The 230,686-nt window shown below is 68.3% G+C and carries 193 protein-coding genes, 4 tRNA genes, 6 pseudogenes and 2 riboswitches (2 of these 205 cut by a window edge); of the genes and pseudogenes, 108 read left to right on the top strand and 95 right to left on the bottom strand.

What is annotated here, in order from left to right; all coding sequences use genetic code 11:
• Positions 1-891, top strand: the 3' portion of a protein-coding gene (locus XAN126_RS0117080) for an Ldh family oxidoreductase (RefSeq protein WP_029877317.1). 141 nt of this gene lie to the left of the window's left edge; the window shows 891 of its 1,032 coding nt (coding positions 142-1,032); its start codon lies off the left edge, out of view; the stop codon is at positions 889-891.
• 60 nt (positions 892-951) lie between these two features.
• Here the strand turns inward: XAN126_RS0117080 and bktB are convergent, their stop codons facing one another.
• The 5 genes from bktB to XAN126_RS0117105 form a co-directional block, all read right to left on the bottom strand.
• Positions 952-2,136, bottom strand: coding sequence for a beta-ketothiolase BktB (gene bktB / locus XAN126_RS0117085; protein WP_024279807.1), 1,185 nt, complete (start codon positions 2,134-2,136; stop codon positions 952-954).
• Positions 2,137-2,272: 136 nt separating this feature from the next.
• The gene (locus XAN126_RS0117090) at positions 2,273-3,985 is read right to left on the bottom strand and encodes a thiamine pyrophosphate-binding protein (RefSeq protein WP_024279808.1); all 1,713 of its coding nucleotides are present in this window, start codon (positions 3,983-3,985) and stop codon (positions 2,273-2,275) included.
• A 62-nt stretch (positions 3,986-4,047) separates the two neighbouring features.
• Complete coding sequence (locus tag XAN126_RS0117095; protein WP_024279809.1) at positions 4,048-5,610, bottom strand: AMP-binding protein; 1,563 nt, start codon at positions 5,608-5,610, stop codon at positions 4,048-4,050.
• Between the two features lie 37 nt (positions 5,611-5,647).
• Positions 5,648-7,507 carry a TRAP transporter large permease subunit gene (locus XAN126_RS0117100; RefSeq protein WP_024279810.1) on the bottom strand — a complete coding sequence of 620 codons (1,860 nt, stop codon included), beginning with the start codon at positions 7,505-7,507 and terminating at the stop codon, positions 5,648-5,650.
• Positions 7,508-7,532: 25 nt separating this feature from the next.
• Positions 7,533-8,561 carry a TRAP transporter substrate-binding protein gene (locus tag XAN126_RS0117105; protein WP_024279811.1) on the bottom strand — a complete coding sequence of 343 codons (1,029 nt, stop codon included), beginning with the start codon at positions 8,559-8,561 and terminating at the stop codon, positions 7,533-7,535.
• A 141-nt stretch (positions 8,562-8,702) separates the two neighbouring features.
• Between XAN126_RS0117105 and XAN126_RS0117110 the strand changes: the two genes are divergently transcribed.
• The gene (locus tag XAN126_RS0117110) at positions 8,703-9,431 is read left to right on the top strand and encodes a GntR family transcriptional regulator (protein ID WP_024279812.1); all 729 of its coding nucleotides are present in this window, start codon (positions 8,703-8,705) and stop codon (positions 9,429-9,431) included.
• Between the two features lie 53 nt (positions 9,432-9,484).
• On the opposite strand, the gene XAN126_RS0117115 is transcribed toward XAN126_RS0117110, so the two are convergent.
• The 5 genes from XAN126_RS0117115 to XAN126_RS0117135 all read right to left on the bottom strand — a co-directional run bounded on the left by XAN126_RS0117115 (position 9,485) and on the right by XAN126_RS0117135 (position 14,707).
• The gene (locus XAN126_RS0117115) at positions 9,485-10,228 is read right to left on the bottom strand and encodes an enoyl-CoA hydratase/isomerase family protein (RefSeq protein WP_029877318.1); all 744 of its coding nucleotides are present in this window, start codon (positions 10,226-10,228) and stop codon (positions 9,485-9,487) included.
• On the bottom strand, positions 10,195-11,397 hold the full coding sequence (locus XAN126_RS0117120) for a CoA transferase (protein WP_024279814.1): 1,203 nt from the start codon (positions 11,395-11,397) through the stop codon (positions 10,195-10,197). Before XAN126_RS0117120 ends, XAN126_RS0117115 begins: the two co-directional genes overlap by 34 nt.
• Complete coding sequence (locus XAN126_RS0117125) at positions 11,394-11,909, bottom strand: flavin reductase family protein (protein ID WP_024279815.1); 516 nt, start codon at positions 11,907-11,909, stop codon at positions 11,394-11,396. The genes XAN126_RS0117120 and XAN126_RS0117125 overlap by 4 nt, the downstream gene beginning before the upstream one ends.
• 29 nt (positions 11,910-11,938) lie before the next feature.
• The gene (locus XAN126_RS0117130; RefSeq protein WP_024279816.1) at positions 11,939-13,102 is read right to left on the bottom strand and encodes an LLM class flavin-dependent oxidoreductase; all 1,164 of its coding nucleotides are present in this window, start codon (positions 13,100-13,102) and stop codon (positions 11,939-11,941) included.
• A 198-nt stretch (positions 13,103-13,300) separates the two neighbouring features.
• Positions 13,301-14,707: an MFS transporter gene (locus XAN126_RS0117135; RefSeq protein WP_024279817.1), complete on the bottom strand. Its 1,407-nt coding sequence runs from the start codon at positions 14,705-14,707 to the stop codon at positions 13,301-13,303.
• A gap of 263 nt (positions 14,708-14,970) precedes the next feature.
• Between XAN126_RS0117135 and XAN126_RS0117140 the strand changes: the two genes are divergently transcribed.
• The 4 genes from XAN126_RS0117140 to XAN126_RS0117160 all read left to right on the top strand — a co-directional run bounded on the left by XAN126_RS0117140 (position 14,971) and on the right by XAN126_RS0117160 (position 19,464).
• Positions 14,971-15,873, top strand: a complete 903-nt coding sequence (locus tag XAN126_RS0117140) for a LysR family transcriptional regulator (protein ID WP_024279818.1) — start codon at positions 14,971-14,973, stop codon at positions 15,871-15,873.
• Between the two features lie 255 nt (positions 15,874-16,128).
• On the top strand, positions 16,129-16,545 hold the full coding sequence (gene rnk, locus XAN126_RS0117145; RefSeq protein WP_051460623.1) for a nucleoside diphosphate kinase regulator: 417 nt from the start codon (positions 16,129-16,131) through the stop codon (positions 16,543-16,545).
• A 712-nt stretch (positions 16,546-17,257) separates the two neighbouring features.
• Positions 17,258-19,075, top strand: coding sequence for an amidohydrolase (locus XAN126_RS0117155; protein WP_024279821.1), 1,818 nt, complete (start codon positions 17,258-17,260; stop codon positions 19,073-19,075).
• Positions 19,076-19,125: 50 nt separating this feature from the next.
• Complete coding sequence (locus tag XAN126_RS0117160) at positions 19,126-19,464, top strand: hypothetical protein (RefSeq protein ID WP_245272271.1); 339 nt, start codon at positions 19,126-19,128, stop codon at positions 19,462-19,464.
• Positions 19,465-19,513: 49 nt separating this feature from the next.
• Here XAN126_RS0117160 and XAN126_RS0117165 read toward each other — a convergent pair whose 3' ends face one another.
• The 3 genes from XAN126_RS0117165 to XAN126_RS0117175 form a co-directional block, all read right to left on the bottom strand.
• Entirely contained in the window at positions 19,514-20,668 is a 1,155-nt protein-coding gene (locus tag XAN126_RS0117165; protein ID WP_024279823.1) for an FUSC family protein, read from the bottom strand.
• A complete protein-coding gene (locus XAN126_RS0117170) occupies positions 20,665-21,138 on the bottom strand; it encodes a MarR family transcriptional regulator (protein ID WP_024279824.1) in 474 nt (157 codons plus the stop codon). Before XAN126_RS0117170 ends, XAN126_RS0117165 begins: the two co-directional genes overlap by 4 nt.
• A gap of 154 nt (positions 21,139-21,292) precedes the next feature.
• Positions 21,293-22,315, bottom strand: coding sequence for an LLM class flavin-dependent oxidoreductase (locus XAN126_RS0117175; RefSeq protein ID WP_024279825.1), 1,023 nt, complete (start codon positions 22,313-22,315; stop codon positions 21,293-21,295).
• 259 nt (positions 22,316-22,574) lie between these two features.
• Between XAN126_RS0117175 and XAN126_RS0117180 the strand changes: the two genes are divergently transcribed.
• A complete protein-coding gene (locus XAN126_RS0117180) occupies positions 22,575-24,524 on the top strand; it encodes a YgiQ family radical SAM protein (RefSeq protein ID WP_245272383.1) in 1,950 nt (649 codons plus the stop codon).
• A gap of 6 nt (positions 24,525-24,530) precedes the next feature.
• Here the strand turns inward: XAN126_RS0117180 and XAN126_RS0117185 are convergent, their stop codons facing one another.
• The 15 genes from XAN126_RS0117185 to XAN126_RS0117255 all read right to left on the bottom strand — a co-directional run bounded on the left by XAN126_RS0117185 (position 24,531) and on the right by XAN126_RS0117255 (position 44,045).
• Positions 24,531-25,856: an RsmB/NOP family class I SAM-dependent RNA methyltransferase gene (locus tag XAN126_RS0117185; RefSeq protein WP_024279827.1), complete on the bottom strand. Its 1,326-nt coding sequence runs from the start codon at positions 25,854-25,856 to the stop codon at positions 24,531-24,533.
• 177 nt (positions 25,857-26,033) lie between these two features.
• A complete protein-coding gene (locus XAN126_RS0117190) occupies positions 26,034-26,519 on the bottom strand; it encodes a J domain-containing protein (RefSeq protein WP_024279828.1) in 486 nt (161 codons plus the stop codon).
• A 145-nt stretch (positions 26,520-26,664) separates the two neighbouring features.
• Positions 26,665-28,011, bottom strand: coding sequence for an APC family permease (locus tag XAN126_RS0117195; protein WP_024279829.1), 1,347 nt, complete (start codon positions 28,009-28,011; stop codon positions 26,665-26,667).
• A 173-nt stretch (positions 28,012-28,184) separates the two neighbouring features.
• The gene (gene rpoC / locus XAN126_RS0117200; protein ID WP_024279830.1) at positions 28,185-32,369 is read right to left on the bottom strand and encodes a DNA-directed RNA polymerase subunit beta'; all 4,185 of its coding nucleotides are present in this window, start codon (positions 32,367-32,369) and stop codon (positions 28,185-28,187) included.
• 102 nt (positions 32,370-32,471) lie between these two features.
• Positions 32,472-36,548, bottom strand: a complete 4,077-nt coding sequence (gene rpoB, locus XAN126_RS0117205; RefSeq protein WP_024279831.1) for a DNA-directed RNA polymerase subunit beta — start codon at positions 36,546-36,548, stop codon at positions 32,472-32,474.
• 274 nt (positions 36,549-36,822) lie between these two features.
• Positions 36,823-37,194, bottom strand: a complete 372-nt coding sequence (gene rplL, locus XAN126_RS0117210; RefSeq protein WP_024279832.1) for a 50S ribosomal protein L7/L12 — start codon at positions 37,192-37,194, stop codon at positions 36,823-36,825.
• A 68-nt stretch (positions 37,195-37,262) separates the two neighbouring features.
• Positions 37,263-37,781, bottom strand: a complete 519-nt coding sequence (gene rplJ, locus XAN126_RS0117215; RefSeq protein WP_024279833.1) for a 50S ribosomal protein L10 — start codon at positions 37,779-37,781, stop codon at positions 37,263-37,265.
• Between the two features lie 736 nt (positions 37,782-38,517).
• Complete coding sequence (gene rplA, locus XAN126_RS0117220; protein WP_024279834.1) at positions 38,518-39,216, bottom strand: 50S ribosomal protein L1; 699 nt, start codon at positions 39,214-39,216, stop codon at positions 38,518-38,520.
• 5 nt (positions 39,217-39,221) lie between these two features.
• Positions 39,222-39,671, bottom strand: a complete 450-nt coding sequence (gene rplK / locus XAN126_RS0117225; protein ID WP_024279835.1) for a 50S ribosomal protein L11 — start codon at positions 39,669-39,671, stop codon at positions 39,222-39,224.
• A gap of 180 nt (positions 39,672-39,851) precedes the next feature.
• Entirely contained in the window at positions 39,852-40,382 is a 531-nt protein-coding gene (nusG, locus tag XAN126_RS0117230) for a transcription termination/antitermination protein NusG (protein ID WP_024279836.1), read from the bottom strand.
• 14 nt (positions 40,383-40,396) lie between these two features.
• Positions 40,397-40,594: a preprotein translocase subunit SecE gene (gene secE / locus XAN126_RS0117235; RefSeq protein WP_024279837.1), complete on the bottom strand. Its 198-nt coding sequence runs from the start codon at positions 40,592-40,594 to the stop codon at positions 40,397-40,399.
• A 276-nt stretch (positions 40,595-40,870) separates the two neighbouring features.
• Positions 40,871-40,947, bottom strand: a tRNA-Trp gene (locus tag XAN126_RS0117240).
• A gap of 176 nt (positions 40,948-41,123) precedes the next feature.
• Complete coding sequence (locus tag XAN126_RS0117245; RefSeq protein WP_197024051.1) at positions 41,124-41,666, bottom strand: AAA family ATPase; 543 nt, start codon at positions 41,664-41,666, stop codon at positions 41,124-41,126.
• Between the two features lie 244 nt (positions 41,667-41,910).
• Positions 41,911-43,101, bottom strand: a complete 1,191-nt coding sequence (gene tuf, locus XAN126_RS0117250; RefSeq protein ID WP_024279839.1) for an elongation factor Tu — start codon at positions 43,099-43,101, stop codon at positions 41,911-41,913.
• 173 nt (positions 43,102-43,274) lie between these two features.
• Positions 43,275-44,045, bottom strand: coding sequence for a transporter substrate-binding domain-containing protein (locus tag XAN126_RS0117255; protein WP_197024052.1), 771 nt, complete (start codon positions 44,043-44,045; stop codon positions 43,275-43,277).
• Positions 44,046-44,311: 266 nt separating this feature from the next.
• Between XAN126_RS0117255 and XAN126_RS0117260 the strand changes: the two genes are divergently transcribed.
• The 8 genes from XAN126_RS0117260 to XAN126_RS0117295 all read left to right on the top strand — a co-directional run bounded on the left by XAN126_RS0117260 (position 44,312) and on the right by XAN126_RS0117295 (position 54,121).
• Positions 44,312-45,163, top strand: coding sequence for a LuxR C-terminal-related transcriptional regulator (locus tag XAN126_RS0117260; RefSeq protein ID WP_024279841.1), 852 nt, complete (start codon positions 44,312-44,314; stop codon positions 45,161-45,163).
• Positions 45,164-45,456: 293 nt separating this feature from the next.
• Entirely contained in the window at positions 45,457-48,228 is a 2,772-nt protein-coding gene (locus XAN126_RS0117265) for a molybdopterin cofactor-binding domain-containing protein (protein ID WP_024279842.1), read from the top strand.
• 13 nt (positions 48,229-48,241) lie between these two features.
• Positions 48,242-48,757 carry a 2Fe-2S iron-sulfur cluster-binding protein gene (locus XAN126_RS0117270; protein ID WP_024279843.1) on the top strand — a complete coding sequence of 172 codons (516 nt, stop codon included), beginning with the start codon at positions 48,242-48,244 and terminating at the stop codon, positions 48,755-48,757.
• A gap of 33 nt (positions 48,758-48,790) precedes the next feature.
• The gene (locus tag XAN126_RS0117275) at positions 48,791-49,381 is read left to right on the top strand and encodes an Isoquinoline 1-oxidoreductase subunit (RefSeq protein WP_245272272.1); all 591 of its coding nucleotides are present in this window, start codon (positions 48,791-48,793) and stop codon (positions 49,379-49,381) included.
• A 46-nt stretch (positions 49,382-49,427) separates the two neighbouring features.
• Positions 49,428-50,525, top strand: coding sequence for a hypothetical protein (locus tag XAN126_RS0117280; protein ID WP_024279845.1), 1,098 nt, complete (start codon positions 49,428-49,430; stop codon positions 50,523-50,525).
• 56 nt (positions 50,526-50,581) lie between these two features.
• Positions 50,582-51,568: a polysaccharide deacetylase gene (locus XAN126_RS0117285; protein ID WP_024279846.1), complete on the top strand. Its 987-nt coding sequence runs from the start codon at positions 50,582-50,584 to the stop codon at positions 51,566-51,568.
• A 352-nt stretch (positions 51,569-51,920) separates the two neighbouring features.
• The gene (locus XAN126_RS0117290; protein WP_024279847.1) at positions 51,921-53,351 is read left to right on the top strand and encodes a DUF1254 domain-containing protein; all 1,431 of its coding nucleotides are present in this window, start codon (positions 51,921-51,923) and stop codon (positions 53,349-53,351) included.
• A 149-nt stretch (positions 53,352-53,500) separates the two neighbouring features.
• Positions 53,501-54,121, top strand: a complete 621-nt coding sequence (locus XAN126_RS0117295) for a hypothetical protein (RefSeq protein WP_024279848.1) — start codon at positions 53,501-53,503, stop codon at positions 54,119-54,121.
• Between the two features lie 290 nt (positions 54,122-54,411).
• Here the strand turns inward: XAN126_RS0117295 and XAN126_RS0117300 are convergent.
• A tRNA-Gly gene (locus XAN126_RS0117300) sits at positions 54,412-54,485 on the bottom strand.
• A 133-nt stretch (positions 54,486-54,618) separates the two neighbouring features.
• Positions 54,619-54,703 (bottom strand) — tRNA-Tyr (locus XAN126_RS0117305).
• A gap of 300 nt (positions 54,704-55,003) precedes the next feature.
• Between XAN126_RS0117305 and rlmB the strand changes: the two genes are divergently transcribed.
• The 5 genes from rlmB to XAN126_RS29105 all read left to right on the top strand — a co-directional run bounded on the left by rlmB (position 55,004) and on the right by XAN126_RS29105 (position 58,708).
• The gene (gene rlmB / locus XAN126_RS0117310) at positions 55,004-55,861 is read left to right on the top strand and encodes a 23S rRNA (guanosine(2251)-2'-O)-methyltransferase RlmB (RefSeq protein ID WP_024279849.1); all 858 of its coding nucleotides are present in this window, start codon (positions 55,004-55,006) and stop codon (positions 55,859-55,861) included.
• Between the two features lie 330 nt (positions 55,862-56,191).
• Positions 56,192-57,859 carry an MFS transporter gene (locus XAN126_RS0117315; RefSeq protein ID WP_024279850.1) on the top strand — a complete coding sequence of 556 codons (1,668 nt, stop codon included), beginning with the start codon at positions 56,192-56,194 and terminating at the stop codon, positions 57,857-57,859.
• 126 nt (positions 57,860-57,985) lie between these two features.
• Positions 57,986-58,060, top strand: a tRNA-Thr gene (locus tag XAN126_RS0117320).
• A gap of 162 nt (positions 58,061-58,222) precedes the next feature.
• The gene (locus tag XAN126_RS29100) at positions 58,223-58,417 is read left to right on the top strand and encodes an Arm DNA-binding domain-containing protein (protein WP_245272384.1); all 195 of its coding nucleotides are present in this window, start codon (positions 58,223-58,225) and stop codon (positions 58,415-58,417) included.
• Between the two features lie 27 nt (positions 58,418-58,444).
• Positions 58,445-58,708 (top strand): hypothetical protein, encoded by a 264-nt coding sequence (locus XAN126_RS29105; RefSeq protein ID WP_024279851.1) that lies wholly within the window; start codon positions 58,445-58,447, stop codon positions 58,706-58,708.
• 251 nt (positions 58,709-58,959) lie between these two features.
• On the opposite strand, the gene XAN126_RS27880 is transcribed toward XAN126_RS29105, so the two are convergent.
• Positions 58,960-59,705 (bottom strand): IS5 family transposase gene (locus tag XAN126_RS27880; RefSeq protein WP_197024053.1). Its coding sequence is split into 2 segments (ribosomal slippage): positions 58,960-59,393 and positions 59,393-59,705, totalling 747 coding nucleotides; the frame shifts between segments, so codons are not numbered across the junction.
• Positions 59,706-60,733: 1,028 nt separating this feature from the next.
• Here XAN126_RS27880 and XAN126_RS28435 point away from each other — a divergent pair.
• Positions 60,734-61,029, top strand: a pseudogene (locus tag XAN126_RS28435) (integrase core domain-containing protein); the annotation flags it as partial.
• Positions 61,030-61,111: 82 nt separating this feature from the next.
• Here the strand turns inward: XAN126_RS28435 and XAN126_RS28440 are convergent.
• Positions 61,112-61,207, bottom strand: a pseudogene (locus XAN126_RS28440) (transglutaminase N-terminal domain-containing protein); the annotation flags it as partial.
• A gap of 335 nt (positions 61,208-61,542) precedes the next feature.
• On the opposite strand from XAN126_RS28440, the gene XAN126_RS0117340 reads away from it, so the two are divergent.
• From XAN126_RS0117340 to XAN126_RS0117400, 12 genes are all read left to right on the top strand, one after another.
• Complete coding sequence (locus XAN126_RS0117340; protein ID WP_024278065.1) at positions 61,543-61,755, top strand: cold-shock protein; 213 nt, start codon at positions 61,543-61,545, stop codon at positions 61,753-61,755.
• A 205-nt stretch (positions 61,756-61,960) separates the two neighbouring features.
• Positions 61,961-62,089 carry a hypothetical protein gene (locus XAN126_RS29305; protein ID WP_280938289.1) on the top strand — a complete coding sequence of 43 codons (129 nt, stop codon included), beginning with the start codon at positions 61,961-61,963 and terminating at the stop codon, positions 62,087-62,089.
• 9 nt (positions 62,090-62,098) lie between these two features.
• Complete coding sequence (locus XAN126_RS0117350) at positions 62,099-62,404, top strand: hypothetical protein (protein WP_024279854.1); 306 nt, start codon at positions 62,099-62,101, stop codon at positions 62,402-62,404.
• Positions 62,405-62,431: 27 nt separating this feature from the next.
• Complete coding sequence (locus XAN126_RS0117355; protein WP_024278067.1) at positions 62,432-62,695, top strand: DUF1488 domain-containing protein; 264 nt, start codon at positions 62,432-62,434, stop codon at positions 62,693-62,695.
• A gap of 96 nt (positions 62,696-62,791) precedes the next feature.
• A complete protein-coding gene (locus XAN126_RS0117360) occupies positions 62,792-63,013 on the top strand; it encodes a hypothetical protein (protein ID WP_024278068.1) in 222 nt (73 codons plus the stop codon).
• A gap of 103 nt (positions 63,014-63,116) precedes the next feature.
• Positions 63,117-71,678, top strand: a complete 8,562-nt coding sequence (locus tag XAN126_RS0117365; RefSeq protein ID WP_024279855.1) for a glucoamylase family protein — start codon at positions 63,117-63,119, stop codon at positions 71,676-71,678.
• 87 nt (positions 71,679-71,765) lie between these two features.
• Complete coding sequence (locus XAN126_RS0117370) at positions 71,766-72,185, top strand: CopG family transcriptional regulator (protein ID WP_024279856.1); 420 nt, start codon at positions 71,766-71,768, stop codon at positions 72,183-72,185.
• Between the two features lie 93 nt (positions 72,186-72,278).
• A complete protein-coding gene (locus XAN126_RS0117375) occupies positions 72,279-73,529 on the top strand; it encodes a PHB depolymerase family esterase (RefSeq protein WP_024279857.1) in 1,251 nt (416 codons plus the stop codon).
• A 1,264-nt stretch (positions 73,530-74,793) separates the two neighbouring features.
• Positions 74,794-75,285, top strand: a complete 492-nt coding sequence (locus XAN126_RS0117385) for an RNA polymerase sigma factor (protein ID WP_245272273.1) — start codon at positions 74,794-74,796, stop codon at positions 75,283-75,285.
• Positions 75,286-75,313: 28 nt separating this feature from the next.
• A complete protein-coding gene (locus XAN126_RS0117390; protein WP_024279859.1) occupies positions 75,314-76,285 on the top strand; it encodes a FecR domain-containing protein in 972 nt (323 codons plus the stop codon).
• A gap of 110 nt (positions 76,286-76,395) precedes the next feature.
• Positions 76,396-78,891, top strand: a complete 2,496-nt coding sequence (locus tag XAN126_RS0117395; protein ID WP_024279860.1) for a TonB-dependent siderophore receptor — start codon at positions 76,396-76,398, stop codon at positions 78,889-78,891.
• Positions 78,892-79,149: 258 nt separating this feature from the next.
• A complete protein-coding gene (locus XAN126_RS0117400; protein ID WP_024279861.1) occupies positions 79,150-79,536 on the top strand; it encodes a hypothetical protein in 387 nt (128 codons plus the stop codon).
• A gap of 26 nt (positions 79,537-79,562) precedes the next feature.
• Here the strand turns inward: XAN126_RS0117400 and XAN126_RS0117405 are convergent, their stop codons facing one another.
• A complete protein-coding gene (locus XAN126_RS0117405) occupies positions 79,563-79,805 on the bottom strand; it encodes a hypothetical protein (protein ID WP_024279862.1) in 243 nt (80 codons plus the stop codon).
• Positions 79,806-80,172: 367 nt separating this feature from the next.
• Here XAN126_RS0117405 and XAN126_RS0117415 point away from each other — a divergent pair, with 367 nt between their 5' ends.
• The 6 genes and pseudogenes from XAN126_RS0117415 to XAN126_RS0117440 all read left to right on the top strand — a co-directional run bounded on the left by XAN126_RS0117415 (position 80,173) and on the right by XAN126_RS0117440 (position 87,955).
• The gene (locus XAN126_RS0117415; RefSeq protein ID WP_024279864.1) at positions 80,173-80,556 is read left to right on the top strand and encodes a hypothetical protein; all 384 of its coding nucleotides are present in this window, start codon (positions 80,173-80,175) and stop codon (positions 80,554-80,556) included.
• A gap of 63 nt (positions 80,557-80,619) precedes the next feature.
• Positions 80,620-81,174 (top strand): annotated as a pseudogene (locus XAN126_RS0117420) (TolC family protein); the annotation flags it as partial.
• Between the two features lie 20 nt (positions 81,175-81,194).
• A complete protein-coding gene (locus tag XAN126_RS27895) occupies positions 81,195-81,461 on the top strand; it encodes a P-II family nitrogen regulator (protein WP_245272385.1) in 267 nt (88 codons plus the stop codon).
• Positions 81,458-84,482, top strand: a pseudogene (locus XAN126_RS26465) (CusA/CzcA family heavy metal efflux RND transporter); the annotation flags it as partial. The gene XAN126_RS27895 and the pseudogene XAN126_RS26465, both read left to right, overlap by 4 nt.
• A gap of 253 nt (positions 84,483-84,735) precedes the next feature.
• On the top strand, positions 84,736-85,782 hold the full coding sequence (locus XAN126_RS0117435; RefSeq protein ID WP_024279866.1) for a DMT family transporter: 1,047 nt from the start codon (positions 84,736-84,738) through the stop codon (positions 85,780-85,782).
• Between the two features lie 286 nt (positions 85,783-86,068).
• Positions 86,069-87,955 (top strand): hypothetical protein, encoded by a 1,887-nt coding sequence (locus XAN126_RS0117440; RefSeq protein ID WP_051460626.1) that lies wholly within the window; start codon positions 86,069-86,071, stop codon positions 87,953-87,955.
• Between the two features lie 70 nt (positions 87,956-88,025).
• On the opposite strand, the gene XAN126_RS0117445 is transcribed toward XAN126_RS0117440, so the two are convergent.
• The 14 genes from XAN126_RS0117445 to XAN126_RS0117510 all read right to left on the bottom strand — a co-directional run bounded on the left by XAN126_RS0117445 (position 88,026) and on the right by XAN126_RS0117510 (position 102,523).
• Positions 88,026-89,357, bottom strand: a complete 1,332-nt coding sequence (locus tag XAN126_RS0117445) for a nitrate/sulfonate/bicarbonate ABC transporter ATP-binding protein (protein WP_029877328.1) — start codon at positions 89,355-89,357, stop codon at positions 88,026-88,028.
• Positions 89,358-89,377: 20 nt separating this feature from the next.
• Entirely contained in the window at positions 89,378-91,114 is a 1,737-nt protein-coding gene (locus tag XAN126_RS0117450; protein WP_024279869.1) for an ABC transporter permease subunit, read from the bottom strand.
• Positions 91,115-91,822: 708 nt separating this feature from the next.
• Positions 91,823-93,022: a BatD family protein gene (locus XAN126_RS0117455; protein WP_024279870.1), complete on the bottom strand. Its 1,200-nt coding sequence runs from the start codon at positions 93,020-93,022 to the stop codon at positions 91,823-91,825.
• Entirely contained in the window at positions 93,019-93,642 is a 624-nt protein-coding gene (locus XAN126_RS0117460) for a hypothetical protein (RefSeq protein WP_024279871.1), read from the bottom strand. The genes XAN126_RS0117455 and XAN126_RS0117460 overlap by 4 nt, the downstream gene beginning before the upstream one ends.
• Positions 93,639-94,511 (bottom strand): VWA domain-containing protein, encoded by an 873-nt coding sequence (locus XAN126_RS0117465; RefSeq protein ID WP_024279872.1) that lies wholly within the window; start codon positions 94,509-94,511, stop codon positions 93,639-93,641. Before XAN126_RS0117465 ends, XAN126_RS0117460 begins: the two co-directional genes overlap by 4 nt.
• On the bottom strand, positions 94,508-95,461 hold the full coding sequence (locus tag XAN126_RS0117470; RefSeq protein ID WP_024279873.1) for a VWA domain-containing protein: 954 nt from the start codon (positions 95,459-95,461) through the stop codon (positions 94,508-94,510). Before XAN126_RS0117470 ends, XAN126_RS0117465 begins: the two co-directional genes overlap by 4 nt.
• Positions 95,458-95,799, bottom strand: coding sequence for a hypothetical protein (locus tag XAN126_RS0117475; RefSeq protein ID WP_024279874.1), 342 nt, complete (start codon positions 95,797-95,799; stop codon positions 95,458-95,460). The genes XAN126_RS0117470 and XAN126_RS0117475 overlap by 4 nt, the downstream gene beginning before the upstream one ends.
• Complete coding sequence (locus XAN126_RS0117480) at positions 95,786-96,634, bottom strand: DUF58 domain-containing protein (RefSeq protein WP_029877331.1); 849 nt, start codon at positions 96,632-96,634, stop codon at positions 95,786-95,788. The genes XAN126_RS0117475 and XAN126_RS0117480 overlap by 14 nt, the downstream gene beginning before the upstream one ends.
• Complete coding sequence (locus XAN126_RS0117485; RefSeq protein WP_024279876.1) at positions 96,628-97,578, bottom strand: MoxR family ATPase; 951 nt, start codon at positions 97,576-97,578, stop codon at positions 96,628-96,630. Before XAN126_RS0117485 ends, XAN126_RS0117480 begins: the two co-directional genes overlap by 7 nt.
• Positions 97,579-97,671: 93 nt before the next feature.
• Positions 97,672-98,997, bottom strand: a complete 1,326-nt coding sequence (locus tag XAN126_RS0117490) for a histidine kinase (RefSeq protein WP_024279877.1) — start codon at positions 98,995-98,997, stop codon at positions 97,672-97,674.
• Entirely contained in the window at positions 98,997-99,632 is a 636-nt protein-coding gene (locus XAN126_RS0117495; protein ID WP_024279878.1) for a response regulator transcription factor, read from the bottom strand. Before XAN126_RS0117495 ends, XAN126_RS0117490 begins: the two co-directional genes overlap by 1 nt.
• Positions 99,633-99,806: 174 nt before the next feature.
• Positions 99,807-100,820: an ABC transporter substrate-binding protein gene (locus XAN126_RS0117500; RefSeq protein ID WP_024279879.1), complete on the bottom strand. Its 1,014-nt coding sequence runs from the start codon at positions 100,818-100,820 to the stop codon at positions 99,807-99,809.
• Between the two features lie 49 nt (positions 100,821-100,869).
• Positions 100,870-101,736, bottom strand: a complete 867-nt coding sequence (locus tag XAN126_RS0117505) for an ABC transporter permease (RefSeq protein ID WP_024279880.1) — start codon at positions 101,734-101,736, stop codon at positions 100,870-100,872.
• Between the two features lie 10 nt (positions 101,737-101,746).
• Positions 101,747-102,523, bottom strand: a complete 777-nt coding sequence (locus XAN126_RS0117510; RefSeq protein ID WP_024279881.1) for an ABC transporter ATP-binding protein — start codon at positions 102,521-102,523, stop codon at positions 101,747-101,749.
• A gap of 124 nt (positions 102,524-102,647) precedes the next feature.
• Here XAN126_RS0117510 and XAN126_RS0117515 point away from each other — a divergent pair, with 124 nt between their 5' ends.
• The gene (locus tag XAN126_RS0117515) at positions 102,648-103,313 is read left to right on the top strand and encodes a response regulator transcription factor (RefSeq protein WP_024279882.1); all 666 of its coding nucleotides are present in this window, start codon (positions 102,648-102,650) and stop codon (positions 103,311-103,313) included.
• 25 nt (positions 103,314-103,338) lie between these two features.
• Positions 103,339-104,655 (top strand): sensor histidine kinase, encoded by a 1,317-nt coding sequence (locus XAN126_RS0117520; protein ID WP_051460627.1) that lies wholly within the window; start codon positions 103,339-103,341, stop codon positions 104,653-104,655.
• A gap of 131 nt (positions 104,656-104,786) precedes the next feature.
• Here the strand turns inward: XAN126_RS0117520 and oiaK are convergent, their stop codons facing one another.
• The 4 genes from oiaK to XAN126_RS0117540 all read right to left on the bottom strand — a co-directional run bounded on the left by oiaK (position 104,787) and on the right by XAN126_RS0117540 (position 109,730).
• The gene (gene oiaK, locus XAN126_RS0117525) at positions 104,787-106,160 is read right to left on the bottom strand and encodes a 3-oxo-isoapionate kinase OiaK (protein WP_029877333.1); all 1,374 of its coding nucleotides are present in this window, start codon (positions 106,158-106,160) and stop codon (positions 104,787-104,789) included.
• Entirely contained in the window at positions 106,157-107,401 is a 1,245-nt protein-coding gene (locus XAN126_RS0117530) for a ribulose-bisphosphate carboxylase large subunit family protein (protein ID WP_024279884.1), read from the bottom strand. The genes oiaK and XAN126_RS0117530 overlap by 4 nt, the downstream gene beginning before the upstream one ends.
• Positions 107,402-107,491: 90 nt before the next feature.
• The gene (locus XAN126_RS0117535) at positions 107,492-108,322 is read right to left on the bottom strand and encodes a phosphogluconate dehydrogenase C-terminal domain-containing protein (RefSeq protein ID WP_024279885.1); all 831 of its coding nucleotides are present in this window, start codon (positions 108,320-108,322) and stop codon (positions 107,492-107,494) included.
• A 67-nt stretch (positions 108,323-108,389) separates the two neighbouring features.
• A complete protein-coding gene (locus XAN126_RS0117540) occupies positions 108,390-109,730 on the bottom strand; it encodes an MFS transporter (RefSeq protein WP_024279886.1) in 1,341 nt (446 codons plus the stop codon).
• Between the two features lie 234 nt (positions 109,731-109,964).
• Here XAN126_RS0117540 and XAN126_RS0117545 point away from each other — a divergent pair, with 234 nt between their 5' ends.
• Both XAN126_RS0117545 and XAN126_RS27900 read left to right on the top strand, forming a co-directional pair.
• Entirely contained in the window at positions 109,965-110,861 is an 897-nt protein-coding gene (locus XAN126_RS0117545) for a LysR substrate-binding domain-containing protein (protein WP_245272274.1), read from the top strand.
• Positions 110,862-110,946: 85 nt separating this feature from the next.
• Positions 110,947-111,704: pseudogene (locus XAN126_RS27900) on the top strand (IS5 family transposase).
• Positions 111,705-111,788: 84 nt separating this feature from the next.
• Here the strand turns inward: XAN126_RS27900 and XAN126_RS0117560 are convergent.
• Positions 111,789-113,750, bottom strand: coding sequence for a sigma-54-dependent Fis family transcriptional regulator (locus XAN126_RS0117560; RefSeq protein ID WP_024279890.1), 1,962 nt, complete (start codon positions 113,748-113,750; stop codon positions 111,789-111,791).
• A gap of 405 nt (positions 113,751-114,155) precedes the next feature.
• Here XAN126_RS0117560 and XAN126_RS0117565 point away from each other — a divergent pair, with 405 nt between their 5' ends.
• The 6 genes from XAN126_RS0117565 (at position 114,156) to XAN126_RS0117590 (ending at position 119,697) form a co-directional block, all read left to right on the top strand.
• A complete protein-coding gene (locus XAN126_RS0117565; RefSeq protein ID WP_280938291.1) occupies positions 114,156-115,178 on the top strand; it encodes a thiamine pyrophosphate-dependent dehydrogenase E1 component subunit alpha in 1,023 nt (340 codons plus the stop codon).
• A 47-nt stretch (positions 115,179-115,225) separates the two neighbouring features.
• Positions 115,226-116,248, top strand: coding sequence for an alpha-ketoacid dehydrogenase subunit beta (locus XAN126_RS0117570; protein ID WP_024279892.1), 1,023 nt, complete (start codon positions 115,226-115,228; stop codon positions 116,246-116,248).
• Positions 116,249-116,267: 19 nt separating this feature from the next.
• Positions 116,268-117,386 carry an acetoin dehydrogenase dihydrolipoyllysine-residue acetyltransferase subunit gene (locus tag XAN126_RS0117575; RefSeq protein ID WP_024279893.1) on the top strand — a complete coding sequence of 373 codons (1,119 nt, stop codon included), beginning with the start codon at positions 116,268-116,270 and terminating at the stop codon, positions 117,384-117,386.
• Between the two features lie 61 nt (positions 117,387-117,447).
• Positions 117,448-118,233 carry a glucose 1-dehydrogenase gene (locus XAN126_RS0117580; protein WP_024279894.1) on the top strand — a complete coding sequence of 262 codons (786 nt, stop codon included), beginning with the start codon at positions 117,448-117,450 and terminating at the stop codon, positions 118,231-118,233.
• Between the two features lie 9 nt (positions 118,234-118,242).
• Complete coding sequence (locus tag XAN126_RS0117585; protein ID WP_024279895.1) at positions 118,243-118,593, top strand: carboxymuconolactone decarboxylase family protein; 351 nt, start codon at positions 118,243-118,245, stop codon at positions 118,591-118,593.
• Positions 118,594-118,629: 36 nt separating this feature from the next.
• Positions 118,630-119,697 (top strand): 2,3-butanediol dehydrogenase, encoded by a 1,068-nt coding sequence (locus XAN126_RS0117590; RefSeq protein ID WP_024279896.1) that lies wholly within the window; start codon positions 118,630-118,632, stop codon positions 119,695-119,697.
• 63 nt (positions 119,698-119,760) lie between these two features.
• On the opposite strand, the gene XAN126_RS0117595 is transcribed toward XAN126_RS0117590, so the two are convergent.
• Positions 119,761-120,537 carry an SDR family NAD(P)-dependent oxidoreductase gene (locus XAN126_RS0117595; RefSeq protein ID WP_024279897.1) on the bottom strand — a complete coding sequence of 259 codons (777 nt, stop codon included), beginning with the start codon at positions 120,535-120,537 and terminating at the stop codon, positions 119,761-119,763.
• A gap of 176 nt (positions 120,538-120,713) precedes the next feature.
• On the opposite strand from XAN126_RS0117595, the gene XAN126_RS0117600 reads away from it, so the two are divergent.
• Positions 120,714-121,463, top strand: a complete 750-nt coding sequence (locus tag XAN126_RS0117600; RefSeq protein ID WP_024279898.1) for an SDR family oxidoreductase — start codon at positions 120,714-120,716, stop codon at positions 121,461-121,463.
• 16 nt (positions 121,464-121,479) lie between these two features.
• On the opposite strand, the gene XAN126_RS0117605 is transcribed toward XAN126_RS0117600, so the two are convergent.
• Positions 121,480-122,301 carry an IclR family transcriptional regulator C-terminal domain-containing protein gene (locus XAN126_RS0117605; RefSeq protein WP_024279899.1) on the bottom strand — a complete coding sequence of 274 codons (822 nt, stop codon included), beginning with the start codon at positions 122,299-122,301 and terminating at the stop codon, positions 121,480-121,482.
• Positions 122,302-122,631: 330 nt separating this feature from the next.
• On the opposite strand from XAN126_RS0117605, the gene XAN126_RS0117610 reads away from it, so the two are divergent.
• The 5 genes from XAN126_RS0117610 to XAN126_RS0117630 all read left to right on the top strand — a co-directional run bounded on the left by XAN126_RS0117610 (position 122,632) and on the right by XAN126_RS0117630 (position 126,543).
• Positions 122,632-123,375 (top strand): SDR family oxidoreductase, encoded by a 744-nt coding sequence (locus XAN126_RS0117610; RefSeq protein ID WP_024279900.1) that lies wholly within the window; start codon positions 122,632-122,634, stop codon positions 123,373-123,375.
• Positions 123,376-123,545: 170 nt separating this feature from the next.
• Positions 123,546-124,778, top strand: coding sequence for an ABC transporter substrate-binding protein (locus XAN126_RS0117615; protein ID WP_024279901.1), 1,233 nt, complete (start codon positions 123,546-123,548; stop codon positions 124,776-124,778).
• Between the two features lie 100 nt (positions 124,779-124,878).
• A complete protein-coding gene (locus XAN126_RS0117620) occupies positions 124,879-125,280 on the top strand; it encodes a cupin domain-containing protein (protein WP_024279902.1) in 402 nt (133 codons plus the stop codon).
• Between the two features lie 61 nt (positions 125,281-125,341).
• Positions 125,342-126,208 (top strand): fumarylacetoacetate hydrolase family protein, encoded by an 867-nt coding sequence (locus XAN126_RS0117625; protein WP_024279903.1) that lies wholly within the window; start codon positions 125,342-125,344, stop codon positions 126,206-126,208.
• Positions 126,205-126,543: an NIPSNAP family protein gene (locus tag XAN126_RS0117630; RefSeq protein ID WP_024279904.1), complete on the top strand. Its 339-nt coding sequence runs from the start codon at positions 126,205-126,207 to the stop codon at positions 126,541-126,543. The genes XAN126_RS0117625 and XAN126_RS0117630 overlap by 4 nt, the downstream gene beginning before the upstream one ends.
• A gap of 172 nt (positions 126,544-126,715) precedes the next feature.
• Here the strand turns inward: XAN126_RS0117630 and XAN126_RS0117635 are convergent, their stop codons facing one another.
• On the bottom strand, positions 126,716-126,970 hold the full coding sequence (locus tag XAN126_RS0117635; RefSeq protein ID WP_245272275.1) for a PepSY domain-containing protein: 255 nt from the start codon (positions 126,968-126,970) through the stop codon (positions 126,716-126,718).
• 166 nt (positions 126,971-127,136) lie between these two features.
• Here XAN126_RS0117635 and XAN126_RS0117640 point away from each other — a divergent pair, with 166 nt between their 5' ends.
• The 6 genes from XAN126_RS0117640 to XAN126_RS0117665 all read left to right on the top strand — a co-directional run bounded on the left by XAN126_RS0117640 (position 127,137) and on the right by XAN126_RS0117665 (position 133,269).
• Positions 127,137-127,808 (top strand): response regulator transcription factor, encoded by a 672-nt coding sequence (locus tag XAN126_RS0117640; protein ID WP_024279906.1) that lies wholly within the window; start codon positions 127,137-127,139, stop codon positions 127,806-127,808.
• Positions 127,805-129,154: an ATP-binding protein gene (locus XAN126_RS0117645; RefSeq protein ID WP_024279907.1), complete on the top strand. Its 1,350-nt coding sequence runs from the start codon at positions 127,805-127,807 to the stop codon at positions 129,152-129,154. Before XAN126_RS0117640 ends, XAN126_RS0117645 begins: the two co-directional genes overlap by 4 nt.
• 80 nt (positions 129,155-129,234) lie before the next feature.
• Entirely contained in the window at positions 129,235-129,588 is a 354-nt protein-coding gene (locus XAN126_RS0117650) for a hypothetical protein (protein WP_024279908.1), read from the top strand.
• Positions 129,589-129,627: 39 nt separating this feature from the next.
• Positions 129,628-130,098 (top strand): DUF2271 domain-containing protein, encoded by a 471-nt coding sequence (locus XAN126_RS0117655; RefSeq protein ID WP_024279909.1) that lies wholly within the window; start codon positions 129,628-129,630, stop codon positions 130,096-130,098.
• Positions 130,099-130,121: 23 nt separating this feature from the next.
• Positions 130,122-132,314: a PepSY domain-containing protein gene (locus tag XAN126_RS0117660; protein WP_024279910.1), complete on the top strand. Its 2,193-nt coding sequence runs from the start codon at positions 130,122-130,124 to the stop codon at positions 132,312-132,314.
• A complete protein-coding gene (locus XAN126_RS0117665; RefSeq protein ID WP_029877338.1) occupies positions 132,295-133,269 on the top strand; it encodes an FAD:protein FMN transferase in 975 nt (324 codons plus the stop codon). The genes XAN126_RS0117660 and XAN126_RS0117665 overlap by 20 nt, the downstream gene beginning before the upstream one ends.
• A gap of 32 nt (positions 133,270-133,301) precedes the next feature.
• Here the strand turns inward: XAN126_RS0117665 and XAN126_RS0117670 are convergent, their stop codons facing one another.
• Complete coding sequence (locus tag XAN126_RS0117670) at positions 133,302-134,057, bottom strand: SDR family NAD(P)-dependent oxidoreductase (protein WP_024279912.1); 756 nt, start codon at positions 134,055-134,057, stop codon at positions 133,302-133,304.
• A 200-nt stretch (positions 134,058-134,257) separates the two neighbouring features.
• Here XAN126_RS0117670 and XAN126_RS0117675 point away from each other — a divergent pair, with 200 nt between their 5' ends.
• The 3 genes from XAN126_RS0117675 to cydB all read left to right on the top strand — a co-directional run bounded on the left by XAN126_RS0117675 (position 134,258) and on the right by cydB (position 138,326).
• Complete coding sequence (locus tag XAN126_RS0117675) at positions 134,258-135,724, top strand: MFS transporter (protein WP_197024057.1); 1,467 nt, start codon at positions 134,258-134,260, stop codon at positions 135,722-135,724.
• Between the two features lie 175 nt (positions 135,725-135,899).
• The gene (locus XAN126_RS0117680; protein ID WP_024279914.1) at positions 135,900-137,294 is read left to right on the top strand and encodes a cytochrome ubiquinol oxidase subunit I; all 1,395 of its coding nucleotides are present in this window, start codon (positions 135,900-135,902) and stop codon (positions 137,292-137,294) included.
• Between the two features lie 27 nt (positions 137,295-137,321).
• Positions 137,322-138,326, top strand: coding sequence for a cytochrome d ubiquinol oxidase subunit II (gene cydB / locus XAN126_RS0117685; RefSeq protein WP_024279915.1), 1,005 nt, complete (start codon positions 137,322-137,324; stop codon positions 138,324-138,326).
• Between the two features lie 69 nt (positions 138,327-138,395).
• Here cydB and XAN126_RS0117690 read toward each other — a convergent pair whose 3' ends face one another.
• Positions 138,396-138,887 (bottom strand): ferritin-like domain-containing protein, encoded by a 492-nt coding sequence (locus XAN126_RS0117690; RefSeq protein ID WP_024279916.1) that lies wholly within the window; start codon positions 138,885-138,887, stop codon positions 138,396-138,398.
• 253 nt (positions 138,888-139,140) lie between these two features.
• The gene (locus XAN126_RS0117695; protein WP_348550911.1) at positions 139,141-139,806 is read right to left on the bottom strand and encodes a ribonuclease HII; all 666 of its coding nucleotides are present in this window, start codon (positions 139,804-139,806) and stop codon (positions 139,141-139,143) included.
• Between the two features lie 265 nt (positions 139,807-140,071).
• On the opposite strand from XAN126_RS0117695, the gene XAN126_RS0117700 reads away from it, so the two are divergent.
• The 16 genes from XAN126_RS0117700 to XAN126_RS0117780 all read left to right on the top strand — a co-directional run bounded on the left by XAN126_RS0117700 (position 140,072) and on the right by XAN126_RS0117780 (position 154,825).
• Positions 140,072-140,974: a neutral zinc metallopeptidase gene (locus XAN126_RS0117700; protein WP_024279918.1), complete on the top strand. Its 903-nt coding sequence runs from the start codon at positions 140,072-140,074 to the stop codon at positions 140,972-140,974.
• Between the two features lie 425 nt (positions 140,975-141,399).
• Complete coding sequence (locus tag XAN126_RS0117705) at positions 141,400-141,681, top strand: acyl carrier protein (protein ID WP_012113283.1); 282 nt, start codon at positions 141,400-141,402, stop codon at positions 141,679-141,681.
• A gap of 9 nt (positions 141,682-141,690) precedes the next feature.
• On the top strand, positions 141,691-142,164 hold the full coding sequence (locus XAN126_RS0117710; protein WP_024279919.1) for a 3-hydroxyacyl-ACP dehydratase FabZ family protein: 474 nt from the start codon (positions 141,691-141,693) through the stop codon (positions 142,162-142,164).
• Complete coding sequence (locus XAN126_RS0117715; protein ID WP_024279920.1) at positions 142,157-143,350, top strand: beta-ketoacyl-ACP synthase; 1,194 nt, start codon at positions 142,157-142,159, stop codon at positions 143,348-143,350. Before XAN126_RS0117710 ends, XAN126_RS0117715 begins: the two co-directional genes overlap by 8 nt.
• Before the next feature lie 163 nt (positions 143,351-143,513).
• The gene (locus tag XAN126_RS0117720) at positions 143,514-144,797 is read left to right on the top strand and encodes a beta-ketoacyl-ACP synthase (protein WP_024279921.1); all 1,284 of its coding nucleotides are present in this window, start codon (positions 143,514-143,516) and stop codon (positions 144,795-144,797) included.
• Positions 144,798-144,828: 31 nt separating this feature from the next.
• Positions 144,829-145,581: an SDR family oxidoreductase gene (locus XAN126_RS0117725; protein ID WP_024279922.1), complete on the top strand. Its 753-nt coding sequence runs from the start codon at positions 144,829-144,831 to the stop codon at positions 145,579-145,581.
• Positions 145,582-145,603: 22 nt separating this feature from the next.
• Positions 145,604-146,626: a zinc-binding dehydrogenase gene (locus tag XAN126_RS0117730; RefSeq protein WP_024279923.1), complete on the top strand. Its 1,023-nt coding sequence runs from the start codon at positions 145,604-145,606 to the stop codon at positions 146,624-146,626.
• Positions 146,627-146,648: 22 nt separating this feature from the next.
• Entirely contained in the window at positions 146,649-147,584 is a 936-nt protein-coding gene (locus XAN126_RS0117735; RefSeq protein WP_024279924.1) for a lipid A biosynthesis lauroyl acyltransferase, read from the top strand.
• A gap of 79 nt (positions 147,585-147,663) precedes the next feature.
• The gene (purE, locus tag XAN126_RS0117740) at positions 147,664-148,146 is read left to right on the top strand and encodes a 5-(carboxyamino)imidazole ribonucleotide mutase (RefSeq protein WP_024279925.1); all 483 of its coding nucleotides are present in this window, start codon (positions 147,664-147,666) and stop codon (positions 148,144-148,146) included.
• Positions 148,147-148,148: 2 nt separating this feature from the next.
• Positions 148,149-149,261 carry a 5-(carboxyamino)imidazole ribonucleotide synthase gene (locus XAN126_RS0117745; protein WP_038225278.1) on the top strand — a complete coding sequence of 371 codons (1,113 nt, stop codon included), beginning with the start codon at positions 148,149-148,151 and terminating at the stop codon, positions 149,259-149,261.
• 135 nt (positions 149,262-149,396) lie between these two features.
• The gene (locus tag XAN126_RS0117750) at positions 149,397-149,669 is read left to right on the top strand and encodes a hypothetical protein (protein WP_024279927.1); all 273 of its coding nucleotides are present in this window, start codon (positions 149,397-149,399) and stop codon (positions 149,667-149,669) included.
• 235 nt (positions 149,670-149,904) lie between these two features.
• Positions 149,905-150,138 carry a 30S ribosomal protein S21 gene (rpsU, locus tag XAN126_RS0117755; RefSeq protein WP_029557675.1) on the top strand — a complete coding sequence of 78 codons (234 nt, stop codon included), beginning with the start codon at positions 149,905-149,907 and terminating at the stop codon, positions 150,136-150,138.
• A gap of 348 nt (positions 150,139-150,486) precedes the next feature.
• Positions 150,487-151,962, top strand: coding sequence for a glucose-6-phosphate dehydrogenase (gene zwf, locus XAN126_RS0117765; protein ID WP_024279928.1), 1,476 nt, complete (start codon positions 150,487-150,489; stop codon positions 151,960-151,962).
• An 8-nt stretch (positions 151,963-151,970) separates the two neighbouring features.
• The gene (gene pgl / locus XAN126_RS0117770) at positions 151,971-152,681 is read left to right on the top strand and encodes a 6-phosphogluconolactonase (RefSeq protein ID WP_024279929.1); all 711 of its coding nucleotides are present in this window, start codon (positions 151,971-151,973) and stop codon (positions 152,679-152,681) included.
• Positions 152,682-152,697: 16 nt separating this feature from the next.
• The gene (gene pgi, locus XAN126_RS0117775) at positions 152,698-154,344 is read left to right on the top strand and encodes a glucose-6-phosphate isomerase (RefSeq protein WP_024279930.1); all 1,647 of its coding nucleotides are present in this window, start codon (positions 152,698-152,700) and stop codon (positions 154,342-154,344) included.
• A gap of 229 nt (positions 154,345-154,573) precedes the next feature.
• Positions 154,574-154,825, top strand: coding sequence for a hypothetical protein (locus XAN126_RS0117780; protein ID WP_024279931.1), 252 nt, complete (start codon positions 154,574-154,576; stop codon positions 154,823-154,825).
• Positions 154,826-154,903: 78 nt separating this feature from the next.
• On the opposite strand, the gene oxlT (XAN126_RS0117785) is transcribed toward XAN126_RS0117780, so the two are convergent.
• From oxlT (XAN126_RS0117785) to XAN126_RS0117800, 4 genes are all read right to left on the bottom strand, one after another.
• Positions 154,904-156,211, bottom strand: a complete 1,308-nt coding sequence (gene oxlT / locus XAN126_RS0117785) for an oxalate/formate MFS antiporter (RefSeq protein WP_024279932.1) — start codon at positions 156,209-156,211, stop codon at positions 154,904-154,906.
• 657 nt (positions 156,212-156,868) lie between these two features.
• Positions 156,869-158,152: an oxalate/formate MFS antiporter gene (gene oxlT / locus XAN126_RS0117790; protein ID WP_051460629.1), complete on the bottom strand. Its 1,284-nt coding sequence runs from the start codon at positions 158,150-158,152 to the stop codon at positions 156,869-156,871.
• A gap of 121 nt (positions 158,153-158,273) precedes the next feature.
• Entirely contained in the window at positions 158,274-159,503 is a 1,230-nt protein-coding gene (gene frc / locus XAN126_RS0117795) for a formyl-CoA transferase (protein WP_024279934.1), read from the bottom strand.
• Between the two features lie 252 nt (positions 159,504-159,755).
• Entirely contained in the window at positions 159,756-160,226 is a 471-nt protein-coding gene (locus XAN126_RS0117800) for a CBS domain-containing protein (protein ID WP_029877342.1), read from the bottom strand.
• A 301-nt stretch (positions 160,227-160,527) separates the two neighbouring features.
• On the opposite strand from XAN126_RS0117800, the gene XAN126_RS0117805 reads away from it, so the two are divergent.
• Positions 160,528-161,217, top strand: a complete 690-nt coding sequence (locus XAN126_RS0117805) for a GntR family transcriptional regulator (RefSeq protein WP_024279936.1) — start codon at positions 160,528-160,530, stop codon at positions 161,215-161,217.
• A gap of 79 nt (positions 161,218-161,296) precedes the next feature.
• Here XAN126_RS0117805 and carA read toward each other — a convergent pair whose 3' ends face one another.
• A complete protein-coding gene (gene carA / locus XAN126_RS0117810; protein WP_024279937.1) occupies positions 161,297-162,502 on the bottom strand; it encodes a glutamine-hydrolyzing carbamoyl-phosphate synthase small subunit in 1,206 nt (401 codons plus the stop codon).
• A gap of 137 nt (positions 162,503-162,639) precedes the next feature.
• Here carA and XAN126_RS0117815 point away from each other — a divergent pair, with 137 nt between their 5' ends.
• Positions 162,640-163,098: a GatB/YqeY domain-containing protein gene (locus tag XAN126_RS0117815; protein WP_024279938.1), complete on the top strand. Its 459-nt coding sequence runs from the start codon at positions 162,640-162,642 to the stop codon at positions 163,096-163,098.
• A 90-nt stretch (positions 163,099-163,188) separates the two neighbouring features.
• Here the strand turns inward: XAN126_RS0117815 and XAN126_RS0117820 are convergent, their stop codons facing one another.
• A complete protein-coding gene (locus XAN126_RS0117820) occupies positions 163,189-164,604 on the bottom strand; it encodes an alanine/glycine:cation symporter family protein (protein WP_024279939.1) in 1,416 nt (471 codons plus the stop codon).
• Positions 164,605-165,147: 543 nt separating this feature from the next.
• Here XAN126_RS0117820 and dnaG point away from each other — a divergent pair.
• The 3 genes from dnaG (at position 165,148) to XAN126_RS0117835 (ending at position 170,335) form a co-directional block, all read left to right on the top strand.
• A complete protein-coding gene (dnaG, locus tag XAN126_RS0117825; protein WP_024279940.1) occupies positions 165,148-167,091 on the top strand; it encodes a DNA primase in 1,944 nt (647 codons plus the stop codon).
• A gap of 260 nt (positions 167,092-167,351) precedes the next feature.
• Entirely contained in the window at positions 167,352-169,352 is a 2,001-nt protein-coding gene (rpoD, locus tag XAN126_RS0117830) for an RNA polymerase sigma factor RpoD (protein ID WP_024279941.1), read from the top strand.
• Positions 169,353-169,771: 419 nt separating this feature from the next.
• Positions 169,772-170,335 (top strand): type 1 glutamine amidotransferase domain-containing protein, encoded by a 564-nt coding sequence (locus XAN126_RS0117835; protein WP_024279942.1) that lies wholly within the window; start codon positions 169,772-169,774, stop codon positions 170,333-170,335.
• Positions 170,336-170,848: 513 nt separating this feature from the next.
• Here XAN126_RS0117835 and XAN126_RS0117840 read toward each other — a convergent pair.
• The 6 genes from XAN126_RS0117840 to XAN126_RS0117865 all read right to left on the bottom strand — a co-directional run bounded on the left by XAN126_RS0117840 (position 170,849) and on the right by XAN126_RS0117865 (position 177,161).
• Complete coding sequence (locus XAN126_RS0117840) at positions 170,849-171,562, bottom strand: ABC transporter ATP-binding protein (protein WP_024279943.1); 714 nt, start codon at positions 171,560-171,562, stop codon at positions 170,849-170,851.
• The gene (locus tag XAN126_RS0117845) at positions 171,559-172,308 is read right to left on the bottom strand and encodes an ABC transporter ATP-binding protein (RefSeq protein ID WP_024279944.1); all 750 of its coding nucleotides are present in this window, start codon (positions 172,306-172,308) and stop codon (positions 171,559-171,561) included. Before XAN126_RS0117845 ends, XAN126_RS0117840 begins: the two co-directional genes overlap by 4 nt.
• Positions 172,301-173,218: a branched-chain amino acid ABC transporter permease gene (locus tag XAN126_RS0117850; protein ID WP_024279945.1), complete on the bottom strand. Its 918-nt coding sequence runs from the start codon at positions 173,216-173,218 to the stop codon at positions 172,301-172,303. Before XAN126_RS0117850 ends, XAN126_RS0117845 begins: the two co-directional genes overlap by 8 nt.
• Complete coding sequence (locus XAN126_RS0117855; RefSeq protein ID WP_024279946.1) at positions 173,215-174,135, bottom strand: branched-chain amino acid ABC transporter permease; 921 nt, start codon at positions 174,133-174,135, stop codon at positions 173,215-173,217. Before XAN126_RS0117855 ends, XAN126_RS0117850 begins: the two co-directional genes overlap by 4 nt.
• A 237-nt stretch (positions 174,136-174,372) precedes the next feature.
• Complete coding sequence (locus XAN126_RS0117860; RefSeq protein WP_024279947.1) at positions 174,373-175,560, bottom strand: ABC transporter substrate-binding protein; 1,188 nt, start codon at positions 175,558-175,560, stop codon at positions 174,373-174,375.
• Positions 175,561-175,679: 119 nt separating this feature from the next.
• On the bottom strand, positions 175,680-177,161 hold the full coding sequence (locus XAN126_RS0117865) for an alpha/beta fold hydrolase (protein WP_081762682.1): 1,482 nt from the start codon (positions 177,159-177,161) through the stop codon (positions 175,680-175,682).
• Between the two features lie 353 nt (positions 177,162-177,514).
• On the opposite strand from XAN126_RS0117865, the gene XAN126_RS0117870 reads away from it, so the two are divergent.
• The 5 genes from XAN126_RS0117870 to XAN126_RS0117890 all read left to right on the top strand — a co-directional run bounded on the left by XAN126_RS0117870 (position 177,515) and on the right by XAN126_RS0117890 (position 182,146).
• Positions 177,515-177,988 (top strand): DUF2948 family protein, encoded by a 474-nt coding sequence (locus tag XAN126_RS0117870; RefSeq protein ID WP_024279949.1) that lies wholly within the window; start codon positions 177,515-177,517, stop codon positions 177,986-177,988.
• A gap of 244 nt (positions 177,989-178,232) precedes the next feature.
• The gene (locus XAN126_RS0117875) at positions 178,233-179,768 is read left to right on the top strand and encodes an EAL domain-containing protein (RefSeq protein ID WP_024279950.1); all 1,536 of its coding nucleotides are present in this window, start codon (positions 178,233-178,235) and stop codon (positions 179,766-179,768) included.
• 106 nt (positions 179,769-179,874) lie between these two features.
• Positions 179,875-181,167: a histidinol dehydrogenase gene (gene hisD, locus XAN126_RS0117880; RefSeq protein ID WP_024279951.1), complete on the top strand. Its 1,293-nt coding sequence runs from the start codon at positions 179,875-179,877 to the stop codon at positions 181,165-181,167.
• Between the two features lie 13 nt (positions 181,168-181,180).
• Entirely contained in the window at positions 181,181-181,678 is a 498-nt protein-coding gene (locus XAN126_RS0117885) for a UPF0262 family protein (protein WP_024279952.1), read from the top strand.
• A 6-nt stretch (positions 181,679-181,684) separates the two neighbouring features.
• Positions 181,685-182,146: an arsenate reductase ArsC gene (locus XAN126_RS0117890; RefSeq protein ID WP_024279953.1), complete on the top strand. Its 462-nt coding sequence runs from the start codon at positions 181,685-181,687 to the stop codon at positions 182,144-182,146.
• Positions 182,147-182,177: 31 nt separating this feature from the next.
• Here XAN126_RS0117890 and XAN126_RS0117895 read toward each other — a convergent pair whose 3' ends face one another.
• Entirely contained in the window at positions 182,178-183,203 is a 1,026-nt protein-coding gene (locus XAN126_RS0117895) for an AI-2E family transporter (protein WP_024279954.1), read from the bottom strand.
• A gap of 294 nt (positions 183,204-183,497) precedes the next feature.
• A riboswitch (guanidine-I (ykkC/yxkD leader) is annotated at positions 183,498-183,607 on the top strand.
• Positions 183,608-183,710: 103 nt separating this feature from the next.
• Between XAN126_RS0117895 and XAN126_RS0117900 the strand changes: the two genes are divergently transcribed.
• From XAN126_RS0117900 to XAN126_RS0117940, 8 genes and pseudogenes are all read left to right on the top strand, one after another.
• Positions 183,711-184,781, top strand: a complete 1,071-nt coding sequence (locus XAN126_RS0117900; protein WP_029877347.1) for a putative urea ABC transporter substrate-binding protein — start codon at positions 183,711-183,713, stop codon at positions 184,779-184,781.
• A 230-nt stretch (positions 184,782-185,011) separates the two neighbouring features.
• Entirely contained in the window at positions 185,012-185,824 is an 813-nt protein-coding gene (locus XAN126_RS0117905; RefSeq protein WP_024279956.1) for an ABC transporter permease, read from the top strand.
• The gene (locus tag XAN126_RS0117910) at positions 185,821-186,645 is read left to right on the top strand and encodes an ABC transporter ATP-binding protein (RefSeq protein WP_024279957.1); all 825 of its coding nucleotides are present in this window, start codon (positions 185,821-185,823) and stop codon (positions 186,643-186,645) included. The genes XAN126_RS0117905 and XAN126_RS0117910 overlap by 4 nt, the downstream gene beginning before the upstream one ends.
• 10 nt (positions 186,646-186,655) lie before the next feature.
• Positions 186,656-187,468, top strand: a complete 813-nt coding sequence (locus XAN126_RS0117915) for an urea amidolyase associated protein UAAP1 (RefSeq protein ID WP_024279958.1) — start codon at positions 186,656-186,658, stop codon at positions 187,466-187,468.
• Positions 187,469-187,479: 11 nt separating this feature from the next.
• Entirely contained in the window at positions 187,480-188,127 is a 648-nt protein-coding gene (locus XAN126_RS0117920; protein ID WP_024279959.1) for an urea amidolyase associated protein UAAP2, read from the top strand.
• Between the two features lie 5 nt (positions 188,128-188,132).
• Positions 188,133-191,675, top strand: a complete 3,543-nt coding sequence (gene uca, locus XAN126_RS0117925; protein ID WP_024279960.1) for an urea carboxylase — start codon at positions 188,133-188,135, stop codon at positions 191,673-191,675.
• Between the two features lie 68 nt (positions 191,676-191,743).
• Positions 191,744-192,133 (top strand): annotated as a pseudogene (locus XAN126_RS0117930) (amidase); the annotation flags it as partial.
• Positions 192,134-192,650: 517 nt separating this feature from the next.
• Complete coding sequence (locus XAN126_RS0117940; RefSeq protein WP_024279962.1) at positions 192,651-192,926, top strand: DUF1153 domain-containing protein; 276 nt, start codon at positions 192,651-192,653, stop codon at positions 192,924-192,926.
• 127 nt (positions 192,927-193,053) lie between these two features.
• On the opposite strand, the gene XAN126_RS0117945 is transcribed toward XAN126_RS0117940, so the two are convergent.
• The 3 genes from XAN126_RS0117945 to XAN126_RS0117955 form a co-directional block, all read right to left on the bottom strand.
• Entirely contained in the window at positions 193,054-193,983 is a 930-nt protein-coding gene (locus tag XAN126_RS0117945) for a histone deacetylase family protein (RefSeq protein WP_024279963.1), read from the bottom strand.
• Positions 193,984-194,144: 161 nt separating this feature from the next.
• Entirely contained in the window at positions 194,145-194,597 is a 453-nt protein-coding gene (locus XAN126_RS0117950) for a GNAT family acetyltransferase (protein WP_024279964.1), read from the bottom strand.
• Positions 194,594-195,613 (bottom strand): L-threonylcarbamoyladenylate synthase, encoded by a 1,020-nt coding sequence (locus XAN126_RS0117955; protein WP_029877349.1) that lies wholly within the window; start codon positions 195,611-195,613, stop codon positions 194,594-194,596. Before XAN126_RS0117955 ends, XAN126_RS0117950 begins: the two co-directional genes overlap by 4 nt.
• A gap of 154 nt (positions 195,614-195,767) precedes the next feature.
• On the opposite strand from XAN126_RS0117955, the gene XAN126_RS0117960 reads away from it, so the two are divergent.
• Entirely contained in the window at positions 195,768-197,558 is a 1,791-nt protein-coding gene (locus XAN126_RS0117960) for an acyl-CoA dehydrogenase (protein WP_024279966.1), read from the top strand.
• A 9-nt stretch (positions 197,559-197,567) separates the two neighbouring features.
• Here XAN126_RS0117960 and XAN126_RS27275 read toward each other — a convergent pair whose 3' ends face one another.
• Positions 197,568-199,592, bottom strand: coding sequence for a sensor domain-containing diguanylate cyclase (locus tag XAN126_RS27275; RefSeq protein WP_155982345.1), 2,025 nt, complete (start codon positions 199,590-199,592; stop codon positions 197,568-197,570).
• 220 nt (positions 199,593-199,812) lie between these two features.
• Positions 199,813-200,898, bottom strand: a complete 1,086-nt coding sequence (locus XAN126_RS0117970; RefSeq protein ID WP_029877351.1) for a hypothetical protein — start codon at positions 200,896-200,898, stop codon at positions 199,813-199,815.
• Positions 200,899-201,157: 259 nt separating this feature from the next.
• Here XAN126_RS0117970 and XAN126_RS0117975 point away from each other — a divergent pair, with 259 nt between their 5' ends.
• The 4 genes from XAN126_RS0117975 (at position 201,158) to XAN126_RS0117990 (ending at position 204,449) form a co-directional block, all read left to right on the top strand.
• Positions 201,158-202,183, top strand: a complete 1,026-nt coding sequence (locus XAN126_RS0117975; protein ID WP_024279969.1) for a TIM44-like domain-containing protein — start codon at positions 201,158-201,160, stop codon at positions 202,181-202,183.
• 99 nt (positions 202,184-202,282) lie between these two features.
• Entirely contained in the window at positions 202,283-203,221 is a 939-nt protein-coding gene (locus XAN126_RS0117980; protein ID WP_024279970.1) for an ABC transporter ATP-binding protein, read from the top strand.
• The gene (locus XAN126_RS0117985) at positions 203,218-203,979 is read left to right on the top strand and encodes an ABC transporter permease (protein WP_024279971.1); all 762 of its coding nucleotides are present in this window, start codon (positions 203,218-203,220) and stop codon (positions 203,977-203,979) included. Before XAN126_RS0117980 ends, XAN126_RS0117985 begins: the two co-directional genes overlap by 4 nt.
• 17 nt (positions 203,980-203,996) lie before the next feature.
• Positions 203,997-204,449 carry a carboxymuconolactone decarboxylase family protein gene (locus tag XAN126_RS0117990; protein WP_024279972.1) on the top strand — a complete coding sequence of 151 codons (453 nt, stop codon included), beginning with the start codon at positions 203,997-203,999 and terminating at the stop codon, positions 204,447-204,449.
• A 183-nt stretch (positions 204,450-204,632) separates the two neighbouring features.
• Here the strand turns inward: XAN126_RS0117990 and XAN126_RS0117995 are convergent, their stop codons facing one another.
• Together XAN126_RS0117995 and XAN126_RS0118000 are read right to left on the bottom strand one after the other, a co-directional pair.
• Positions 204,633-206,048, bottom strand: coding sequence for an NAD-dependent succinate-semialdehyde dehydrogenase (locus XAN126_RS0117995; RefSeq protein ID WP_197024123.1), 1,416 nt, complete (start codon positions 206,046-206,048; stop codon positions 204,633-204,635).
• Between the two features lie 201 nt (positions 206,049-206,249).
• A complete protein-coding gene (locus XAN126_RS0118000; protein WP_024279974.1) occupies positions 206,250-206,471 on the bottom strand; it encodes a hypothetical protein in 222 nt (73 codons plus the stop codon).
• 199 nt (positions 206,472-206,670) lie between these two features.
• Between XAN126_RS0118000 and XAN126_RS0118005 the strand changes: the two genes are divergently transcribed.
• Positions 206,671-206,877, top strand: coding sequence for a hypothetical protein (locus tag XAN126_RS0118005; RefSeq protein ID WP_024279975.1), 207 nt, complete (start codon positions 206,671-206,673; stop codon positions 206,875-206,877).
• A gap of 129 nt (positions 206,878-207,006) precedes the next feature.
• A complete protein-coding gene (locus XAN126_RS0118010; RefSeq protein ID WP_024279976.1) occupies positions 207,007-207,633 on the top strand; it encodes a LysE family translocator in 627 nt (208 codons plus the stop codon).
• Positions 207,634-207,636: 3 nt separating this feature from the next.
• On the opposite strand, the gene XAN126_RS0118015 is transcribed toward XAN126_RS0118010, so the two are convergent.
• A complete protein-coding gene (locus XAN126_RS0118015) occupies positions 207,637-208,971 on the bottom strand; it encodes a cobyrinate a,c-diamide synthase (protein WP_024279977.1) in 1,335 nt (444 codons plus the stop codon).
• A 47-nt stretch (positions 208,972-209,018) separates the two neighbouring features.
• Here XAN126_RS0118015 and XAN126_RS0118020 point away from each other — a divergent pair, with 47 nt between their 5' ends.
• On the top strand, positions 209,019-210,140 hold the full coding sequence (locus XAN126_RS0118020) for a cobalt-precorrin-5B (C(1))-methyltransferase (protein WP_038225289.1): 1,122 nt from the start codon (positions 209,019-209,021) through the stop codon (positions 210,138-210,140).
• Positions 210,141-210,148: 8 nt separating this feature from the next.
• On the opposite strand, the gene cobM is transcribed toward XAN126_RS0118020, so the two are convergent.
• Genes cobM through XAN126_RS0118035 form a run of 3 tightly spaced genes read right to left on the bottom strand, consistent with a single transcriptional unit; the run spans position 210,149 to position 212,564 of the window.
• On the bottom strand, positions 210,149-210,910 hold the full coding sequence (gene cobM, locus XAN126_RS0118025) for a precorrin-4 C(11)-methyltransferase (protein WP_024279978.1): 762 nt from the start codon (positions 210,908-210,910) through the stop codon (positions 210,149-210,151).
• Positions 210,907-211,293, bottom strand: coding sequence for a cobalamin biosynthesis protein (locus XAN126_RS0118030; RefSeq protein WP_024279979.1), 387 nt, complete (start codon positions 211,291-211,293; stop codon positions 210,907-210,909). Before XAN126_RS0118030 ends, cobM begins: the two co-directional genes overlap by 4 nt.
• Complete coding sequence (locus XAN126_RS0118035) at positions 211,290-212,564, bottom strand: bifunctional cobalt-precorrin-7 (C(5))-methyltransferase/cobalt-precorrin-6B (C(15))-methyltransferase (protein WP_029877354.1); 1,275 nt, start codon at positions 212,562-212,564, stop codon at positions 211,290-211,292. The genes XAN126_RS0118030 and XAN126_RS0118035 overlap by 4 nt, the downstream gene beginning before the upstream one ends.
• On the opposite strand from XAN126_RS0118035, the gene XAN126_RS0118040 reads away from it, so the two are divergent.
• Positions 212,563-213,336 (top strand): cobalt-precorrin-6A reductase, encoded by a 774-nt coding sequence (locus tag XAN126_RS0118040; protein WP_024279981.1) that lies wholly within the window; start codon positions 212,563-212,565, stop codon positions 213,334-213,336. The two genes, XAN126_RS0118035 and XAN126_RS0118040, sit on opposite strands and share 2 nt — an antisense overlap.
• Here XAN126_RS0118040 and XAN126_RS0118045 read toward each other — a convergent pair.
• From XAN126_RS0118045 to XAN126_RS0118100, 11 genes are all read right to left on the bottom strand, one after another.
• Positions 213,306-214,064 (bottom strand): precorrin-3B C(17)-methyltransferase, encoded by a 759-nt coding sequence (locus XAN126_RS0118045; protein ID WP_024279982.1) that lies wholly within the window; start codon positions 214,062-214,064, stop codon positions 213,306-213,308. The genes XAN126_RS0118040 and XAN126_RS0118045 overlap by 31 nt on opposite strands.
• Positions 214,061-214,786, bottom strand: a complete 726-nt coding sequence (locus XAN126_RS0118050) for a precorrin-2 C(20)-methyltransferase (RefSeq protein ID WP_024279983.1) — start codon at positions 214,784-214,786, stop codon at positions 214,061-214,063. Before XAN126_RS0118050 ends, XAN126_RS0118045 begins: the two co-directional genes overlap by 4 nt.
• Positions 214,783-215,418 carry a precorrin-8X methylmutase gene (locus tag XAN126_RS0118055; RefSeq protein ID WP_024279984.1) on the bottom strand — a complete coding sequence of 212 codons (636 nt, stop codon included), beginning with the start codon at positions 215,416-215,418 and terminating at the stop codon, positions 214,783-214,785. Before XAN126_RS0118055 ends, XAN126_RS0118050 begins: the two co-directional genes overlap by 4 nt.
• Positions 215,415-216,716, bottom strand: coding sequence for a precorrin-3B synthase (gene cobG, locus XAN126_RS0118060; RefSeq protein WP_024279985.1), 1,302 nt, complete (start codon positions 216,714-216,716; stop codon positions 215,415-215,417). The genes XAN126_RS0118055 and cobG overlap by 4 nt, the downstream gene beginning before the upstream one ends.
• A complete protein-coding gene (gene cobN / locus XAN126_RS0118065) occupies positions 216,713-220,045 on the bottom strand; it encodes a cobaltochelatase subunit CobN (RefSeq protein WP_024279986.1) in 3,333 nt (1,110 codons plus the stop codon). Before cobN ends, cobG begins: the two co-directional genes overlap by 4 nt.
• Positions 220,046-220,048: 3 nt before the next feature.
• Positions 220,049-221,083, bottom strand: coding sequence for a cobalamin biosynthesis protein CobW (gene cobW, locus XAN126_RS0118070; RefSeq protein WP_024279987.1), 1,035 nt, complete (start codon positions 221,081-221,083; stop codon positions 220,049-220,051).
• On the bottom strand, positions 221,080-221,571 hold the full coding sequence (locus XAN126_RS26470; RefSeq protein ID WP_024279988.1) for a DUF1636 family protein: 492 nt from the start codon (positions 221,569-221,571) through the stop codon (positions 221,080-221,082). The genes cobW and XAN126_RS26470 overlap by 4 nt, the downstream gene beginning before the upstream one ends.
• A 58-nt stretch (positions 221,572-221,629) precedes the next feature.
• Positions 221,630-221,831, bottom strand: a riboswitch (cobalamin riboswitch).
• A 70-nt stretch (positions 221,832-221,901) separates the two neighbouring features.
• Entirely contained in the window at positions 221,902-224,133 is a 2,232-nt protein-coding gene (glyS, locus tag XAN126_RS0118085; RefSeq protein WP_024279989.1) for a glycine--tRNA ligase subunit beta, read from the bottom strand.
• 107 nt (positions 224,134-224,240) lie between these two features.
• Positions 224,241-225,548: an MFS transporter gene (locus XAN126_RS0118090; RefSeq protein WP_051460630.1), complete on the bottom strand. Its 1,308-nt coding sequence runs from the start codon at positions 225,546-225,548 to the stop codon at positions 224,241-224,243.
• Positions 225,549-225,575: 27 nt separating this feature from the next.
• The gene (locus XAN126_RS0118095) at positions 225,576-226,904 is read right to left on the bottom strand and encodes an MFS transporter (RefSeq protein ID WP_024279991.1); all 1,329 of its coding nucleotides are present in this window, start codon (positions 226,902-226,904) and stop codon (positions 225,576-225,578) included.
• An 82-nt stretch (positions 226,905-226,986) separates the two neighbouring features.
• On the bottom strand, positions 226,987-227,919 hold the full coding sequence (locus XAN126_RS0118100; protein WP_029877358.1) for a glycine--tRNA ligase subunit alpha: 933 nt from the start codon (positions 227,917-227,919) through the stop codon (positions 226,987-226,989).
• A gap of 208 nt (positions 227,920-228,127) precedes the next feature.
• On the opposite strand from XAN126_RS0118100, the gene XAN126_RS0118105 reads away from it, so the two are divergent.
• Positions 228,128-228,550, top strand: coding sequence for a hypothetical protein (locus XAN126_RS0118105; protein WP_024279993.1), 423 nt, complete (start codon positions 228,128-228,130; stop codon positions 228,548-228,550).
• Positions 228,551-228,619: 69 nt separating this feature from the next.
• Here the strand turns inward: XAN126_RS0118105 and XAN126_RS0118110 are convergent, their stop codons facing one another.
• Both XAN126_RS0118110 and XAN126_RS0118115 read right to left on the bottom strand, forming a co-directional pair.
• Entirely contained in the window at positions 228,620-229,711 is a 1,092-nt protein-coding gene (locus XAN126_RS0118110) for a TRAP transporter substrate-binding protein (RefSeq protein ID WP_024279994.1), read from the bottom strand.
• 183 nt (positions 229,712-229,894) lie between these two features.
• Positions 229,895-230,686 carry the 3' portion of an Mrp/NBP35 family ATP-binding protein gene (locus tag XAN126_RS0118115; protein WP_024279995.1) on the bottom strand. 360 nt of this gene lie beyond the right edge of the window, so the window shows 792 of its 1,152 coding nt (coding positions 361-1,152); its start codon lies beyond the right edge, outside the window — the gene reads right to left on this strand; the stop codon is at positions 229,895-229,897.

The following is a 230,686-nucleotide window of genomic DNA, read 5'->3' on the forward strand; positions in this document are numbered from 1 at the left end:
GAGGGCGTCCACAGCCACGGCCTCGCCCGCCTGCCCACCTACTGCGCCCACGCCAAGGTGGGAAAAATCGACGGCAATACCGCGCCGGACCTGACCCGCCCTCGCCCGGCCCTCGTGCGTGTGGACGCGCGGGACGGCTTCGCCCATCCCGCCATCGACCTCGGCCTGCCGGCCCTGTTCGAAGCGGCCAAGACGCAGGGTATCGCCGCGTTGGCCGTGACCAATTCCTACAATTGCGGCGTCGTGGGCTACCATGTGGAGCGCATCGCCAGGGCCGGCCTGATGGCGCTGGGCTTCGTGAATGCGCCGGCCTCCATCGCCCCGGTGGGCGGAACGAAGCCGGTGTTTGGCACCAATCCGGTCGCTTTCGCGGTGCCCCGCAGCGGCGAAGATCCGCTGGTGCTGGACCAGTCGTCCAGCGTCATCGCCAAGAGCGAAATCATTGTGCATCAGCAGCGGGGCCAGAAGATTCCGCTGGGCTGGGCGCTGGACCGGAACGGCAATCCCACGGACGATCCAGCTGCCGCCTTGGATGGGGGCACCATGGTTCCCTCCGGCGGTCACAAGGGCGCGGGGCTGGCGCTGATCGTGGAGCTGTTCGCAGCCTGGATTACGGGGGCGAACCTCTCCATCGACGCCTCCTCCTTCGCCGACAATGCGGGCGGCTCGCCGCGCACCGGGCAGTTCTTCATCGCCGTGGACCCCGGCCCGCTGGCCGGCCCGGACGCGGCGGCGCGGCTCGCCCACCTGTTCGCAGCCATCGTGGAGCAGGAGGGCGCACGGCTGCCGGGCTCGCGCCGCGCCGCCGCCCGGCGCCAGACGGCAGATGCCGGGGTGCGCATTCCGGCAATCTTGAAGGACCGGCTCGAAACCATCGCGGCCGGCGCCTGAGGGAAGAGCAGATGGGCGCGCGGCATTGCCCGCCCACCCGCTCAAGGTGCCGAGGATACCTCAGGCCGCCTCGACGACCATGGCGATGCCCTGCCCGCCGCCAATGCACATGGTGACAAGCCCGTACTTGCCGCCGATGCGCTTGAGCTCATGGAGGATCTTGACGGTCAGGATGGCCCCGGTCGCCCCCACGGGATGGCCGAGGGCGATCGCCCCGCCATTGGGGTTGACCTTGGCCGGATCGAAACCGAGCGCCGCTCCGACCGCGCAGGACTGAGCGGCGAAAGCCTCATTGGATTCGATCACGTCGAGGTCGGCGACGCCGATGCCCGCGCGTGCAAGCGCAGTGCGCACAGCCGGAACCGGGCCCATCCCCATCTCGGCGGGATCGACTCCCGCAAGCCCCCAGGAGACGAGGCTCGCCAGCGGCTTCAGACCACGCTTGGCGACCGCTTCCCGCGAGGCGAGGACGACTGCGCCCGCCCCGTCATTGATGCCCGATGAATTGCCGGCGGTGACGGTTCCGCCCTTGGCGAAGACCGGGCGCAGCCGCGTGAAATCCTCAAGGCTCGCCTCCCGCCGGACATGCTCATCAGTGTCGAAAACGACGGTGCCCTTCCGGCCGGAGAGCTCGAAGGGAGCGATCTGGTCCTTGAAGTTGCCCGCCGAGATGGCGTGCGCCGCCCGCCGGTGGCTTTCGAGCGCGGCGGCGTCCTGCGCTTCAAGGCTGACATCGTAGCGCTGCGAGACCGTCTCTGCGGTCACGCCCATGTGGCCGTGGCCGAACGGATCGGTCAGCACCCCCACCATCATGTCCGCTGCCTGCGCGTTGCCCATGCGCTGCCCCCAGCGCGCGCCGGGCAGCAGGTAGCCGGCACGGCTCATGCTCTCGGCACCGCCCGCGAGCGCGGTCTCCGCATCGCCAAGCATGATCGCATGGGCGGCGGTGAGGATCGCCTGGAGGCCGGAGCCGCACAGGCGGTTCGCCGTGAGCGCCGGCGCCTCCTTCGGCACGCCCGCCTCCATGGCCACCACGCGGGAGATGTACATGTCGCGCGGCTCGCCATGGATGACATTGCCCACCACGGTCTGGCCGATCTCCTCGGCCGCAAGGCCGGACCGGGATATGGCGGCACGGGCCGCATGCGCGCCGAGCGTCGTTGCCGGTACGTCCTTCAGACTTCCCCCGAAATCGCCGATGGCCGTACGCGCTGCTGAAACGAAAAAGACTTCGGCGCCACTCATGGGAACGTCCTTCGGTGTGCGGTCATTCGATGCGGAATCCAGATATCGGCGAATTGGAAGCCGGCCTACAACGACGACAGAGCGCCATAGTGACGATGGCATCGCTCTGCGGTGAGCGGCGAGGCGTTCGCAGGGTTCAGCCCTGCCGCCACGCCCGTTCGGCCTTGTCCCAGGCCGCGAGGGGCTGGAGATCGGGCACCCAGGCGAGACCCGATTTGCCATCGGAGGACACCGCGTCCGACGTGACGACCACATCCAGCAGCGCCGGCCGGTTGGCCAGCGCGCGGGCGATGGCAGGGGCGAGGTCCTCCTCGCGCTCCACGCGCTCGGCATGCATGCCGAAGGCCCGCGCCATCATGGCGTGGTCGGAATGCTGGAGGCGCGTGCCCACCACCTTGCCGTGGGTCTCCTCTTGGTCATGGACCTCGATCTGCCACGCCCCATTATTGGCGACGACAATGAGCACCGGCGCATTGTGGCGCACCGCCGTGTCGATCTCGATGGCATTGAAGCCGAAGGCGCCGTCTCCGGTGGCGACCAGCACCGGCTTGTCGGGATATTCGAGGCTGGCGGCGATGCCGTAGGGAACCCCCACGCCGATGCAGCCGAACGGCCCGGGATCGAGCATCGCATCGGTGCTGAGGCCGACACGCCCGAAGGCGAGGAAATCGCCGCCGTCATTGATCACCACGGCGTCCCGGCCGACCGCGTCCTGCAAGGCGGCGAGCAGCCGATTGGGGTGGAGCCGGCCATCGGCACCGGCCGGCGCGGCCGCCATGGACTGGCGCAGCTTCGCCGCGCGCGCCCGGTGCCCGTCGCGCAGCTTGCCCGCCCAGTCCGGATCGATAGCCGCCACGCGATTGCCGGCGGCCTCGACCATGGCGCCGAGGGTGGCCGCCACGTCAGCGACGATCTCTACCACCCCGCGCCGGTTGTCGCGCACTTCGGCGGCGGCATCGCTGATGCGCACGAACTGCGCGGCACCGAACACGGCCGGCGAGCCGAAGCCGAGCTGGAAATCGAGCTTGCGCCCCACGGTCAGCACCACGTCCGCATCGCCCATGGCCGCGCCGCGCATGGCACCGACGACGGCGGGGTGGTCATCGGGGATCACGCCGCGGCTCTCGCCGGTGTCGAGATAGACGGCGCCGAGCCGATCGAGGAATGTGGAAAGTTCGGGCCCCGCCTTCCGCGCACCACGGCCGGAAATGACGAGAACGCGCCGCGCGCTCCACAGGAGATCGACTGCCGCGGCGACACGGTCCGGGTCGGGCAGCGCGCGTACGCGCGGCTTGGCGGTCATGTGCTCCGCCATCCGGAGCGCCTCGGGGACCGGAGCGCGCAGGGTATCCACCGGGAAGTCGATGAAGGCCGGGCCGGGCACGCCACCTTCGCCCAACGCACAGGAGATCGCCTCGTCCAGCTCGGCGAGCGCCAGCGAGGGCTCGCGCACGGTGCGGGCATATCGGGTGATGGGGCGCAGCAGCTGGCTCTGGTCCATGTCCTGAAGGCCGCCGCGGTTCTCCTGCGGACGGGGCGAGGCGCCGGACAGGATCAGGACCGGCGCGCGCGAGACATTGGCATTGGCGATGCCGGTGATGGCATTGGTCACGCCCGGCCCGGCCGTCACCAGGGCGACACCGAGGTCGCCCGTCAGCTCCGCGTGCGCCTGCGCCATATGTACCGCTGCGCGCTCGTCGCGGACATCTATGATGGCGATGCCTTCGGCGTCGAGACGCATCCACAGCGGCATGATGTGCCCGCCGCACAGGGCGAACACTCGCTTCACGCCGCGTTGCTTCAACACCTTGGCCACCATGGCGGCGACGCTGTCGGCAGAGACCTTCATGGACGTTCTCCCTGGCGCATGCGCAGCAGAGCGGCGCTGTTCTGATGCGACGAACCTGGGCGTCAGACCTTCTCGCGGGCGAAGCGGGTCTTCAGCTCGCGATAGAGGATCTTGCCGGTGGCATTGCGCGGGATGTCCTCATGACGGACGAAATCGAAGGAGCGCGGGCGCTTGTAGCCGGCGAGCCCATCCTTCACCCATTCCGCGAGCGCCGCCTCGGAGAGCGAGGCGCCGTTCTCGGTGACGATGACGGCGTGGACGCGCTCGCCCCATTTGCCGTCCGGCACGCCGATGACCGCCACGTCGCGCACCTGGGGATGAGCCGCGAGCACCTGCTCCACCTCCGAGGGATAGACGTTCTCCCCGCCGGAGATGATCATGTTGCTCTTGCGGTCGACCAGATGGATGTATCCGTCCGCATCCCGCCGGGCCATATCGCCTACCGAGCAATAGTCGCCACGGAAGGCCTCACGGGTCTTTTCCGGCAGCCGCCAGTAGCCGTCGAAGGTGTAGGGCGTATGCGAGAAGAGTTCGCCCACGCTACCGTCGGGCACCTCGTTTCCGTCCTCGTCCAGGAGGCGGATCGGTGCCGAGCCAATGCATTCGCGCCCCACCGAGCCGAGCTTTGAGAACTGCTCGTGGGGATGCAGGAAAGTGACCCAGCCGGTCTCGGTCGCGCCGTAGAGCTCGAACAGGCCGGAATTGGGGAACATCTCCATCACCGCGCGCTTGGTGTCCGGCCGCGCGGGGGCGGACGAGACCATGAGCTTGGTCACCCAGCCGAGGTCGTAGCGCGCCCGCTCGGCACCGGACAGGCCCAGCATCAGCACGTAATGGGTGGGCACCAGCGACGTGAAGCTCGCGCCGCTTTCCGCCAAGGTGCGCACGCAATGCTCGGGATCGAAGTTCGCCCGCGAGTAGATGTTGATGGTGCCGCCGCAATAGGCGAAGGCGCCGAAGAAATAGAGCGAGTTGGCATGGCACATGGGCATCACCAGCAGGGCGCCGTCCTTGCGGTGGATGCCGAGTTCGATCTCGGTGGTGAGCGCGAGCAGTGCGCTGCCCCGGTGGCTGCGGATGGCCCCCTTCGGGTTGCCGGTGGTGCCGGACGTGTACATGAGCGTCCAGGGATCATGTTCCAGCACCACCTGCCCGGGTTCGCGCGCGGAGGCGGCGGCGAGCAGCGCCTCGTAGTCGCGAAAGCCCGCAGGCGCCAGCCCGGAACCGAAATGGATGATGCGGTCGTCGCCGATGGGCAGGTCCGCGCGCACCTCTTCCACCAGGCCCGCCAGCGCGTCCTGCACGATGAGAGCGGCGACATCGGCATTCTCGGCGATGAAGCGCACTTCCCGTCCGGTGAGGCGGAAGTTGATGGGCACCGCCACCAGGCCGGCCATGGCGGTGGCGGCGTAGATTTCCACCCACTCGATGCAATTGTAGGCGAGCACCGCGACCCGATCGCCCTTGACGAGGCCGAGCCCTAGCAGAGCGTTGGCGAGGCGACAGGCCCGCGCATTCCACAGCGCGAAGCTCATCTCCCGCTCCAGGTCGCGGGCTCCGATCCGCTCGGGAGAAAGGCGCGCGTGGGCGGCGAGCATCTGCCCGAAATTCAGCACGTCAGTCATGATGCGATCTCCGAATGCGGCGCTCGGGGCCGCGCGATCAACGGATGAAGCCGGTCGAGATCCACGGCACGGCGGCGACGATGAGCGTGCCGATGAAGAGCGCCGCGATGTACCCGGTCATGGGCCGCATGCCCTCGTCCGGCCGGATGCGGCTGATGGCGGAGGCCGCGTAGTAGCCGACGCCGAACGGAGGGGCGAAGAGGCCGATGCCCATGGCGAGGATCACCACCATGGAATAGTGCACCTCGTTCACCCCCACCTGCCGCGCGATGGGAAACAGGAGCGGCCCGAAGAGCACGATGGCCGGGATGCCTTCCAGCAGGCTGCCGAGCACGATGAAGGCGACAAGCGAGACCAGCATGAACCCCAGGGCGCCGCCGGGCAGGCTCGTCATCATGTGCGCCAGCGCAGCGGAGAAGCCGGACTGGGTGAGCGCCCAGGCCATGCCCGTGGCGGCGCCGATGATGAGCAGGATCGCCCCCGACAGGGCCGCCGTGTCCACCAGCATGGGATAGAGCCGCCGCCAGTCGAACCGGCGATAGATGAGGAGCCCGGCCAGCACCGCATAGGCGATACCGATGGTGGAGACCTCGGTGGCGGTGGCCACGCCCTCGATCACCGCGGCCCGGATGATAAACGGCAGCGCGATGGCCGGCAGCGCCACCACGAGCGCTTTCGCGATCTCGCCGAAGCTGGCCCGGCGCACGCCGGAGAGGTCGTCCTTGCGGCTGCGCAGCCACACCACGCAGCACAGCAGCGCGCCCACCACCAAAGCCGGCATGAGGCCGCCCGCGAACAGCGCGGCGATCGAGACGCCGGTGACGGAGCCGATGGTGATCAGCACGAGGGAGGGCGGAATGGTCTCTGTCTGCGCACCGGTGGCGGCGAGCAGGGCGAGCAGCTCGCCGCGATCCGCCCCGCGCTTCTCCATCTCGGGCAGGAGCACGGGGGCGATGGCGGCCATGTCCGCGGCCTTTGACCCGGAGATGCCGGAGACGAGATACATCGCCCCGACCAGCACATATTGCAGACCGCCGCGCACATGGCCGAGCAGGCTGGCAAGAAAGGCCAGCATGGCCCGCGCCATCCCGGTCATCTCGATGAGCACGCCGAGGAAGACGAACAGCGGCACCGAGAGCAGGACAAAGTGGCTCATGCCCTCGTCCATCCGTCCGATCACCACCGAGTGCGGCAGGCGGGTGGTGAGCGCGATGTAGCCGAAGGTGGCCGTGGCGAAGGCGAACGCGATGGGAATGCCGGCCAGAACCATCGCCCCCACCAGCCCCACGAAGAAGATGAGCAGGTTGAGATTGCCGAGCCCGGTGAAGGACGGGCGCAGTGCGGCGAAGACCGCCGCCGCCACCACCACGAGCGCCACGGCGGCGAGCGTCACCCGCCAATCCGTCCGTTCGATGAGGCGCAGCACCGCGAGAACGAGCATGAGCGCGAAGCCCACTGGCAGCGCCGCCACGCGCCAGCCGGCTGAGATGTCGAGGGCGGGGGTCGAGACGATGATCTCGTCCACCGCGAACTCGTAGGCCGCGCCGGGGGCGAGCGAGAGGAAGAGCAGCGGAACCGCGATGGCCAGCGCATCGAAGAAGCCGCGGAACGGCTGGCGCAGGCCGCCCACGAAGGCGCTCATCCTCATATGCTTGCCGCGCTCGAAAGCCACGACGGCCCCGAGCATGGCAAGCCACAGGAACAGGATGCTCGCCAGCTCGTCCGACCAGATCAGCGGCGCGTGGAACACGTAGCGCGCCAGCACGCCGGCGAACAGCACGAGAATTTCGGCCCCCACGAGAACCGCAACTGCGGTTCCCGTCACGGGGCGGATAACGGCGCCGATGCGCGCCGGAAGTCCGGCCGCCGCAATGGCCGGTGCGGGGGCGATGCCCATCTCGAGCTGCACGTCGGCCTCCCGTTCAACCGACGGGGCCGGCGAACTTCTGAAGCAGGTTCCAGGCGTCGTCGCCGAACTTGGCGCGGGCGTCCTTGTAGAAGGACGTCTTGGCGAGCGCCTGCTGGAAGACTTCGGCATTGGTGGTGTTGAAGACGAGGCCCTTCGCCTCGAGATCGGCCTGCAGGGTCTGGTTGGCCTTCACGATATCCGACCGCTGCTTGATGGCGGCGGCGTTGAAGTGCTTTGCCATCACCTGCTTCAGGTCATCCGGCACACTCTTCCAGACCTTGCCGCTGGCCAGCAGCCAGAAGCCGTCCCACGCATGGTTGGTGAGCGAGCAATACTTCTGCACCTCGAAGAACTTGGCGGTGTAGATGAGCGCCAGCGGTTTTTCCTGCCCATCGGCGATCTTCGTCTGGAGCGCCGAATAGGCTTCGGCGAGCGGGATCGATACCGGCGATGCGCCGAAGGCCGAGAACATGGAGACCCACAGCGGAACCAGCGGCACGCGGATCTTGAAGCCGGCGAGGTCGCCAGGCTCCCGGATCGGCCGGGTGGAGCTGGTAATCTGGCGGAAGCCGTTGTCCCACACCTTGTCGAAGCCGACGAGGTTGGCCTTGACGAGGTTGGAGCGGATGAGGTCGCCCACCGCCCCGTCCATGGCTGCCCACACCTTGTCATAGCTGGTGAAGGCGAAGCCCACGCCGGTGAGAGCCGTGATGGGCAGGATGGTGGAGAGCACGGTGCCCGGCATGGTCGCGAGCTCAAGGGCGCCGGAGCGCAGCTGGCTCATCATGTCCGGACCGCTGCCCAGCTGATTGTTGGGGAACAGCGAAATGTCGAGCGCCCCGCCGATTTCCGCCGAGATGGCGGCGATGGCCTCACGCAGGCGCACGTTCACGGAGTGGCTGTCCGGCAGGTCGTTGCCGAACTTCAGCTTCAGCGGCTCGGGCTTGGCGAACACGGCCGGTGCCGCGAGCGAAACACCGCCCACGGCAGCGCCGCAGGCGGCAGTGAACTGAAGGAACGAGCGTCGATTGAAGGTGGTCATCTGGCGTTTCTCCCGGGGCAGGCGCGCCGGACTGAATGTCAAATCTGAATTCGAATTCAGAATACGAATTCGAAAATCAGATGCATGCCCTATCCAGAATCCGCCCGTAAGGGGTATATTCGTCGCGTGAAGAGGGGACCGATGCGCGCGCTTGCCAGCCAGCCCAGCCTTGTCGACCAGGTGGTTGAGGCCATCACCGCGGAGATTGTCCGCGGTGATCTTCCGTCCAACTCGCGCCTGATCCAGGACGAGCTGGCGCGGGCCTATGGCGTGTCGCGCCAGCCGGTCCAGCAGGCGCTGCTCCTGCTGCGCAGTCGGGGGCTGGTGAAGGAGGCGGAAGGCAGGGGCCTGATCGTCGCGCCGCTCGACGTGGACTTCATTCGCAACCTCTACCTGATCCGCGCCGCCATCGAAGGGCTCGCCGCGAGCCTCGCCGCGCGCAACGGCAGCGCGCGGGCGAAGGCGGAAGGCGCGCGCTACATCGAGATGGGACTTGAGGCGGTGAAGAGCGGCTCGCTCGACAGGCAGATCGAGGCGGACATCGCCTTCCACGCCTTTCTCGGCGAGATCTCCGGAAATCCGCTTCTCAACGAGACGACCTCACCCCACTGGCCGGCGCTCCGCCGCGTGATGGGCGAAGTGCTGAGAGAGGACGTGGGCATGCCCAGCAACATCTGGGATGAGCACTCCGCCATCATGGCCGCGGTCGTCGCGGGCGACGGGGAGAAGGCCGAGCGGCTCGGCCGCGACCACATCCTGCGGGCGGCGGACGTGTTCGTCGCGCGGCTGAAAGCCCAGCAGAAGCAGCAGAGCCGTGCCTCGACCAGCCGTCGCATCCGCCTCAATGCGCGCGCGGTCGCGGCAGACTGAGCCGTCCCGCAAGACGGGTCCGGCGTCAGGCCTGTGCTACGGCGCGAGCGCGCTCAGCGTGTCTTGCCCGCGAGATAGGACGCAATGCGCTCCCGCAGCCCCGGCGCCGCCAACGAGCGGACGAGATCGGCGAGGTCGGCATCGCCGGTGTCAGGTCCGGTCAGGCCGAGGATGCGGGCGGTGGCTGGCGGCGTCAGTCCGCTCTGCGCGGCGACGAGGCGTTCCGCGCTCGGCAGCAGTTCGTCCTCTTCGACAAGGTGCGTGAGCAGGCCGATCGCCAGGGCCTCCTCGGTGCCGACGGTCGCGTCTGCCAGCAGGATTGCGCGGGCGCGATCCGTTCCGACGATGGCCGCAAGTCGCCGCGTGCCCAGCGCCACGCCGAAGCGGAAGCCGGGAAAGCGGAAGCGCGCCCGGCGGGTGCCGATCCTGTAGGTGCAGGCCACCGCGAGGTCCGCGCCCGCCCCGATGGCCGCCCCTCCGATGAGCGCGAAGGATGGCACGGGTGCGCGGCTCACGGACTGCAGCAGCAGTTCGAGCCGCACGAAGCGCAGCAGCAGGTCGCCTTCGCTCTGCTGCTCGAAGCCGGCGAGATCGAAGCCGCCGCAGAACACCCGGCCGCCCGCCAGCGCGAACGGCCTCCCTTCCCCCGTGGCCTGCTGGACGAACGCGCTCAGGCCGGCCACCAGCGACGGATCGAGGGCGTTGGCCTGCTCAGGACGCGCCAGCGTGGCTATCCTGAGCACCCCGGCCTCGCTGAGGTCGATCACTGCGCTGCTTTCAGGGGTCGCGCGGTCCATTCCTCGAACACCTCGTCATTGTGCTCGCCAAGCATAGGCGGCCGCCGGCTGATCTCGAACGCGAAGTCCGACAGTCCCACCGGAAAGCCCACGGTGTCCGCCACCGCGCCATTGGGCATGGTGATGGGCAGCACCCAGCCCCTGTCCTGCACGTGCGGATCGGACAGGATCTCGGCGAAATCGTTGATGGGTGCGCAGGGCACGCCCAGCGCATCGAACGCCGCCAGCCATTCCGCCGCCGTCCGGGTGGCGAAGATGGGCTGGAGGATCGCCGCCAGTTCCTGCTGGTTGCGCGCCCGCAGGGACTGGGTGGCGAAACGGGGGTCGTCGGCAAGGTCCGGCCGGCCGACGATATCGCAGGTGTCGCGCCAGAGCTTGTCGTTGCCGGCGGCGATAGTGAAGGGCTTGTCCGCCGCATCGAACCCGGCATAGGGCGCGTTGCGCGGGTGGGCCGAGCCGAGCCGGCGGGGCGGCGTGCCGGTGCCGAAATATTCGCTCGTCTGCAGCGCGGATATACCCAGCAGCGCCCCGAGGATGGAGCAATCCACATAGGCGCCCTGCCCTGTCTCGCGTGCCCGCATCACCGCGGCGAGCGTGACGAAGGCGGCATAGAGGCCGGTGGCGAAATCTCCCACCGGAACGCCGCACTTCACCGGCGGGCCGTCCGGCTCGCCGGTCACGCTCATCACGCCGCTCATGGCCTGCACGGTGACGTCGAAAGCGCCCTTCTGGGCATAGGGGCCGGACTGGCCGTAGCCGGTGATGGAGCAATAGACCAGGCGCGGGTTGCGCGCCTGGAGCTGCTGATAGCCGAGCCCGGCCCGGATGAGCGCGCCGGGGCGGAAGTTCTCGATGAACACGTCGGCGGATTCGATCAGCGTGAGCAGCCGCTCGCGGTCCGCCGGCGACTTGATGTCGAGGGCGATGGAGCGCTTGTTGCGGTTGAGCGAGGTGAAGTTGCCGCTGAACACCCCCTCCCCCGCCTCCGGCCCGTCATGAAGCGGCGGCCAGCCGCGCATGCCGTCGCCGCCATCGGGACGTTCCACCTTCACCACGTCCGCGCCGAGATCGGCGAGGAGGCTGCCGGTGAAGGGGCCGGCCGCGATCTGCGCGAATTCCAGGACGCGCACGCCGGCCAGCGGCTTTGGGGTGCTGGATGGCGCGCTCATGCCACCTTCCTCTCGGCTTCGAGGGCCGTGTAGCCGCCCCGGTGATAGAGCAGCGGCTCGCCCCCGAACACGTGGGTGCGCTGCACCTCGCCGATGACGATCATGTGGTCGCCGATGGTGCAGATTTCCGACAGCCGGCATTCCGCGGCGGCCAGGACACCACCGATGAGCGGGCTTCCGCTCTCGCCGACGATGTGCTCCACGCCCGCGAACTTGTCCTCCTGCTTGGAGGCGAAGACGCGGGAAATCTCGGACTGGCTCCGATCGAGGAAATGCACCGCGAAGTGGCCGCTCTCCTTGAGCGCCTTGAGGGTGTTCGAGCGGTGATCGAGACAGACCAGATAGAGCGGCGGATCGAGCGACAGCGATGTCACCGCATTGAGCGTGAGGCCGTGCAGGGCGCCGTCGGGATGGGCGGTGGTGACCACCGCCACGCCGGTCGCGAAATGCCCGGCGAAAGCCCGCAGTTCGGTGGCGGAGACGGCTGAGGGGGCAGACGTGGTTTCGGACATGGCTGTGTAGCCTCTGGAAAGAAGGAAAGTCAGGCTGCGGTGGCGAGGGGCTGGTCGAGGCGCAAGCCCGCTTCGTGCATGATCGGCAGCACCCGCTCGCCGAAGAACTTCAGGTCGGGCAGGAAGTCGTAGAAGTTCACCTGCACGCCGTCGCAGCCGGCGGCCTTGAGGCGCTGGAAGCCCTCCACCACCTGGGTCGGGGTGCCGACGATGTGGACGTTGCCACCGATGGTCCACTCCTCGCGCGTCGCCGCCTTCCAAGAGGATTGGTCGCCGCCGGTGAAGGTGCGGTAGAAGTTCTCGGCTGCCACCGGATCCTGATGGCGCAGGATGGCGTCATACTGTGCCCATGCCTCCGCCTCGGTCTCGCGGCAAATGACATGCGGATTGATGAGCGTGCGCACATCCCGCCCCTGCGCCGCCGCCGCCTGCTTGATCCGCGCCGTGTGGGGCGGGAGCGCGGCGCACGCGCGGTCGAGGTTGGCGCCCGCCGGGCTGGTGACGAAGATCAGGTCTGAGTGCTTCACCGCATAGTCGAGCCCCGCGCCCGACGAGGAAGCGTTGACCAGAACGCACTTTCCGCCGGCGGGCTTCGGCGCGATGAAAGCCTCCTTCATCTTCCAGAAGCGGCCGTCGAGGGTGATGTTCTCATCTTCCGACCACAGGCGCTTCATCATGGTCACGAACTCGTCGGCCATCACGTAGCGGTGGTCATGCTCGATCTGCTCCAGACCGAACATCTCGAACTCGCTCCTCTTGTAGCCGGTGACCATGTTGAGGCCCCAGCGCCCGCCGCTCATCTCCGAGATGGTGGCGCCGAACTTGGCCAGATGCAGCGGATGCCAGCCGTAGAGGATATGCACGGTGGACACGAGCAGGATGCGCCGGGTGATCGCGGCGAGGCCGGCGGTCACGAGCAGCGGGTCGGTCGCCATCTCGCGGAACTTCATCTCGCCGCCGTAACCGCCCTTGCCCATCCACTGCGCCAGCCCGAACACAAGGTCGAAGCCCAGTTCTTCCGCCATCACGGTGCAGCGGGCGTTGTAATCAAAAGTCCAAGACGTATCCCGTGGAGCTGTCGAGGGACTCCAGGCGCCGGACTGGATGGGCAGGAACAACCCCAGCATCAGCGGGTTCGCCTTGGCTTGTTCCAGCGGAGAGAGTACCGGCTTTTGCCCTGAAATCTTGACCATGACTTTCCTCCCATTTCGGGTCCCGCCAGATCCGGGATCAGGCCCCGCAACGAGCCCCTCCTCTTCTTGTCTGGCATCAAAATTATGGAGATGTATTTGACTGAAAAAAGCGATTGTTTTCGATCTATTTCGATCGCAAGTTTCGATACTTCGGCGCGGGAGTGAGCGACACGATCGCCCTCCCGCGCCGCACTCGGCCTATTCGCTCGGTGACGAGGCGGCACGGGGCGCCATCGGGGCTGCGCCCGGATGGATGGCAGCGGTCGCTTCATCGCGCACCCAGCCGGCATTGCTGGTGTAGTCGTCGTGCGACCTGTCACGCAGGAAGAGGGTCGAGACGAAGCTGATCGCGGCGATGAAGGCGATGTAGGCGCTGATCGCCGCCGACGTGCCGTAGGTATGCAGCAGGAAGGCTGCGATGATCGGCGCCGGGCCGCCCGAGGTGATGGAAGCGAGCTGGTAGCCGATCGAGGAGCCGGAATATCTCACGCTTGGCGGGAAGCTTTCGGCGATGAACGCCGCCTGCGGCGCGTACTGCATGTCGTGGATGGGCAGCGACACCAGGATGGCGAGGACGATGAGGGCAGGAACCCCGGTATCGAGCAGCCAGAAATAAGGGAAGGCGAACGCCATCATGGCGAAGGCGCCGATCAGGTACATCCGCTTGCGGCCGATGCGATCCGACAGGTAGCCGAAGAACGGGGTGGTGAAGAGCGAAAGTGTCGCCGCCACCAGCACGCAGTTGAACAGGAACGACTTCTGCAGGCCGAGCTGCGAGGTCCCGTACGACAGGAGGAACGTCGTGAAGATCACGAACGGCGCCTGCTGTCCCGTGCGCATCAGGCAGGTGAGGAGGATTTCCTTCCAGAACCCGCGCACCGCCTCGATCACCGGAGCCTGGGCGATCTCCTTCTTCTCCTGCATGCGCTGGAACACCGGTGTTTCAAGAACCCCGAGCCGGATGTAGAGGCCGACCACGATTAGAAGGGCGCTGACCAGGAAGGGAATGCGCCAGCCGATGGTTTCGAACCACTCGGTGGTTCCGAACTGCAGGGTCAGTGTCAGCATGCCCACGGCGAGGAGCATCCCGAGGGGCGAACCGAACTGCGGCCAACTGGCTGCGAGACCACGGCTCTTGTTGAACTTGGACCACTCGGTCGCGACGGCGATTGCACCACCCCACTCACCGCCGACGCCGATGCCCTGCAGGACGCGCAGAACCGTAAGGGCGACCGCACCCCAGATGCCGATGTGCTCATAGGTCGGCACCAGGCCGATGAAGACGGTGCTGATGCCCATGAGCATGAGCGTCGCCACCAATGTGCCCTTGCGGCCGATGCGGTCCCCGAAATGGCCGAAGATGATCGCGCCCACGGGCCGCGCGACGAAGCCCAGGAAGAAGGTCGAGAACGCCAGCAGCGTCGCGGCGTAAGGGTCCTGCGACGGGAAGTAGAGCTTGCCGAAGACGATCGCGGCGACGAGGCCGTACAGATAGAAATCGTACCACTCGATCATGGTGCCGACGGTCGAGGCCAGCACGGCGCGTTTCGCATGGCGTGACAGATCGGCGTCGCTCATGGGCGACGTCTGCGGGTTCGGGGCCATTCATTCCTCCCAGACGCTTCCGTGACGGAGCGCATTTTTTCTGCTTTTCCCGCCCGGACGCGCGCTGCGAGCCCGCCGGGCGATCCGGCATGTGCGGCCGGGCCTGGCGGACTCTTGCAGACGGCTTCGCCTGCACGGGGCTGTGTTTCGGCAAGGAGTCTCCCCCCAGCCGATATCAGCGTACCCATATGGGTTAAGCGCAAAAAGCGATTGTTTTCGATTGAGATGCGACGGAATAATCGATCGGCGGGAGGAAAACAAAAATGAATTTCCGGCAATTACAAACCTTTCTGGAGATCATCCGCCTCGGAAGCTTCGCAGCTGCAGCAAACAATCTGAATGCAACGCAATCGACCGTCTCGGCCCGCATCCAGGAACTTGAGGGCGAGCTCGGCGTCGCCCTGTTCGACCGCAGCCAGAGGAAGATCGCGGTCACCTCGAAAGGGCGCGAGCTCATCAGCTACGCCGAGCGCGCCCTGGAGCTGCACGACGAGATCCTCCACAACATCACCCCGCGCCAGATGCTCTCCGGCATCGTACGGGTCGGTGTAGCGGAACTGGTGGCGATGACCTGGCTTCCCGCTTTCGTCGCCACCGTGCACGCGCGCTACCCCCACATCTCGCTAGAGCTGGACATTTCCCTCACCGCGCCGCTGCGCGCACGAATGCTGGCCGGCGACCTGGACGTGGTCCTGCTGCCGGGCGAGATCGCAGACCCTGCGCTGGTGGTCCATCCGCTCGGCCTGGTGACGTTCCGGTGGATGGCCGGCGCCGGCATGGATCTGCCGGACCATGTTCTGTCTGCCCAGGACCTGACGCGCCTGAGGGTCCTGTCCCTCGGCGAGAACTCGGTGCACTACAGCACGATCCTGTCGCTGCTAGGCAGCGGCAGCTCGGCTCAGCGCCCCGATCTGTGCAACAGCATGACGGTGATCGCCACGCTCATGATCGCCAATACCGGGATCAGCGTGCTGCCGCCCGCCTGCTACGGAGACGACATCGCCGCCGGCCGGCTGCGCGTGCTGCGGACGACGTGTGATCCCGCCCCGGTTCCCTTCGTGGCGGCGTACCGGAAGCGGCGTCTGTCCGGCCTCCACGATCTGATCGCCGCCACGGCGGCCGAGGTCAGCACCTTCGCGACAGCCGAGGACTGCGCCTCCGCCTGACTTGACATAACGTAAGGTCAGAGGCCTCATGGACTCATGAGCGGTTTGCGATACCACCACTGCCGTCCCTGCCCCATCGCAGGACAGTAGCCCCGCGTCCGGCGTTTGCGCCCCGGATGCCGGGGTGACGCCACATCGTGCCCGTATCGCGCGCGGCGACCAGCGATAGCGCAGACCAACCCCAATCCCGTCTTGAGCCGGCAGCCGCTGCACCGACAGCGGCGCCGGTGCGCGCCTGTGTGAAAGTCCATTCCCATGACCATGAAGTCCCGCCGCGAACGCCTTCCGGCGCTCGTCCTCAACCGCGCCGATCACGAGCGCCTCACTAGCCTTGCCACCGCCGCCCTCGACAGGATTCCTGATGTGGCGGAGGAGTTGCTGTCCGAGCTGGATCGGGCGCGGCTGGTGTCACCGGACCGCGCTCCGGCGAACTCGGTGCAGATGGGCACCACCGTCACCTACCGGTCGGCGGACTGCACACGCACGGTCCGGCTCGTCTATCCCGAAGATGCGGATATCGCGGACGGCAAGGTGTCCGTCATGACGCCCATCGGTGCCGCGCTGATCGGGCTGTCCGAAAACCAGTCCATTTCCTGGACCGCCCGGGACGGACGGCGCCACAAGCTGGAAATCGTCGCCGTCGTGCCCGCCACGGCACAGGTTCCGGGCTGATCTGCCCGAGCCGCCGGCAACCGGCCGGGTGATACGGCGGCTCCGGCACGGCGCCGGCCCACACCAGCGCGGCGCTTGCGCCGCCGCGCGGGGGCGAGCCGCCCGTCGTCCTCCACCGCCCTTTCCGCCACGGCGGAAAGAAGGGCCGCTGGCGCCGCTCCATGGCGGTCCAGCCGTCGGGCTGGTCGAGCACCGACGGTTCGGCGGGAAGCGCCGCCAGGGCCGCGAGAATGTCGTCGACGGGAACGACCGCGCCGCTGTCGAGGCGCCGCAAGGCCGGCGCATTCTCGACCGCATGGCAATCCGACACCCAGGACGACAGCAGCTCCCGCTTCTCCTCGGCACTCATGGACGGGTGATCGAGCACCTGGTCCGGATGGACCAGAGCAGCCTTTGATTGAAGGGCCGGCGGCGTCTGCGGCCGCTCGCCTCGCGTGGTTCTCATAGCCACATCCTCCTACGAGCGACATGGGTACAAGCACCTCGCACGCAGGGTGCGATGCCTCTGCCGGCCAAAGGCCGGCAGACTTGATTTGGGTGCGCCCGCGCGCGCGTCAAGACACCGGCCCCGCTCTGCTGTGGAGCCATCTCAATTCACGAAAAGAAGTCGTTTTTACCGTCGCCAGATCGCGTTACCCTATGGAAGGCGAGTGATTTGCGGACGCTCCATGCCCCGCAAATCAGCATTTCGCCGCGCATGGGAGGGGGCGGCATGTGCATCGCGTGTGAATGGGCACCTAATTTCGAGGCCTTCGGCCGGGCGAGTGGCCTGAACCGCCGGTCGGTCCTCGGAGCCGGCATGGCGATGACGGCGGCGGCAGCCATCGCGCCCGTGTTCCGCGCGACCGAGGTGAAGGCACAGGATGCCCGCGCCGCCACGAGCGGCCCGGCCGATTTCGTATTCCACAACGGGCCGGTCTACACCGTCTCCGCTGCCCAGCCCTGGGCGAAGGCGGTCGCGGTGCGCGGCAAGACCATCATCCATGTGGGCGACGAGGCCGGGGCCATGGCGCTCGCCGGCCCGAAGACGCAGGTGATCGATCTCAAGGGCCGCCTGCTCATGCCGGGCTTCGTGGAGGGGCACACCCATCCCCTGCTCGGCGCCTTCCTGACCTCCGGCATCGACCTTCAGCTGCCGACCATGAATGACGCCCTCGCCGCCATCGAGCAATACGCCAAGGAGAACCCCACCGGCCCCATCCGTGGCTTCGGCTGGCGCGTGGACATGTTCCCGCCGGAGGGGCCGACGCGGGCGGACCTCGACGGCATCCTGCCCGACCGGCCGGCCTTCTTCTTCGCCATCGACGGTCACAGCCTGTGGGTGAATTCCAAGGCGCTGGAGATGGCCGGCGTGACCCGAGATACGCCGGATCCCATCCCGCGCTTCAGCTATTACGCCCGCGACGAGAAGGGCGAGCCGACCGGCTATGTTCTCGAAGTCAACGCCGTGCTCGCCCTCGTCAATGCGGTGGAGCCGATCACCGCCGCCAATCTGGGCAAGCTGCTGGATGGCTGGCTGCCCAAGGCCGCAGCGGCCGGCATCACCTCGCTGTTCGACGCCGGCGTGCCGCCCATCGGCTCCGACCAGGGCGCCGTCATCAACCTCTACGTGGACGCGGAGAAGCGCGAGGCCCTGCCGTTCCGGGTATCGGCGTCCTATTCGGTGAAGAGCCTGCCCATCGACGACGTGGTCGAACAGTTCAAGGACGTCCGCAGCCGGGTGTCGAGCGAGCTGGTTTACGTGGACATCGTGAAGATCGTCGGCGACGGCTCGCAGGGCGGTTACACGGCGTGGCTGATCGAGCCCTATGCCGACATGCCCAACTCCATCGGCGCCTCCCCCTTCACCGAGGCGCAGTGGCACCAGCTTATCGGAGCGGTGGACGCGGCCGGCTACGACGTCCACGTCCATGCCTGCGGCGAGCGCACGGCCCGCGTGGCGCTGGATGCCATGGAGAAGGCCATCGCCACCAATCCCAAGCGCGACCGCCGCAATGCCATCGCCCATCTGGTCTATGTGGAGGACGTGGACAACCCGCGCTTCGCCAAGCTGAACGTGACGGCGCAATTCTCCGCCAACTGGTCGTCGTCCGATCCGGACACGATGATCAACATGCTGGCCCGCTACGGCCAGCCCCGCGCCAGCAAGATGTACCGCACCAAGACCATCCTGAACCAGGGTGGGCGCGTGTCGTTCGGCACCGACTGGCCGGCGGCGGGCTATTTCTCCACCTACAAGCCGCTCGATTCCATTGAGGTGGGCGTGACCCGCCGGCTGATCGGCGAGGCGGACGCCGCCGTGCTGGCGCCGGCGGATGAGCGGCTGACGGTGGCGGAAGCCATCCACGCCAACACGATGGGCGCCGCCTACCAGCTCCGCATGGACGATAAGATCGGATCGCTGGTGGTCGGCAAGTTCGCCGACCTGATCGTGCTCGACCGCAACATCCTCGAAGGCGATCCCCGCGGCATCCACAAGGCAAAGGTCGAGCTGACCATGATGAATGGTAAAATCCGCCACAAGGCCTGAAGCCCCGTTCCTGTCGACGGCGGCGCAGGCCCCGTCGACAAGAACCAAGAATGGTGGACCGCATGAAACGACTTCTCGGAGTGCTGATGCTGCTCACGGCGCTGGGCGGCGTTTCCGCCCAGGCTCAGCCGGTGCCCGAAATCTGCTCCAAGAAACGATCCTGCTTCATGACCTTCGACGGGCCAGACCGCGGCTTCTGTCAGGCCTATGTCGAAGGAAAATCATGCTTCATGTCGTTCAACGACGCTTATGATCGCGGCTGGTGCCAGCACCTGCGCGAGGGCAAGTCGTGCTTCATGGCGCTTGACGGCGACGCCCGGCGCGCCTGCGAAGCCGGCCGCGTCCCGCGCGAACACCGCCACTGGATGCGGCTCTGCAGCGGCTGGTAACGCGGCGCCGAGACTCCGATGCGATCCCCTCGCGCCATCACCATCGGCTCTAGCGGCTCCCCCGATCCGCGCGCGCCGCATGGTGGCGGGCGAGATAGATCCGGTCGTCCACCGTCGAGCAGACCACCGCCAGCACGATGCCGATGATGGCGCCAACCAGCGTGTCGAACACCCGTTCCGGCGCCATGGCCGTCCCCGCCGCGCCGGGGGCCGCGAGGTAGCTCATCAGAAGGGCCATGGGCGTCACCAGGATCTGGCCGAGGGCGTAGTTCGCGCCGATGATCATCTCGGTGGCGAACTGGAGGAAAATGAGCAGAGCGACCACGCTCCATACCGATGGCTCCTGCGAGAGGATGAGCCAGACAAGGCCCGCGCCCAACACAGTCCCGGACATGCGCTGCATGGCGCGGCTCATGCTGATGTGTAGGTGCGTTCCCTGCATCACCGCGACCGTGCCCATGGCCGCCCAGCCGGGATGCGCCGCGCCGGCGGCATAGGCGGCAAACGCCGCGATCGCCGAGCCGAGGGTGATGCGCGCCGCGGCGACAAGGCGGTGGTCCAGGGGCCGAACCGGCTCCACCGGAAAGGGCGCCTCGGGCGTTTCCTGCTGGCGGAACGCTTCCGTCCCCACGCAGATCAGCCACGTCAGCCCCGCCGCCAGCGCCGTCGCGGTCGCGCGCTCAACCACCTCCTGCCAGGACGCCACATGGCCCATGGCGGCACCGGCGGCGAACACGAAGATGAGCGCGCCCGGCGGGCCATACTGCCCGGTATTGGCGACAAAGAAGAACAGGCCGCAGGCGAGCGCCAACAGGGCCAGCTGGAGGAGATAGGGCGCGCCCAGCCAAGCCGCTGTCGACATACCGAGCACAGCGAAGGTCAGCCACATGGCGCAGATGAGGACGATGCGGCCACGCCCCGCCTGCGGGGCGAAGCGGCCGAACAGGGCTGCGAGGGTTCCCAGCGAGGCGAAGCCCACAAGGTGCGGCCAGGGCGAGACGAGGGCCAGCGGCAGTGCGATCGCCGCCGCCAGCGATGCCTGCAAGCCGGCCAGCGCCGCATTGCGCTGCCACGGCTGGGCGGCGAGCGCCCAGCTCTCGCGGATCTGGTGCGGCTTGAGCAGATGGCGCGCCGCGTCGAGGCGGCGGGCGGCGAGCGCGGCGGAATCGGCGGACGCCGCGTGAGGAGGCTCGGACAGGCTCATGGGGTCGTCTTTTCCCGGCGCTGGACCTGAAGGCTTTGCAGCCGCTGCTCGATCCGCTCGAAATGCGCGAGCATGGTCGCGATATCGGCGTCCGAAAGGTCGGCCAACATTTCCGCCTCCCCCTTGGACAGCTCACGCCGGATCTCGGCGACCCGCGCCCTGCCCGCTTCGGTGAGGTGAACCAGCCGGGCGCGTCCATCGGAGGCGTCGACACGGCGTTCCACGAGCCCCTGCCGGCTCAGGATGTCGAGCAGGCGCACGAGGCTCGACCCGTCGATGCCCACCAGCGCGGCGAGTTCCTTCTGGGTGATGCCGCCTCCGGACTCCTGAAGATGGACCAGCGGCACCCAGGTGGCGTCCGAGAGCCCCGCCTCGGCCAGACGGGCGTCCAGCGCCCGCCGCCAGCGACGGGCAAGCAAAGCGAAGCGCACGCCGAAGCGGGCGCGGGGAGAGGCAGGATCGAGCGTCATGGGGGCATGAAAAGCAGAATATAATTTGCATTGCAATGCAAATTATATGTACCCTCTCCCGTCCGGTTTTCTCGTCCCCGCCGCGGAAGGCCTCTTCAGCGCATCCGGCGGGGAGCTTCGGGGGCGCTCCCCGGAGGCAGCGCCCCTCTTCCCGTCAGCGCCAGCCCAAGGCGGGCGCCACATGGGTCAGGATGGCCTCGATGACGTGGGCGTTGTAGTCGACGCCCAGCTGGTTCGGCACGGTGAGGAGCAGCGTGTCGGCCTCGGCGATGGCTTCGTCCTCGGCAAGCTGTTTGATGAGCGCGTCCGGCTCGGCAGCGTAGCTGCGGCCGAAGATGGCGCGGGTCTTCTCATCGATGAAGCCGATGGAATCCTCCTCCTTGCCGCCCCCGCCGAAATAGGCGCGGTCGCGGTCGTCCACGAGGGCGAAGATGGAGCGGCTCACGGAGACGCGTGGCGTCCGGGTGTGGCCGGCCTCGGCCCAGGCGGCGCGGTAGGCGCGGATCTGCGCGGCCTGCTGCACATGGAAGGGCTCACCCGTCTCGTCATCCTTCAGCGTGGAGCTTTGGAGGTTCAGCCCGAGCTTGGCCGCCCACACGGCGGTGGCGTTGGAGCTGGCGCCCCACCAGATGCGCTCGCGCAGGCCCTCGGAGTGCGGCTCCACCCGCAGCATGCCGGGCGGGTTGGGGAACATGGGCCGGGGATTGGGCTGGGCGAAGCCCTCGCCCTTCAGCACCTCGAGGAACACCTCGGCGTGACGGCGGGCCATGTCGGCGGCGGTCTGGCCCTCCGGCGGACCATAGCCGAAATAGCGCCAGCCATCGATCACCTGCTCCGGCGAGCCCCGGCTGATGCCGAGCTGAAGCCGTCCGCCGGCGATGAGATCGGCCGAGCCGGCATCCTCCGCCATGTAGAGCGGGTTCTCGTAACGCATGTCGATGACGGCGGTGCCGATCTCGATGCGCTTGGTGCGCGCGCCCACGGCCGCCAGAAGCGGGAACGGAGACGCAAGCTGGCGGGCGAAATGGTGGACGCGGAAATAGGCGCCGTCCGCGCCCAGCTCCTCCGCCGCCACGGCAAGGTCTATGGATTGCAGCAGCGCATCCGCCGCCGAGCGGGTCTGCGACTGGGACGAGGGCGTCCAGTGGCCGAACGAGAGAAAGCCGATCTTCTTCAAGGCAGACACTTCTGGGCTGTGAAAATCTGGCGCCAACCTAGCCCGCTCCGCCGGCCCGCGCACCTTTCGTGTCCGCAAGCTGGCTTTGCACGAGAACCGGCCGCACGAGGAGATGTGTTCCCGCACGGGCACCGGATCGGTTGAATTTGCGGCCTTTGATCCCTATTCGTCACCCATGGACACACAGGTCTGCCCCACGACGCCTTTGCCTTTCCTGCCCTGGCCCGCCCCGGCCAACCGGCCGGCCCCCTTCCTGCCCATGAGCCACGCCGAGATGGCGGCGCTCGGATGGGATCAGTGCGACGTCGTTCTGGTCACGGGCGATGCCTATGTGGACCACCCGAGCTTCGGCATGGCCATCATCGGCCGGCTCCTGGAGGCGCAGGGCTTTCGCGTCGGCATCATCTCCCAGCCGGACTGGCAGTCGGCGGAGCCATTCAAGGCGCTGGGCAAGCCGCGCCTGTTCTTCGGCGTCACCGGCGGCAACATGGATTCCATGGTCAACCGCTACACGGCCGACCGACGGCTGCGGCATGACGATGCCTACACGCCCGACGGTGCCGGAGGCCGGCGGCCGGACCGCTCCACCATCGTCTACACGCAGCGCTGCCGCGAGGCGTACAAGGACGTGCCGATCATCCTCGGCGGCATCGAGGCTTCGCTGCGCCGGATCGCCCATTTCGATTACTGGTCCGACAAGGTGCGCCGCTCCATCCTGGCCGACGCCAAGGCGGACCTCCTCCTCTACGGCAACGCCGAGCGCGCCGTGGTGGAGGTGGCGAACCGCATCGCCGCTGGCGAGGCGCCGCGCGACATCGACGACGTGCGCGGCGTCGCTTTGTTCCGCAAGGTGCCCGAGCACTACACCGAACTTCACGCCGACGATCTCGACGCCTCCGACGAAGGCGCCGCCCGCCGCCCCGGCGACGTGGTCATCCGCCTGCCGTCCTGCGAGCAGGTGGAACAGGACAAGGAGGCCTATGCCCGCGCCTCCCGCGTGCTGCACCGGGAAAGCAATCCCGGCAACGCCCGCCCGCTGGTGCAGCGCCACGGCGACCGCGATCTGTGGCTGAACCCGCCGCCCATTCCCCTCACCACGCAGGAGATGGACGCGGTCTACGATTTGCCCTACGCCCGCGCGCCGCATCCCTCCTATTGCGAAGCGAAGATCCCGGCGTGGGACATGATCCGCTTTTCGGTAACGATCATGCGGGGCTGCTTCGGCGGCTGCACCTTCTGCTCCATCACCGAGCATGAGGGGCGCATCATCCAGAACCGCTCGGAAGGCTCGATCCTGCGCGAGATCGAGCTGATCCGCGACAAGACGCCGGGCTTCACCGGCGTCATCTCCGACATTGGCGGCCCCACCGCCAACATGTACCGGATGGCCTGCAACGACCCGAAGATCGAAGCGGCGTGCCGGCGCCCGTCCTGCGTCTTCCCGGACATCTGCCCCAACCTCAACACCTCCCACGACGACCTCATCCGCCTCTATCGCAAGGTGCGGGAGGTGGAGGGGGTGAAGAAGGTGATGGTCGCCTCCGGCGTGCGCTACGACCTTGCCGTGAAGAGCCCCGAATATATCCAGGAGCTGGTCACCCACCATGTGGGCGGCTACCTGAAGATCGCCCCGGAGCATACCGAGCGCGGCCCGCTCGACAAGATGATGAAGCCGGGCATCGGCACCTATGACCGCTTCAAGGAGATGTTCGACGCCGCGGTGAAGCGGGCCGGAAAGAAATACTATCTGATCCCCTATTTCATCGCCGCGCATCCGGGCACGACCGACGAGGACATGATGAACCTCGCGCTCTGGCTCAAGAAGAACCGCTATCGCGCCGATCAGGTGCAGACCTTCCTGCCCTCGCCCATGGCCACCGCCACCGCCATGTACCACACCGGCGTCAACCCGCTGCGCGCCGTGCGGCGCGGCGGCAGCGAGCGGGTGACGGCCGTCACAGGGCTGCGCCAGCGGAGGCTACACAAGGCCTTCCTGCGTTACCACGATCCGGACAACTGGCCGCTACTGCGCGAGGCGCTCAAAGCCATGGGCCGCGCCGATCTCATCGGTCCGCGCCCGGACCAGCTCGTGCCGGCGCACCAGCCGCCGGGCACCGGCAAGGCCGCCGGCACACGCCGCCCGGTCCGCCCGGTCCCCGCCGGGGCGCAGCGCTTCACCACCAAGGGCGTGCCGCTGCGCAAGAAGTGAGGCTACCTACTCGGCGGCTGCGTCCGTCTCGGTCGCAGCCGCCTCGCGCTGAAGCACGGCGGCGAAGAAGCCGTCCGTGTCGTGGCGCGCGGGGGTCAGCGCCAGATAATCGGGATGCGCCGAGCTGGTAATCTCAGGCGCCACCTCGCTCAGGGGAACGACGCGGAACGCCGGGTGCGCCGCGAGGAAGGCGGCCACTTGTTCCTCATTCTCCTCGGCCAGCAGCGAGCAGGTGGCATAGACCAGCCGTCCGCCCGGCTTCACCAGCCGCGCCGCGCTGGCGAGGATGCGGGCCTGAAGCGGTAGCAGCGCATCGAGCCCCGGCCCGAGCACCCGCCAGCGCGCATCGGGATTGCGCCTCCATGTGCCGGTGCCGCTGCATGGCGCATCCACCAGCACACGGTCAAAGCCGCCCTTGTGACGCTTCACCCAGCGGTCGGTTTCGCTGGCAAGGGGGCGCGTCTCGATATTGTGGAGGCCGGCCCGGCGGAACCGCTCGGCGGCGCGCTTCAGGCGGTTCTCCAGCACGTCGCAGGCGATGACGTGGCCCTTGTTCTTCATCTGGGCGGCGATGGCGAGCGTCTTTCCGCCGGCGCCGGCGCAGAAATCCACCACCCGCTCGCCGGGCTTCGCATCCACCACCACGGCGACGAGCTGGGAGCCCTCGTCCTGGATCTCCAGCTCGCCCGTCTTGAGCATGGGCAGGCGGTTGAGCGCCGGGCGCTCATTGACCCGGATGCCGTAGGGCGAGAGGGGCGACAGCTCGGCCGGCAGGCCCAGCGCGCGCAGGGCTGACAGCATCTCCGCGCGGTCGGCCTTGATGGGATTGACGCGCAGGTCGAGCGGGGCCGGTGTGAGCATGGCCGCCATTTCGGACGCGAAGGCATCGCCGAACCGGCGGTGTAGCCCGTCCGCTGCCCAGTCCGGGCATTCGTAGTGCACATCGTCCGGCATGGTGGGATGATCGACGCGCGCGCCCTGCAGCTTGATGAGCAGCGCGCGCTCCTGATCGGTGAGGGGCGCCGGCGCGAACTTGGCACCGGAAAACAGCGTCTGCACCTGATCCCGCGTCTTGCCGCCGCCGAGCATCAGCCAGGCCAGCAGCCGGTTGCGGGGCGTATCCGGGCGGCCGTGCCGCTTCAGCCACCAGCCGAGCCGGGCGTGGTGGCGCAGCAGGGCATAGAACAGCTCGGAAATCGGGCCGCGATGCGCCGTCGGGATGTCACGCCGGGCGCGGAAGAAGTCGGAGACGACGGCATCAGCCGGACGCGCGACGGCGTCGACCTCCTCGGTCAGATCGAGGGTTTCTTGCAGAATGGCGGCAAAGGTCACTGAGACACGATCAGGCTGGAAACGGGGCCGCACCATAGGCGATGGCGCCAGCCTTGACCATCACGAGCGCCCTTTATGCCATCGGCCTCGGCCTACGACCGATGCCGAGCCGGCCACGCTCAGGCGCCGTACGGGCTGGACCAAAGCCCCCTCAAGTCAAACTCGGGGGCTTTGGCACTACGCCGTCACCAGCATCTCCAGCAGGGCATCGCGGGCCTCGGCGATGCGGCGGTAATCCGCATCGCTGCCGCCGGCATCGGGATGGGCGGTCTTGGCGCGGCGGCGGAAGGCGGCGTTGATCTCGGCGGCGTCCAGCCGGCCGTCCCGCGGCAGGCCGAGCGCCTCGCGGTGGGGGCTGTCGTCTTCCCCGTCGAACATGGCCATGAGCGCGCGGCGGGCCTTCTGCGCCGCCATGCGAAGCTCTAGCTGATCCTCCTGCCAGCGGCGGCGGGACATGACGAAGCAGGCGCCGAAGGCGATGCGGCCGGTCTGCTCCAGTTCGTCCAGGCTGAAAGGGCCGACGATGCCGTAGGGCGCATCAAGCCACGCCTGCCGCCCGCCCGCGTCGGCCTCGACACGGCCGATGCTGACCATGTCGAGCACGCCCAGCGAGCCGTTCCAGACGACCCATTGCTCCGCCCCGGAGAAACCTGTGTCGGTCATGCGACGCGCCTTGTGCCTGCTCGCGCATGTGTCTGACACGAGCCGATCCCGGGACACGCATCCGCCGCCCGTTCCTGTCGGAAAGGCGCCGCCGTTTGCACATCCCAGGGGTGGCCATGCAGGACTGAAGCCAGATCGGGGGACCTTAAGGCTCGGCGTCCCGGACACCGGGGCGCAGCGTCGCCAGCGCGGCGCCGAGCGCGATCCAGGCGCCGACCACATAGGGCCAGAGGTTCCCGGGGAAGGCCGGCACGGGATAGATCGAATTGTAGAGCGGCCAGAGCATCGCCAGCGTTCCGAGCAAACCCAGCGCCAGCCACACCATGCTCTTCGCCTTCACCGCATGGGTGACAGCGGCCAGCGTGACGCCGAGATAGGCGACGATCAGCGCCAGCACGCCGATGGTGCCCACATTGTCGTAATAATCCGCCGGCCCGATGAAGGGCGCCCAGGCGAGGAGGCCGGCGAGCATCAGCAGGCCCACCACCAGCACCGACACCGACGGCGTGCCGTGGACGGGATGGACCCGCGCCGCTGCCTCCGACAGTCCGGCCCGGCCGAGCACGAACAGCATGCGCCCAGCGGCGGAGAGCGTGCCGAGCACGGCGGATATCGCGGACACGGCGGCGGCGATATCCAGCGCGGTGGCCATGCGCACGGTGCCGTATTTCAGCGCCAGCGTGTTGAGCGGAGCATCGTCGGCGGCGAGCGCCTTCATGTTGTCGACGCCGAACCCGACAACCTGGATGTAGGAGGCGAACACGAAGAACAGGCCGGCAAGCACCACCGAGCCGAGCAGCGCGACGGGAATGGCGCGGCCGGGCTGGCCCGTCTCCTCGGCCAGCGTCGCCGCCGCCTCGAAACCGGCGAAGGAGAGCACGGCGAAAACCACGGCATAGCCCACGCCCCACCAGCCCATGGCCGGGTCCGGCCGGAACGGCGCGGCGGTGAGGCCGCCGGTGGCGCTGACGGCGGTGAGGATCTTCACGCCGAGATAGACGATGACGCAGATGGAGCCGAGTTCCAGCAGCAGCATGAGCCGCGCGGCGACCGCCATGTCCCGGTAGGCGAAGAGCGTGCCGATGATGAGCGCCAGCACCCCCAGCACCAGCCACCAGCCCCCGATATGGATTCCGTGGTCGGCAAAGGCGGCCCGCAGGAAGTCACCCACCAGCGCCGCGCTGCCCGATCCCCCGGCGATGTAGAGCAGCAGCATACACCAGCCGGCGATGAAGCCGGCCCGCGGGCCGAAGGTCTGGCCGATATAGGAATAGGCCGAGCCGGCGCGCGTCGTCTTCCGGGCGAAGAAGACGAAGGAGAAGCCGACGATGGCGACCAGCAGCGTGCCCACGGCGAACCCCAGGGGCGCGGCGATCCCGGCGGCGCCCACCGCCAGCGTCACGTTGAGCGCCATGGACATGGTCGGCGCCATGACCGAGACCGAAAGCCCCACCGCCTCGACCGGCCCGAGGTTACGCTTCAGCTTGACCATGATCCGCGCCCCGATTGCCCCAGAATTCCGTGGGCAGTGTCAGCTCGGTACCATTATCGGGGCAATGCCGGAGATCGGCCCGATCTGCTCCGCTTCAGCCGGCGGAACCTGGCAAAAGAAAAGGCCGCCCCGAGGGGCGGCCTTTCCAATGGATGCGGGCGTGCTGCCCGGGATCACTCCGCCGCGTCGGCGGGGCCTTCCACGAGGGACTGGCCTTCGCCCTGCTCGTCGCGGGTTGCGACGATGAGGTCGTCGCGGTTGGTCGCGATGGTGCGCAGGCGAGACATCTGAGCGCCCGTGCCGGCCGGGATCAGGCGGCCGACTATGACGTTCTCCTTGAGGCCTTCCAGCGGGTCGATCTTTCCGTTGACCGCCGCTTCCGTGAGGACGCGGGTGGTCTCCTGGAAGGAGGCCGCCGAGAAGAAGGAGCGCGTCTGCAACGACGCCTTGGTGATGCCCAGGAGCACGGGATGGCCGGTGGCGGGCTTCTTGCCCTCCTCGGCGGCCTTCTCGTTCGCCTCGAGGAACTCGAGCCGGTCGACCTGCTCGTTGTCGAGGAAGTCGGTCTCGCCCGAGTCGTCGATCTCCACCTTCTGGAGCATGTTCCGAACAATCACCTCGATGTGCTTGTCGTTGATGTGCACGCCCTGGAGCCGGTAGACCTCCTGGATCTCGTTCACGAGGAAGGCCGCAAGCTCTTCCACGCCCTTGATCGCCAGGATGTCGTGCGGCGCCGGGTTGCCGTCGACGATGAAGTCGCCCTTCTCCACGACGTCGCCGTCCTGGAGATGGATGTGCTTGCCCTTCGGGATCAGGTACTCGACCGGATCCCCGCCGTCGGTCGGCTCGATGGAGAGCCGGCGCTTGTTCTTGTAGTCACGGCCGAACCGGATGGAGCCGGAGATCTCCGCGATGATGGCCGCGTCCTTGGGACGACGCGCCTCGAACAGCTCCGCCACGCGCGGCAGACCGCCCGTGATGTCGCGTGTCTTGGCGCTTTCCATGGGCACGCGGGCCACCGCGTCGCCGGCCTTGAGGGTCTGGTTGGGGTCCACCGAGATGATGGCCTCCACCGGCAGCGCGTAGCGGGCGTCGCCGCCGCGCGGCAGCTTGATGATCTTGCCGTCCTTGCCCTTGATGAGGATGGCCGGGCGCAGCTCCGGTCCACGGCCGGACCGCGAATCTGTCACCACGCGCTTGGCGATGCCGGTCGACTCGTCGACCTGCTCGTTCATCGAGGAGCCTTCCATCAGGTCCTCGAAGGCCACCGTGCCGTCCACCTCGGAGAGGATGGGGCGGGTGTAGGGATCCCACTCGGCAATGCGCTGGCCGCGCTTGATGGTGTCGCCCTCGTCCACCTTGAGGCGAGCGCCGTACTGCACGCGGTTGACCGCGCGCTCGGTGCCGTCATGGTCGACGATGACCACCGCCAGGTTGCGGGCCATCACCACCAGGTCGCCATCCGAATTCCGCGCCACGTTGCGATTGCGGATGCGGACGGTGCCCTCGAAGTTGCTTTCCACGAAGGACGAGTCGGCGAGGGTCGCCGCGCCGCCGATGTGGAAGGTGCGCATCGTGAGCTGGGTGCCCGGCTCGCCGATGGACTGGGCGGCGATGACGCCCACCGCTTCACCCATGTTGACGGGCGTGCCGCGGGCGAGGTCGCGCCCGTAGCAGGTGCCGCACACGCCGTTGCGGGTCTCGCAGGTCAGCACTGACCGGATCTTGATTTCCTGGATGCCCGACTTGTTGATCCGCTCGACGTGCGGCTCCTCGATCATCTGGCCCTTGGGCACGATGACGTCGCCGGTCGCCGGCTCCACGATGTCTTCCGCCGCGGTGCGGCCGAGGACACGCGAGGCGAGCGAGGCCACGATCTGGCCCGCGTCGATGATGGCGCGCATGTGGATTCCCTTCTCCGAGCCGCAATCGCGCTCGGTGATGATGGAATCCTGCGCCACGTCGACGAGACGACGGGTGAGGTAGCCCGAGTTCGCCGTCTTCAGAGCGGTGTCGGCAAGGCCCTTACGCGCGCCGTGGGTGGAGTTGAAGTACTCCATCACGGTCAGGCCTTCCTTGAAGTTCGAGATGATCGGGCTCTCGATGATCTCGCCCGACGGCTTGGCCATGAGGCCGCGCATGCCGGCGAGCTGCTTCATCTGAGCGGGCGACCCACGCGCTCCGGAGTGGCTCATCATGTAGATCGAGTTGATCTGCTTCTCGCGGCCGGTCTTCGGGTCCTTCTTGACCGAAGAGATTTCCTTCATCATCTCCTCGGCGACGCGATCGGAGCACTTGCCCCAAGCGTCAACGACCTTGTTGTACTTCTCGCCCTGGGTGATCAGGCCGTCGTTGTACTGCTGCTCGTATTCCTTGGTGAGGGCGCGGGTCTCCTCGACCAGCTCCCACTTCTTCTTCGGCACCACCATGTCGTCCTTGCCGAACGAGATGCCGGCGCGGAACGCGTTGTAGAAGCCGAGCGCCATGATGCGGTCGCAGAAGATCACGCTCTCCTTCTGACCGCAGTGCCGGTACACGGCATCGATCATGTTGGAGATTTCCTTCTTCGTCATCAGCTTGTTGACGACGTCGTAGGAGAGCTTCGGGTCCTTGGGCAGCAGCTCGCCGATCTTCATGCGGCCGGGGGTGGTCTCATAGATCTTGGAATACTGCTTGCCGTCCGGGCCGATGCCGATGTAGCGGCCCTTGATCTTGGTGGCGAGGGTGATCGCCTTGGCGTTCAGCGCGTGGTCGATCTCCGCCATGTTGGCGAACATCATGCCCTCGCCGGGCTCCTTCTCCTTCATGATGGAGAGGTAGTAGAGGCCCAGAACGATGTCCTGCGACGGAACGATGATGGGCTGGCCGTTCGCCGGGTGCAGGATGTTGTTGGTGGACATCATCAGCACGCGCGCTTCCAGCTGGGCTTCCAGCGAGAGCGGGACGTGCACGGCCATCTGGTCGCCGTCGAAGTCGGCGTTGAACGCCGAGCAGACGAGCGGGTGCAGCTGGATGGCCTTGCCCTCGATGAGCACCGGCTCGAACGCCTGGATGCCGAGGCGGTGGAGCGTCGGCGCGCGGTTCAGCATCACCGGGTGCTCGCGGATCACCTCGTCGAGGATGTCCCAAACCTCGGGACGCTCCTTCTCCACCAGCTTCTTCGCCTGCTTGACGGTCGCCGAATGGCCCTTCGCGTCGAGGCGCGAATAGATGAAGGGCTTGAACAGCTCCAGCGCCATCTTCTTCGGCAGGCCGCACTGGTGGAGCTTCAGCTCCGGGCCCACCACGATGACCGAGCGGCCGGAATAGTCCACGCGCTTGCCGAGCAGGTTCTGGCGGAACCGGCCCTGCTTGCCCTTCAGCATGTCGGCGAGCGACTTCAGCGGACGCTTGTTGGCGCCGGTGATGACGCGGCCGCGGCGGCCGTTGTCGAACAGCGCGTCAACCGCCTCCTGAAGCATGCGCTTCTCGTTGCGGATGATGATGTCCGGCGCGCGCAGCTCGATCAGCCGCTTCAGGCGGTTGTTGCGGTTGATGACGCGGCGGTACAGGTCGTTCAGGTCGGAGGTCGCGAACCGGCCGCCGTCCAGGGGGACGAGCGGGCGAAGGTCCGGCGGGATCACCGGCACGTGGGTGAGGATCATCCACTCCGGCTTGTTGCCGGAGAGCTGGAAGGCCTCCACGATCTTCAGGCGCTTGGCGAGCTTCTTGGGCTTCAGCTCGGTGGTCGCCTCGGCGATCTCCTGGCGCAGGTCCGCGGCGATCTTCTCGAGGTCCATGGAGCGCAGCAGCTCACGGATGGCCTCGGCGCCGATCATGGCGGTGAAGCTCGAATCGCCGAACTCGTCCTGGGCGCGCAGGTAGTCGTCCTCGGAGAGGAGCTGACGATACTTGAGCTTGGTGATGCCCGGCTCGATGACGACGAAATACTCGAAATACAGGATGCGCTCGAGGTCCTTGAGCGTCATGTCGAGCAGCAGGCCGATGCGGCTCGGCAGCGACTTCAGGAACCAGATGTGCGCCACCGGCGCGGCGAGCTCGATGTGGCCCATGCGCTCGCGCCGCACGCGCGACAGGGTGACCTCGACGCCGCACTTCTCGCAGATGATGCCCTTGTACTTCATCCGCTTGTACTTGCCGCACAAGCACTCGTAGTCCTTGATGGGACCGAAGATGCGCGCGCAGAACAGGCCGTCACGCTCGGGCTTGAACGTGCGATAATTGATGGTTTCCGGCTTCTTGATCTCGCCGTAGGACCAAGACTTGATCTTCTCCGGGCTCGCGATCGAGATGCGGATCTGATTGAAGCTCGGGGCCGGAACGGTCGGATTGAAGACGTTCAGGATTTCCTGATTCATGAGCTGGCTCCCAAACGAAGTGGGCCTTTAACTTGAGGCCCGGCCGGCAGAAGCGCCGGTCGGGCAATCCGCTTTGCGCGGGGTGACGGGCTCAAACGCCCGTCAGGTGTTCTCGAGATCGACGTTGAGGCCGAGCGAGCGCATTTCCTTCACGAGCACGTTGAAGCTCTCGGGAATGCCGCTCTCGAACGTGTCCTCGCCGCGCACGATGGCCTCGTAGACCTTGGTACGGCCGGCCACGTCGTCCGACTTCACGGTGAGCATCTCCTGCAGCGTGTAGGCGGCGCCGTAGGCTTCAAGCGCCCACACCTCCATTTCGCCGAAGCGCTGGCCGCCGAACTGCGCCTTGCCGCCCAGCGGCTGCTGGGTGACGAGCGAGTAGGGACCGATCGACCGGGCGTGGATCTTGTCGTCGACCAGGTGATGCAGCTTCAGCATGTAGATGTAGCCGACCGTCACCTTGCGATCGAACGGCTCGCCGGTGCGCCCGTCGAACAGCGTGGACTGACCCGAACGGTCGAGACCCGCCCGCTCCAGCTCCTGCTCGATGTCCGCCTCGTGGGCGCCGTCGAAGACCGGGGTGGCCATCGGCACGCCCTTGCGCAGGTTCTCGCCAAGCTCGGGCAGCTCGCTGTCCTTGATCTGCTCGATCTCTTCCTTGCCGTAGATGATCTCGAGCCGGTCACGCAGGGGCTTCAGGTCCTGCTTGGCGTAATAGGCTTCCGCCGCGGCGGCCACCTGCCGGCCGAGGCCAGCGCAGGCCCAGCCGAGATGCGTCTCGAGGATCTGCCCGACGTTCATGCGCGAGGGCACGCCCAGCGGGTTCAGCACGATGTCGACGTTGGTGCCGTCCTCCAGGAACGGCATGTCCTCCACGGGGACGATGCGCGAGACCACACCCTTGTTGCCGTGGCGGCCGGCCATCTTGTCGCCGGGCTGGATCTTGCGCTTCACCGCGACGAAGACCTTGACCATCTTCATCACGCCGGGGGGCAGCTCGTCGCCGCGCTGCAGCTTCTCGACCTTGTCGAGGAAGCGCTGCTCGAGCCGCTTCTTCGAGTCGTCGTACTGGGCGCGGATCGCCTCCAGCTCGGCCATGATGGCGTCGTCGGCGACGGCGAACAGCCACCACTGCGAGCGGGGATACTCGCCGAGGGTCTCGCGGGTGACGGCGGTCTCCTTCTTGAAGCCCTTCGGCCCCGCGATGGCGACCTTGCCGTCCAGGATCTCGGTCAGGCGGCCGTAGACGTTGCGATCGAGGATCGCCTGCTCGTCGTCACGGTCCTTGGCGAGACGCTCGATCTCCTCGCGTTCGATGGCCAGCGCGCGCTCGTCCTTGTCGACGCCGTGGCGGTTGAACACGCGCACCTCGACGATGGTGCCCGTGGTGCCGGGCGGCAGGCGCAGCGAGGTGTCGCGCACGTCGGCGGCCTTCTCGCCGAAGATGGCGCGGAGGAGCTTCTCCTCCGGCGTCATCGGGCTTTCGCCCTTCGGCGTGATCTTGCCGACGAGGATGTCGCCCGCGCGGACTTCGGCACCGATATAGACGATGCCGGCCTCGTCGAGATTCTTGAGCGCCTCTTCCGAGACGTTGGGAATGTCGCGGGTGATTTCCTCAGGCCCGAGCTTGGTGTCGCGGGCCATGCACTCGAATTCCTCGATGTGGATCGAGGTGAACACGTCTTCCTTGACGATGTTCTCCGAGAGGAGGATCGAGTCCTCGAAGTTGTAGCCGTTCCACGGCATGAAGGCGACGAGTACGTTGCGGCCGAGCGCGAGCTCGCCCAGCTCCGTGGACGGGCCATCGGCGATGATGTCGCCCTTGCGCACCTGATCGCCCACGCGGACCAGCGGACGCTGGTTGATGCAGGTGGACTGGTTGGAACGCTGGAACTTCATCAGCCGGTAGATGTCGACGCCCGACTTGGAGGGGTCGGCCTCTTCCGTGGCCCGGATGACGATACGGGTGGCGTCCACCTGATCGATCACGCCGGTGCGGCGGGCGGCGATGGCGGCGCCGGAGTCACGCGCAACCACGGCCTCCATGCCAGTGCCGACCAGCGGCGCCTGCGAGCGCACGAGCGGAACTGCCTGGCGCTGCATGTTGGAGCCCATGAGCGCGCGGTTGGCGTCGTCGTTCTCAAGGAACGGGATGAGCGCCGCGGCCACCGAAACAAGCTGCTTCGGCGACACGTCCATGAAGTCCACACGGTCGGGGCTCACGAGGAGCACGTCGCCCGCATGGCGGCAGACGATGAGGTCTTCCTCGAAGCGGCCGTCCTTGTCGAGCGGGATGTTGGCCTGCGCGACGTAGTACTTCCCCTCCTCCATGGCGGAGAGATAGACCACCTCGTCGGTGACCTTCGACTCCACCACGCGGCGGTAGGGCGCCTCGATGAAGCCGTACTTGTTCACGCGGGCGAAGGTCGCCAGCGAGTTGATGAGGCCGATGTTCGGGCCTTCCGGCGTCTCAATCGGGCAGATGCGGCCGTAGTGGGTCGGGTGCACGTCGCGCACCTCGAAGCCGGCGCGCTCGCGGGTCAGACCGCCCGGGCCGAGGGCCGAGAGGCGCCGCTTGTGCGTGATCTCGGAGAGCGGGTTGGTCTGGTCCATGAACTGCGACAGCTGCGACGAGCCGAAGAACTCGCGCACCGCGGCCGCCACCGGCTTCGCGTTGATGAGGTCCTGCGGCATCACGGTGTCGATGTCGACGGACGACATGCGCTCCTTGATGGCGCGCTCCATGCGCAGCAGGCCGACGCGGTACTGGTTCTCCATGAGCTCGCCGACCGAGCGGACACGGCGGTTGCCCAGGTGGTCGATGTCGTCGATCTCGCCCTTGCCGTCGCGCAGCTCCACCAGCGTCTTGATGACGGAGAGGATGTCGTCGCGACGCAGCACCCGCACGGTGTCGGGGCAGTCGAGGTCGAGGCGCATGTTCATCTTCACGCGGCCGACCGCGGAGAGGTCGTAGCGCTCGGGATCGAAGAACAGCGAGTGGAACATGGCCTGCGCCGAATCGAGCGTCGGCGGCTCGCCCGGGCGCATGACGCGATAGATGTCGAAGAGCGCGTCCTCGCGGGTCACGTTCTTGTCGGCCGCCAGCGTGTTGCGGATGTACGCGCCGGTGTTGACGTGGTCGATGTCGAGGATCGGAATCTCGTTGTAGCCGGCTTCCTCGAGCAGCTTCAGCGTCTTCTCGGTGATCTCGTCACCGGCCTCGGCGTGGATCTCGCCGGACGCGAGGTCCACGAGGTCCTCGGCGATGTACTGGCCGACCATCTCCTCGTCGGAGATGCGCAGGGCCTTGAGGCCCTTCTCGGCGAGCTGGCGGGCGGCGCGCACGGTCAGCTTCTTGCCGGCCTCGAGCACGACCTCGCCGGTGTCGGCGTCGACCAGGTCGGAAACCGCCTTGTAGCCCTTCATCCGCTTGGGATCGAACGGCATGCGCCAGCCGCCCTTCGCACGCTCGTAGGGCACCTTCTCGTAGAAGGTCGAGAGGATTTCCTCGTTGTCGAGGCCCAGCGCGTACAGCAGGCTCGTCACCGGAATCTTGCGACGACGGTCGATACGCGCATAGACGATGTCCTTGGCGTCGAACTCGATATCGAGCCAGGACCCGCGATAGGGAATGATGCGCGCCGCGAACAGGAGCTTGCCCGAAGAGTGGGTCTTGCCCTTGTCGTGGTCGAAGAAGACGCCCGGCGAACGGTGCATCTGGGAGACGATGACGCGCTCGGTCCCGTTGACGATGAACGTGCCGTTCATGGTCATCAGCGGGATATCGCCGGTGTAGACGTCCTGCTCCTTGATGTCCTTGACGGACTTGGCGCCGGTGTCCGGATCCACATCGAACACGATGAGGCGGAGCGTCACCTTGAGCGGGGCGGCAAACGTCATGCCGCGCTGGCGGCACTCGTCCACGTCATACTTCGGGGGCTCGAACTCGTAGCGGACGAACTCCAGCATGGCCGCGCCGGAGAAGTCGGAGATGGGGAATACCGACTTGAACACCGCCTGCAGGCCGTCGTCGTCGCGTCCGCCCTTGGGCTCCTCGATCTGGAGGAACTGGTCGTAAGACGCCTTCTGAACCTCGATGAGGTTCGGCATCTCGGCCACTTCCTTGATCTTGCCGAAGAACTTGCGGATCCGCTTACGACCGGTGAACGTTTGCGCCATCTCGATCCTCGTCCGTCCTGGTCTCTCGGGCCGGCCCCTGTCCTCCCGAAGGAGGCGGGCTCGCCGCGCCGGCACCGGAACCTCTGTCAGCCATCGTGCCTTCAAGGGTTGGGGGCGAAACGCCATCCCCTTTCAGCACCATGACGGCTCTCCCGGCAGCCCCCGAACCTCGTCCGGATCGGCTGCCGGGAGAACCGTCTCTCTCCCTGTCCGGCCTTCCGGCCGGCTATGGAACGGGTCCCGGCACGAGGCCGGGACCCGAAACGTCAAAAGCTCACTTGAGCTCGACCTTGGCGCCAGCCTTCTCGAGCTGGGCCTTGAGCTTCTCGGCCTCGTCCTTGGACACGCCTTCCTTGACGGGCTTCGGAGCGCCTTCCACGAGGTCCTTGGCTTCCTTGAGGCCCAGGCCGGTGATGGCGCGGACTTCCTTGATGACTTCGATCTTCTTGTCGCCGGCGGCGGCAAGCATCACGGTGAACTCGGTCTGCTCTTCCACCGCGGCGGCGGCAGCGGCCGGAGCCGCGGCAACGGCCACGGCGGCGGCGGCGGAAACGCCCCACTTCTCTTCGAGGAGCTTCGCCAGCTCGGCGGCCTCAAGCACGGTGAGGGAGGACAGCTCGTCGACGAGCTTGGTCAGGTCAGCCATGGGATTTTCCTTAAGATAGGTTCGGATTTTGGAATTGCGAGATCAGGCCGCCAATGGCGGCCGCGGCCTCACGCTGCTTCGTCCTGCTTGGCATAGGCCCCGAACACGCGGGCGAGCTTGGCCGCCGGTGCCGTGGTGAGCTGCGCGATCTTGGTCGCCGGGGCCTGAATGAGGCCGACGAGCTTGGCACGCAGTTCGTCCAGGGACGGGAGTGTGGCAAGCGCCTTCACACCGTCCACGTTAAGGGCCGTCTTGCCCATCGCGCCGCCGAGGATAACGAACTTGTCGTTGGCCTTGGCGAACTCGACGGCAACCTTCGGCGCCGCCACCGGATCATCCGAATAGGCGATCACGGTGGGTCCCTTCAGCAGGGACGCCACATGGGCGACGTCGGAGCCTTCCAGAGCGATTTTGGCGAGGCGGTTCTTGGCCACCTTCACGGTCGCACCCTCGGCCTTCATCTGTCGACGGAGCTTCGACATCTGGGCCACGGTGAGGCCGGAATAGTGGGCGACCACGACGACGGACGTGCTCTTGAACACATCCGTGAGCGTCGTGACGAGCTCTTGTTTTTCCGCTCGATCCACGTCTGGCTCTCTTTAAGCCTTGGCAGCACCATCCACCTCCCGAAGGAGGCATCCGGTCCCGCCGGTTGCGCCTTGCCGCGTCCTGCGGCCAACCTGTCTGACGACATGGAAGGCCGCGATCCGCGACGCTCACATGCCCTGTCCCCTATTGCCCGGGCACGGTAAACCGTGTCGCGAAGCGCAAGGCGCTGGTTCCGAACCGATCTTCATCTCCGCCGGCGCAGGCCGCTCGGAGGGCAAATTCCGGTCTTCCCCGTCTATGCTGGCTCCCCATTAACCGCCCGTTAGGGCGGATGTCGGGAATTAAGCCTTGATCCTCGGCCCGATTGAGCGAACATCCCTTGCGGGGCGCATCTCCATCAGGCCTCCATCGAGGCACCGGCAGTCTCGGACAGGACTTTGCCTGCTGGTTCGCCCGAAGGCTCCAAGGAGCCACCCGAACGCCTGACAGACGACAAGGCCGGGCGGGCGAACCCTCCCAGCCCTTCCACCCGGTCAAGGGCGAAAGCCACAATACCTGATCCGGGCGGCACGCCACCCGGAAACAGCCCATATAAAGGCTGACGCCAGCCTTGTCACGCCCCGATCATCGTCCTTGCGCACTTTTTGCATACGGCAGCCGCCGGCCTGCCATGCGCCGGCGGAAGGGCCCGCGCGGACCTCGCCAAAACGTGACATTCAAACGAAAAAGCCGGACCCACCGGCCCGGCCTTTCCCGAAGCTTGATCTCGACCGATCAGGCGGTGAGCACGGTGGAGGGCTCCACCTTGATGCCCGGGCCCATGGTGGAGGAAACCGCCACGCGCTGCAGGTAAGTGCCCTTGGCGCCGGCCGGCTTGGCCTTCACCACCGCGTCCACGAAGGCGCGGATGTTCTCGGCCAGCTTGTCGGCGGGGAAGGAAGCCTTGCCGATGCCGCCGTGGATGATGCCGGCCTTCTCGACGCGGAACTCCACCGCGCCGCCCTTGGCGGCGGCGACGGCGCCCTTCACGTCCATGGTCACGGTGCCGACCTTCGGGTTCGGCATCAGGCCGCGCGGGCCGAGCACCTTGCCGAGACGGCCGACGAGCGGCATCAGGTCCGGGGTCGCAATGCAGCGATCGAACTCGATGGTGCCGCCCTGGATGGTCTCCAGGAGGTCCTCGGCGCCCACGATGTCGGCGCCCGCCGCCTTGGCCTCGTCGGCCTTGGCGCCACGGGCGAACACCGCCACGCGCACGGTACGGCCGGAGCCGTTCGGCAGGTTGCACACGCCGCGAACCATCTGGTCGGCATGGCGGGGATCGACGCCCAGGTTCAGCGCGACCTCGATGGTCTCGTCGAACTTGGCGGTGGTGCGCTCCTTGAGGAGCTTGAGGGCGTCGTCGAGGCCGTACAGCTTGTTACGGTCGATGCCCTCGTTGATGGCGCGGATGCGCTTGCCTTCCTTCGCCATGGCGCTCACCCCTGAACCTGCAGGCCCATGGAACGGGCCGAACCTTCGATCATCTGGACGGCGGCCTCAACGGTGTCGCAGTTCAGATCCTTCATCTTCTTCTCGGCGATCTCCGCGAGCTGGGCGCGCGTAACCTTGCCGACGAAGGTGCCCTTGCCGGGCGTCTTCGAGCCCGAGCCGGGCTTCTTCTTCGTCTCGAGGCCGGCGGCCTTCTTGAGGAAGTAGGAGACCGGGGGGGTCTTCAGCTCGAAGGTGAAGGAGCGGTCCTGATAGGCCGTGATCACCACCGGGATCGGCATGCCCTTTTCGAGCTGCGCGGTCTGGGCGTTGAACGCCTTGCAGAATTCCATGATGTTCAGGCCGCGCTGACCGAGCGCGGGACCAATCGGCGGGGCCGGATTGGCGCTGCCGGCGGGCACCTGCAGCTTGACGTAACCGGTAATTTTCTTCGCCATTTCAACAACTCCCAAAAATCGCCGCCGTCCGGTGAGGGAGCGGCGGGCGGGATTGCGTGGTGCGGGTCAAAAGGGCGCTTGGCGAGACGCCCCCTCCCCTCCCACGCCGGCACACTGCCCTTTGAGCAATGCGCCAGACTTCGGACCATTGCCCCCCGAGGGGGCGACGGCCCGCTCCGATCAGACCTTCTCGACCTGACCGAATTCGAGTTCCACCGGCGTCGCGCGGCCGAAGATGGACACCGCCACCTTCAGGCGCGAGCGGCTGTCGTCGACCTCTTCCACGATGCCGTTGAAGGACGCGAACGGGCCGTCCGACACCTTCACCGTCTCGCCGACCTCATAAGAAATCGACGGCTTCGGACGCTCGATGCCCTCCTGCACCTGCTGCAGGATGCGCATGGCCTCCGATTCGGAGATTGGCATGGGCTTGTTGTCGGCCCCCAGGAAGCCGGTGACCTTCGGCGTGTTCTTGATGAGATGGAAGGCCTCGTCGGTGAGGTCCATCTTCACCAGCACGTAGCCGGGGAAAAACTTGCGCTCGGCATCCACCTTCCGGCCGCGGCGCACCTCGACCACCTTCTCGGTGGGCACGAGGATCTGCTCGAACAGATCGGTCAGGCCGCGCTGGTCAGCCTGCTCGCGGATCGAGTCGGCTACCTTCTTCTCGAAGTTGGAATAAGCGTGAACGATGTACCAGCGCTTCGCCATGTGGGCCTCCCGCCTCAGTGCCCGAAGGTCAGCAGCGTGGAGACGCCGAACCGGATGATCTGGTCGGAGACGAGGAAGAAGATGGACGCCAGGAAGACCATCACGAACACCATGGCGGTGGTGATCAGCGTCTCGCGGCGGGTGGGCCAGGTGACCTTGGCCGTTTCCGCGCGGACCTGCTGATAGAACTCCATCGGGCTGTTCTTCGCCATGGCGTCTCGCCGTCCGTTCCTGTTGCCGCCCGTTCCCGCGCCGCCGGTTGCCACGCACCGGAACCTTCCGATGACGCGAAGCGGCACACGCCGCGTAAATCCTTTTCCCGCCGGCTTCGGCTCTCGCGAGACGTTGCTGCGGGCTTGCCTTCGGCGGGGTCGGACCTCGCCTCATATGGGCCGTCCGAAACGCGCCTACAAGCCGTGCCATTCCGGCGTCGTCGTCTCGCCTGACCTGCCATCCCGCGTCAGCCCGGATCGTGGGCATCCCGAAGATGGCAGGAGTGGAGGGACTCGAACCCCCAACCCCCGGTTTTGGAGACCGGTGCTCTAACCAGTTGAGCTACACTCCTAAGGCCTGCGCCCCAAAGCGTGGCAGAATCAGCTTTTCAGCGATCAGCCTGCCTCGAGGGTAGACTCCGCCGCGCCGGGAAGTGACCCAGCGCATCGGCCGGCTGTGTTTAGTGGGATGCCGCGCGGCTGTAAAGGGGGGCCGGGGCGCGATCAGGCCTGTCCACCGCAAAGGCGGCTAGAGGTGATCGAGGACGAAGGCCGCTCGTCCCGTCACGTCGGTCCGTGGCAGTTCCACCGTTTCGTAGCCGAGGCCGCGATAGGTGTCGACCATGACCGCATGGGTGCGCACGGCTTCATCCCAATCCTGCCGGCGCTCGGCATCGTTTGCGTAGATTTCGCGCCATGGCGGAGCGACGAACACGAGGGTATTGTATCTGAACACTGCGCACGCCCGGCTGATGTGCCGGGGAATCGGCAGCCCGCATAGCGAAAGGTATCCGGCCACGTCTGGAATGCCGCGGTCGAAGAAGACCGGGCCGACCCGCCCTGCCTGCTCCTCGTAGGATCGCAGGTCCCAGGCAAGCATCGCCTCCGCGAACGCCGCCCTGTCCCGCCACGGGAGGGCTGGGCCATCAATGGCCATCTGCTGGCGGATGACAGCCCGGCCCGCCTCCGGCGCGATGGCGTGCCCGGCGTTCGCAAGAGCATCCAACAGGGTGCTCTTGCCCGAACCCGGACCGCCCGTGAGCACAATCAAGCGTGTAGAGCCGCGCGCCATAGCCGCCTGCCTCTGCATTATCGAGTTTTGGAGATGCACCCGGACGCGCCGCATATGGCCGCGTCAAAAGGGGAGCCCAAACAGGATGCCCGGCGCGAACCGGGAGCGCAAGCCACCGGGACCGTGGGAGGCATCATCGGTCTGCGGGGTGCGCGGGATTCGGGACGGGCCAAAAGAAAAAGGCGGCGCCCCAAAGGCGCCGCCCTATTCCGTCACGCGCCGGACCCGAGGTCCAGTGCTGCGATCACTCGATGATGGCAGCGACGACGCCGGCGCCGACGGTGCGGCCGCCTTCACGGATGGCGAAGCGCAGCTTCTCCTCCATGGCGATCGGAACGATCAGGTGCACGTCCATCGACACGTTGTCGCCCGGCATCACCATCTCGGTGCCTTCGGGCAGCGTGCACACGCCGGTCACGTCCGTCGTGCGGAAGTAGAACTGCGGGCGGTAGTTGGTGAAGAAGGGGGTGTGACGGCCACCCTCTTCCTTCGTCAGGATGTAGGCCTCGGCCTTGAACTTGGTGTGCGGCTTCACCGAACCCGGCTTGCACACGACCTGGCCACGCTCCACGTCCTCGCGCTTGGTGCCGCGCAGCAGGATGCCGACGTTGTCGCCGGCCTGGCCCTGGTCGAGCAGCTTGCGGAACATCTCGACGCCGGTGACGGTCGTCTTCACCGTCGGGCGGATGCCGACGATCTCGACTTCCTCGCCGACCTTGATGATGCCGCGCTCGACACGGCCGGTCACCACGGTGCCGCGGCCGGAGATCGAGAACACGTCCTCGATCGGCATCAGGAACGGCAGGTCGATGGGACGCTCGGGCTGCGGGATGTAGGCGTCGACCGCCTCCATCAGCTTCAGCACCGCGTCACGGCCGAGTGCCGGATCGCCGTTCTCGAGCGCGACCAGCGCCGAGCCACGGATGATCGGGATGTCGTCGCCGGGGAAGTCGTACTTCGAGAGGAGCTCGCGCACCTCCATCTCCACGAGCTCCAGGAGCTCCGGATCGTCGACCATGTCGCACTTGTTCAGGAACACCACCAGCGCCGGAACGCCGACCTGACGGGCGAGCAGGATGTGCTCGCGGGTCTGCGGCATCGGGCCGTCGGCGGCCGAAACCACCAGGATCGCGCCGTCCATCTGCGCCGCGCCGGTGATCATGTTCTTCACATAGTCGGCGTGCCCGGGGCAGTCGACGTGCGCATAGTGGCGGTTCGCCGTCTCGTACTCGACGTGCGCCGTCGAGATCGTGATGCCGCGCGCCTTCTCTTCCGGCGCCTTGTCGATCTGGTCGTACGCCGTGAACGTCGCGCCGCCAGACTCCGCAAGGATCTTCGTGATCGCTGCCGTCAGCGACGTCTTGCCGTGATCAACGTGACCGATCGTGCCGATGTTGCAGTGCGGCTTCGAGCGGTTGAACTTCTCTTTGGCCATTTCGTCTCTCTCACTCTCGGTCAGCGCCCCGCGCGGGCCGCCAAAAAATCCGCCGTGGGATAGGGGGTTTCAGAAGCGGATGCAAGAGGCGGGACAACCGCGCGCAAAACCGTTCGCGCCCGCGCGCACGCGCGAAGGCCGGTCCGGCAAGGCCGCGACGCGGCCCCCTCCCCCTATCCGCCGTCCCCGGAACAAGCCTCAGAGCCACGGCCGGCGCCATAGGGCGTCGCGGCGATGAAAGCGTTCAGCGCGTCCGCAACGCCGGTCGATTTCGCGCGGACGATGAAGGAGAACGGCTCGTTCCGCACGTTTCCGTCCGGCGTCATCATGCAGTGCGGCCAGACCGGGACGAGGCCCATCTTCTGCGACAGGTACTGGACGGTGCCGAGCCCCGAGCCGAAGGCGAACGGGCCTTCTCCCTCCGCGGCGTCGCGGACCCGCCGGGCATTTTCCACATCGTCCGAGGTGCCGATGATGGTCACGTCGGCGATCCGAGCCTGTGCAACGCGGCTGCGGGCGTCCACATCAGCCGTCGAGCCGGCGATGACCATGATGGTCCTGCCCTCAAGGTCGGCCGCACGCGCCAGCTTCCCGGCATCGGCCTTGCGCACGCCGAAGGCGCGCAGCACGAAATAATAATGATCGGACCACACCCCCGCCGCGCCGGTCGCCTGCCGGCGCGTGGCGAGGTCGGCGATACCCGAGGCGGCGATGTCGCAGGCATCAGCACCGGGGCGTGTCCACAGCCCGTCGAAATCCGCCACCTCCACCGGCTGGAACCGCAGCCCCTGCGTCGCGGCGAAGGCCTTGAGATAGTCCACGTCCCACCCCTCCCAGACGCCGGCGTCGGACTTGCCGACGAAGGGCGGGAAGGTGGCGAACATGCAGATCGAGAGCGTGCCGGGCGCGAGCGTTTCAACCGGCGCGGCTGCGAGCGGCGGCACGGTCGAAGCCGCCAGAATCATCCCGGCCGCGAAACCGACGGCCCCACGTCGAGCTACCCGCACGCACGTCTCCCAAAAGCTGTGCCGGGACCATAGTCGAGCCGGCCGAACGCGCAATGCGGAGGTATCGGCGGGCGTCAAGAAATCGCTCCCACGGCTGGCGCCTTGCCCCAGCGTCCGCGAACCGTCACAGTGCGACAGTCTTTGCTGACCTCAAGGAAATGCAGGGGCACCACAGCCAGCACGGGTGCGACATGAGCCCTGACATGTCCCCTCTTTCCAGCCCTCCTCTTGCCTGCTCTCCTCTTGAATGCGCGCCGGACGACCTCCTGTCCGCCTCCGACGTGCGCGACATCGTGAGGCTGCTGGGCGACGTCATTGTCTCGCGCGCGGACTTTTCCTGCGTGAAGCGGCAGCTCATCGACGGCATCTCGACGCTGGTCGGCGCTGATTCCTGGACCTGGAGCCTCGGCTGCCTCGCGGAGCCGGGCGAACAGCCGGTCTATCTCGGCGTGGCCCATGGCGGTTTCGACGAGGCGCGCTATGGGCGCCTCCTGCTCGCCGCCGCCCATCCCGACATGGCCTGGACCTCGGCGAAGCTGCTCGGCGAGATGCGCGCGTGCAATGCCCACGTCACCCGGACACGGCAGCAGATCGTGGATGAAGCCACCTTCGTCGCCTCGGGAGTCGGCAGTCACCTGGCCGACGCGGATATCGGGCCCTTTATCTTCTCGCTCCGGCCCATCGACGAGCGCGCCGTGAGCACCATTTCGCTCTTCCGGCGCCGGGACGCGGCCCCGTTTTCCGATCGGGAGGCGCGCATCGCCCACATCCTGCTCAGCGAGCTGCCCTGGCTGCACGAGCAGGGCTGGCCGAGTGATCGCGGCGCCAGCGTGCCCCGCCTCTCCCCCCGGCTGCGGCTGGTGCTGAACCTTCTGCTCGACGGGCGCACCCGCAAGGAAATCGCCGTCAACCTCAACCTCTCCGAATACACGGTCGCGCAATACCAGCGGGCGGTCTATCGCCACTTCGGCGTCCGCTCCCACGCCACCCTGCTGCGGCGGTTCCAGATGGGCGACGGTGGCGACCGCCGGTCGACCGTACAGGAGGCGGGCTGACGACAGCAGTCCCAGCCCCATCCCTCAAATGAGGGAATAGGAAGAGTTCCGGCGCGTTTGGTATGCAGGGCAAGCTGCAGCGTCGGCGGACAGCATCTGTGAAGCACGGACAGCTCCACACGGCAGGATATGCCCGGCAGGGCGCATGCGCACTTGCACGTCCAGATTAAATTTAAACGCCTGATTTAAATTTTATCGCACCGCACGCCTCGAATTTCCAAAAATGATGCGACGTATCGGCATTCATAAATTACTGATACCCTGATTTTTACTTGGTCCGGGGAAGAAAAAACATGCGTCCCTCGCGGCGTGATTTCGTGACGTGGGTTGCTGCCAGCGGGATCATGCTTGCCATGAGCCGCATCGGCGCGGCGCGGGGCGCCGGCTTCGACGCGAGCCAGACGCTCCCCGGCCCGGCCGCGTCCCGCCTCCCCGGCGCCACGACCGGGCGCATCGATGCCTTGGCCAAGGTGACGGGCGCGAAGCTCTACGCATCGGATTTCCGCGCGGCGGACATGGAGGGCTGGCCGGCAACGACCGCCCATGCCCTGCTCCTGCGTGCCGCCGATGCCACCCATGTCTTCACCGGGCTCGATCTCTCCGCGCTGGACGCCGGCGCCCGGCCGACGCAGATCGTGACAGCGCAGGATCTGGAGCGCGCCGGGGTCCGCGTGCCGCCCTTCTATGCCGGCGACCTGCTCTGCCCGGCGGGCAAGACGCCGCTCTATCTCGGCCAGCCGCTGGCGCTTCTGCTGTTCGAGACGTTCGATGCCTACGACCGGGCGCGGGCGATCCTGCGCGAGAAGGCCCCTGCCCGGTTCGGCGCCGATACCGGCCCCGTGGCGGAGCCGAACTACGCCGCCCTGCGCTTCACCCGCGTCGCGGGGGATGCGCCCGGCGCGCCGGATGTCTATTCGCCCTTGATCGAGGGCTGGATCAGCCCCGGCGTCTTCGAGCCCGGCGGCCGGCCCGTCTGGCAGCCGCTGCCCACCTCCGAAGGCGGCCAGTACAAGAAGGGCGCCATCCACGGCGAGGCCATCCGCGCCTTCATCGCCGCCGGCGCGCCGGACATGCTGGTCCTCGACCGCCGGTTCCGCACCCAGTCCGTGGACCCCATGTTCCTGGAACCGGAGGGCGGCCTCGCCTGGTATGACCAGCAGGTCAAGGCGCTCAGGATGGTGCTCGGCGTCCAGTCGCCGCTCGAAGCGAGCGAGGAGCTGGCCCACCTTCTGGGAGCGGCGGCGGCGGGGTTCCGCCCCGAGCGGATCGAGAGCCATTTCGCCCATCTGGGCGGCGGCTTCGGCGGACGCGACCATAGCCCGTTCCCGTTCTACGTGGCTTTGGCCGCCATGTTCCTGCCGGGACGCCCCATCCGCCTCACCCACGACCGGTTTCAGCAGTTCCAGGGCGGCATCAAGCGCCATGCCTTCGACATGCACACGCAGGTGGCCTTCGAACGCGCCACCGGGCGGATGCGGGCCTTTGCGGCCGACCATGTCCTCGATGGCGGCGGCCTTGCCAACTATTCGGCGAGCGTGGCCGCAGTGTCGGCCACATCAGCCATCGGCATCTACGATGTCCCGAAGGTGGACGTGACCACCCTCGCCGAACACACCCGCGGCGTGACGGCCGGGTCCATGCGCGGCTACGGCGTGCTCCAGACCACCACGGCTCTGGAGACGCTGGTGGACGAAGCAGCGCAGGCCCTGTCGATCGACCCGATCACCCTTCGGCGGCGCAACCTGCTGAAGGCCGGCGATCTGACCATGACCGGCAATCCGTGGACCGTCTCGATCCGCACGCCGGAAATCCTCGACAAGCTCGAAGGCCACGCCTTGTGGCGGGGCCGCGCTGCCGCCCGCAAGGCGGCCCCGGCCGGGACGCTGGTCGGCACCGGCGTCGCCGTCTGCGCCAAGGACTACGGGACCGGAGCGGACTGCTCCCTCGGCCGGGTGGAGGTCGATCCCCAGGGGCGCATCCGCATCTTTTGCGACGCGGTCGAGATGGGCAACGGCATCGGAACGGCGGTGGCGAACCGCGTGGCGGGCCTCCTCGGACGGCGGGCGGATGCGGTCTCCGTCGCCCGCATCGATGCGTTCGATGAACTCGGGCTCGTGACCTCAGGCGATCCCTACACCCTCACGCAGGTGGAGCAGGGCGAAGCCGCCCGCAATCCGCGCTGGGTGCCGGCGATCAGCTCGGCCACCAGCGCCTCCATCGGCGCCCATGTGGGTACCCAGGCGGCGGCCGAGGCAGCGCGGCTCATTTTTCGCTTCGGGCTATGGCCGGCGGCGCTCAGCCTGTGGGGCATCGCCCAGGACGATCCGCGCCGCTTCATGTGGCAGGAGGCCTTCTGGTTCGACGGCGCGCTCATCCTCTCCGGCCTGCCGCCGCTGAAGCAGGAAAAGGTGGCCGCCAGCGCGCACGAGATGGGTGGCCTCACCGGCGCCATGGCCCACGCCTTCTCCCGATGGGCATGGGCGCAGGCGGCTTTTCCGCTGGACGGGTTCGAATGGGTCGTGGATCTCGATGCGCTGGCGGTGCGCCGCGGCGGCGGTGCGTTCAAGGTGCTGGACCGCAGCTTCATCGCCTTCCCGCCGGCTAGCTACAACCGGATCGGCACCTCCTTCACATCGAGCTGCGGCACGCTGGTCAAGGTCGAGATCGAGAAGGCGAGCGGCGCCGTGCGGGTCTCCCAGGCCTACAGCGTGCTGGAATGCGGCGAGGTGCTGACCCCTGAGGTGGTGGTCGGCCAGGCGCAGGGCGGCTTCGCCATGGGCCTTGGCTACGCTTTGCTCGAAACCCTGCCGCCGTTCGAGGACGGGCCCGGCAACGGCCGCTGGAACCTCGGCGACTATGTGGTCGCCCGCGGCTCCGATCTTCCCCTCCACGCGCTGGAGGTGGAAGTCTTGCCACGCGTTGCGCCGAACGAGCCGCCCAAGGGCATGGCCGAGGTGGTCATGATCCCGGTGGTGCCCGCCATTCTCAACGCCATCCACGATGCCACCGGGCATCGTTTCCGTGCCTTGCCCGTCACGCCGGACGATGTCCGGCGGGTGCTGTGAAGGGAGAAGCCGCTTGCCTCCGGTCTCACTCACCATCAACGGTCGCAGCCACGGTCCCATCGAGGTCCGCGAGGGCCTGAGCATGAACGACTTCCTGCGGGAAGTGCTGGGCATGACCGGTACCAAGTTCGGCTGCGGCGCCGCCCAGTGCCTCAGTTGCGCGGTCATCGTGGATCATGCGGACGGCACCAGCTCGACCACGCCCACCTGCATCGCGCCCGCCACCGATTTCGACACGCTCGCCATCCGCACCGTGGAGGGCCACGCGACGAACGGCGAGCTGACGCCCCTGCAGAAGAGCTTCGTCGCCCATTTCGCCTTCCAGTGCGGCTATTGCACCCCCGGCTTCCTCAATGAGGGGCAGGTATTGCTGGAGCGGCTGGAACGCTCGCCCATTCCCCGGGCCGATCTGGAGCGCACCATCGCCGAGGCCCTCGACGGCCATCTGTGCCGCTGCTCCGGCTACGTGAAATACCATCAGGCGGTGCGCGATGTCGTGCTCGCCGACCCCAAACGCTTCCTGACCTGAGGGGCTTCGATGCTGTTCGACAGGCGCCTCACAATGACCCTGCCTGCGGCGGCCCTCGCCGGGCTGCTGGCGGCAGCCGGGATCGCGCTTTCGGCGCCCGCAGGTACGCTTTCGGCGCCGGACGCCTTCGCCGCCATCGCTGATCCGACACAGCGGTCGGCAGCCTATTTCGGTGAGCTGAGCAAGGTGCTCACCCACCCGCGCTGCACCAATTGCCACCCCGCCACGGATCGGCCCCGACAGGGGGATTCCGCACGTCTGCACCAGCCGCCGGTGACGCGCGGCGCGGACGGGTTCGGCACCGCGAGCCTCAGGTGCGGCACCTGCCATCACGGCGAGAACTACGCGCCGGCCGGCGTGCCCGGCCATCCCGAATGGCATCTCGCGCCCGCCGAGATGGCCTGGGAAGGCAAGAGCCCGGCCGAAATCTGCATTCAGATCAAGGACCCGAGCCGCAACGGCGGACGATCGCTCGCCGATCTCATCGCCCATATCGGCGACGACACGCTGGTCGGCTGGGCCTGGCATCCGGGCGGCGCGCGGACGCCCGCGCCGGGATCGCAACAGGAGGCGAAAGCCCTGGTCAAGGCGTGGGTCGAGAGCGGCGCCGCCTGCCCCAAATGATCTGCCCCCAGCGACCCGCGCAAAATGACATATGGAGGAGGAAACGATGAAATACCGTTCCGTCGGATTGGCCGTGGCGGCGGCGCTCGCCGCAACGCCGCTGCCCGGCGCCCTCGCGGCCGAGCCACCGGCCTATCTCAAGCCCATCTCAGGGCCGCCGCAGCCGCTTTCCGCGCAGGATCTCGCCACCCGCAACGTCCTCCAGCTCAACACCACCATGTTCGCGCTGTACGACAATGCCGGCACCGCGTTTCGCCGCAATATCCTCGCCAGCCATCCGGTCATCCTCGCGCTGTTCTCGGGCGCCGGCGGCCGCATGATCCTCTACCGGCCGGGCCAGCCGCCGCTGGAGGCGCCCTCGGTGCCCAGGGCCTATCAGGTGATGAAGTCGCTGGGCCACAGCGCCATGGCCATTTCCGAGGTCGTGCTGCCGTATCTGGACACGCCGAGCGACACCTCCTGGGTCGCGCCCATGCGGGCCTATCTGAGTGAGATGAAGAGCGCGCTGGAGACCATCGGCGCGGCGGAGATGCCCGATGCGTGGCGGGCGAATTCCCGCGCCATCCTGGAGAACAACATCGCCTTCATGGAGGACAGCCTCGCCAAGGGCGTCGTCTCCTTCGATGCGGTGCAGGCCTATGCGAAGAAGCAGGCGCCGGTCCTGCGCAACGCCATCGCCTGGGCGGCCCAGACGCAGGTGAAGCACTGGATGGGCGTGCTGGACGGCTGGAAGAAGGACCTCGGCGGCAGCTTCGATCAGGCCTTCGGCGCCAGCAACACCATCTATGTTGCGCGCCAGAACAACGTGCTGTTCAGCGTGCTCGCCCAGTATTTCGGCGAGAAAGCCATCAACGACCGCCTGTTCCTGATCGAGACCGTCTCCTTCACCACCACGCCGGAGGACATGCTCACGGCGGTGGTGCGCATCATCTCCGACCGCTCGGTGGGTGGACTGTTCTTCAACAACGACCGGCTGATGGATTACGAGCTGATGGGAGGCGATGCCCGCAAGGCCATCATCGCGGAGATGAAGGCGCGCGGACAGGAGCCGTTCCTGCCGCCGCAGGTGCCGTTCGGCTCGAAGCAGTGGCCGGCGCTGATCTCCGGCGGATCGGGCGCCGCCTCCCTCGACGATCTCCATTGAACGGCGCCCCGGGCGCGGCACATCCGTGCCCGGGACCATGCACAGGCAGGTGGGACATGCGCGCACCGATCTTCGCCCTTCTCCTCGCCGCCGTCGCGGCGCTCATCCCCGCGCGCGCTCCGGCGGCAGAGGACGCGGGCACCGACTGGATCACCGGCCTGCCGCGGCATGACATTCCGGTCGCCGCATGGCCGGGCGGCAGGAAGGTCGCCGTGCTGTTCATCCTCTACGTGGAGACGTGGGGCCACGGACAGGGGCCGAACTTCCGCCCCGACATGAGCGGCCGCATGCCCGATCTGGTGGACGAGGGGTTCCGGCAATACGCCATCAATTTCGGCCTGCCCCGCACCGGCCGGCTGTTCAAGGAGATGGGCGTTCCCCTCAGCCTCGCGCTGAATGCCCAGTTCCCCAAGGCGCAGCCGCAGGTGTGGGCGACGCTGCGGGCGCTCGTTCCGTCAGCGCCCATCATCGCCCACGGGCTGAACAATTCCACCGACCTCCTGCCCTTGTCGGAGGGGCCGGCGGCGCAGCGGGCCTATATCCGCAAGACGCTGGACATGATCGAGGCAGACACCGGCGTGCGCTCCACCGGCTGGTCGAGCCCGAGCGTCTATCCCGATGCGCAGACGTTCGAGGCCACCGCCGCCGAAGGCATCCGCTACACCCTCGACGGGATGGATTCCGACGTGTTGGCGCGCCTCGACACCAAGCCGGCGCCGCTGGTGATGGTGCCCTACCCGCCGAGCGTGGTGGACATGGGCCAGTATCTCTCCCGCTTCAAGGAAGCCGACGACCTCGCCCGCCTCTGGATCGACTACGTGCGCGAACTGGCCCGCGAGGCGAAAGCCGATCCGGCACGGCCGGCAACGGTGGTCGCCATCGGCATCCACCCCTTCGTCGTCGGCACGCCGGCGGGAGCAGCCGCTCTGCGGCGGGTGCTGGAGGCGCTGAAGGTCGAGGATCAGGTCTGGCTGGGCGACACGGAGGCGGTGATGCAGGCCGCCGGCCCGTCTTTGGCGAGTCCCGCTCCCGACAAGAAGTAATGAAGCGTCCTCAAATACCGCTCATACCGAGATCTGGAGGGTGCGCCGGGGCTTGACGAGAAGTTGAAGCCAATTTTCGGCGGGGAAAAATGCGTCGCCCTCCCTCGACCCGCGAAGATCGACGAAATCGGCGCAGGCGTTGAATAAATCCTGCTTTAAGAAATGGCCTCCGAACTGACTGAGATTACTAAACTACCACCCGACGTATCGGCAGGTATCAACTTATTTCCCCGCCCCCTGTGCGATGGCGCGCAAAGCAAAACGCGGCGCTTGGGCTTGAGATAACGTCCCGCCGCGCCGCAGGGCGGCTAGATGCAACGCAAGCTGCTCTTTATCGATTGGGGGATACGCAATGAAAGTTTCCAGGCGCACAGTTACGGCCGGTCTCGGCCTTCTGGGTGCGAGCTCAGCGCTTGGCTCAGCGCAGGCGGAAGGCTTCATCGGCGAAATGGTGACGGACGCGGAAGATCTGCGCGCCGCGTCTGATGCCTATATCTACGGCTACCCGCTCGTGACCATGGAGTTCACGCGTCGGGTGATGACCAATGTGGCGACCCCCGAGGGCAGCCATGCGCCCATGGGGCAATTCGCGCGCCTGCGCGCCTATCCCGATGCGAGCTTCCGCGACGTGACCGCACCCAACGCGGATACGCTCTACACGATGACGTGGCTCGACCTGGCCAAGGAGCCGTGGATCGTCAGCATCCCCGACATGAAGGGGCGCTATTACCTCTTCCCCATGCTGGACGGCTGGACCAACGTGTTCCAGGTTCCCGGCACCCGCACCACGGGCACCGGCGCGCAGACCTATGCCATCACCGGCCCCGGCTGGAAGGGCACGCTCCCGGCGGGCGTCGTCCAGTACAAGTCGCCGACCGCGCTCGTCTGGCTGCTCGGCCGCATCTACTGCACCGGCACGCCGGAGGATTACGCCGCCGTCCATGCGCTGCAGGATGCCTGCAAGGTCTATCCCCTCAGCGCCTATGGCAAGGACTACACCCCGCCCGCCGGCAAGGTGGACCCGTCCGTCGACATGAAGACGGCGGTGCGCGAGCAGGTGAACGCCCTGAGCGGCGTCGAGTACTTCAAGCTTCTGGCGGAGCTGATGAAGACCAACCCGCCCGTTCCCGCCGATGCGCCCATCCTGCCGAAGCTCGCCGAGATCGGCATCGTGCCCGGCAAGGATTTCGACGCCAAGGCCGCCAATCCCGAAGTGCTCGACCGGGTGAAAAAGATCAGCGTCGACCGTGTCATGCTGCACATGGTCACCAGCGGAGACTTCAAGAACGTCAACGGCTGGCGCTACAGCACCAAGACCGGCCTCTACGGCACCGACTACATGCAGCGCGCGCTGATCACCGCCGTCGGGCTCGGTGCCAACCGCCCCGAGGACGCGATCTATCCCATCTCGCTGAAGTCCGGCAGCGGCGTCTTCGCGCGCAAGTACAACGGCGCCAATAAGTATGTTATGCATTTCCCCAAGGGGCAGCTGCCTCCGGTGAAGGGCTTCTGGTCCCTCACCATGTATGACGACAAGTATTTCTTCGTCGCCAATCCCATCAACCGCTACTCGATCAGCGCCCGGCAGAACCTGAAGGCCAACGCCGATGGCTCGATCGACCTCTACGTCCAGCACGACTCGCCGGGAGCGGACAAGGAGTCGAACTGGCTGCCGGCACCGGCGGGCGAGTTCATCCTCATGCTGCGCATGTACTGGCCGAACCCCAAGAAGCCTTCGATCCTCGACGGCACCTGGACGATTCCTGAAGTCAAGGCGTCCTGACACCAGGGCGCTGGCTCCGGCGCCCTCCCGCAGAGAAACGATCCGCCCTCCGGACGCAGGCGACCTCACCGGCCGCCTGCGTAGAGGGCGTTCATTGACTGTTCCCGAACTCCCGGCCCGGGTGCCGGGTCTACCAAAAGGAAAATGAGATGACCTTTCGCACGCTGAAGCTGGCCGTCGCTGCCGGCAGCCTTGCCGCCGCCAGCCTCGCCGCCGCCCTGCCGGCCGCGGCCCAGGCACCCGCCGTGCCGAAGCCCGAGGCGGTCGAGGTCGTGACCCTGCCGGGCGTCGGCAGCGCCACCGTCCTCACCTACAAGGTCCGCTTCGTCTCTGCCGATCCGGCGACCCGCCGGGTCGTGCTCGAGACCCCGGCCGGCAAGCGCTGGGCCGTCATCGCCCCGCCGCTGGTGGGCGACCTCACCGCCTTCCGCAACGGCCAGAGCCTGCTGATCCGCAAGCTGCCCGGCGTGGTCACCGCCATTGCCAAGCCCGCCAAGAACGAGCCCGCTGAAGTCCTGAACGAGGTCGTGGTGAACGACGGCCTGCCCGGCCTGCCCGAGGGCTTCGGCCTGCGCGAGGTGACGATCGTCGCCCCCGTCGTCGGCACCGATCCGGCCGCGGGCACCGTGAGCTTCCCCGGCCCCGATGGCTACCTGCGCACCCTGAAGGCCGCCAACGGCAAGGTTCTCAGCGACCTCCAGACGCTGCAGCAGGGTGTCAACGCGAAGTTCACCTACGTGGAAGGCCTCGCCATCAACGCGGTGCAGTGAACGGTCGCCTGACGACTGTTTGAAGGATTGGAACCTCGACCTCGGTGGGGTGTGCGATGTCGGCTCGGGGCCGCCGTGCAGCGAGCGAGGTTCCAGGCCGTCAGGGGCTCCGAACGCCCCTGGCGGCCGCTTTCGTTCTGGGAGCATAATCGTCACGGCCATCGGAGTCGCCGCATCACCGGCATGGTCGCGTCCCGACGAATCGGGAGGTCAGCACCCCAGGCGATCGGCGCTCATGAGCCGGCTGGAACGGCGCGGACAGGCACGGCCTGAAATTCAGGAGACAGGGCTGGAGCGGGTGAAGGGAATCGAACCCTCGTATTCAGCTTGGAAGGCTGCTGCTCTACCATTGAGCTACACCCGCATGCCGGCTGGCTTAGCATGCCGGTTCAAAGCGCGGAAGAGGTGACGGGCGACCGGACAGGCCGGCTCCCTCCTGCTTCCGCGGGCCGGCGGACACCGGCCCCGCGCTCGTGAGAGCGCATTGCGACGACGGGTGGTGGAGGGGGTTGGATTTGAACCAACGTAGGCAGAGCCAACGGATTTACAGTCCGTCCCCTTTAACCACTCGGGCACCCCTCCATAACGACGCCCGTCATCGCGGACCTTCATGCCGGAGCAGGAAGGCTTCGAGCCGGACTGGTGATGCAGGAAAGCGCCAGCGGCCGAAGGTGACGCAGAGCGTGAACTCAAATCGCCATCCGAGGCCGGGTTTATGTGAAAACACCGTGCCGAAGTCAACCGGAAATCGCCCGCCCATGCGCCTCGATCCCCGCCCCTGTGGACGGCCGGGCCGGCCGTGCCACCGCAACCGGCCCCGAAACGCCTGTCCGGGCCCCGCCGCCCCTTGCGCGCGGCGGCGGTGTCTGACAAAGCCACGTCATGTCTGATCGTCCGCCCCGCGAACCTCGCCGCCCCGGCGCCCGCCCGCCCTTCGCCGGCCGTGGCGGCCCGCGCCCATCCGGCGCGCCGTTTCCCCCGCGCAAGGGCAAGGGTGGCGGCAAGCCGCCACCGTGGGCCGGCGCGGACGATGTCGCGCTTCTCTATGGCTGGCATACGGTCGCCGAGGCCATCGGCAATCCCAAGCGGCGGTTCCGCAAGCTGATGGCGACGGAAAACGCGATCAACCGCCTCGCCGAGGAGGGACTTGTCCCGCCGGTCACGCCCGAGCTGGTGCGCCCCGGCGACATCGACAAGCTGCTGGGGCCGGATGCGGTGCATCAGGGCCTCCTGGCGGAGGTCGACCACCTGCGGTCGCCCCCGCTCAAGGATCTCGCGCAAAGCGAGCTTGTCCTCGTGCTCGACCAGATCACCGACCCGCACAATGTCGGCGCTATCGTGCGCTCGGCGGCGGCGTTCGGGGTGAGCGCCATCGTCACCACCGCCCGTCACAGCCCGGCGGCCACCGGCGTGCTGGCCAAGAGCGCGTCAGGCGGGCTGGAGCACGTGCCCTTCTGCCTGGTGCAGAATCTGTCGCGGGCGCTGACCGAGCTGAAGGACAACGGCATGCTGGTGGTCGGCCTCGACAGCGAGGGGCCGGCGGACATCGAGGACACCCGGTTGCGGGCCCCTCTCGCCCTGGTGCTGGGCGCCGAGGGCAAGGGCCTGCGCCAGCTCACCCGCGAGACGTGCGACGTGCTGGCGCGCATCGATCTGCCCGGCGCCATCAAGAGCCTCAACGTTTCCAATGCCGCCGCCTTGGCCCTCGGCATCGCCCGCCGCGCGCTGAAGAAGAGCTGACGCGGGGCAGGCCTGCCAGAAGGCAGGCCGCCATGCTGCGGCGCATGCATTTTTCGCCTTGCACCTAAGACCAATGACCAATCGTAAGGTCGCCACACCTTCGCCATGATACCGCTCGGCGCGCCGTGCGCGCCCAGCCCTGCGGGATATCCGCGCGCCAACAATGACGCGGAACCCAGAGGGTCTACCGGAGGAACGCCCTGAGATCCGTCGCACTCCCGCGTGCGCACGGCGCGGTGGGCTTGCGCCGAAAAGACCCTCTCTCGCAGGACCTGTTGGGTCCGACATCCGCCGGCGGCGGAACCCGAAGCGATGGGAGGGATAGGTTCCATGAGCGTGACCACAGCGGGGGCGGCAGCCAAGCCTCGCCCCATGAGCCGGGAGGAGAAGAAGGTCATCTTCGCCTCGTCCCTGGGCACCGTCTTCGAGTGGTATGATTTCTATCTGTATGGCTCGCTGGCAGCCATCATCGGCGCACAGTTCTTCTCCGCCTATCCGCCGGCCACGCGCGACATCTTCGCGCTGCTGGCCTTCGCTGCCGGCTTCCTGGTGCGCCCCTTCGGCGCCATCGTGTTCGGGCGCATCGGCGATCTCGTCGGCCGCAAGTACACCTTCCTCGTCACCATCCTCATCATGGGCCTGTCGACCTTCATCGTCGGCATCCTGCCCAACGCGGCCTCCATCGGCATCGCCGCCCCGATCATCCTGATCGGCCTGCGCCTGCTGCAGGGCCTAGCCCTCGGCGGTGAGTATGGCGGCGCCGCGACCTACGTGGCGGAGCACGCCCCGCACGGCCGCCGCGGCTTCTACACCTCGTGGATCCAGACCACGGCGACCCTCGGCCTGTTCCTCTCGCTGATCGTCATCCTGTTCACCCGCACCATCGTGGGCGAGCAGAATTTCGCGGCCTGGGGGTGGCGCGTGCCATTCCTCGTCTCCATCGTGCTGCTCGGCATCTCGGTCTGGATTCGTCTCCAGCTCTCCGAATCGCCGACCTTCCAGAAGATGAAGGAGGATGGCACCACCTCGAAGGCTCCGCTCTCGGAGGCTTTCGGCCAGTGGGGCAACCTCAAGTTCGTGCTGATCGCGCTGTTCGGCCTCGTCGCCGGCCAGGGCGTGGTCTGGTACACGGGCCAGTTCTATGCCCTGTTCTTCCTGCAATCGATCCTCAAGGTCGACGGCTACACCTCGAACCTGCTCATCGCGTGGTCGCTGGTGTTCGGCACGATGTTCTTCGTGTTCTTCGGCTGGCTGTCCGACAAGATCGGCCGCAAGCCGATCATCCTCGCCGGCTGCCTGATCGCCGCGGCGAGCTACTTCCCGCTGTTCAACATGATCACCACCTACGCCAACCCGGCGCTGGAAAAGGCGATCCAGAACATCCGGGTCACGGTTGTGTCCGATCCGGCGAACTGCGGAAGCCTGTTCAACCCGGTGGGCACCCGCATCTACACCCAGCCCTGCGACCTCGCCCGCGACTTCCTTGCGAAGTCCTCGGTGAAGTACTCGACCGAGGCCGGCCCCGCCGGTTCCCCGGTGCAGTTGAAGGTCAATGACGCGGTCGTGCCCTACAGCCCCGACTTCAACAAGGCGGCCCTTGCGGCGCTCCAGACGGCGGGCTACCCGTCGGCGGCGACCAACAAGGACGTCGTGAAGATGGCGCATCCGTTCGACATCTTCCGCCCGCAGGTGGCGGCGGTGATCGGGCTGCTGTTCATCCTCGTGCTGTTCGTGACCATGGTGTACGGCCCGATCGCGGCAGCTTTGGTCGAGCTGTTCCCGGCCCGCATCCGCTACACCTCCATGTCGCTTCCCTACCATATCGGTAACGGCTGGTTCGGCGGCCTGCTGCCGGCCACCGCCTTCGCCATGGTGGCCGCCACCGGCGACATCTACTACGGCCTCTGGTACCCGATCGTGATCGCGCTGATGACCTTCGTCATCGGTCTTCTGTTCGTGCCCGAGACCAAGGATCGCAACATCGATCACTGGCACTGAGGTTGCGCGCGGCCCCGCCGCGCGTCTCCCCGCAATCGAACGGCTCCGCCCAAGGCGGGGCCGTTTTCATTTCCCCCTCCCCCCGCTTGTTCAGCCCTTGGCGCGCTGCTAGAGCATGGGGCCGGAGCCGGGTTAGCACAGCGGTAGTGCAGCGGTTTTGTAAACCGAAGGTCGGGGGTTCGATCCCCTCACCCGGCACCATTTCCCCCTTAGCTGACATTCACCGACGTAAAGAAAATGGCCCAGATACAGGGGTTTTCGCTAGGTCGGCGTTAGTGGGCATAAGCCCTCAGCTGTTGGCATTCAGCGGATTTGTTGGCATGATTGTTGGCATCGTCAGGTGCCAACAATCATGCCAACAATATGGCGCTTTCTGATGTCGCCGTTCGTACCGCCAAACCCCAGCCGCGTCCCGTGAAGTTGTCTGACGGAGGCGGCCTTCACCTGCTGGTCACGCCCACGGGCGGCCGTCTTTGGCGCTTGGCTTACCGATTCGAAGGCAAACAGAAGCAACTCGCGCTCGGCGCCTACCCGGCAGTTGGGCTGGCCGACGCCTGAAAAGCAGGGGACGCAGCAAAGTCGGCTTTGGCGGCGGGTGTCGATCCAGCCGCGAAGGCAAAGGCGGAGAAAGCTGCGCGTCAGACGGCGGCAGCGAACACGTTCAATCTCATCGCCGACGAGCTTCTGGAAAAGCTGGCTCAGGAAAATCGGTCCGCCACAACGCTGGACAAGGTCGCTTGGCTGTTGGGGTTCGCCAGGGAGGAACTTGGAAATCGCCTAATCTCGGAGATCACCGCGGCGGAGGTGCTCTCCGTGCTGAAAAAAGATGGAGGCACGGGGGCGTCATGAAAGTGCCGGTCGGCTCCGATCAACCATTGGACGCGTTTTCCGATATGCGGCTGCGACAGCTCGGACGGATCGAGATCCAACCCTCGCCTTGAAGGGGTCTCTCGTCACCCCGACGGTCGTGCATCGTCCGGCAGTGACCGACCCGAAAGCCTTTGGAGCGCTGCTTCGTGCCATTGCGGGCTTCGACGGGCAACCCACGACAAGAGCTGCGCTGGAGCTCATGCCGATCCTCTTTTCAAGGCCTGGCGAGTTCAGGATGGCGGAATGGAGCGAGTTCGACCTCGAAAAGGCCGAATGTTCGGACGGCGATCGTAGCGCGTGGCGAGGCCGCGCATCTGCTTGATGCGGTTGAAGAAGCGCTCGACAAGGTTCCTCTGGCGGTAGAGCCACGGACTGAAGGCGAAGGTGCGCTTGCGGATCGTGCGAGGCGGCACATTGGCGAAAGCGCCGCGTTCCGCCGTCTCGGCGCGGATGGCGTCCGTGTCATAGGCCTTGTCGGCGAGGAGGATGCTGCCGGGTGCGAGCCGGGCCAGGAGTTCGCGCCCGGCCGGTGCGTCGCCGGCCTGCCCTGCGGTGAGCAAGAGGTGGATCGGACGGCCCTCCGCATCGACCAAGACGTGGATCTTGGTTGTCAGTCCACCCCGGGAGCGTCCCATGCAACCATCGTCATCGCCCCCTTTTTGATCGCGGCGCCGTGCTGGTGAACGCGAACGCAGGAGCTGTCGATCATGACGATGTCCCCGTCATAGGCGGCCGAGACCGCTTCCAGCAGCTTGTCCCAGACCCCCGCGACCCTCCAGCGCACGAAACGGTTGTAGAGGGTTGTACGCGGTCCATAGCGCTCCGGCACATCCCGCCACGGCGCACCGGTCCGAAAGCGCCAGAGGATGCCGTTGATCACCCGGCGGTCATCCACCCGCGCCACGCCGCGCACCTTGTTCGGCAGCAGCGGCGCGATGATCGCCCATTCCTCGTCGGTCAGCTCGTGGCGGCGCATCTGTTAGCCTCCCAGTTCGGGAGCTTGAATCATGACACGCTCAGGCGCGCAAATTTATGGGGCCACTGCCTAAACCGGGGCCTATCAAAGGCTAGGGTATTCGTCCGCCTCCACGCAGGCCATGGGGCGCGATCCGCGAGGTTGAGATGGCCTGAAGCACTTCGGCCCGCATTGAGGAGGCCGGGCGCCGGCAATTTGCTGTCCGCCGGGGCTGTAGCGGCGCTTTCAGCCCCCCAACCTGGTGAACAGAAGTTCGAGATAGGCAGCTTGAGCGGAACAGAAAAACACAACGATCAACGTACATATATTTGGACGCATTGTAGTAAAACGAGTAGCGTCGCGTTTCGTCTGAGAACTGCCCTCCGGAAAGGAGCGCGCAATGCCCAGCATCCATGACGACTTCGTGCATCGAAATAATATCAATAATTTTGAAAAAAAATCGAGACTGAAACGGACCCAACCATCCGCAAAACTCTTATTCGCCTACTTGCAGAAGAAAAGGCTGAAAAACCTCCTGCGGTATCCCGCAAAACTTGAATCTGCCTCGTAGGCGGAGACGCAGGGGTGCTCGCGATGCAGATGGAAATCCATTCTGACGCGGCCCATCTGCCTGGCAAGAAATGATAAAATGCAACGCTTGGCGGCACTGGAACGTGCAATTATCATGTTTACCTCTATCGAAACATATATAGCATCGAGTGATCGGATGTTGATGTTGTCTTTTCTCGGAGACATCGTCGCAGACTCAGATAAAATGCGAATTCGCGAGGGGCTTTTATTGCGCCCTGTGACGCTCAAAACCGCTGGGCTCACGTTAAAATCGAATGCCAGTTGAATAGACCATCGGCATCTGCCTCCGCCGGAGGCGGATGGGGGCAGAACAGCCGCCCCGCAACGGCTGCTCTGCCCTCCTCAATTTACCACCCCGCCCTCGACGATCGGACAGCGGCTGAGGAACGTAATCTCCGGTCACCAGTCATAGACGCGACCGGCGCAGCGTCGTGCTGACATTCGAACGGATCTGCCGGAGCATGGGCTATCCGCGGAACATCCGGGTGAATCAGGGATCGGAATTCGTCAGTCGGGACCTCGACCTATGAGCCGATCAGAATGGCGTAGCGCTCGACTTCTCGCTCCCGGGCAAGCCGACGGACAACGGCTTCATCGAGTCCGTCACCGGCAAGTTCCGGGCGGAATGCCTGAATACGCATTGGTTCATGAGCCTTGATGACGCGCGGGCGAAATGGCGACTTGGTGGAGAGACTACAACGAGTTTCGGCCGCACAGCGCGATCGACAATAAGCGGCCGATTGCGCTCATGAACGGCTCTCCGGCATCCCCTCGGGCAAGAGCCTTAACCCCGGAATTTTCCAGCTCCGGATGGCCTGGAAATGGGGAGCGCTTCAGCTTTCCCTGGGGCGGAGCATCAGTCGATGCGGTCCGAAGGTCACCGGCCGATGGAAGCGATAGGTGGTGGTGTGGCGGATCTGGAGGGGGATCAAGGGCGCTCCGTGGGGCTCTGCCGCGCTCGAGCGTCTGGCCAGGCTGCGCAAACAAAAGCGCTTCTGGCTAGCCTGGGGTCAGGTCTGCTCAAAGGGGACTGGCCCATCAGCTTAGCACATGGGCGGGCTGCCGCCTTGTTGAATTGATTGACGTATAAATAATGTTGCACACTCGCGAATATCGGAGCATAGTGATCTGGTCGATACAAAGCCTGATTAATTGGTTTCGCGCAGATTTGTATTTTGCGCCCATCCAGAAATTCTCGCCAGAAAATGCGATGTCGACGACTGGCCATGGGCCGGTGAGCCAATTATCGAAATTGAGAGGGTTTCCCATGACTGAGGGAACCGTGAAGTGGTTCAACGCCCAGAAGGGCTTTGGATTCATCGCTCCTGATGCGGGCGGCAATGACGCGTTCGTCCATATCAGCGCTGTCGAGCGCTCCGGCCTTGGCGAGCTGCGCGAAGGCCAGAAGGTGGGCTTTGAGCTCGTCGCCGATCGCAAGAGCGGGAAGATGTCCGCGGACATGCTCAAGGATCTGAGCTGACCTGATGGCCGGCAGCCCGAGTCTTTCAGGAATGCCGGACTGATCATTGTTGCCGAAGGCTGACCGCGGATGTACCGGCAGCTCCGGTGGTGATGTGCCATCCCTTTGCCTGGCAGAGCGCCCGACGCCCTGTGGCCCTTGATGGTCGCAGGGCGTTTTTCGTTTCGTCGGCAGGATCGACCCACGTGCCCGAGAGGAGACGGCCATGGCCAAAGGACAGATGCGCGGCAATCGCGAAACCAAGAAGCCGAAGAAGGTCAAGGTGCCCGAGCCGCCGGCGTCGTTCGTGAAGGGATCCCCCGTATCCTTGGGTCCGCCCAAGAAGAAGGGCTGAGGTGCTGTCATGAACGTCCGCACCCGTGAAACCACGGTCACGTTCGACCACGCCTTCCACCTCAGCGACGCGGACGGCGACCTCCCGGCGGGAACCTACCGTCTCGTCATCGACGAGGAGCAGCTTCTCGGCGTCTCATTCCTGGCCTACCGGCGCATGGCGACGATGCTGCACACGNCCGCCCTCGCGGCGCCTGCGGGTCGGAGCAAGTGTCTCTCGGTGAATGCCGCCGAACTCGATGCCGCCGTGTTGAAGGACCAGCAGACATCCGCGAGGGCGGGTGAAGCGCCGTCGGCGGACGCGCTCCTCCTTTGACGGACGGCCCGCAAACAGGAGGCTTCCATGACCCTTCAGTTTCCCAACGCGAGCCGCGTCTTTGATCCCGTCAGGCGCTGCGTGACCTTCTGGGGACACGATTCCGCGTTCGAGATCGCATTCCATCTCGACGCCGATGTGCTGACGCGGTTCAGTCCTCAGAGCGGCCAGGACGAGGCCGCCTCCCTGCGCACCTTCGACACCAACCGGCAGCGGATCGAGCGCGCCGCGAGCGGTGTGTATGCGCGGCGGCGGCAAAGCTTCCACCGCCTGTCTACGTCCGACTTCTAGGGCCCACCATCGGCCGGCGCCCCGGCCCCCTTCGCGCGATCGCACGCGAGCGGCGCGTCGCACGCCGTGCCTCCGGCAAGAAAGGCGTTCGATCGCATGAACAAGGGCCTCCACATCGTTTTCCAGTCGCTCGACGCGGAGCACGTCCTCGCCCGGGTCATCTGGCGCGAGCAGGACAGTGGCGGCGGCAGCCTCACGCTCGAGATGCCTGTCCGCAACAGCGCGGCCGCTCCCAAGAGCACCGAGCAACTCCAGGCCGACGCCCGCGCCCTTGCCGTCCGCTTCGCCCGGGCCTTCGCGGACACCATCCAGGATTAGCGCGGTGTCCCGCCGGTCATGAGACCGCACGCGAAGCTGCGCACATCGACAGCGCTTTCCGCACGGCCGATCGCCGGCCGCACCACGCGGCAGAAAGGTCCATTTGCTTTCCCTTCTTCTCAGTGCCTTCGGGCGCACACCCGCATCCTCCCCGTGGGATCAGCAACCCATCCGCGAGGAACTGTTCGGTTCAGAACGGCTTGAAGAGCACGCCCGCAGCCTTGCGTCCGCCCAGATGGTGGAACCGCGGCTCGCCCGGGGGCACGCGCTCTCCGCCCGCCTCGCCGACAATGGCGCCACTCTGCTGGCCGCTCACCGCGCCATCGCCACATCCGTCGCGGAAGGCGGTGCCATCACCCCGTCGGCGGAATGGCTGATCGACAACTATCATCTGGTGGAAAAGCAGATCCGGGAGATCCGCTCCGATCTGCCGCCGGGCTACTACCGCCAGCTTCCCAAGCTCGCCGGCGGGCCGTTCGCGGGGTATCCGCGCGTGTTCGGCGTGGCATGGGCGTTCGTGGCCCATACCGACAGCCGTTTCGATCCGGAGATGCTGACGCGCTATCTCACAGCCTATCAGGAGATCCAGCCGCTCACCATCGGCGAGCTGTGGGCGGTCTCCATCACCTTGCGGATCGTGCTCATCGAGAATCTCCGGCGCCTAGCCGAGGCGATCGTCGACGACCGGATCGCCCGGCGCGAGGCTGATGCTCTGGCCGATCGGCTGCTGGGCGTCGGCGGGACACCCGGCGAGCCGGTCGAACGCGTGCTCGGCAAGCATGAGCAGGGCCAGATCGCCGACGCCTTCGCCGTCCAGCTGGTTCACCGGCTGCGCGATCAGGACCCGCGGATCACTCCGGCTTTGGTCTGGCTCGACCAGCGCCTGGCGGCGCGGCACACGACAGCCGACACGGTGGTGCGCGACGTGCACCGCAGCCAGGGCGCGGCGAACGTCACCATCCGCAACATCATCACCAGCCTGCGGCTGATCTCCGATCTGGACTGGCCGGACATCTTCGAGCGCACCAGCCTCGTCCACGCTTTGCTGTCCGCCGGAAGCGCCTATGACGCCATGGACTTTCCGACCCGCAATCTCTACCGGGACGCGATCGAGCAGCTTGCGCGCGGATCCCGGCGCAGCGAACTCGACATCGCCCGGGAGGCCATTGCCGCGATCGAGCGGACCTGCGCTGCGCATCCCGATCAGGAGCCGCTCCCGCGTGACTGCGAGCCCGGCTATCACCTGATTGGAAGCGGACGGCGCGCCTTCGAACGTCACGTCGGATTTCGCCTGCCCATCCGCAATATCTCCACCCACCTGAACCGGGCTTTCGGTGTCGGCGGCTATGTGGCCGCCATCGCCATCGCGGCAGCAGTGCTTCTGGCCCTGCCGCTTCTCGCCCTCGGTGCCGCCGGCGTCGGTGCTGCACAGCTCTTTGTTCTCACTCTGCTCGGATCGGTGCCGGCCATCGATGCCGCGGTGGCGCTGGTCAATCGCGCCATGAGCTTCGGCTTCGGGGCAACGGCCCTGCCGGCGCTCGAGCTGCGCGATGGCGTTCCCTCCCATCTGCGCACCCTGGTGGCGGTGCCCACCCTGCTGACGAGTCCCGCATCCATCGCGGAGAATGTCGAACGGCTGGAGATTCATCACCTCGCCAGTCCCGAAGGCGACCTGCATTTCGCGCTCTTGTCCGACTGGACCGATTCCGAGACGGAGCATGCTGACGGCGACGACGCCCTGCTCGCCGAGGCTGCGGCCGGGATTGCTGCTCTCAACGTGCGCTACGGGCCCGCGCCGGGCGGTGCCCGGTTCGCCCTGCTGCACCGGCGGCGGGTGTGGAATGCGGGCGAGGCGCGCTGGATCGGCTGGGAGCGCAAGCGCGGCAAGCTGCATGAGCTGAACCGCCTGCTGCGCGGCGCCGCCGACACGACGTACGTGGACATTGCCGGATCTCCGCCGAGCCTGCCGGATGACGTGCGCTATGTGGTGACGTTGGATGCCGACACCCGGCTGCCGCGCGACACGGTCCGCCGGCTCATCGGCAAGATGGCCCATCCGCTCAACCGACCCCGCTTCGATGCGGCGGCGGGGCGCGTCGTGGAAGGCTATGGCGTGCTGCAGCCGCGCGTGACGCCGTCTCTGCCCATGGGTGAGGAAGGCTCCCTGTTCCAACGCACGTTTTCCTCCATGAGCGGCATCGACCCCTACGGCTCGGCCGTGTCCGATGTCTATCAGGACCTCTCGGGCGAGGGCTCCTATGTCGGCAAGGGCATCTACGACGTTGACGCCTTCGAGGCCGCGCTGAACGGGCGCGTGCCGGATTCCACCCTGCTCAGCCATGATCTGTTTGAGGGGGTGTTCGCGCGGGCTGGACTCGCCTCCGACGTGGAAGTCGTGGAGGAGTTTCCCGCCCGCTACGACGTCAGCGCCCTGCGGCGGCATCGCTGGGCGCGGGGCGACTGGCAGCTTCTGCCCTGGATTCTCGGACGCGGCCCCAAGCTTCCCGGCGCCGCCCCCGGTTTCGACACCATGCCCGTCATGGGCCGCTGGAAGATGCTCGACAATCTGCGCCGTTCGCTCTCGGCGCCGCTGGCCGTTGCGGCCCTGGTCGCCGGGTGGACGCTGCCGTTCGCCGCCGCGCTGTTCTGGACCGCCGCCGTGCTCGTCACCCTGGCGCTGCCGCACTTCATTCCGGTCCTCGCGGCCATCGTGCCCCGCCAGCGCGGCATCGCAGCCGTCAGCCATCTGCGGGCCCTGCTGGCCGACCTGCGGCTGGCGACGCTGCAATCCATGCTCAATGTGGTGTTCCTCGCCTACGAGGCCTGGCTGATGGGCGATGCCATCGTGCGCACCCTGTGGCGGCTGCTGGTCACCCGCAGCCACCTGCTGGAATGGGTGCCCGCCGCGCAGGCGAGCCTTGCCCGGCAGCTCGACCTTGTGGGCTCCTACCGCCGGATGGCCGGAGTTCTGGTCATCGCAGCGGTCGGGGTGGCTGTGGCCGCCGTCGCGGGAGAGGGCGCCTGGCCGCTCGCGGCCGTGTTTGCCGTCGCGTGGGTGGCATCGCCGGCCGTGGCGTACCGTATCAGCCGCGCACCCCACCCCGCGGGCCAGCTGGAAATGTCCGACGCCCAGGCCCAGACTCTGCGGCTGACCGCGCGGCGCACCTGGCGGTTCTTCGAGACGTTCGTGACGGCCTCCGACCATCATCTGCCGCCGGACAACTTCCAGGAAGACCCTGCGCCCGTGGTGGCGCACCGCACGTCGCCGACAAACATGGGCCTCTATCTTCTCTCCATCGCGAGCGCCCGCGATTTCGGATGGCTCGGCACGGGCGCCGCTTTGGGGCGGCTGGAGGCGAGCCTTGCCACCATGGCGCGGCTTCCCCGCTTCCGCGGCCATTTCTTCAATTGGTACGATACCAGCGACCTGCGCCCGCTGGACCCCAAATACGTCTCCACAGTCGACAGCGGCAACCTCGCCGGGCACCTCATCGCGCTCGCCAACGCGCTCAACGAGTGGAAGACGTCCGCGCAGCCCATCGCCCAGCGTCTGGCCGGCATCGCCGATGCGCTGGACCTGACCCGCGAGGAGGCTGGCCTGCTCGCGGACGGAAGGCGCACCCAGACGGTGACCCTCCCGCAGCTGGACGAGACCCTCGCTGCCCTTGCCGCCGGCGCGCGCCGGGCCTCACACGCGGACGAGGACCCCGCCCTCCGGCTCGCCGAGCTTGCCGCCGGCGCGGATACGATGATGGATATCGCCCTCGCCCTCGCCACCGAGCGCGGCGACGCTGCCGGCGCGGACATGCTGTTCTGGGCGCGGGCCAGTCTCGACATCATCGCCAGCCATCGCCGGGACATCGCTTACAGCCAGACGCAGGACGCCGCGCTCGCCTTCCGCCTATCCGCCCTCGAGGATGCAGCCCGCGCCATGGCGCTTGAGATGGAGTTCGGCTTCCTCCTCTCCCGCGACCGCAACCTCTTGTCCATCGGCTATCTGGTGGCGGAGGGGACGCTCGACCCCAGCTGCTACGATCTTCTCGCCTCGGAAGCCCGCCTCGCCAGCTTCTTCGCCATCGCCAAGGGGGATGTCCCAGCCAAGCACTGGTTCCGCCTCGGGCGCTCGGTGACGCCCATCGCCCATGGCGGCGCGCTGATCTCGTGGTCGGGCTCCATGTTCGAATACCTGATGCCGTCGCTGATCATGCGCGCACCGGCCGGCAGCCTGCTCGACCAGACCAACCGGCTCGTGGTGCGCCGGCAGATCGATTACGCGGCCGACCTGCGGGTGCCGTGGGGGATTTCCGAATCCGCCTACAACGCCCGCAACCTGGAGCTCACCTACCAATATTCCAATTTCGGCGTTCCCGGCCTGGGGCTGAAGCGGGGGCTGGGCGACAATCTGGTGGTCGCGCCCTACGCGACCGCTCTTGCCGCCATGGCCGACCCGATCGCCGCCTGCGCCAATCTCGCCCGGCTCCGGGAGGCCGGCGGCCGCGGCCGCTACGGCTTCTACGAAGCGCTGGACTACACCACGAGCCGCGTCCCTGTGGGCGCGCGGCATGCCGTGGTGAAGGCCTTCATGGCGCACCATCAGGGCATGACCATCGTCGCCATCGCCGACACGCTGATGGGCGGCATCATGCGCGCGCGCTTCCACGCCGAGCCCCTGATCCAGGCGACGGAACTGCTGCTGCAGGAGCGCACGCCACGGGACGTGGCGGTGGTGCGCCCCTGGTCGGCGGACGGGCGGTCGACGGCCCGCACCCGCGATCTGGATCCGCCTGCCGGCCGCACCTTCACCTCCGCCCGGCAGGCAACGCCCGCCACCCACCTGCTGTCCAACGGGCGCTATTGCGCCATGTTGACGGCCGCGGGCTCCGGCTACAGCCGCTGGGGCGACTTCGCCGTCACCCGCTGGCGGGAGGATCCGACCTGCGATGATTACGGCTCCTATATCTTCATCCGCGACGTGCACAGCGGAGAGGTCTGGTCGTGCGGAGCGCAGCCGAGCGGCGTCGAGCCGGCGGCCTATCATGTGACCTTCCACGAGGACCGCGCGGAATTCGTGCGCCGCGACGGCACGCTGGAGACATCGCTGGATGTGCTCGTCTCCGCAGAGGACGATGCCGAGGTGCGTCGCGTCTCGCTCTCCAACGCGGGCACCCGTTGGCGGGACCTGGAGATCACCTCCTACGCCGAGCTGGTGCTGGCGCCCCAATCCTCCGACATCGCCCATCCGGCCTTTTCCAAGCTCTTCGTCGAGACCGAATACCTCCCCGACCTCGGCGCGATCCTCGCGACGCGCCGGCGGCGCTCGCCCGGCGAGCCGGAAATCTGGGCCGCCCATTTCAGCGTGCTAGATGGCGAGGCCGTGGGCGGGCCGGAGATCGAGACCGACCGGGCCCGCTTCCTCGGTCGGGGCCACGGCGTGCGCGACCCTATCGCGGTCATCGACGGGCGCCCCCTCTCGAACACCACCGGCAGGGTGCTGGACCCGATCTTCGCCCTGCGCCGGCGCGTGCGGATCGAGCCGGGTGGCATGGCGCGGGTGGCATTCTGGACCATGGCCACGTCCACCCGCAGCGCGCTGCTGGACGGCATCGACAGGCATCGCGACACTGCCGCCTACAGCCGCGCGGCAACCCTCGCCTGGACGCAGGCCCAGGTCGAGCTCTACCACCTCGGCATCACCGCGAGCGATGCGGCCACCTACCAGCGGCTCGCCGGCTACGCGATCTACGCCGCGCCGACGCTGCGCCCTTCGTCCGACACTATCCTGCGCGGCGGGGGGCCGCAGTCCGGCCTCTGGGCGCAGAGCATTTCCGGCGACCTGCCTATCGTGCTGCTGCGCATTTCCGATATCGAGGACATCGATGTCGCCCACGAACTGCTGAAGGCGCACGCCTACTGGCGCATGAAGCAGCTGGCGGTGGATCTGGTGATCCTCAATGACCGCCAGTCGTCCTACGTGCAGGATCTGCAGATCGCCATCGAGGCCCTCGTCCGCACCAGCCGCTCGCAGCCGCAGGCGGAGCGGAACGGACCCACGGGACGGGTCTTCGTGCTGCGGGCCGATCTCATTCCGGGGGAAACGCGATCGCTCCTGTCCTCCATCGCCCGCATCGTCCTCGTGGCGCAGCGCGGCAGCCTCGTGGAGCAGCTGGATCGGATCAGCGAAGCCGAATTCGCCGCCAGCGCCCCGCCCAAGCGTCGCGTGGTGGTGCCGGAGCCGCCGCCCATCGCGCCGGAGCTGGAATTCTTCAACGGCCTTGGCGGCTTCGCCGACAATGGGCGCGAATATGTGACTGTGCTCGGCCCGGGTCGGTCCACCCCGGCGCCGTGGATCAATGTCGTCGCCAACCCCGCGTTCGGCTTCCAAGTGGCCACCGAAGGCAGCGGCTGCACCTGGGCGGAAAACAGCCGGGAGAACCTGATCACCCCCTGGTCCAACGATCCCGTCACCGACCGGACCGGCGAAGCTTTCTACCTGCGCGACGATGAGACCGGCGCCGTCTGGACCCCGACCGCCTTGCCCATGCGCGACGAGGCGGCGACCTACGTCGCCCGGCACGGCCGCGGCTACAGCGCCTTCACCCATGCGGCCCATGGGATCGCCAGCGAGCTCATCCAGTTCGTGCCGGTGGACGGTTCGATCAAGATCGCGCGCCTGAAGCTGCGCAACCTGACACCTCGCCCGCGCCGGCTCTCCATCGCGGCCTATGTGGAGTGGGTGCTTGGTCCGTCGCGGACGGCAACTTCTCCGTTCGTCACCACTGGCATCGACGGCGAGACCGGCGCGCTGTTCGCCCGCAATCCCTGGAACGGGGATTTCGGCGCCCGCGTGGCCTTCCTCGACATGGCCGGGCGCCAGACCGACTGGACGGGCGACCGCAGCGAATTCGTCGGCCGAAACGGCACCCTCGCGGCGCCCGCGGCGATGCTGCGGGGCGGACGGTTCTCCGGGTTGGTGGGGGCGGGTCTGGACCCTTGCGGCGCCATGCGCACCACGGTTGACCTGCGCCCCAATGCCAGCGCGGAAATTGTCATCCTGCTCGGCCAGGGCGCCGATACGGCCGAGGCCCGCGAACTGATCGCCCGGTTCCGCGCCGCCGACCTCGACGCGGTTCTGGCCGATGTGACCCAAGGCTGGGACGCCATCCTCGGCGCCGTCGAGGTCCGCACGCCCGACCGCGCCATGGACATCATGCTGAACGGCTGGCTGCTCTACCAGTCGCTGGCCTGCCGGGTATGGGCGCGCTCGGCCTTCTATCAGGCGAGCGGCGCCTACGGCTTCCGCGACCAGTTACAGGACGGCATGGCCCTGGCGCCGCTGCGTCCCGACATGACGCGCGCCCATCTCCTGCGCGCCGCCGGGCGGCAGTTCGTGGAGGGCGATGTGCAGCATTGGTGGCTGCCCCATTCCGGCCGTGGCGTGCGCACCCGCATCTCGGACGACCGGGCCTGGCTCGCGTATGCCACCGCCCACTATGTGAAGGTGAGTGGCGACCGGGCGGTGCTCGATGAGGCGGTGCCCTTCCTGGAAGGACAGAGGCTCCATCCCGGCGAGCACGAGGCCTTCTTTCCGCCCAGCGTCTCCGATCAGTCTGCATCCCTTTTCGAGCACTGCGCCCGCGCCCTCGACGAAAGCCTCGCGCTGGGCGGCCACGGCCTGCCGCTGATCGGCACCGGGGACTGGAACGATGGCATGAACCGTGTGGGCGAAGGCGGCGAAGGCGAGAGCGTCTGGCTCGCCTGGTTCCTGCATGCTGCGCTGACAGCGTTTGCGCCCCTCGCTGAAGCAAGGGGAGAGGATGGGCGCGCCGCGCGATGGCTCGCGCATGCGAAAGGACTTCAGGCCTCGCTCGACCGTACGGCGTGGGACGGCGAATGGTATCGTCGCGCCTTCTTCGATGATGGCACCCCGCTCGGCTCGGCCCTGAGCGAGGAATGCCGCATCGATTCCATCGCGCAGTCCTGGGCGGTGCTTTCCGGCGCGGGCGATCCCGCGCGGGCGGTCCGCGCCATGGCGGCCGTGGAGCGGGAGTTGATCCGGCCGGGGGAAGGGCTGGCGCTGCTGTTCACGCCGCCCTTCGACAGGACGCCGCTGGATCCCGGCTACATCAAGGGCTATCCGCCGGGCATCCGCGAGAATGGCGGCCAATACACCCATGCGGCGCTTTGGTCCGTGATGGCGTTCGCGGCCCTGGGAGAAGGCGACAAGGCCGCGGCCCTGTTCTCCATGCTCAATCCCATCAACCACGCGCGCACTCGCTCGGACGTGGTGCGCTACAAGGTCGAACCCTACGTGCTCGCTGCCGACATCTATTCCGAGCCGCCCCACGCGGGCCGCGGTGGCTGGACCTGGTACACCGGCTCCGCGGGATGGATGCAGCGGGCGGGGATCGAGAGCATCCTCGGATTGCACAAGGAAGGGGACATGCTGCGCCTCGATCCCTGCATTCCGCGGGACTGGCCCGGGTTCGATCTCACGATCCGCCATGGCGCGGCGCGCTATCGCATCACCGTGGACAATCCGAAGGGGGTGAGCCGGGGCATTGCTTCGGCAACCCTCGACGGTGTTGCACTGTCCACAAGCCCGCTCCTCATCCCCCTGGGCGATGCAGCCGGAGACTTTGCCGTCGACGTCTGCCTCGGTGCCTGACGGGACAAAATGGTTCGCCTGAGCCCCTTGCATGGGGCGACCGGCAGGACCATCTACCATCCACACAGATGGTCTAGGGATGGAAAAATGGCCCAGAAGGTGCAGGAGCTAAGGCCGCGGCAGGCGGAGAGCGAGAAGATCACCATCAACCTCGGTTACGTGGACCTGGGCCAAGTGGACCTTCTGGTGCGCGAAGGGTTTTACTCCAACCGCACGGATTTCATCCGCACCGCCATCCGCAATCAGATCGACCGCCATGATGAGGCTCTGAAAAAATCGCTGAGCCGGCATCAGCTGGACCTGGGTCTGCGGCGATATAGCCGCAAGGATCTTGAGGCCGCGCACAATTCCGGCGAGATGCTCCATATCCATGTGCTCGGCATGGCGGTCATCGAGGAGGATGTTTCGCCTGAGCTGGCGCGGTCCACCATCGCCTCTCTGCAGATTCTCGGGGCTCTTCAGGCCAGCGCGGGTGTCAAGGCGGCGCTGGCCGATCGGATCTGCTGACGACCTGAACTCGCCAATGCTGGAGAATTCCAGCCTTTCACCGCAGGGCCGGCTCCTGCGCTTTGCCCGAATGAACTCGTGGAGCCGCACCAGATGGCCAGACAATTCAAGATCGACGTGTTGGAAGCCACACGCCTCACCCGCCAGGGCCGGCTCGAAGAAGCCATGACCGTCCTGCGTGACGGCCTTTCCAACTCCCCTGACACCGATCGGCCTGCCGAAGCGGACGCGGGCACACCGATCGTCGACCTCGTTCCGCCTTCGCCGGAAACCGGCAGCGCCTGGACTGCGCCTGCAGCCACAACGGCTGGCCCTGTCCACGTCGACCACGTAGCCGCCCGGCCCGCCTCCTGGCTGGACGGAATGCTGGATCTGGTCCTTGACGCCAGCCCCTCTGCCCGCCTCAAGGCGAGGAGACCGCGCGTGGCCACGCAGGTGCCGGTGCCGGAAGGTGCCCGCTTCGAGGAACGCAGTTTTGCCAACCACGCGGGCCGCCGATCCTACAAACTCTATGTACCCCGGACCCTGGCAGCTGAGGCGGTGCCGCTCGTGGTGATGCTGCACGGCTGCACCCAGTCCCCGGACGACTTCGCGGCCGGCACGCGCATGAACGAGCTAGCGGAGGAGCACGGCTTTATCGTCGCTTATCCAGCGCAGAGCCATGATGCCAACGCCTCCGGCTGCTGGAACTGGTTCAATGCGGGCGATCAGAAGCGCGACCGGGGCGAGCCCTCGCTGATTGCCGGCATCACGCGCCAGATCATGGACGAGTTCCCGGTCGACCCGGACCGGGTATTTGCCGCCGGCCTGTCCGCCGGGGGTGCGACGGCAGCGATCATGGGCGCGACCTATCCCGATCTCTTCCGCGCCATCGGTGTGCATTCCGGACTGGCGTGCGGTGCCGCCCGCGACATGCCTTCCGCCTTCGCAGCGATGCGCCAGGGCGGCAGTCCCGCGGCGCACCGCAGCGATGGGGTCGTCGTGCCCACCATTGTCTTTCACGGTGACGGCGACAGGACGGTCCACCCGGTGAACGGCACGCAGGTGGTGGCGCAGGCAGCCGCGCAGGCGCAGGGGGAAATGAAGTTCCGGACGACGGTCACCTCCGGCCAGTCTCCGGGCGGCGTGGCTTACACCCGGGAAGTGCACAGCGATGCCACGGGACATGGGGTGCTGGAAAACTGGGTGCTCCACGGCGCCGGTCATGCTTGGTCCGGCGGCAGCCCGTCGGGATCCTTTACCGATCCGAACGGGCCGGACGCGAGCCGCGAAATGGTGCGCTTCTTCCTGAAGAGCAGCCGCGCCGAGCGCAGGCGGCCGGCAGCGATTAGACCTCGGCGATGATGGGGCGAGATATGCGTGATGCCCCCGTCACGCTCTCGGCCTCGCCCCATCGCATTCCGCGCGCCTCGACTGGATGGGGGCCTACTGCCATGGGCATGGCTCGCGGTCGATCTCGCGAGGCGCACGTCCAAGAAAGACGACATGGGCTCCGCGTATTTCCCGAATCCACGTCGTCTTCCGGCAGGTGGGGAGCGTGGCTGGCGCGGCATCGGGCCAGACCTGCCCGTGCTTTCTTCCATCGACTGGCGAGCGGCCGCCCTCTCCGCGATGGCTATGCTCGCCATGTTCCGGCTCAGGCTGGGGATGCTTCCCACCCTTGCGATATGCGGCTTGGCGGGAATGGTGCTTGCAGCGCTGGGCTAGGTGAGCCCGGCCGTCGGTCCCGGCGGCACTGCCCTTGTGGACAAGAAGGCTATCTCCGCGCAGATCTTGAACCGGATATGGGAGGCGGCCTGAGTGGCCGTCGTTCTGTCCCTTCGCGCCAGATCCCGGCGATTCGCCGGATAGTGCCATCGAGGAGCATCGCTCCGATTTGTTGGCATTTGTGTTGGCACCAACTTGATATAGGACTGAAATTTATAACTATTTTCAACTAGATATGCGAAATTAAGGTGCCCTCACCCGGCACCAATTCCCTATCTGATGACGTCGATAATTCAAACAAAATCAACGGACTGAAAGCCCCGCCCGTCGGAGGCCGCCTTTGCGCATCTGCTGACATCGTCAGGTGCCAACAAATCCGCATGCCAGCAATCTGGCGCGTTCTGATGCCCTCTTTCGTTCCCCCAAACCCCAGCCGTGCCCCGTAAAACTGTCCGACGGAGGCGGCCTCCACCCGCTCGTGACGCCCGCCAGCGGCCGTCTTTGGTGCTTGGCGGACCGATTCGATGGCGGCTGGGGACTACCAAGCACTCGCTCCACGAGTGGAGGAAGCGGAACGGCAACGACGTCCTCGTCCGACAGCCCGTCGTCGCTGGTGACAGCCAATGCTGCCGGGGATTTCGCGGCAACTCAACTCGCGAGCGCGCCACCGATGATCCGGTTGGAGGAAAGCGCCCCATATTCGAATAATTCAAATTATTATCTGAATGCAAACATCTCTCCTCTCGACCATCCTCCATCAGTTTTGAGCGACTATTTATTATAGTTCCAAATCAACGTGATTGATCCCTCAGGTCAGAACGGATACCTCCTCCATACTCAATTCAAATATTTCTCCTGCCCCACCACGATGACTGCGAGACCTGATGCCGCCGGCGATCTGATGCTGGCTTACATGCGCCAATGGCACGACCTGCGCGGGCACCTCAGCAGGCGCGTGGGTTCGCGAGACCTTGCCGAGGAGGCGCTCCAGGAGACCTGGCTGCGGCTCGCCGGCATGGGGCAGGCGCGGGCGGAGGTGCGCGACTGCCACGCTTTCCTGCTGCGCATTGCGGGGAACATTGCCATCGATCTGTTGCGGCGCGAACGCCGTCATGTCGCCCGACAGATCAGCAACGAGACCGTCCTGCGCGAGATTGCCGACGCCGCCCCCTCCCCCGAGGCCTATGCCCTGCACCGCGACGAATTGCGGGTGCTGGTGGCCGCCCTTGCCGAGTTGGCGCCGAAGCCTCGCGCCGCCCTGCTGCTGAGCCGCTGCGACGGGCGGACCCATGCCGAGGTCGCGGCGCACCTGAAAGTCTCCGAAAGCATGGTCGCAAAATATCTGGTGCAGGCTCTGCGTCACTGCCGCGACCGCCTGAGGGCATTGGGCTAACCTCAAGGGTTCGTTGAGACATACCCGCATGACGCACACGCCGCCCCAGTCCTCCGCAGCGGTCGCCCGCCCCTCCATCGCGGCGAGCGATCGCGCCATTGAATGGGTCGTGCGTATGCATTCGGGAGCGCCGGAGGCGGAAGCGGAAGCCCGGGCCTTCGCCCGCTGGCGCGCGGAAAATCCCGAGAACGAGGCGGCAGCGCGGGAAGCCGAGGCGCTCTGGCATGGGCTCGGCGGTGCTGGCGTCCTGGCCCGGGACGCGAAGCGCAAAGCGTCGCGGGAGAAGATCACGCGCCGCGCGTTGATCGGCGGCGGCGCCTTCACCGCCCTGGGCCTCGGTGCGCTTGCAGCCGGCACCGTCCGCGATCGCCTCGCAGCGGATGTCGCGACCGGCGTCAACGAGGTGCGGACAACCGAACTGCCGGACGGCTCGCGCGTCCTGCTCAATGCCAGTACGGCGCTGGCGCTCGATTTCAGTGCAACGGAGCGGGGTGTGAGACTGCTGTCCGGGCAGGCCATGTTTACCGTGGCGCGCGATCCGGCGCGGCCGTTCGTCGTCACCGCGGGGGATGGGCGGACCCGAGCCATAGGCACAGCCTTCGACGTGGACATCCGGCCCGATGGCGTGGTTGTGACGGTGATGGAGGGCGTCGTCGCCGTGGCGACGGCAACCGGCGGAGTAGGTGCCATCCTGCGCGCCGACCAGAGCCTGCGCTACGACGGACGCGGCCGCGTCATCGGTCCGCAGGCGGTGAATGCGGATGCCGCAACCGCCTGGCGGCGCGGGAAGCTCATCTTCGATCGCCGCCCCCTGGTGGAGGTGGTGGCAGAGCTTCAGCGTCACACCCACGCGCGCATCATCATCGCCGGCAACCGCCTCAAGAGCCTGGAAGTGACGGGGGTGTTCGAGTTGGACGACCCCAGTGCCGTGCTGGAAACCATCGAGCAGACGCTCCCGGTGCGGGTCGTGCGCCTGCCGCTGATCAACGTCATCCTCTGATTGGAAAAAAGTCGCCCGCACCGGTGCAAGGTCGCCGGGCTGGCTTCGTCCTTGTCCTTGAAGGTCCTGAACGGCGGCGTGCTGGCGGGCCGGCCTCAAGGAGAGAGACGATGGCGGCGGTTGGGAATGGCGCCCGGCGACGGGCGCGCGGAGCGTTGACACGAACGGCATGGCTGACGGGTGCGGCCATCTGCGCCCTGGTCGCGACAGCCTCGGCCAGTCGTGCGCAGTCTGGCGAGGCGCCCCCCGGCATCGCCTTCAGTATCCCTGCGCAGGATCTCGGCAGCGCGCTCACGACCTTCGCCGACAAAGCCGGCGTACGCCTGCTGTTCCCGTCTGGTCTGGTGGCTGGGCGCCGCACGCCCGGGTTGACCGGCACCTATTCGCGCGATGCCGGACTGGCGCGCCTGCTGGCAGGCACCGGCCTCGTCTACCGCTTCACAAGCGCCAACACGGTGACCATCACGGCGCCTCAGGCGCAGGGCGCGACAGGGGCCGGCGAGGCATGGCTCGGCATGGTGGATGTGCAGGGCGAGGACACCCAGCAGGTGGTGGCGCTGGAGACCTCGGCCGGAACCAAGACCGAGACGCCCCTCATCGACACCCCGCAATCCATCAGCGTGGTGACGCGGGCGGAAATGGACCAGCGCGGCGTGCAGGACTTCAATTCCGCCGTGGCTTACACGCCGGGCGTGCGGGCGGTGGACTATCCCGGCGGCCAAGGCATGCCGGACATCTACATTCGCGGTTTCCGCGCGATCGACCAGAATGCCAATTTCCGCGACGGCCTGCGCAACGGCTTCAATAATTATGACGCCGACATCGAGGTCTATGGCCTCCAGCGCCTGGACGTGTTGAAGGGGCCGGCCTCGGCTCTTTACGGCGCCGGCACGCCGGGCGGCATCATCGATGCTGTCACCAAGCGCCCGACATCCACGCCGCTGCACGAGATCGAGATTCTCGGCGGAAGTTACGACCGCATCCAGGGCGCCTTCGACATCGGCGGACCGGCGACCGAAGACGGAACCTGGCTCTATCGCCTCACCGGCCTGGTCCGGGACAGCGGCACCCAGATCGACTATTCCCCCGACAACCGCATCTACATCGCACCTGCCGTCACATGGCAGCCGAACGCCAATACATCGCTTACCCTTCTCGCCAATTACCAGAAGACGGAAAAGGGCGGCTCCGAGCAGAGCATTCCCATGGCCAACAGCCTTTTCCCGCTGGGGCCGAAGATCTCGCCCAGCCTCTATCTCGGCGCCCCCGGACTGACCAGCTGGAACGTCGAGAACACCTCCGTCGGCTACGAATTCAAGCACAGGTTCGAGAATGACTGGCAATTGGTCCAGAATGCCCGGTACGCTCACGCCGATGTGGACTATAACTCCGCCTGGGGCTGGGACTGGCCCATCGCGGTGGTCGACAACAAATACTACAATGTGGGCGTTCAATTGCGGCCCAAGGTGGCGGACAGCTTCCTCATCGACACCCACCTCTCCCGCGATTTTCAGACTGGGCCGCTGACACACAAGATCCTGATCGGCATCGACGGGGGGTGGTACAACTCGACCGAAACCCGCACGAACTCCACCAATTACAACTCCATCAACATTTTCGCGCCGAACTACAACTTCATCTACACATTCGGTCGTCCCTGGTCGGACAGCGAGAGCACCATCTCCCAGATCGGCGTCTACGCGCAGGACCAGGTGACCCTCAACAACTGGCTGCTCACCTTGAGCGGGCGTCAGGATTGGGTGCGCAACGAAGAGGCCAACTATTATTCCCGCACCCTCCTCGCGGACTCCGGCCTCACGGACCAAATCGCGGCGGCCAATTATTCTGCTTTCACGTGGCGTGCCGGTCTTGGATACAAGTTCGACAACGGCGTGATGCCCTACGCCAGCTACGCGACCTCCTTCCTGCCGGTGGCCGGGACGGACTTCCGGGGCCAGTCCTTCAAGCCGACGACCGGCGAGCAGTACGAGGCCGGCATCAAGTATGAGCCGCAGGGCTGGCGGGCCCTGTTCACGGCATCCGTCTTCCAGATCACCCAGCAGAACGTGCTCACCACGGATCCCGTCAACGTGGGCTACTCGGTGCAGGACGGCGAGGTCCGCTCGCGCGGCATCGAGCTGGAGGCGAAGGCCAATATCACCGCCAATCTCGATATCATTGCCTCCTATACCTATCTCGACGCGGTGGTGACGCAGGCCAACCCCAACGAGGCGGGCATCAGCAAGGTGGGCACCGCGCCGTCAGGCGTGCCGCACAACAGCGCCGCCCTCTGGGCCTACTATACGTTCCGCGAGGGCGCGCTGGACGGGCTCGGCATCGGCGCCGGCTTGCGCTACGTGGGCAGTTCCTGGGCGGTGATGAACGAGACCAACGGCGGCCAGGTCGCCATTCCCGGCTATACGCTGGTGGACGCCTCGCTCCGCTACGACCTCGGCAAGCTCAATGAGCAACTGCGCGGTGCCACCTTCTCGCTTTCGGGCACCAACCTTTTTAACATGGAGTATTATACCGCGGGCTTCTACGCCAACTCTGTCATCTACGGCACCCGACGCACCATCTACGCATCCCTGAACTATCGCTGGTAGGCGGCCGGCGTCATGCCCAGCCCGATCTTTGATACCAAGCGCTGGGACCGGAAGACGCCGGACGCCGCCCTCGACAAGGCGACGGGGCTGCGGCGACGGCGTAGAAATCACTGCACCATCGCGTCCGTCTCGTCCCTCGTGGCGAGGCCGGCTCACGCTGCGCCGCGCATTGACGGCGGCGTGGGAACGAGTGCCCATACGTAGCCGCAACATCAGAAGCGCTCTTGAGCACGATCTGCACGGCTGGGGCGAACGTTCATGACTTACATTGTGCTGATAGCGGTCGGAGGCGTTCTGCTGCTGCAGTGGAGCGGCGCCATACCAATGGATAGCGTTGGCGGCGCGCTGGTCATCGCGGCCGCTGTAATCCTGGGTTCGCTGGCGGTCGCGATCCATGAGGCATGGACGAAGCGACGGGGCGTCCTCGGCTGGATCGTCAACATCGTAGTCTCGTTCGCGGGCGCGTTGCTGATCGCTCCACTCGCCGGCGGCGTGATGGTGGCGCTGCTCCTTCCGTTCATGGACGGAGCGTCGTCACTGGCCGCAGCCGGCGGAGCCAGGATGGCCATCGCGCTTTCCGGCCAAATGGCCCTCACGCTCTTGGGATCCTGGGGCGCGCTGTGGCTCTTGAACCGTTGGCGATGAGCCCACCGGGCGCGCCCCTGCGGCGTCTACTGTCCGACGGCATCCTTGACGCACTTCGTGGTGAAGCTGGTCTGGGCGGCACCACGGAGCTTCTTGTCGGTCGCCTGGGTGTTGCAGGCCGCCGTCGCGTCCTTCTGGCACTTGGTGAGGAAGCTGGTGCGGGCCGCGCCGGCGAGCTTCTGCGCATCGGCATTGGCGACGCAAGTGTCCGCCGAGGCGGCGACGGCCGAAAACGACAGCAGGGTGAGCGCGATTGCGAGCGTCTTCATGATTCCCTCCCACAGGTGGAGACGGGAGGCTATCACCGGCCGGGACGGCGTTCGATGGTGACCAAGCGTCAGACGCCGAACCACCGGCGCCACACCCTGACGATCGGGTCCAGGAACAGGACCAGGAACAGGTCCAAGAACAAGAGTATCCACGCCGGGTGCAGGTCGAGCCCCCTGAGATGCTTTGAGGGGCATCTCGACTGTTGGCATGTTGGGCCGAAGCGCTCCGGCCTTTGGCAGCCATCCTGATCGTCAAGACGTCCGCTGACCATGAGGCGACTTCGCCTTATCGCCGTGCTTGACATTCCGGGCGGCGTTGGACCCTCTCCTCGCCATGCTCCCAACCTCGGGATGGCATTTTGCACGTTTGTGGTCGCTGGCGCTGCGCCGGCTGATCGCGGCCTGCGTCGTGCTGTCCATGGTTGCGGCCCCCGTCACCGCCGGGCTCGTCACCCATCATTCGGACGATCTGGACAGCCCCGCCTTCGCTGCGGCCGTGGCTGGTGCGGAGGCCGCCCTTCCGCTCGCGGCTGCAAAGGATGTGGCCGTCGACAGCGCCAAGAATGGCGACGCCCAGACGAAGCATGTCGTTACCTCCGCAGACCATGACTGCCATGGCTGCGCAGCCGTGCTCCTCCCCGCTGCCGATGCCCCCCGTTTGGCCGAGGTGGTGGCGGTGACGGGCACCACCATCCCGGCGCTCGGCTCCGGCCGCGCCGTTCCCGCCGACCCCCGCCCCCCGCGCGCCTGATCCCTTCTCTTCGCATGCCGCTGCGCTGCATCGGCCCATCGCAATCAGAATCCGGATCAGATCATGCCGCCCCGTGCAAACGGGCAGGCTCTCGCGCTCGCGCTCGGGGCAGCATTCGCGCTGCTTTCCGCTCTGCCCGGCCGCGCGGAGACCCAACGCCCGCTGACCCTTACCAGTGCCCTTGCGAGCGCGCTCGCAGCCAATCCGCGGCTGACCGCCGCCGAGCGTGACATCGGCATGGCCGCCGGCCGCGACCGGCAGGCCGCCGCGCTGCCGAACCCGAACCTCTCGCTGGAGGTGGACAACGCGTTCGGGTCCGGACCCTACCAGGGGCTGGACCTTGCGGAGCAGACGCTTCAGATCAGCCAGTTGGTCGAGCTGGGCGGCAAGCGGGAGGCCCGCATGGCGGCCTCCGGGGCCGGCGTCGGCATCGCCCGCTGGGAGCGCGAGGCCATCCGCCTGCAGGTGCTGGCGGAGACGACGGCTGCCTTCGCCGGCGTCCTCGGCGCGCAGCAGCGGGTCAACATCCTCCAGGCCCAGGCCGAGGCCATCGGCCGCCTCTCCCCGCTCCTTCAGCAGCGGGTGGAGGCGGGCGCATCGTCACCGTCCGAAATCTCCCGCGCCCGGGTGGCTTCTCCATCGTCGAGGCGCGCGGCCGCGGCCGCGGCCGCGGCGCGGGAGGAACCTATGTCGCGAGCCAATACGACCTCGCGTACCAGCGCCACATCCGCATCGAGATCGTCTGCCGCGCCGCGGCGGTGGACCTGATCGTGCGCACGCTGGCGGACGCTGGCTGGACCGGGCGGCGCGGCGACGGGGTGATCTTCGTCTCGGCCGTGGAACGCATCGTCCGCATCCGCGAGGCCGGCACGCCGGCAGCCGAAATGCGGGAGGGCGCGCGATGATCGACGCCATCCTCGCCTTCTCCATCCGCCAGCGCTGGCTGGTGGTTCTCGCCTGCCTGATGGTGGGCGCGTTCGGCGCGTGGAACTTCACCCGCCTGCCCATCGATGCGGTGCCGGACATCACCAACGTCCAGGTGCAGATCAACACCCAGGCGCCGGGCTTTTCCCCGCTGGAGGTGGAGCAGCGCATCACCTTCCCCATCGAGACCGCCATGGGAGGCCTGCCGGGGCTCCAGTACACGCGTTCCCTCTCGCGCTACGGGCTCTCGCAGGTCACCGTGGTGTTCCGCGACGGGACCGACACCTACTTCGCCCGCCAGCTGGTGAACGAGCGCATCCAGCAGGCGAAGGACCAGCTCCCGCAGGGCGTCGAGACCGCACCGGGGCCGATTTCCACCGGCCTCGGCGAAATCTACATGTACACGGTGGAGGCGAAGCCCGGCGCGAAGAAGGCGGACGGCACGCCCTTCACCCCCACGGAGCTGCGCACGATCCAGGACTGGATCATCAAGCCCCAGCTGCGCACCGTGCCGGGGGTGGTGGAGGTCAACACCATCGGCGGCTACGAGAAGCAGTTCCACGTGCTGCCAGATCCCGCCCGGCTGATGGCCTATTCCATCTCGTTCCGGGACGTGATGACCGCGCTCGCCGCCAACAACGCCAATGTCGGCGCGGGCTATATCGAGCGCAACGGCGAGCAGTATCTGGTGCGCACGCCGGGTCAGGTGGCCGGCGCCGAGGACATCCGCGAGATCGTCATTGGTTCGAAGGGCGGCACGCCCATCCGCATCGGCGACGTCTCCGAGGTGCGCGAGGGCCGGGAGCTGCGCACCGGCGCCGCGACACTGAACGGCGAGGAGGTGGTGCTCGGCACCACCATGCTGCTCATCGGCGAGAACAGCCGCACCGTCGCCCAGCGCGTGGCGGCGCGGCTGGAGCAGATTTCCCGCTCCCTGCCGGAGGGCGTTGTCGCCCGCGCCGTCTATGACCGGGCGCACCTGGTGGAAGCCACCATCGCCACGGTGGAGAAGAACCTGCTGGAAGGCGCGCTCTTCGTGGTGGTGGTGCTGTTCGTACTGCTCGGCAATTTCCGCGCGGCGCTGGTGACGGCCTGCGTCATCCCGCTCTCCATGATGCTCATCATCACCGGCATGGTGGAGAACAAGGTCAGCGCCAATCTCATGAGCCTCGGCGCCATCGACTTCGGCATCATCATCGATGGCGCGGTGATCATCGTGGAGAACTGCCTGCGCCTGCTCGCCGAGGAGCAGCACCGGCGCGGCCGCCTGCTGACGCGCGCGGAGCGCTTCGAGACCATCCTCGCGGGCTCGAAGGAGGTGATCCGGCCGAGCCTGTCCGGCACCCTCATCATCGCCGTCGTCTATCTGCCCGTGCTGACCCTCACCGGGGTCGAGGGCAAGATGTTCACGCCCATGGCCATCACGGTGCTGATGGCGCTGGGGCGGCGGCGCTGTTCTCCATGACCTTCGTGCCGGCGGCGGTGGCGCTGCTCGTCACGGGCAAGGTCTCGGAGCACGAGAACTTCATAATGCGGGCGGCGCGGCGCGTTTACACGCCGCTGCTGGACGCCGCCATCAACCTGCGCGCCCTCGTGGCCGTCGGTGCGGCGGCGCTGGTGATCGCGTCGGGCGTCGCCGCCTCTCGCATGGGGGGCGAGTTCATCCCGAGCCTGGACGAGGGCGATGCCGCCATCCAGGCCCTCCGGGTGCCCGGCACCAGCCTGACCCAGTCGCTGGAGATGCAGCAGGCGCTGGAGAAGGCCCTGCTCGGGGTGCCGGAGGTGCGGGAGGTGTTCGCCCGCACCGGGACGGCGGAGGTCGCGACCGACCCCATGCCGCCCTCCATCTCGGACGGCTACGTGATGCTGAAGCCCCGCGCCGAATGGCCGGACCCCGGCAAGGCCAAGAGCGCGGTGATGGAGGACATCGAGAAGGCGGCCGAACAGGTGGCGGGCAGCAATTACGAGCTCTCGCAACCCATCCAGCTGCGGTTCAACGAGCTGATCTCGGGCATCCGCTCCGACGTGGGCGTGAAGATCTTCGGCGATGTTCTCGACACGCTGCTCCAGGTGGCCGGGCAGGTGGAGGCGGTCATGCGCGCCGTCCCCGGCGCGGCCGACGTGAAGAGCGAACAGGTCTCCGGCCTGCCCATGCTCACCGTGGCGCTGAACCGCCCGGCCATGGCGCGCTACGGCGTGAGCGTGGCGGAGGTGCAGGAGCTGGTCGAGATCGCGGTCGGCGGGCGCGAGGCCGGTGTCCTGTTCGAGGGCGACCGGCGCTTCGACATCATCGTCCGCCTGCCGGAGAACCTGCGCACGGACGTGGAGGCGCTGCGGGATCTGCCGATCCCCCTGCCGGTGTCCAGGCGGCGCCGGAGCAGGCGGTGCGCGCCGCCTGGACACCGGCCGCCGCGGGGCAGATCCGTGATGTGCCGCTTTCAGCCATCGCCAGCCTCTCGGTGTCGCCCGGCCCCAATCAGATCAGCCGGGAGGACGGCAAGCGGCGCATCGTGGTGAGCGCCAACGTGCGTGAGCGGGACCTCGGCTCCTTCGTCTCCGAGGCCCAGCGGCAGGCGGCCGGGAAGGTGCGGCTGCCTACGGGCTACTGGATCGGCTGGGGCGGACAGTTCGAGCAGCTCGTGTCGGCGACGCAACGCCTCGCCATCGTGGTGCCCATCGCCCTGCTGCTTATCTTCCTGCTGCTGTTCATGAGCTTCGGCTCCATGGCCGATGCGGCGCTGGTGTTCTCCGGGGTGCCGCTGGCGCTCACCGGCGGCATCGCGGCGCTGATCCTGCGCGGGCTGCCGCTCTCCATCAGCGCCGGCATCGGCTTCATCGCCTTGTCCGGCGTGGCGGTGCTGAACGGCCTCGTCATCATCGCCTTCATCCAGAAGCTGCGGGCGGAGGGGCGCGACATCGTCACTGCCGTCCGGGAGGGGGCGCTGACGCGCCTGCGCCCGGTGCTGATGACGGCGCTGGTCGCCTCCCTCGGCTTCGTGCCGTCACACAATGGTGCGACGCTGTCGTGGTGCCTGCGGTTCGGCGGCATATTGAATCGCATGGTGCGGCGGAAGAGGGTGACCTGACGGCGACGGAGCAGCGCCGGCCTTGAGCCGGTCTCACTCAGTACGCCGCTGGCGCCCCTTCATCACCGAGCACGCCTCCCGGAAGGTCCCTGTGTGCATTGTGGAGCATCGGCGCCAACCGTTTCATATCCCGCCCCAGCGGATAGAAATACTCCCAAGGGAGGCGGCCATGAACACCGGAATTGTCTTCGCACTCGTCTCGGCCGGCCTGTTCGGCGCAAGCACGCCGCTCGCCAAGCTGCTCCTTGGCGCCATCGATCCGTGGATGATGGCCGGCCTGCTCTACCTCGGGGCAGGTGCGGGCCTCGCCGCCGTGCATCTGTCCCGGGCCGCGCTCCGGCTGCCGGCGGTGGAGGCGCCGCTGCGGCGGACCGACGTGCCGTGGCTCGCGCTGGTGATCCTTGCCGGCGGCGTCCTCGGCCCGCTGCTGCTCATGTTCGGCCTCGCCCGGACCGACGGCGCGAGCGCATCCCTTCTCCTCAACCTGGAAGGTGTGGCGACCATGGCCATCGCCTGGATCGCCTTCCGCGAGAATGTGGACAGGCGCCTCCTTCTGGGCGCGCTCGCCATCCTCGCCGGCGTGGCGCTGCTGTCATGGCAGGGCCGGGCGACGCTCGACCTCGGCGCCGTGCTGATCGCCGGCGCCTGCCTGTGCTGGGGCATCGACAACAACCTCACCCGCAAGCTCTCCTCTGCCGATCCCGTGCAGATCGCCATGCTGAAGGGCCTGATCGCCGGAACCATCAACCTGGTGATCGCGCTCGGCCACGGAGCGGCCTTCCCTTCGGCAGGGGCCGTGGCCGCGGCTGCCGTGGTCGGCTTCTTCGGCTATGGGGTCAGCCTCGCCCTGTTCGTGCTCGCGCTGCGCCATCTCGGCACCGCGCGCACCGGCGCCTATTTCTCGCTCGCGCCGTTCGTGGGCGCGCTCCTCGCCATCGCGCTGCTCGGCGAGGCCCTTACGCCCCAGCTCGTGATCGCGGGCCTCTTCATGGCGCTCGGCCTCTGGCTCCACCTCTCCGAGCAGCATGAGCACGAGCACGCCCACGAAGCTCTGGAGCACGAGCACCGCCACCGCCACGACGCGCACCACCAGCACGCCCACGATGCGGGCATCCCGGCCGACGAGCCGCACACCCATCGGCACCGGCACACGCCCATGGTGCACCGGCATCCCCACTACCCCGATATCCACCACAGGCACCGGCACGGCGCGTGACGTCTGAGACCGGATTGCGCGCGGATCATCGATCGCGGCCGGCTGTCGTCGAGGCTTCCCTATATGCTCGGAATCCCGTCCCATAGGGACAGGACACGAGACGGAGGCTCAGATGCGGGAGGGACAGGGACCGGATCTCATCCAACGCATGGCGCCTCCCCCCATGCGACCACCGCGCCGGTACCGCGCAGTCCTTGCGGGCGCGCTGGCTGCGGTGCTCGCCGCCATGCCTGGTGTGGCCGAGACACAGAAGGCATCGACGTCAACGTCGCCGGAGCCCGTGCGGATGGTGCTGGATCGGCCTGCCCTGAGCATGGTCGAGGCCAAGGGCTGGTCGTTCGCCGCGCTCATGGGCGCGCCCGGCGCGGCAACGCTCGATGCGTTGAAGGCCCGCAGCCCGCTCTATGGCGACCTCTCCCGCCAACTCGGCGACGACGTGAAGGCGCTGCGGACGGAGATGGCGGCCAACAAGCGCCCGCTGTTCGAGGTCACCGACGACAATGTGGGCCGGATCATCGACCTGCGCTGGCTCGCCTCGCCTTTGGCCAGCTTCCGCCTCGTCGGCGTGGTCAACCGCACCGACCGGCGCGATTTCACCGCGCTGACATCCCGGCCGTCCTGCGGCGAGGCGCGCCTCATCTATCGCCTCGCCTATCGCTTCCGCCGGGGGGCCCTTGTCTATGCCTCGCGTCTGCCGGTGAACATCAACGTGGTGTTCGACGTGCCGGCCGCGGCCGGGGTCCCCTGCCCCGACCTCGCCCGCGCCTGGACGCCGCCGCACCCCGATATGGACGCGGCCGAGACGGCGAACTGGCTGGCGACCGGGCCGCTCGCGGGCCTCGCCTTGCGACAGATCGAGATCAACGCCCAGGTGGTCCGCCTGCCGTCCGGCATGGAAACCGAGCTCGGCGGGCAGGCCATCTATCTCATGCGGGTGTTCCGCATTGAAGGCGACCGCGCCATTCCAAAGCCGCTGGAGAACACGCCGGACGTGGCGCGGCTCGGCGCCGATGCCGCATTGAAGGCGCGTCTGGTGGACTATCTGCGCGCCCACCTGCCTGAGATCGACCGGGGCGTGTACCAGATCCCGGACGAGTTCCTGGCCGACAAGGCCCTCTCCTTCTCCACCTTCGGCAGCGCGCGGACCGCCAACCATCCCTTCGCCAGCCTGTTCACGCCAACGGATTTTGCCGGCCTGCCCTATGCGGATCTCGGCTATGTGGCCTCCCCGGCCGGGCTGATCGGGCGGCTCGATGACGGAACCTGCACCGGCTGCCATCAGGGCGCGGCGACGGCGGGCTTCCATCTGATCGGCCATGACGAGCCGGACGCCTCCCCCTTCAACGTGGTGAAGGTGCCCATCTCGCCCCATCTTTACGCCGAGGATGCGCGACGGCGCGCCTATCATGCCGCGCTAGCGGAGGGGCGAGCCCCCGACGTCTTCCGGCCGCTCTCCATCGCGCCGCCGGCCTCGTGGACCGGCGCGACCCCGCATGCGCCGATGCCGGCGGCCGCCACCATGGCATGCCTGCTGCCCAGGGAGCCGGCGCCCTTCAAGGACGGATGGAGCTGCGGCGGGGCGTTCTCCTGCGAGGCCATCGCCCGCAATCCCCGCCTGCCGGTGGAGACCGGCCAGTGCATGCCGAGGCAGGACAAGGGCCGCAACAATGGCATCGTCTCCGGCATGGCCTGCCTCTCCGGCGAGATCGTGCCCGGCAGGGCGCCCTATCTCGATCGGTTCCGCGTCCTCCGGCAGATCAACAGCCAGTCGGCGACGGTCTCGCCCACCGCCTACAATTGCCGGCCGGCAAAACTCGGCGTTCCGGGCGGCGCGGCCTATCGCCAGTGCACGCCGGCCGAGCGCGCGTTCTCGGGATTCACGGCGGGCCAGGCACCGCCGGAAATCTGCGCCCTGGTCGGCGGCAAGGCGTTCGACTTGTGTGTCGCAACCGACAACTTCGCCAAATGCATGGATGCAAGCGTGGTCCGAGGCAACCGGCCGAGCTGTGGCCCGGGCCGCTTCTGCCGCGAAGACTTCATGTGCCAGGCCCTGCCGCCGAACATTCCCGGTGGCGCCCCGGTGGCGCGGGACAACGGCTTCTGCTCACCCACGTATTTCGTGTTCCAGATGCGCATAGACGGCCATCCGGATCCAATCCAGGGAGTGAAATAGATCCATCGGCCGGCCTCGGGGGAGGCCAGGCCGGCCGACCACTCGCGTCGATGTCCCTATCGCGGGTCCGTCAGGTCGGGTTTTCCAGATTGAATTGGCCGGCGTGCTCGTCATAGCCGAACAGCTCGCCATAGCGGCCCCAGGTTATGAGCGCACGCAGGGTCGTTTCGGCGAAGTCCTCGGACATGTGGTCCTCCAGCTCCTCGCTGAAGCGGGTGAAGGGCGCGCGGTGGGTCGGCCGCTCGTCCAGCACCCGACGGATGAGGCCGGCCAGCGGCACGTAGGCCATCAGGTGATCCGCGAACAGGCGCTTGCGGGCATCCACCTCGGATTCGGCAAAGTGCCGGCCGGCCTCCGACAGCGTCACGTCGCCCGCTTCCACCCCCGCGAACCGCAGCAGCTGCAGCGTCTCGACAATGGGGAACAACTCGTCCACCTCCATCTGCAAGGCGGCTGCGAGAACGGGGAGATCGGCCCTGCCGTTGTAGGGCGGGGCGGCCAGCGTCTCCATCAGGCCCGAGAGGAGGTTGGTGGAGATGTTGGGCAGAGCGGTGCCGATGCCCGCGATGCCGGCGCCTTCGTGCCTGGGTTCGCTCTTTTCCAGCGGCGTCCGCTGGGTCATGCGGCCATAGATGTCATCCACGATGGCGCGGAACACCGGGTCGAGCCGCGCGCGCGGATGCGGCAGGTCGATCTTGATCTCCGCCGCCACCCGGCCGGGATTGGAGGAGAAGATCAGGATGCGGTCGCACATGAGCACCGCTTCCTCGATGTTGTGCGTGACCATGAGGATGGACTTGATGGGCAGCCGCCCCTCGATCCACAGGTCGATCAGGTCGGTGCGCAGCGTCTCGGCGGTCAGCACGTCGAGCGCGGAGAACGGCTCGTCCATGAGCATCAGGCGCGGGTGCACCACCAGGGCGCGGGCGAAGCCCACGCGCTGGCGCATGCCGCCGGACAGCTCCTTGGGATAGGCGCTCTCGAAGCCGTCGAGGCCGATGAGGTCGATGGCCGCGAGCGCCCGGCGCCGGCCTTCCGCCGCCGGCACGCCGATGGCGTCGAGACCCACCTCCACATTCTCCAGAACGGTGAGCCAGGGAAACAGCGCGAAGCTCTGGAACACCATGGAGAGGCCCTCGCACGGGCCGGTGACGGGCTTGCCGCACCATTCCACGCGGCCGGTGGTGGGCTTCACCAGGCCGGAGATGATGCGCAGGAGCGTGGATTTGCCCGAGCCCGAGCGGCCCAGAAGCCCCACCACTTCGCCCTCATTGATGGTGAGCGACACGTCATCCAGCACCAGCAGGTCGGCATTCTCGCCCTTGTGGTAGATCTGCCGGACGCCCGAGGCGGAGACGAGGGTTTTCTTTTCGCTGTCGACGACAGAGGCGTGGTGTTCCATCAGGGGCATCTCATCCTCCATCAGTCGAGGCGCAGACGGCGGCCGGCGAAGACATAGAGCGGACGCCAGAGCAGTCGGTTGAACAGGATCACGAAGATCGACATCACCGCGATGCCGAGCACGATGCGCGGATAGTCGCCCGCGGCAGTGGCATCGGCGATATAGGCGCCGATGCCGTGGGCGCGCAGCGTGGTGTCACCCCAGCTCGCCACCTCGGCGACGATGGAGGCGTTCCAGGAGCCTCCGCTCGCGGTGATGGCGCCGGTGACGTAATAGGGGAAGATCCCCGGCAGCATCACCTTCTTCCACCAGCTCCAGCCGCGGATGCGGAAGGTGCCCGCCGCCTCCCTCAAATCGTTGGGGAAGGCGCTCGCCCCCGCCACCACGTTGAACAGGATGTACCACTGGGTGCCGAGCACCATCAGCGGCGACAGCCAGATGTCCGGGTCGAGGCCGAGCCGGACGATGGCCACCACCGCGAACGGGAAGATGATGTTGGCCGGGAAGGCAGCGAGGAACTGCGCCAGCGGCTGCACCCGCTCGGCCCAGGCCGGCCGGAGGCCGATCCACACCCCGATGGGCACCCAGATAAGGGTGGCGAGGGCGATCAGCACGATCACCCGCAGCATGGTCAGCACCCCGAGGCCGAAGGCCTGCGCCACCTCCGGCCAGGTCAGCTCGGTGGCGACGAAGGTGACGATGGTCCACAGGCAATAGGCCGTCACCGCCAGCACCAGCGCGAGCCACACCTTGTCGGAGAGCGGGCTGGACAAGGCGCGGCGGGCGTCCCCCGGCACCGCGACCGGAAGGGCGAGGCGCTGGCGCGGGACCGCGGACAGCAGCGCGCCCAGCGGCCCCAACAGGCGCTGGAACAGGCGGGTGCGCCGGGCCGCCGAGAGCAGCCAGGAGGAAGGCGCGGCCCCGCTGGCGGAGGTCTCCACCCGGAACTTGTCGGCCCACGCCACCAGCGGGCGGAACAGCAGCTGGTCGTAGATGAGGATGACGGCCAGCATGGCCAGCACAGCCCAGCCCACCGCCGGCAGATTCTGCTCCTTGATGGCGAGGGCCACGTAGGAGCCCACCCCCGGCAGGGTGATGGTGGTGTCGCCCACCGAGATGGCCTCCGACGCCACCACGAAGAACCACCCCCCGGACATGGACATCATGGTGTTCCACACCAGTCCCGGCATGGAGAAGGGCACTTCCAGCCGCCAGAAGCGCTGCCAGCCGGTGAGGCGGAAGGAGCGGGTGGCCTCGTCGAGGTCGCGCGGCACCGTCTTCAACGACTGGTAGAAGCTGAAGGTCATGTTCCAGGCCTGGCTGGTGAAGATGGCGAAGATGGCCGCCAGTTCCACCCCCAGCACCTTCCCCGGGAAGAGGGACATGAAGCCCACCACGGTGAAGGACAGGAAGCCCAGCACCGGCACCGACTGGAGGATGTCCAGCATGGGGATGAGCACCATCTCCGCCCGCCGGCTCTTGGCTGCCAGCGCGCCGTAGAGGAAGGTGAAGACCAGCGAGGCGAGGATGGCCGCCAGCATGCGCAGCGTGGTGCGCAGCGCATATTCCGGCAGCTGGGCGGGATCGAGGGAGACGGGCGTCTGGTTCAAGGCCGCGAGGGGCACGAGTGTGCCCTGCCCGCCATGCACGATCAGGATGAGCGCGCCGAACAGCAGGCCGAAGGCCAGCGCATCCCACAGGTTCGGCGCGAAGCGCCGCCGACGGCCCGCTTCCAGGGCCGGGTGCTGCATCGTCATGACGACAGATCCGAATGCGATTGGGAATTTACGGCGCCGACGGGCAGCCGGTGCCGGGAGGTTTCGCATGGGACTGGGGCTCACCCTGTCCTGCCGGGACAGCAGGAACCGCCTGCCCGAGGCCGTGCAGCGGAGCACGGCCATGCGACGCCACAGTGACGGCGCCGCGATGGGGCTGTGGTCAGCCAGGATGGGTGCCAGGCCTGCGCCTGTGCGCGCATCGGCTTCGATCGCCGTCCTCGTTACGATGAGAGAACGCGATAGGTCTGCGGAAATACAGCGCCCGCATGGCTCACCTCTTGTCCCGGAGCCTGCCGGCGGGACGGTGAACCGGACGCGAAAGGTCAGGTCCGCGTGGCCGCGGGCGGGCTCGAGCTAGATCGACTGGAACTGTCCATCACCCGATTGCTTTCAAGAAATCCGGCCGGCCTGACGGTGGAGTCTTCGATGAACCCGCGAACGGGCACGCTCCATCTCCCAAGCATCCGGTGACGCCGCCTATCGCGCCCGGCGCCGGCGCGGTCAAGCGGAAAATGCGCGGTGCGGCAAGGCGTCCGGACTGACGCTGCAAAACTGGCTGCGGCGCCCTGGAACAGCAGCTGAGGCACGAAATTTCCAGTCATCAGCCATGAATGGATGCATCCGGCACCGCGTCGTGCCGCTGGGGGCAGGTTGTGCGTGTGGCGCGGCCTTGAGCCGTGCACCGCCCTACCTGCCGCTCCGCCTCCTGAGCCCATCGACCGCCCGAAGGATCGCCTTCGCCTCGGCCTCGGCGTCGAACGGCACTGAATCTCCGCCCCGCCCGTAGAGGCGCGCGTCGAGGCTGGCCGTCTCTTGCCCGCTCACCGGCAGTCCGAGTGCGCGCCACCGGCGCAGGTGACGCTCCACCGCGCGGCGGAGCGCGAATGGCTCGCCGGTCCGCACCGCCCGGCGCACGGCGATACGGGTAGGGTCCACTGGCGAGAGCCGCCCGAGCGCCCTCAACGCGTCGTCCCGCCGGCGCGGCCCGAGGCCCGCGAGGACCAGCACACATCCCGCCATCAGCCCACCCGTGACGGCCAGCACCACGACCCGCACCTGCCCGGCGGGCAGATGCCCGGTGCCGCCGACCCCGGCATAGATGCTGGCATAGCCGAAGGGGATCGCCGGGATCTCCGCCGTGCGCATCTGCCGTGCTTCGGTGTCAAACCAGGGGATGGCGATGGCCGGAAGCACGGCGGGATCGCCGGTGCTCGGCCGCAGGTGCCATTCCCATGTCACCGTCGTGACCGGGCCGTCTGGCGTCAGGCGCTGCGTGCGCGCCTCCGGCGCCGCGAAGCTGATAAGCCAGGGCGCGCGCACGATGGGGCGCGGCGGCACCAGATGCGAGGGCGCCCCAACCGCCTCGATGGTGACGCGGCGGACGAGGGTTTCCCCGTCGCGCAGCTTGCCGGGTTCGGCGGACAGCACGTCGGTGACGCTGAGGCTGCGCGCCGCGAGCGTCGCCCCCTCGACCGGGAACGGGGCCACCCCCACAGTCACGGGCTCCGCCGTGACCGGCAATTCCTCCCGCGGCGCATCGGTGCCCACCACGGTCAGCCGGTGCGTCACCGGCCCGATGGTGAGGGGACCCGCGTGGCGCGGGAACAGCGCGATGCGGCGCTCGAACACCCGGACGGACCGCCCCTCCACCTGCTCCGTTCGCCACTGGTCGCGGGCGAGCTGCATCCAGTCATAGTCGGGAGAACCGGGAAAGCTCAGCTTTTCCAGCGTGATCTGCCGCTCGTATTCGCCGCGCACGACAATGGGGATCATCTCGCCCGCCACCGGCCGCATCTCGGGGATGACCAGCCGCAGGCTCTCGGCCCGCGCGGCGCCGGCCGGGGGGCACAGGAGGAGCAGGAGGCAAAGCGCACGGCGTAGCCTCATTGTGCGTCTCCATCCCGCCCGATCAGGCCCAGGGCGGCGCGGCGCTCGAACTCCTTGCGCAGGCGCAGGCGCAGGTACGCGCCGGGATCGTCGGCGATGGTGTCGAGCCAGGCATCGGAGGCGACGATGCCGCGCGCCTCGATGGGCTTCTTCAACTCCGGGTCGGGGGTCGCCACCACGCCGTCGCCCTTGTTCGCGGATGCGGTTCCCACAGCAGCCGGGATATGGCCGCGGACGACGCTGGCGCCCAGCGTCTTGGGCGCCAGCGCGTCGATGATCCCGCGCAGCCGGCGCGCCTCGGTGTCCGCCGGGTCCACGAACAGCACGGCGTCGAGATAGGCGACGGACAGCGCGTATCGGCCGGTCGCCGCGAGGGTCAGGGCGCGGTTGAAGGTCTCGCTGCGGCCTGCCTCCACGAAGGCCGCGTCCGCGGCGGGGTAGTCACCCGCCCGGTAGAAGGCGATGCCCCGTGCGGCGGCATCATCCTGCCAGCGCGCCGTCCCCGGCGCCCCGGCCCAGAAGGCGAGCCGCGCAAGGGAGGGCGGCCCCGCAAGCATGAGGCAGACGAGGCCCGCTGCCGCCATGAGGAGGATGCGCCGTGCCGGGGAGAGGCCGCTCATGCGCGCCTCCGGAACAGGGAGAGAAACGGGACGAGCGCGAGCGCCGCGACCAGCGGGCCGAGATCCTCGAACGCAAGCCCCGCCGCCCGCCCGTCACGCGCGAGCGCCACCGAACCGGACAGGCGGTCGATGACCGGCCGGGGCGCGCGGGCCGGCGCGGATGCGACGCCCAGCGCCTCCAACGAGGCCCCTCCGTCGCTCCCCACACCGAGGGCAAGAGTGAAGAGGCGGACCCCGCCCGTGGCGAGCCGCGCCGCTTCGGCGCGCGCGGCCGCATCGAGGCCGCTGCCGTCCGAGATCAGCACGAGATCGGCGTCCGGCGTCCCCTCCAGCATGCGGCGGGCGAGCCGCAACGCGGCGGCCGGCCGGGCGCCGCTGCTCGGCATGGTGTCGGGGCCAAGCACGGCGATCAGGCTCTCCAGCACCGCGGGATCGCCCGTCGGTGCCGCCACGTCATAGGCCTCGTCGGAATAGAGGATGAGGCCCACCGGCCGCCCGGCCGCGGCAGCCATGATACCGGCGGCGGCGGCCTGCGCATCGGCCAGAGCCGCTCCGGCGACGCCGGGCGTCAGGCCGATGGCCACCAGCACCGCCCCGGCCCCGGCGAATTGCGGGGCGTCCGCGCGCGGGATCGCAGGCCCCGCAAGGCCGAGGCCGACCAGTGCCGCCGCCGCCACCGGCATCAGGCTGGCACCGGCATCGTCCCGGCGCAGATGGCCGAGGGTGCGCATGGCCGCCAGCATGGCGGGCGTCATCACCCGCCCCCAGCCGCCCGCCACGGGGCCGCGCCGCCACAGCCAGACGGCCAGCGCGGCGAGGAGCGGCAAAGCGGCGAGCCACCAGGGGCGGAGCAGGACGAAGCCGCTCATGAACGCCGCCCCATGGCCGGCAGCAGGGCCAGCAGCGCGGCGAGGACGAGCGCCGCCGCCGCGGGCCACATCCAGAGGGAGCGCCAGTACAGGGTCGGGGGGCGCCGCATGGGGTTCGGCTCCAGCCGGTCGAGGGTCGCGGCCACGTCCACCAGATCGTCGAGGGTGCGCACCCGGAAACTCGCCCCGCCGCCGGCCGCGGCAGTGGCCCTGAGACCGGCGACGTCCACCGCATCGCTGGCGCCCGGCTGGCTCTCCAGATCCTCCGGTCCGAGGGCGATGGTGTGCACGCGGATGCCGTGGCGGGCCGCAAGCTGCGCCGCGTCGCTCGCCTGCACCTTGCCCGAGGTGTCGATCCCGTCCGAGAGCAGGATCACCGCCTTGGACCTGCCATCGCTGCGGGAAAGGCGGCGCACCGCGAGGCCGAGCCCCTCGGAAATCGCCGTGGACAGGCCGGAGATGCCGATCTGCAGCGTATCCACGGCGCGGGCCGTGGAAGCCACGTCGAAGGTGGGCGGCTGCGCCACATAGGCCCGGTCGCCGAAGACGACGAGGCCGATCCTGTCGCCCTGCCGGCCGGCAATGAAGCGCGCCGCGACCGCCTTGACCGCGTCGAGCCGCGACAGCGGCCGGCCGTCGAGCACGAAATCCGTCTTCGCCATGCTCCCCGACAGGTCGAGGGCGAGGATGATCTCCCGGCCGGACGCGGTGGGAAGGCTCACGGGCGTGGCGACGCGCGGCCCGGCCAGCGCCAGGACCAGGGCGATCCAGACCCCCGCGCGCAGCAGGGCCGCGACGGGGTCATGGCGCAGGCCGGACAGGGCGGCAGAGGCAAAGGCGGTGGCATCGACGGCCAGCGAAGCCATCGCCGGCGCCCGCGCCGCGAGGACGTAGCGGACCAGCCACGGCAGCGGCAGGAGCAGCAGGACGAGGGGAAAGGCGAGGCTCATCGGCGCGCGCGCCTCGCCTTCAGCGCGATGCGCTCGATGGCCTCGGCGCCGGGCGGCGGGGCGGCGCCGTAGGCGGCGGCGCGCAGTTCGTCTGGCAGGCGGCCGAGGATGCGGGCGATGGCGAGCAGCCGCGCCTCGGGCTCAAGGGAGCGCATCGCCCGGAGCTGTGCGCGGAGCGGGACAGGCCGCGCGAGGAGCGGCAGCACGAGGGCGCAGCACAGCGCGCCGAGGAGCAGGCCGAGGCCGAACAAAGCGACAAGGTCGGTCGCATGGAGCGCCATCAGGGCGGGCGGCAGGCGCCCTTCCGGCAAGGCGGCGATCAGCTCAGCCTGCGTCATCCGGGATCACCTCGAGGCTGACATTCAGGCCGGCCATCCGGTCGGCCAGCGGTGCGGGATCGAACGGGCGGAGCCGCGCCAGCCGCCGCTCCGGCCCGGCATGGATCGGCAAAGGCGCGGCGGGCGGCGCCACGTCGAGCGGATCGAGCGGAAGCAGCACGCGCACCCGCCGCTGACGCGCGAGGCGCGCCAGAGCCGCCTCGTCGGCCGGCCGGATGCCACCCGGACCGGTGGCGATGAGCACCTCCGCGCCCGACGGGACCATGGCCACCGCCCGCGCCAGCACCTCGCGCAGAGACGTCGCCCCGTCTCCCCTCCGGCCCGCCGCGAGCGCGCGGTCGTGGCTGTCGGCCAGCATGCGGCTGATGCGGCCCATCTGCGCCACCCCGGCGCCCGCGGCCGCGACGGCAACGCCGGACGCATCGAGGCTGATGGCGGCGAGGACGGCGCGGCGCGCCGCCGCCTGCCAGCCGCGCCGCGCCAGAACGCGGGCGGCGCGCACCGAGCGCAGGCTGTCCCCGGTGCCCCAGAGCATGGCCGGCCGGAAATCGGCGATCAGCAGCACCGTGTCGTCGCGCTCCTCATGGAAGCTGCGGATGTGTGGCGCCCCGGTGCGGGCGGTGGCGGCGGGATCGATCCGCCGGAAGTCGTCGCCTTCGGCGAAGGCGCGGATCTCCCGAAGGTCCATGCCGGAGCCGGCCGGGCGCCCCTGCACGGCGCCGGGGCGCCGCGTCACCGGGCGATGGCGGGCGCGCGGCAGGCGCGTGTCGCGCAGCGCCAGCAGTTCCGCCGCGACGAGCCGGATGCCGGGCGCATCGAGCGCCGCCGTCACCATGGCTCCACCGCCTTCAGGATGTCGGCGACGAGACTGCGGCCGGTGCGCCCCTCGCCGACGGCAGCCCAGGTCGGCACCAGCCGATGGGCCAGCGCGTCGGGCGCGAGAGCGATGACATCCTCGGGCAGGCCGTAGTCGCGCCCCTTCAGCCAGGCGAGGGCCTGCGCCGCCGCGGCCAGCGCCAGCGTGCCGCGCGGCGAGACCGGGTGTTCCACCCATTCGGCAACCACGCCACCGGGCCGCGAGGCCATCACCAGCCGGACGATGAAATCCTTCAGCGCCGGGGCGAGATGGACGGTCGCGACCTCGGCCTTGGCCTGCGCCAGCGTGTCCTGCGACAGCGCGGCCTCCGCCTGTGCCGGACCCGCGATCCGCTCTGCGGCGACGAGATCGAGGATCGCGCGCTCCTGCTCGGCGTGGGGCAGTCCGAGGGACAGGTGGAGCAGGAAGCGGTCCATCTGGGCTTCGGGCAGGGGAAAGGTGCCCTCGTGCTCGATGGGGTTCTGGGTCGCCACCACCATGAAGGGCTGCGGCAGCGGGCGGGTGACGCCCGAGGAAGTCACCTGCCCCTCGGCCATGGCTTCCAGCAGCGCCGACTGCACCTTGGGCGGCGCCCGGTTGATCTCGTCCACCAGGACGAGCGCATGGAACAACGGGCCGGCGACGAAATCGAAGCGTCCGGTCTCCGGCCGGAATACCTGGGTGCCCGTCAGGTCCGAGGGCAGAAGGTCCGGCGTGCACTGGATGCGGGCGTGGCTTCCCGGTAGGCTGGCGGCGAGGCGCTTGACGGCGCGGGTCTTGGCGATGCCCGGCGGCCCCTCGATCAGCACATGGCCGCCGACCAGCAGGGCGATCAGCAGCCGCTCCACCAGCGCCTCGTGGCCGATCAGCCCGGCGGCGACGGCGCTGCCGAGGCGGGCGATCGGATGGCTCATGTCGTTCATGCCCGGCGCCTCCCATGGTCGGGAGAGGATGCGGGTGCCCGGCGCCGCGCCGCCAGAGAGCCCTTCCCGGCCGGTTCGGGAAGATCACCCGGATCAGCGGGGAAGAAGTGCCGTCGCCCGCATGCCGCCGCCCGACGGCAGCAGCGCGAAGCTGCCGCCCAGCGCATCGACCCGCTCGCGGATGCCCAGCAAACCGAAGCCGTCGCCCGCCCGGCTGTCGGGCCGCGCTGCGCCGTCATCCTCGACGGTCAGGGTGATGGTCTCGGCGACCTCCAGCGTCAGCACCACGCGGCCCGCGCCGCCATGGCGGACGGCATTGGTGAGGCATTCCTGGGCGATGCGGTAGAGGCTGAGAGCGAGGGTGTCCGGCACCGTCTCCATGTCGCCCTTCAGCTCCAGCGCGAAGCGGATGGCAGGCACGCGGCTGCGCCAGTCGGCGACGAGCCGCTCCAGCGCATGGCGCAGACCGAGGTCGTCGAGGTCGGGCGGGCGCAGGCGGGACAGCTCGGCGCGCAGGCTGTCCATCATCTGTCCGCTGATCTCGGCGATCCGCGCGCCGTCCTCGGCGGTAGATTCCTTCGACTGCGCGATGGCCGTGGCCAGCGCCCGGGTGGCGGTGAGGCACTGGCCGAACTCGTCGTGCAGTTCACGGGCGAGCGCCCGCCGCTCGCTTTCCTGCATGGTGAACAGGCGGCGCGTCAGCTCGGTGCGCATGGCCTGCGCCTCCTTGAGCGTCTCAGCCGTATGGTTCAGCGCCGTGCTCAGACGATCGAACTCGGCGACATGGAGCGGCGGCAGCCCGGCCGAGAAGTCGCGCCGCTGGAGGCGCTCGATGCCGCTCAGGATGATGCGGAACGGGGCGAGGAGCCGGACCATCAGCAGGCCGGTGAGGATGGAGCCGCCGACCGCCATGCCCACCGCCACCCGCATCAGGTCGCCGGTCCGCGTCCAGGCGCGGCTCATGACGACTCCGGTGTCGGCCGAAGCGGTGACATAGGCATCGGTCAGGTAGCGCGTGCGCACCGGCACGGACATGGGCTCCGGCATCAGGCCGAGGTGCTCCGCCAGCCAGACAAACCAGCCTGGCGGCGCCACGTCGGAGGCGACATAGGGGCCGCAGCGCCGGTGCAGCGGATTCTCCCGCGCACCGAGTTCGACGCAGATCCCCGGCGCGATGAGGGTCCAGGAGGGAAAGGCCTGCCAGTCACGGAACACCGGCACCGGCGCCACGCCGCCGAAGGCGAGCCCCTCGAAGCTCGGGCGGGCGGCGATGGCGTCGGCGACGCGGACGGCGGTGGTCGCCACATCCTGCCGCGCCGCCTGCGCCGTATCCCACAGCACCCAGCCGGCGGCGACCACCACCGTGGCAAGCCCCGCCGCCAGCACGCGCAGCACCAGCTGGGGCAGGAGCCGGCGCATCAGATGGCAGGGACGAGGCCGGACCGCTGAGCCTTCAGCACCAGGTCGGCGTCACCGGAGGCGCCGAGCTTGGCCCGGATCAGCGACAGGTTGTTCTGGACGGTCTTGGAAGAGAGCCCGAGGCTGCGGGCGATGGAGCGGCCGTTCATGCCGCGCGCGACGAGCAGCAGGATCTCGCGCTCCCGCGGTGTCAGGCTGGCGATCTCGTCGGTGCCGAGCGAGGTGCGGGCCAGCTCCTGGGCCATGTCCGACGACAGCGCCCGCCGCCCCGCCGCCACCGCCGTTATGGCCTTGACCAGTTCCTCCGGCGGGCTGCTCTTGGACACGAAGCCCCGGGCGCCCGCCGCCATGGCCTTCTGGGCGAAGATGGCGCCCTGGTGCATGGACACGACGATGATCCGCGCCCCCGGATCGCGGGCCACCATGGCCTCCACCGCCGCGAAGCCGCCGCCGCCGGGCATGGACAGGTCCATCAGCACGATATCCGGCGCATGGGCGGCGAAGGCGGTGAGCGCCGCGATCCCGTCGCCCGCCTCAGCCACGACAGAAAGGCCGGGCTGACGGTCGAGCAGCCGGCGGTAGCCCTCGCGCACGATCGGATGATCGTCGACCAGCAGAATGCGGATCATGTCCATGGGGCGAGGATATCCCTCCGCGGCGCCCACACAATGGGGCGCCACGCTCGGGAAGGCTCGACGGGAGGTTGCGGCCTGCCGGTCCGCCGCGATACGCGCCCCCTCCCCCCGTTGAACTCGGCTCACACCTGCCTCGGTCTATTCGACCTTCAAGGGTGAGGCGCGGGCTGCCCCTCAGCTGCCGCTGCGGGTGCGCAGCTGCGGCACGAACAGGTCGCTCCAGCTCGCCGGCTTCACCTTGATGGAGCCCGCGAGGTGCATGAAATCGGCGATCTTCATGATGCCCTCGGGCGTGGTGGAGAACCAGGTGTCCTTGTCCTCCAGCATCTCCAGCACCTCCTGCTGGGTGGTCTTCACCTTGGAGGAGCGCACATAGATCTCGGCTGCGGCCGCCTTGTCCCTGGCGATGAACGCGTCCGCCTCGTCGAGCGCGTCAAGGAAGGCCTGCACCACCTTCGGGTTGGCATCGACGAAGCGCTTGGGGGCGAACGTCACGTCCATGGTCAGGCGCCCGAGAATATCCACCGAGTTCGCCACGCGGCGCACATTGGGGTTCTTCACCTCCAGATAGGAGAAGGGCGGCGAGGTGAAGTGCGCGGTGATCTCGGTCCGGCCGGCGGTGAGAGCCGCGAGCGCCTCGGGATGGGGCAGGCCCACGGTCATGGGATCGAGCTTGGCGTAGTTCTCGCGGCCGAATTCTTGCGCCGCCATCATCTGGAGAATGACGGCCGAGAGCGAGGTCTTGATCCCCGGCAAGGCGATCTTGTCGGAGGACTTGAAGTCCTTCAGCGAAGTGACGGCCGGATTGTTGGTGTTCATCCACAGGGCGGTGGAGGACAGGCCGCTGACGCCGACCACCTCCACGTTCGGGATGCCCTTGGCCTTCGACCACAGCGTGATGAAGCCGGGCGCGCCGGTGCCGGCGATGTCGAGGGAGCCGGCCATCATGGCGTCGTTGATGACGTTGCCGCCGTCCAGCATCAGCCAGTTGACCTTGAGCGGGCCAAGGCCCGCCTTCTCCGCCTGCTTCTCCAGGAGCTTCTGGTCCTCCATCACGATGAGCGGCAGGTAGAGGATGCCGTAGCCCTTCGAGATGCGGACGTCCTTCACTTCCGCCTGCGCGGCGCCGGCGGCGAGCGTCGCTGCGACGGCGACGGCGGCGGCCTTGAGGCACTTCATCCAGCCCATGTCTCTCTCCCTTTGTGTTCTCGTTCGATGACGGGTTTGGCGACCCGGGTCAGTGCTGCATGCCCCAGCGATGCACGGTCTTGCGCTCGATGGTGGCGAAGATCAGGTTTTCCACGGCAAGGCCGATGAGGATGACGGTGAACAGGCCGGCGAAGACGTTGGCCGTCTCCAGCTGGTTGCGGTTCTCGAAGATGAACCAGCCGAGGCCGCCGGAGCCGGAGGAGACGCCGAACACCAGCTCGGCCGCGATCAGCGTGCGCCAGGCGAAGGCCCAGCCCACCTTGAGGCCGGTGAGGATGGCCGGGAAGGCGGCGGGGATGAGGATGAGCCGCACCAGCTTCAGCCCGCGCAGGCCGTAATTCATGCCCACCATCCGCAGCGTCTTTGAGACGGCGCGGAAGCCCGAATGGGTGTTGAGCGCGATGGCCCACAGCACCGAGTGCACCAGCACGAAGATGACGCTGCCCTTGCCGAGCCCGAACCAGATGAGCGCCAGCGGCAGCAGCGCGATGGCCGGCAGCGGATTGAACATGGAGGTCAGCGCCTCCAGCAGGTCCGCCCCGAGCCGCGAGCCGATGGCGATGGTGGTGAGCACGGCGGCGAGCACGATGCCGATGGCATAGCCGATGAGCAGCGTCTCCAGCGAGGAGAGGGTGCGCGCCGGGATCACCCCGTTGGCGATGTTCTCGAAGAAGGCCGAGAGCGTGTCGGTGAAGGTGGGGAACAGCAGCGGGTTGGCGAGCCACACGCCATAGGCCTGCCACAGCGCCGCCAGCGCCACGAGGATGATGGCCTTGCGCACCGCGCCGATGCGGTAGATGCGCTCAAAGGGCGAAAGGGTGGCCTCGACGGTGATGTTGCCGAGGGGCGTTTCCGGATTGACGATCTCCGGACGCAAGGCGAGGGTCTGGTTCACGGGCGTGTCCTCAGTGTCCGAAGAGCATGTCGTTGATGCGGGCTTCCAGCTCGACCTGCGCCGAGGTGCCCATCTGTTCGGCCGGAACGCTGTTCAGCTCCGCCCGGACCCGGCCGGGATGGGGCGAGAGCAGGAGGATGCGCGTGCCGATCTTGATCGCCTCCTCGATGGAGTGGGTGACGAACAGGACGGTGAAGCGCGTGTCGTCCCACAATTGCAGCAGCTCGTCCTGCATCTTGCGGCGGGTGAGCGCGTCGAGCGCGGCGAAGGGCTCGTCCATCAGCAGCACGTCCGGCTCCATGGCCATGCCGCGGGCGATGGCGACGCGCTGCTTCATGCCGCCGGAGAGCATGTGGGGATAGCTGTCGATGAACTTGGTGAGGCCCACCTTGTCGATGTAGGAGCGCGCCCGCTCGCGCGCCTCGGCGGCACCCAGGCGGCCGGAGGAGGTGAGCGCGAAGATCACGTTCTCGCCGACGGTTTTCCACGGCAGGAGCTGGTCGAACTCCTGGAACACCATCATGCGGTCCGGGCCGGGCTCCTTCACCTCATGGTCCTTGAGGCGGATCTTGCCCTCGGTCGGCGTGATGTATCCGCCGATGGCCTTCAGCAGCGTGGACTTGCCGCAACCTGACGGACCGAGAAGAACGAAGCGGTCGGAATCGTAGACCTTGAAGTCCACGCGATAGGTGGCCGTGACGAGACTGTCGGGCGTCTTGTATTGAAGGGTCACGCCCTCGACGCTGAGCAGCGGCGCGAATCCAGTCTGGTCTGGATGCATAGTCATCGTTCCTCCCCGCGCCGATCGGCGCAAATTGTTCTTGGTGCACTTCGGCGACCTTGTTTAGGATCATAGCCGGCGATCCTGACCCGAACCTGACACCGGGCGGCTTTGATCGCGGGAGCGTTCGGTGCGCATTCTGCTGGTGGAAGACACGCCGGAGATCGGCCTCGCGGTGCAGAAGCGCTTCGAGCGCATCGGCTATGCCGTGGACTGGGAGACCGACGGGCGCACCGCGAGCGAGCTGATCGAGGTGCAGCCCTACGACCTCGTGGTGCTCGACGTGATGCTGCCCAACATGGACGGCTTCACCGTGCTGAAGCACTTGCGCCGGCGCGGCCTGCGCTCGCCCGTATTGGTGCTCACCGCCCGCTCGGCGGTGGACGACCGCATCAGCGCCCTCGACCTCGGCGCCGACGACTATCTGGTGAAGCCGTTCGACTATCGCGAGCTGGAGGCGCGGGCGCGCGCCCTGCTGCGCCGGGCGGCGGGCATGGCGGACAACACCATCAAGGCCGGCCCGCTGGTGATCGACCGGGCGGGACGCACGGCGATGATCGCGGGCGCACCGCTCGATCTCACCCGGCGCGAGCTGACCGTGCTGGAAATCCTCGCCTCGCGCCCCGGCGCCTTCGTCGGCAAGGAGGAATTGCTGGAGCAATTGTTCGGCTTCGACCGCGATCCCAGCACCAATGCAGTGGAGCAGTTCATCACCCGGCTGCGCCGCAAGCTCGCCGCCACGTCCGTTGAAATCCGCACCGAGCGCGGCCTGGGCTACCAGCTTGTCGCTTCGTGACCTTAGGGCCTCGCTCCGCGCCCGCATGCTCGCCGCGCTGGCGGCGATCCTGCTGCTCGGCGCCGCCGCGCTGAGCATCGCCGCCTGGCAATATGCGGCGCTGGCCGCCCGCGATGCCTATGACAAGCTGCTGGTGGGCGGGGCGGTGCAGATCGCGGAGAACATCTATCTGCAGGGCGGCGTCGTGACGCTCGATCCGCCGGTCGCCGCCATCGCCACGCTCTCGGCCTATGACCTCGTGTTCTACAGCGTCACCGATCCGCGCGGCATCGTGGTGGCGGGCTATGGCGACCTCACGCTCGCCGCCTCGCCGGAGCGCCTGCGGAAGGGCGTCGTGCTGGAGGATGGCCAGTATCAGGGGCAGCCGGTGCGCGTCGCCGGCCTCGTCCGCAAGGTGGAGGGCGCGCCCGGCGACGGCTGGACCCGCATCATCGTGGCGCAGACGCTCACGGCGCGCGCCGCCCTCGCGTCCGACCTCGCCTTCAAGGCCCTCGCCATGATCGCGGCCATGAGCCTTCTCGCCCTCGCCACGGCGGCCCTCAGCCTGCGCCTCGTCTTCTCGCCGCTCACCCGCATCGAGCGGGAGATCGCCGGCCGCCAGCCCGACGATCTGAGCCCCATTGCGCTCACCCCGCCGCCCGAGGCGCGGGCGCTGGTGGAGGCCATCGACGGCTTCATGCTGCGCCTCAGGGAGCGCATCGGCCTCATGCAGCGCTTCATCGCCGATGCCGCCCATCAGATCCGCACGCCGCTCGCCGCCATCGATGCACAGGTGGAACTGCTGGAGACGGACGACCCGGCGCAGGCCGCCCAGTTGGAGGGGCTCAGGTCGCGCGTCGCCGAACTCGGCCGGCTCACCAGCCAGTTGCTGGACCATGCCATGGTGCTCCACCGCGCCCGCGCGCAGAGCCTTGCGCCCACCGACCTCAACGCGCTGGCGAAGGCCGTGCTCTCCCGCGCCGTGCCGCTCACCCTCGACCGGGAAATCTCCATCAGCTTCGTGCCGCTGGAGGGCGCGCCGCGGCTCGATGTGGACGCCATCAGCGTCGGCGAGGCGCTGGCCAACCTGATCCACAACGGCCTGATGCACGGCGCCCGCAAGCGGCTGTCTGTATCCGTGGAGCGCACGCCGGACGGCGTCGCGCTGCGGGTATGGGACGACGGCCCCGGCATCGCCGCGTCGGATCAGGCGCGTGTCGCCATGCCGTTCCAGAAGGGCGCGGCCTCGTCCGGCTCCGGCCTCGGCCTCGCCATCGCCGGAGAAGTCGCCCGCGCCCACGGCGGCGCGCTGCGCTTCGAAGGGGGCGACGGCGATTTCAGCGTGGTCCTCGAATTGCGCTGAACCGGGCGCACTCGGCGCCGGATCGGCAGCTCGATCCCGTCGATCATGGCGCGGGGCGCGAAGAACGATCCGGGCCGGCGGCGTCAAGACAGCCGGCCCTGGGAGTGGGCGCGACAGGAATGCGGAGCGCCTCAGCCCCTCACCTGAGGGAAGAAATCGGTCGGCCCCATCTGGCCGCCCTTCAGCACCAGTTCCAGACCGTCATAGAGCGGATCGTCGGACCATGCACGGCACAGGGGGGCGCCGGGGGCGAGGCCGGCGACGATGTCGAGGGCGAAGATGTTGAGCGCCTCCATCACCTCGCCGGAAGAGTCGCCGCCCGCCACCATCACCCGCCGCACCGCGCCGCTTTCCACGACGCGGCGCATGATCTCCGCCAGCACCGTGCCCACCCGCCGCGCCGCATCGGCACGGGAAAGGCCGGCCACAGCGGCGGTGGCGTCGAAGCCGGCGACGGCCGGGTCGTCCGGTCCCTCGGCGCTGTAGACGACCGGGCTCTGGCCGCGCGACAGCGCATCCATGGCCGTGGCGACGGCGCGGGCGATTTCCGCCTCCCGATGGGCGTCGGAGAGCGCGTGGGAGAGGTCCAGCCGCTCGGTGTGGAAGCCGGTGGTCCGCGCGTGAGCGAGCTGTGCCGCCGTCACCGGCGAGCAGCTGCCCGAGACCACGGCGATCTTCTCCACGGCCGTAGCCTTCGGCAAACCGGGTGTTTCCGGCAGCAGGCCGAGGCTGCGCCAATAGGCGGCGAGCGCATATTGCAGGCCGGAGGAGGAGGCGGAGAACAGACCGTCGCCCCGGTTTTCCCAGATGAGCCGTCCGGCCCCCACCAGCGTCGCCTCGTCCATCACATCGATGAGCACCACGGGCGTGTCACCGCCCCGGAGCGCGTCGCAGCGCGCCTGCGCCTTGCCGGCGCGGATCTCGGCGAGATCGATGAGGGCGATGCGCCGGTCCGTCTGGCGCGCGAGATGACGGCCAAGATCCGCCTCATCCATGGGCGTCACCGGATGGCGCGACATGGTGGGGTGGCGGTCGAGCCGGTAGGTGGTGCCGTTCCAGGTGACGAACAGGTTTCCGAACATCTGGTAGCGGCCGAGGCGCGGCACGCCCACCACCATGGGCGACCAGTTGCCGCCCATCTGCCGCACCCCGAGATCGATGGCGCGGCCGATGGAGCCCACATGCGGCGCGGAATCGAAGGTGGAGCAGACCTTGTAGTGCAGCACCGGCGCGCCCAGCGCCGCGAGGCGGGCGAAGAGGGGCGGCAGCTCCTTGTCCATCCACTCCGGCGCTCGCCCGCGCGAGGAGCCGGCAAGGCCGATGGCGCGGGCATGGGGAAAGCGGGCTCGCATCTCCTCGGTGGGCGGGCGTAGGAACAGCACCGAGGGCACGCCGGCCGCGGTGATCGCCTCCAGCGCGTCGGTCGAGCCGGTGAAGTCGTCGCCATAATAGGCGAAGAGCAGGCCTTCCGGCAGCGCCGCCCCGGTCTTGGTCCCCGAAATCATCGCCAGAAGCCGAGCGCGGTCTTGAGCGCAGTGCTGCGCGTCGCCTCGTCCTCAAGGCTCGCCCCCGCCATGGCCGCCCGCCATGCCGCCCGCAGCGCCTCGACGCCGGCCGGCACCCCCGCGGGATGGCCGAAGATGCCGCCGCCCGCCGTGTGGATGAGATCGGCGCAGCCGATGGCGGCATAGGTCTGTGCCGCCTGCCGTCCGGTCTGGCCGGAGGAGAAGACCGGCATGGCCTCCATGGGAGCCGCGTCATTGATGGGCGCCAGCACCGCGCGGGCGGCGGCGATGACGCTCTCGTTGCTCTCGGAGAACTTGTTGTAGAGCCCGTTCACATGCAGGTGGTCCACCCCCGCCAGCCGCCAGAGCTGCTGCCAGGGGGCATAGTCCCACCCCAGCGCCGGAGCGCGGTAGAGCGTGCCCCAGCCGGCCCGGTGGCCATGCAACGGCAGCTGGGCGTGGCGAGCAATCTCCCGCACGCCCACGAGGCCGATGGAATTGAGGCACACCATCACGCAGGTGCCGCCCAGCTCCAGCACGAGGTCATGCCGGCGGCGCATCTCGTCCAGGTCGCCGGTGATGTTGAAGGCCACCATCACCTTGCGGCCCCGCCGGTCGGCCGCATCGTTCACCACCCGCATCACCGCCCGCACCCGCTCCTCGAACGGGCAGCGGCCGCCGTCGGCCTGCAGTTCGTCGTCCTTGATGAAGTCGATGTCGCCGGCGATCAGCTCGCGCACCTGCTGCGCGGTCTCCTCCGCCGTGAGGCCGATGGAGGGCTTGATGATGGTGCCGATGATGGGCCCTTCCGCCACTCCGGCGAGGCGGCGGGTGCCGGAAATGCCGAAGGCCGGACCCTTGAAAGCTGACGTGAAGCCGAATGGCAGCTGAAGGCCGGTGATACGCAGACCGGAAACCTGGTGTAACTCGAACAGATTGCCGGCGATCGTCGACATCAGGTTCGGCAGGGACGGGCCGAAATTCTCCACCGGCCAGGACAGTTCGAGCGTCGCCCTCGTGTAGCGATCGGACGCCATGGCGCCCGGCAGGCTGGGCCGGTCCACCACGTCAAGCATCTCAAGACGCTCGACTTTTGCACCCGATCGCTGTTTCAGCTCGGCCGTCTCGGTGGCCAGCGCCACGAAGGTGCCGCTCGACTGCTCCCCGGCGATGACCTCCGCCGTCCGGGCCGGGTCGCCCCCGGTCTCCATCCAGTAGGTGGCATGGACACGATCGCTCATCACACGGGTTCCCAAGGTCGTCTGTCAGGTGAACCCAACCAATTGCCTTTGTTGAGGAATTGGTTGGGCTCTCGGGGGATCTGGCGCCGCTCAGGTGATGCGGCGGATGCTCTCGGCGATCTCGTCATTGTCCAGGCACTTGAGCCAGTCGTCCCGCATCAGCCGCGGCTTGCCGAACTGGATGGCCTTGTTGCAAGCATCTGAGAACATGCCCGGAATTTCCTTGAACGTCACCGCCGCAAGGATGTTCATGTGGCCGAGCAGGAAGTCCCGCGCGCACTCCGCCGGCACCCCCCGCCGCACCGTCTCGTCCATGGCTTCCCGCATCACATCGAGCAGGGTGGCGCAGATGGTCTCGGACAGGCCCGGCTCCAGGATCGCCATCTGTTCAACGGTCAGGCGATAGGAGCGCAGGATGGGGGCGTAGATGGCCTTCGCCACCGCCTCGCCCAGGGCGAACGCCTCGTCCGGCCCCTGCATCAGCGCGGAGGTGATGGACTGCTTCGCCGCCACACCGCCGAAATAGTCGCGCCGGCCTTCCTCGGTGGTTTCGTCGTTGAAAATCAAAGGATGGCAAGGGTGCGAGACGAAATAGATGAGGTCGGGCCGCTCGGGCAGATGGCCGGCGAAGGGTGCTGCGGCGTCCAGCAGCATCACCATGGTGCCCGCCTTCAGCTTGGGCGAGATGGCGTGCGAGATCTTGCCGATGAGCGTATCCGGCACGGCGAGGATCACCACGTCGGCGCCGTCGAGGGCGGCATCCACCTCGATGCAGTCGACACCCACCTCGTCCTTGAGCCGCTTGCGGCCGACCTCGCTGACCTCCACATGGGCCACGCGGAAGTCCGTCTTGGCGAGGTTCTTGGACAGGCGCACGCCCATCTTTCCGCCGGCGCCGAACAGCGCGATCTTCGCATCCATCTTGTTTCTCCCGTCGTCTTCATCGGGGCCGGCAATGCCGGCCCCTCGTGTTTGTTCAGTTGCGCCCTCAGGCCGAGCGCGCCGGAGCCGCGGCCCTGTCGCCGAGGCTCTCGCCCTGCCGCGCCACCACCAGGGTCAGCACCGCGGACAGGAACATGAAGCCGCCCACCAGCAGCATCGCCGCCTGGAAGGAGCCAGTGGCATCCTTCACCCATCCGGTGATGAAGGGTGCCGCAAAGCCGGCCACGTTGCCTACCGTGTTGATGAGGGCGATGCCCGCCGCCGCGCCGGCACCCGACAGGAAGCGGGCGGGGATGGCCCAGAAGTTGGGCAGTGCCGAGAAGATGGCGCAGGCAGTGACCGTGATGACCGCCACCGTAGCCGCAGGCGAGTTCATGTAGAGCGCCACCGGGATGGAGACGGCGCCGATGAGGGCGGGCAGGCCCACATGCCAGGGCTTCACGCCGGTCTTCGCCGCCTGCCGGCTCCACAGCACCAGGGCGAATGCCGCGGGCAGATAGGGGATGGCGGTGATGAAGCCCTTCTGCATCACGCTGAACTTGGAGCCGAACTGGGCCTCGAAGCCGGAGATGATGGTGGGCAGGAAGAAGGCCAGCGCATAGAGGCCATAGATGAGACCGAAATAGACGAAGGAGAGCAGCCACACCCGTCCGTTCAGGAGCGCGCCGGTGGCGAGGATGTTGTGCGAGCCGCCCTTCGCCTTCTCTTCCTTGGCGAGCTCGGACGTGAGCCAGGAGCGCTCCGCGGCGGTTAGCCATTTCGCGTCGGCCGGCTTGTCCACGAGGTAGAACCAGGCGATCACGCCCACCACGATGGCCGGTACCGCGACGCCGAAGAACATGACACGCCAGCCGGCGAGGCCCATCAGCCCGTCAGCACCGATCAGCGCCGACGCGAAGGGCGCACCGATGACGATGGTGAGCGGTTGCGCCACATAGAACAGCGCCAGCACCTTGTTGCGGTGACGCGCTGGTACCCACAGGCTGAGATAGAGGATCGCGCCGGGGAAGAAGCCGGCTTCGGCAACGCCCAGCAGGAAGCGCAGGAAATAAAGGCCTTCCACGCTGCTCACCCAAGTGAACAGCAGGGCGACGATGCCCCAGGTGACCATGATGCGGGCCAGCCAGCGGCGGGCGCCGAACTTGTGGAGCGCAAGGTTGCTCGGCACTTCCAGGAGGATGTAGCCGAGGAAGAAGATGCCCGCGGCGAAGCCGAACTGTGCGGCGTTCAGGCCCAGGTCCTTGGTCATGCCGTTGGGTCCGGCGAAGGACACGGCGGTACGGTCGAGGAAGTTGATGAAGAACATCAGGCCGATGAACGGCGTCAGCCGCCAGCAGACCTTGCTGATGGCCGACCGCTCGACGGCCGACACCTCGGGCTCAGGCATGGTTATCCTCCCAGATAAGGCAGATGGGTTGCCGTCTGCGCGTTCTTGTTTTTGGGCTCGGGACGCCGCGCAGGTGGCTGCCCGGGCTTAGAGCTGACATGCGCCATTAGGCGCTGGGAGGCGGCAGGAACAATCGATTTGTTGTCCACCGGATGTGAGCTAAACTCACATCTTTGATGCTGCATTGCAGCGAAACAGAGCCTTCAGCCGATGTCTCAACAGGCGAGCCACCCCTTGCCATCATTGGTAGCGCTGCGCGCGTTCGAGGCCACGGCGCGGCATCGGAGCATGAGCCGGGCGGCGGAGGAATTGTGCGTCACGCACGGGGCCGTCAGCCGCCATGTGAAGGCGCTGGAAGCGACCCTCGGCGTCCAGTTGCTGGCCCGCCGGGGTACCGCCACCGATCCGACGCCCGAGGGACAGCGCCTCGCCGAGGGGCTGACGACCGCGTTCGGGGTGATCCATGCCACGCTTGAGCGGGTGCGGCCGGGACCGCTGACCCTCTCCTGCTCGGCCTCCATCATGCTGTGCTGGCTCATCCCGCGCATGGCCGGGTTTCACCGCCGCAATCCGGACGTGCAGGTGGAGCTGAACATGAATTACGACAAGGTGGATTTCAGCCGCGACAACATCTCGCTGGCGATCCGCTCCTCCACCATCCCGCCACCCCGCGATGCCATCATCCGCGAACTGGGGGCGGAGTGGATCGGCCCGGTCTGCGCCCCCGACTATCTCGCCGCCATGCCGCTGGCGACGCCGAACGATCTGGCGCGCGCGCACCTGCTCGCCACAAACACCCGGCCGGAGGCGTGGCGGGACTGGGCCGAGGCGACCGGCAACGGCGGCCTCACCCTCAAGGCGCAGCGCAGCTTCGATCATTTCTATCTGCTCATCCAGGCGGCGGCCTGCGGCCTCGGCGTTGCGGTGGTGCCGCACATGCTGGCGCTGAGCGAACTGCAATCCGGCCGGCTGGTGGCGCCTTTCGGCTTCACGCCCGGCGCGCGGCACCTGAGGCTGTGGATCTCGCCGCAGGCGGCCATCCGCGCGGAACTGAGGGCGCTCGAAGCGTGGCTCGTAGGCGAGATGGCGACATTCGGCGCTGCGCCCCGGCCGGCGCGTGGCGGAGCCTGACCTCAGGTCGGCTTAGGCAGTGGCCCCATAAATTTGCGCGCCTGAGCGTGTCATGATTCAAGCTCCCGAACTGGGAGGCTAACAGATGCGCCGCCACGAGCTGACCGACGAGGAATGGGCGATCATCGCGCCGCTGCTGCCGAACAAGGTGCGCGGCGTGGCGCGGGTGGATGACCGCCGGGTGATCAACGGCATCCTCTGGCGCTTTCGGACCGGTGCGCCGTGGCGGGATGTGCCGGAGCGCTATGGACCGCGTACAACCCTCTACAACCGTTTCGTGCGCTGGAGGGCCGCGGGGGGCTGGGACAAGCTGCTGGAAGCGGTCTCGGCCGCCTATGACGGGGACATCGTCTTGATCGACAGCTCCTGCGTTCGCGTTCACCAGCACGGCGCCGCGATCAAAAAGGGGGCGATGACGATGGTTGCATGGGACGCTCCCGGGGTGGACTGACAACCAAGATCCACGTCTTGGTCGATGCGGAGGGCCGTCCGATCCACCTCTTGCTCACCGCAGGGCAGGCCGGCGACGCACCGGCCGGGCGCGAACTCCTGGCCCGGCTCGCACCCGGCAGCATCCTCCTCGCCGACAAGGCCTATGACACGGACGCCATCCGCGCCGAGACGGCGGAACGCGGCGCTTTCGCCAATGTGCCGCCTCGCACGATCCGCAAGCGCACCTTCGCCTTCAGTCCGTGGCTCTACCGCCAGAGGAACCTTGTCGAGCGCTTCTTCAACCGTATCAAGCAGATGCGCGGCCTCGCCACGCGCTACGATCGCCGTCCGGACAACTTCCTCGCAGCCCTCAAGCTCGCTGCCGTCCGCATCTGGATCAATGCGTTATGAGTCCGCCGCCTAGAGCGATGAGATCCATTCAGGGAGCGCCGAAGCGGGCCATCGCGCATCCCCCCTTTGCACGCGTGGTTCGCGCTAGACGCGGCGCGCAATGCCGTAGCGGCGCATGCGGCGGTGGATCGTGGTGCGGTCCACACCGAGGTCGCGGGCGACGGCGGAGATGTTCCAGCTCCGCGCCCGCAGGGCAGCGAGGAGCCGGTCGTGGGCGATCTCCCCCTCCCCTGATGGGAAGGCGGACGACAGGACAGCCGCGCCCGCCTCGTGCGGGGCGTCAGCCTCGCGCAGGCGTTCGGGAAGGTCTTCCCACTGGATCGTCCCCTCGGCGGCGAGCGCGCAGGCGAAATCGAGCGTGTTCATCAGCTCACGGATATTCCCGGGCCAGCGATAGGCGCGCAGCAGATCGCGCGCGTCCGGCGACAGGCTGAAGCGGGTCTTCGCCGCCTTGCCCCGCTCCTCCAGCAGACGCTCCACCAGCCACTCGAAATCGGCGCGGCGGCGCAGCGGCGGCAGAGTGAGGACGGCACCGCTCAGGCGGAAATAGAGGTCTTCGCGGAAGCGGCCGGCGTTCACCTCCGCGAGGAGATCGCGGTGGGTCGCGGCGATGACGCGGATGTTCACCGGCACCGGCCGCGAACGGCCCAATGGCGTTACCTCCCGCTCCGCCAGCACACGCAGGAGGCGGGTCTGGAGGGTCAGAGGCATGTCGCCGATCTCGTCCAGGAAGAGCGTGCCGCCGTCCGCCTCCAGCACGAGACCCTTGCGGCCGCGTGCGACGGCGCCAGTGAAGGCGCCGGCCTCGTAGCCGAACAATTCGCCCTCGATCAATGTCTCCGGCAGCGCCGCGCAGTTCACCGCCACGAAGGGCCGCGCGGAGCGGGCGCCGGCGGCGTGGATGGCCTTGGCGAGGAACTCCTTGCCGGTGCCCGTCTCGCCGCAGACGATGAGGTTCATCTGGGTGTTAACCAGCCGCGCCGCGCGGGCCGTCACCGTCGCCATGGCCGCATCACCGCCGTGGAGGCCGGCGAGCGGTGCCGGCAGGCTCGGCGGGGCGGCCGCAACCGACCGCGTGGAGATGCGGGCGGGCAGCTGGCAATGGGCGAACATGGGCGTCCCCGTGCCGGCGAGGCGGACCATGCGCTGCGCCACGGGGCTCGCCGGGCCGAGGCGCGGCAGGTCGTCGATGGCGATCTCGATGAACTCGCTCAGGCGGCGCCCCACCAGCGGCCGCACGGCATCGGCCGGCGGCCGTGCCTCCAGCTCGCGCCGCAGCAGCGCGCGGGCCTTGCTGTTGAAACCGGCGATGCAGCCGGAACTGTCCACCGCCAGCACATAAGGCGGGTCCACATCGGCGAATTCGGGCGAGGGCGCGAGGCGCAGGATGAACTCGCCCCGGAAGCGATTGAGCAGGTTCGCCGTCTCGATCTTGTGCGCGACCGACTTCACCAGCTGGAGCGCGAGGAGCTGACTCTCCTTCGGCTGGGGGGAGCGCAGCGCCGAGATGTCGAGCACGGCGGCGAGCGCGCCGGAGGGATCGAACACGGGCGCCGCCGTGCAGGTGAGCGGGATGTGGGTCGCGTCGAAATGATCGGTCTGGTGCACCACCAGCGCCTCGCCGGTGGCGATGCAGGTGCCCACGGCGCAAGTGCCCGCGCTCGGCTCCTTCCAGTCGGCGCCGAGATAGAGGCCGGCGCGCATGAGGGTGGCGTCGAAGGTGGGATCGCCGATGAAATCCACGGTGATGCCCTTGGCATCGGTGAGCAGCAGCACATAGCCGAGGCCCGCCACGTCGCGATACAGCGTCTCCACCCCGAACCGCGCGGTGTGGGTGAATTCGTCCATGGCGTCCTGATGCTCGCGCAGCTGCGTCGAGGGCAGGATCAGCGGCTCGCGCAACACCACGGGATCGAGACGGTGCTCGCTGACGCAGCGCTGCCAGGACTTCATGATGACGGGATCGCGCGTGCCGCGTGACGGCACGGGCAAGCCGCTCGCCGCGCGCATGAGCTCGTCGATATGCGCGACCTGCTCCTGTCGCATGACGATCCTCCCAGATCGTTTTTTATTGTGCGCGAGTGTTGCCGCGAAATGGAGCGCCGGCAAGCCTTTCCACGGATCAGGGGTGTGTCCGCGAAATCCATGGTGAGGGCCAAGCTGCAACACCTGTGGCACGCGCGGCGCCACACCTGTGGCCTCGCCGCCTCAGGTGCTCCCGCGCCACGCTGGCGGCACCGCCTTGTCCCGCAACGGTTTGACGCGACGGGCGCGATTGGCCCGCCCCTTGCTCATGTCCTTTCCATCAAGCCGGCGCGAAGCCGGCACTGAAGAACACGGCAAGGGAAGGAAACGTGGCCCGCTCCGCCAGAAGCGGGCCGTGAACGGGCGCGCCCGCGGCTGCCCTTCCTCCCTGCCGGTCCCGTCGATCCGAAGGAGGAGGAAAAGCCCATGTCCATCACGTCGCCCATGCAGACCGCCGACGGCGCGCTGTCCAACAATCCCATTCCGCTGGAGAAGGACGCGCTGCTTGCGGCCTACCGCACCATGCGGACCATCCGCGATTTCGAGGAGCGGCTGCACGTGGAATTCGCCAAGGGCGACATTCCCGGCTTCGTCCACCTTTATGCCGGCGAGGAGGCCTGCGCCACCGGCATCATGATGCACCTCACCGACAGCGACCGCATCGCCTCCACCCATCGCGGCCACGGGCACTGCATCGCCAAGGGCGTGGACGTGGAGGAGATGATGGCCGAGATCTACGGCAAGTCCACCGGCTCGTGCCGGGGCAAGGGCGGCTCCATGCACATCGCCGATCTCTCCAAGGGGATGATGGGCGCGAACGGCATCCTGGGCGCCGGCGCACCGCTCATCTGCGGCGCGGCGCTCGCCGCCAAGTGCCGCGGCGACGGGGGCGTCGGCATCACCTTCTTCGGGGATGGCGCGGCCAACCAGGGCACAGTTCTGGAAAGCATGAACCTCGCCGCCGTCTGGAATCTGCCGGTGATCTTCGTGCTGGAGAACAACGGATACGCGGAGGCGACCTCGGTGACTTACGCCACCGGCGTGGACAGCTTCCTCGATCGCGCCCACGGCTTCGGCCTGCCGGGCGTCAGCGTGGACGGCACGGATTTCTTCGCCGTGCACAAGGCGGCCGGCGAACTCATCGCCAAGGCGCGCGCGGGCGGCGGGCCGGCGCTGCTCGAATGCAAGATGGTGCGCTTCTACGGCCATTTCGAGGGCGACAGCCAGACCTACAAAGCCAAGGGCGAGAACGACTTCAACCGCCTCAACCGCGACTGCCTGAAGATCTTCGCCGATCGCGTCACGGCGGCGGGCATCGTCTCCGATGCCGAGATCGCGCTCATGGACCGCGAGGTGGCGAGCCTCATCGACGACGCCGTGTCCTCGGCCAAGTCGGCGCCGCAGCCGACCCCGCAGGAACTCACCAGCGACGTCTACGTCTCCTACTGAGCCACGACAGCGAACCCGCACGGCCAAACAATTTCCTGGAGGAAACCATGTCCCGCACCCTCAGCTTCAAGCTGGCGATCAACGAAGCCCTCGACCTTGAAATGCGTCGCGACCCCACCGTCATCCTGCTCGGCGAGGACATCGTCGGCGGCTCCGGCTCCCCGGGAGAGATGGATGCCTGGGGCGGCGTGCTCGGCGTCACCAAGGGCCTCTACGGCAAGCACGGCAACCGCCTCATGGACACGCCCTTGTCGGAGAGCGCCTACATCGGCGCGGCCATCGGCGCCGCCGCCTGCGGCATGCGGCCGGTGGCCGAGCTGATGTTCCTCGACTTCATGGGCGTGTGCTTCGACCAGATCCTGAACCAGGCGGCCAAGTTCCGTTACATGTTCGGCGGCAAGGCGAAGACCCCGGTGGTCATCCGCGCCATGGTGGGCGCCGGCTTCCGCGCTGCCGCCCAGCACTCGCAGATGCTGACCCCCATGTTCACCCACGTGCCCGGGCTGAAGGTGGTGTGCCCCTCCAACGCCTATGACGCCAAGGGCCTGCTGATCCAGTCCATCCGCGACGATGATCCGGTGATCTTCTGCGAGCACAAGAACCTCTACGCCAGCGAGGCGGACGTGCCGGTCGAGCCCTATGCCATCCCCTTCGGCGAGGCGAACGTGGTGCGGGACGGGCGGGACGTGACCATCGTCAGCTACGGCCTCACCGTCCATCGCGCGCTCGAGGCAGCGGCGACCCTCTCGAAGCGCAGCGGCCTTGAAGCGGAGGTGATCGACCTGCGCACCCTCTCGCCCATCGACTGGGACACGGTGATCGAGAGCGTGGAAAACACCGGCCGCCTAGTTGTGGTGGACGAGGCCAATCCGCGCTGCTCCATCGCCACGGATGTTGCGGCCTATGTGGCCCAGCAGGCGTTCGGAGCGCTGAAAGCGGCACCGCAGATGGTGACCGCGCCGCACACGCCGGTGCCGTTCTCCCCGGCTCTGGAGGACCTCTACATCCCCTCCGCCGACGCCATCGCGGCCGCCGTGCTGAAGACCCATCCCCAGGCGCTCGCCGCCTGATCGCCGGAGACATCGGACAATGACGGATACGCGCATCAAGCCCATCGTCATGCCCAAGTGGGGGCTCTCCATGGCGGAGGGCAAGGTCACGGGCTGGCTGAAGCCGGAGGGCACGGCCATCGCCATCGGCGACGAGATCGTCGAGGTGGAGACCGACAAGATCGCCGGCGTGGTGGAGGCGGGCGACGCCGGCGTACTGCGCCGGACCCTCGGCACGCCGGGCACGGTCTATCCGGTCAAGGCACTCATCGGCGTGCTGGCCGATGCGGACGTTCCGGACGCCGAGATCGACGCCTTCGTCGCCGCCTTCGCGGTGCCGGAGGAGGCGGGCGCGGGGGAGGAAGCCTCGGGCCCACGCTACGAGTTCGTGGACACGCCCGCCGGCCGCCTCCGCTACGCCCGCCGGGGCGAGGGCGAGAAAACCGTGGTTCTGGTCCACGGTTTCGGCGGCGACCTCGACAACTGGCTGTTCAACATCGACGCCCTCGCCGAGGCCGCCACGGTCTATGCCCTCGACCTGCCGGGGCATGGGCAATCGGACAAGGCAGTGGGCGAGGCGAACCTTGCCTTTCTCTCCGGAGCGCTCATCGCCTTCATGGATGCGTTGGCAATTCCGCGCGCGCATCTCGTAGGCCATTCCATGGGCGGGGCGGTGGCGAGCGCCACCGCGCTGGAGCATCCGGGGCGGGTGGCGTCCCTCGCGCTCATCGGCTCGGCCGGGCTCGGGCCGGAGATCAATTCCGGCTACACCGACGGCTTCGTCGCCGCCGGCTCACGGCGCGACATGAAGCCGGTGCTGGAGCAGTTGTTCCATGATCCCGGAACAGTGACGCGCCAGTTGATCGAGGATATCCTCAAGTACAAGCGCCTCGACGGCGTGGACAGCGCGCTGACCGCCCTCTCCGCCAATCTCTTCCCCGCCGAGCGGCAGACCCATGTGCTGGCCGACAGGCTGAAACAGACCGACGCGCCCATCCTCGTGGTGTGGGGCGAGACCGACCGCGTCATTCCTGCTGCCCATGCCGGCGCGCTGGAAGGCCGCGCCACCGTGGAGGTACTGCCCGGCGCCGGCCACATGGTGCAGATGGAAAAGTCCGGCCGGGTGAACGAGCTGCTGCTCGACCACCTCAAGCGCTGACCGCCTGAAACCCCGCAACGACAAGCACCGGCGCGCCAGGGCGACCGGCGAAGGAGGACACATGTCCGATCTCAAGGACAAGAGCATCATCATCACCGGCGCGGCCGGCGGCATCGGCGCCGCCATCGCCAGGGCCCTCGCGGAGGACGGCGCCCGCATTGTTGTCGCCGACCTTTCAGAGGCGGCAGCGACGAAGGTGGCGAACGAGATCACGGCCAAGGGCGGCACCGCCATCGCCGTGCCGGTGGACGTGCGCGAGCGGCCGCAGGTGCGCGCGCTCATTGACAAGGCGGTTGCGGCCTTTGGGCGGCTCGACGTGCTGTTCAACAATGCCGGCGTCGCCCAGACGCGCCCCTTCCTCGACATCACCGAGGAGGACTGGCGCTTCGTCACCGATGTGAATGCGCTCGGCGTGCTCATCGGCATGCAGGAAGCGGTGAAGACGTTCCGCAAGCAGGGCGGCGGCGGCAAGATCATCAACACCGCCTCCATCGCCGCCAAGCAGGGCTACGAGCCCCTGGCCCATTACTGCGCCAGCAAGTTCGCGGTGGTGGCCATGACCCAGGCTGCCGCCCGCGCCTTCGGCAAAGAGGGCATCACCGCCAACGCCTTCTGCCCCGGCGTGGTGGCCACCGACATGTGGAAGGTGATCGACAAGGGCTTCCGCGACAGCGGCCTGACCCACGGCGAGAACGAGGCCTTCGACACCTTCGCGGCCGGCGCCGTGCTGGGTCGCGCCTCGCGCCCCGACGATCTCGTCGGCGTCGCCCGCTTCCTCGCTTCATCCCAATCCGACTTCATGACCGGCCAGTCCCTGCTCGTGGACGGCGGAATGGTCTTCACCTGAGGAAACGCCATGACATCTTCCGTGCCCCAGCAATTGAGAGAGATGAACCAGCGTTTCGGCGCCCTTGCCAAGGCGGCGCCGCAGGTGATGACAGCCTTCCGCGGTCTCATGGGCGAGGCGTCGAAGTCGGGCGCCGTGCCGGCCAAGATGAAGGAGCTGGTGGCCCTCGCCATCGCCGTCCACCAGGGCTGCGCGGACTGCATCGTGTTCCACGCTGCCAATGCGCGGAGCCACGGCGCCACCCGCGCGGAAGTGGCCGAGATCCTCGGCGTGTGCATCGAGATGGGCGGCGGGCCGTCCGCCGTCTATGCGGGCAAGGCGCTCGAGGCGTTCGACGCCCTCGCCACCGAGCCGGCCTGACCAGCCATCAAGAACAGACACAAGGGAGAAACGCCCATGAAGGCCGCCCGCTTCCACGCCAAACGCGACGTGCGCGTCGAGGACATCAACGAACCGCCCGCCCCCGGCCCGCGCCAGGTCGTCATCCGCAACAGCTTCTGCGGCATCTGCGGCACCGACCTGCACGAATACGCCGCCGGCCCCATCTTCATCCCGACCGACCCGCATCCCTACACCGGCGCGAAGCTTCCGCAGGTGCTGGGCCATGAATTTGGCGGCACCGTCGTCGCCATCGGCGGGGAGGTGACGAACGTGAAGGTGGGCGACCGGGTTTCGGTGCAGCCCATGGTGTCGCCGCGCGACGACTATTTCGGCACGCGCGGCCTCTACCAGCTCTCCGAAAGCCTCGCCATCATCGGCCTCGGCTGGCAGTGGGGTGGCATGGCGGAATACGCGCTGGTGAACGACTACAACGTCTTCGCGATGCCCGATTTCGTCAGCGACGAGCAGGCGGCGCTGGTGGAGCCCACCGCGGTCACCGTCTATGCCGCCGAGCGTGGCGGGGTGAAGCCGGGATCGAGCGTGCTCGTCACCGGCGCCGGACCCATCGGGCAGTTGCAGGTGCTGGCGGCGCGGGCGGCGGGGGCGACGCAGATCTTCCTCTCCGACACCAACGACAACCGCCTCGCCATGGCGCGGTCCATCCTGCCTGATGTCATCATCCTCAACCCGAAGCGGGACGCCGTGGCCGATGCCATCCGCGACCAGACCGAAGGCCATGTGGGCGTGGACGTGGCGCTCGAATGCGTGGGAGCCGAGGCGGCGCTCGCCACCTGCATCGACGCGGTGCGCCGGCAGGGCGTGGTGGTGCAGGTGGGGCTGCACGTGGGCAAGCCGGCGGTGGATGGCTTCACCGTCACCTTCAAGGACATCGATGTGCGCGGCTCGTGGTGCTACTCGACCCTCATGTGGCCGAAGGTGGCGGCGCTGATCGGCAAGGGTCTGCTGCCGGCGGAAAAGGTCGTCACCCGCCGCATCCGCCTCAACGAGGTGGTGGCAAACGGCTTCGAAGCCCTCCTCGACCCCGCCGGGCAGGAGCTGAAGATCCTCATCGATCTGCGCTGAGGACCGGAAGATCCGCTCCGTGACGAGGGCATCGCGCAGCTGCCTGCGCGATGCCCCGGCCGCTCAATAGATGCCGGTTTCCACGGCCACGCGCCGATAGCTCGCGCCAGCCGTGAAGCCGCCGTCGATCACGAAGTCCTCGCCCGTGATGAAAGCGGAGCGATCCGAGGCGAGGAACAGCACCAGCTCGGCGATCTCCTCCGGCGTGCCGCTGCGGCCCATGGGGGTCATGCCGATCATGGGCTGAAGGTGCGGACTCGCGGCGTTGAGGGCCGTCACCACGAGGCCGGGGCACACGGCGTTCACGCGGATGCCGCGCGCGGCATATTCCATGGCGGCGCTGCGAGTGAGACCCCTCAGGCCCCATTTGCTCGCCGTATAGGCCGGGTCGTAATGGCCGGAAAAGGCGCTGTTCGACGAGATGTTGACGATGGCGCCACCGCCGGTCTCCTCCATCAGCGGCACCGCCGCGCGGATGCCAAGGAACGCGCCGGTGAGATTCACCTTGAGCACACGCTCCCACGCCTCCGGCTCGGTGGCGGAGACGGTGCTGCGATTGATGATGCCGGCATTGTTGACGAGGATGTCGAGCCGCCCCTTCCAGCCGCGCACCTCTTCCACCGCCTGAGCCCAGGCTTCGGGGTCGGTCACGTCGAGAGGGAGGAAGCGGGCGTCCACGCCCTCGGCCGAAAGCTCCGCGACGAACGTCTCGCCCTCGGGCACCAGCACGTCGCAGACAAGCACCGCCGCGCCCTCGCGCCCCAGACGCCGGGACTCGGCCGCGCCCTGCCCCCGCGCGCCCCCGGTGACGATGGCGACGCGCCCCTCCAACTCCGTCATGCTTTTCTCCCGGCTTTATCGTTCGCGGCCGGCTGGCCTCCGGAGGCGCATCCGCCCCCGAACACCTCTTGCCACCAGTTCTATAATAAACTAAAAATCCCATAATACGAGATTTATTGTCGCTTAATCGATCTCCGGACGCGTGCGGCGCAGAATCCGGGACGGGGAGGAGCGGAATGCTCGACGGGAAGGTCGCCCTCATCACCGGGGCCGGCATCGGAATCGGCCGGTGCGCGGCGGAGCTGTTCGCGGGGAACGGCGCGCACATCGTTGTCGCCGAGATCAATGCAGAGGCGGGAGAGGAGACAGCGGCGCGCATCCATGCGGCCGGCGGCGACGCCCTGTTCGTGCGCACCGACGTGACCGACGCGGCAAGCGTGGAAGCGGCGGTTGCCGCGGCGGTCGCGCACTATGGCCGGCTCGACGTGATCTACAACAATGCCGGCGGCTCCACGACCCGCGACAGCGACCTCACCCGCGCGCCGGACGACGAATTCTGGCGGGCCATGACGCTCGATCTGCACGGCACCTGGCTGGTCAGCCGCTTCGGCATTCCCGAGCTCATCAAGGGCGGCGGCGGCGCCGTGGTCAATGCGGCGTCCGTGGTGGCCCTGATGGGCTGGCCGGGCAAAGATGCCTACACCGCCGCCAAGGGCGCGGTGGCTGCACTCACCCGCTCCATGGCCGTGGAATATGCGCCTCACAATATCCGCGTGAACGCGGTGGCGCCGGGCGTCACCCGCACGCCGCGGGTGGTGGCGCAACTGGAGCAGTTGGAGACGACCCAGCGGCTCACCGCCGCCCACCTCTTGGGCATGGTGGAGCCGGAGCATGTGGCGCAGGCGGCGCTGTTCCTCGCGTCCGATGCCTCGGGCCGGACCACCGGGCACGTGCTGCCCGTGGACAGCGGCCTCTCCATCTCCTGACCCCGAGCGTGGCGGCTCACTCCACGGACGAGGCGTCCTCGGGAACGGGGCTGCGGATCTTGCGCGGGCGCGCCGCCCGCTGGGCCGGCCGCACCCCGGCCTCCCCGGCGATGGCGCTGGTGATGCGGGCAGCGAGAGTCTTGATCTCGGCCACCAGTTCTTCCTTGCCCGCGCTCTGGAAGCGCGCCTCCGGCAGCGCGAACACCACGCTGCCGAGGACGCGCCGCTCGGCATCGAACACCGGGGCGCCGATGCCCACGAGATCGGGGATCACCTCACCGCGCGTGATGCAGTAGCCGTCGCGGCGCAGGCGCGACATGTTGGAGCGGAACTGCTCCCAGTTCTCGCCGAGGCCCGCCTCGCGCACCAGTTCCCCGTGCCAGAGCATGATGTTGCGCAGCTGGTAGGGGGTGAGGTGGGCGAGGATGGTCTTGGCCATGGCGCCGCGGAACATGGGCATGGGGCGGCCGCGCTCGTAATATTCCGGCACCGAACGCTCGGGCCACACGATGTCGGCGCACATGACCTTGTCGCCGTAATAGCTGCACAGCATCATATTGATGCCGAGCCGCGCGCTCACGTCCCGCATGGGCCCGCCGGCGCGGGTCAGCAGCGGGTCGGCGCGGCGCACGAGTCGGTCGAGCTCGATGATACGCGGGCCGAGCACATAGCTGCCGCCCGTGGTGGGGGCGAGCAGGCCCGAATCGCACAGGGACTGGATGTAGCGATAAGCGGTGGCGCGGGAGGCGCCGGCCGCCTGCACGTCATCGAGCTGGATGCTCATGCGGTCCTCACCGAAAAGGTCCAGCACCTTCAGCATCTTGTCGAGACTGCTCATGCGAAGTCCCTTCGGCTCGCGGCGTAACGCACCCGAGGTGCACCACCTGTCGCGGCATTATAGGGCCGCACGCTCACGGATTGAAATTTGCGAGCAGTTTCAAATCCGCGCAGCCCACCGTCGTTTCGGTGCCACCCGCGCGGGAATGCCACCCGTCGGAGCCCTTCAGAAACCTGACCGCTACAGGCCGGTAGCGATTGACAGATATCAAGATACAGAAATAGTCTCATATTACGAGAATAATCTATAACACGGAAACACCATGCCCCATCCAGAAAAGGCCCCCAGCCGGGTCCGTGTCACGTTTGCATGTCCTCTGGAGGGCGGCCGATGACATCCCGCGCGCCTTATGATCTTTCCGGCATGCGCATCCTGCTCACGGGCGCGGCGGGCGGCGTCGGGCGGGCGACGGCCCATCTGTGCGCGCGCCTCGGTGCCGAGATCGTGCTGACCGATGCGGGCGATGCGCCCGGCCTTGCGGATGAACTCGTCCGTGATCACGGCCAGACCCACGCTTACGCCGCCTGCGACGTGCGCGATCGCGCCGCGGTCGAGGCCCTGTGCCGGGAGGCCGGGCCGCTGGACGCCGCCGTGCTGAATGCCGGCATCTTCCCGCAGGAGCAGTGGCTGGCCGACGACTGGGACGACCTGTTCCACGAGGTGATGGCGGTGAACGTGGCGGGGCCTGCGCACTTCGCCCGCGCCCTCGTTCCCGCCATGAAGGCGCGGGGCAACGGCCGCATCGTGCTGCTCGGCTCCGTCGCCGCCCACACCGGCGGCACCTATGCCCATTCGCCGGTGAGCTACGCCGCCTCCAAGGGCGCGATCCACACCTTCGTGCGCTGGCTGGCGCGTCGCGCCGCGCCGGAAGTGCTGGTGAATGCGGTGGCACCCGGCTCCACCCTCACGCGCATGGTGGCGACCGCCGATCCGAAGGCGCTGGAGGCGATGCCCGTCCCGCGCTTCGGCCGACCGGAGGAGATCGCCTGGCCCATCGCCTTCCTCTGCTCCCCCGGCGCCAGCTTCGTCTGCGGTGCCATCCTGGATGTGAACGGCGGCGCCTACATGGGCTGAAGGCGCGGGGCGCAGATGGTCTCGCCCCCGCCAAAGCCCGCGCCGCAAACACATTGACACTAGTCTCACAAAATGAGATTTTTAGTTATTCGCTCTTTAAGCAGAAAACGACCTGCGAAGGCAGGCGCGCATTGGGCGCCCCGGCGTCCGATCATGGGGAGGAAACACAGATGAAGCGCATGCTGACCCGCACCGCCCTTGCCCTGGCGGTGGGCGGCCTTTCCCTCGCGGCGACATCCGCCGCACGGGCCCAGTTCACCGATGGCGTCGTCCGCATCGGCGTGCTCAACGACCAGAACGGCATCTATGCCGACATGGCCGGCCCCGGTTCGGTCGCGGCCGCGAAGATCGCGGTGGAGGAGATCGGCGGCAAGATCGGCAACACGCCCATCGAGATCATCGTCGGCGACCACCAGAACAAGCCTGACATCGGTCTCAACATCGCGCGCAAGTGGCTGGACGTGGACGGCGTCGACATGATCGCCGACATCCCCAATTCCTCCATCTCGCTGGCGCTGGTCCAGCTGGTGAAGGAAAAGAACAAGGTGGCCGTCATCGCCACCTCCAACAGCAATCGACTGACCGGCGATTCCTGCACGCCCAACCATGTCCACTGGACGCTCGATAATTACTCCCTCGCCAAGAGCACGGCGACGGAAGTGCTGAAATCCGGCGGCAACAGCTGGTACTTCGTGACGGTGGACTATGCCTTCGGTCACGACATGGAGCGCGAGGCAGGCCAGATCGTGAAGAATGCCGGCGGCACCGTGGTCGGCTCCGTCCGCCATCCGCTCGGCTCGTCGGACCTCTCTTCCTTCCTGCTGCAGGCCCAGGCCTCCGGCGCCAAGGTCATCGGCTTCGCCAATTCCGGCGCCGACTTCACCAATTCCATGAAGCAGTCGGCCGAATTCGGCATCACCCAGGGCAAGCAGAAGCTGGCGGCGCTCGCGGTGTACCTCACGGACATCAAGTCCCTCGGCCTCACCAGCGGCCAGGGTCTCTACCTCAGCGAGCCGTTCTACTGGGACCTCAATGACCAGACGCGTGCCTTCGCCAAGAAGTTCTCGGAGAAGACGAACGGCGCCATGCCCACCTCCTTCCAGGCGGGCGTCTATTCCGGCGTGCTCCACTATCTCAAGGCGGTCCAGGCCCTCAACAGCGATGTGGACGGCCGCGCCATCGTCGCCAAGATGAAGGAGCTACCCACCGACGACCTCGCCTTCGGCAAGGGCTACGTGCGGGCCGACGGCCGCAAGATCCACCCCATGTACCTGTTCAAGGTGAAGAGCCCGGCCGAGTCCAAGGGGCCGTGGGATCTCTACACCAAGATCGGCGAGACGCCTGCTGACCAGGCCTTCAAGCCGCTTGAGGCCGGCGGCTGCGCCCTCGTGAAGCAGAACTGAGCTCGCCGGGCTGTTCCCTTCAGCGAAGCCGGGAGGCTGCGGGCTCCCGGCCGAATGCCCCGCTCAACCCGAGTCCCGCATCGATTTTCAGGAGCTGAACATGGTCGCAATCACACCCGGCCTCGCCGGCGAGGACAGGCTCGGTCCGAAGGAGTCCCGCTACGTGGACGTGGCGAGCCTGCCGTGGAAGCCCACCCCCACCAAGGGCATCGACATGAAGATCCTCCTCCTCGACGAGGAGACCGGGCTCATGACCGCCCTCTTCCGCTGGCAGCCCGGCACCGAGCTGCCCCGCCACGAGCATGTGGAGATCGAGCAGACCTACGTGCTCGAGGGCAGCATCGTGGATGCGGAAGGCGAGGCGCTCTCCGGCAATTATGTCTGGCGCCCGGCGGGCAACCAGCATGTGGCCCGCTCGCCCAACGGCGCGCTCGTCATCTCCATGTTCCTGCGCCCCAACAAGTTCCTCGACGGCGATCTCGCCGGCCACGAACTCAAGTAATCCCATCGGCACGCCGGGGCGGCCGGGCTCGTCCGGCCCCGCGGCTGTGCGAAAGGCCATCATGCGCATCGTCCGTTTCGAACATCAGGGCCGTATCCAGTTCGGCACGCGCCGGCAGGACGACGTCATCCCCTTCGCGGGGTTGGCGGGAGGATCCTTCACCGCCCTTCTCGCCGCCCTTCAGGGCGCAACGCCCCTGCCCGAGGCTAATGCCATTGCGCTGGCGCAGGTGAGCCTGCTACCGCCGGTGCCGCTCACGGGCAAGATCATCTGCATCGGCCTCAATTATGCGGACCATGCGCGCGAGGGCGGACACCCCATTCCCACCTATCCGGCGGTCTTCCTGCGCACCGCCACCTCGCTGGTCGGCCACGGGCAGCCGCTGGTGCGCCCGGCCCTCTCCGAACGCTTCGACTATGAAGCCGAGCTGGCAGTGGTGATCGGGCGGACCGCGCATCATGTCCGCGCCGCCGATGCCCTTCAGCATGTGGCGGGCTATTCCTGCTTCAACGACGGCTCCATCCGCGACTTCCAGCGGAAGTCCACCCAGTGGACCATGGGCAAGAATTTCGACCGCTCCGGCTCCATCGGCCCCGAGCTGGTGACGCCGCGGGCGCTGCCCTCCGGCGTCGACAACCTGCGCATCGCCGCGCGGCTCAACGGCGAGGCGCTGCAGGACGGTTCCACCCGCGAGATGATCTTCCCCTTGGCGGACCTCATTGAGACACTCTCCGCCGTCATGACGCTGGAGCCCGGCGACGTGATCGCCACCGGCACGCCCGCCGGCGTCGGCTTCGCCCGCACGCCGCCGCGTTTCATGCAGGCCGGCGACCTCATCGAGATCGAGATCGAGGGCATCGGCATCCTCGCCAACACCATCGTCGACGAGGCGCCCGACGCCGCAGAGCAGGAAAGCCATCGCCCATGATCGTCGAAGAGCGGATGTACGTGCTCCACACCGAGGTGAACATCGCCGACTACATGGCGATCTACACGAGCGAAGGCCTGCCGCTGCAGCGGGAAATCCTCGGCGGCTTCCTCGGCTATTTCACCACCGAGATCGGCACCCAGAACCAGCTCGTCCACTTCTGGGCCTATGCGGACCTCGAGGAGCGTCGGAAGCGGCGCGAGAAGCTGGCGGCGCAGGCCGGCTGGCGGGCGTGCCTCGTGAAGATACGGCCCATGATCATGACCATGGAGAATCGCATCCTCGTTCCCACCGCCTTCTCTCCCTGGCCCGGCGGCAGCCCCGCTGTGGGTTGAAAACCGCACGGGACGCGGGTGCGCGATGGGGTGTCTAGGTCACCGCCTCGCGCGGGAGCGCTGGACGAACCGAGCCGGGGTGTAGAGGGGGCCCGCGTTCTGCTCTCGAAAGACGTGTCGGCGGCTCGACCGACACGTCCCCTTCATGACGCTCCGGCCCGGGCGAGGTCGATCAATCGTCATCTCGGCCGGGGACCCGTTCCAGGCGCGCGGGGTCGAACTTCGCCTTCAGCCGCGCCCCTTGCGGGTTGGTGGCGCGCACCTTGTAGCAGCCGTCGTCCGAACGGATGGAGAGCACAGTCCAGCCTTCGGCCTCCAGCTTCTTCTGCAAAGCCTCACGCGGCTGCCAGTCGGCCAGAGGCACATTGCAATCGTGCTCTGCGGCCGCCGGCGTGGCGGCGAGGCCGGCAACGACCAGGCCCGCCAAGATATTCCGCACTGCCAACCCCGAGCGTTTCACCGCGCGAACTCCTTCCGACCAAGCCCGATGAAAAGCACGCCAAGCTGACACTCACCTGAACGCAGGGGCAGATTCTCTCGCCCGTTCCAGTTCCGGCCGCGCTAGATTGCCATGCGCCCCGCCGAGGTGACAGATGCGTATCCTGCTGATCGAAGACGATCCCGTCCTGGGCATGGCCGTGCGCGACCAGATCGTCTCGGACGGGCACGGCGCCGACTGGGTGACACGCCTTGCGGATGCCGAGCACGCCGTCCATGCCGCGGCTTTCGATCTGATCCTTCTCGACCTCATGCTGCCCGACGGGCGCGGCTCCGATTTCCTCCGGAAGCTGCGCAGCACGGGCGACGCGACGCCGGTGATGGTACTGACCGCCCGCGACCAGATCTCCGACCGCATCGCGGCCCTCGATGCCGGCGCCGACGACTATCTGGTGAAGCCGTTCGACCTGTTCGAGCTGTCGGCGCGCATCCGCGCCGTGGGGCGGCGCTACGCGGGCAATCCCAACCCGCTGGTCACGCTCGGAGACATCGAGGTGGATCTTTCCGCCCGCTCGGTCCGCCGCGCCGGGCAGACCGTGGCCCTGACAGCGCGGGAATGGGCCCTGTTCGAGGCTTTCGTGCAGCGGCCACACCAGCTCATGTCGAAGCCGCAGCTGGAGGAACGGCTCTATTCCTTCGATGCGGAGGTGGAGAGCAACACCATCGAGGTCTATGTGGCCCGCCTGCGCAAGAAGCTCGGTGCCGACGTGATCGAGACCGTGCGCGGCATGGGCTATCGCCTCGGCACGCCGGGAGGCGGCGCATGAGCGGACGCTGGAGCCTGCGCCGGCGCCTCGGCCTGTGGCTCGCGTTGTCGGTGGCCGCCCTGTGGCTCTCGGCGGCGACGGTCGCCGGGCTGGTGCTGCGGCACGAGATCGACGAGGTCTTCGACAGCGCGTTGCAGGAGGTGGCACAGCGGGTGCTGCCCCTCGCCTATTCCGAGCTGCTCGCGCGCGAGGATGGGGCAGGCACGCACCACATGCCGCCCGTGGGCCCACACCGCGAATTCATCACCTATGTGGTGCGCGACGCGCAAGGCCGTGTGCTGCTCCAGTCCAGCGACGCCGAGCAGATGGCGATTCCCGCCGGCCTCGCCCCCGGTTTTCACACCACGCCCCGGCTGCGCACCTACACGGAAGCGGCGGTGCGGGGCACCGTCATCGTCACGACGGCGGAGGAACTGGACCATCGCGCCGCCGCGGTCTGGCGGGCGGTCATGGCGCTGATCTGGCCGCTGGTCGCCCTCGTGCCCATCGCGCTCGCCGGTGTCTGGATCACGCTTCGCCTCACCTTGAAGCCTGTGCTCGCCTTCCGCCATGCCATCGCCACGCGGGGGCGGGGCAACCTCGCGCCGGTGCCGGAGCAGGGTTTGCCCGAGGAGATGGCACCCGTCGCAGGCGCTGTGAATGCGCTCATGGAGCGCCTGCGCGGCGCGCTGGAGGCGGAGCGGGGCTTTGCCGCCAATAGCGCCCATGAGCTGCGCACCCCCATCGCCGCCGCTCTGGCGCAGACCCAGCGGCTCGTGGCCGAGCTGCCGGAAGGACCGGCGCAGGAGCGCGCACGCGCCATCGCAGGCGCGCTGCGCCGCCTCTCGCGCCTGTCGGAGAAGCTGCTCCAGCTCGCCAAGGCGGAAGGCGCCGGCCTGCTCGCGGAGGCGCCCGCCCCGCTCGCGCCGGTGCTGCGCCATGTGATCGCCGACCTAGACCGCCAGACGGGACGCGCAGAAGACATCGACCTGAGCATCGCGACGGAGGGCGGGCCCGTCAGTGATCTCGACCCCGACGCCTTCGCAGTTCTGGCGCGCAATCTCATTGAGAATGCGTTGAAACACGGGGGCCCGGACACCCCGGTCCAGGTCCGCCTCACCGCCGACCGGCTGGAAATATCCAACCACGGCCCGGTCGTTCCGGCGGAACGGATGGCCCAGTTGCTGCGGCCGTTCGAGCGGGGACCGACGGGGGCGGAGGGCTCGGGCCTTGGCCTCGCCATCGCCGCCGCTATCTGCCGCGGGGCGGGGCTATCGCTGGAGATTGCCTCGCCCATCCCGGGGGAGACGGAGGGCTTCAGCGCCGTCGTGCGCTTTACCGCACCTGAGAAGCTGACAGCAAGCTGAACGCGATTCAGCAGGGGGTTCAGGCGGCTGTCAGGTTGGTTCGAGAGGGTGTCAGCGTCATCAAACGCCGGAGCCCCTCCATGAAGACGCGCACCCTGATCGGGACCGCCCTCCTCCTCTCCACCGCCGGCCTCGGCGTGGCGCTGGCGGCGACCCAGATCGACCATCTCGACCTCCCCTTCCACAGCCGTGACGACGCCCCCCGCGCCGACGCCCGCCCCCTCCATCTCGCCGACAATGACCACCGGCGCGAGGGCAAGGAGCGCCATCACGGCCGTCATCACGACGATGATGATGACGACGACGACGATGACGGCCGCCCGGGCGCCCGCGCCGGTGCCGTTCCGCAGAACGGCCCGGCCGATCCCGCCGCGCCGGTGCCGGACAACGGCCTGTTCCAGGGCAAGGCCCGGCCCAAGGTCGAGGTGCAGTGACCCTCGGCCGCCCCCGCGCACCTTCAAAGGAATAATCAGATGAAATTCGTTCTTCCCGCCGTGGCGGCCACCGCCACCCTGCTGTCGCCGGTGCTGGCCGAGGCGCGGCAGGTCACCTTCGAGACCACCCTGAAGCCTTATGGCGGCAATGGCGCCTATGTGGTGCTCTACGTCACCGATGCCGCCGGGGCCTACAAAGGCACGCTCTGGATGGCCGGGGGCAAGGCGAAATATTACCGCCACCTCTCCGACTGGCAGCGCGCCTCCGGCGGACGGCCCACCGAGATCGACGGCATCACCGGCGCCAGCATCGGCTCCGGCAAGACGCTGAAGATCACCCTCGATCTCGCCGATGCCATGATCGATGCCGGCTACCAGGTCCATGTGGACACGGCGGTGGAGGACGGGATGGACAATCCCTCCGAGGTGGTCGCCCCCCTCGCCGCAAGTGCGTCCGGCAAGCCCGTCGCCGGCAAGGGCTATGTGAAATCCTTCACCGTCACCTTCTGATCCCCCTTCGGACACCCCCCAAAATGCTTCGCCGCCTCCATGGCCTTCCCGGCATCGCGCTGGCGCTGGCCCTTGCCGTCACGGCCCTCTCCGGCACGGTCCTTTCCGTGCAGCCGGCGCTGAACCACGTTGCCGCCCCGGCCATACCGGTATCCGCCAGCGTCGCAGACGTCGCGGGTGCGGTCGCCGCGCGCCATCCCGGCGTCAGCGCCATCCGGCTGCGGGCGGACGGCAGCCTCACGGCGGCCTTCGACGATGGCGGCACGCGTGGCGTGGAGCGCATCGACCCCGCCACCGGCGCGGGGCTGGGGCCTTACGCGGTGTCCGACACCACCCGCTTCGTCACCAACCTCCACCGCGCCTTCCTGATGGGCGATGCGGGGCGCGTGGCGGCGGCCATCGGCGCGCTGGCGATGCTGGGGCTCTCCGTCTCCGGCCTCCTGCTGCTGGCCCGCCGGCTCGGCGGCATGGGCGCACTGCTGCGACCCATCCGGGGCACCCCGGCGCAGCGCTGGCATGGCGAACTCGGCCGGCTCGCGGCCGTGGGCCTGACCCTGTCGTCGCTGACCGGCCTGTGGATGTCGGCGGGCACCTTCGGGCTTCTGCCGGAAACGGCGGCGAGGGCCACCGCCGTCACCGCCAGCGGTGGTGCGCCGGCGCCCGTCGGGACGCTCACCGGCCTGAACAGCGTGAAGCTCCGGGATCTGCGCGAGCTCACCTTCCCCGCCCCCGCCGACCCCACCGACGTCTTCACCCTCGTCACCGCCGAAGGCGAGCGGCTGGTGGATGCCGCCACCGGCGCTACCCTCGCCATGACGCCGGCGACCGCGCTGGAGCGGATGAACGACCTCGTGCGCACGCTCCACACCGGGCGCGGCGCCTGGGTGCTCGGCCTTTTGCTGGGCCTCGCCTCGGCCATGGTCCCCGTGCTCGGCGGAACCGGCCTCGTCCTGTGGCTGCGGCGGCGGGCGGCACGGCCGCGCATCGGCGCCGACGTCCCGGCGCGCGCGGCGGATACGGTGATCCTCGTGGGCAGCGAGGGCAATTCCACCTGGGGTTTCGCGGGCACCCTGCACGCGGCCCTCGCCGCCGCCGGCCACAAGGTCCACACCGCCGCCATGAATGACGTGAGCGCGGCGCATTTGGCCGCCCCGCGCCTGCTGGTGCTCGCCGCCACCTATGGCGAGGGCGCGGCGCCCCAATCGGCCAGACACTTCCTGTCCCGCCTCGCAAAGCTGCCGGGGCAACCGGCGGTGGCGGTGCTGGGCTTCGGCGATCGCAGCTTCCCCCATTTCTGCCGGTTCGCGCGCGACGTCGCCGATGCGCTGGATGCGCGCGGCTGCCCGCAGCTCCTGCCCATGAAACGGGTGGATCGCCGCTCGCCCCAGGAATTCGCCCAATGGGGTCACGATCTGGGGGATGTGCTGGGGCACGACCTCGTGCTCACCCACGTGGCGGAGCCGCCGAAGACCACCCGGCTGGTGCTGGCCGGGCGGGAGCTTTACGGCGAGGCGGTGGGCGCGCCCGTGGCGATCCTGCGCTTCACGGCGCCCGTTGACCCGCGCACCGGCGCGCCCGGCCCCCTGCCTGCCTTCGAGGCCGGCGACCTCGTGGGCATCGTGCCCCCCAGCGATGCCATGCCGCGCTTCTATTCGCTGGCCTCCTCCACCCGCGATGGCGTGCTGGAAATCTGCGTGCGGCTGCGCGACGGCGGCCTGTGCTCCCCCTTCCTGCACGGGCTCCGGCCCGGCGAGGGCATCGATGCCTTCATCCGGGAAAACCCTACCTTCCGTCCGGCCAAGGGACGCGGCCCGCTCATCCTCATCGGCGCGGGAGCCGGCATCGGGCCGCTGGCCGGCTTCGTGCGGGCCAATGCGGCGGGCCGGCCGGTGCATCTCTATTGGGGCGGGCGGAGCGCGGCGTCCGACTTCCTCTATGAGCACGAGCTGGCCCAGCATCTGGCCGAGCGGCGCCTGACGACCCTGCGCACCGCCTTCTCGCGGGACGCGGACGGGAGCGCCTATGTGCAGGACCGCATTGCCGCCGACGCCCCGCGCCTGCGCGAACTGGTGAAGCAGGGCGCGCAGATCCTCGTCTGCGGCGGCCGCGACATGGCCGAGGCCGTGACCCGCGCGCTGGAGCCGGTGGTGCGCCCGCTGGGCCTCGACCTTCCCACCCTCAAATCGAGCGGACGCTATGTCGAAGATGTCTATTGATGCGGGTCGGGATGCGACGGCGCTCCGGCGCCACGCCCTGAGCGGGCCGGCCATGGGCGCCCGCTGGTCCGCCACCTTCTTCGCCGCCGAAGATGTGGACGAAGCGGCCCTCACCCGCCGCCTCCAGACCGCGGTGGAGAAAGTGGAACAGCAGATGTCCACCTTTCGGCCCGACTCCGATCTGGAACGGCTGAACGCCGCGCCCATCGGGGCGTGGATGCCCATCCCCCGCGAGCTGATGCACGTCCTCTCGACCGCCCTCGAGATCGGCCGCCTCTCCGGCGGGGCGTTCGACATCGGGGTGGGTGATCTGGTCCGGGCTTGGGGCTTCGGCGGGGCGCCGGGGCCTGATGGCGGACGCATCGCGGGGCTTGCCGGCCGCCCCTCCTTCGAGCCACCCAAGACCTTGCAGCTCGATCCGGCCGGCTGCCGCGCCCGCCGTCTGGCGCCGCTCCGGCTCGATCTTGCCGGCATCGCCAAGGGCTTCGGCGTGGATGAGCTGGCGCGCGAGATAAGCACGGCCGGCCTCTCCTCCTGGCTGGTGGGCATCGACGGCGAGATGCGCGCCGAAGGCCTGAAGCCGGACGGCCGGCCGTGGACGGTGGCGCATGAGCGGCCCTCCGTGGGGGAAAGGGACATCCTCGGCGTGATGGAACTCTCCGGCGCCGCCGTCGCCACCTCGGGCAATTATCGCCACCGGGTGGAGGTGGGAGGCCGCATGCTCTCCCACACCATGGACCCGGCGCGGGGCGCGCCGCTGGAGAACGACCTCTCAGCCGTCACCGTGCTCGGCGAGACCTGCATGGCGGCGGACGCCTGGGCGACCGCTTTGCTGGTGCGTGGGGCAAGCGAGGGACCGGCCCTCGCCCGCCGCCTCGGCCTCGCGGCGCTGTTCGTCCGCGCGGACGGCACGGTGGAGGGGACGGGGCCGCTGGCCCAGCCCGCCGGAGCGTAGAGACGGCGCCGGTCCTCATTGCGCCGGGCGTCTCACTGGGCCAGGAAGCCGCCGTCCACCGCCAGCACGTGGCCCGTCACCATCGCCGCCATGGGGCTCGCGAGGAACAGGATGGCGTCCGCCACCTCCTCCGGCTCGGCGATGCGGCCGAGCGGCATCAGCTTCTCGATGGCGGCGAGCTTGTCCGGGTCGCGCATCAGCGGATCGATGAAGGGCGTGCGCACCCAGGTGGGCGCAACCGCATTGACGCGGATCTTCACCGGCGCCAGCTCGATGGCCAGCGCGCGGGTGAAATTCACCACCGCCCCCTTGCTCGCCTGATAGGCCGGATTGGGATAGGGCCCACCGCCGCTCAGCCCCATGATGGACGAGACATTCACGATGGCGCCGCCGCCCCGCGCCGTCATGGACGGCACTGCGGCCCGCGCGCAGAGGAAGCCGCCGGTGACGTTCACCGCGAACACCTTCTCCCAGTCGGCGAGCTGGAGTTCCGTCAGCCCCTTGCGGATGGAGAGGCCGGCATTGTTCACGAGGATGTCGAGGCCGCCATGACCGGCCGCCACCTGCCCGAACGCGGCAGAGACCGCCTCTTCGTCGGTCACGTCGAGGGCGAGCGCCTCGGCCCCGGGGATGCCGGCGGCGGCGCGCGCGGCGGCCGCCCCGTCGCGATCGGCGAGGATGACGCGGGCGCCGGCCTCCGCCATGCCGGTTGCGGCGGCAAGGCCGATGCCGCTCGCCCCGCCCGTCACCACCGCCACCCGTCCTGTCAGATCGAGCCTTCGCGCCATATGCCGTCCCCGGTTCCGCCGTGCCGCCGTCGCGGCCGAGAGGAGTGGTGATAGAAGATCGTCCGGCCGATCTCCAGCCTTGCGCCGCAGGCCGGACCCGCATGACAAGACCTGCCGCCTTCGACTAGAACACAGCCGGACACAGCGACGATGGATCGATGGAGCAGGGACTTCCAGACAGCGCCGCACCGGATGGGTCCGTGCACCGTCCACTGAGGGCGCGCCTCGCCCGCCTTGCGCACGAACCGGTGCCCCTCGCAGCGCTTGAAGCCCTGCCGCGGCATTCCTGGATCGTCGTCGGCCTCGTCTCCATCGGTGCCTTTGTCGGCCAGCTCGACGCCACCATCGTCCAGCTCGCCCTGCCCACGCTCGCGACCACGTTCGACGCCGGGCTGCATGCGGTGAGCTGGGTGTCACTGGGCTATCTCGTCGCCTTCGCGTCCTTCCTGCCGATCTTCGGGCGCGTGTGCCAGATGTATGGCCGCAAGACGCTCTATCTCCTCGGCTATCTCGTCTTCGTGGCGGCGAGCGCCTTGTGCGCGCTGGCGCCGGACCTGCCGTCGCTGGTGGCGGCGCGGGTGGTGCAGGGGATCGGCGGGGCGCTGCTCGGCGCCAACAGCATCGCCATCCTCGTCGCCGCCGTGCCGGAGGACAAGCGCGGCCGGGCGCTGGGCGTGTTCGCCGCGGCGCAAGCCATCGGCATGAGCGCGGGGCCGGCGGTGGGCGGCATCGTGCTCGGTGCGCTGGGCTGGCCGTGGATCTTCTGGCTGACGGTGCCGTTCGGCCTCCTCGCCGCGATGGCCGGCTGGATCGCCCTGCCCCGCACGCGCGGTGCGCGGCCTGAAGCACGTTTCGACTGGCTGGGCGCCCTGCTGCTCGCGCCGGCTCTGGTCATCCTGGTGCGCGCGCTGAACCACGCCGCCGGCTGGGGCCTCACCTCCCCCGAGACGATCGGCAGCGTCGTGCTCTCCGCCGGGCTCATCTGGCTGCTGGTGCGGCAGGAGCGGCGCGCGGCGTTTCCGCTGGTGGACCTGAAGCTGTTCGCCAATCCCGGCTTCGCGCTGGGCGCAGGCGCCGTGGTGCTCGGCTATGCCATGCTCTACGCCATGTTCTTTCTCATGTCGTTCCTGCTGGAGCACGGGTATGGGGAACGCGCATGGGAGGCGGGCCTGCGCCTTGCCGTCATTCCGGTGATTCTCGGGCTGGTGGCGCCGTTCAGCGGCGGCCTCGCCGATCGCCTCGGCATCCGCGTGCTCGGCACCAGCGGCATGGGCGTGTGCCTGCTGGGTCTGCTGGTGCTGGGCCTCGGCGTCGGCGATTCGGCCGCAAGCCAGCTGATGAGCTTCGGCGCCTTCATGCTGTTCGGCGCGGGGCTCGGCCTGTTCATCGCCCCCAACAACCACACCACCCTCAAGGCCGCGCCGCCGGAGCTGACGACTCAGGCCGGCTCCCTGCTGAACCTCATGCGCGTGCTGGGCACCAGCCTCGGCGTCGCGGGCGCCACGTCCACCCTGTCGCTGGGCCTCAAGCAGGCCGGGGGGATGACCGACCGGATGAGGGATGTGTCGGGTCCCGCGCTGGTGAACGCGGTGGAATGGGGCATCGTCCTCGTCGCCATCATGGCGCTCATTGCCGCACTCCTCTGCGTCCTGCGCCGCCGCAGCTAGCGCCACGCGGAGGGTGCGGCATCCGGGCAGCGGACCGGAGGGGTGTTTCACGCGCCTGCGTATCGACGCCGCCGGTCCCCCCGTCTATGGTCCGATGGCATCCAGCAGGTTGCATGCACCCATCCGCGGCGGGATGGCGCGCAGCCCTGCCGGGATTGCCCCAGGAGCGGACGCCATGGATTTCGATCCCGTCACCCTCGCGCGCATGCAGTTTGCCTTCACGGTCTCCTTCCACATCATATTTCCCGCCTTCACCATCGGCCTGTCCGCCTTCATCGCGACGCTGGAGCTGATCTGGCTGTGGACCGGGAAGGACGTGTTCCATCGCCTCGCGCGTTTCTGGACCAAGATCTTCGCCGTCTCCTTCGCCATGGGCGTGGTGTCCGGCATCGTCCTGTCCTACCAGTTCGGTACCAACTGGAGCCGCTATGCCGAATTCGTCGGCTCGGTGATCGCGCCGCTCATCGGCTTCGAGGTGCTCACCGCCTTCTTCCTGGAGGCGACCTTCCTCGGCATCATGCTGTTCGGCTGGAACCGGGTTCCGCCGTGGCTGCACGTTCTGTCCTGCTGCGTGGTGGCGTTCGGCACCTTCATGTCGGCCTTCTGGATCCTCGCCGCCAACAGCTGGATGCAGACGCCGGCCGGCTTCGATATCCGCAGTGGCGCGGCATACCCGCTCGACTGGCTTGAGATCATCTTCAACCCGAGCTTCCATTGGCGCCTGCCGCACATGCTGCTCGCCGCCTACCTCACCACCTCGCTGGTGGTGCTCTCGGTGGGCGCGCGCTACCTGCTCGCCGGCAAGTTCAAGGAAGAATCGAAGGTGATGATGGTGATGGGCATCGGCATGCTCGCCATCGTCGGTCCCATCCAGGCCTTCGTGGGCGACAGCCACGGCCTGAACACTGCGCACTACCAACCGGCCAAGATCGCCGCCGTCGAGGCGCACTGGGACAGCACCAAGCCCGCGCCGCTGGTGCTGTTCGCCTGGCCGGACGAGAAGGCCGAGAAGAACCTGTTCGAGATCTCGATCCCGCACGGTGCCTCGCTGATGATCACCCACAGCCTCGATGGCCTCTTCCCAGGACTCAAGGACTTCCCGCCGCAGGATCGCCCGCCGGTGTTCGGCCCCTTCTTCGGCTTCCGCGCCATGGTGGGCGTCGGCGTCATCATGATCCTGCTGGGGTGGATCGGCGCCTGGCTGATCTTCAAGGGGCGCGAGACCACCACCCGCTGGTACCTGATCGTCACCTCCTGGGCATGGCCGCTGGGCTTCGTCGCCATCCTCTCCGGCTGGATCGTCACCGAGCAGGGCCGCCAGCCCTGGGTGGTGGAGGGGCTGCTGCGAACCGAGGATGCCATGTCGCCCCTCGCCGGCTGGACCGTGGGGCTGTCGCTGACGCTGTTTGTGGTCGTCTACGCCGTGATCTTCGCCACCGGCATCCACTTCATGAACCGGCTCATCGTCCGCGGTCCCGACCAGACCCTGATCCAGCCGCCGGCCCGCGAACGCCCCACCCGCCCCATCGCCGCCGCCCATGGCGAAGGCCAGATGACCCCCGGAACCTGACCCGCCGACGCGCAGGAGGACATGACCATGGAATGGTATCTCCCCGTCATCTGGGGGCTCATCATCGGCGTCGCGGTCATCATGTATGTGGTGCTCGACGGCTTCGACCTCGGCATCGGCATCCTCTTCCCCTTCGCCAAGGAGGAGAAGGAACGCGATGTCATGATGAACACCGTCGCCCCCTTCTGGGACGGCAACGAGACTTGGCTCATCCTCGGCGGCGGCGGCCTCTGGGTGGCCTTCCCCAAGGCCTATGCCGTCGTGATGCCGGCGCTCTATCTCCCGGTCATCATCATGCTGCTGGCCCTGGTGTTCCGCGGCGTCGCCTTCGAATTCAGATGGGTCGCGGCCTCCAGCCGGCGGCTGTGGAACTTCGCCTTCTCCGCCGGCTCGCTGGTGGCGGCCTTCTTCCAGGGCATCATCCTGGGCGGGCTGGTGCAGGGCATCACCGTGAAGGACGGCGCCTTCGCCGGTGGCCCGCTCGACTGGGCGACGCCCTTCGCCTTGCTGTGCGGCGTCGGCGTAGTCGTGGGCTATGCCCTGCTCGGCTCGACCTGGCTGCTCGTGAAGACCGAAGGCGCCATCGCGGACCGGGCGCGCAGCCAGGCCGTGCCTCTGCTCCTGGGCGTCGTCGTGCTGATGGGGCTGGTGAGCCTGTGGACGCCGCTGGCGTTCGATCGCATCGCCACCCGCTGGTTCTCCCGGCCCAACATCTTCTTCCTGGCGCCGGTGCCCATCATCACCGCCGCGCTGGCCTATCTGGTCTGGCACTGGCTGAAGACGGGACGGGAGATGCTGCCCTTCTTCGGCACCATCGGGCTGTTCGTGCTCGGCTTCCTCGGCCTCGCGATCTCCACCTTCCCCTATCTGGTCCCGCCGAGCCTGACCGTGTGGCAGACGGCGGCCGCCCCGCCGAGCCAGATCCTGATGCTGTTCGGCGTCATCTTCCTGCTGCCGGTGGTGTTGGGCTACATCGTCTTCGTCTACTGGATCTTCCGCGGCAAGGTGCGCGAAGGCGAAGGCTACCACTGAAGCCAGGGCCGCGGCCGGACGACCCCGGCCCCGGCCCCCGCCTCATGGCCCCCGTCTCACGGCCTTGGCTCAGGCGGCGAGGCTGCCCAGTTCCTTGTCGATGAAATAGGCGGTGTGGGGTCCCTCGCCGATGAGGTCGATCCGGTCGAGGATTTTCCGGCAGAGCTTTTCTTCCTCGTGCTGCTCGCGGGAGAACCATTCGAGGAAGGAGTCGGTCTCGAAGCTGTTCTCGGCGCGGGCGAGGGTGATGGCCTCGACGATATGGGCCGTCACCTTGCGCTCCTCTTCCTGAATGCGCAGGAACAGCTCGCGGACGTTGCCCGCGGAGATCACCGGCCGCTGGTGGCCATGCAGCGCGATTTGCGCGCCGAGGTCGTCGAGGAACTCGAAGAACTTCAGCATGTGCCCCATCTCCTCCTTGGCATGGCCGAGAAGGAACTTGGTTACGCCCTCGAACTTGTGGGCGGACGCCCAGGCGGCGGCCTGGGTGTAGACGTGATGGGCCACCATCTCGCCGTTCAACAGCTCGTTCAGCTTCGCTTCCAGCTTTTCACTGACCATCGCCTTCTCCACCAAGAAAGACCGCCGCGCATGACGCCGGCGGAACGGGGAAGAGCGGCACCGGCACATGTCCATCGCCGGCCACGGCCGCGCTTCCCGCACGGATGTGCAGGAGCCGGCGGCGGCGGATCAATCGGCACGCATCAATCCTGCGCCAGATTTGGATTGGGCCAATTCGAGCGCGCCACTCAAACGCGTGGCGCGGCGCAGGCTTGCGCCAGCTTCTCGACCGCTTCCAATCTCTGGTCGAGAGCTATTCCGCGGCGTCCGAGACCGGCCCACCGCCGAACAGGGCGAGCTGCTGCTCACGCACCGGCGCGAAGGAGCGGCGGTGATGCAGGCAGGGGCCGTGGGTGACGAGCGCGGTGCTGTGCTCCGCCGTCGCATAGCCCATGTGCCGCTCGAAGCCATAGGCGGGAAAGGCCGCGCCGAGGGAGGCCATCAGCCGGTCCCGCACCACCTTGGCGACGATGGAGGCCGCGGCGATGGAGGCGATCAGCCGGTCACCGCCGATGACCGCCTCGACCGCGCAGGGCACCTTGGGCGGGTCGTTGCCATCCACCAGCAGGAAGGCCGGGCGGCACGGCAAGCCGCGCACCGCCTGCGCCAGCGCCCAAAGGGTCGCCTGCCGGATATTGTCGCGGTCGATGCGCTCGGGCGGGGCCATGGCCACAGCCACTTCGGCGGTAGCGCAGATTTCCAAATAGAGCGCCTCGCGCTTTGCCCGCGTCAGGCGCTTGGAATCATCGAGGCCCTGCGGCACCCGTTCCGGATCGAGCACGACGGCGGCCGCGACAACGGGCCCGGCCAGCGGCCCGCGCCCCACCTCGTCGGCGCCGGCGATGGGCGCATGCCCCTGGGCGTAAAGGCCGCGCTCCCGCGTGAAATCGAGACCGATCCACGCGTCCGCGACGGGCACCGCGACCTTCGGCGGCCGGCCGCGCGGGCGCGCAGCGGGCTGCGGCTCAATCGACTTGCGGCTGGGGTTCGGCTCTCGACGCGGCGGCATCAATCTGGTTCTCGCCCGGCGAGGCCCCGGCGACGGGCGAGCCGAGCGATTCGGCCACGGCCTCGTTGATAGCATGGAACCGGCACGGGAACCGGGGATTGCTCCTTGTGCCGTGTCAGCCCATGTTCAAGCTCAGGGTTCAAGCTGCCGGCGTTGGCGTCCGCGGGAGAAGAGCATGCGGTGGGAGGATTTCCGCTCCAGCGATAATGTTGAGGACCGGCGCGGCGATGGCGGCGGCGGCGGCGGCGGGTTCCAGATGCCCGGCGGCCGTGGCGGCCTCGGCATCGGCACCATAATCATCGTCGGCCTCATCGGCTGGGCGCTGGGAATCAATCCGGCGCTGCTGATCGGCGGGCTGGAGGCGATCAACGGCGGCGGCTCCACCCAGCAGGCCGCCCCTGCCCCGCAACGCGGCCGGCCGACAGCCCCGCCCACCGACCAGCTTGGGCGCTTCGCCGCGGCGGTCCTCGCCCAGACCGAGGATGTGTGGACCGAGCTGTTCCGCGCCGACGGCAAGACCTACCAGGATCCGAAACTGGTGCTGTTCTCCGGCTCCACGCGCTCGGCCTGCGGCGGAGCCCAGTCGGCCATGGGGCCGTTCTATTGTCCGCTGGACCAGAAGGTGTATCTCGACCTCACCTTCTTCCAGGAGATGAAGAACCGCTTCAAGGCGGGCGGCGACTTCGCCCAGGCCTATGTGATCGCCCACGAGGTCGGCCACCATGTGGAAAACCTCATCGGCATCCTGCCCAAGGTGCAGCAGGCCCAGGCCCGCGCCTCGTCCCGCGCCGAGGCCAACAACCTCTCCGTCCGCGTCGAGCTGATGGCCGATTGCCTCGCCGGCGTATGGGCCTACCACGCCAACGACCGCTTCCGCATTCTGGAGCCCGGCGACGTGGAGCAGGCGCTCAACGCGGCGAGCGCCATCGGCGACGACACGCTGCAGAAGCGATCCCAGGGCTTTGCGGTGCCGGACAGCTTCACCCACGGCACGTCGCAGCAACGGGTGAACTGGTTCACGCGCGGCCTGAAGACCGGCTCCATGCAGCAGTGCAATACCTTCTCGGGCGCGATCTGAGGGACACCCGCGCCGCCCCCGGCCGAATCGACGCGTCATTCCCTTCCGGAATGACGCGTCTGATGGCCGCTGATGCCGGCCCCTCGGTCCCGGCGAACGCACGCCGTCGGCGTGCCAAACGCCTGTCCCGGACCGGCTCTCCTTTGTCTACTTGAGCGCGGCGGGAGGCATGCCCCCTTGCCTCCGGGCGGCTGGCGTGCGAAGCAGCATCAACGCACGGCGCCGCCGCGGGAGAAGCCTCTCGCGCGGACCGTTCGGCGTCGGCCATTGAAACCTCTTGCAGCCTTCGCTATAGGGGCCGACAACTCATTCCGAAGGGGCCATGCGGCCATCCCTCGGCCCCGGTCGGTGCCTTGCACCAAAGCCTGCGCGCCACGCGGGCGGGCCGCGACCGCAAGGGCCGAGCATACGAGAGGCGTCAGTCCATGTCTTCGACGTTCGACACGGTGGCCAACATCATCGCGGAAACCTGCGACATTCCGCGCGACACCATCACGCCGGACAGCCACGCCATCGACGATCTGGGCATCGACAGCCTCGACTTCCTCGACATCGCGTTCGCCATCGACAAGGCCTTCGGCATCAAGCTGCCGCTGGAGCAGTGGACGCAGGAAGTGAACGACGGCAAGGCCACGACCGAGCAGTATTTCGTGCTCAAGAACCTCTGCGCCCGCATCGACGAGTTGGTCGCTGCGAAGGCCGCCTGAGGCCGATAGATGCGTCCTGAAGTCTTCAAGATGATCGACCGGGTCGTCGCCATCGACCCGTCGCTGGAGAAGATCCACTGCCAGGGCATGGTGCCCGAGGAAAGCTCCATCTTCGAGGGGCACTTCCCCGGCTACCCCATCATGCCCGGCGTGCTGCTCATAGAAGCCATGGCGCAGACCACCGGCTGGCTGGTGCTTGCGCGCAACCGCTTCGAAAAGATGCCCTTCCTCGCCACCGTGAAGGAAGCGAAGCTGCGCACCTTCGTGTTGCCGGGGCAAAACCTCGACCTCTACTCGCAGATCCTGCACGAGGGCTCCGGTTTCGTCGTCGCCAAGACGAACGCCACCCTTGAGGGCAAGCCCATCTGCAGCGCCGAGCTCACTTTCCGCGTGCTGCCCTGGCCCGAGGGCAAGATGAAAGCGGTGGTGATGAAGGTTGCCGAGTACGTCTCCTTCCCCCTTTCGGAATTTGCCGATGCCTGACGTGACTGAAGGCCGGGGCCGGATCCAGCGCGACGTCTGGATCACGGGCATCGGCCTCGTCTCCTCCCTCGGGGAGGGGCTCGATGCCCATTGGCAGGCCTTCGCCGCCGGCTCGGCCCCGGTGACGGACAACACCACCTTCGCGCCCTATGTGGTCCATCCGCTGGTGAAGGTGAGCTTCGACAACCAGATCCCCAAGAAGGGCGACCAGCGGCAGATGGAGCCCTGGCAGCGCATCGGCACCTATGCGGCCGGTCTTGCGCTCGACAGCGCGGGCATCGCCAAGAACGCCGAAATCCTGTCGAACACCGACATGGTGGTCGCGGCTGGTGGCGGCGAACGCGATTTCCAGGTGGATGCGGCGATCCTGAACGATCTTTCCGCCTCCAACGATGCCGGCCGCCTCCTGAACGAGCGCCTGCTGTCGGACCTGCGGCCGACCCTCTCGCTGGCCCAGCTCTCCAATCTGCTCGCCGGCAACATCTCCATCGTCCACGGCGTCACAGGCTCTTCGCGCACCTTCATGGGCGAGGAAAGCTCGGGCGTGGACGCCGCGCGCATCGCCTATGCCCGCATCGCGGCGGGCCAGAGCGAGATCGGGCTTGTGGGCGGCGCCTACAATGCCGAGCGCGAGGACACGCTGCTTCTCAACGATCTCGACGCCTTCTGCATGAAGGGCGAATTCAGCCCGGCCTTCACCGCGCCCGGCATCGCCTCCGGTTCCATGGGCGCCTTCCTGGTGCTGGAATCGCCGGAGCATGCCAAGGCCCGCGGCGCCACGCCCATCGCCAAGCTGTCCGGCGTCTGGTCGGAGCGGGCCAAGCGCGCCGTCGCCGGGGCCGTCACCGCCAAGGTGAAGTCGCTCCTCGACAAGGCCGGCACCGCACCGGGCACCGCCGTCATCTCCGGCGTCACCGGCGCCCGTGAGGCGACCGAGGCCGAGGCCGAGGCGCTGACCGCGAGCGGCCTGCCCGTGCGGGCCGTCGCCAATCGCATCGGGCACGGCTTCGAGGCCCAGTTCATCGCCGCCCTCGCCCTTGCGGCGCTGACGGTGTCCAAGGGCACCCTGTTCCCGCCACTCGCCGGCGACCCGCTTGAAAAGGCGGCGGACGGCGTATCCCGCGTGATCGTGACCCAGGTGGGCCACTGGCGGGGCGAAGGCGCCGGACTGGTGGAGAAGGCCTGAGGGCTTTTCTCCCTCTCCCGCGAGGGGAGGACGGACGATTGTCCTTTGCGCCGGCTTCGGCGTATTTTCCGGCGCGAGTGCCGGGCCCTCCCACAGCGCGGGTCCCGGCGCGCCCTTCGAGCGGCGCCGGGGCGGGCGCGCTTCAACGACAGGAGCCGCGATCATGACGCAGGCGCATCTCGACAAATTCGGCCGCCCCATCGTGGTGGTGACGGGTATCGGCATCGTCACCTCCCTCGGCCAGGGCAAGGAAGACAACTGGCGCCGCCTCACCGCGGGTGAATCCGGCATCCACACCATCACGCGCTTCCCCATCGAGGGCATGCGCACGACCATCGCCGGCACGGTGGACTTCCTGTTCGACGGCCGCGTGGCCGCCCCCAACCTCTCCGAGAAGCTGGCGACACTCGCCGCCGAGGAAGCCATCGCCGAATCCGGCATCGGCACGCCCGGCGAGTTCCCCGGCCCGCTGTTCGCCGCCGTTCCCCCGGTGGAGCTGGAATGGCCCGAGCGCCAGCAGCTCGCCGATGCGGTGGGCCATTACCCCATCGTCTATCGCGACCTCCTCGGTGCCGCCGCCTCCGGCCAGTTCCGGCCGTGGCACGAGCGCTTCCTGTTCGGCTCGGTGGCGGATCGCCTGGCCGACAAGTTCGGCACGCAGGGCCAGCCCATTTCGCTGTCGACCGCGTGCGCCTCGGGTGGCACCGCCATCCAGCTCGGCGTCGAGGCCATCCGCCGCGGCGAGACCGAAGTGGCGCTGTCCCTCGGCACGGACGGCTCGGTGCATCCCGAGGCGCTGATCCGTTTCTCCCTGCTGTCGGCGCTCACCACCGCCAACGACAAGCCCGAGGAAGCCGCGCGGCCCTTCGCCAAGAATCGAGAGGGCTTCGTGATGGCCGAGGGCGCCGCCGCCTTCGTGCTGGAGAGCTACGCCCATGCGGTGGCGCGCGGCGCGAAGATCCTCGGCGTGCTGGAAGGCTGCGGCGAGATGGCAGACAACTTCCACCGCACCCGGTCGAGCCCGGACGGACGCCCGATCATCGGCTGCATGAAGAATGCCCTTGCCGATGCCGGCGTGACCCCGGACGATGTGGACTATATCAACGCCCACGGCACCTCCACGCCCGAGAACGACCGCATGGAGTATGTGGGTCTCAAGGGCGTGTTCAGCGAGGAGAAGCTGGCGGCAACGCCGATCTCCTCCAACAAGTCCATGATCGGCCACACGCTGACGGCGGCGGGCGCCATCGAGGCGGCGGTGTCGCTGCTGACCATCCAGAACGGCCGCATCCCGCCGACCATCAACTACAACATCCCCGATCCGGCCATCCCGCTGGACGTGGTGCCGAACGTCGCCCGTGACGCCCAGGTGCGGCGGGTGATCTCCAACTCGTTCGGCTTCGGCGGCCAGAACGTCTGCCTCGTGCTCGCGGCGGAGCCGGCGTGAGCGGATCGCGCACCGGGACAGGCCTCAACCGATGACCGCTCCCATCCTCGTCACCGGCGGCGGCCGCGGGCTTGGCTCGGCCATCGTGCGGCGGCTCGCCGAGGCCGGCTATCCCGTCGTCTTCACCTACCGCTCGGCGGTCGCCGAGGCGGAGGCGCTGATCGCCTACGTCCGTGCGGCGACGCCCGGAGCCGTCATCTCGGCTCGCCCCCTCGACCTCGCCGACCGCGCGGCGGTGGAGGCGTTCGCCGAGGAACTGGAGGCCGGGGAGACCTACTTCGGCTTCTGCCACAACGCCGGCGCCTCCTACGACACGCTCGCTGCCATGATCGACCAGGACAAGGCCGAAGCGGTGATGCAGGTGAACCACTTCGCCTTCGTGCGCCTCACCCGTGCTCTGGTGCGTCCCATGACCCGCGCCCGGACGGGACGGATCGTCGCCATCGGTTCGGTGGCGGCGCTGCAGGCGAACCAGGGCAATGCCGCCTATGCCGCGTCCAAGGCCGCCCTGCTCGCCCATGTGCGCGGCCTCGCCATCGAGACCGCGCGGCGCGGCGTGACGGTGAACTATGTCGCCCCCGGCTTCATCGATACCGCCATGCTGGAGAAGTTCGCGGACTATCGGGCGAAGATGGAGGCGCAAATCCCCGCCGGCCGCTTCGCCACGCCCGACGATGTGGCACAGGTGGTGGCCTTTCTCTTCTCCCCCGGCGCGGGCTATATGACCGGCGCCATTCTGCCGGTGGATGGCGGGCTCTCCGCCTCGCTCGCCGCCCACCGCTGACACTTATTCCAAGAGAACAACAATGCGTGGCCTCCAGCTCGTCTCCGACCGCAAGCTCGAACTCGTCGATCTCCCCGAGGCGGAAGCCCCGGGCGCCGGAGAGGTGCAGATCCGGGTGAAGGCGCTGGCGCTCAACCATATCGACGTGTGGGGCTGGCGCGGCATGGCCTTCGCCAAGCGCAAGATGCCCCTCGTGGTGGGCGCCGAGGCCGCCGGGGAGATCGTGGCGCTGGGCGCCGACGTGCGCGGCCTCAAGGTCGGCCAGACGGTCGCCATGTACGGCGCCATGACCTGCGGCCACTGCGCCAACTGCCTGAAGGGCCGCGACAACCTCTGCCAGAACGTGGGCGGCGTGCTAGGCTTCCACATCGACGGCTTCGCCCGCGACGTGCTGAACATGCCCGAGCGCCTCGTGATCCCCGCCCCCGAGGGCGTCTCCTTCGAGGAAGCGGCCTGCGCCGGCATCACCTTCTCCACCGTCGAGCACATGCTGTTCGACAATGCGAAGCTGGAGAAGGGCGAGACCGTTCTCGTCCATGCCGGCGGCTCGGGCATCGGCTCCGCCGCCATCCGCCTCGCCAAGGACGTGGGCGCCACCGTCATCACCACCGTGGGCGATGACGAGAAGATGGAAAAGGCCAAGGCGCTGGGCGCCGACCACGTCATCAACTACCGCAAGGACCGCTTCGAGCACGAGGTCCGCAAGATCACCAAGAAGGTGGGCGTCGACGTGGTGTTCGAGCATGTGGGCGCCGACACCTGGAACGCCTCGCTGCTCTCCATGAAGCCCGGCGCGCGGCTCGTCACCTGCGGCTCCACCTCGGGCGTCTCGGTGCAGATGAACCTGATGCAGCTGTTCCAGCGCCAGTACAAGATCTTCGGCTCGTTCGGCGCCACCATCCGCAACGTGGCCGACGGGCTGGAGAAGATGGGCCGGGGCGTCAAGCCCGTCATCGACACCGTGGTGCCGCTCGAGAACTTCAACGAGGGCCTGGAGCGGCTGGAAAGCCGCAAGGTGTTCGGCAAGATCGTGGTCAAGTTCTAAGGCGGGGGCGGCGCACGCGACCGTGGCCCGGCTCCCCCTCCCCGTCCGCAAGGCCATCCACCGGCTGAAGCTGGCGCTCGCGCCCGCCGTCGAGGTGCTGGTCGCGGGTTATGTGCGCTTCTCCGTCTGGTGGCTGCGCCTGTGGCCGCTTTGGCTCTCGGCGGGGGGCATGGCCTTCTGGGCCAAGCTGCTCGGCCCGTTCTTCGCGGTCAGCAAGGTGGCGCGGCGCAATCTCGCCGCCGCCTACCCGGAGAAGAGCCCGGCGGAGATCAACACCCTCGTCCGCGGCATCTGGGCCAACATGGGCCGCCTCGCCGCCGAGTTCGCCCAGCAGGATCGCCTGTGGGACTATGATCCCGCGCATCCCAACACAGGCCGGATCGAGGTGAAGGGCGCGGAAATCTTCCGGCGCCTGCGGGACGACGGCCGCCCCGCGCTGTTCTTCACCGCCCATACCGGCAATTGGGAATTGTGCGCCATCGCCGGCGCCGCGTTCGGCGTACCGGGGGGCGTGCTCTATCGCGCGCCCAACAACAAGCGCGCCGCCGAGCTGATCGAAGAGATGCGCTCCGGCACCATGCCCGGCCTCGTGCGCGCCGGCCGCGATGCGGGCCGCCAGATGGCGCGCATGTTGGCCGAGGGGCAGCATCTGGGCATGCTGATCGACCAGTACTGGACCGGCGGCCCGCCGGTGATGTTCTTCGGCCGCCCCTGCGCCACCAACCCGACGCTCGCCCGCCTCGCCCGCCAGTTCGATTGCCCGGTGCACGGCATGCGCGTCATCCGCCTGCCCGGCGCCCGCTTCCGGGTGGAAATCACCGAGGAAATCGCCCTCCCCCGCGACGGCGAGGGCAAGATCGAGGTGGTGGGCGCCATGCAGGCCGTCACGTCAGTCATCGAAGGCTGGGTGCGCGAATATCCCGAGCAATGGCTCTGGCTCCACCGCCGCTGGCGGTGAGGTTCCCGCCCCTCCCCCTTGCCGCGCCCCTGCCAATCCTATAAAGCCCGCGCTTTCCGTTTTCGCGAAGGTATGAGGGATGAGCACGGCTGACGTTGCCGTCATCATGGGCAGCCAGTCCGACTGGGAGACCATGCGCCATGCGGCCGAGACGCTGGATGCGCTCGGGATCACGCACGACTGCCGCATCGTCTCCGCCCACCGCACGCCGGATCGCATGTATGCCTTCGCCAGAAGCGCGAAGGCGGACGGCTTCAAGGTCATCATCGCCGGGGCCGGCGGCGCAGCGCACCTCCCGGGCATGGTGGCGGCGCTGACGCCCCTGCCGGTGTTCGGCGTGCCGGTACAGTCCAAGGCGCTCTCCGGCCTCGACAGCCTTTATTCCATCGTGCAGATGCCGGCCGGAATTCCGGTCGGTACGCTGGCCATCGGCGTTGCGGGCGCAACCAACGCCGCCCTGCTGGCGGCCGCCGTGCTGGCGCTCTCCGACCCCGCCCTCGCCGAACGGCTCGACGCCTGGCGCGCCGCGCGCACGGAAGCGGTGGTGGAACGGCCGGTCTGACCATGCTCAAGCCCGGTAGTGTTATCGGTATCCTCGGCGGCGGGCAGCTCGGCCGCATGATCGCGCTCGCGGCAGCGGAGCTTGGCCTCAAGGCGCACGTGCTGTGCCCGGACAAGGACAGCCCCGCCTTCCACGTCAGCGCCGCCCATATCTGCGCCGCCTATGACGATTTCGACGCGCTGGCGCGCTTCGCGGCCGGGGTCGACGTCGTGACCTACGAGTTCGAGAACGTGCCGCTGGCCACCGCCGAGTTCCTGGCCGCGCGGGTGCCGCTGCGGCCGGGTGCCAAGGCGCTCGCAATTACGCAGGACCGGCTCGCGGAGAAGAGCTTCGTACGCGACCTCGGCATCGAGACCGCGCCCTTCGCCGCCGTGGATAGCCTCGCCGATCTCGAAGCTGCGGTCTCACAGCTCGGCCTGCCTGCCGTACTGAAGACGCGCCGCTTCGGCTATGACGGCAAGGGGCAGGTGATGATCCGCCCCGGCGAGGACCTCACGGCCGCGTGGCATGCCCTCGGGCGGCAGAGCGCCATCCTCGAAGGCTTCGTCAGCTTCGTCCGCGAGGTGTCCGTGGTCGCGGCCCGTCGCGGCGACGGCGCCTTCTGCGCCTATGACGTGACCGAGAACGTGCACCGCGAGCACATCCTGCACACCTCCACCGTTCCCGCGACGCTCACCGCCGAAGCGGCCCGCAAGGCCCGCGCCATCGCGCGGGACATCGGTGACGCGCTCGACTACGAGGGCGTGTTCGCGGTCGAACTGTTCGTGGTCTGCCAGGGGTCGAGCGAGCGGGTGATCGTCAACGAGATCGCCCCGCGCGTGCACAACAGCGGCCACTGGACCCAGGACGGCGCCGTCACCTCCCAGTTCGAGCAGCATGTGCGCGCCATCGCCGGCTGGCCGCTCGGCGAGGTCTCGCGCCTTGGCCGGGCGCAGATGACCAATCTCATCGGTGCGGACGTGCATGACTGGCACGCTCTCCTCGCAGAGCCGGGCACGCACCTGCACCTCTATGGCAAGGAAGAAGCCCGCGCCGGCCGCAAGATGGGCCATGTGGTGCGGGTCGCGCGCGATCCCGAAGCCTGCGCGAACGTGCCGGATGGCGAAGGCTGCTGACTCATGAGCCGGCTCTTCCGCTACGGACTGAGACGAATCGCCATGATGACGCATCGCAGCGTTTGACGCATGAATCGGGCGTCCGCGGCGGTTTTTTTGTACCGCCGAAGCCATGATCCGAAACTGTGGTGGCAGATGTCTTTGTCCGACGATCGCATCAAGGACCGCTTCTCCGAATGGCTGCGCGACCTTGCACGGCATATGGCCCGGTCCGGGCGCTATTGCAGCTGGCGGGTCATCCAGATCGAACTGCGCTTCATGCAGGGCATCCGCGAGGCGGCCACCTGCTTCTCCGATGCCGCCATCCGCAGCGAGCTCGACGCCCTCTGCCGCGAGGCGCAGAAGAGCGGCACCCCGATCTTCATGCTGCCCGCCCGGAGCGAATCCGGCCTGACGACGGCCGGCTGAAGCGTTCGGCGAAGTGCCCCGCGAGACGATGCCGGCGCGCGGGAAAGTGAGCCGGCGCAAGGCGCCTCCTCCCGTTTTCGCCGTTGCGAGGCGTGTGGACAAGCTGCACCTCTTCTGGTAAGAGAGCGCTTCCTTCGGACAGGTCGAGGACAGGCGCACGCGCCATCTTCTGCGGTCCGATGTTTCAGATCAGGTAAGGCTCCGGCTCGGCGCAACAGCTCGAAGAGGTAAACACGTGCAAGTTCTCGTCCGCGATAACAACGTCGATCAGGCCCTCAAGGCGCTCAAGAAGAAGATGCAGCGCGAGGGGATCTTCCGCGAGATGAAGCTGCGTGGCCACTACGAGAAGCCGTCCGAGAAGCGCGCCCGCGAGGAGGCTGAGGCCATCCGCCGTGCACGCAAGCTGGCCCGCAAGCGCGCCCAGCGCGAAGGTCTGATTCCGTCCAAGCCGCGCCCCACCACCCGCTGAAACGCCCAGGTCGCTGAGGTCCGCAACGCCGGGCATTCGAGCTGACCGTCGAAAGCGTTCCCTCAGTCGGTTTACGAGCTTTTGCATCCGCGCGATCCCGGTCGCGCGGATTTGCTTTTGTCGCGGCCGGGCTTTTTTCGTGCGCCGCCTGGCGCCGCGCTCCCGCCTGTCGCGCGCCTGTCTCCGAAGCCGTGGGAAGAGAAAGTGGTGTTCGCTCAGATTGCGGTGCAATCCGATCGACGCCTGCTCTAGACTGCCGTTGCGCCGGCATGCCGGGCCTTGATCCGGCTGCGGGTCGGCCGGTCGGCGCAAGGAGGCGCAAGGCCTCCGATGAGGGAGAAAGGCCGAATGGTCGCGCGCGTGGTCACTGTCGAGCCCTTCGATATCGTCGTCTTCGGCGCCACCGGCGATCTCGCCCGTCGCAAACTCCTTCCAGCGCTGTTCGAGCGCGACCTCGCCGGCCAGATGCCGGACGACGCGCGCATCATCGGCACCTCCCGCCGCCCCCTGCCCGATGACGACTTCCGTGCCTTCGCCCGCGATGCGCTCGGTGTTGCGGATGGTGTCGAGGACGTGGATCAGGCGGTGTTGGCCCGCTTCCTCAACCGGCTGACCTATGTGGCGGTCGATGCCCTCTCCGACGAGGGCTGGCCCGATCTCGCCGCGACGTTGAAGGCGGGGGAGGCTCGCGTCCGCGTGTTTTATCTGGCCGTGGGGCCGGACCTGTTCGATCCCATCTGCGCGCGCATCGGCGCGTTCGGTCTCGTCACCGATTTGTCCCGCGTGGTGGTGGAAAAGCCGGTGGGCAAGGACCTCGCCTCCGCCCAGAAGGTGAACGCCGCCGTCGGGCGCGTCTTCCGCGAGGAGGCGGTGTTCCGCATCGACCATTACCTCGGCAAGGAGACGGTGCAGAACCTGATGGCGCTCAGGTTCGCCAACGCCCTGTTCGAGCCGGTGTGGAACAACGCGCACATCGACCACGTGCAGATCACGGTGGCCGAGAGCATCGGCACCGCTGGCCGCGCCGGCTATTACGACACCGCTGGCGCGCTGCGCGATATGGTGCAGAACCATATTCTCCAGCTCCTCTGCCTCGTCGCCATGGAGCCGCCCGTCTCGCTCGATGCGGACGCGGTGCGCGACGAGAAGCTGAAGGTGCTCAAGGCGCTGGAGCCCATCAACGAGAGCAATTTCGCGCAGATGACGGTGCGCGGCCAGTATCGCGCCGGCGCCTCAGCCGGCGGGGCGGTGCCCGGCTATCTGGAGGAACTCGGCTCCGGCGAGAGCAGCACCGAGACCTTCGTCGCCATCAAGGCGGAGATCGGCAACTGGCGCTGGTCCGGCGTGCCGTTCTACCTGCGCACGGGCAAGCGCCTCGCCTCGCGCGTGTCCGAGATCGTGGTGGCCTTCCGGCCCATTCCCCATTCGGTGTTCGACGACCACGCCGGCCCCATCATGGCCAATCGCCTCGTGATCCGCCTGCAGCCGGACGAAGGCGTGAAGCTGTGGCTGATGATCAAGGATCCCGGCCCCGGCGGCATGCGCCTGCAGCATGTGCCGCTGGACATGAGCTTCGCCTCCGTCTTCGGCGTGCGGAACCCGGACGCCTACGAGCGGCTTATCATGGACGTGGTGCGCGGCAACCAGACCCTGTTCATGCGTCGCGACGAGGTGGAAGCCGCCTGGCGCTGGGTGGATCCCATCCTCGACGCATGGCGGGCCTCGCGCGACCAGCCCAAGCCCTACACGGCCGGGACATGGGGGCCTTCCGCCGCCATCGCCCTGATCGAGCGGGATGGGCGCACCTGGACCGATGACGCCTGAGGCTTACCGTGACCCCGCCGACCACACCCATCGCCCTCAACGCCTATGAGGATTCGGCCGGCCTCGCCCGGGCCCTTGCCGGCCATGTGGCCGAGGCCCTGCGCCACCGCATCGCCCGTGACGGCACGGCGAGCCTCGCAGTGTCGGGCGGCCGCACCCCGGTCGCCTTCTTCGAAATCCTGTCCGGCGCGCCGATCGACTGGTCCCGTGTGACGGTGACGCTCGTGGACGAGCGCTGGGGGCCGGAGACGTCGGACCGCTCCAATGCCGCTCTGGTGCGCCACCACCTGCTGAAGGGGCCGGCGGCCGCGGCCCGCTTCGTGCCGCTCTATACCGGAGCGGCGACGCCGGAGGACGGGCTTGCGGAGGCCACCGGACGCGTCGCCGCCCTCCCCTCCCCCTTCGCGGCCGTGGTGCTCGGCATGGGAGACGACGGGCATACCGCCTCCTTCTTCCCCGGCGCCGAGACACTTGCCGCAGCCATCGATCCCGCGACGCCGGAAATCCTCGCAGCGGTACGCGCGGATGCGGCGGGCGAGCCGCGCATCACCTTCACCCTGCCCCGGCTGGTTTCAGCCGACGCGCTGGTGCTGCACATCGAGGGCATGACCAAGCGCGCCGTGCTGGAGCGCGCCTGTGCCGGCGGCCCTGTCGAAGAGTTGCCCATCCGCTCCGTCCTGAGGGGGCGTGCGCCCCTCGACGTGATGTGGTGCCCCTGAACAAGAGGTCCGAGCCATGACTGAAGCCCAGCCGAGCGCGACCGACGCCGCCTTTGACGCCCTCGACGCCTCCTGGAAAGGCCGGACCGGGCGCATCGCCGACCTGTTCGCCGCGCCCGATCGCTTCGAGCGCTTCTCCACCAGCTACGGTGATCTGCTGCTCGATTTCTCCAAGACCGCGATCACCGACGAGACCCTGGCGCAGCTGCTGGATCTCGCCCGGGCCGCGGGCGTGGAACAGCTGCGGGACGCCATGTTCGCCGGCGACCACATCAACCTCACCGAGGACCGGGCGGTGCTGCACACGGCGCTGCGCAATCGCTCGGACGAGAACATTCCCGTCGACGGCATCGACGTGAAGACCGGCGTGGGCGAGACCCTGCGCAATCTCGCCGCTTTCGCCTATGCCGTGCGCGAAGGGCGCATCGCCGGTGCGCGCGGCAACGCCTTCACCGATGTGGTGAATATCGGCATCGGCGGCTCGGACCTCGGCCCGGCCATGGTGACGGGGGCTCTCGCGCCCTATCACGACGGGCCACGCTGCCACTTCGTTTCCAACGTGGATGGCGCCCACATCACCGATACGCTCAAGGGGCTCAATCCCGCGACGACGCTGTTCATCGTCGCCTCCAAGACCTTCACCACCGTCGAGACCATGTGCAATGCGGGCACGGCCCGCGCCTTCATCGCGGATGCGCTCGGCGAGGCCGCCGTGGGCGACCATTTCGCCGCCGTCTCCACGTCCCTCGATCGGGTGAAGGCTTTCGGCATCTCGCGCGAGCGAACCTTCGGTTTCTGGGACTGGGTGGGCGGCCGCTATTCGGTGTGGTCGGCCATCGGCCTGCCGGTGATGATCGCCGTGGGACCGGATCGCTTCGGCGAGTTCCTCGCCGGCGCCGCCGCCATGGACGAGCATTTCCGCTCCGCGCCGCTGGACCAGAACACGCCGGTGCTGCTGGGCCTCGTCGGGATCTGGCACCGCAACATATGCGGCTATCCCAGCCGCGCCATCATTCCCTACGACCAGCGCCTCGCGCGCCTGCCGGCCTATCTCCAGCAGCTGGACATGGAGAGCAACGGCAAGAGCGTCACGCGCGACGGCCGGCCTGCCGTGCGTGGCACCGGCCCCATCGTCTGGGGCGAGCCGGGCACCAATGCCCAGCACGCATTCTTCCAGCTGCTCCACCAGGGCACCGACACCGTGCCTGTGGAATTCCTCATCGCCGCGCAGGGCCACGAGCCGAACCTGAAGAATCACCAGAACCTTCTGGTGGCCAACTGCCTCGCCCAGGCGGAAGCGCTGATGCGCGGCCGCACCCTGGAGGAGGCTGCGGCCCAGCTCGTCCAGAAGGGGTTCGCGGCCGAACAGGTCGCCGCGATCGCCCCCCATCGGGTGTTCCCTGGCGACCGGCCCTCCGTCACCATCGCCTATGCGGAGCTCGACCCCTTCTCCCTCGGCCGCATCATCGCTCTCTATGAGCATCGGGTGTTCGTCGAGGCGGCGGTGTGGGGCATCAACGCCTTCGACCAGTGGGGCGTGGAGCTTGGGAAGGAACTGGCGACGCAATTCCTCCCCGCCGTCGAGGGCGGCCCCCTCCCCCCCGGCGCATCGGGGTCGACAGCCGGCCTCCTGGCCTACCTTGGCAGTCTGGCCCAATCCTGAAGTGACTGCTTTCGGATGACGGGGGCCTGCGCGCTTGTGCGCGCTTGCCGGCGGCTGGGGGCAATGCTGCTATGCAGCATTGCGGGTCCGCCTCTGCGTATTTTGTATACCACGAGGTTGGACAAGCGCGGTACAAGGTGATTGTACCGGGACGCGGAGGCGTCGGGCGAATTGGATCGAGCCCGGCGAAACGCGCCGCATCCCTTCGGCATCATGCCGGGAGAGAGTTATGAACGCGCTTGAGCTTACGGCCTTCGGCCTTTTCGGGATCGTCCTCACCTTCGCCGCCAACGGCCTCACGGCGCAGAAGCCGTACATGACGGTTGCCGGCGGCCCTGGCATTCCGATCGAGGATGTCCTGCTGCAGACGCCCGAGCCGCGCTTTGCCCGCGTTGCCCCGCAGACCGATACAAAGGGCACGGCCTCGAACCTCGTCATGGTCCATGCCGGCCCCTTCGCGCCAATGTCGCGTGGCAACTGACCAACAAAAAGAAGGGAGCGGCAAGCCGCTCCCTCAGTTGGGCCCGGGGTAGGTGGGCCGAAAGTTTGAGGCACAGCCTCAGCCAGTGACCTTCGCACTTGCAGGCTCGGCAGCAGCCTGGGCAGCGGCGCCGGCGACGAAGCGGGTACGCATCGGCTTCAGCACGAAGATGGCCATGAGAGCGGCGATCGCGTTGACCGCAGCGGTAATCATGAACACCAGGTCCCAGTTGCCGAGGCTGGCCACAGCCACCGAGGCCATCGGCACCACCAGCGAGGCCGTGCCCTTGGCGGTGTAAAGAAGGCCGGCATTGGTGGTGGCGAACTTGCCGCCGAAGGTGTCGCCGCAGGTGGCGGGGAAGAGCGAGTAGATCTCGCCCCAGGCGAAGAACACGAGGCCGGTCAGCAGCACGAACAGCACCGGGTTGGAGCCGAAGTGAGCCAGGGCCAGCACGCCCACCGCTTCGAGGCCGAAGGCGATGAACATGGTGTTCTCACGGCCGATGTTGTCCGACACCCAGCCGAAGAAGGGACGGGTGAGGCCGTTCAGCACGCGGTCGATGGACAGGGCGAAGGTCAGCGCCGGCATGGTCAGGCCGATGATGGAGACCGGCACGTCGGCGATCTTGAAGTCCTTTGCGATGGAGCCGAGCTGCGCGGTCGCCATGAGGCCACCAGCCGCCACCAGCACGAACATGAGATACATGACCCAGAACACCGGGGCCTTCACCATCTCGCCGGGGCCGTAGTTGCGACGGCTCTGGGTGGCCGAAGCCTTGACCGCGGGCAGTTGCCCTTCCTTCGGTGCCTGCAGCAGAAGGGAGAGCACCATCACAACCGCGCCCTGCATCAGGCCGAAGAACAGGAAGGTATGCTCGTAGCCCTGCGACTTGATCATGGCCGCGATGGGTACGATCGTGAGCGCGGAACCGGCGCCGAAACCGGCGGCCGTGATGCCCGCGGCGAGACCGCGACGATCCGGGAACCACTTCAGCGCGGAGCCGACGCAGGTACCATAGACCGCGCCCGCGCCGGTGCCGCCCAGGGCTGCCGAGACATAGAGCATGGCGAGGCTGTCGGCCCGCGAATTCAGGAACCACGACAGGGCGCACAGGATACCGCCGATGAACACGACGATCCGCGGGCCGAACTTGTCCACGAACCAGCCCTCGACCGGCACCAGCCAGGTCTCGAACAGCACGAAGATGGTGAAGGCGACCTGGATGGAGGCGCGGCCCCACTGGTGCTTCTCGTTCATGGGCTCGACGAACAGCGTCCACCCATATTGAAGATTGGCGATCATCGACATGCAGACCACGCCGATGAGCAGTTGCAGCCAACGCCCTCCAATCGGGCCGCCGACAGGCGCTGCGGAGTTCTGAGCCATTTCCTTCCCTTTCACACTGGGGATCATCGAGTGCGATGAACGGCCCGTGACGGTCGCCATTCTTGTTCGGGCCGTTCATCGACCCGTTCGCGAACCGCGGGGAAAGGTGCACACAGAATCTGGTATACAGAATGCCGTTACGGCTATGTAACTGTTACTTTCCGCTGTAATTCGGGCATGCGAGGGCCATATCGGCAAGTTCGAACCACAACCCGCCTGTAAAGAGAGAAGGGCGTCCAAGTCCCTCTCCTCGGCTTCAGGAATCACACATAGAACAAGGCAGCCGAATAAATCTATTCTCTACTTGAGACACATAAACAAACACCGAATCATTCTGCATTTCTACAGCGTCGCCACAATCAGGCCAAGCCCCGTCATTCCAGAGCGGCAATGTTCGGCCAGGAGCGGATTCGGCATCACCAGCACCATCTCGGCCTTGCCTCCCCTGCGCCTCAAACGAAAAAAGCCCCGGCCGAAGCCGGGGCTTGAGGGACCGCCAGATGGCGGTGGAGGGACGCGTTGGCGCGCGATCGGGCCGCGCGGATTGAAATCTCGCGTGCGCGGGAGAGATCTCGCGCCTTTCCCACACGCGGGCACCGTCATGGCAGCGCCTGACTTATGTGTGTCCGGGCGGCATTCACCGCCCGGAACAGGGCCTCAGGCCGTCACCTGACGCGCGGCCGTTGCAGCTGCCGCCTCGGCATTGAGCCGGTGATGGCGGGCGAGCATGGGCCGCAGGACGAACAGGGCGCCGAAAGCGGCGGTCAGGTCCATGGCGGCGACGGTGTAGAGCACCGTGCTCCAGCTGCCGGTCGCTTCCATCAGCAGGTTGGCCATCGGCACCAGCAGGGCGGCAAAGCCCTTCGCGGTGTAGAGCATGCCGTAGATCTTGCCGATGTGCTTGGAACCGAAGGTATCAGCGGCCGTGGCCGAGAACAGGGAGTAGACTTCACCCCAGGCGAGGAACACAACGCCCGACAGGATCACGAAGGCCCAGGGATTGGTGCCGAACGTGCCCAACGCGACAATGCCGATACCTTCCATGGCGAAGGCAAAGAACATGGTCTTCTCACGGCCGATATGGTCCGAGATCCAGCCGAAGAAGGGACGCGAGAACCCGTTCAGGATGCGGTCCAGCATCAGCGCGAAGGGCAGCGCGGCCATGGCGAAGAAGTACAGATTGACGTTGATGTGCTTGACGCCGAGATCTTCCGCGATCACGCCCAGCTGCGCCACCGCCATCAGGCCGCCGGAGACGGTGAGGACGAACATGGTCAGCATCACGTAGAACACCGGGGTGCGCAGGGCCTCGCCGAGCGTGTAGTCCCGGCGGGACTGGGCCACCGTCGAGGAGAACGTTACCTCGCTCTTGCCCGGCGCGCGCAGGAAGCCGGCGGCGAGCATGATCACCGCGCCCTGAACCAGGCCGAAGGTGAAGAAGGTGTCCTGATAGCCGCTCGACTTGATCATCGCGGCGATGGGCAGGATGGTCAGCACCGTGCCGGACCCGTAGCCGGCCGCGGTGAGGCCCACCGCGAGGCCGCGGCGGTCCGGGAACCACTTCAGCGCGGCGTTCACGCAGGTGGCGTAGACACAGCCGACGCCGATGCCGCCGACGGCAGCCGCCACATAAAGCGCAGTGAGTGAACCCGCATAGGAGTTCATCACCCAGCTGAGGCCGGTGAAGAAGCCGCCGACCAGCACCATCACGCGCGGGCCGTACTTGTCGATGAAGTAACCCTCGATGGGGGTGAGCCAGGTCTGCACCACCACGAACACGGTGAAGGCCACCTGGACGGACGCGCGGGTCCAGCCGTGCGCCGAAACGATCTCAGGAACGAACAAAGTCCACGAATACTGAATGTTTGCTGCCGCCACCATGCAGACGACGCCAGCGACCAACTGGAGCCAGCGATTTGTCGCTGGCGCCTTCACTGCCATTTCGCTCATTTTTCCTACCCCTTAGACCATTTTTATATTTTTGATCTGATTGACCGCCCCACCCTCTTTTTGTCCCTCGTGGCGCGGCGTTTCGTTTTTCGGACGGTTCGTTCTCTCCCCGTCAGACGGCACCGGCGGCACGCATGCCGGCGATCTCTTCGGCCGAGAAGCCCACGCTCGCGAGGACCTCGTCGGTATGCTCGCCGAGGAGCGGCGCGCGCTCCACCGGCACGTTGTTGGCGGACAGGCTGATGGGGGAGCCGACCGTCACATAGGTTCCGCGCTCGGGGTGCGGCACCTCCACGAGGAAGCCGCGGTCGTAGAGCGCGCGGTCGTCCATGATGTCCTTGGTGGAAAGCACCGGCCCGCAGGGCACGTCGATGGCGTTGAGCGCCTCCATCACCTCGAACTTGGTGCGGCGGGCGGTCCAGCGCTCGATGATCTCGAAGCACTGCTCCAGCCGCTGGGCGCGGGCCTCGTGGGAGGCAAATTTGGGATCGTCGATCAGGTCCTTGCGGCCCACGAGCCGCATCAGCGGCGCCCAGCCCTGGGGCTGGATGATGACGTAGCAATAATCGTTCTCGCCGCCCGGCGCGCAGCGCAGCGCAGCGCCGGGCTGGCCGCCGCCGGAGCAGTTGCCGGCCCGCGGCACGCATTCACCCGAGGGCGCGCCGGGATATTCCGCGAGCGCGCCTGCATCGAGGCGCTGCTGGTCACGCAGCTTCACCCGGAGGAGGTTCACCACGCAGTCCTGCATGGCCACGTCAACCTTCTGGCCCTCGCCCGTCACCGTGCGCTGGAACAGCGCGGCGAGGATGCCGGCGACACAATGGATGCCGGTGCCGGTATCGCCGATCTGCGCGCTGGAGGCGGTCGGCGGGCCGGAACGCCAGCCCGTGGTGCTCATGGCGCCGCCCATGGCCTGGGCGATGGTCTCGTAAGCCTTGGCGTCGACACCCGAGGCTTCGGCGAAACCGCGAATGGAGGCATAGATCAGGCGCGGATTGCGGGCGCGGACCTGCTCATACCCGAAGCCCTGGCGATCGAGCACGCCCGGGCCGAAATTCTCGACCATCACGTCGCAGGTTTCCACGAGGCGGTTCAATGCCTCCTGACCTGCGGGGGTCTTGATGTTGAGGGTAACGCTCTTCTTGTTGGCGTTAAGCATGGTGAAGTAGAGACTGTCCACGTTGGACTTGTCCCTGAGCTGCGAACGGGTGATGTCCCCGCGCCGCGGCATTTCCACCTTGATGACATCCGCACCCAGCCACGCAAGAAGCTGCGTCGCCGAGGGGCCGGACTGAACGTGCGTCATGTCCAGGACGCGCACGCCGTCAAGCGCCTTGCCCATGCACCCACTCCCGGAATTCCCTGCCCTGTTCCTTCGGTGCCGGTCTGCGCCGGCTTGGATGCGCCCCTCGGAGATACGATCGAAGGAACCCACCCTCTGGCATTTCAAGTTTTGAATTACGTATGCCAGATACAGAACTGTAACACTGCGTTCGTCCGTTCGCAAACGGGTTTTGAGTCATTCTTAGACGAAAGTCGGAAAAAACCTCGGGGCCGCAGCGGGATACAGGCGGCCCCGAAAATCTCCCGCGCCTCAGCGCAGGGCGGCGAGACCCGCCTCGATGCCGCCCGAGACGACCTGAAGCGCAGGTTGGGTCTCGGATTCCTTAAGGTAATGGCGCATCAGGTCGGTGGCGCTGATGACACCCACGAGCGCGTAGCTCTCCATGACCGGGAGATGTCGCACCTGATGCTCCACCATCAGCCGCAGCACGGTCTCTATGGTGTCTTCGAGGGTGCAGGAGACGACCTCCCGCTTCAGCAACGAGGCCAGCACCACCTTCGGCGTGTTGGCCCCATGCTCCAGCACCGCGCGGGTCACGTCGCGCTCGGAGAAGACGCCCACCACCGTGTTTCCCTCGGTTCGGCAGACGTCCTTGATGATGACGGAGGAAATGTTCTCCCGCTTCATCACGAGCACGGCGTCGGCCACCGTCTCGTGCATGCGGAGGGTGATGATGCGGGTGTCACGTTTTTCCCGCAGGATATCGTCCACGGTAATCATTGGCGTGTCCTCCCCTGGCGAATGCTCGCCTATTGCCACGTCGAAAGCTTCGCCGGGCAGGGTGGGGCCTTGTTGCGCCCATCTTCCCTCGGATCATCGTGGTATTCAAAATACATCCTGTCAACGCAAGAAGCGTCCCGCACCCGCGCAGAAGATGCTGCATTGCCACAAGTTTTCGGGACACCTGCGGCATTGCTTGCCGGCGCACTCTTCCTCGCATGTGATATGATGTATTTGGTGCGCAAGACGGGAATCACTTCAGGCCCGACTGACTGCCGAAAGCCTAAGGCGAAGGGGTGCGATGACGTACCAGGATATCAACGTGAAGCCGATCGAGACGGAATCGAGCTTCCGGATGAAGGCCTACAAGGCGCTGAAGGCGGCCATCATGGAGATGGACATCTACAGCCACCCCGAGGAGATTCGCCTCGAGGAGCGCCAGCTTTCAGAGAAGCTCGGGGTGTCGCGCACGCCCATCCGCGAGGCGATGACGCTGCTTGAGCAGGAGGGCTTCGTGCGCTCCGTGCCGCGCCGGGGCATCTTCGTGGTGCGCAAGACCAAGCAGGAAATCATCGAGATGATTACCGTCTGGGCGGCGCTGGAGAGCATGGCGGCGCGCCTCGCCTGCGAGCGCGCCACCGAGACCGAGATCCGCCAGCTGCGCGAGAACGTCCGCGCCTTCGCCAACCGCAATCCGGAAGAGTTCGTCTCCGAATATTCCGAAGCGAATCTCGCCTTCCACAAGCTCATCATCCGCATGTCCGGCTGCGCCCTCATCGCGGAGACGACGGAGAACCTCTTCCCCCACATGCGCGGCGTCCGCAAGGTCACTATCGGCCAGGCGCACCGGGCCCAGCGCTCCATCGTCGATCACACGCATATCGTCGAGGCCATCGAGAAGCGCGATCCGGACCTCGCCGAACGCCTCGTCCGCGAGCATACCCTCGGCCTCGCCAGGCATGTGGCGGAGCACGGCGAGTTCCTGAACTAGCCTGCACGCTGCACGAACCGACAACGGAAAAGGGCCGGCACTTGCGCGCCGGCCCTTTTTCTTTCCGAGCGAAGACGACTCAGGCCGCCTTGTGCTTCTCGATCATCGTGACGAAGCGGTCGAACAGGTAGTGGCTGTCCTGCGGGCCGGGGCTCGCCTCGGGGTGGTACTGTACCGAGAACACCGGCTTGTCGGCCAGCGCGATGCCGGCGTTGGAGCCGTCGAACAGGGAGACGTGGGTCTCCACAGCGTTCTTCGGCAGGCTGTCACGGTCCACGGCGAAGCCGTGGTTCATGGAGGTGATCTCCACCTTGCCGGTGGTGAGGTCCTTGACCGGGTGGTTCGCGCCGTGATGGCCCTGGTGCATCTTCACCGTGCGGCCGCCGACCGCGAGGCCGATCATCTGGTGGCCGAGACAGATGCCGAAGGTGGGCACCCCCTTCTCGATCACCGTCCGGATGACCGGCACCGCATATTCCCCCGTCGCCGCCGGATCGCCGGGGCCGTTGGAGAGGAACACGCCGTCCGGCTGGAGCGCGAGGATGTCCTCGGCCGACGTGGTGGCGGGCACCACGGTGACCTTGCAGCCGGCGCGGGCGAGCAGGCGCAGGATGTTGCGCTTCACGCCGTAGTCGATGGCGACCACGTGATGGCGCGGCGCCTCCTGCCGGCCATAGCCGGTTTCCTGATTCCAGGTGGTCTCGTCCCAGTCGAAGCGCTGGATGGAGGTGACGCCGGGCACGAGGTCCATGCCGACGAGGCCGGGCCAGGAGCGGGCTTCCTTCTTCAGCGCCTCGATGTCGAACACGCCATCCGGGGCATGGGCGATGACCGCATTGGGCATGCCCGCCTCACGGATGAGGGCGGTCAGGGCGCGGGTGTCGATGCCGGTGATGCCGGGGATACCGCGGGCCTTCAGCCAGTCATCGAAATGGCGGGTGGCGCGGTAGTTGGACGGGTCCGTCACCGCGGTGCGCAGCACCACCCCGCGCACGCCGGAGGCCGAGGCCATGGACACCGTCTCGATGTCCTCCTCGTTGGTGCCCACGTTGCCGATGTGCGGGAAGGTGAAAGTGATGATCTGCCCGGCATAGGAGGGATCCGTGAGGATCTCCTCATAGCCGGTGATGGCGGTGTTGAAGCACACTTCGCCGGCGAGATGGCCGGTGGCGCCGATGCCGAAGCCTTCGAGCACGGTGCCGTCGGCGAGCACGAGCAGGGCGGTGGGCCGGGGCTCGGCCCAACCCTCGGTGGCGTTGGGGGCGTGGTCTTGTTCGCTGGTCATGGATCGCCTAGATAGAGGCTCGCGCGCCGCGTTTCCAGCGCCTCTCGCAGGAATTTGTGCGCCCTCAGCGCCGCCGGCCGGATGGCCGCGAGATCCTGCTGCCGGAAATGGCGCCACTCAACACAGGACGGACGATCGTGCTTCGCGACGACATCAACGCGGCTCTCAAAGAGGCGCTAAAGGCCCAGGATAAAAAGAGAACCGGGACGCTCCGCCTCATCAATGCGGCGCTCAAGGACCGGGATATCGAGCAGCGGGGACATGGCAAGGACCCGCTCACCGATGACGAACTGCGCGCCCTGCTCGCCAAGATGGTGAAGCAGCGGGAGGAGAGCGCCCGCATCTATGACGAAGCGGGCCGCCCCGAGCTTGCCGCGCAGGAGCGCGAGGAAATTACCTACATCCAGGCCTTTATGCCCAAACAGCTTTCCGAGGCCGACACGCGCGCCGCCATCGCCGCGGTGATCGCCGAGATCGACGCCAAGGGCATCAAGGACATGGGCCGCACCATGGCCGTTCTGAAGGAGCGCCATGCCGGCGCGCTGGATTTCGGCAAGGCCTCCGGCTGGGTCAAGGACGCGTTGACGGCGGCCTGACCAGGCCGGTTCACACCACCTTTCCGGGTGCTGTTCGGGGGCGGAATCGGTGACGTTCGGCAGATGCCGGGTCCGATTCCGCCCCTTTTTCTATTTCCGGCTCCAGATCTTCCGGTCGACGCCGGGCGGCAGGTCGGCCATCTCGTCAGCGACGAACACCGGCTCCTTCCCCGCCTTCCGCTGCGCAATGTAGTCCTGCGTCAGCCGCACCACCGTACCCGAGAGCAGGACGATGGCGACAAGGTTGATGGAGGCCATCAGCCCCATGGAGGCGTCCGCCGTATTGAACACGGTGGCGACGCTCTGCAGCGATCCCCACACCACCATGGCCAGCAGCGCGACGCGCAGGATGACGACGCCCGAGACATGGCCGTGGCCGAGGAAGACCAGCGCGTTTTCGGCGTAGGAGTAATTGCCGATGATGGAGGTGAAGGCGAAGAAGAAGATGGCGATGGCCACGAAATAGCGCCCGAGCCACCCCACATGCACTTCCAGCGCGGCCTGGGTGAGCTGGGTTCCGGTGAGTTCCGCCGAGGGCACCACCTCCGACAGGAGAATGAGCAGCGCGGTGGCGGTGCAGATGACGATGGTGTCGATGAACACCCCCAGCGACTGCACGAAGCCCTGGCTCACCGGGTGGTGCGGATCAGGCGTCGCCACGGCGGCGATGTTGGGGGCGCTGCCCATGCCGGCCTCGTTGGAGAACAGGCCGCGCTTCACCCCGTTCATCATGGCCGCCGCCACCGAGCCGGCCACCCCGCCCGCCGCCGCGCCGACGCCGAAGGCGCTGCCGACGATGTGGGCGAGGATGCCGGGCACCAGGGTGATGTGGGTGGCGAGGGCGTAGAAGGCGAGGCCGACATAGGCGAGGGCCATGAAGGGCACCACGAATTCGGCGGTGCGGGCGATGGTGGCGATGCCGCCGAAGATGATGACGCCGGACATGAGCGCCACCACCAGCCCGGTGCCGAGCTTGGGCACGCCAAAGGCGCCCTCCACCGCATCGGCGATGGAATTGGCCTGCACCGCGTTGAAGACGAGGCCGAACGAGATGATGAGGCAGACCGAGAACAGCCCGCCCGCCCACGAGGCCTTGAGGCCGTGGGCGATGTAGAAGGCCGGACCGCCGCGATAGCGTCCCTCCTCGTCCTTCACCTTGTAGAGCTGGGCCAGCGTGCTCTCGGCGAAGGCGGTGGCCATGCCCAGCGCAGCCACCACCCACATCCAGAAGATGGCCCCCGGCCCGCCCAAGGTGAGCGCCACCGCCACGCCGGCGATGTTGCCGGTGCCGACGCGGGAGGCGAGCGAGGTGCACAGGGCCTGGAACGGCGTGATGCCCGATTTATCGGTGTCGTTGGAGCGCAGCACCGACCGCAGCATCTCGGGGAAATGGACGATCTGCACGAAGCCGAGCCGCAGCGTGAAATACACGCCCACCGCCAGCAGTCCGTAGATCAGGATGTAGCCCCAGAAGATGGTGTTGAGGAAATCGATCACCGCATCCATGTCGGCCACCCCCGCTGAAACCGTGAAGCTTACCAGCGGGGCTGTGGCGGTCCATCCCTGCCCGCACCGCGTGCGCCACTTTGTGGACACAATTCGGAGACTGCGGGAGGGGTGTGGATAAGGGGGATTGCGGGGGCTCCTTCACCGCGTCATGCCTGGGCGTGTCCTGGGCATGACGCGGACCGGCTGGGATACCCGTCAGGCATCCGGCGGGTGGTGCGAGGCCGAAGGTCACCGTCATCCCCCGGCTCGTCCGGGGGATCCACCCATCAGCCTGCGCACTGTCCGCAAGCCCATCCCGGCCGAACCGTGGATCGCCCGGACGAGCCGGGCGATGACGCGGAGAGGCTGGAGCTGCGTCCCGGCGCGGCGCCCGTTCGAGCGATGGCTCTGCCGGGTGAACCGCAAGGGGAGAGGGGTGGCGACCGCCCCCCGTTTCCCCCTCCCCCCATTCCCGGCTACACTGAAGGGCTGATCTTCCGGCGCCTGACTTTGGGTGACCGACGTCCCGCGCCCCTCACAGACTGCTGGCTCCGCCTGCCCATGCGCTTTTCACCCGCCTTTCTCGACGAGATCCGCGCCCGGCTTCCGGTGTCGGAGGTGGTCGGCCGTCGGGTGAAGCTGAAGAAGCAGGGGCGCGAGTTCGCCGGGCTCTCGCCCTTCAACGCGGAGAAGTCGCCGTCCTTTTTCGTCAATGACCAGAAAGGCTTCTACCACTGCTTCTCCTCCGGCAAGCACGGCGACGTGTTCGATTTCCTGATGGAGACGGAGGGCGCCTCCTTCGGCGAGGCGGTGGAGCGGCTGGCCGCCATGGCGGGCCTGTCCCTGCCGCAGGAGACGCCGGAGGCGGCGGCGAAGGAGCAGCGGCGGCGCACGCTCTATGAGGTGATGGCGCTGGCGGCCAAGCACTTCGAGGCCAATCTGCAATCGCGCCTCGGCGCCAAGGCGCGCGGCTATCTCGCCGACCGGGAGATCGGCCCCGCCACGCAGAAGCGATTCGGCCTCGGCTATGCGGCGGGCGAGCGCTTCAACCTGAAGGAGGTGCTGGGCAAGGAGGGCGTTTCCGTCGCCGACATGGTGGAGGCGGGCCTGCTCATCTCCGGCGAGGACATCCCCGTCCCCTACGATCGCTTCCGCGACCGGGTGATGTTCCCCATCACCGACCTGAAGGGCCGCGTGGTGGCCTTCGGCGGCCGGGCGCTGGAGAAGGACGTTCCGGCGAAATACCTCAATTCCCCGGAGACGCCGCTCTTTCACAAGGGCTCGCTGCTTTATAACGGCTTTTCCGCCCGCACCGCCGCCCAGTCGGGCGCCCGCGTCATCGCGGTGGAAGGCTATGTGGACGTCATCGCCATGGTGGAGGCGGGCTTTGCCGGTGCTGTGGCACCGCTCGGCACCGCCCTCACGGAAGAGCAACTGCAATTGCTCTGGCGCATGTCGGAGGAGCCGCTGCTGCTGTTCGACGGGGACAAGGCCGGCCGGCGCGCCGCCCATCGCGCCATCGACCTCGCGCTGCCGCATCTGAAGGCCGGGCGCAGCCTGTCGTTTGCCGCCCTTCCCGAAGGTCAGGACCCGGACGACCTGATTCGCCGCTCCGGCCGCGAGGCCATGGAGCAGGTTCTGGCGCAGGCGCGCCCTCTCGCGGCGGAACTCTGGGCGCGGGAGAGCGAAAATGCATCGCTGGAGACCCCGGAGCGTCGGGCGGGCCTGGAAGGCCGGCTGAACGAGGTCGTGAACGCCATCGGCGACGAGACGGTGCGCAAGCACTACCGGGCGGATCTGATGGGCCGATTCAACGCCCTCGTTGCCCCTGCGGATCGCGCGCGCGGACCCGGTCGCGGGGGTGGCAGCCGGGAGAGCTGGTCGCCCGGTTTCACCCCCGGACGGGGGCGCGGCGGCAAGTTTCCGGGCAAGCCCTCCGCCCCGCCGCTGGCCCCGCGCGGACAAGAGATTGCAAGGAGCGCGCTGGTGCGCGGCCCCATGGCCGCCTTGCCGCGCAACGAGGCGCTGCTGCTGTTCTGCCTCATCAACCACCCCTTCCTTTTGGACGAGGCGGGCGAGGAGGTGTCGAGCCTGCCCCTCGCCAATCCGGAGGCCGACCGGCTGCGCCGCGCGCTCATCGAGGCGCACCTGGAGGGGCTGGATGCGGAGGCCCTCGCCGAGCAGCTCGGCCGCTCCGATCTGGATGCCCTGACGCGCCGGGTGAAGGCCCTCGCCAACCCCCGACACGACTGGCCAGCCTATTCGGATACCGCAGAAGCCGATGTTCGGCTCTGGTGGCATCAGCGCACGGCCTTGCATCGCAAGGCTCACGCGCTATCTAGAGAGCTGAAGGAAGCCGAGCGCACGCTGGGGGAAGATCCCAGCGAGGTCAATTTCGCCTGGTTGAGGGACGTCCGCGAGCGCCTGTCGGCGATCGAGGGGACCGAGGCGCTGGTGGAAGGGTTCGGTGCATCTTCGGGTCGTTCGGCCGTGCGGTCCCTTTAAGGGCGCGCAAGCCGGAGCGGCACAATTTGGCCAAGAGCGTCTGGCATGGCCCGCAGGGCGGGTGCATGCCGAAGCTTCGGCCCACGGGACGGAAGGCAGCCTGCCGCCGACGACCATAGGGGTTGGAAGCGCGTTCAGGCTGGTTTAACGGGATGGCGTCAAAAAGGCCGCTCCCGGGTTCAAGGGCAAAAGGTGGCGAGGCAGAGGAGCCGCGCCGCCGTTCTGCTGTTGGAAATCGGCGGGATCAGCAGGAGAAGTCGATGGCGAAGCAATCTTCCGAAGCCACAGAGGCCCCGGAGAAGGAGACCGACGCCCCCGACGGGCCGTTGCTCGACCTGTCCGACGCCGCTGTGCGGAAGATGATCAAGAACGCCAAGCGGCGCGGCTACGTGACCTACGAGCAGCTCAACGAGGTGATGCCTTCCGAGGAAGTCACCTCCGAGCAGATCGAGGACACGCTGGCGATGCTCAATGACATGGGCATCAATGTCATCGAGGCCGAGGAAGCCGAGGCCGAAGAGGGCAGCGAGGAAGCCGAGACGCCGGAAGAGCCGGAAGAGGCCGAAGGCGGCGAACTCGCCGAGCCCGCCCCGCGCGCCGTCGCCCGCGCCGAGACCAAGTCCGAGCCGGCCGAGCGCACCGACGACCCGGTGCGCATGTACCTGCGCGAGATGGGCTCGGTGGAGCTGCTCTCCCGCGAGGGCGAGATCGCCATCGCCAAGCGCATCGAGGCCGGCCGCGAGGCCATGATCGCCGGCCTGTGCGAGAGCCCGCTGACGTTCCAGGCCATCATCATCTGGCGCGACGAGCTGACCGAAGGCCGCGTGCTGCTGCGCGACATCATCGATCTCGAAGCCACCTACGCCGGCCCCGAGGGCAAGAACCCGCCCGCGGCCCTCGGCGAGGAAGCGGCGCTCGCCCCCGAGGCGGGCGAGGACGGCCTGCTCGGCGACGGCGCCGGCCCCGATGGCGAAGAGGACGACATGGAGAATTCCATGTCGCTCGCCGCCATGGAGGCGGAGATCAAGCCGAAGGTGGTGGAGACCTTTGACCGCATCCATTCCAGCTACACCAAGCTGCGCCGGCTGCAGGACCAGAACGTCGAGTCCAAGCTCAAGAACGAGACCCTCTCGCCCGCGCAGGAGCGCAAGGCGAAGAAGCTCAAGGAAGAGCTGGTCGGCGACGTGAAGAGCCTGTCGCTCAACCAGGCCCGCATCGACGCGCTGGTGGAGCAGCTCTACGAGATCAACAAGCGCCTCGTGGGCTATGAGGGCCGCCTGCTGCGTCTCGCCGACAGCTACGGCGTCTCCCGCGACGACTTCCTGAAGAACTACATGGGCGCGGAGCTGGACCCCAAGTGGGTGCTGCGCATCTCCAAGCTCGGCACGCGGGGCTGGAAGGGCTTCGTCGCCCACGAGAAGGACACCATCCACGAGATCCGCGGCGACATCCACGCCCTCGCCACCGAGACGGGGCTGGAGATCGCCGAGTTCCGCAAGATCGTGCAGATGGTGCAGAAGGGCGAGAAGGAAGCCCGCCAGGCCAAGAAGGAAATGGTGGAGGCGAACCTGCGCCTCGTCATCTCCATCGCCAAGAAGTACACCAACCGCGGCTTGCAATTCCTGGACCTCATCCAGGAGGGCAACATCGGCCTCATGAAGGCGGTGGACAAGTTCGAGTACCGCCGCGGCTACAAGTTCTCCACCTACGCCACGTGGTGGATCCGGCAGGCCATCACCCGCTCGATCGCCGACCAGGCGCGGACCATCCGCATCCCGGTCCACATGATCGAGACGATCAACAAGATCGTCCGCACCTCGAGGCAGATGCTGCACGAGATCGGCCGCGAGCCCACTCCCGAGGAGCTGGCCGAGAAGCTCGGCATGCCGCTGGAGAAGGTGCGCAAGGTGCTGAAGATCGCGAAGGAGCCCATCTCCCTCGAAACGCCCATCGGCGACGAGGAGGATTCGCACCTCGGCGACTTCATCGAGGACAAGAACGCCATCCTGCCCATCGACGCGGCGATCCAGAGCAATCTGCGCGAGACGACGACCCGGGTGCTGGCCTCCCTCACCCCCCGCGAGGAGCGCGTGCTGCGCATGCGCTTCGGCATCGGCATGAACACGGACCACACGCTGGAAGAAGTCGGCCAGCAGTTCTCCGTAACGCGCGAGCGTATCCGCCAGATCGAGGCCAAGGCGCTGCGCAAGCTCAAACACCCGAGCCGGAGCCGCAAGCTGCGCTCGTTCCTCGACAACTAAACGGCGCACCTCTTCAACGATCAAACGGCAGGCTTCGGCCTGCCGTTTTCGTTTTGGGGTGCCGCTCTCTTGCTCCCCTCCCTCCGCGCCGTCATGGCCGGGCTTGTCCCGGCCATTCACGTCGTTCCGATGGTGCGGGCGTGCGAAAATCCATTCCCGGCCTAACCACATGGATGCCCGGAACCCGCGTGTTCGCGGGTTCCGTTCTCGCGGGCGGAAGTCGGCAACAGCTGACTTCCGGGACAAGCCCGGGCATGACGAGGAAACGGCTTCGGCCGGCCTTTTTCGTTTGGGCCCTCCGCCGGAACGATCCCCCTCCCCCGTCATTGTCCCTGTAACCGGCCCGCACGCGGCGCGCCGGATCTGCGGGCCACGGCCATGGGCCGCCCGCACAGGATCACACAACGATGGAGGCACACATGCCCGGTCCACTGGACGGCAAGCGCATTCTCATCCTCTCCACCAACGGCTTCGAGCAGTCCGAGCTGGAAGTGCCCCGCGACCGGCTGAAGGAAGCGGGCGCGCAGGTGCATGTGGTCTCGCCCGAGGCCGGCGAGATCAAGGGCTGGGACAAGAAGGACTGGGGCCGCGCGGTGAAGGTCGACAAGGCCCTCTCCGAGGCGCGCGAGAGCGATTACGACGCCATCGTCCTGCCCGGCGGCCAGATCAACCCGGACCTGCTGCGGGTGGAGCCTGAGGCCATCGCCCTCGTCAAGTCCTTCTACGATGCCGGCAAGACGGTCGCCGCCATCTGCCACGCGCCGTGGCTGCTGGTGGAAGCAGGCATCGCCAATGGCAAGCGCATGACCTCCTACAAGTCCATCCGCACGGACGTGGAGAATGCCGGCGCCCGCTGGGAGGATGCCTCCGTCGTCACCGACGCCGGCGTCATCACCTCCCGCAATCCCGGTGATCTGGAAGACTTCAGCCGCAAGATCATCGAGGAAGTGCGCGAAGGAAAGCACGAGCGCCGCGCGGCGTAAGGGGGCGCTCCGCTCGCCTCCCTCTCCCCTGCGAGAGAGGGCTGGGGGTGAGGGGTTCTGGCAAGCTTGGCGCGGACTGCGAAGGCCGGAGCCCGGCCTGCCCCCTCACCCCCAGCCCCTCTCCCGCAAGGGGAGAGGGAGTTGCGGCGGCGCAAGATGGCGACGGGATGCATCCCACTCGGCGTGCGGAACGACAGCCTGATATCCCCGCGCCCCGTCGCCGTTTGCCTCCCTCTCCCCTCGCGGGAGAGGGTCGGGGTGAGGGGGAACGGCGCCGCTTGGCGCGATCTGCGAAAGCCGGGAGCCCGGCCCCTGAACTCCGCTACCACCACACCGTCATCGCCCGGCTTGTTCGGGCTATCCACGGAGGGCCAGGTCGGACTTTCGGACAGCGCGCCAGCGGAGGGATGGATCGCCCGGACAAGCCGGGCGATGACGCGCGCACAGGACAAGCCTGGCGCTCCGGCTGCGCCCTCGCTGTCGGGGAAAAGGGATCGCGTCGCTGCCGCCCGCTCACACCCCTAGAAAGCGCCCCACCAGCCCGGCATCCCCTGCGAAATCCGCAGCCCCGCCGGTGTGGACCACCCGGCCCTTCTCCATCACCGCCACCTGATCGCACACCCCCGCCAGCGCCGAGACGTGCTTGTCGACGACGATCAGCGACAGCCCCTCCCCCTTCAGCACCGACAGCACCGCCCAGATCTCCGCGCGGATGAGCGGGGCCAGCCCTTCCGTCGCCTCGTCCAGGATGAGGAGGCGCGGATTGGTCATCAGCGCGCGGCCGATAGCGAGCATCTGCTGCTCGCCGCCGGAGAGGCGGTTGCCATAGTTGCGGCGCCGCTCGGCGAGGCGCGGGAACAGCCCATAGACGCGCTCCAGCGTCCACGGCGGCAGACCGGAGCGGCCGGGGGTGGCGGTGGCGACGAGGTTTTCCTCCACGGTCAGCGTGGGGAAAATCTGCCGCCCCTCGGGCACAAGACCGAGGCCGAGGCGGGCGATGCGGTGGGGCTTCAGCCCGCGCAAGGCCACGCCGTCGAAGATCAGCGTGCCGCCGCTCGGCGGCAGAAGGCTCATCAGGGCGCGGATCGTCGTCGTCTTGCCCATGCCGTTGCGGCCCACCAGCGCCAGCGCGCCGCCCGCAGGCACGGAAAGGTCGACGCCGAACAGGGCCGGCGTGCCGCCATATCCGGCGGTGAGCCCCGCAATGGTGAGGAGCGGCGCGCTCATGCGCCGTCCCCGAGATAGGCGGCGCGGACGGCGGCGTCGGCGCGCACGGCGTCCGGCGTGCCGCAGGCGATGATGCGGCCGGCGACCAGCACGCTGATGCGGTCGGCGAGGCGGAACACCGCGTCCATGTCGTGCTCCACCAGAAGGATGGCGCAGCGGCCCTTGAGGCGGGTGAGCAGCGCCACCATGGCGGCGGATTCCGCCGGGCCGGTGCCGGCCATGGGCTCGTCCAGCAGCATCAGGCGCGGCCGGGCGGCCAGCGCCATGGCGAGTTCCAGCGCCCGCTTCTCGCCATGGCTGAGGGCGGCCGCGGCCACCCCGGCGCGGGGGGCGAGGCCCACCTCTTCGAGCAGGCCCGCCGCTTCCTCCCGCGCCGCGCGATCGGAGGACGCGGGACGCAACAGGCGGAAGGTGCGCCCGCGCGCCGCCATCACGGCGAGCGCCGCGTGCTCCAGCGCGGTGAAGCGGGGGAAGATGGAGGTGATCTGGAACGCCCGCGCGAGGCCCAGCCGTGCCCGGCAGTGCACCGGCAGACGCGTGATGTCCGCCCCGTCGAAGCGGACGGTGCCGGCATCGGGCATCACCTCGCCGGCGATCTGGCCGACGAGGGTGGTCTTGCCGGCGCCGTTGGGGCCGATGAGGGCATGGATCTCGCCGGGCCGCACCGCGAGGTCCACGCCGGCCGTCACGTGCAGCGCGCCATAGGCCTTGGCGAGGCCGGAGATGTCGAGCAGCGCCTCAGCCATCGCGCCGCCCCCCGAGCAGGGTTGCGATGCCGCCCCGTGCCAGCACCAGCAGCACCAGCAGCGGGCCGAAGATGATGCGCCAATGCTCGGTGAGGTGCGCGAGCCCATCCTCCAGCAGCACCACGCCCAGCGCGCCGAGCACGGGGCCGAGGGCGCTCAAAGGTCCGCCGGCGACCACCATGACGATGAATTCCGCCGAACGGTGCCAGGAGAGATAGGCCGGGCTCACGAATTCGGTGAGATTGGCATAGAGCGCGCCGGCGAGCCCGGCGAAAGCGCCGGCGATGACATAGGCCACGAGCCGATAGGCATAGGGGTCCACCCCCAGCGCGCGCAGCCGCCGCTCATTGTCCCGTCCTGCCGCCAGCACCCGGCCGAAGGGGGAGCGCGCCAGCATGGTCGAGACAAGGACAGTGAACGCGAGGAGGCCGAGCACCACGTAATGGAAGGTCTTCGGATCCTTCAGCCAGCGCATCCCCGCCACGGTGGAGCGGGCGGCGAGCGTCAGGCCGTCGTCGCCGCCATAGGCCGACAGGCTCTGGGTGACGAAGAAGGCCATCTGCCCGAAGGCCAGCGTGATCATGATGAAATAGACGCCGCGCGTGCGCAGCGAGATCGCCCCCGTCACCAGCGCGAACAGGCCGGCCGCTGCCATGGCCACGGGGAAGGAGACGAGGGCATCGCGCACGCCCTCCTCCATCAAAATGCCGACCGCATAGGCGCCGATGCCCATGGTGGCCGCATGGCCGAAGGAGACGAGCCCGCCCTGCCCCAGGATGAAGCCGAGGCTCACCGCGGCAAGGGCGAAGATCATGGCGCGCGCCACCAGCGTCAGCATCGCGGTGTCGGCGAAGGCCGGCACGGCGGCGAGCGCCGCGAACGTGACGAGGGCGAGGAGGGCGCGGGTCATGCCGGCGCCGGGAACAGGCCGCGCGGGCGGAAGAAGAGGATGGCCGCCATCAGCACATAGACGCTCATGGAGGCGAGCGCCGGCCCGGCCGCGCTGGCGGCGGACGCGGACAGGACGAGCTTGAGAATGTCGGTGAGGAACGAGCGGCCCAGCGTGTCGATGAGCCCCACCAGCAGCGCCGCCACGAACGCCCCGCGCATGGAGCCGATGCCGCCGATGACGATGACCACGAAGGCGAGGATGAGGAGATTGTCCCCCATCCCCGGCTCCACCGAGAGGATCGGCCCCGCCATGGCCCCGGCGAAGGCGGCGAGCATGGCACCGAACGCGAAGATGCGGGCGAACAGCGCATTGATGTCCACGCCCAGCGCCGACACCATGGGCGCGTTCGTCGCCCCCGCCCGCAGCAGCATCCCCGCCCGCGTGCGGGTGACGAGCACGTAGAGCAGCCCCGCCACGCCGAGCCCCGCGCCGATGAGGACGAGGCGGTAGACGGGATAGTTCAGCCCGTCCATCAGCCGCACCGAGCCCGACAGCGCCTCAGGCATGGGGATGGCGAGGGGCGCCGAGCCCCACACCATGCGCACCGCCTCGCTCACGAACAGGATGATGCCGAAGGTGGCCAGCACCTGATCGAGATGGTCCCGCCCGTAGAGCTGGCGGATGACGAGCCGCTCCAGCAGCAGCCCCAGCACCAAAGCGGCGGCGAGCGCCAGCGGCAGGCCCAGCCAGAAGCTGCCGGTGAGGGCGGTGGCCGTCACCATCAGATAGGCGCCCAGCATGTATTGCACGCCGTGGGCGAGATTGATGACATCCATCACCCCGAACACCAGCGTCAGCCCCGCCGCCACCAGGAACAGCAGGATGCCGAGCTGGAGCCCGTTGAGCATCTGGACGAGGAAGAGGGTGAGGGTCATGCAGAGGAAATCTATGGCAGGGAAAGGCCGGCTTCGCCGCATGGCCGGTGCCGCTCCCTCTCCCCTTGCGGGAGAGGGCCGGGGTGAGGGGTGGGCGGCCGGGCAGGGCGCAAGACGGGGAGGGTCTCCCCCTCACCCCCAGCCCCTCTCCCGCCCGAACTCGGCCGTTGCCGAGTTCGGGCGGGAAAGTCGAAGTCGGCAACAGCCGACTTCGAGGGGAGAGGGGCGCGATGAGCCTCACTTCATCTCGCACTTTTCCGCGTAGGCGTCGCCATAGTTGGAGAAGACCTTCTCCTGCACCATGGTCTCCACCTTGCCGTCGGGGCGCTTGCCCACCTTCACCAGGTAGAAGTCCTGGATGGGGAACTGGTTGGTGTTGAACTTGAAGTTGCCGCGCACACTTTGGAAGTCCGCCTTCTTCAGCGCCGCGCGCACGGCGGCCTTGTCGGCGGTCTTGCCGCCGGTGGCCTTCAGCGCGCTGTCGATGAGCTTGGCGGCGTCATAACCCTGCGCGGCATAGAGCGCAGGGATGTAGCCGTATTCCTTCTCGAAGGCGGCGACGAACGCCTTGTTGGCGGGCGTGTCGAGGTCCGGCGCCCAGGCCGCGCCGGAATAGAAGCCGAGCGCGGCATCGCCGGTGGCGGGCAGGGTCGTCTCGTCCACGGTGAAGGCGGAGAGGAAGGGCGTGGTGTCGGCGAGGCCCGCCTGCCGGTACTGCTTCACGAGGTTCACGCCCATGCCACCTGGCATGAAGGTGAACACCGCATCGGGCTTCGCCGCGGCGATCTTGGCCAGTTCGGCGGAGAAATCGAGCTGGCCGAGCTGGGTGTAGATCTCGTCGGCCACCTCGCCCTTGTAATAGCGCTTGAAGCCGGCCAGCGAATCCTTGCCCGCTTGATAGTTGGGGGCGATCAGCACCACCTTCTTGAAGCCCTTGCCTTGCACAAGTCTATCCTGCGCATACTTGCCGAGAACCTCGTGGTTCTGGTCGTTCTGGTAAGAGGCGGAGAAGAAGAACGGGCTGCAGCCGGCGCCGGCGATGGTGGAGGGGCCGGCATTGCCGGAGATGAGGAAGGTCTCGTTGGCCGTCACGGGCTTGGCCACCGCGCCCATCACGTTGGAGAAGACCACGCCGGCGACGAAATCCACCTTGTCGCGCTCAAGCAGGCCCTTCACCTTCTGCACGGCGATGTCGGGCTTCAGCTCATCATCGACGACGATCACCTCGGTCTGCTGCCCGCCGAGCTTGCCGCCCAGTTCCTTCACCGCCAGCAGGAAGCCGTCGCGCATGTGCTGGCCGAGCACGGCGGAGGGGCCGGAGAGGGTCGAGACCAGCCCCACCTTCACCGGATCGGCGGCGGCCGCGCCGGACAGTGCGAGGGTGCCGAGGAGCGCAGTGGAGGCGAGAAGTCCCTTGAAACCCATGGCGGTGAAGTCCCCAATCGTTCGTTCTGACGTCGTTCGTCTGACGTCGTTCGTCTGACGTGGCGGCACCCTTGCAGAGCCGCGCGCGCCAGACAAGCCGGATGTCGGGCGCGCCGCCCTTACGGCCCCCGCGCGGGGGGCAGGCCGGCGGCGACACGCTCTTCCAGATAGGGGAAGAAGGGGTTGGAGGACATGCGCACCAGCATGTCCACGTCCACCACCAGCGCGCCATATTCCCCGCGCGCCGCGATGTCGCCGAGGCGGATGCCGAATTTTTCCGCCGGGTCGGGCTCGAGCCCGTAGAGCCCGTCCGACAGGGGGAACGGCACCGCCACATGGGAGAGGGAATACACGTCCTCCGGATAGACGGCGGTGAGCGGCCGCACCGTCTCTTCCGTCGCGCCGGCCGGCGTCTCGCGCACCACGGTGGCGGATGAACCCGGCGTCGAATTGCCGATGACGGCGGTGCGGAAGCGGCGCGGGGCTGCCGGCAGCAAAGACGAGATGGCGGTGTCGGAGCGGCGGTTCAAAAGATCCTCGAACTGGCCGGAGCGGTTGATGTCGATGAGCACCAGCTCGCTGCCGTTGTCCTCCAGCCGGGCGTGCAACTGCTCGATCACCGCCCGCGCGCTCACCGTGTGGTCGAGTACAGACTGGAAGGTGAGCACCGGCGCCAGCCCGGTGAGGCGGCCGGAGCGGGCGTGACGCTCGATATTGCCCTGGAGCACCTGCGTGAGCGCGAAGGATTCCCGCGCGGCGTGCACCGGAAAGGAATTGTACTTGAAGGGGTTGAACTCGGGCGTGATGTTCAGCCACGCCGCCTTGGCGAAGGCCGGGAAGATGGCCGGCAGGCCCGCGAGGCCGGCGAAGCGGGCGAACTCCGTCACCCCCACCATGGGCGACATGAGCACGATGCGCGACGGCGCCACCAGGCCGGGATCATCCAGCGCATCGAGCGCATGCATCAGCGCCAGCGCGCCACCATTGGAATAGCCGACGATGTGCACCGGCTTGCCCGGCCCCACGCGCTTGCGGGCCTCGCGCATGGCGAGGCGGGTGGCGGCGATCCAGTCCTCGTAGCCGATCTGCGTCAGCGACCCCGGCACCGTGCCGTGGCCGGGCAGGCGCAGCACGATGGCGATGAAGCCATGGTCCGCATAGAGCTGCGCCAGATGGCGATGGCTGTAGGGCGAATCGGTGAGCCCGTGCAGGAACACCGCCGCCCCGGCGGGCTCGCCTTTCGGCTGAAGCACGTAGGTGCGGTTGAAATCCTGCGCGAAGCCGGGCGGATAGATGGGGCTCGCGGCGAAATAGCGGTTGAAGCGGACGCGGTCCTCCGGGTCCACCTTGTCGGTCACATTGGCCTTCACGCCGGCGAAGGCCTTGTCCTCGGCGGCCATGTAGGCGGCAAGGTCCGCGCTCGCGATGGCGCTGCGGCTCATCTCCGGGGGATGGTAGGTGTGCCAGCGCTCCAGCGGCGGGCCGCGCTGGGAATCCACCGCCCGCACCACGAAGATGGTGGCGACCACGGCGAAGATCAGCAGCGCCAGGATTTTCACCGTGCGCTTCGTCCCCCGCCACATGAGCCCGAACGCCCCCATTCCCCGTCCCCCCTTCGCTCGGGGCGAACCTACAGGGCGCAGCCTTGCCGGCAAAGCACGCCGACGCGACCGCCCGTGCGCCCCCCGATTGAGCGTCGCCGGGATGCGGCGGGACCCGGTGACGGTGCCGGCCGCGCCCCCTCTTCCCTTGCGGGAGAGGGCTGGTGGGAGGGGTGTTTCGCCTTTTGCCCGAAGGTCGGGATTGCCGCGCCAACCCCTCACCCCCGACCCCTCTCCCGCGAGGGGAGAGGGGAGAACAGCCCGCTGCGCTGACGCCTTCATCCCCTCAACCCCTTGCGGCAGGCGGGTGGCGTCGCTATCTGCGGTTCACGCCCAAAAGAGGCTGCATCGCCATGGAAAACCTGAAGCTCATCGCCCTCGACGAGGAAGACCTCGCCATTTTTTCCGCCCATCTGCAGGATGCGGTGGTGAAGATGGTGGACATGGGCTTCCTGCCCCGGCTGCAGCGCTTCGCCCTGGTGCTGAACCGCTTCGACTGGGACCAGAAGGTCGTCGCCAACGAGACCGTCCGCCGCCGCACCGGCCTGCATTTCGAGCGGGTGCGCGACGTGAAGTGCCGCGGCATGGAAGAGGCGCAGCGCACCGGCGTGCTCAACCTGCTCGCCGTCACCTTCATGCCCGGCGACCTGCCCTCGGGCTTCGTCTATCTCACCTTCTCCGGCGGTGCCGAGGTGCGGCTTGAAGTCGAGTGCATCGAGGCGGGCCTGCGCGATCTCGGCCCCGCATGGGGGTGCACCCATGCCCCCAAGCATCCGGAAGTTGCCGTACCCCCCGCCGGCGTCGGCGGGAGCGCCGGGCAGGGCTGAACGCCGCCCATTAACCAGGATCGCGACCACCCGAGGCCGCCCCTATCCGGCGGCCTTTCTGCGTTGTATCGCGATCTGAATCGCCCGTTTGGGACGCGTCCGCATGGCAGAGCGGATCCGATCCTTTCCCCCGGACGTATTAACGTCGCAAAAATCGGTCAGAGGGCCGGATTCCCCCCGGCAGAGGATCGCAGTTCGCGCCGCTATGTCGTTTCGATCTTTAAATACAGCGTCGGTTTCGACATTGCCGCGGCGTTGGATCCTGATCTACGGAAGTATAATAGTAACAGCCATCGCAGTATTTCTCGCCATCCTGCAGGTCGATCTCATCCACTCCGTCTTTTTCATCGGCGAGGCGCATGACGCCTGGCATCTCGACGAGCTGTTCGCCGCGTGGATCGTTGCGACCGGCGCGCTCATCGCGATCCTGATCGTCCGCGAGCGCCAGTTGCGCAGGCTGATCGTCCGGCAGCGGCAGACCCAGAAGCTGGTGGACGACGCCTCCGCCTTCGACGGCCTGACCGGTATCGCCAACCGCCTGCAATTCCAGTCGGAGTTCGGCCGCGAGCTGAAAGAGGCCTGGCACAAAAGCTCGCGCCTCGCCCTCCTCGTGGTCGATGTGGACCTACTGCGTTCGGTCAACGAGACACACGGGCATGGCGCCGGCGACGATCTCCTGCGCCAGCTGGCGGCGCGGCTGGTCTCGGTGCCGCACCGGGGCGGCATGGTCGCCCGGCTCGGCAGCGGCGAGTTCGCCATCCTGTTCCCCATGGGGTCGGACGAGACCGAAGAGCTGTTCCGGCTGGCGAGCCGCATCCTGTCGCGGCTGCGCGAGCCGTTCGACTGCAACGGTACCCAGGTGGACATCACTGCCAGCATCGGCATCAGCAAGTATCCCCGCGACGGATCGTCGGCGACGGTGCTCCTGCAATCGGCGGAAAAGGCGCTGCGGCAGGCCAAGAGCGCCGGCAAGGACTGCTATGCACTCTACGATTCCGGCCTCGACGCCCGCGGGCGGGAGCGCCGGAGCCTGGAAGCCGAGTTGCGGCACGGCCTCGAGGCCGGCGAGATCGTGGCCCAGTACCAGCCCGTGGTCTGCCTCAAGACGGGCGAGACGGTGGGGTTCGAGGCGCTGGCGCGCTGGCAGCACCCCACGCGCGGCCTCCTCGGCCCCGCCGAATTCATCCCCATCGCCGAAGACGAGGGCCTGATCGACCTCCTCTTTACCGCCATGCTGCGCCGGGCGGGCGACGACCTCGCCACATGGAAAACGCCGCGGACGGTGGCCGTGAACCTGTCTCCGGTTCAACTGGTGGACCCGCACCTGCCGGACCGCACCCTGGCCCTTCTGGAGCAGATGAAGATCCCGCCGGGGCAGATCGAGCTTGAAATCACCGAGACCGGCCTGCTGGCGGACTTCGAGGCGGCCCGCAAGACGCTGGTCGCGCTCAAGGAGGCGGGGGTGCGCATCTCCCTCGACGATTTCGGCACCGGCTTCTCCAGCCTGCGCCACCTGAACGAGCTGCCCATCGACAAGATCAAGATCGACCGCTCCTTCACGCGGCGCATCGCCACAGAGGCCCAGAGCTGCAAGATCATCGCCTCCATGCTCAGCCTCGGCCGGGCGCTGGAGCTGACCACCGTCGCCGAGGGCGTCGAAACCCGCGAGGAGGCCGATTTCCTGTTGAGCGAGGGCTGCGAGCTGGGGCAGGGCTACCTGTTCGCCCGCCCGCTCTGGCCGCAGGAGGCCTTCGCCACCGCCGGCCGCTTCGGCGGCTGACGCTCCGCCGCAGGGAGACAGGCCCGGCCGGCGCGCCGTTGCGCGGCAAATGCTGCCGCACCGCTTGGGGCTTCCCTCGCGCGCGAACCTGCTCTAGCAAGGCGGCATGCCGATCCGCCTCACCATCAGCCAGTCCGACTTTCCCGAGCGCTTCATCGAATTCCTCGGCTCCAAGCGCGAGGCGTCCGTGGACGTGCAGGACAAGGTGTCCGCCATCATCGCCGACGTCCGTGCCCGCGGCGACCGGGCGCTGGTGGACCTCTCCCGCACCTTCGACCGGGTGGACCTCGACGCGCTGGGCATCAAGGTGAGCGACGCCGAGCTGGACGCGGCGCTCGCCTCCATCCCGGAAGAGACCCGCGCGGCGCTGGAGTTCGCCAAAGCCCGCATCGAATCGCACCACGCCCGCCAGAAGCCGTCGGACGAGACCTATGTGGACGCCGCCGGCGTCACCCTCGGCCATCGCTGGACCAGCGTGGATGCCGTGGGCCTCTACGTGCCCGGCGGCACGGCGGCCTATCCCTCCTCCGTGCTGATGAATGCCGTGCCCGCGCAGGTGGCGGGCGTGCCGCGCATCGTCATGGTGGTGCCGGCGCCGGACGGCGTGATCGCACCGCTGGTGCTCGCCGCCGCGCGGCTCGCCGGCGTGCATGAGGTCTATCGTGTGGGCGGAGCGCAGGCGGTGGCCGCTTTGGCATATGGCACCGAAACCATCCGCCCGGTGGACAAGATCGTCGGCCCGGGCAACGCCTTCGTGGCGGCGGCCAAGCGGCAGGTGTTCGGCAAGGTCGGCATCGACATGGTCGCCGGCCCCTCCGAGGTGCTGATCCTTGCCGACGGCGATGCGAGCGCGGACTTCATCGCCGCCGACCTCCTCGCCCAGGCGGAGCACGACACCGCCGCCCAGTCCATCCTCATCACCTCCTCGCCCGAACTGGCGGGTGCGGTGGAGAAGGCGGTGGAGGGGATGCTCGCCACCCTGCCCCGCGCCGAGATCGCCTCCGCCTCCTGGCGCGACCACGGCGCCATCTTCCTGGTGGACAGCCTCGCCGACGCCATCCCGCTGGTGGACCGCATCGCCCCCGAGCATCTGGAAATCCACGCGGCGGATGCCGACGCGCTGGCCGCTCAGGTGCGGCACGCCGGCGCCATCTTCATCGGCGCCTGGACCCCGGAAGCCATCGGCGACTATGTGGGCGGCACCAACCACGTGCTCCCCACGGCCCGCTCGGCCCGCTTCTCCTCCGGCCTCGGCGTGCTGGACTTCATGAAGCGCACGTCGATCCTCAAGCTCGATGCCGACGCGCTGGAAAAGCTCGGGCCGGCCGCCGTGCGCCTTGCCGCCGTGGAGCGGCTCGACGCGCACGGGCGGTCCGTCTCCATCCGCACCAACAGATGACGGGGAAATAGCGATGAGCAACAAGGCGGAGACAAAGCCCTCGGCCCGGCTCAGCGCCGTGACCCTCGACGAAGCCTCCATCGGCCACGGCGGCAGCCCGGACATCGAGCACGAGCGCGCCACGGCCATCTGGGACCTCATCGAAGACAACAGCTTCATGCCCTGCGGCGATCCCGGCGAGGGGCCCTACCAGCTCTTCATCTCGCTGGCCGACAACCGTCTCGTGCTGGACATCAAGCGCGAGAGCGGCGAGCAGGTGGTGCAGCACCATCTCTCTTTGACCCCCCTTCGCAAGGTGGTGAAGGACTATTTCCTGATCTGCGAGAGCTATTACAACGCCATCCGCACCGCCTCGCCGAGCCAGATCGAGGCCATCGACATGGGCCGGCGCGGCCTTCACAACGAGGGATCGACGCTGCTTCAGGAACGCCTCAACGGCAAGGTGGTGGTGGATTTCGACACCGCCCGCCGCCTGTTCACCCTCGTCTGCGCCCTGCACTGGAAAGGCTGACCGGCGATGGAGCCCCCTGCGGCGTCCCAGCGCTCAGCGCGGCCGCAATCGGTTCTCTTCATGTGCGGGCAGAACGTGGTGCGCTCGGTGATGGCGTCCGCGCTCGCCCGGCATCTGTTCGGCAAATCCATCTATGTGGGCTCGGCCGGGGTGATCGCGGGTGATCCCGACCCCTTCGTCACGGCGGTGATGGACGAGATCGGCCTCGACGTGAAGAAGCACCGGCCGCAGAGCGTCGAAGACCTCGAGGAATACGAGGGGCTCAATTTCGACCTCGCCATCTCGCTGTCGCCCGACGCCCACCACCGCGCGCTGGAGCTGACCCGCACCAACGCCCTCAAGGTGGAATACTGGCCCACCCCCGACCCCACCGGCGAAGGCGGCAACCGCGAGCAGCGGCTGGAGGCCTACCGGAACGTGCGCGACGAGCTGGAGCGCCGCATCCGCGCGCGGTTCCGTCAGCCCTAGGGAACCCCTCGCCTCCCCTCCCCCCGGCAGGTCACGCCTGCCCCGCCTCCTCGGTCGCCACCCGGCCGGAGAACAGATCCGCCACAAAGCGCGTGTCGGGATGGTGGGCGCACAAGGTGAGGCCGGCAATCAGGATCGGCACGCCGATGAAGGCGCCGGCAATGCCCCACAGGAAGGCGAAGAAGAACACCGCCAGCAGCACCAGCACCGGCGACACCGACAGCGCCTTGCCGGCGAGGCGCGGCTCCAGATAGCTGCCCGACAGGAACTGGATGATGTTGAGGCACACGAACACGAACACCGCCATCTCCCAGCTCTCGAACTGGGCGAGGGCGAAGAGCGTGGGCAGCAGCGTCGCCACGAACGGGCCGATGAAGGGGATGTAGTTCAGCGCGAAGGCGATGGCGCCCCAGGCCAGCGCCAGTTCCAGCCCGGCGGTGAGGGTGAAGGCCCACACCACCGCGCCGGTGGCGATGCTCATGAGCGTGCGCACCGCCATGTAGGTCTGCATCTTGCGGGCGATGTCGGCCAGCGCCGGGGCGAGGAAGGGCGCGCGGCCGGAGCGGGAGAGGCGCTTGACCTGGCTCTTCATCGCCTCCACTTCGAGCAGGCCCAGCAGCACATAGATGAAGGTGAAGACGAGGAAGCTCGCCATGCCCTGCAGTCGGCCGGACAGATCCTGGAAGACGCGCAGCAGCCAGCGTACGTCGAAATGCTCGGCCCACAGACCCGCGAGGACGAAGCCGTGGCCTTCCAGCCAGACCGCCGCCTGGCCATAGAGCGTCTGGAAGCGGGCGGCGTTCTGGAACACCCAGGTCGCGACGTGGCTGAAGCCCCACACCACCACCGAGGACACCGCGCCCACCACCGCCAGCGTGATGAGGAGCGTGCCGAGCACGGCCACCATCTTGGGCAGCTTCGCCTCCAGCCGCGCCAGAAGAGGATGCACCACGGCGATGACGAACAGCGCGAAGACAACAGGCGCCAGCAGCGCGCCCGTCACGTAGAGCGCCGCGAACACGACCACCGCCGCCGCCAGCCCCACCAATCCCCGCATCAGTCCGCCTCCGGTTTCCCCATGGCGATTACCTGAGGCAGACACGATTGGCGAGCGCTCATGCAGAAGGCCGCGCTGCATAACCCGCGCGGACCCGGACGATCTCCGGCCGCTCCGGCGGCGCGGCACTACTGTGCCGCGCATCTGTATGCAAGTGGCGCGTGATGCAGCCATTTTGCATAATAATTAGACCGCCCGTGCCCAGCCGAGGCGCAGCCATTCCGAAGTTCATCTGCACAAGCCGTTGAAAAACAACGACCCGCCATGTGGCACGCCGGTTGCTTTTATCCAGGTCGAGTTGGTGGCTAGGGTTCCGGCATTCAAAAGATGCGCTGGTCCGAGAGCTGCCACCGCGACGGGAGACATCCGGCGCGGGTGCACGGCGGGATAAAAGCCCGGGAGACCTCAGTGGCCAAGGAATTGGCGGCACTGGTCTCGCCAATTCCCAATTCGTCGAAGCGAAGGGGAATTTGAATGCGCACTCCGGTTTCGTCCAAACTTCATCGTATGAAATCCGCGCTCGCGGGGGCTTTCGGCCTCGCGGCGATCGCCGGCCTCGCGCTCGGCGCCGGCCCGGCGCAAGCCGCGCCGAAGAAGGAATTCAAGGTCGCCTGGTCGATCTATGTGGGCTGGATGCCCTGGGGCTACGCCAACGACACCGGCATCGTGAAGAAGTGGGCCGACAAGTACGGCATCAAGATCGATGTGGTGCAGTTCAACGATTATGTGGAGAGCATCAACCAGTACACGGCCGGCGCCTTCGACGCCCTGACCGTGACCAACATGGATGCCCTCTCCGTGCCCGCCGCCGGCGGCGTGGACACCACCGCCGTCATCGTCGGCGACTTCTCCAACGGCAATGACGCCGTGATCCTGAAGGGCAAGAAGGACCTCGCCGCCATCAAGGGCCAGAAGGTCAACCTCGTCGAATTCTCGGTCTCCCACTATCTGCTCGCCCGCGCGCTTGAGAGCATCAAGCTCAAGGAGCGCGACGTGAAGGTGGTGAACACCTCGGATGCCGACATGGTCGCCGCCTACAAGACCAAGGCGGTCACGGCGGTGGTCACCTGGAACCCGCTGGTGTCGGAAATCCTCACCGACAAGAACGCCCACGCGGTGTTCGATTCCTCCAAGATCCCCGGCGAGATCATGGACCTCCTCGTCGCCAACACCGCCGTGCTGAAGGACAACCCGGACTTCGCCAAGGCGCTGGTGGGCATCTGGTACGACACGACCACCCTCTTCACCGCCGACACGCCGGAAGGCAAGGCGGCGCGCGAGGCCATGGGCAAGGCCTCCGGCACCGACCTCGCCGGCTTCGACAGCCAGCTCGCCGCCACCAAGCTGTTTGCCAAGGCGCCCGAGGCGGTGGCCTTCGTGCGCTCGCCGGATGTGGGCACCACCATGGACCGCGTGCGCAAGTTCCTGTTCGAGAAGGAGCTGCTCGGCTCCGGCGCCAAGTCCGCCGACGCCATCGGCATCGAGCTGCCCGGCGGCAAGGTGCTCGGCGACGCCAAGAACGTGAAGCTGCGCTTCACCGACACCTGGATGGCGATGGTGGCCGACGGGAAGCTGTGAGGGGCTGAAGCGCCCCTCTTCCCTGGCGGCAGAGGGGGCGCGTCGAGAGCAATCAGCCAAGCTGTCATCCCCCGGCTTGTCCGGGGGATCCACGGCCCCGCAGGTCGGCTCTCCGACACCCACGAACCCTATAGGCGGACAAGTGGATGCCCCGGACAAGCCGGGGCATGACGGCGCGGTCGGATAACGACCCGCGCCCCGCCCCTTCCCACCCTTCAGGAGCAGCGCTGATGCGCCTCATCAATATCAGGCCGGATCGGGGAACGGCGCTGTTCCTTGCCGTCCTCCCGTTCGCACTGGTCGTCCTCGCCTACATCCTCGGCTCGGCGGAGCGCCTTGCGGAGAACCCGGACGACAAGCTGCTGCCGAGCCTCCCCTCCCTCGGCAATGCCATCGTGAAGATGGCATTCACCGCCGATGCCCGCACCGGCGACTACCTGTTGTGGACCGACACGATCGCCAGCATGGAACGGCTGCTGGCTGCGCTGGCGATCGCCACCGTCATCGCCCTCGTCATCGGCGTGCTCGTGGGCATGCTGCCCCTCGTGCGGTCGCTGCTGGCGCCGTTCGTGGCCATGGTCTCCATGGTGCCGCCGCTGGCGCTTCTGCCCATCCTGTTCATCGTCATGGGGCTGGGCGAGGAATCCAAGATCGCCCTCATCACCATCGGGATTGCGCCCTATCTCGTGCGCGACCTCGCCATGCGGGTGGAGGAGCTGCCGCGCGAGCAGATGATCAAGGCGCAGACGCTCGGCGCCTCCACTTGGCAGATGATGGTGCGCGTGGTGCTGCCGCAGATTTTGCCGCGCCTCATGGACGGGCTGCGCCTGTCGCTGGGCCCGGCCTTCCTCTTCCTCATCGCGGCGGAAGCCATCGCCTCGGATTCAGGCCTCGGCTATCGCATCTTCCTGGTGCGGCGCTATCTCGCCATGGATGTGATCCTGCCCTACGTGGCGTGGATCACCCTCATCGCCGTGGCCATGGATTTCAGCCTCGCCCGCGCCCGCCGCGCCCTCTTCCCCTGGTTCGGAGCCGCGAAATGACCGCCATTTCCGTGCGCCATCTCTGGAAGGAATATGGCGAGCAGATCGTGCTGGAGGACATCTCCCTCGATTTCGCGCCGCGCTCCTTCATCGCCCTTGTCGGCCCCTCCGGCTGCGGCAAGACCACCTTCCTGCGCATCCTCCTCTCCGAGGAAACCGTGACACGGGGCGTGGTGCTGGTCGATGGCAAGCCCATCGCCCGCGAGCCGGGCGCCGACCGGGGCGTCGTCTTCCAGCGCTATTCGGTGTTCCCCCACCTGACCGTGCTCGGCAACGTGCTGCTCTCCGCCGAGATGGCGGAAGCCCCCCTCACCGGCCGCCTGTTCGGCGCCCGCCGCCGGCAGGCCGAGGGCGAGGCCCGCGCCCTCATCGAGGAGGTCGGCCTGAAGGGCGCGGAGGACAAATATCCCGCCGCCCTCTCCGGCGGCATGCAGCAGCGCCTCGCGCTGGCGCAGGCCATCATGCGCAAGCCCAAGATCCTGCTGCTGGACGAGCCGTTCGGCGCGCTCGACCCCGGCATCCGCGCCGACATCCACCAGCTGATGCTCAAGCTGTGGAACGAGTGCGAGATGACGGTTGTGATGGTGACGCACGACCTCAAGGAGGCCTTCACCCTCGCCACCCGCATCATCGCCTTCGAGCGCCGCCGCAACCGGCCGGAGGAAAAGGCCCGCTACGGCGCCACCATCGCCAAGGACATCGAGGTCTGGCCCAAGAGAATCGCGGGTCAGCTGAAGCTCAAATCCACCGCCCCCGGCCGGGACGACCCGGCCATTCCCTCGGGCACCGGCCGGGACGACCCGGCGCTGAAGACGGCTTGAGGAGACAGCCATGACCGTCAGCGTCGAAACCCAGACCTTCATCGAAGAGAACAAGCGCCGCTACGAGGAATTGAAGGCGGCCGGCCAGCAGCACGCGCCCAAGGCCCTGCCCGGCCCCACCCTGCGCGGCTCGGCAGCCATCATGCCCGGCGCGGTGCTGCACACGGAGACCATTCCCGGCGGCTGGTACTGGTCCACCCCGCTCAAGGCCGGCGAGGCCCTGCGCATCCATCTGGCGCACGGGCCGGCGGCGGTCTCCATGATCGCGTGGTCGGCCACCGACGCCTCCGAGCGGCTGAACTATGCCGACACGGTGAAGGTGCAGTGGACCTCTGCCCTCGGAAAGGGCCGCGTGCTGTTCTCCGACATGGGCCGGGTGATGTTCTCCATGGTCGAGGACACCACCGGCATGCACGACGCGATGGTCGGCGGCTCCACCCCCGCCTCCAACCGCGCGCGCTATGGCGAGACAGTGCTGCGCAACACGCGGGACAACTTCATCCTTGAAGCGCTGAAGCTCGGCCTCGACAAGCGCGACATCCCCCCCGCCCTCACCTTCTTCGCCCCCGTGCGCACGGACGCGGACGGCAATTTCCGCTGGATCGAGGACGCCCGCCAGCAGGGCGATTTCGTGGATTTGCGCGCGGAGATGGACCTCATCGTCGCCCTCTCCAACTGCCCGCACCCGCTCGACCCCGCGCCGGACTATGCCCCGCCTCCGGTGGAGGCCATCCGCTTCCAGGTGCCCGCCCCCGCCGCGGATGATCTGTGCCGCACCGCCACCATCGAGGCCGTCCGCGGCTTCGAGAACAATGCGCGCTGAGGGAGGACGACATGACCAAGTTCTTTGCTTCTCCCGTCCGCGATGCGTCTTCCGCTCTGCGCGATTACTTCGTCCCCGCCAACGCCCCCTTCTCCTGCCTCGTGAAGGCCGGCGAGAGCGTGCGCATCGTCGATCTCGAAGGCCAGCAGGCGGTGGATACGCTGTTCTACAAGGCCGACGACTTTTCCGAGCGCTATTCCTCGCAGGATACGCTGCGCGTACAAGGCTCGGCCTATGTGTCCACCGGCACGAAGCTGATCTCCAGCGAAGGTAATGTGATGGCGACCGTGACGGCCGACACCTGCGGCCGGCACGACACCTCGGCGGGCGCCTGCTCGTGCGAGGCGAACACGGTGCGCTTCGGCCATCAGGTGAAGTATCTGCACGCCTGCCGCGAGAATTTCGTGCTCGAGGTGTCGAAGCACGGCATGACGAAGCGGGACATCGTGCCCAACATCAACTTCTTCATGAACGTGCCGGTGGAGCCCACGGGCGAACTCGCCATCGTGGACGGCATTTCCGGCCCCGGCGACTATGTGGAGCTGTGCGCGGAGATGGACGTGCTCCTCGTCATCTCCAACTGCCCTCAGATCAACAATCCCTGCAACGGCTTCAACCCGACGCCCATCCAGGTGCTCGTGTTCGGCGCGGAGGATTGAGGGCGATGTTCTCGAAAATCCTCATCGCCAATCGTGGCGAGATCGCGCGGCGGGTCATCCGCACCGCGCGGGCCATGGGCATCAGGTCCGTGGCCGTCCACTCGGACGCCGACCGCTTCACCCGCGGCGTGCTGGAGGCGGACGAGGCCGTCCGCCTCGGCCCGGCGCCAGCCGCCGAGAGCTATCTCAACGTCGATGCCGTCATCGCCGCCTGCAAGGCGACGGGCGCGCAGGCGGTGCATCCCGGCTACGGCTTCCTGTCCGAGAATGTGCGCTTCGCCCGCCGCCTCGCGGAAGAAGGGATCGCCTTCATCGGGCCGAAGCCCGAGCATCTGGAAGCCTTCGGTCTCAAGCACACGGCGCGCGAGCTGGCCAAGGCGAGCGGCGTGCCGCTGCTGCCGGGCACCGACCTCCTCGACAGCGCGGAAGAGGCATTGGCGGCTGCGGAGGCCATCACCTATCCGGTGATGCTGAAATCCACCGCCGGCGGCGGCGGCATCGGCATGCAGCTATGCCACACGCCGGAAGAGCTGAAGGACGTGTTCGAGCGTGTCCAGCGCACGGCCCGCGCCTCCTTCGGCGATGCCCGCGTCTATCTGGAGCGCTTCGTCTCGGAAGCGCGCCACGTGGAAGTGCAGATCTTCGGCGACGGCAAGGGCCGCGTGGTGGCGCTGGGCGAGCGCGACTGCTCGCTCCAGCGGCGGAACCAGAAGGTGGTGGAGGAGACCCCCGCCCCCCTCCTCTCCGACGCCGTGCGCGCCCGCCTCCATGCCGCCGCCGTCCAGCTCGGCGAGAGCGTGAAGTATGAGAGCGCCGGCACCGTGGAGTTCATCTACGACCCGGCGCGGCAGGAATTCTACTTCCTTGAGGTCAACACCCGCCTGCAGGTGGAACATCCCGTCACCGAGGCGGTGTTCGGCATCGACCTCGTGGAATGGATGATCCGCCAGGCGGCGGGCGAAGACCCCATCGCCTCCGCTGGCCCGCTCACGCCGAAGGGCGCGGCCATGGAGGTGCGCGTCTATGCGGAAATCCCCCACGCCAATTTCCAGCCCTCCGCCGGCCTGCTCACCGAGGTGAAGTTCCCCTCGTGGGCGCGCATCGACGGCTGGATCGAGACCGGCACGGAGGTGACGCCTTATTACGATCCCATGCTCGCCAAGGTGATCGTCAAGGCCGACGACCGCCCCGGCGCCATCGCGGCGTTGCAGAAGGCGCTCGCCGAGACCTCCATCTGCGGCATCGAGACGAACCTTCAGTATCTCTCCGCCATCGCCGCGTCCGATCTCCTCGCCTCCGGCAAGGTGGCGACCACGGCGCTGAAGGACTTCGCCTTCCGGCCCACCAGCGTGGAAGTCGTCGTCCCCGGCGCCCAATCGAGCCTTCAGGAACTGCCGGGGCGGCTCAATCTGTGGCACGTGGGCGTGCCGCCCTCCGGCCCCATGGACGAACATTCCTTCCGCCGCGCCAATGCCCTCGTGGGCAATCAAGAGACCGCCTGCGCGCTGGAAATGACCGTCAACGGACCGACCCTGCGCTTCCATGACGATGCGATGGTGGCCATCTCCGGCGCCCACATGCCGGCCAGGCTCGACGGCGCGCCCGCGCCGCACGATGCCGCCTTCCCCGTAAGGGCGGGCCAGATGCTCGCCATCGGCACCATCGAGGGCGCCGGCCAGCGGGCTTATCTCGCCGTCGCCGGGGCCTTTCAGGCGCCGGAAGTGCTGGGCTCGCGGGCGACCTTCGCGCTGGGCCAGTTCGGCGGCCATGCCACCGGCACGCTGAAGGCGGGCGATGCGCTGCACCTCGCCCCCGCATCCGCCCGCCCCACCGCGCCGGCCGAAACGGTGCCCCCTCCCGCTCCGCTGACGCGCGAGTGGGAGATCGGCGTGCTCTACGGCCCCCATGGCGCGCCGGACTTCTTCCAGCCGGAGGATATCGCGGACCTGTTCAGCGCCACCTACGAGGTGCATTTCAACAGCGCCCGCACCGGCGTGCGCCTGATGGGGCCGACGCCCCGCTGGGCGCGCACGGACGGCGGGGAGGCGGGGCTCCACCCCTCCAACCTCCACGACAACGCCTATGCCATCGGCGCCATAGATTTCACCGGCGACATGCCCATCATCCTCGGCCCGGACGGCCCCTCGCTCGGCGGCTTCGTCTGCCCGGCGGTGATCGCCCGCGACGAGCAGTGGAAAATGGGGCAATTGAAGCCCGGCGACCGCGTCCGCTTCGTGCCGCTGCCCCGGCCGGAGGACCCCATCGCCGGCCCCGCCCTCATCGGCGCGCCGGAGGAGACCTCCTCCCCCATCCTCGCCATCCATGAGGACGGGCCGGTGCGCGTGGTCTACCGCCGGCAGGGCGACGACAATTTGCTGGTCGAGTTCGGCGACATGCATCTCGACGTCGCCTTGCGCCTGCGCGCGCATCTGATGGCGCAGGCCGTGCAACAGGCCAAGCTCCCCGGCCTCATCGACCTCACCCCCGGCATCCGCTCCCTCCAGATCCATTATGACGGGACGAGCCTGCCCCGCACCAAGCTGCTCGATGCCCTCGCGGAGATCGAGAAAGGCCTGCCGGCGGCCGAGGACGTGGTGGTGCCGAGCCGCATCGTCCACCTGCCGCTCTCCTGGAACGACCCGCAGGCGGAACTCGCCATGCGCAAGTATCAGGAGCTGGTGCGGCCCAACGCGCCGTGGTGCCCCGACAACATCGAGTTCATCCGCCGCATCAACGGGCTTGAGAACGAGCAGGCGGTGAAGGACATCATCTTCGGCGCCAGTTATCAGGTGCTCGGCCTCGGCGATGTCTATCTCGGCGCGCCGGTGGCGACCCCCATCGATCCGCGCCACCGCCTCGTGACCACCAAGTACAATCCGGCCCGCACCTGGACGCCGGAAAACGCCGTGGGCATCGGCGGCGCCTATATGTGCATCTATGGCATGGAGGGGCCGGGCGGCTACCAGCTCTTCGGCCGCACCATCCAGATGTGGAACACCTGGCGCAAGACGCCCGCCTTCCGCGAGAATCCCTGGCTGCTGCGCTTCTTCGACGAGATCCGCTTCTTCTACGTCTCCCATCAGGAGCTGATGGAGGCGCGCGCCGCCTTTCCGCACGGGGCCTATCCCGTGCGCATCGAGGACAGCCGCTTTTCCTATGCGGACTATGCGGCGAACCTTGCCGCCAATTCCGGCGCCATCGCCGCCGGCAAGGCGCGCCAGCAGGCCGCCTTCGAGGCGGAGCGGGCGCGCTGGAAAGCGGAGGGGCTGGACTCGTTCGTCGTCGAGGACGGCGCCGGGATGCTGGGCGAGGGCGAGATGCCAGACGGCTGCTTCGGGGTTTCCGCCAACGTGCCGGGCAATGTCTGGAAGGTGCTGGTGGAAGAGGAAGCGGTGGTCGCCGCGGGCGACACCATCGCCATCATCGAGAGCATGAAAATGGAGATTTCCATCACCGCCCACGCCGCCGGCCGCGTCCGAGAGATCCGCGCCGCGCCGGGCCGCACCGTCCGCTCGGGCGATGTGGTCTGCGTGCTCGAAACCGTGTGAGGACCAAGATGACCAACGAGACCCCGCTCAGCGGCGCTCGCGCCTCTCTCCCGCCGGATGCGGTGCCCATCGCCGTGGTGGGCGCGCACCTCACGGGCATGCCCCTCAACGGCGAATTGACCGGCGCCGGCGGCGTGCTGGTGAAGAGCTGCCGCACCGCGCCGGACTATCGGCTCTTCGTGCTGCCCGACACGACGCCCCGCAAGCCCGGCGTGGTGCGCGCCCCCGGCTTTTCAGGGCCGGGGCTGGAGGTGGAGGTGTGGGCGCTGGCGCCCGCCGCCTTCGGCCGCTTCGTCGCCGCCATCCCCGCCCCGCTGGGGGTGGGCAAACTGCGGCTGGAGGACGGCTCGGAAGTGCCCGGCTTCCTGTGCGAGGCCCATGCGGTGACTGAGGCGGAGGAGATCACCGCACTGGGCGGCTGGCGCGCCTATGTGAGCGGACGGACGGGTGCGTCTTAGGCTTAAGGACCGATAGGGCGGCATGTCCCGCCCTGAGCCGGGCGGACCGTCCCAAAACCGCCGTCATCGCCGGGCTTGTCCCGGCCATCCACGTCGTTGGGGCTGGAGCTGTCCTCCCGCGCCAGCACTATCGGCACGACGTGGATGCCCGGCACAAGGCCGGGCATGACAAAGCGCATATTGCGTCGATTGCGGCGCACGCTTGGTGCACGCTGCCCCCCCAATCATTACTTCGTGATCCATTAAGACAGCTGAACAAGTGCTGAATCTCCGGCCCCGCTCCGTGCCGCCGCAGCACTGTGGCACCGCCCGAGCCGCCTTTCTTTTCAACATTCTGCCCCGAAAACTTGCCCGCCTCGCAAAATGCGAAAGCGTGACCGTGTGTTTACGCTTCGGGAAGGTCCTGTTCAGCCCCCGTTAACAGAAGTAAAAATCCTTTTATTTCCGTGCTTTAGCAAAGTCTTCATTGGCACCTGCCATCTTCATCGAAGTTGGTTTGAGTAGCAGGTGCGTAGACATGACCGATGCCTATCGGCCGAGGGTCAAATATGTGATCGGGCCGGACGGGGGACCCCTGACCGTCGCCGACCTGCCGCCGCCGGATACGCGGCGCTGGGTCATCCGCCGCAAGGCGGAGGTGGTGGCAGCCGTGCGCGGCGGGCTTCTCTCGCTTGAGGAAGCCTGCAAGCGCTACACCCTCACCGTGGACGAATTCCTCTCGTGGCAGGCCTCCATCGACCGCCACGGCCTGCCGGGCCTGCGCACCACGCGCATCCAGCACTACCGGCAGTAGACGCGCGGGGCCCCGCCCCTGCGCTCAGGCACCGCGTGGGCTTTTTGCGTTGCCTTCGCTCAATCGCCGCGTGGGCTTGGCCAAAGGCCCGTGAGCCAAGCTCCCGGGCCTTTTGTCCGGGTCCGCCTCAGCCGTGCATCAGCGCGGTAACGTGGGCGGCGGCGGAGGTGGCGAGGCCTTCGAGGTCGTAGCCACCTTCCAGCAGCGAGACCACGCGGCCCGCGCACTTCTGGTCGGCGATCTCCATCAGCCGGCGCGTGATCCAGCCGAAATCGGTGTCCACGAGGCGCAGCGAGGCGAGCGGATCGCGCACGTGCGCGTCGAAGCCGGCCGAGATCAGGATCAGGTCTGGCGCGAACGAGGTGAGGCGCGGCAGGATGCGCGTCTCCATCGCCTCCTTGAACACCGCGCCGTCGTCGCCGGAGCGCAACGGGGCATTGACGATGGTGTTCACCGCCCCCGTCTCTCCCTGCGCGCCCGTGCCGGGATAGAGCGGCATCTCGTGGGTGGAGCAGTAGAGCACGCTGTCGTCGGCCCAGAAGATGTCCTGCGTGCCGTTGCCGTGATGCACGTCGAAATCCACGATGGCGACGCGCTGCAGGCCGTATTTCGCCTGCGCATGGCGGGCGGCGATGGCCACCTGATTCATCAGGCAGAAGCCCATGGGCTTGCGCGTCTCGCAATGGTGGCCCGGCGGGCGCATGGCGACGAACGCGTTGGTGACCTTGCCGTCCATCACCTCGTCCACCGCGAAGCAAGCGCCGCCCACCGCGCGCAGGGCGGCTTCCCAACTGCCCGGCGATAGGATGGTGTCGGAATCGATGCGCACCAGCCCTTCCTGCGGCACGGCCTCGCCCATGGCGTCCACGAAGTCCGCCGGATGCACCCGGATGATGTCCTCCCGCTCGCCGCGCGGCGCGAGATCGCGCACGAGGTGGGCGAACTTCTCCTGCTCGAAGATGCGATCCAGCACGCGGAGCCGGTCAGCGCGCTCGGGGTGACCGGCAGGCGTTGCGTGGCTGAGACCAGCGGGATGGGTGACGAGCAGCGTGGACATGGATGGGAACGCCCTCCCTTGGCGCAATCTTTAGTTTCTTTATTGTGCCATACCATATTCCAGCAGCACCGGGAGGATGTTGCGCCGGATCAAGACTATTGCCGCGCCGCGCCCCAATGGCCTCATCCCTTTGGGTGCGGCGCGGGCCGGATAACCCTTCTTCAATTCCCGTCCAGGCGGCGGGAAAACACGATGCGCGGCTCCTCCACATAGCCCTCGGCGGCATAGAAGCCGCGCACCTTCTCGTTGTCCGGGCGCACGAGGAGCATGAGCTTGGGGACGGCGCGGGCGCGCAGCCAGTCCTCCGCCGCGCGCAGCAGCGCCCGGCCGAGGCCCCGGCCCTGCAGGTCCGGCTCCACCGCGAGGTAATAGACCCAGCCCCGGTGTCCGTCGTGGCCCACCATGGCGGAGCCGAGAATGCGACCGCCGTCCCGCGCCACCAGAATGGTGGAATGCGGCCCGCGCCGGGCGAGCGCAATGTCGGCATGGGGATCGTTCCACGGCCGGGTCAGGCCCGCCCGCTCCCACAGCGCGGCCAGCGCCTCAGTGTCGGCGTCGGAGGCGTGGCCGATGGCGATGGTGAGGCCGTCGACATCGAGCGTCTGGGTGGTCATTGCGGCAACTCGCTCTGGGAGGGTCGGGGGGCGGCGGCGCGGGCGAGGCGGTCGGCGATGGCTTCGCCGAGCCCGTCCCGCGGCAGGGGAACGACGGCGATGGCGTCAACGCCCGCCGCATCGAGGCTGCGCAGGGCGCCATAGAGCCGGGCGGCGGCCTCGGTGAGGCTGCCAGCGGGGCTGAGGTCGAGGACAACAGCCGCGCGCGCGATGCCCGGCGGACGGGCGCCGGCGAAGGTGAGGAGCGCTTCGCCGGGCATCACCTCGCTGGCATCGAGCCGCAGCGCGGCGCGCGGCGCGTAATGGGAGGCGAGGCGGCCGGGAGCCAAGGGCGCGGCATCGCTGTGCGAGACGGGGAGCAGCAAGGGCCGGCCCAGCGCCGCCTCGATCTCCTCCCGCGCGAGCCCGCCGGGACGCAGCAGCACGGGATCGGCGCCGGTGCAGTCCACGATGGTCGATTCGACGCCCACCGGCGTCGGCCCGCCATCCAGCACCGCATGGATGCGGCCGGAGAGGTCGTCCATCACATGGCCGGCCTCGGTGGGGGAGACATGGCCGGAGCGGTTGGCGCTGGGTGCCACCACCGCACCGCCGAAGGCCGCGAGCAGCGCCCGCGCATCGGGATGGGACGGCACCCGGAGCGCCACCGTGTCGAGCCCGGCGCGGGCGAGGTCGCACACGCCGGCCCCGCCGGCGAACGGCACCACCAGAGTCAGCGGTCCGGGCCAGAAGCGCGCGGCCAGAAGCGCCGCGTCCGCGTTGAAGGCGCCGAGGCGGCGGGCAGCGGCAGCATCCGCGGTGTGGGCGATGAGCGGGTTGAAGGCCGGGCGGCCCTTGGCGGCATAGAGGGCGGCCACCGCATCCGGGTTCGCGGCATCGGTGCCGAGGCCGTAGACCGTCTCGGTCGGGAAGGCCACCAGCCCGCCCGCCGCCAGCAGCCGCGCGGCCGCCTCCACGTCGCCCGGCATATGGGCGTCGAGGAGCCGGGTGGAGCCTTCGGGAGCGGTCACGGCCATGGCTTGAAACCCGCGCCCCCGACCAATGGGTCAGGGCACGCCTCTTGACGTAAGAGGCCGGCGCCGCGATGTGGGAGACCGGCAATCGCCGTGCTTAGAGCGCGCCCGCCGGGAGCGGTCAAGCCGGCGCCCCAAAACCTCAAGGGAGGGTTCCGTGAGCTATCGCGCGCCGGTGGAAGAGATCTCCTATTTCCTCAAGACCTCCACCTCGCTCCCCGACCTGATGGCCCAGGGCCTCGTCGACCTCTCCTTCGACGTGGTGGACGCCGTGCTCGACGAGGCCGGCAAGTTCGCCGGCTCCGTCGTCGCCCCCTTCGACCGCGTGGCGGACAAACAGGGTTGCACCATCAAGGACGGCGCCGTGACGACGCCGGAAGGCATGCGCGCCGCCTATGAGGCCTGGACCGAGGCCGGCTGGTGCGGCGTCGCGGCCGAGGAGGAGTTCGGCGGCCAGAACCTGCCCACCTCCGTCACCTCCGCGCTCACCGAATTCTGGAATTCCGCCTCCCCGGCCTTCGGCATCTGCGGGGTGCTGACCCTCGGCGCCGTCGAGGCGCTCACCGCCCACGGCACGGCCGCGCTCCAGCACACCTTCCTGCCCAAGATGGTGGCCGGCACCTGGACCGGAACCATGAACCTCACCGAGCCGCAGGCGGGCTCGGATCTCGCCGCGTTGCGCAGCAAGGCGGTGAAGCAGGCGGACGGCAGCTACCGCATCTTCGGCACCAAGATCTTCATCACCTACGGCGAGCACGACATCGCCGAGAACATCGTCCACCTGGTGCTCGCCCGCCTGCCGGACGCGCCCGCCGGCACCCGGGGCATCTCCCTGTTCGTGGTGCCGAAGTTCCTGGTGAACGAAGACGGCAGCCTCGGCGCGCACAACGACGTGGTCTGCGCCGGCATCGAGCACAAGCTGGGCCTGCACGGCTCGCCCACCTGCACCATGACATTCGGCGAGAAGGGCGAAGGCGCCATCGGCTACCTCGTGGGCGAGGAGAACCGCGGCCTGGCCTGCATGTTCACCATGATGAACAACGCCCGCCTCGCGGTGGGCGTGCAGGGCGTGGCGGTGGCCGAGCGCGCCACCCAGCGCGCCTTCGCCTATGCGAAGGATCGCAAGCAGGGCAAGGCGCCGGGCGTGGAGGGCTCCGCCCCCATCATCGCCCATCCGGACGTGAAGCGCATGCTGCTGACCATGCGCGCCGAGACCGACGCCGCCCGCGCGCTGTGCCTCAAGACCGCCGACGCGCTGGACCGCTCGCGCCTCCTGCCCGACCCCATCGCCCGCGCCGCCGCGCTGGCCGAGGCGAGCCTGCTGACCCCGGTGGCCAAGGCCTTCTCCACCGATGCCGGCATCGAGGTGTCGTCGCTGGGCATCCAGGTGCATGGCGGCATGGGCTATGTGGAGGAGACGGGCGCCGCCCAGCATCTGCGCGATGCCCGCATCTTCGCCATCTACGAGGGCACCAACGGCATCCAGGCCATCGATCTCGTCACCCGCAAGCTGACCCAGGAAGGCGGCGACGTGGTGAACGCGCTCATCGCCGACTATCGCGAGACGGCCGAGGAGGTCTCCGCCCTCAACGCGCCCGACTTCGGCCATGCCGGCCCGCGCCTCGCCGAGGCGGTGGATGCGCTCGGCCGGGCGACGCGGGTGATGCTGGATCGCGTCGCCGACGAACCGGCCAAGGCGCTGGCCGCCGCGACCCCCTATCTCAGGCTCTATGCCCGCGCGGCCGGCGGCGCCTTCCTCGCCCGCACCGCCCTCGCCGCCTATGCCGAGCGCGCCGGCGGCGCCACCGATCCCCGCCTCGCCGCCCGCATCGCGGTGGCGCGCTTCTTCGCGGAGAACCTGGCGGTGGAGGCGAAGGGGCTGGAAGAGGCCGTCACCGGCGGCGCCGGCGGCGTGCTGGATGCGGAAGCGGTGCTGGCGATCGGCTGAGCCCGGTCTCTACTCCGGCGGGCGGCGGTCGGCGCGCAGGCCGGAGCGCGGCAGCATCTGGCGGCGCGGGGTCTCGTGGGCGGCGTCCTCGGCATTGCGGGGGGCAATGCCCACCGCGCGCCAGGTGCCGCGTCCCGCGTCCTTCGCCGCATAGAGGGCCGTGTCGGCCTCGGCGATGAGGGCGGCGGCATCCAGCGTGCGGTCGTCCGCCACCGCCATACCGAGGGAGAAGGACGCGGGCAGCACCAGCCCTTCCACCTCCACCGGCCGCGAGAGGTGCTTGTGGAGGCGGTCCGCCATGGCGGCGAACTCTTCCCGGCTCTTGCCCGCGGCGATGATGGCGAACTCGTCGCCGCCATAGCGGGCCACAAGGTCGCCGGCGCGGATGGCCGATTGCAGCCGCCGCGCCGCGGTGGTCAGAAGCAGGTCGCCGGCCATGTGGCCATGCTGGTCGTTGACCGACTTGAAATAATCGATGTCGATGAGCACCACGGCGAACAGCGCGCCGTCGCGCACGAGGCGGCGGCGCGCCTGCTCCAGCGCCCGGTCGAAGCCGGCGCGGTTGGCGAGGCCGGTCAACGGGTCGTGGGAGGCGGCGTGCTCCAGCGCGGCTTCCAGGTGCTTGCGCTGGGAGATGTCGGTGACGGTGCCCACCGCCCGCGTCGGCCGTCCCGCCGGATCACGCTCGACGACCTTGCCGCGCACCAGCACCCACAGCCAGCTGCCGTTGCGGTGCCGCGCCCGCATCTCCGCCTGGAACAGGAGGTGGCGCCCCTCGGCATGGTCCTTCAGCGACTTGGCCACGGCGGGCAGGTCCTCCGGATGGACCATCTGGCCGTAGTCGGAGAGCCGCTTCTTCACGTCGTTGGGCTCGAGGCCGAGCATCCGGTGGGCGCGGGCGCTGAAGAACGCGGCGTCGGACGGCAGGTGCCAGTCCCAGATGCCGTCATTGGCGCCTTCCAGCGCATAAGCGAGGCGGCGGCGATCCTCCTGCACCTCGCGCTGCTGGCGGCAGCGCTGGGCCATGATGGCGGCGATCAGCAGCGCCGGCAGCATCACCAGCACGAGCCGCGCCTGCAGGCGCAGCATGGTGACAACGAGATCGGCCGAGGCCTGCGGTGGCGAGACCGGCTGCGGCCACACCTGGGCCATGCCCAGCCCCAGCACCGCGAGGGCATAGGCGCTGGAGGCGACCGCGGTGGCAAACAGGCCGAGGCGGAAGGCGAACCACAGGAGGATGGCGCCGCCGAGGTCGCGCAGCAGCGACTCGCCATAATAGGCGCTCGCGGCCAGCGTCGCGGCCAGCGTGAGGCTGGCGAAGGCCAGTTCCTCCTCGCGGGAGATTGTCGGGCGGTGGCCCTCGGAGCCGCGCAGGCCCTCGTCCTCTGCGCGGCCGTGCCACAGCAGGAAGGGCGGCAGCAGCAGCACCACGCTCGCCATCTCGGGAATCCACCAGCGCAGCAGCAGCGGTCCGAACGTGCCGTTGGTCTCGAGGAATTCGACGAAGGCGGTGATGATGGCGCCCGGCAGCGTGCCGGCCACGGCGACCACGCCGAGGCTCACCACCATGGGCACGCTGCGCAGCGCGCCGCGCTCCATGCCCGCGCGCACGCAGCCCCAGCCCACCAGAGCGAACGTCAGCGCGTTGGCGCAGCCGGTGGCCAGCGCCGAGCCGATATCCTGCCCCTGCATCGACAGGTGGACGACCATGGAGACGAGGGCGACCACCGTCGCGAGCCGCCCCACCGCATCCCGGAACATGAGAAAATAGACGCCCACCGCCAGCGCATTGGTGGGCCAGACCGCCGGATAGACGCCGAGCCGGCGCCCCAGCTCGGTGAAGGCGATGACGAGACCGCCATAGAACAAGGCGAACAGGACGAGGTCGGTGAGGAGATCGACGACGGAGCCGCGCGGCCCGGGCGGACCGTTGGGCGCCAGCGCATGCAGGGGGGCAGCCGTTTCCTGCGGCGTTGACGGCAGGCCGTCCGCTCCGGTGGGGCTGTCCTTGGCCTCGGGGACCGGCGGCTTCATCGTCGGCGGCCCCACCGGCTGCATGATGTACGGGCGCATCTCACCCTGATGAGGGCTGGCCGGCCTTTCGAGCCGGCGCAGGATCACGGCGGAGGATCCCTCCTATCCCCGTCGCGCGCACGACTTACGCGTCGGCCACCCTGCGTTTCAAGTGACATCGTGGCTCGTAGTTTTCGCACGAATCGCAAAATGCAACAAACCGCGGTATCATGCGGTAGATTCAGCGGCCAGAGAAGCCGTCGAAGATGAAATCCGGCGCGCTGGTGTTGTGACGCGAGGGTACGAGGCGGCCGGCCCACAGCATGGAGACGTTCTGCGCGTCGGCGAAGGAGAGCACCGGCGCCTCGCCCATGAGGCCGCCGGCTCCGCCCTTGCCGGTGCCGAGGCTGCGCCACGCGACGCGGGCGACATCCGCATTACCTTCCGTCACATACATGGAGCGCAGGGCCGCGAAGGTGCCGGGCGGGGTGCCGTCGAGCTGGACCTCGAGGCGCAGCTCATCCGAGCCCACCTTGACCACCTGCATCCGCGCCTTCCCGCCGGCCGCGTAATGGAGCGTGAAGGTGCGGGTCTGCGGGGTGAAGCCCACCTCCTTCAACCGCACGATGGGCCGTTCCGCCTGCTCCACCGGCCCGACGAGGAAGGAGGAGCCATAGGCAGTATCGCGCATGTGGGCCGGCGACATGGGGCGGGCGCGCATGTAGCCGTCCGGCGGGTAGATCACCAGCACCTCCTCGGCCCTGCCGTCCACGCGCATCCAGAGCTGCACCATGTGCAGGCCCTGCGTCACGTCTCCGCCGATGCGGACGGGCACCGTCGCGGCGCGCCAGAAAGAGGGAAAGATGAAGCCGGTCAGCCACATGTCCGGCGTCTCGAAGATGGTGATTCGCTTCGGCGCGGCGGGGGAGGCGGCGGCGGGATTGGCACCGGGCTTGGCGGCGGGGTTGGCGGCGGAGGGCGGCAGCGGCGCCTTCGCATCGGCCGGCACCACCGGGTCGCCGGACATGTCGCAGGTTTCCCAGTCCGGCGCGGTGTTGTCGGCCAGGAGCATGCCCACATAGGCGGGATGCCGGACGCTGATGTTGAACTTCTGCACGTCGTCCGACACCAGCTTCAGCGTCACATTGTCGGTCTCGGCGCAGGTGGCGTTCACGCTCTCGTTGCGCACCGTGACGCCGAGGGGTTCCGCGCCTGCCGATGCGACCGCCAGTACGGTGGCGGCGAAGCCGGCGAGAAGCGCGGCGGCCAGCTTGGCGCGGGCGCGCATGCAGGTGCCGCGCGAAACGCTGGGATCGAAGGCAGGCATCACGTTCTCCGCAACTCGGTCGGCCGGGGCTGCGCGGACCTTAGCAGCGCGATCCACCGGCGGGAAAGCGCGACCTCTCCCCGCGGCAGCATTCAGGCCGGCGGCGCAGGCGTCGACATGACGTAAGGGAAATTCTATTGCGCCCACCCCTCGCAAATCCCGCCGCCCCTCCCATATGTCCGTCGGCACACGCAGCGGTGCGCAAGTCACCGCGCGGGAGGATCGAGGACAGATGTCTAGATTTCGCAAGGGTTCGTGGATGGGTTCGCGCAAGGCTTCCGGGATGGTGGCGGTGGCCGTGGCGTTGGGGCTGAGCCTCGTCGTTGCCGATCAGGCCGACGCCCGGCAGGGCGGCTCCTTCGGCAGCCGCGGCACCCGGACCTACACGACGCCGGCCCCGACCCAGACCGCGCCGAGCACTGCGGCGCCCATCCAGCGCTCCACCACGCCGCAGCCCGGCCCGCAGGCCACCAATCCCGGTGCCCGGCCGCAGACGGCGGCGCGCCCCTCCATGTTCGGCAACGGCTTCGGCGGCGCGCTCATGCGCGGCCTGCTCATCGGCGGCCTTGTGGGCATGCTGTTCGGCGGCGGCCTCGGCGGCATGGCCGGCATTCTGGGCCTGCTGCTGCAGGTGGCCCTCATCGGCGGCGCCATCTATCTCGTGATGCGCCTGCTGCGCGGCCGAAACCCCACCCCCGCCGCCGCCGGCTACGGCCGCTCCATGGCGGGTGGACCGATGCCCGGCGGTCCCAACAGCGGACCCATGAACAGCGGCCCGACTCCCGGCTACGGAATGGGTGGCGGAACGGCCGGCGGCTCCGTGCCGCCCCAGCCCAACACAGCGCCCGCGGCCCGTGGCGGCAAGACCGACGAGATCGGCGTGCAACCGGCGGACCTCGACACGTTCGAGCGCCTGCTCGCCACCATCCAGACCGCCTTTTCCCGCGAGGACCAGGGCGAGCTGAAGGCCAACACCACGCCGGAAATGTTCGGCTTCTTGGGCGACGAGCTGCGCGCCAATGCGGAGAAGGGCCTGCGCAACCAAGTCTCCGACGTGAAGCTCTTGCAGGGCGACGTGGCCGAGGCCTGGCGCGAGGGCATGCGCGACTACGCCACCGTGGCCATGCGCTACGCCATCAAGGACCAGATGGTGGACCGCGCCAGCGGCCGCGTCGTCTCCGGCAATCCCGCCGTCGGCGAGACCACGGAGATCTGGACCTTCGTGCGCGAGCGCGGTCCCTTCGGCGCCGGCCCGTGGCTGCTCAGCGCCATTCAGGAAACCTGAGCCGAGCCGCTTCACCGGAGCCGCTTCCGACACCCCCGCGAATTCAGAATTTACATCCGCCCGGGTCCACCCCCGGGCGGAACGCGCTATAAGGCGCCCATGCCGAACGTCATCACCGTCTCAGGCCTCAGTAAGACCTACGCCACGGGTCACACGGCCCTGAACAATGTCTCGCTGGACATCCGGCGCGGCGAGATCTTCGCCCTTCTCGGCCCCAACGGCGCGGGCAAGACCACCCTCATCTCCATCGTCTGCGGCCTCGTGAAGCCCACCGCCGGCACGGTCACGGTGTCCGGCTTCGACATCGTCTCCCAGTATCGCGAGACCCGCTCGCGCATCGGCCTCGTGCCGCAGGAGTTGACCGCCGAAGCCTTCGAGAGCGTGTTCGCGACGGTGAGCTTCTCGCGCGGCCTGTTCGGCAAGAAGCCGGACCCCGCCTATGTGGAGAAGGTCATCCGCAGCCTCTCGCTTTGGGAGAAGCGCGATGCGCGCATCATGACCCTCTCGGGCGGCATGAAGCGGCGCGTGCTCATCGCCAAGGCGCTGGCCCACGAGCCGGAGGTGCTGTTCCTCGATGAACCCTCCGCCGGCGTCGACGTGGAGCTGCGGCGCGACATGTGGCGCCTCGTGCGCGAGCTGCGCGATTCCGGCGTCACCATCATCCTCACCACCCATTATCTGGAAGAGGCCGAGGAGATGGCCGACCGGGTGGGCGTCATCAACCGGGGCGAGCTGATCCTCGTGGAGGAGAAGGCCGCGCTGATGAAGACGCTGGGCAAGAAGAAGCTCTCGGTGGAACTGGCGGCTCCCCTCGCAACGATCCCGGCGCGCCTTGCCCCGTTCAACCTCACGCTCTCCGACGGCGGCGGCTGCCTGACCTACAGCTATGCGGCCACCGTCGAGGGGGCCGAGGGTCGCGACCACGGCATCGCCGACCTCCTGGAGGCACTGGCCGCCGAGAGCATCGCCTTCCGCGACCTCCACACGGAGCAAAGTTCCCTTGAGGACATCTTCGTCAGCCTGGTGAGGCGCTCGTGAATCTTCAAGCCATCCGCGCCATCTACACTTACGAGATGAACCGCACGCGCCGCACCATCGGCCAGAGCATCGTCTCGCCCGTGCTCTCCACCTCGCTCTATTTCGTGGTGTTCGGCTCGGCCATCGGCTCGCGCATGTCGGAGGTGGGGGGCGTGCCCTACGGCGCCTTCATCGTGCCCGGCCTGATGATGCTGACGCTGCTGACGCAATCCATCAGCAACGCGGCCTTCGCCATCTACTTCCCGCGCTTCACCGGCACCATCTACGAGCTGCTCTCGGCTCCGGTCTCGCCGTTCGAGATCGTCGCGGGCTATGTGGGGGCGGCGGCGACGAAATCGACGCTGCTCGGCCTCATCATCCTCGCCACGGCCGCGCTGTTCGTGCCCATGGAGGTGCGGCACCCGTTCTGGATGCTCACCTTCCTGGTGCTCACCGCCGTCACCTTCTCGCTGTTCGGCTTCATCATCGGCATCTGGGCAGACGGGTTCGAGCGCTTGCAGCTCATCCCCATGCTGGTCATCACGCCTCTGACCTTCCTCGGCGGCACCTTCTATTCGCTGGAGATGCTGCCGCCGGTGTGGCGCACGGTCACTTTGTTCAACCCGGTCGTCTATCTCGTCGCCGGCTTCCGCTGGAGCTTCTTCGGCACGTCGGACGTGCGGGTGGAGGTGAGCGCGGCCATGACCCTCGCCTTCCTCATCGCCTGCCTCCTCATCGTGCGCTGGATGTTCCGCACCGGCTACAGGCTGAAGAGCTGATCCCCGAAAGGCCTGACATGTCCGAAGATTACGCCCGCCCCACCTACAAGGCGTTCACCGAGCGCGCGCCGGATATCTATGCCGGCCTTGCCGCCCTCACCAAGGGCGTGGACGCGTCCGGCCTCGACAAGGGGCTGACCGAGCTGGTGAAGGTGCGCGCCTCGCAGATCAACGGCTGCGCCTTCTGCCTGAAGTTCCACCTCGGCATCGCCCGCAAGGCCGGCGTCGCGCAGGACAAGCTGGACCTGCTCGCAGCCTGGGAGGAGGCCTCCGCCTTCTCCGTACGGGAAAAGGCGGCGCTGGCCTGGACCGAGGAGCTGACACTGCTCGGCACCGGCGCGGCCTCGCAGGACGCCTGGGAGGCGGTGCTGGAGGAATTCTCGGCGGACGAGGCGATGTTCCTCACCGTGGCGATCGCCACCATCAACGCCTGGAACCGGATCGGCATCGCCTTCAATTTCGAGGCGTGAGGGTCGGCCCCATAGGGCGCCGGACGACAGTCTCTTAACCACCGTCATGGCCGGGCTTGTCCCGGCCATCCACGTCGGGCCGCAGGCGGCGACTTCAGCGATTCACTCCCGGCCGTACCACGTGGATGCCCGGGACAAGCCCGGGCATGACGCTGGTGTTGTGCTGCGAGGGACCCTACCGCCTCACATCCCGCCCATGCAGACGTACTTGATGTTCAGGTAGTCGTCGCAACCATACTTGGAGCCCTCGCGGCCGACGCCGCTCTCCTTCACGCCGCCGAAGGGCGCCACCTCTGTGGTGATGACGCCGGCATTCACGCCCACCTGCCCGTACTGCAGCTGCTCGGAAACGCGGAAGGCGCGGCCGAGGTCCCTGGTGAAGAAGTAGCAGGCGAGGCCGTATTCAGTGTCGTTGGCATAGGAGACGGCCTGTTCCTCCGTCTCGAACTTGAACAGCGGCGCCAGCGGACCGAAGATCTCATCGCGGGCGAAGGCCATGTCCTGCGTGGCATTGGCCAGCACGGTGGGCTCGAAGAAGGTGCCGCCCAGCGCCGGCTGCTTGCCGCCGGTGAGCACGGTGGCGCCCTTGTCGAGGGCGTCCTTCAGGAGCCGCTCCACCTTCGCGAGCGCCCGCGCGTCGATGAGCGGGCCGGCCACCACGCCGGCATCCACGCCGTTGCCCACCTTGAGCTGCTTCGAGGCCTCGGCGAACCTGGCGGCGAAGGCGTCATAGATGCCCGCCTGCACATAGAAGCGGTTGGCGCAGACGCAGGTCTGGCCCACGTTGCGATACTTGGAGGCGATGGCCTGCTCCACCGCGAGGTCGAGGTCGGCGTCGTCGAACACGAGGAAGGGCGCGTTGCCGCCCAGCTCCAGCGACACCTTCTTCATGGTCTCGGCGGACTGCTTCATCAGAAGCTTGCCCACGGGGGTCGAGCCGGTGAACGTCACCTTCTTGACCGCCGGGTTGGAGGTCATCTCGCCGCCGATGGCCGGGGCATCGCCCACCACGATGTTGACCACGCCGGCCGGAATGCCGGCCATCTCCGCCAAAACGCCCCAGGCGAGGCCCGAATAGGGGGTCAGCTCGGAGGGCTTGCACACCACGGTGCAGCCGGCCGCCAGCGCCGCGCCGATCTTGCGCGAGAGCATGGAGGAAGGGAAATTCCACGGCGTCACCGCCGCGCACACGCCCACCGGCTCCTTGGTGACGAGGATGCGGCGGTTGGGCCACGGCGAGGGGATCACGTCGCCATAGAGGCGGCGGGCCTCCTCGGCGAACCAGCGCACATAGGCGGCGGAGCCCCCGACCTCGCCCTTGGCCTCGGCCAGCGGCTTGCCCTGCTCGGTGGTGAGGATGAGCGCCAGCTCGTCGGCATTCTGGGTGATGAGGTCGGCGAGCTTGTGGAGCTTGGCCGCGCGCTCGGCGGCGGTGGTGGCGCGCCAGGTCTTGAAGGCCTCGGCGGCGGCCTCGATGGCGCGGCGCGTCTCGGCGGCGCCGGCCTTCGGAATGGTGCCGATGATCGCGCCCGTGGCCGGATTGTTGACCTCGATGGTCTCGCCGCCATCGGCATCCACCCACGCCCCGCCGATCAGCATCTTGTCGCGCAGCAGGGTGAAACGGTGGGGCTCGGACGTGAAGGCGGGCTGGGTGGCGGCCATGGACATGCTCCTTGGGTCTTGCTGCCTCCGGCCGTGGCATGCCGGAGGGCGCGCGCTCGTACCGGGCGCGGCGGTGCCCGTGGGATATACGATCAGCCGGGACCGGACCAGTGGGTCGGTATCAGCGCACGCAGATGTTCAGCGCACGCAGGTGATGGAGTGGAAGGGCACGATCTGCTCCTTCTGCCCGATCCCCACCGCCACCTGGCAGCGCAGATAATCCTTGCCGACGCTCAAAGGGGCAAAGCCGGTGATGGTGTTGCCGCCGACCACCTGGATGATGATGGCCTGACCTTCCTTGTGGCCGACGATGTCGAGCACGGCCTGGCGGAAATCGTCTTCCTTGTTCTGGCACTGCATCGCGTCCCTCCCGTGGGGAACCGGGCGTGCATGCGGCCCGGCGGACCGGCGCGCCTCTGAGAACTATAACGCCGCTTCGGCCGATCCGGTCATGCTCTAAACGCATGCGACATGCGGCGGCCATCTCCCGTTGATCCGCGTCAAGGGCGCCGTTGGGGAAGGGGCTAGAAGTTGAGCGTCTGCCCGCGGGAGCTTTGTCATGCTCAAGATCGCGATTCTCGTCTGGCTCGTGCTTGCCACCACTTTTGCGGGTGCTGCGGTGCTGGCCGTCCTGTCCATCCCTTCGCTGGCCGGGCAGGACATGCGCCTCATCCCCATCGCGGCCGGTGCCGGCGCGGTCGTGGCCATTCCGTTCGCGCTCATCATCGCCAAGCGCATCCTGGCGCTGACGGCGACAAAGGCCTGAGTGGCGCCGGGGGGCGATTCACACCGCGGAGGCGGCAGTTGACCGCCTCCTCCGGCTGCGGCCATCCTTTGCGTTTCCATGAGGAGCACAAAGGAAACGGCCGTGGGTTTTGATGTCGTGTTGGGATCGATGACGCTTGAGACCTGGGCGGCGTTCGCCGGGGCCTCGGCCGTCCTCCTCGTCATTCCCGGCCCCACCGTGCTGCTGGTGGTGTCCTATGCCCTCGGGCAGGGGTGGCGGACGGCGCTGCCCATGGCGGTGGGTGTCGCGCTCGGCGATTTCACGGCCATGACCCTGTCCATGCTCGGCGTGGGCGCGCTGCTGTCCGCCTCGGCGAGCGTGTTCCTCGCGGTGAAATGGGCGGGTGCGGCCTATCTCGTCTATCTCGGCATCAAGCTCTGGCGCGCGGGCGGGACGCTCGACGCGGCGCCGCGCACGGAACGCTCCGCGCCGCTGAAGATGATGGCCCATGCCTGGCTGGTGACGGCGCTGAACCCCAAGAGCATTACCTTCTTCGTGGCCTTCCTGCCCCAGTTCCTCGACCCGCACGCGGCCTTCCTGCCGCAGTTGCTGGTGTTTCAGGCGACGTTCCTCACCCTCGCCTTCCTCAATGCGCTCGCCTATGCGCTCGCCGCCTCCCGCGCCCGCCGCGCGGTGCGCAGCCCGCGTGTGCTCGGCGCCATCAACAAGGCGGGCGGCTCCCTGCTCATCGGCGCGGGAATCGCCACCGTGGCGGTGCGCAGCGGCAATTCCTGAGCCTCACTCCCGCGCGATGGCGTGGAAGAAGCTGCCGGTGACGCTGCCCCGGCGGCTGCCGGCCGGCCCGAGGGGGCGGCCTTCGGCGTCCGAGAGGTCGGCGAGGGGTTGGTCCTCTCCGCGCGAGAGCACCGTCGCATAATGGAATTCGTGGCCGCGCACCCACGCCCCCTCCGGTCCCAGCGGCGAGGGGGCGATGAGGCGCGCCTGCCGGTAGCCCAGATTCATGCGGCGCTTGGCGAAGCTGGTTTCCAGCTCCAGCAGGCCGAGCATGGCATGGCGCACGCCTACTGCATCGACGAGGCCGGCGCCCAGCGCCATATAACCCCCGCACTCCCCATGCACCGGCTTCCCCGCCGCCGCGAAGGCATGGACTCCAGCGCGGAAGCGCTCCGCCGCGGCGAGCTGGCCAGCATGCAGCTCGGGATAGCCGCCGGGCAGCCAGAGCGCGTCGCAGCTCGCGTCCGGCGCCTCGTCCGCCAGCGGCGAGAAGGGCACGATTTCCGCCCCCTGCCCGCGCCAGCCGGCGAGCATGTGGGCATAGACGAAACCGAAGGCCGCATCCTGCGCCAGCGCGATCCGCTGGCCCGGCGGGGGCAGCAGCGCCTTGCTGTCCCCTTGCCCCTCCCCCGCCCCGGCCTGAAGCGGCGCGGCGGCGGCGATGATGCCGTCGAGGTCCAAATGGGCTTCGGCAAGATCGGCCAGCGCCGCGAGGCGGGCCGGCAGGTCATCCGTCTCCCCCGCCTGCACGAGGCCGAGATGGCGTTCGGGCAGCACGATGTCGGCCGTGCGCGGCACGGTGCCGAGCACGGGCACGCCGAGGGGCGCGACCGCCTCCCGGATCATCCGCTCGTGCCGCTCGCTGCCCAACTTGTTCAGCACCACGCCCGCAATACGCACGGCCGGATCATGCCCGATGAAGCCGCGCAGCACCGCCGCCGCCGTCTGCGACTGGCCGGTGACATCCAGCACCAGCAGCACCGGCAGGCCGAGCCGGGCCGCCACATCCGCCCCCGCGCCGGTGCGGCCTTTCTCCACCGCCACCCCGTCGAACAGGCCCATGGCCCCCTCGCCGATGACGATCTCCGCTCCCTCCCCCGCCAGTGCGGCGAGATGATCGAGCAGCGCCGGGGGCATGGCCCAGCTGTCGAGGTTCAGCCCCGGCCGGCCGGTGGCGGCGGCATGGAAGGCGGGGTCGATGTAATCAGGCCCCGACTTGATGGCCCGCACCACCCTGCCCCGCCGACGCAGCGCCGCCAGCAAGGCGAGCGTCACGGTCGTCTTGCCCGAGCCGGAGCGCGGGGCGGCGATGAGCAGGCCGCGGGGCGCATCACTCATGACGCGCACCCTTCCTTGCTGGCACCCGGACGGCTATCACGGAGCCCATGAGCACGGGCGACACCGCCGACGACGCACCCGACAGGCCGCTCAAGCGCGGCTGGACCACCGGCACCTGCGCGGCCGGCGCGGCCAAGGCGGCGTTCGCGGCGCTGGTCACGGGCGACTTTCCCGATCCGATCGAGGTGGAGCTGCCCTCCGGCGCCCGCCCAGCCTTCGCCCTCGCCATGCACGAGCGCGGCAGTGAGACCGCCACCGCCGGCATCGTAAAGGATGCGGGCGATGATCCGGACGTGACCCACGGCGCCCTCGTCCGCGCCACCGTGCGGCGCGGCGCGGCGGGCGCGGGCATCACCTTCAAGGCGGGCGCGGGTGTCGGCACGGTCACGCGGCCGGGCCTGCCCATTCCGCCCGGCGAGCCGGCCATCAATCCCGTGCCCCGCCGCATGATCGCCGCCGGCATCGCAGAGGTCGCCGCCGCCCATGGCGTCGCGGCCGATGCGGAGGTGGAGATTTCCATCGAGGATGGCGCCGCGCTGGCGCTGAAGACGCTCAACCCGCGCCTCGGCATCGTCGGCGGCCTGTCGGTGCTGGGCACCACGGGCATCGTCGTGCCCTATTCCTGCGCGGCGTGGATCCACTCCATCCATCGCGGCGTCGATGTGGCCCGCGCCATGGGGCTCGACCATGTGGCCGGCGCCACCGGCTCCGCTTCCGAGGCGGCGGTGGCGAAGCTGCACGCCCTCGACGAGGTGGCGCTCATCGACATGGGCGATTTCGTCGGCGGAATGCTGAAATATGTTCACGCCCACCCCGTGCCCAAGGTGACGGTGGCCGGCGGCGTCGCCAAGATGACGAAGCTGGCGCAGGGCTTCCTCGACCTGCACTCCAAGCGCGGCAGCGCCGACCTTCCCGCCCTCGCCCGCCTCGCTGCCGAGGCCGGTGCCGACGCCGATCTCTGCGCCCGCATCGCCGGGGCGAACATGGTGGCGGAAGCCTTCCAGATCGCGGCGGCCGCCGGCTTCCCGCTGGGCGATTGCGTCGCCCGCGCCGCCTGGACCACCGCCGCCCGCGCCCTCGACCGGGCGGATGTTCTGCTGGAAATCACCGTCTTCGACCGCGACGGTGCCCTCATGGGCCGCGCGCCGCTCCAACCTGCAAAGCGCTGAGCGGCCGGTCACTCCCCGCCCCCGCGAAAGCGGCGGACATAAGCGGTGTCATAGAGCGCGCTCTCGCGGAAATCCTCGGCCGCGAGCGGCCGCCCCACGAGGATCAGCGCCGTGCGCGGGATGGGATCGGCGGCGAGCTTCTCCGCGATGTCGCCGAGCGTGCCCGTCACCACCCGCTCGTTGGGCCACGTCGCCCGCGCCACCACCGCCACCGGGCAGTCCGCGCCCAGCACGGGCACCAGCTCCGCCACCACCTGATCCAGCGCGTGGATGGCGAGATGGATGGCGAGGGTCGCCCCCGTCTGCGCGAAGGTCGCGAGCTTCTCCGCCTCCGGCATGGCCGAGGCGCGGCCAGAGACGCGCGTGATGACGAGGCTCTGCGCCACTTCGGGCACGGTGAGTTCCCGCCCGAGCACGGAAGCCGCCGCCGCGAAGGCCGGCACGCCGGGCGTCAGCGTGTAGGGAATGCCCCGCCGCTCCAGCCGGCGGATCTGCTCGGCCACCGCGCTGTAGACGGAGAGATCGCCCGAATGCAGCCGCGCCACATCCTCGCCCGCCGCGAACGCGCGGACATATTCCGCTTCGATCCGGTCGAGGTCGAGCGGCGCGGTATCGACGATGCGCGCCCCCGGCGGGCACCAGCCGAGCATTTCCGCCGGCACGATGGAGCCGGCATAAAGGCACACCGGGCAGCGGGCGATGAGATCGCGCCCGCGCACGGTGATGAGATCCGCCGCGCCGGGGCCGGCGCCGATGAAATGGACGGTCAAACCACACCCTCCCGCCGCGCCAGCGCGCAGGTGACAGGCCCGAGCGCGAAGCGCGGACCGAGCAGACGTCCGTTCGCCCCCGCCGCCGCAAGCGCGGCGGTTTCGGCGGCGGAGGGCACGCGCAGCAGCGCCACCACCCGCTCCGAATGGGTCTTGGCCCGGCTGGAGGCGGCCTCCAGCTGGCTCTGCGGCACCAACACCAAGGGCAGGCCGAGCAGCGCCGCCGCCTCGCTGATGCCGGCTTCTCCGCCCTTTATCGCCGGGGTAGCGACGAGGGATACGTCGTCCCGCCCAAGCTCGGCGCGCGCCAGGGCGGCGTCGAAGGCGGCGATCACCTCCTCCACCGACACGCCCCGCTTCGAGCCGATCCCGGCCACGATCATGCGCCCTCTCCCGCGTCCGTCGTCTCTCTGGACTTTTCCCAACGCCATTGGGTCACCGGCATGGCGGGCCGCCAGCCGGTCATGCCCTTCACCGCCACAGACCGCGCCAGCGAGATGCGCGTGAGCGACCCGCCGAGGCGGGCGTGGGCGGCGATCAGCAGGACCTCGGTCTCCAGCGTCACCGCATTGGCCACCATCCGCCCGCCGGGCTTCAGCGCCGCCAGAGCCGTGTCGAACACGCCCGGCTCGCTGGCCCCGCCGCCGATGAAGATCACATCCGGCGTGGGCAATCCGGCAAGGGCGCCCGGTGCCGCACCCTCCACGATTCTCAGATGCGGCACGCCGAGGCGCGACGCATTGCGGCCGATGCGGGCGGCGCGCTCGGCATTCCCCTCGATGGCGATGGCGGCAAGGGAGGGATGGGCCAGAAGCCATTCGATGGCGATGGAGCCCGCCCCCGCGCCAATGTCCCACAGCAATTCCCCCTGCCGCGGCGCAAGGGAGGAAAGGGTGAGCGCGCGCACCTCGCGCTTGGTGATCTGCCCGTCATGCTCGAACAGATCGTCCGCGAGGCCGGAAGCGAGGGGCAGGATGGGCGCGTCGGGCGCGGCCCGCACCTCCAGCGCCACCACATTGAGGGCGGCCACGTCGCCGAGATCGAAACCCTCGGCCGTGGCGGTGCGGATGCGCTCCGCCGGCCCGCCCAAAGCTTCCAGCACTGTGAGGCGCGAGGCGCCGCAGCCGTGGGCGGTGGCGAAAGCCGCCACCTGCGCCGGGCCGTCACCGTCCGAAGTCAGCAGCAGCAGCCGCGCACCGTTCTGCAGGAAGGGCCGCAGGCGGGCCAGCGGGCGGCCGTGGAGGGAAACAAGGTCCACCTCCTGCTGCGCCCAGCCGAGCCGCGCGGCGGCCAGCGCGAAGGCGGAGGGGGCGGGAAAGGCAGCCATCTCCCGCGCAGGCACATGGCGGGCAAGGCTCGCGCCGACGCCGTAGAGAAACGGATCGCCCGAGGCCAGCACGCACACCCGCTGCCCGCGCGCGGCCAGCACGCCATCGAGGCTGAAGGGGCTCGGCCACACTAGCCCCTCGCCTTTCACCAGATCGCCGGCCAGCGCCAGATGTCGCGCCCCGCCGAACACGATATCGGCGGCGGAAACGGCGGCGCGTGCGGCGGGGGAAAGGCCCTGCGCCCCATCCTCGCCGATGCCGACGATGGACAGCCAGCGCCCGGCCGGGGCAGTGTCGGTGGCGATGGAAACCCCTGCCTCAGCCATGAAACCCCACATCCTTCTCCTCGGCGGCACCGGCGATGCCCGCGCCCTGGCGACACGCCTCGCGCCGCGCACGGACATCCGCGTCACGCTCTCGCTTGCCGGCCGCACCGAAAACCCGGCACCCCAGCCAGTGCCGGTGCGCGTCGGCGGCTTCGGCGGGCCGGCCGGGCTGGAAGATTATCTCAAGGCGGAGGGCATCGCCGCCGTCATCGATGCGACGCACCCCTATGCGGCGCGCATGTCCTTCAACGCGGCGCTGGCCTGCGCTGCGGCGGGCGTGCCGCTCCTCGCGCTGCGACGCGCACCGTGGCAGCAGCAGCCGGGGGACCGCTGGCGCGAGGTGGCGGATGTTCCTGCTGCCGTGGAAGCGTTGGGGGCGGCGCCCCGCCGGGTGTTCCTCGCCCTCGGCCGCAACGAGGTGCGGGCCTTCGAGGCGGCGCCGCAGCATGTCTATCTGGTGCGCAGCGTCGATCCCGTCACGCCGCCGCTGGCCGTGCCGCAGGCGGACTATGTGCTTGGGCGCGGGCCGTTCGGTGAAGCGGAGGATCATGCGCTGCTCAAGGCCCACGGCATCGACACCATCGTTGCCAAGAACAGCGGCGGCAGCGCCACCTACGGCAAGATGGCGGCGGCGCGGGCGCTGGGCATCGAGGTGATCTTGATCGCCCGCCCGCCGGTGCCGGACGTGACCGCCGTGGAGCGCCCGGCCGAGGCCGAGGCTTGGCTCGACGGCATCCTCGCTCACGGCGCGGGCGCCGAGCGCGGCGCATAGACGAGGGGGGACTTCCCCGCGCGCGGCACGATGCGCGTCTCGGCGGTGCCGATGAGGACGCAGGTCGCCATGTCCGCCCGCGCGGGATCGGCCTCCGCCAGCGTCGCAAGCGCGATGCGCTCGTCCGCCCGCCCCGCAGCCCGGCCGAACACCACCGGCACGGAGCCGGGCAGCTTTTCCCGCAGCAGCTCGAATGCGCAGCCGAGCTGCCAGGGCCGCGCCTTGCTGATGGGATTGTAGAGGGCGATCACGAAGCCGGCCTCGGCGGCGAGCGCGAGGCGCTTTTCCACGAGCGGCCAGGGCTTCAGATTGTCCGAGAGGGAGATGGCGCAGAAATCGTGCCCCAGCGGCGCGCCGCAGCGGGCGGCCACCGCCAGCATGGCGGTGACGCCGGGGACGATCTCGACATCCAACGCCCGCCATTCCGCCGGGCCATGCTCGATGGCCTCGCACACCGCCGCTGCCATGGCGAACACGCCGGGATCGCCGCCCGACACCATCGCCACCTTCGCCCCGGCCACGGCCGCCTCAAGGGCGGCGGACGCACGGGCGATCTCCTCGCGATTGTCCGAAGGCCGCCGCTCCTGCCCCGCCCGCTCCGGCAGGCGGGCGAGATAGGGCATGTAGCCGAACAGGATATCCGCCGCCGCAACGGCTTCGGCGGCTTCCGGCGTCATCTGCCGCGCCGATCCCGGACCGAGGCCGACCACCGTCAGCCGCCCGCTCACGCCGCGCGCTCCCAGCCGGGCACCAGCACGATGGCGAAATAGGGCGCGCGCTCGTCCGCCCGCTCGGCGAGGGGAATGAGCGCGCAATCGGCCATGGTGCCGCGCTCCACATAGACGGCCCGGTCGAGCCGGCCGGCGGCGGCCAGCGCGCGCCGGATCTTCGGCAGGTTGCGCCCCACCTTCATGATGACCGCCGCATCCGCCTCGGCGAGGCGCCGCGCCAGTTCGGCCTCATCCAGCGTGCCGGGCAGCACCATGAGCACGTCGTCGCCCTGCGCGATGGGCGCGCCGGCTTCCGACCAGCAGCCGGACATGCCGGTGACGCCGGGGATCACCTGCGTCTGGAACCGCCCGGCGAGCCGCACATGGATGTGCATGTAGGAGCCATAGAAGAGCGGATCGCCCTCGCTCAGCACCGCCACCGTGCGCCCGGCCATGAGATGCTCGGCCACGGCGGCGGCGGAGGCGTCGTAGAAGGCGCCGATGGCCGTGCGATAGGCGTCGTCGTGCCGATGGATTTCGGTGGTGACGGGATAGAGCAGCGGCAGCTCCACCGCGCCCGCCGGAAAGTGCGCCGCGGCCACCGTGCGGGCGTGGCTGACATTGCCGGCCTTGGCGAAATAGCCCACCACATCAGCGCTTTGCAGCGCCTTCACCGCCTTGAGGGTGAGGAGATCGGGATCGCCCGGGCCGACGCCCACGCCGATGAGATGTCCCTTCACAGCCCGGCCCTCGCAAGCGCATTCACGGCGGCGGAGGTGATGGCGCTGCCGCCCAGCCGCCCGCGCACGATGGCGAAGGGCACGCCGCGCGGATCGTCCGCCAGCGCATCCTTGGATTCCGCTGCGCCGACGAAGCCCACCGGCATGCCGAGGATTGCCGCCGGCTTCGGCGCGCCGCGATCCAGCATCTCCAGCAGGTGGAAGAGCGCGGTCGGCGCATTGCCGATGGCCACCACCGCCCCGGCGAGGTGATTGCCCCACAATTCCAGCGCCGCGGCGGAACGGGTGGTGCCGAGCTTTTCCGCCAGCGCCGGCACCGCCGGATCGCGCAGGGTGCAGATCACTTCGTTGCCGGCCGGAAGCCGCGCGCGGGTGATGCCGTGGGCCACCATCTGCGCATCGCACAGGATGGGCGCGCCGGCTTGAAGCGCCGCGCGCGCGGCGGCAACCGAGCCGGGGCCGAACACGAAGTCCCGCGCCGCCTCCACGAGGCCGCAGGCGTGGATCATGCGCACCGCCACGTCCTCCTCGTCCGCCGAGAAGCGGGAGAGGTCGGCTTCCGCGCGGATGATGGCGAAGGATCGCTCGTAGATGGCCGTGCCGTCGCGCACGTAATCGAAGGGAAGGATCATTCTGCGCGGCTCGTCACGTCGTCTGTTCTGTTCATCGCCGCGCCCGCCCACAGACCCGCCAAATCGAGGCGGGAAAGGAGCGCGCGGGTGGTTTCGCCCGGCGCGCGCCGGGCCGCCAGCGTCGCGGCAAGGGATGCGACGGCGGCGGGAAGGTCCGCCACCGGCCGCACCGGGCGCGCCGCGCCGGAGGCAGGGCCGTCATGCACCAGCGCGACGCCGCCGTCCATGCCCACGAAGGCGAGGGTGGCCGGCACAGGATGGGCGCAGCCCTTGGTGCAGGCGGAGAGGTGCAAAGACACCGTGCCATCCAGGAGCGGTGCGAACGCCTCTGCCAGAACCGGCGCCAGCGCGCGGGCGGGAATGTGTGCCGAGGCGCAGGCCGGCGCCCCGGCACAGGCGGCGACGCGGGCGCGCGGATCGCCGGAGGCGGTGATGCAGCCGAGGGCGGCGAGGCGCGCCGCGAAGGCGTCGGCGGCGCCTGCCGAAAGCCCGGTGGCGATGAGGGTGCGCTCCGGCGCGGGCCGCACGTCGCGTGCGCCGGCGGCGTCCAGCGCGTCGGCGATGGCCTCGAACTGCGCGGCATCGCCGGCTCCGAATGGCAGGCCAAAGCCGAAGGCCAGCTTGCCGTCGACAAGTGGGATGCGCCCCAGCGGCGCGGCGGCTTCGGCCAGGCGCGCCCGCCCCCCGCAGCCCGACAAATCGGCGGCGCGGGCCGCCCGTCCGAGGGCGGCGATGGAGGCGAGCGCAGCCAATGCCTCGGCCGCGGCTCCCGCTTCTGGCAGCACGCGGGCCGGCGCATTGCCGACGGTGAGCGCCCATTGTCCCGGTTCGGTTGCGACAAGGCGCACATCGGCCTTCTGCCCGGCGAGGCTGACGGCGCCGCCGCCCTCCACCACCACCGACACCTTCGGCCCCAGCCGTCCCGCCAGCGGCTCCGCCCCGGCGAGGATGGCGGCGGCAAGCGGACGGCCATCCGCGATCTCGCTCGGATCAAGGCCGGCCAGAGGCGAGACATCCACCGCCAGCCCGATGCGCGGGGTGATGCCGAGCGCCACCACGGCCACCTGCAGGGGGCCGACCGTCTCCGGCGCCAGCCCGCGCACCTGAAGGCTGCCGCGCGCCGTCACCTCCATCATCCCGTTGCCGAAGCGGCGGGCGGCGTCGGCCAGCCCGCGCAGTTGGGCCGGGGACAGCCGGCCATCGGACGGGACAAGGCGCAGGATGAGGCCGTCCCCGGTCTCCATGGGGGCGAGGAAGGCCGGGCAGGCGCCGCGACGGGTGGGGGGGATCGGCGTCATTCCGCGGCCTCCCGGCCCGCTTCGGCGGCGAGGGCGTCGAGATCGCTGTCGAGGTCGTTGCGCCGCGCATGCCACAGGCCGCGCCGCCGGGCATCGGCGAAGCGGCGGGCGATGGCGCGGGCGGCGGCGGGGTTCTGCGCGAGCAGGAAGGCGCGCACCTCAGGGTCCATCACATAGGCCGCGTGCAGGCGGTCCAGCAGCGCGGCGGGCACCTGCTCGGTGGTCTCGGCGAAGGCGACGAGGCGGTCCACCGTCTCCGCCAGCTCCGATGCGCCGCGCGGGCCATGGCGCATCTGCCCGGCGATGAAGCGGGCCGAGACGCGCCCGTGGACCAGCCGCGCCAGCGCCTCCTTCAGCGGCCGCGCGCGGGGGCGGTCGGGATCGGTGGTGTCAAGCACCACGAGATGGGCCGAGCGCCCCAGCGCCGCACCGGCCGCCGCGAAGCCGCCCATGAAAGCCGCATCCTCGCTGCCGTCGAGGAGATCGCGGGCGGCATCATCCGCGCCGTGCACCAGCGCATCCGCTTCGGCGAGCCGCGCCGCGAACAGGCCGGGCGCGAGGCGCGCCGTCCCGCCCGCCCCGCCATAGGCGTGGGAGGCGGCGGCGAGATAAGCGTGGCCCAGTTCCTCCCGCGTCTCGAACGCGCCGCGCTGTAATTGCGCCTCGATGCCCGCGCCATACGCGCCGGGGGCGGAGCCGAACAGGCGGGCGAGGTCCTCGCCCTTGCGGCGGGCCTCGGCGAGGGGATTTTCGCTCGCGTCCTCGTCGCGCGCGGCCACCGCGCGCACGGCGGCATCGAGCAAAGCGATCTGGGCGGGGAAGATGTCCCGGAACAGGCCGGAGATGCGGAAGGTCACGTCGATGCGCGGGCGGCCGAGCACGGCGGGGGGCAGCACCTCCACGCCCGTGACGCGGCCGGTCGCCGCCTCCCACACCGGCCGGCAGCCGAGGAAGGCGAGGCCCTGCGCGATCTCCTCGCCCCCGGTGCGCAGGCTGGCGCTGCCCCAGAGGTCCAGCACCAGTGCGCGGGGCCAATCGCCCTGCTCCTGCAGGATCAGCCGCAGCGCCTCGTCCGCCGCCTTGCGGGCGAGGTCGCAGGCGGTGGGGGTGGGCAGGGTGCGCGGATCGGCGGTAAAGAGGTTGCGCCCGGTGGGCAGCACATCCCGCCGCCCCCGCGCCGGGGCGCCGGCCGGGCCGGCGGGCACGAAGCGGCCGTCGAGGGCGGTCAGCAGCGCGCGGGTTTCCGCCTCCGCCGAGGCGGCGTGCAGCGGATCGGCCTCGCCTTCGGCCATGGCGCCGAAGATGTGCAGGCCGTCCTTCACCGCCAGATCCTTCAGGTCGCACAGCCAGGCATCGATGCGGCGCAGGGCCTCGTCGGGATCGGTGGCGGCGGAGACGCCGGCGGTGGCGGCAAGGCCGGTCTCGGCGGCGGTCTCGACGATGAGGCCGGCGAGCCGCTCGCGGCGGCGGCGGTCGAGGCCGTCCGCCTGCGCATATTCATCCACCAGCCGCTCCAGCCGCTGCTCGGCCTCGCTGAGGCCGGCGCCGGCGAGCGGCGGCGGCAAATGGCCGATGGTGACGGCGGCGAGCCGCCGCTTCGCCTGCGCCGCCTCGCCGGGATTGGAGACGATGAAGGGATAGACCACCGGCAGCGCCCCCATCACCACCTGCGGGAAACAGGCCGGGGTCAGCGCCACCGCCTTGCCCGGCAGCCATTCCAGCGTGCCATGGGCGCCGAGATGGATCACGGCGTGGGCATCGAGCCCCGCGCGCAGCCACAGGCCGAAGGCGAGCAGCCCATGGCGCGGCGGCAGGCTGGCGTCGTGATAATCCGCCCGCCGGTCGAGATTCGCGCCGCGATCGGGGGCGAAGGCCAGCGTAATGGTGCCGGAGCAAGCGAGGCGAAAGCGAAAGGCGCCGTCGCTCACGTCCGCATCGTCCTCCGGTGCGCCCCAGGCGGCGGTGACGGCGGCCTGGGCGGCCTCCGGCAGGGCGGCGAAGAGGCGGCGATAGGCCTCCAGCGTCAGCGCCGCTTCGGGACGGAACGCGGCAAGGAGCGCCTTTGCATCGTCGGGCACGGGGCCAGCGCCGTAGCCGGCCGCCGCGAGCGTTCCGAGCATCCGCCGCGCGCTCTCTGGCACGTCGAGGCCCACCGCATAGCCGGAGCGCCCCTCGGCGCCGGGATAATCGGGCAGGATCAGAGCAAGCCGCCGCTCGGCGCGGGGCGTGGCGGCAAGGCGCACCAGCGCCGCCGCACGGTCGGCCACATGGGCCACCGCCTCCGGCTCCGGCCGGTTCATGGCGGCGGTGAAGGCGAGGTCGGCGTCGGGCGGGGCGAAATCCTTGAAGGAGAGGGCGCCGGCCAGCACCCGCCCGTCCAACTCCGGCAGCACCACATGCATGGCGAGGTCCGCCGCCGAGAAGCCGCGCGGGCTCCCGGCCCACGCCTCCCGGGCCGTGGTGGCGGGCGCCGCCTGAAGCACGGGCGGACCGCCCTCGGGGAACAGCTCGGCCGCGTCCCCCGCCGCGAAGGCGGTAGTGGTAAGGATGATGGCGGGAGCGAGCGCCGCCGTCGCGGCCCGCACGGCGGCGCGGGCGTCCGGCGCCTTCAGGCTGGGAACGAACAGGCACTGGGCGGCGATGCCCCGCGCCTCCAGCGCTGCCGCCAGCGCATCCACGGCGGCGGTGTCGGCGGCGAGCCATTGGGAGCGGTAGAAAAGAATGAGCGCGTTCGGCCGCCCCACCGCCCGCACCTCCTCCAGCGTCGCGAGGCCGGCGCCGGGGCGGTGAAAGGCGGTAGCCGGCACAGCGTGCGGCGCGGGGATGGCATGGGGCGCGGGAAAGCCCGCCGCCTCGCCCATGGCCGCGAGCAGGGCCGCCATGTTCTGAGGCCCGCCTGCGCGGAAATAGCCGAGCCAGCGGGCGAGCGTATCCTGCGGCAGCGTGGAGAGGGCGGCGAGGCGCGGGTCGTCCTGGTCCTCGCCGGGCAGCAGCGCGAGGGCGATGCCACGGGCGCGGGCCACGGCGGCCAATTGCTCGGCGCCATAGCGCCACCAATCCAGCCCGCCGAGCTGGCGCACCAGCACCACCTTCGCCTTGGCCGCGACCTTCTCCACCCACAGGTCCACCGACATGGGGTGGCGCAGATCCTTCAGCCGCGCGAGGCGCAGGCTGGGCACCGCGCCGCCACGCGCCCGCCAGGCGGCGGACAGGCCGATGAGATCGCTGTCGGTGAAGGAGAGGGCCACCATGTCGCCGGGCGGCTGGGCGAGGTCGACCGGCTCGGCCAACTCCTCCAGGCTCGTCGATGTGGTGGCGAGGATATGCATGGGCTAGCCGAGGATGGCCTGCTCCACCGCCGCGCGGTCGAAGCCCTTGAGGCCGATGACCACCAGCGCCCCGCGCCGCGCCTCTTCCGCGCCCCAAGCGCGGTCGAAATGGTGCGACACGCGCGGGCCGACGCCCTGCACCAGCAGGCGCAGCGGCTTGCCTTCCACGGCGGCGAAGCCCTTCACGCGCAGCACGTCCGGCGTCTCCGCCGCCTTCACCACGCGCGCCGCCAAAGCGGCGGGATCGGCGATCTCCGGCAAAGCGAGGACGATGCTCTCGAACTCGTCGTGGTCGTGGTCTTCCTCGTCGTCGTGATGGGTGCGGCGGGTGTCGATCACATCCTCCGCGCCGACGCCAAGGCCGAGCAGCACCGCCAGATCCACCTTGCCGCCCGAGGACCGCACCAGCTTCACCGCGCGCGGCAGGGCGCCGGCCACCGCCTTCTCGGCGGCGATGAACCCGGCCGCATCGAGCAGATCGGACTTGGAGAGGACGACGAGATCGGCACAGGCGATCTGGTCCTCGAACACCTCTTCCACCGGGTCGTCATGGTCGAGGCTCTCGTCCCCGGCCCGCTGCGCGTCGAGCGCGGCGAGATCGGGCGCGACGCGGCCTTCGGCCAGCGCCGGGCCGTCCACCACCGCGATCACGCCGTCCACCGTCACCCGGCCCTTGATGGCCGGCCACTGGAAGGCCTGCACCAACGGCTTTGGCAGCGCGAGGCCGGAGGTCTCGATGAGGATGTGGTCCACCTTCGGGGCGCGGGCGAGGATCTGGTCCAGCGCCGGCACGAAATCATCCGCCACGGTGCAGCACAGGCAGCCATTGGCCAGTTCCACGATGGAGCCCTCGTCGCAGCTCTCGATGCCGCAGCCCTTGAGGATCTCGCCATCGATGCCCACGTCGCCAAACTCGTTGACGATGACCGCGAGGCGCTTGCCGCCGGCATTCTCCAGCACGTGACGGATCAGCGTCGTCTTTCCGGCGCCGAGGAAGCCGGTGACGATGGTACAGGGCACGCGGGCGAGGGAGGTCATCGGGTCTCCTTGAGGGTGAGCGGGGGAATGCGCGCGACCATGCCGCGCTTGAGCACGTCCGGCCGGCCGCGCCAGGGCATCAGGCCGTCTTGCGAGCCGGCCAGCAGCGCCGCGCCGGTGAGAAGGTCCGGCGCGCTGTCGGGGGCGAGGTCGCCGAACACATAGGTCCAGCCGTCGCGGCGGACCATGGCGGCGGAGAGCGCGCGCTTGCAATTGGCGAGGCAAGAAACGCCTTCCACCGCGACGCCTTCGGGGAGGGACGCGGCGCAGGCCGAGGCGAGGAGACGTGCGCCGTCACGCTCGGCGTCGGGTGGGGCGTCGCTACCGGGGGCGCGGCAGGTGGTGCAGATGAGGAGGGTGACGGCGGGGGCGGTTTCGCGCGCGGCTTCTGGCGTAGCTTGCGGCGCGCAGCCGGCTTCCGGGCTGTCGCCGCCCGGCTCGGGTGCTGTGCTGTCGGGAATCGCGCCGCGCTCCACCGAAACGTCCACGGGTGCGAGCGCCCGCGCGCACGGGCTCGAAGGGACGCAATACCGGAGCACCCCGCCCGGCGCGGACCTCGTCGAAGGCAGGTCTCCTGGCTCGCGGTTCACCGCCCCCGCCGCCTTCCCGGATTGCTCCAGTGGCGTCTGGCAGGGGCTCACCGCCGACAGTTGCGGGGGCAGCCGCGGCATTGGAAGCTCTTCGCCTCCGCACCGCATTCCCTTTTACGCCCGTGTGGGACCACGGGACCTTCGACGCCGCCACTAAAGGCAGTGGCGGGCGGGATTGTCAAATGAGGGCGTGGAACCCCGGACCAGCGACGGCGAAGCCGGAGCGCCCTACCCCTCGATGCGGTCGAAATCGGCGATGCCGCGGGTGGCGGCGCGGATTTCATCGAGCAGCTTCAGGCGGTTCTCGCGCAGCGCGGGATCGGCGTCGTTCACCGTCACCGCGTCGAAGAAGGCATCTACCGGCTGGCGTAGGTCGGAGAGCGCGGTCATGGCCGCCTCGAAATCCTCGGCCGCGACGGCCTTGGAGACGCGGGCCTTCACATCGTCGATGGCAGCGGCGAGGTGCTCCTCGGCCGGCTCCTTGAGCAGTGCGGCGACGGTGGGGCCGGCGAAGGCGCGGCCGTCCTTCTTCTCCTCGATGCGCAGGATGTTCACCGCGCGGCGATAGCCGGCGAGGAGGTTCGTGCCATCCTCGGTGGCGAGGAAGGCGGCGAGCGCTTCCACGCGGCGGACCACGAGGAGCAAATCGTCCTGCCCCTCGAGGGCGAAGACGGCGTCCACGAGGTCGTGGCGGGCGCCACGGTCGCGGAGGTAGACTTTCAGGCGGTCGGCGAAGAAGGCGAGGAGGTCGAGAGCTGTTTCCAGCGTGTCGGGGCCACGCTCTTTTACCACTTTTTTGATAGAATCTAGGCCGACATCTTTCTGAGCTTCTTCATGCAAAGCATTGGTCATGCTCTCGCCAAAGCTCGCTGACACACCTGCCAATGCTTCATATTTTTCTTTTATTTGTTTGACGCGATCCTGATTCAGCAAAAGCGCGAACGGAACGGGCAAAATTTTCAACAAACGCAACCTGATCCCATTCTCCAGCACAATCCGGATCACCCCCAGCGCCGCCCGGCGCAGCGCATAGGGGTCCTTCGATCCCGTCGGCTTCTCATCAATCGCCCAGAAGCCCACCAAAGTGTCGATCTTGTCCGCCAGCGCCACGGCCACGGAAACCGGCGCGGTGGGCACGCGGTCGTTCGGCCCCTGCGGCTTGTAGTGCTCCTCGCAGGCGGCGGCGACTTCCGGGGGGAGGTTTTCGCCCTGCGCGTAGTAGCGGCCCATGAGGCCCTGAAGCTCGGGGAACTCGCCCACGACTTCCGTGAGCAAATCCGCCTTGGCCACCAGCGCGGCCTCCTCGGCCAGCGCCACCGGTGCGCCGACCTTGGGGGCCAGTTCCACCGCGAGGCGGCGGATGCGCTCGATGCGCTCGGCCTGGGAGCCCAGCTTCTCGTGGAAGGTGATGGACTGGAACTTGGGCATGCGGCTCGCGAGGCCGTTCAGCCGGTCCGTGTCCCAGAAGAATTTCGCATCCGACAGGCGGGCGCGGATGACGCGCTCGTTGCCGGCGACGATGGCCGCGCCGCCGTCCGAGGCGACGAGGTTCGAGATGAGGATGAAGCGGTTGGCGAGGCGCCCCGTCTTGGGGTCCTTCAGCACGAAGCACTTCTGGTTGGCGCGGATGGTGGCGCGGATCACCTCGTCCGGGATGTCGAGGAAGCGCGCCTCGAACGAACCCATCAGCACCACCGGCCATTCGACCAGCCCGCACACCTCGTCCAGCAGGCCCTCGTCCTCCACCAGCTCAAGGCCGGCGGCGAGGGCGAGGTCCTTGGCGTCGTTGAGGATGATTTCCTTGCGGCGGTCGCGGTCGGCCACCACCCTGGCGGCCTCCAGCTTCGCCATCCAGTCGTCCAGCCGCTTCACGGTGAAGGGCTCGGGCGCCATGAAGCGGTGGCCGCGCGTGACGTTCGAGGCCTCGATGCCGTCCACCGAGAAATGCACCACCTCCGGCTCATCCCCCTCGGCGCCGAAGGTGGCGACGATGGAATGCAGCGGGCGCACCCAGCGCAGCGTGCCGGAACCCCAGCGCATGGATTTCGGCCAAGGGAACTTGCGGATGATGTCCGGCACGATTTCGGCCACCACCTCGGTGGTGGCGCGGCCGGGCTTTTCCACCACGGCCACGTAGAAATCGCCCTTCTTGGGGTCGGACTGGATGGTCGCCTGATCGAGGGAGGCGAGGCCCGCCGCCTTCAGGAAGCCGGCCACCGCCTGCTCGGGCGCGCCCACGCGCGGCCCCTTCTTCTCTTCCCGCTGGTCCGCCTGCCGGCCGGGCAGGCCGTGCACGGCGAGCGCGAGGCGACGCGGCGTCACGAAGGCTTTCGCGCCCTCATAGAGCAGGCCGCGCTCCACCAAAGAGTCGGTGACGAGCTTCTTCAGCGCGTCGGCCGCCTGGGCCTGCATGCGGGCGGGGATTTCCTCGGAAAAAAGTTCGAGCAGAAGATCGGGCATCGGTTCGGGCTCGTCCTCCCCGTGCGGGGAGGCTGGCGCTTGCGCGCGGCGGGTGAATTTCGCGGCCTGTGCTAGTGCCTTTCGGCCGCCGCGTCGAGGGGGCGGGCTCAGTCGAGGGAGCGGCCGCGCATCTCCGTGAGCCCCAGCGCAGCGAGGAAGGCCACCACGCCGCCGGCGATCATGAAGAAGGCCGGGGCCATGGCATCGCCGGTGAGACTCACCAGCAAGACCGCCACCATGGGCGCCGTGCCCCCGCCGAGGCCGAGGCCGAGATTCCAGCTCAGCCCCACGGCCGTGCAGCGGGTGTGGCGGGGAAACATCTCCACCAGCGCCACCGCCATGGGTCCACCATAGATGGAGACGATCACCGCAAAACCCAGCTGTCCCAGCAGCGCCAGCCCGGCCGAGCCGGAACCCAGCAGCAGGAACAGCGGCCAGGTGAACACGGCAAGGCACAGGAATCCGCCGACGATGAGCGGCTTGCGGCCGATGCGGTCGGACAGCGCGGCGAAGCCGAAGCACCCCGCCATCACCACCGCCATGCTCACGGCGTTCAGCTCCAGCGCCACATGGGGGGTGAAATGGTCCTGCTGCTGCAGCCAGGTCGCGAGATAGACGAAGGAGAGGTAATAGGCGATGCCCAGCACGATATTGATGAGCGTCGCCCTGAGGATGCCGCCGCCACTCTCGCGGAAGGCCTCCACCACCGGCAGGGTCGGCCGGTGCACCGGCTTCACGTCGCGCGCCACCGTCCGGCGCAGGATGAGGGCAAAGCCGCCCAGCAGGCAGCCGAGCAGGAAGGGAATGCGCCAGCCCCAGGCGGCGAGGTCGTCCGCCGACATGAGGCCGGAGACCAGCGCACCCACCGCAGAGCCCAGCAGCATCCCGCCATTGCAGCCGACGATGACCAGCGACGTCACCGCCCCGCGCCAGCGCAGCTGCGCATTCTCCGCCAGGAAGACGGCGGAGGTCATGTATTCCCCGCCCACGGAAAGCCCCTGCGCCAGGCGCAGCACCAGCAGCAGCACGGCGGAGAGAACCCCGGCCGTCTCATAGGTGGGCAGGAGGCCGACGCAGAAGGTGGAGATGCTCATGAGCGCGGCGGAGGACATGAGCGCGGCGCGCCGGCCCAGCCGGTCGCCGATATGACCGAACAGCACCGAGCCCAAAGGCCGCATGAGGAAGGAGGCGGCGAACACGCCGAACACCGAGAGCATGGCCGCCGTGGGGCTCGACTCGGGGAAGAAGTTGCGGGCGAAGATGCTGGCGAGGAAGCCGTAGACGGCGAAATCGTACCATTCCAGCACGTTGCCGAGCATCCCGGCGGCCATCAGCCGGCGCGAGAGGACGGGCGCGCCGTCGGGCGCCATCCCGCCGGAGACGTCTTCGACCTCGTTATGCGCAATGCTGCTCATCGATCCCGTTCCTGCTCCGCTCAAGCGTTAGGGCCATTGGGAAGGTGCGTCCAGCACCCGGCCCCGGCGTTCGGCGAGGGCCGCGACGCCCACCAGCGCGACGGCCGCCAGCCCCATCAGGTGGACCGCCGGTGCCATGGTGAGGCCGAGGCCGGTCACGAAATAGGTGGCCAGCATGGGCGCAAAGCCGCCGGAGACGCCGATGCCGAGATTCCAGGCAAAGCCCATGGCGCTGCACCGCACCGGCGTCTCGAACAATTCCACCAGCAGCGCCGGCAGCGGGCTCGTGACCGCCGCGGCCATCACCGAGAAGACGAGCTGCGCGGCCAGCACTTCCGCCGGGCTACCGCCGCGCAGCAGCAGGAACAGCGGCCAGGAGAGAAGGACGAAGCCGGACAGCCCCGCCGCCACGATCCGGCGCCGGCCGATGCGATCCGACAGCGCGCCGAACAGCAGGCAGCAGATCACCGACACGATCAGCGCGAGGGTGGTGAAGGCCAGGGCGGTCGCGGGGGCAAGGCCGGCCTCCTGCTCCATATAGGTCGGCAGGTAGACGAACAGGAGATAGGTATCGGCGCCGACGAACACGGTCACCAGCATCGCGGCGACGATGGAGCCGCCGGCCTCCCGGAAGGCCCGCGCCAGCGGCAGCCCCCGCGCCTTACTGCCCCCGCGATCGCCGGGCCGGGGCCGGCGCAGCACCAGCGCGGTGATGCCGAGCACCGCGCCCAGCAGGAACGGCAGCCGCCAGCCGAATCCCTGCATCGCCTCCGCCGACAGAAGCGCGCTCAGCAGCGCGCACACGCCGGAGCCGATGAGCGTGCCGGTCTGCCCGCCCGCCGTGGAGAAGGCGGCGGTGAGGCCGCGATGGCGGGGCACGGCATGCTCAGCGAGATAGATGGAGGAGGTGGTGTATTCCCCGCCGATGGACAGGCCTTGCAACAGCCGCAGGATGAGGAGCAGCAAGGGGGCGAGGACGCCGGCCGTGGCATAGGTGGGCAACAGGCCGATGCCTACCGTGGCGCAGCTCATGACCGAGACCGAGGCGATGAGGGCGATGCGAGGGCCGAACCTGTCGCCCACATGGCCGAACAGGATCGCCCCCAAGGGCCGCATCAGGAAGGCCGCGCCGAACAGGCCGAAGGCGGAGATGAGCCCCACCAGCGCATCCTCGGCCGGAAAGAAGGTGCGGGCGAAGATAGGCGCGAGGAAGCCGTAGGAGGCGAAGTCGTACCACTCGAGCAGATTGCCCACGGCGCCCGCCGCGAGCAGGCGCGGCGACGCGCCGCCCGGATGGGACGCGCCCGGCGGCCGGATGCCGGACAGGTCACGGGTGCCGACATCGGTGGCGGTCATGGTGGGTCCGGACGGCGGGCGGGTGCGGCTCCGCTTCAGCTAACACCAGGCCCTAGGCGGGGCAATTCTTTACCGCTGACCCTCAGGCCGCAGCGCCGCCGCCCGCCGTCTTCAGCCATGCGGCGCCGCAGGCCTTGGCGAGTTCCCGCACCCGCAGGATGTAGCTCTGCCGCTCGGTGACGGAGATCACGCCGCGCGCGTCCAATAGGTTGAAGACGTGGGAGGCCTTGATGCACTGGTCATAGGCCGGCAGGGCCATGTCGTGCGTCTCGCCCTTGTCGCCGAAGGCCAGATACTTGTGGCAGGCGGCCTCGGCCATGCGGAACTGCTCGAACAGCATGGCGGTGTCGGCGGCCTCGAAATTGTGCCGGGAATATTCCCGTTCGGCCTGAAGAAAGACGTCGCCGTAGGTGGTCTTCTCGGCGCCCTCGCGGCCGTTGAAATTGAGGTCGTAGACGTTCTCCACGCCCTGCACATACATGGCGAGGCGTTCGAGGCCGTAGGTGAGCTCGCCGGAGACCGGCGCGCACTCGAAGCCCGCCACCTGCTGGAAATAGGTGAACTGCGACACCTCCATGCCGTCGCACCAGCATTCCCAGCCGAGGCCCCAGGCGCCCAGCGTCGGGCTCTCCCAGTCGTCTTCCACGAAGCGCACGTCGTGCAGCTTCAGGTCCACGCCGATGGCCGCCAGAGATTGCAGGTACAGCTCCTGGAGGTTCTCCGGCGAGGGCTTCAGGATAACCTGGAACTGGTAATAATGCTGGAGCCGGTTGGGGTTCTCGCCGTAGCGGCCGTCCTTGGGGCGGCGCGAGGGCTGCACATAGGCGGCCTTCCAGTGCTTCGGGCCGAGCGCACGCAGGGTCGTCGCCGGGTGGAAGGTGCCGGCGCCCACTTCCATGTCATAAGGCTGGAGCACCACGCAGCCCTGGTCCGCCCAGAATCGCTGAAGGGTCAGGAGCAGCGCCTGGAACGAGCGGTCGGGGCGCATGTGGGCGGGAAGGCTCTCGTCGATCATTTCGGAACAGCTCGCAGCAACGTGACCCCGGCGCGCCCTCCCCGGCAGCGCGGGACGGGGGCCTCAGGCGCGCGGACACTAGGCAGTGGCTGGGGCGATTGCAACGTGGGCGGGGCAACTTCGCTTTGGCCGGCTGAAAATCGGCACTGAACCGAAATGCGGTCTCCGCGGTTGTCCTGCCGTACAGTCAATTGGAGGGAGACCCCGCATGAACATCGCAAAGTACGCCATTCCCGTCGCCGCCGCCGCCCTCATCGCCATGACCGGCGCCGCGAGCGCCCAGTCCGGCACCGCGCCCGGCCAGAACCCCCAGCGCGGCCCCGCGCAGGAAGGCGGACGCACCCAGGCGACCCCCGGTCCCAGCGGCAGCGGCATGACCGCGCCCGGCCCCGGCGCGCCGTCCACCCCGCACTCCGGCATGTCCGCGGGCCAGGATACCCACAAGGGACCGGCGCAGGAGGCCGGCCGCACCCAGGCGACGCCCGGCGGCTCGGCCAGCGGCAACGCGCCGGCCATGGACACCACCGGCACGGTGACGCCGCGGTCCGGCACCACGCCGGGCCAGGACACGCACAAGGGTCCGGCGCAGGAAGGCGGCCGCACCCAGGCGAGCCCCGGCGGCACGCGTTGAGCGTACTGAGCAAAGAAAAAGCCCCGGAGCCATGCTCCGGGGCTTTAACTCGACGCGCGGCGGCTTCGATCAGCCGCGGCTGCGGGCGCGGACCATGAAGTCGTCGTAGGTGAACTCGACGATCTGCCACCAGAGATAGGCGTTGTTGCGGAACGTCTTCATGTCCTCGTAGATCTTCTTGAAGTCCTCGTTCTTGCCGCTGATTTCCTCATAGAGCTGCTGCGAGGCCTTGTAGGCGGCGTCCATCACGTCGCTGGGATAGCGGCGCAGCTGGGTGCCGGCCTTCACCAGGCTCTGCACCGACACCGGGTTCTTGGCGTCGTAGCTCGCGAGCATGCTCTCGTTGGCCTGCGCCATGGCGGCGGTGAGGATGGACTTGTAGTTCTTCGGCAACTCGGCGAGCTTGTCCTGGTTGACGAAGAAGTTGAGGGCGGCGGAGCCCTCCCACCAGCCCGGGAAGTAATAATACTGGGCGACCTTGTAGAGGCCGAGCTTCTCGTCGTCATACGGGCCGACCCACTCGGCCGCGTCGATGGTGCCCTTCTCCAGCGCGGGATAGATGTCGCCGCCGGCGAGCTGCTGCGGCACAACGCCGAGCTTGGCGAGCACCTGGCCGCCGATGCCGGCGATACGCATCTTGAGGCCCTTGAGGTCCTCGACGGTCTTGATTTCCTTGCGGAACCAGCCGCCCATCTGGCCGCCGGTGTTGCCACCGGGGAACATCACGACGCCGTACTTCTTGTAGAATTCGTTGAGCAGGTTCATGCCGTTGCCGAACAGGAACCACGCGTTGATCTGGCGGGCGTTGAGGCCGAACGGCACGGCGGTGCCGAGGCCGAAGGTCGGGTCCTTGCCCACGTAGTAATACGACGCCGAGTGGCACATCTCGACGGTCTTGTTGGTGGTGGCGTCAAGCGCCTGCAGGCCGGGGACGATTTCACCCGCCGCGAACACCTGGATCTGGAACTTGCCGTCGGTCGCGTCGGCCACCTGCTTCGCCATCAGCTCGGCGGCGCCGTAGATGGTGTCGAGGGACTTGGGGAAGGACGACGTGCAGCGCCACTTCACTTCCGGCGCCGTCTGGGCGATCGCCGGCATGGCCACGGCTGCGGAAGCGGCGACACCCGCGCTGGCGGCGGTGAGGAACTCACGGCGTTTCATGGAGAACTCCCTGGGGCTCTTTCACATCGCAGCGCCGCTTCTATGGGCGGGCCGTCGTACCGCTTTTAGAGCACGCGCCGTTCGGGCTCAACGCGGAGGAAGGTATGAATCGCCACGCGCCGGGGAAAAAATGCCCCGGCGGCTCAAATTCACGGCACCGGATCGGCCGGGGCCGCCGGTGCGTCACTCGATGACGATGCGCGGCGCCTGCCGGGTCTGGGCCGTGGCCTTGTCGAGGGCCGCCTTCACGCCGGTCGCCACATGCCGGTAGGCCGCCGCCTGCGGGCTGTCGGGATCGGAGATCAGGATCGGCAGGCCGGCGTCCGACATCTCGCGGATGCGCATGTGCAGCGGGATTTCGCCGAGGAACGGCACGCCCAGCTTGTCCGCCTCCGCATGGGCGCCGCCGTGGCCGAAGATGTCGGACCGGCCGCCGCAGTGCGGGCAGATGAAGTGGGACATGTTCTCCACAACGCCGAGGATCGGCACGTTCACCCGCTCGAACATGGCGACGCCGCGCCGCGCATCGATCAAGGCGAGGTCCTGCGGGGTGGAGACGATGACCGCGCCGGCGAGGTTCACCTGCTGCGCCATGGTGAGCTGGGCATCGCCCGTGCCGGGGGGCATGTCCACCACCAGCACGTCGAGCGGACCCCACTTCACGTCCTTCAGCATCTGCGAGATGGCGGACATGACCATCGGCCCGCGCCAGATCATCGGCGTGTCTTCCTCCACGAGGAAGCCGATGGACATCAGCTGCAGGCCGAAATTCTCCAGCGGCAGCATGGTCTTGCCGTCCGCCGTGGTCTCCGGCTTCTGGGCGACGCCGGTGAGGCGCGGCACCGAGGGGCCGTAGATGTCGGCATCAAGCAGGCCGACCTTCAGGCCGAGATCCCGAAGCGCGATGGCGAGGTTGATGGAGGTGGTGGACTTGCCCACGCCGCCCTTGCCCGAAGCCACCGCGATGATGGAGGC

The organism is Xanthobacter sp. 126 (assembly GCF_000526175.1).
GTDB lineage: Bacteria > Pseudomonadota > Alphaproteobacteria > Rhizobiales > Xanthobacteraceae > Xanthobacter > Xanthobacter aminoxidans.

Coding starts and splice junctions, on each gene's coding strand:
- XAN126_RS0118100 (WP_029877358.1), bottom strand. CDS start 227,919: ATGATCGACGAGAGCCTTCCCGCCCACATGCGCCCCGACCGCTCGTTC.
- XAN126_RS0117495 (WP_024279878.1), bottom strand. CDS start 99,632: ATGGACATGATCCGCATTCTGCTGGTCGACGATCATCCGATCGTGCGC.
- XAN126_RS0117605 (WP_024279899.1), bottom strand. CDS start 122,301: ATGAGCAGTCTCGACAAGATGCTGAAGGTGCTGGACCTTTTCGGTGAG.
- XAN126_RS0117445 (WP_029877328.1), bottom strand. CDS start 89,357: ATGGAACACCACGCCTCTGTCGTCGACAGCGAAAAGAAAACCCTCGTC.
- tuf (WP_024279839.1), bottom strand. CDS start 43,101: ATGGCCAAAGAGAAGTTCAACCGCTCGAAGCCGCACTGCAACATCGGC.
- XAN126_RS0117650 (WP_024279908.1), top strand. CDS start 129,235: ATGAAGACGCGCACCCTGATCGGGACCGCCCTCCTCCTCTCCACCGCC.
- XAN126_RS0118095 (WP_024279991.1), bottom strand. CDS start 226,904: ATGACCGCCACCGATGTCGGCACCCGTGACCTGTCCGGCATCCGGCCG.
- bktB (WP_024279807.1), bottom strand. CDS start 2,136: ATGAGTGGCGCCGAAGTCTTTTTCGTTTCAGCAGCGCGTACGGCCATC.
- XAN126_RS0117195 (WP_024279829.1), bottom strand. CDS start 28,011: ATGGTCAAGCTGAAGCGTAACCTCGGGCCGGTCGAGGCGGTGGGGCTT.
- rplK (WP_024279835.1), bottom strand. CDS start 39,671: ATGGCGAAGAAAATTACCGGTTACGTCAAGCTGCAGGTGCCCGCCGGC.
- XAN126_RS0117470 (WP_024279873.1), bottom strand. CDS start 95,461: ATGAGCCTCGCCTTTCCCCTCGTCCTGCTGCTCCTGCCGCTGCCGTGG.
- XAN126_RS0117245 (WP_197024051.1), bottom strand. CDS start 41,666: ATGGCGCGCGGCTCTACACGCTTGATTGTGCTCACGGGCGGTCCGGGT.
- XAN126_RS0117970 (WP_029877351.1), bottom strand. CDS start 200,898: ATGCCTGCCTTCGATCCCAGCGTTTCGCGCGGCACCTGCATGCGCGCC.
- XAN126_RS0117690 (WP_024279916.1), bottom strand. CDS start 138,887: ATGGTCAGTGAAAAGCTGGAAGCGAAGCTGAACGAGCTGTTGAACGGC.
- XAN126_RS0117120 (WP_024279814.1), bottom strand. CDS start 11,397: ATGAGCGCGCCATCCAGCACCCCAAAGCCGCTGGCCGGCGTGCGCGTC.
- XAN126_RS0117625 (WP_024279903.1), top strand. CDS start 125,342: ATGCGCATCGTCCGTTTCGAACATCAGGGCCGTATCCAGTTCGGCACG.
- XAN126_RS0117295 (WP_024279848.1), top strand. CDS start 53,501: ATGACCTTTCGCACGCTGAAGCTGGCCGTCGCTGCCGGCAGCCTTGCC.
- glyS (WP_024279989.1), bottom strand. CDS start 224,133: ATGCCCGATCTTCTGCTCGAACTTTTTTCCGAGGAAATCCCCGCCCGC.
- XAN126_RS0117725 (WP_024279922.1), top strand. CDS start 144,829: ATGACCGCTCCCATCCTCGTCACCGGCGGCGGCCGCGGGCTTGGCTCG.
- XAN126_RS0117280 (WP_024279845.1), top strand. CDS start 49,428: ATGAAATACCGTTCCGTCGGATTGGCCGTGGCGGCGGCGCTCGCCGCA.
- XAN126_RS0117165 (WP_024279823.1), bottom strand. CDS start 20,668: ATGAGCCTGTCCGAGCCTCCTCACGCGGCGTCCGCCGATTCCGCCGCG.
- XAN126_RS0117565 (WP_280938291.1), top strand. CDS start 114,156: ATGTCCATCACGTCGCCCATGCAGACCGCCGACGGCGCGCTGTCCAAC.
- dnaG (WP_024279940.1), top strand. CDS start 165,148: ATGCGCTTTTCACCCGCCTTTCTCGACGAGATCCGCGCCCGGCTTCCG.
- XAN126_RS0117460 (WP_024279871.1), bottom strand. CDS start 93,642: ATGAGCGGCCTCTCCCCGGCACGGCGCATCCTCCTCATGGCGGCAGCG.
- XAN126_RS0117945 (WP_024279963.1), bottom strand. CDS start 193,983: ATGTCCACGCTGCTCGTCACCCATCCCGCTGGTCTCAGCCACGCAACG.
- cobN (WP_024279986.1), bottom strand. CDS start 220,045: ATGCATATCCTCGCCACCACATCGACGAGCCTGGAGGAGTTGGCCGAG.
- XAN126_RS0118010 (WP_024279976.1), top strand. CDS start 207,007: ATGACGCTTGAGACCTGGGCGGCGTTCGCCGGGGCCTCGGCCGTCCTC.
- XAN126_RS0118055 (WP_024279984.1), bottom strand. CDS start 215,418: ATGATCCTTCCCTTCGATTACGTGCGCGACGGCACGGCCATCTACGAG.
- XAN126_RS0117490 (WP_024279877.1), bottom strand. CDS start 98,997: ATGCGCCGGCTCCTGCCCCAGCTGGTGCTGCGCGTGCTGGCGGCGGGG.
- XAN126_RS0117920 (WP_024279959.1), top strand. CDS start 187,480: ATGACCAAGTTCTTTGCTTCTCCCGTCCGCGATGCGTCTTCCGCTCTG.
- XAN126_RS0118090 (WP_051460630.1), bottom strand. CDS start 225,548: ATGAGCAGCATTGCGCATAACGAGGTCGAAGACGTCTCCGGCGGGATG.
- XAN126_RS0117905 (WP_024279956.1), top strand. CDS start 185,012: ATGCGCCTCATCAATATCAGGCCGGATCGGGGAACGGCGCTGTTCCTT.
- XAN126_RS0117780 (WP_024279931.1), top strand. CDS start 154,574: ATGAACGCGCTTGAGCTTACGGCCTTCGGCCTTTTCGGGATCGTCCTC.
- rpoB (WP_024279831.1), bottom strand. CDS start 36,548: ATGGCGCAAACGTTCACCGGTCGTAAGCGGATCCGCAAGTTCTTCGGC.
- XAN126_RS0118005 (WP_024279975.1), top strand. CDS start 206,671: ATGCTCAAGATCGCGATTCTCGTCTGGCTCGTGCTTGCCACCACTTTT.
- XAN126_RS0117885 (WP_024279952.1), top strand. CDS start 181,181: ATGAGCAACAAGGCGGAGACAAAGCCCTCGGCCCGGCTCAGCGCCGTG.
- XAN126_RS0118035 (WP_029877354.1), bottom strand. CDS start 212,564: ATGGCTGAGGCAGGGGTTTCCATCGCCACCGACACTGCCCCGGCCGGG.
- XAN126_RS0117845 (WP_024279944.1), bottom strand. CDS start 172,308: ATGGCTGAGGCGCTGCTCGACATCTCCGGCCTCGCCAAGGCCTATGGC.
- XAN126_RS0117860 (WP_024279947.1), bottom strand. CDS start 175,560: ATGGGTTTCAAGGGACTTCTCGCCTCCACTGCGCTCCTCGGCACCCTC.
- nusG (WP_024279836.1), bottom strand. CDS start 40,382: ATGGCGAAGCGCTGGTACATCGTTCACGCTTATTCCAACTTCGAGAAG.
- rlmB (WP_024279849.1), top strand. CDS start 55,004: ATGTCTGATCGTCCGCCCCGCGAACCTCGCCGCCCCGGCGCCCGCCCG.
- XAN126_RS0117665 (WP_029877338.1), top strand. CDS start 132,295: ATGTCGAAGATGTCTATTGATGCGGGTCGGGATGCGACGGCGCTCCGG.
- purE (WP_024279925.1), top strand. CDS start 147,664: ATGAGCACGGCTGACGTTGCCGTCATCATGGGCAGCCAGTCCGACTGG.
- XAN126_RS0117610 (WP_024279900.1), top strand. CDS start 122,632: ATGACATCCCGCGCGCCTTATGATCTTTCCGGCATGCGCATCCTGCTC.
- XAN126_RS0117910 (WP_024279957.1), top strand. CDS start 185,821: ATGACCGCCATTTCCGTGCGCCATCTCTGGAAGGAATATGGCGAGCAG.
- XAN126_RS0117265 (WP_024279842.1), top strand. CDS start 45,457: ATGCGTCCCTCGCGGCGTGATTTCGTGACGTGGGTTGCTGCCAGCGGG.
- XAN126_RS0117680 (WP_024279914.1), top strand. CDS start 135,900: ATGGATTTCGATCCCGTCACCCTCGCGCGCATGCAGTTTGCCTTCACG.
- cydB (WP_024279915.1), top strand. CDS start 137,322: ATGGAATGGTATCTCCCCGTCATCTGGGGGCTCATCATCGGCGTCGCG.
- XAN126_RS0117865 (WP_081762682.1), bottom strand. CDS start 177,161: ATGGGGGCGTTCGGGCTCATGTGGCGGGGGACGAAGCGCACGGTGAAA.
- XAN126_RS0117900 (WP_029877347.1), top strand. CDS start 183,711: ATGAAATCCGCGCTCGCGGGGGCTTTCGGCCTCGCGGCGATCGCCGGC.
- XAN126_RS0117630 (WP_024279904.1), top strand. CDS start 126,205: ATGATCGTCGAAGAGCGGATGTACGTGCTCCACACCGAGGTGAACATC.
- XAN126_RS0117835 (WP_024279942.1), top strand. CDS start 169,772: ATGCCCGGTCCACTGGACGGCAAGCGCATTCTCATCCTCTCCACCAAC.
- XAN126_RS29305 (WP_280938289.1), top strand. CDS start 61,961: ATGGCCAAAGGACAGATGCGCGGCAATCGCGAAACCAAGAAGCCGAAG.
- XAN126_RS0117535 (WP_024279885.1), bottom strand. CDS start 108,322: ATGGATGCGAAGATCGCGCTGTTCGGCGCCGGCGGAAAGATGGGCGTG.
- cobW (WP_024279987.1), bottom strand. CDS start 221,083: ATGACCTCCCTCGCCCGCGTGCCCTGTACCATCGTCACCGGCTTCCTC.
- XAN126_RS0117720 (WP_024279921.1), top strand. CDS start 143,514: ATGACGCAGGCGCATCTCGACAAATTCGGCCGCCCCATCGTGGTGGTG.
- XAN126_RS0117805 (WP_024279936.1), top strand. CDS start 160,528: ATGACGTACCAGGATATCAACGTGAAGCCGATCGAGACGGAATCGAGC.
- XAN126_RS0117435 (WP_024279866.1), top strand. CDS start 84,736: ATGAACACCGGAATTGTCTTCGCACTCGTCTCGGCCGGCCTGTTCGGC.
- XAN126_RS0117670 (WP_024279912.1), bottom strand. CDS start 134,057: ATGGCGCGAAGGCTCGATCTGACAGGACGGGTGGCGGTGGTGACGGGC.
- XAN126_RS0117315 (WP_024279850.1), top strand. CDS start 56,192: ATGAGCGTGACCACAGCGGGGGCGGCAGCCAAGCCTCGCCCCATGAGC.
- XAN126_RS0117160 (WP_245272271.1), top strand. CDS start 19,126: ATGGTGGACCGCATGAAACGACTTCTCGGAGTGCTGATGCTGCTCACG.
- XAN126_RS0117950 (WP_024279964.1), bottom strand. CDS start 194,597: ATGACCACCCAGACGCTCGATGTCGACGGCCTCACCATCGCCATCGGC.
- XAN126_RS0117090 (WP_024279808.1), bottom strand. CDS start 3,985: ATGAAGGTCTCTGCCGACAGCGTCGCCGCCATGGTGGCCAAGGTGTTG.
- XAN126_RS0117895 (WP_024279954.1), bottom strand. CDS start 183,203: ATGCGGGGATTGGTGGGGCTGGCGGCGGCGGTGGTCGTGTTCGCGGCG.
- XAN126_RS0117155 (WP_024279821.1), top strand. CDS start 17,258: ATGTGCATCGCGTGTGAATGGGCACCTAATTTCGAGGCCTTCGGCCGG.
- XAN126_RS0117655 (WP_024279909.1), top strand. CDS start 129,628: ATGAAATTCGTTCTTCCCGCCGTGGCGGCCACCGCCACCCTGCTGTCG.
- rplA (WP_024279834.1), bottom strand. CDS start 39,216: ATGGCGAAGGAAGGCAAGCGCATCCGCGCCATCAACGAGGGCATCGAC.
- XAN126_RS0117405 (WP_024279862.1), bottom strand. CDS start 79,805: ATGAAGACGCTCGCAATCGCGCTCACCCTGCTGTCGTTTTCGGCCGTC.
- XAN126_RS0117615 (WP_024279901.1), top strand. CDS start 123,546: ATGAAGCGCATGCTGACCCGCACCGCCCTTGCCCTGGCGGTGGGCGGC.
- XAN126_RS0118000 (WP_024279974.1), bottom strand. CDS start 206,471: ATGCAGTGCCAGAACAAGGAAGACGATTTCCGCCAGGCCGTGCTCGAC.
- XAN126_RS0117190 (WP_024279828.1), bottom strand. CDS start 26,519: ATGACCGACACAGGTTTCTCCGGGGCGGAGCAATGGGTCGTCTGGAAC.
- oxlT (WP_024279932.1), bottom strand. CDS start 156,211: ATGGCTCAGAACTCCGCAGCGCCTGTCGGCGGCCCGATTGGAGGGCGT.
- XAN126_RS0117640 (WP_024279906.1), top strand. CDS start 127,137: ATGCGTATCCTGCTGATCGAAGACGATCCCGTCCTGGGCATGGCCGTG.
- XAN126_RS0117355 (WP_024278067.1), top strand. CDS start 62,432: ATGACCCTTCAGTTTCCCAACGCGAGCCGCGTCTTTGATCCCGTCAGG.
- carA (WP_024279937.1), bottom strand. CDS start 162,502: ATGACCAGCGAACAAGACCACGCCCCCAACGCCACCGAGGGTTGGGCC.
- XAN126_RS0117995 (WP_197024123.1), bottom strand. CDS start 206,048: ATGCTGATCGGCGGGGCGTGGGTGGATGCCGATGGCGGCGAGACCATC.
- XAN126_RS0117580 (WP_024279894.1), top strand. CDS start 117,448: ATGTCCGATCTCAAGGACAAGAGCATCATCATCACCGGCGCGGCCGGC.
- XAN126_RS0117855 (WP_024279946.1), bottom strand. CDS start 174,135: ATGACCCTCACCCTCTTCCTCGTCCAGATGCTCAACGGGCTCCAGCTC.
- XAN126_RS0117400 (WP_024279861.1), top strand. CDS start 79,150: ATGACTTACATTGTGCTGATAGCGGTCGGAGGCGTTCTGCTGCTGCAG.
- XAN126_RS0118015 (WP_024279977.1), bottom strand. CDS start 208,971: ATGAGTGATGCGCCCCGCGGCCTGCTCATCGCCGCCCCGCGCTCCGGC.
- rpoC (WP_024279830.1), bottom strand. CDS start 32,369: ATGAATCAGGAAATCCTGAACGTCTTCAATCCGACCGTTCCGGCCCCG.
- XAN126_RS0117990 (WP_024279972.1), top strand. CDS start 203,997: ATGTCCGAAGATTACGCCCGCCCCACCTACAAGGCGTTCACCGAGCGC.
- XAN126_RS0117170 (WP_024279824.1), bottom strand. CDS start 21,138: ATGACGCTCGATCCTGCCTCTCCCCGCGCCCGCTTCGGCGTGCGCTTC.
- XAN126_RS0117130 (WP_024279816.1), bottom strand. CDS start 13,102: ATGGTCAAGATTTCAGGGCAAAAGCCGGTACTCTCTCCGCTGGAACAA.
- XAN126_RS0117700 (WP_024279918.1), top strand. CDS start 140,072: ATGCGGTGGGAGGATTTCCGCTCCAGCGATAATGTTGAGGACCGGCGC.
- XAN126_RS0117940 (WP_024279962.1), top strand. CDS start 192,651: ATGACCGATGCCTATCGGCCGAGGGTCAAATATGTGATCGGGCCGGAC.
- oiaK (WP_029877333.1), bottom strand. CDS start 106,160: ATGATTTCGGGGACCAAGACCGGGGCGGCGCTGCCGGAAGGCCTGCTC.
- XAN126_RS0117465 (WP_024279872.1), bottom strand. CDS start 94,511: ATGAGCGGCTTCGTCCTGCTCCGCCCCTGGTGGCTCGCCGCTTTGCCG.
- XAN126_RS0117500 (WP_024279879.1), bottom strand. CDS start 100,820: ATGGGCTGGATGAAGTGCCTCAAGGCCGCCGCCGTCGCCGTCGCAGCG.
- XAN126_RS0117285 (WP_024279846.1), top strand. CDS start 50,582: ATGCGCGCACCGATCTTCGCCCTTCTCCTCGCCGCCGTCGCGGCGCTC.
- XAN126_RS0117480 (WP_029877331.1), bottom strand. CDS start 96,634: ATGGTGACGGCGGCGCTCGATGCGCCCGGCATCCGGCTCGTCGCGGCG.
- XAN126_RS0117370 (WP_024279856.1), top strand. CDS start 71,766: ATGGCCCAGAAGGTGCAGGAGCTAAGGCCGCGGCAGGCGGAGAGCGAG.
- XAN126_RS0117260 (WP_024279841.1), top strand. CDS start 44,312: ATGTCCCCTCTTTCCAGCCCTCCTCTTGCCTGCTCTCCTCTTGAATGC.
- XAN126_RS0117510 (WP_024279881.1), bottom strand. CDS start 102,523: ATGACTATGCATCCAGACCAGACTGGATTCGCGCCGCTGCTCAGCGTC.
- XAN126_RS0117395 (WP_024279860.1), top strand. CDS start 76,396: ATGGCGGCGGTTGGGAATGGCGCCCGGCGACGGGCGCGCGGAGCGTTG.
- XAN126_RS0117375 (WP_024279857.1), top strand. CDS start 72,279: ATGGCCAGACAATTCAAGATCGACGTGTTGGAAGCCACACGCCTCACC.
- rplL (WP_024279832.1), bottom strand. CDS start 37,194: ATGGCTGACCTGACCAAGCTCGTCGACGAGCTGTCCTCCCTCACCGTG.
- XAN126_RS0117575 (WP_024279893.1), top strand. CDS start 116,268: ATGACGGATACGCGCATCAAGCCCATCGTCATGCCCAAGTGGGGGCTC.
- frc (WP_024279934.1), bottom strand. CDS start 159,503: ATGGGCAAGGCGCTTGACGGCGTGCGCGTCCTGGACATGACGCACGTT.
- XAN126_RS0117140 (WP_024279818.1), top strand. CDS start 14,971: ATGAATTTCCGGCAATTACAAACCTTTCTGGAGATCATCCGCCTCGGA.
- XAN126_RS0117455 (WP_024279870.1), bottom strand. CDS start 93,022: ATGAGGCTACGCCGTGCGCTTTGCCTCCTGCTCCTCCTGTGCCCCCCG.
- XAN126_RS0117450 (WP_024279869.1), bottom strand. CDS start 91,114: ATGACGATGCAGCACCCGGCCCTGGAAGCGGGCCGTCGGCGGCGCTTC.
- XAN126_RS0118105 (WP_024279993.1), top strand. CDS start 228,128: ATGAACATCGCAAAGTACGCCATTCCCGTCGCCGCCGCCGCCCTCATC.
- XAN126_RS0117360 (WP_024278068.1), top strand. CDS start 62,792: ATGAACAAGGGCCTCCACATCGTTTTCCAGTCGCTCGACGCGGAGCAC.
- XAN126_RS0117105 (WP_024279811.1), bottom strand. CDS start 8,561: ATGACCACCTTCAATCGACGCTCGTTCCTTCAGTTCACTGCCGCCTGC.
- XAN126_RS0117475 (WP_024279874.1), bottom strand. CDS start 95,799: ATGACGCAGGCTGAGCTGATCGCCGCCTTGCCGGAAGGGCGCCTGCCG.
- XAN126_RS0117890 (WP_024279953.1), top strand. CDS start 181,685: ATGGAGCCCCCTGCGGCGTCCCAGCGCTCAGCGCGGCCGCAATCGGTT.
- XAN126_RS0117600 (WP_024279898.1), top strand. CDS start 120,714: ATGCTCGACGGGAAGGTCGCCCTCATCACCGGGGCCGGCATCGGAATC.
- XAN126_RS27275 (WP_155982345.1), bottom strand. CDS start 199,592: ATGAAGCCGCCGGTCCCCGAGGCCAAGGACAGCCCCACCGGAGCGGAC.
- XAN126_RS0117275 (WP_245272272.1), top strand. CDS start 48,791: ATGACCCTGCCTGCGGCGGCCCTCGCCGGGCTGCTGGCGGCAGCCGGG.
- XAN126_RS0117100 (WP_024279810.1), bottom strand. CDS start 7,507: ATGGGCATCGCCCCCGCACCGGCCATTGCGGCGGCCGGACTTCCGGCG.
- pgi (WP_024279930.1), top strand. CDS start 152,698: ATGACTGAAGCCCAGCCGAGCGCGACCGACGCCGCCTTTGACGCCCTC.
- XAN126_RS0117560 (WP_024279890.1), bottom strand. CDS start 113,750: ATGCGACAGGAGCAGGTCGCGCATATCGACGAGCTCATGCGCGCGGCG.
- XAN126_RS0117115 (WP_029877318.1), bottom strand. CDS start 10,228: ATGGACCGCGCGACCCCTGAAAGCAGCGCAGTGATCGACCTCAGCGAG.
- zwf (WP_024279928.1), top strand. CDS start 150,487: ATGGTCGCGCGCGTGGTCACTGTCGAGCCCTTCGATATCGTCGTCTTC.
- XAN126_RS0117750 (WP_024279927.1), top strand. CDS start 149,397: ATGTCTTTGTCCGACGATCGCATCAAGGACCGCTTCTCCGAATGGCTG.
- XAN126_RS0117340 (WP_024278065.1), top strand. CDS start 61,543: ATGACTGAGGGAACCGTGAAGTGGTTCAACGCCCAGAAGGGCTTTGGA.
- XAN126_RS0117730 (WP_024279923.1), top strand. CDS start 145,604: ATGCGTGGCCTCCAGCTCGTCTCCGACCGCAAGCTCGAACTCGTCGAT.
- XAN126_RS0117180 (WP_245272383.1), top strand. CDS start 22,575: ATGAGCCACGCCGAGATGGCGGCGCTCGGATGGGATCAGTGCGACGTC.
- XAN126_RS0117095 (WP_024279809.1), bottom strand. CDS start 5,610: ATGACTGACGTGCTGAATTTCGGGCAGATGCTCGCCGCCCACGCGCGC.
- XAN126_RS0117955 (WP_029877349.1), bottom strand. CDS start 195,613: ATGGCCGTGACCGCTCCCGAAGGCTCCACCCGGCTCCTCGACGCCCAT.
- XAN126_RS0117110 (WP_024279812.1), top strand. CDS start 8,703: ATGCGCGCGCTTGCCAGCCAGCCCAGCCTTGTCGACCAGGTGGTTGAG.
- cobG (WP_024279985.1), bottom strand. CDS start 216,716: ATGACGCCGATCCCCCCCACCCGTCGCGGCGCCTGCCCGGCCTTCCTC.
- XAN126_RS0117850 (WP_024279945.1), bottom strand. CDS start 173,218: ATGACCCGCGCCCTCCTCGCCCTCGTCACGTTCGCGGCGCTCGCCGCC.
- XAN126_RS0117485 (WP_024279876.1), bottom strand. CDS start 97,578: ATGAACGACATGAGCCATCCGATCGCCCGCCTCGGCAGCGCCGTCGCC.
- XAN126_RS0117980 (WP_024279970.1), top strand. CDS start 202,283: ATGCCGAACGTCATCACCGTCTCAGGCCTCAGTAAGACCTACGCCACG.
- XAN126_RS0117745 (WP_038225278.1), top strand. CDS start 148,149: ATGCTCAAGCCCGGTAGTGTTATCGGTATCCTCGGCGGCGGGCAGCTC.
- XAN126_RS0117645 (WP_024279907.1), top strand. CDS start 127,805: ATGAGCGGACGCTGGAGCCTGCGCCGGCGCCTCGGCCTGTGGCTCGCG.
- XAN126_RS0117975 (WP_024279969.1), top strand. CDS start 201,158: ATGGGTTCGCGCAAGGCTTCCGGGATGGTGGCGGTGGCCGTGGCGTTG.
- XAN126_RS0117590 (WP_024279896.1), top strand. CDS start 118,630: ATGAAGGCCGCCCGCTTCCACGCCAAACGCGACGTGCGCGTCGAGGAC.
- XAN126_RS0117290 (WP_024279847.1), top strand. CDS start 51,921: ATGAAAGTTTCCAGGCGCACAGTTACGGCCGGTCTCGGCCTTCTGGGT.
- XAN126_RS0117135 (WP_024279817.1), bottom strand. CDS start 14,707: ATGGCCCCGAACCCGCAGACGTCGCCCATGAGCGACGCCGATCTGTCA.
- XAN126_RS0117595 (WP_024279897.1), bottom strand. CDS start 120,537: ATGACGGAGTTGGAGGGGCGCGTCGCCATCGTCACCGGGGGCGCGCGG.
- XAN126_RS0117440 (WP_051460626.1), top strand. CDS start 86,069: ATGGTGCTGGATCGGCCTGCCCTGAGCATGGTCGAGGCCAAGGGCTGG.
- XAN126_RS0117915 (WP_024279958.1), top strand. CDS start 186,656: ATGACCGTCAGCGTCGAAACCCAGACCTTCATCGAAGAGAACAAGCGC.
- XAN126_RS0117705 (WP_012113283.1), top strand. CDS start 141,400: ATGTCTTCGACGTTCGACACGGTGGCCAACATCATCGCGGAAACCTGC.
- XAN126_RS0117520 (WP_051460627.1), top strand. CDS start 103,339: ATGCTCGCCGCGCTGGCGGCGATCCTGCTGCTCGGCGCCGCCGCGCTG.
- XAN126_RS0117660 (WP_024279910.1), top strand. CDS start 130,122: ATGCTTCGCCGCCTCCATGGCCTTCCCGGCATCGCGCTGGCGCTGGCC.
- XAN126_RS0117540 (WP_024279886.1), bottom strand. CDS start 109,730: ATGCCTGAGCCCGAGGTGTCGGCCGTCGAGCGGTCGGCCATCAGCAAG.
- XAN126_RS0117840 (WP_024279943.1), bottom strand. CDS start 171,562: ATGAGCGCGCCGCTCCTCACCATTGCGGGGCTCACCGCCGGATATGGC.
- XAN126_RS29100 (WP_245272384.1), top strand. CDS start 58,223: ATGGCGCTTTCTGATGTCGCCGTTCGTACCGCCAAACCCCAGCCGCGT.
- XAN126_RS0118030 (WP_024279979.1), bottom strand. CDS start 211,293: ATGATCGTGGCCGGGATCGGCTCGAAGCGGGGCGTGTCGGTGGAGGAG.
- XAN126_RS0118020 (WP_038225289.1), top strand. CDS start 209,019: ATGAGCACGGGCGACACCGCCGACGACGCACCCGACAGGCCGCTCAAG.
- XAN126_RS0117620 (WP_024279902.1), top strand. CDS start 124,879: ATGGTCGCAATCACACCCGGCCTCGCCGGCGAGGACAGGCTCGGTCCG.
- uca (WP_024279960.1), top strand. CDS start 188,133: ATGTTCTCGAAAATCCTCATCGCCAATCGTGGCGAGATCGCGCGGCGG.
- XAN126_RS0117715 (WP_024279920.1), top strand. CDS start 142,157: ATGCCTGACGTGACTGAAGGCCGGGGCCGGATCCAGCGCGACGTCTGG.
- XAN126_RS0118040 (WP_024279981.1), top strand. CDS start 212,563: ATGAAACCCCACATCCTTCTCCTCGGCGGCACCGGCGATGCCCGCGCC.
- XAN126_RS0118110 (WP_024279994.1), bottom strand. CDS start 229,711: ATGAAACGCCGTGAGTTCCTCACCGCCGCCAGCGCGGGTGTCGCCGCT.
- XAN126_RS0117710 (WP_024279919.1), top strand. CDS start 141,691: ATGCGTCCTGAAGTCTTCAAGATGATCGACCGGGTCGTCGCCATCGAC.
- XAN126_RS0117800 (WP_029877342.1), bottom strand. CDS start 160,226: ATGATTACCGTGGACGATATCCTGCGGGAAAAACGTGACACCCGCATC.
- XAN126_RS0117390 (WP_024279859.1), top strand. CDS start 75,314: ATGACGCACACGCCGCCCCAGTCCTCCGCAGCGGTCGCCCGCCCCTCC.
- XAN126_RS0117385 (WP_245272273.1), top strand. CDS start 74,794: ATGCTGGCTTACATGCGCCAATGGCACGACCTGCGCGGGCACCTCAGC.
- secE (WP_024279837.1), bottom strand. CDS start 40,594: ATGGCGAAGAACAGCCCGATGGAGTTCTATCAGCAGGTCCGCGCGGAA.
- XAN126_RS0117820 (WP_024279939.1), bottom strand. CDS start 164,604: ATGGATGCGGTGATCGATTTCCTCAACACCATCTTCTGGGGCTACATC.
- XAN126_RS0117530 (WP_024279884.1), bottom strand. CDS start 107,401: ATGAGCGATCGTGTCCATGCCACCTACTGGATGGAGACCGGGGGCGAC.
- rpoD (WP_024279941.1), top strand. CDS start 167,352: ATGGCGAAGCAATCTTCCGAAGCCACAGAGGCCCCGGAGAAGGAGACC.
- rnk (WP_051460623.1), top strand. CDS start 16,129: ATGACCATGAAGTCCCGCCGCGAACGCCTTCCGGCGCTCGTCCTCAAC.
- XAN126_RS0117870 (WP_024279949.1), top strand. CDS start 177,515: ATGGAAAACCTGAAGCTCATCGCCCTCGACGAGGAAGACCTCGCCATT.
- hisD (WP_024279951.1), top strand. CDS start 179,875: ATGCCGATCCGCCTCACCATCAGCCAGTCCGACTTTCCCGAGCGCTTC.
- XAN126_RS0117125 (WP_024279815.1), bottom strand. CDS start 11,909: ATGTCCGAAACCACGTCTGCCCCCTCAGCCGTCTCCGCCACCGAACTG.
- XAN126_RS0117585 (WP_024279895.1), top strand. CDS start 118,243: ATGACATCTTCCGTGCCCCAGCAATTGAGAGAGATGAACCAGCGTTTC.
- XAN126_RS0117570 (WP_024279892.1), top strand. CDS start 115,226: ATGTCCCGCACCCTCAGCTTCAAGCTGGCGATCAACGAAGCCCTCGAC.
- oxlT (WP_051460629.1), bottom strand. CDS start 158,152: ATGGCAGTGAAGGCGCCAGCGACAAATCGCTGGCTCCAGTTGGTCGCT.